Below are 230,686 nucleotides of genomic sequence, written 5' to 3'. Positions count from 1 at the left end.
TCCAAGAGAAAACAAACATTCAAATATATTGGCATTACTGTTTTTACAACAATCATTTTATTGTATGTACTGATAAGCGGCAGCCAATACATACTGAATCAGCGTATTGAAGATGACAACCAGAAGTCTCTTTTGGACCCCATTTATGGCGCCAATCTATCATCGGGTGGCGGCTCTTATAATTATGATCTATTTAGTGTAACGATAGACGAAAGAACTTTTAAGACAGTCGGAGACCGTACTATATTATGGGATACGAAAATGAAAAAGATACCTTTATTCGGAAGGATAGAAACTCTTAGTCAAGGGAGCGGTATGGTTTATACTACGTCACTTGATAAAGAAGCTCATCGGCATATACGCTATAACAATTTTAATAATGAACGAAAAATTGATTTTTATTATCCGGGTTTAAGGTATGATTATTTACCTCATGAACTTGATATTGCTGCTGAATTAGATAAAAATAAGTTAATTGAAGTAGCAATTTCCTTTGATAAGCCAATGACCTTAGCTGAGGTTTCCGAGCAGCTTGGTTATAAAAATGTGAATTGGTTATGGGTAGATACGTCGACAAAAGCTCAAATGCATAGAATGGAAGACGAACTAGATAATGATAGTTTAAAAACGAAAGGTGGCGGTGGAGCTTTTGGGTTTGATATTAATCCTCAAGAGCCTTATTCCAGCCAACATGAAGAGTTTTTTATGAGAACGTTGAAAGAATTAAAGAAAATGGGATTTCGTAAAAGTCTAGTCAACGAAGCTTTAAAAGGAATTGAGGAAAACACCCGTTCCACTGAAGGGAAGATTCGATATAACGGAGCTGTTGTGACGGGAACAGCAGAAGAGCTTAAACGTTTTCAAGACCTTGTTTTCATTCGTGCTTCTGTTCTCGGTGCTACAATCGATAAATATTGAAAGTTCATTAGAGATGTGGCTTTGAAATATAGTTCGATCATTTGTAAAACAAAGTTTGATCAAAAATCCTGTATTGAAACGCAGGATTTTTTCTTGTTCCACTTTCGGGCGCTTTAATGAAGTAATGAAAAAGCCCAATTTCTCTTTGAATTACGGAGAAGTTGGGCTTTTTAGTATCCCCTTATCATTGCAGGTTTATTGAAGAATAATTTAAGGATGAAGAAAGCTGGGCGCTTTTCTAAAGGACCATTTCAATTTTATTTCTTCTCTCCTGCAAAACCATTTTTTTTAACCTACTAAGCTGGGAATACGGACTATTATGGCCAGGTCTTACTCAAGAACGCCTGTTTCTTCTATTACTACATTGCAGTTAACATCAAAGCCTAACATTTTGTAATCATCTTCCCACTTTTTAAAGTCAAAGTTCCGATTCTGGTTTTTTTTCTTATGACCCAGGCCAACAGGATCTATTCCAAGGTCCTGAAATTGTTTTAATAATTTTAAGCAGTCCTTTTCAATTTTTTTCTCCAGGTACCTTTCAACTTCTCCAATAATCTGTGGGGTTAAAATATCTCCCGTAAACTCACGAATGATGCCTTCAAGATTAATGGTTATGGTAGCGTGATTTTCAGTCATCTTGATTTCATTTTTTGATTTTATGCTCTTTACAGCAGCACTTTCTCCCTTTTTTAACTTAACATCAAAGTTTCCTTCGCTATATTTATCTACCAGCAATTTAAAAAAGAACATATCCTTTACAGGGAGAATGTCCACTTCTTTATCCTTACGGAAAAGACTAATTCCAACTAATTCTACTTTATCATTCCCGGTTTTCTTTAGTCGGGGCAGGAATGGATCCTTACCATCCTGATAGTAATCACGGGAAAAAATATGTAAATTGGTTATTGGAATATCGCGATGTTCAATATTATGTTGAATAAGATTAGAGATATACGTAGCGTTTCCCCTGGTTCCATACTCGCCGTTTAACAAGTCTTCTGTTTTTCCCTCTGCGGTTGCAACAAATACGCGCGCCCCCATACTTGCATCTCTCTGAAAAGAATCTATTAAGTCAAAAATCCCTTTTTTGGAAATTTCAGGTCCAAATACAGCCAGCTTTAATCCACCTGTGACTACTGGTTCTGATGTTTGTTTAGAAACATCCAGACGTATGTCCTGCCTAAGCTTTCCACTTCCGGAGAATGTCCTGTTAATTACACTTTGATCAGGCTGGAATTCCTGAAATAATACAGTTCCTCTATACTTATCTTTCTCATCCTCTGCTAAATCGTAGCCGACTCCTACTTCAATATTTATATCATCAATGATTTCTTTATTCACACAGCCCGAAAGCAGCAGGGACAGGCATATTAGTATAACCTTTTTCATTTCTATTTCACCTTTACTATTGGTAATTATGACAGCAGCGAATCGAGTATGAATATATAAAAAGGTAATAGCAAATTTCATTTTTCCCAACAGTGTCACTTAGAGGAATAGCTTTTTCTTTTGAGTACTGATTTAGATGAAAATACAGCCTTCGGGAAGAATAATCTAAAATGAGTACAAAATTATTATTAATCTTTGTGTGGGAGAATATTCGTAATAAGGGAATTCCTGAATTAAGGAAGTTTTAGTTATTAAGATGAAAGTAGACGCTTTAGGGGGCTGGCTTCTCTATAAAGGTTTAGCAGATCAAGGGTTACAGCTTTTTGTGCTTAGACAGGCTCAAGAAGGAAATGGTTTCATTCAACAAGAATATATATAATCTACCCGAAACTAATATGAGGTGGATCTAAAATGGATAAAAGAGTTATTTTCGATTTTGAAATCGATTTTACTAATGGGGGTGGATTACAAGGACAGGATTTTCGTCTTGATATTGATGGTGATGACATTACTGATGAAGAGTTAGCGAAGTATATCGTAGAGGATCTGAGGCTGCTGATGGTCGGGGAGGTTAGGATACTCAACAAAAAAATAATTAATGAAAAACATAAACGAAATTGAGATTTTATTTTATGAAGGACTTTGTAAAACCATGCGAAGGAATGGCGAAGAAGGAGATAGGGCATTTCAAAAAATGATCGATGAAGGACATCTTGAACATTATCAAAAGGAACTTCAGTTCATTCGTGAACATGGAACAGAGTGGAGTTAAGAACTGAATATTAACATAAATATAGTCAAAGGGAGCGTGGCGAGTATGTCTCATGCTATAGATGTTTTGGCCGATCAATTGTCAGCAAATGCAAATGATCCTAGCTGGTACATTCCGTTTTCAGAATCAGTTGCAAACTTATCAGAGGAAGATGCGTTTTGGAAACCTAATGAGGAAAGCAATAGCATCGCTGAAATTGTGCAGCATCTTCTTTATTGGAATGAAACCTGGCAAAAGAGGTATCATAAATCTCACGTAGATGCTGTTACACCCTTAGGCAATAATAATGAAAGCTTTATTATTCCGGAAAATACGAAGTTTACTGACTTAAAAGAGCAGCTATTAGAGGTGCTTCTGCAGTGGCAAGATTTACTCTCCCAAGAAAAACTGGAAAGTGAAATTGAGGGTTTCCCTGTAGCTGCAGAGTGGTGGGCAATAATTGGGAATCTATCCACGCATAATGCCTACCATATAGGACAAATCATTTACGTTCGGAAACTGCAAATGAGTTGGAGCAGTGGCAACAAGTAAGAGGATTAATAAAGTGTTGATCGAAAAGATTCAAGTGAAAATAGGTTCTTATTAAATAGATGGGGCAAGGGTTAGTCTGATAAGGAATGATAAAGGCAGTCTATGCTGTCAAAATTTAAAAGATAATATACTAAATTAAAAATCAGCTAGAGTAAACTCAGAGATTAATATAGAAACAAATAGATTAACATTACTTAACAAAGCAAAATGGATTGTCCTATAAACAGACAACCCATTGTTGTTGTTATTTGTTCAATTCAACCGTTTCATTCACATCTGTCGATTTAGAACTTTGCCCTGTCATCCGTTTAAAGAGAAAGGCTATTTTCTTCGTAAAGTTACCGGTTTCCCAATATTCGACTGCTTCCGCTTTTATTTTTATCAGGACTACATTAGGATCATCATAAGAAGTTTGCATAATTTGCTCATATGCTTTGCTCCACAATTCTTTTTTCTTATCTAAGTCCTCAACTATTTCTGCTTTTCCACGGACGGAAACATAGGATTTACCTGCATAAGCAACATTAACATCCTGGTCATGTAAAATTTCCTCATATTTATTAGTCTCTTTTTTAGTGAAAAACCATAAGTCACCATCAAACTCTACTTCCTGTGTTTTCATTGGCCGGGAAACAAGACCTTCTTCCGTTACCGTGGTCAGCATGGCTGTGTCTATGTCTTTGATTAACTCTCTTAATGTTTCTATTTCTTCTTGATTCATCATGTTAGACATTTCCGTCACCTCGTTAAAGTTTTATAGAGGTATATTACCCTTAACTCCAGCTTTTATTCAGGTGGTCTAACAAGACAGCTTTTTTTCTTTTTGAACATAGAGGCAGGTCAATTGAACAAGGTAGTCAAATAATTAGCATTACATACCTAATATGTATTAAGAGGAATAGAAGAGGCTTGAAAGTGAATGGCTTAAAAGTTTGGAGGGGGTATAAATGGTTTTCGGTTCATTCTTATTTTCTATCATTCTTTGGATTGCTGGATTATTTATTTTGTATATAGTCATTTCCGCAGCAGTCAGGGATGGTATTAACAAGTCTGTGGCTGGTCAATTTATCGAAACAAAGTATGGGATTAAAAAGGAAAGGGACTCATTTCTTGATCGTGATTTAGATAATGACAAATAAAGAACGAACGTGGTATATAATTTCAAATAGACTATATAAAATATAAGGAGAAAAAAATGCACGCATTATTAATAGGAGCAACGGGAGCAACAGGCAAGGACTTGCTGGATCTATTGCTGGAAGACGATTCTTTTCATCAGGTTGATATTTTTGTCAGGCGTGATCTTGATATCCAGCATGAAAAATTAAAGGTGCATGTGATTGACTTTGATCAATCCGAACAATGGAAGCATTTGGTGAAGGGCGATGTTTTGTTTTCTTGTTTGGGAACTACCCTAAAAGCTGCGGGAAGTAAAGAAGCTCAATGGAAAATTGATTACGATTATCAATACCAGTTTGCGAAAGCTGCCAGAGAAAACAATGTAAGTAATTTTGTGCTGGTATCTTCAGGTTCTTCCTCGCCTGATTCTCTCTTTTTTTATACAAGGATGAAGGGGCAGTTAGAAGAAGCTGTAAAGGCTTTAGGGTTCCCAAAACTATCAATCTTCAAACCGCCTGTATTGATACGAAAAAATAGTGATAGAAAAATGGAAGTTGCCGGATTGAAAGCCATACAGTTTTTTAATAAATTCGGAATACTTCGTTCTCAAGAGCCTCTGCCGACTGAAATATTGGCGGAAGCCATGATCAATTCTGCTAAAACAAAAGGAAGCGGCATTTTTGCGCTCGAAGGCAAAGCGATTCGGGAATGTGCAGGGCAGAATAATATCGATTAATCAATATGTACATCAAAGAGTAAGATACTAATAACTTTGGCTAAAAAGGTCAAAGTTATTTTTTTATACAACTTGTTCACCGATCATTATGATTCTTAAAGCTTGAATGTGCTGCTTTCCTCCAATATCGATGTGACAATATGCAGTGAATCCCATTCCCCGCCTGAAAATTTGACGATCGGGTATTTTTTCGGAAAAAGCTTTTGACGGATCGCGTCGGCTGAATTCCCTTCTTTGTGCAGAGCGAATACGTCATCCTGGATGGATAACAGATAATCCCGCTTTCGCTTGAGTGCTGCGCGCCCATCTTCTACATAGCCTGCATGGCTGCAGAATACATCTTCAAAGTCTGAAGTGAGAACCCGATCCAATGAACGGATAATTTCCGGAATGCTTTCTTCTGCTAAAACCACCTTTGTTTTTTCGCTGACATATAAGTCGCCTGTGAACAGCTGGCCGGTTTCCCGGTTTAAGAAGGCTTTATGATCATAAGCGTGGCCAGGGGTGTCGATGACATCCCACTGCGCTTTACGGGATGAAAACGAGTCAGGCATGGCCAGGGCCTGGAATGGCTTTCTTCTTCCCCAAAAGAGCTGCCTGTATAAAGGGTAATCTGCCCTTTTGGCACAGGACCGGATAGAATTTTCGTTTAAAAAGATAGGAAGTTTCTTCGTTTTTTCAGCATATGCTGCGCAGCCTGTATGGTCTTCGTGAAAATGGGTGATCATGACCTGGTCGAAATCGCCTTCATCCATAAATGGTTCAAAAAATGTATGTAAGGACTGGGCGCCAGTGTCAATTAAGACACCATCCGTTAAATAGCTGTAGACATTTAATGAAACACCCTGAAACTTGATTTGGCCATTCAGGTAGGAAACTCCGTTTTTCTCTCCCGTGGATGCCTTCTTCTTAACAAACAAAACATTCAGCTCCTTTCCCGATATCAGGGTCATGCATGGAGTATTTCGCCGTAACGCTGTACATTGTTTCTGCCATTTCTTTTTGCATCATAAAGTGCGAGGTCGGCTTGTTTCAATAAGGTTTTGGTTGAAGCTTCAAGAGTTTCTGCTGAGACTTTTGTATGCGATAGGCCGAAGCTTGAGGTGATTGAAATGATTTTATCATCCACAGCAATCGGGCTCCCTGCAATGTCCAGGCGGATCGCTTCGATCAGCAGGTGTGCTTCGTGTGCAGGCGTGTCAGGCAAATAAATCATGAATTCTTCCCCGCCATATCTGCCGATGATATCCCGTTTTCGAAGGCTGTTTTTCACAAGGCTAGCGACCTGGACCAGCACGAGATCGCCAGCTTCGTGGCCATATGTATCATTGACATGTTTAAAGTGGTCAATATCAAACATAATAAGGGAAACATCCGCACCTGGAGATAGGGTGCTCAGTGAGCTTTCCATCTCACTTAGAAAATAGGCCCGATTATAAATCTGGGTTAAACTATCAATGCTGGCCAAACGTTTAAGGGTTTTCTGCATATTTACTTTTTCAGTTACATCAGCCAGGGAGATAATTCGTCCAATTGGATCTTTGTTCAGGGAATAGACGGGTGAAAATTGTACTTGGAAATGGACCTGTTCACCCTCTTTTTCCCACTCATAATCACCATTCCTTCCGGAGCAGATAACTTTTCTAAGTGTGCTGTTTCCATGAAGAACATCATGAATATGCTTGCCGATGGCAGTTTCCTTGAGGTCAGGCATAACAGGCAGCATCGCCTGGTTATAATCCACGATTGCCCCGTTCTGATTGAGAACGATGACACCCTCCTTCAAGCTTTCAAAAACCGTGTCCCTTGCTATTGGAGCGAGATTGAACATCTGGAATGAGAAGAGCGCAATGCCATGAAGAATGAAGGAAATACTCATGGATACAGGGCCTAAATCAATGCCGTAGGGACTCAGATCATTCAGATAATAATGATTGGCCACAATCGGAACAAAGAGTCCGGCGGTCATCAAAAGGATTTGCACCCGGAATCGCCAGAAGGATTTTCTTAATCGCAGAAGCAGGATGATGATACTGAACATCAGGCACATGAACAGAAAAATGGCGTGCACATAAAACCAGAATCCATATTCCAGATCCAGCACGGGAAATGGCGTATCCTCTCTCAGCCTGACTGCTGAGTAGTAAAAATGATGGAGTTTATTGGTATGATGCATAAAGATGGTCAAAATCGGGATGATGAACAGGGAAAAATACAGGCTCCTGCTCAGCTTGTGTCCGGCATATTCAAGGCACATCAATAAAGTGAAAACAGGAATGAATGGCATGAACAAATATTCAATGCCCAGCCAGAATTGAACTTCTGTTAAAGTGGAGCTCGACAGTTCGAATGCATAGGAAAAGGTAAAGATCGCGGACAGCAGTGTTAAGATCTTATAAGGTCCGGCACCCGGTGCATTCCTTAGTTTAAAGTGTGCAAAAAGACAAAGCGATAAGCTGAGTGCCCCTGAAAAAGTGAGAATGAGGATGTACATCCATAATTCGTGCCCCATATGAGTTTTCTCCAAAATGAAAATATTTTTCTCCTATTATATAATTCCTTTTTCTATAAAACTAGCTTTATATTCTTTAATAAGCTATGGGGCTCAATGCGTTTCAGGAAAGGTCATTTCATTGCTGCAGCAGCGCTGAGTGTCAGGACAGCCGCTCTTTAATAGAGGCTTTCCTTAATACAATCTATTTTTATAACTATCCTGGAGGTCCTTCGCCACTTGTTCGGATGTATCATTCGGCAATTTTGTATGAGCTGCCAGCATTACAGGGGCAGAAGGAAGGGCTTCTTTCGCAAGCCATGACTCCCCGTTCCATAAGCCCGATCGGATCAATGCTTTCGCACAATGAATAAAGCATTCCTCTGCTTCTACTAAAATTCCAAATAAGGGAGCTCGGCCTTTTACCTTGCTCTTCTCTAAGAGCTCAGGGTCACGGCAAATATAAGCTTTGCCATTAATTCTTAGCGTTTCTCCAAGCCCTGGTATGAGAAAAAGGAGTCCAATATTGGGATTTGCTATGATATTATGAGCGGAATCCATTCTTTTATTGCCCGGCCGTTCCGGAATAAAAAGATGCCGCTCGTCTAGAACCGTCACAAAACCGGGGGAATCCCCCCTTGGAGAAACATCACACTTCCCGTCAGAATCTGAAGTGGACAACGTTAAAAAAGGAGATTTGGAAATAAAGTCAATGCAATGCTCATCGATGAAAGTAATGACTTTGCCGGCGGCACGCGCACTGGGCTGGCCGACTTCTTCCCGAAAAGACTCAAATTCTTCTCTGGCAGTTATAATATCTGGATATTTTGAACTCATAAATTTCACCTTTTTCTAATGGAATTAGGATCTTTAGTGTTCACCTTGGATGATCTTTTGACAATACGGAAAACAAAATAATAAACCCCGCTAAGCCCCAATATCCCCAGCACAGTAAGGAAAGGTATTTTTTCAGCAAATAGTATTCCAATCACAAATAGGGCAAAACTCAAAATGATGGCTAATAGGCTTAATAAAAATCGCTGCGATTTATTCAAAACTCTCACCGCCTTCAATTTTATAAAATCCTGTGTGTAAAGAATAAAGAAAGGCTGCAAACTATATTTTAACATAAATATCCATTTTTAGAGGAGGGAGTAAATGAATATTTCTAACAAGTTATTAGACTATGCCATTGTTTATGATGATCGAAGACAAGTAAACTCAGGTAAGTATGAGGATAAGAGGATCATTATCGAGGAGGTTAAAAACAGATTTAAGGCTGAAGTGGAGAAGAGGACAGATAAGAGAGTACTAGTCGTTTATGATTGGCGCAAGACACATAGCGGGATGGAGATTATATTGTATGCTTTTGAAAGCTGACAAGGACCGCGAAAAAGAAACCGGATAGTGGAACGGAATATCGAAACTAGAGAAATGGGTATGCATCTTTTTTAAAATTAGTCGAGGTATAGTCAGGCAGAGCTGCTGTCTGGTTATGCCTCTTTTTCTTTTTTGTACAGGCTACTTTATCGGGACAAAGAACGTGTCCTCTGTAATGCAAATAGACCAAATGCAGCTCGCAGGGCATTTTTATAACTGACCATGAAACTTTCCCTCCAATAAAATCGTAAACTATCATAAAAGGGGGGACTGGTTTTGAAAGAAAATAGCGGCAGGTTTGATTTTTATTCGGCCATCATTATTTCTGTAATAGCCATAATATTGATGATTAGAAACATGATAACGGGTATAGACTTCTTTTCCGTGACTAATGCTTTGGCAGTATTTGTTCTCGTTGTATCCCTCAGACATTTATATAATTTAACCATGTCATCCCAGAAAGGGGAATCTTCATGAATTTCTTAATCATAGCTCAAGCCGGATTTAATGGTGGCGATATTTTATTTCAGCTTTTGGCTTTTGCCTTTTTACTGACGATTCCAGCGTTTATGGTCATTCTGTTTTTTATTTTTAAGAGAAGAAACGACAGGATAAAGCGGGTGGAGGAAAAGCTGGACCGATTATTAGAGAATAAGGGTGATTAGCGGGATATGAAATTTAAGCTTTTTACCTCATTCCCTGAAGAAGAAATTTTAGAAGGAATCTTAGAACTGCATAAAACCATATTCGGCGAGTCTGATCAATTAGTCAGCAAAATGAAAAGCAAACCCCAATTGCTGTTGCTGGTGGCTATGGATGGAGAAAAGGTGATCGGATATAAAATGGGGTATGCCATTGATCAGGATACATTTTATAGCTGGCTGGGCGGGGTCGACCCTGATTACAGGAAAAATGGGATTGCTTCCATGCTAATGGAAAGGCAGCATGGATACCTAAAAGAAAAGGGCTATAAAGTGGTCCGGACGAAGACGATGAACAAATGGAGAAGCATGCTGATTTTAAATATTAAGCATGGATTTGATGTTATTGAAGCTTACATCGATGAAAAAGGACTGCATAAGATAGTGCTGGAGAAACGATTACATAACTGAGGCTGCCGAAATGGGCAGCCTTTATTTATTTGTTCATGAAATCTTCATAATTGATTAAAAATTTTTATTCACCCTGTCTTTTTTAATGGTTAATTTCGATTTTATAAGTGTGATCTAATCGTAATTCCAAAAAGAATTTGCGGACGGTGCAAAAACAAAAAACGGGTGGAGGGGTTAAAGTGAGCAAACTTTTGGTGAATGAGAATCCAATTATGATTCTGCCTTCTCTGGCAGAAAAGATAGGTTTCAATGAAGCCGTGATGCTTCAGCAGGTCCATTATTGGCTGTTGAACAGCAAGCATGTAATAAAAGAACGAACCTGGATTTTTAATACATATAAAGATTGGAAAAAGCAAGTGACATTCTGGTCTGAGACGACCATTAAGCGGGCCATTCGCTCGCTTGAAGATCAAGGCTTTTTGATATCGGGGAATTTTAATTTTTCAAAGATGGATAAGACAAAATGGTACACGATTGATTATGAAAAGCTAGCTGCTGAGGTAGAGGGCTGCCAAGAGTTCTTTCTGGCATCTAGAACCAGTTAGAAGGAACCGCCGAGCCAGCCAGCAAGCCCGATGGAGGATGCCGGTTCGGAACAGCCAATACCAGAGACTACTACAGAGACTACAGCAGAGAAAAAAGATATCCCCTATGCTGCGGTTATCGAATATCTGAACAGCCAAACCCATTCAGCATACCGGACAGGCTCGAAGAAAACGAAGAAGCTGATCCGGGCAAGGTGGCTGGAGGGATTCAGGCTCGCTGATTTTAAAAAGGTGATCGGCCTGAAGGCGGAGGAATGGCTGCATGATCCGTACTGGAGGAAGTTCCTGAGGCCTGAGACGCTGTTTGGCACCCGCTTTGAATCGTACCTGAATCAAATGCCGCTTGGTAAGCAGATGCAGGAGGAGGATTTTAACCTTGATGACTAAACGGGAGACGTATACATTGCTGGCTCTGATATCCGTTTATTACAATCAGTTTGAGGTGAATCAGCAGAAAATTGATTACTGGCATGAGGTGCTGAAGCATCATGAGATTGAAGACCTGCGGCTGAATTTGCTTCGGCATGTGGAGGTTTCACCTTACCCGCCGAAGATTTCGGATCTGGTTCGAAAGTCTGCGGCTGTTTCCAGAGCGATTCCGGATTGTCGGGATACTGCCTTTATTGTGCCGATTCCCTGGAAGCCGGCAAGCGAGGAAGTGGTTCAGGCTGAGCTGGCGAAAATGCGGGAGATTCTCGGCATAGCCAGGGGTGAAGCCTGATGCAGGGGTACGGGCTTTACAGCCAGGAGGCAGAAGAGGCGACAGTGGGGGCGCTGTTTTTGGAGGATGGGCTATCAAAGAATGCACGCTGCGGCCGGAACACTTTTATTTAGCGAGGCTAAGGCGGCTGATGACACTTATTCTGCAGCTTGATGCTAAGGGGAAGCCTGTTGATGTGATTTCGGTTGTGGAAGAAGCGGGCCAGCACAATCTTGAGAGCTTTGGCGGGATTGGCTATATCACCCAGCTTGCCGGTAGTGTGCCGACTGTAGCGAACTTTACATTTTATCAGGACACGGTTCTTGAATATTACAAGAAGCGCAAGGCTGTCGAAATTGCGGGTCGGATTCAGGAAAATGCGAAGACTGGAGACATTTCCTGTACTTTAAGGGATGGCATTCAGGATCTCATGCAGATTGAGGATCATGTAGCAGATGATGACTTGGGGGTGGTCATGCCTTCCTTGGTTGAGCTTTACGGGGAAGCGGAAAAGGACCTGGGGGAAATGACCGGGATTCCGTCTGGTTTTAGAAACAGGACAGGCTGACCGGCGGGTTCCAGGAGTCTGATCTGATCATTGTCGGAGCGCGGCCGGGTGTTGGGAAAACTGCCTTTGCCCTCAATATGGCCCTGAACGCGGCTGATCAGGATGCGGCCCTTATTTTTTCACTGGAAATGTCCAAAAAGCAGCTCCTGAAAAGGATGATCAGCTGCAAAGGGGAAATCAGTTCGATTAAACTGAGGAACCCAAAGCGCTATTTTAGTGAGGGAGACTGGACTCATTTTTCCAGTGTGATGGGGGCGTTCGGCGAGATGAAGCTGCATATTTTTGATCAAGCTGGGATGGATATTGGGTACATCTGGTCCAAGGTCAGAAAAGCACGCCGGAAGTACGGCGAGGGTAGACGGATGCTGGTGGTGATTGATTATCTGCAGCTGATCGCGGGGAATCCCAGGCATCAGAACCGCCAGGCGGAAATCAGCGAGATCAGCCGGAAGCTGAAGACGATGGCAAGGGATTTGAATGTAGCGGTGATTGCCCTGTCACAGCTGAGCCGTGGCGTGGAAAGCAGGCAGGACAAGCGGCCGATGCTTTCAGATTTGCGGGAGAGCGGGCAGATTGAGCAGGATGCGGATGTGATTGCGTTTTTATACCGTGATGATTATTACTATAAGGAATCTGACCGCAAGGATACGATTGAGATCATCCTGGCCAAACAGCGGAATGGACCGATTGGGACTGTAAGACTGGCTTTTATAAAGGAGATAGGGAAGTTTGGGTGAGTGGTTGTTTTAATGGAGGGGAATTGGGTTATGAGCGGGACGAAAGTGAATAATCGTTCCCATCGCGATGGGAAACCGATTGTGAGAGGCATGAATGAGTTGGAATCGTTCCCATTGAGTGGGGAAATTGCTGATGAGGGGCACGAATGAGTTGGAATCGTTCCCTTCGTGATGGGAAATCGCTGATGAGGGGAACGAATGAGTTGGAATCGTTCCCTTCGTGATGGGAAAACGCTGATGGGGGGCACGAATGAGTTGGAAACGTTCCCTTCGTGATGGGAAATCGCTGATGAGGGGAACGAATGAGTTGGAATCGTTCCCATTGAGTGGGGAAATTGCTGATGAGGGGCACGAATGAGCTGGAATCGTTCCCTTCGTGATGGGAAATCGCTGATGGGGGGCACGAATGAGTTGGAATCGTTCCCTTCGTGATGGGAAATCGCTGTTGAGGGGCACGAATGAGTTGGAATCGTTCCCTTCGTGATGGGAAATCGCTGATGGGGGGCATGAATGAGTTGGAATCGTTCCCTTCGTGATGGGAAACCGCTGATGGGGGGCACGAATGAGTTGGAAACGTCTCCTTTGTGCTGGGAAATCGTCCTTGAGTGCCACGAATCGAGCTGAAAAGGGGCATAATAGTATCCTTCAGATTGGGAAACAGAAAATGAGCGGCACTAATCTAGCGGAATAGTTGGCAGACCGACATTGAACGACACAAATCAAACCGAATTGTTCCCTCAAATTTAGCAAACCGACACCAAGCTCCCTTAATCGTCATGCTTATTCCCGCATCCCCTGAAAAGGGACAGGTTACCTGCCCCATCAGGTTGTTCTTAAATACCCTTCATTTTGAATGTCTATCTGAAATTGGATATCAGATTTCAAATTTGGATAGTAAATGGACCGCCAGTCTTTTAGCTCTTTTCGGTCAATTTTAGTGCGATACAATTGGCCTAATCCCAGAATATCTGCTTCGCTTTCCTGGAGTTTGGCTAACATGCTGCTGAATCGGCTTGACAGGAGATGGCTCAATTCTTTTTTGATCATGGCACTGGATGTTTTGCCTCTTGTTTCGAGGACAACAACCTTTAGGTTTATTCGGCTCTGCAAAACTGGCTGTTTATCAGTCATGCCAGTTTGGTGGTCCATGGAGTTGCCGATGATCATGACACTTGCGTGATTCAGGACTTCGATTTGTCCATGGGTGCTTTCATTATTAAAAGCGTTGAAAAGCAGGGTTTCATCATTGCTGATCTGGTCCACCATCTTTCCGTTCTTTATTACGGCAGAGCCGACTTGTTTGTAAGTTGTCGTTTCTCCGGTAACAATCAGCGGGATGGCCACATCACGTGTATAGGAATGAATGCTGCGGTAGACTTCCCATATTCTTGTAAGGGCAATTTCCGGATTCCAGCCTGCATTTTTTTCAAAGTAATCGAACATGTTGGTTCCGTGAAGCTCCTTTGATTCCGAGAGTGTCGAAAAAAACTCATCCATGTCCTGGTCACAAATGGCGATTAGCACTTTTGGGGATACTTCCCGCGATCTCATGAAACCGGCAATGATGTCTTTCATGCCTTCCTCCGCCGTTTTCCGCTCAATCATAATTACTTTTACATGAAGCAGGTCTACGCTGGTCTCCATGTTTCGGCTGATCACATCGACGGCGTGTGAGATGGTCTCTCCTGTCCCGGATACAATCTTTACTTCCATAGACTCTTGCACAGGCTCAGGGATTTTTAGAAAAACCTTGTATTTTCCATCTTCATCAGTAGTAATGCCAAGGACAACTGGAAGTGTCCGATGATTGATATCCCTGATGTCCCAGCAGCCGGTTAAAGTCATCATTGCCAGAAGCAGACAGACAGTAATAGGGACTTTAGATTTTACATTAAATGGTTTCATCTTTACCCTTCCCCTTCATGCGGCGTCCAAAGAAAAAGATTGAAAATGGAACTGCAATTAAAATGTAGAACCTCAGAAACGTATTCCACCAAAATAATTTCTCAACATCCTTCCAGTCCGGGATGAAAAAACATGAAATATAAACTGTGGCGGATAGCGCGAGCAACAATTTTACCGGTTTAATGGAAGGAAGGTAATGACTTAAGATTCGAATTGATTTCCAAGACACAAGGGCAAGGTAAAGCATGATAAAGGAGATGAGACTTAACAGGAAAAACATTGTAACCCTGTCGAACATCAGCCAATTAATATTGATGGCGTCCACGGCCACAACATATGGAAGGAAGGTTGTAGCTGAGGTGGCTTGCCCAAAAGTCAGGACCGGAATATAGACTGAAAAAAGGAAAAAGGGTATAAGGAAGGCGGCAGCCCATAATACATATTTTCTGTCATAGGAGAAATAAGGCTGGACAAAACCGAGAAACAGAAAGCCTCCAGAAAAAGCAAAAAAGCTTTCCAAGTATGTTCTTTTTATGAGGAATCCGAGATCTGCATCTAAAGGAACCATGTACCTCCAATCCACGTTTTGAAAAGAAGTGAAGAAAATAAAGATGATGATGGGAAGAAATAAAAGGGATAGGAGAAGTCCTGTGCGAAAAATCGTTTCGACTCCTTTGGCTGCTATATAGGTCGAAATAGATATCAATAAGAGCATGATGGCCCATAAAGGAGTGTTTGATAAAAAGACAATGGTAATGATTTCGGCATAAGCCCGGAGAGTTATCAATAAAATCATGCTGAAATATAAGAAAACCGGGGCAATAAAAAGGATCGCTGTCCCTTTTCCGTTCTCCGTATATATACGAATGATGTCTTTTTTCGGAAAATAGCTTAGTCCCTTCATATAAATAGAGATAAAAATGAAATGAATGATCACGCCGACCAGAACAGGAAGCCAGTGGCCCTGTTCTGTACTTGAAATGACATTGCCTGGATACATAAAGAAAATAAGGCCCAAATGACTGATGATGTACATCAGCATGACATGCAAACTTTTATCCGCCATTGCTTTCATTCCCTTTTAAATTTAAGTAGAGATAGGACTTGCCGTAGGTATTGAGGCTTGCCAGGTAAGCGCCTATGAAAACCAAGCCGGCAACCAGCCCTAAGATGCCAAATATCGCCGCCAGAAGCACAATGGCATATTTGAAAAGCCGAATGGAGACAGAATTCTGAAACCCGACGATGGTTGAATTGGCAATGGTTGTGGCGGCAAGAATGATGATCAGCAGATTGCTGACTAATTTCGCTTCCACGGCAGCCTGTCCCAGGATAATTCCCCCGACCATTGTAATCGTGGGGCCAATGGATTTCGGCAGCCTTACACTTGCTTCCAGGATTAATTCAAGAATGACGAGCATGAGAATAATTTCCACCAATGCCGGATAGGGAACCCCTTCACGGCTTTGGGCAACTGATAAAGCAAGCTGGATCTGCAATACTTCAGGATTAACGGAAACCAGTGCCACATACAGCCCGGGTGTTATCAGCGTGATTAAAATGCCGATGATTCTGATTAACCGAATGGCTAACATAATAGGAAGAGGAAAATTCCGGTCATTTTCAGCAGCAAACATATCCCAGAACAGACTTGGAAGAATGAGCGCAAAAGGCAATCGATCCACGAACATAATGACTTTTCCTTTTTTCAGATGCTGAACCGCATGGTGGGGCAGCTCGGTCGTATTAAACTTTGAAATAGCATTCCAAGACGGAAACCCGAGCATTTTGGCAAGCCCCTGCAGATCACAGGCTTCCATTTGGATATTTTTTTTAATATGATCACGAATGCTATTAACCAGATTCACATCCGCTTGACCATCTAAATACAGCAAGGAAAGTTGGTTTTTGCGGCTGGGGCCGGCTGAAAACGAGTCGATTCTGATTTCGTCCGAGTTCACCAGTTTTCGAACCATGCCGAGATTGAGATCGATCCCTTCTGTAAAGGAATCCAATGCTCCTTGAATTACATTTTCATTAGAGGGAGAGGCAACCGAACGATCGAGCATAGCGGGAACAGGCTCCATGATGATAAATCGGCCGGTGTTTTCAAAATGGATAATCAGTTTGCCTTCATATATGGATGAAATGGCTTTCCGGACATCCCCTTCAATTACTTCCCCTATGGCTCGCCATAATTCCTCAGAAGGCTGATTCTGCAAAAGGATGCTCTCTGCATGCTTGTGAAGGACCGTTCTCGTTTTGATAAAATCAATGAGTGTATTAAATCCCAGCAGCATAACGGCAGCATCCGCAAGATAGTCCCTTTGAAGATGAAAATCGCCATTGTTCCCAAGCTCTGCTTTTATTTCATTAATAAATTGATCCATTACGGGTTACCCCTTCGTAAAGACATAAATATTATTAATCTTCGCTGGATGGAAAATTTTATTCCTAAAAACTTTTTTTGGAGTTATATCTGCGGCTAAAAACGAGGTGTCTTTCGTTCTTTGAACGAGAGTTCCGCCACCCAAAAAGGAATTATCAAAACTTGAGAGGAATAATTAATGTGGGAGGTTAGACGAATGAAAATTATCGCAGTTCACGAACATTCGCATTTATTTGAGAGTGCAGTGCAATTTTTCTGGGAACAGTGGGGAATAAGCAAAACTTCCGCTTTTATCAGGATTGTATGATTCATTCTGGGAAAACAGAGGACGGCATCCCGAGGTTTTATGCAGCGATCGAGAATAAGGAGATCATGGGCACGTACGCATTAATCCGCAATGACCTCAACAGCCGGCAGGACTTGCATCCGTGGCTGGCATGTCTGTACGTTGATCCCAACAGCAGAGGGAAGAAGCTTGGCGCCCGGCTGCTTGATCATACTATTGAAGAAGCGGCGAAGCTTGGATTTAATAAACTTTATCTTCAAACGGATTTGGAAGGGTATTATGAAAAATACGGCTGGACGCATAGCGGAGAGGTATACGGGGCGAGCGGCGGCTCCATTAAGTTATATGAAAAGGATACAGACGCACCTTCGGATAAAAACTAAACGCCCAGGAATCTCCTGAGCGTCTGGTTGAATGATTATTGTCGTTTTCCAAAAAACGTACCGGTCACTTCCTGTTCCTGCAGGGATAGAAGCTGGGATACGGTAATGAATTCGTAGCCTTCTTTTTCAAGATAGGTCAGCAGGTCTGGAAGTGCTTCAGCAGTTGGCTTATGGATATCGTGCATCAAGACGATGGAACCTGGGACAGCATTGGCCTTCACGATTTTTTGGATGGCCGAGGCATTGAGTGTTTTCCAGTCCAGTGAATCAATAGACCATAGAATAAGCGGTGTATGGGCCATTCCGGCAATTTTCTTCACATCTTCATTCATGGCCCCATAAGGCGGGCGGACGGTTGCTGGAAGCTGGCCGCTTGCTTCTTTGATTTTGGCGCTGGCTTCTTCCATTTCTTTGCGGATTTCTTTTTCACCGAGGGATGAAAGGTCCGCATGGCTGTCACTGTGATTTCCGATTTCATGGCCTTCTTCAGCTACTTGGCTTGCGAGGGCAGGATAGAATTGTGCCTGGCTGCCAAGCATATAAAAGGTAGCCTTTGCGTTATGTTTTTTAAGAATATCGAGAATAAGCGCTGTGACTTTCGGGTGTGGCCCATCATCAAAGGTAAGGGCAATATACTTGCCATGTGGATCCAGCGAAGCTGCTGCTGGTTCCTTGACCTCCGGTTCAGGAAGCTGAATGTCAGGGAGTTTCAAATGCTGGGCGATTTCATCCTTTAAGAGGGGACGAATCTGTTCGATTGGAATTTTCACTTTGACCGCTCCGGCTGCACCGGCCGCAATTTCATATTCGTTAAAATAAAGCGTGAAATTCTTGCCGCTCAGTGACCATTTCCAGCTCGACGGATTTTCCAGAGCTTCGTCAAGCAGGTCATCAAACAGATAGTCCTGAAGTTCTTCCTTCTCGCCGATCTGTTTTTTTATCATCGTCCTGAGAGTCGTCAGGGACTCCTCATCCATACGGATCACATCGGCAAGCTGCACCATTTTCTGATTGGCAAGGTCGATGGTGAACGTTTTGACCGCGGCCTGCCCATTTGCGCCGCCGGTGTACTGGTAAGCTTCAAATACAAGGGTGTACATGGTATCGGAGACTTTTTTCGGCTCCGCCTTGATATTAAGATGGGCACGGAATTCTTCGCTGTCCAGCACCTGCCGGTTTGCTTTCACAAGTTCCATGAATTCCATTTCCTGAGCCTGAATCCATTCTTTCATGGGTTTGTTCAAATTCTCAATTTCAGTGATCGGAGTGCTGATCGCAAGGGTATAAGATTTCGTTTCCTTTGTCCGGGTTTCAAGGTTTAATCCGGGGAAAGCTGCCGGGGAAGTGGTTTCTGTTCTGGAAAAAGCCTGCAGGCTGGTGTCAGTTCCAGAGCTGATGAAATAATAGATGCCTGCAATGAAGAGGCCGAATAATACCCATGATGGCCATTTTAACCGCTTAAGCAATGATATCCTTTCCTTTCCTGTCTTTAAAATTATGACTCTCCAAATATATAATTATATCAGGTGAAAAAGGGAAAATCATCGGGCTGGAGAAAAATTCACCATTTACTTTTTGAAAAATATAGTATAAAATAACACTTTAATCCGACTAAAAAGATAAGAAAAGGAGTGAATGAGGTTGGCTCAAGTAGAAGTTAAAAGTAAATCATGGGTTACAGCACCAACAACAGTTGTTTCAAACTTAAATCCAATTCAAAAACCTTTTGTTGCAGCTGGCGTTCTTGCAGCTATCATTTTGTTCATTTCCATTATAAATGCAGCGAACATGACACAGGGAGTTCTATTTATTATTGGAATTGCACTCGGCATGACCTTGCTTCATGCCCGCTTCGGCTTCACATCTGCATTCAGGCGCTTTGCCAGTGTAGGAAACGGGCAGGGCCTGCAGGCGCATATGCTGATGCTGGCTGTTGCTTCAACATTATTTGCGATTATTTTAAGCACTGGTTTTAGTTTTACAGGAATCGAGCCTAAAGGATATGTGTCTCCTGTAGGAGTCAGCGTCCTATTTGGTTCCTTTATTTTTGGAATCGGGATGCAGCTTGGGAATGGCTGTGCGTCCGGTACTTTGTATTCGGTAGGCGGAGGACAGTCCTCCATGATCCTGACGCTGATTTCTTTCATCGCTGGTTCCACGATCGGAGCGTACCATTTTTCATTCTGGATGGAAGACACACCGGCATTGCCGCCAATCTCCCTGGCTACATCTACGGGACTCGGCTATGGCGGAGCATTGGTTCTGCAGCTTGCCTTATTTGGCTTGATCTATTGGGTGACTCTGCAAATTGCGAAAAAGCGAAAAGCCCCAATGATGAAAGCATTGCCAACAACGGCCGGCTGGAAAAAAATCCTGAGAGGGTCCTGGCCATTGTTCGCAGCAGCGATCGTGTTGGCATTGCTGAATGCACTGACTCTGACTGTCCGCGGAACGCCTTGGGGCATCACATCGGCATTCGCGCTATGGGGCGGAAAAGCCTTGATGGCAATGGGTATCGACGTGACATCATGGGGTTATTTTGCGACTGAACCGAATTTAGCTGCCTTGAAAAATACAGTTCTTGCTGATTCTACAAGCGTGATGAACTTCGGCATCATTCTTGGTGCCTTCATTTCAGCGGCATCACAGGGAACGTTCAAGCCTGGAAAAATCAAACCGGGTGTGGCTGGTGCTGCGATTGTTGGCGGACTGCTCATGGGATATGGCTCCCGCCTTGCATTCGGCTGCAACATCGGTGCCTACTTCGGCGGAATCGCATCTTTCAGCCTGCACGGCTGGGTATGGGCGATCATGGCCATGCTTGGAACGGGCGTGGCGCTGTTCATCCGTCCGCTGTTTGGATTGAAGAATCCGAAATCTACGGATTCGGTTTGTTAATGGAAAGCCTGGCACTCTTGATGAGTGCCAGTTTTTTTTTGCAAAAAAATCAGTTTCTGCTGCCAAAATGATTACTCTCCAGCTTCACCAGCAAATCCTCTGCTAGTTCTTTGACGTGCCTTTAAAGGGCCCGTCATTTTCAAGACTTTCCTCCTATTAGTAACTAAATAACATTTTTTGAAAAATATTGAATTTTAGGAAAAAGTAATCTATTAATATTTCCGTACTCGAAATATAATGAGTGGCAAATAGTAGAGGAGGGATTCTATGAAAAAGAAAAAGCTTCTCAGACCTGCAGCTATGTTAGCGGTCATTTCTATGACTCTATCATCACTTGCCTACACACCCGGAAATGCAGCAGCGAAAGAAAAACCGGTACAGACAGCACAAATCGAGGATGCAAAGTCTCAGCCAATTTATTCATATGAAGAGGCGATTCGTGAGACGGTCTATGTCGAGTCCACACTTGATTCGGACGAAAACGGAAAAGCAGACAGGATTGCCGTGGATATCATCCGCCCGAAAGAAACAGAAGAAGGCCTGAAGGTTCCAGTGATCATGGATGCGAGTCCATATTATGAAAGCCTTGGAAGAGGAAATGAAAGTGAAGTGAAAGATCGGGACAAGGATGGCATTAATGAGAAGTTCCCTCTATTTTATGATAATTATTTTGTACCAAGAGGTTATGCAGTGGCTTTGCCTGAAATGGTTGGGACCAATCATTCGGATGGCTGTCCGACAACAGGCGGATATGAGGAAATTGAAAGCATCCGGGTCGTGATTGACTGGATGAATGGCAGAGCAAAAGCGTGGGATAAAGATAATAATGAAGTGAAAGCAGACTGGACAACCGGGAATGTCGGCATGATCGGAAAGTCCTATGATGGCACGCTGGCCAATGGGGTAGCGGCTACAGGCGTAGAGGGCTTAAAAACAATTGTTCCCATTGGAGCCATTAGCAGCTGGTACAATTATTACCGCTATGAGGGACTTACATATTACAACAACGGGCCAGGAGGCTTGGCCAGCAGAGTTGCCAGCAGCTCCCGCAAAGATTCCTGTAAGCCTGTGTTCGATCGTTTGAACTCGGAAGCGGATGATCCATCTGGAGATTATAATGAGTTCTGGGATGAAAGAAATTACATTAAGGACGTAAAAAATGTAAAAGCAAGTGTGTTTGCAGTTCATGGATTAAATGATTTCAATGTGAAAATGAATCACCTTGCGGATTGGTGGACAGCCCTATCCAAAGAAGAGGTTCCGAGAAAACTGTGGCTCACCCAAACTGGCCATGTCGATCCATTTGACTTCCGCAGAGCAGAGTGGGTTGATACACTGCATCGCTGGTTCGACTACTGGCTGATGGATATCGAAAATGGCATTATGGACGAGCCTGCCGTTGATATTGAAAGAGGTGCGGATAATTGGGAAACCCAATCTTCATGGCCGGATCAAAATGCCGCAAATGTTAAAATACGATTAGCGCCAGGCGAGAATGATCAGACAAATGGCATGCTGACAACAGGGCCTGTGAAGGGCAATTTTCAGCAATCTTTTACAGATAACCCAACACAAACCGAGCAGCAGATGGTAACCAATGAAACGGCTGTCAAAAGCGACCGCCTGGCATTTTTATCACCACCGCTTGAAGAAGATGTCCGTTTGAGCGGCATACCTGAAATTTCACTTCGGGCAAAGGTCAATAAAGAAGACTCCAATTTAACTGTTCTTATTGTCGACTATGGAACGGATACCCGCATTCATCATGAAGGCCCGGGAGAGGGAGTCCGAACTCTGAATACAGAAAGCTGTTGGGGAGAAAGTATTTCAACAGATGATGCATGTTACAAAGAAACAGAAAAAACTGCTCATACAGCACCATATGAAGTCGTGACAAGAGGATGGTTTGATCCGCAGAACTGGAAAACGATTGAGAAGGATGACCCTTTAAAAGAGGGCAAGAGCTATAAGTTTGAATGGGATGTTTTACCTGAAGACTACGTATTTAAGGAAGGTCACCGAATCGGCATTATCATCGCTGGAAGCGATAGAAGACGTACAATTCCTTCAACAACAGGGGCCACGTTTGAAGTAGAGCTTGGACAAAGTTTTATCAGCCTTCCTGTTGTGGGCGGAAAAAAGGCCGTTGGATTTTAATAGAATAGAAGAGGCGGGTCTGCAGCAAGTGCAGACTCGTTTTTTTATTTCGGCGAGCTCCTTTATCACAGCAAAAAAGCAGGCCAGTTGTTTACGCAAGTTCTATTTCATAACACAGTTCTTCCTGCTGTGTATCTTCAAACCACTTCATTCCAGCCGCGGTCATGCCGATTTTCCCGAGCACCTTCCCGGATGCAGGGTTAGCGGGATCCACAGCTGCGGTAATTTTCCGGACGTTCGGGCAATTTTTCCTTAAAGCGGCCACGCATGCAGCGGCAGCTTCAGCAGCATATCCTTTTCCCCAGTTACGCTGATTAAAATGGTAGAGGAGCTCTGCCTCATCTTCATTTTCTGCCGGATTAAACCCGCAAACTCCAATGATGGCGGAGGTTTCTTTTAGCAGAACAGTATAAACAGAGTAGCCTTTTTCATTCTGCAGACGCTGATAAAATTCAATGGAGCGCTGGATACGGCTTTTTGTGCTGGAGCCGCCGCAGTATTTCATTACCTCGGGGCTGCCCCAAATTTCAAAAACTGCATCCAGGTCATCAGCCTGCATGATCCGGAGCAGGAGCCGATCTGTTTCAAAAAGAATAGTCATTCTATTCACCTCGTGCGGTTCCGTCTTCTATGAAAATATTATAAGATAGAGAAAGTAAAAACGTTAGGAGTTTTTGTCATGCACGTACTCTATAAATCTTTGATTTTGGGAATGGCCGCCAGCATCCAGGGTCTCGCGATGACCTTTTTCTTGTTTCCGCATTTAATCCCGTCCGGCGGCGCGGCGAGTATGGCGGTTTTATTCAATTATCTATTGGACACGCCTTTTTCGGTGACATTATGGGTTTTGAATGCGGGCCTGCTGCTGGCAGCGGCCAAATGGCTCGGGAAAAGCAGTGTGATCTGGACGCTGTTTTGTGTTTCCGTTACTTCGGTTACAATTGATTTTCTGACTCCATACATAACGGAACCGCTGAATCCGGTTCTCCTGGATCTTTTGCTTGGAGCTGTAGTCTTTGGAATAGGAGTCGGAATTTTATTCCGGATGGGCGCTTCGTCAGGGGGCATGGATATCCTTGCGTTAATCATTTCCAAAGCAAGGGGAAGTGCGCCGGGACGGACTTTATTTTACATAAATGGCAGTCTGCTTCTCCTTACCGGTGTTGTCGTGGACTGGAAGGTTATTGTTTATGCGGTGATCTGCCAGATGATCGGGACGCGGATGATTGATCTCATTTACAAGCTTGATGTAAAAATACTTGTGGAGAAGTATAAGATCCATTACTGAAGAAGGGCCGTGCAGGCCTTTTCTTTTTTTATGGAAAATAATTTACTATTATTTTAGGGTAATAACAAGAAAGCGGGGATACTATGATTCAGCTGCAAGAAGATAAGGAGAATAGCAAGAAGAATAATGAAGAAGAGGATAATGGCTGGGATGTAGGCGAGAATACGTATGAAGCAGGGGAGCAGCTGGCGGATGAGGGCTGTCTTGGCTGTGCCGGCGGATGTTTTTTTCAGGCTTTATTTCTTGTGATGACACCACTATATTTTTTTCTGACATAGAAAGGACAGGGGAACCTGTCCTCTATCGGATATATCGGTCAGAATTTAATTTTATCGGCCAAAATTTCAATATATCGGCCACTCCGCGTCACATTAGTTTTTCGGCGATGGCACAGTGAAAATAATTTAATATAATACTCTCCACAAATAAAAAGTAGCATACGCTTCCCAATTCTCCCAGCCAGCCGAACATTTCAGGATTTCCTCCTTCGCTGGTTTGCTTTCAGAGCCGAGAGTCGCTTTGATCGCATTATGAAGGCCGACATCATCGATTGGAAAAGCGTTCGGGAAGCGCAGGCACCGCATAAGGACATAATGGGCGGTCCAGGGACCGATGCCGCGTATTTTGGTCAGCTTTTTTTCTGCAGCTTTTACATTTCCCGCGTTTTGCAAGTCCTTTTTCGAGAGCTCACCGTTTGCAATCAAACAGGCCACATCAATGAGATATTCACATTTTTTAACGGTCATTTTTAAGTCGGTCAGATCTTCGATGGTTAATCCGGCAATCGTTTCCGCTGCAGGGAAGAGCCAGTATTTGCTCCTGCCGTCTTCCAGGCACTCCCCATATTTTTCAACGAGCCGCCTCTTTAGTGTATACGCATATGTAAGGTTAATCTGCTGCCCAAGGATTCCCCAGGCAAGAGCCTCGAATAAGTCGGGAATTCCCATGACTCTCAGCCCGAAAAATTGCTCTGCAGGCTTTTGCAGCAAGGGATCTGTTTGTGCCATCTCATAAAATGGGGTCAGGTTTGCTCCAAGGTCGAACCAATCATGAATATATGCCGCAATTTCCGCTTTCATTTGATGCGTGACGGGCTTATGAATGCTGACGGATAGGAACTGATCTGACTCACCGCTTATTTCAAGCAGGAGCTTATCATTCCCGATGGAAAGGGCACGTCTAATTGTCTCGCCGGAAATCTCATAAAGGCATTCATTTGCTGATCTTGATAAGTATCGCAGGTTTTCGGTAAAGCTGAATTCATGCGGAGTGAAAAGGACCAGGCCATTTTCATCCTCTTTCCAGTTAATAAAATGAGAGCTCAATTGGATTCCTCCTTTTCTTTATTGTAAATCCTCAGGATTACGTTATCTTGCGTTTATATTTAGGAAATCGCTGATGATGAACATTTTTTGTGTATACTTTTTAGCAGAGGTGAGCGCAGGTGGCTTATGAACAGATTCCGGAAGAATATTGGAACGCGATAAAGGATTGCGACAAATCCTATGATGATCTCTTTCTTTATGGCGTTAAAACGACAGGGATATTCTGCAGACCGTCGTGCCGGTCAAGGGTCCCTAATATCGGCAATGTCGCTATTTTTCAAAATGCCGCTCAAGCACTGGCGGAAAATTTCAGGCCCTGCAAGCGCTGTAAACCGGAAGGCCTCAGCCTGCCTGCAGAAGAATGGATTAAGCAAATAACCGGGTGGATCAATCAGCATTATACCGACCCGATTACATTGCATCAATTGGGTGACCTGTTTCATGGAAGTCCCTATCATTTACAGCGGGTGTTCAAACGGGTCACCGGGAAGTCGCCCACAGAGTATATTCAGGATATCCGACTCGAAAAAGCCGTCCATATGCTGGAGGCCGGGGAGCAATCGATAGCCGATGTCGGCGCATCAGCAGGATTCCCCAGCACCCCTTATTTTATCTCTTTATTTAAAAAGAAGCTGGGCACAACACCTGCAGCATATAGAAACAAAACAAGGGAGGAGAAAGAATGAACATTGAATGGGCGAACCTGCAGGAAGGTGAATGGAGACTTTATCTGGCGAAAACAGAAAAGGGCCTCTGCTATATAGGCTCTGACCCGGAGTTTGAGGATTTTGAAAGGTCGCTGAAAAAATATATTCCAGCTGCAGTGCTTGTGGAAAATAAAGAAGCACTGCAGGCATATATGATTGAATTACAGGAATTTCTTCTGGGAAAAAGACAAGTTTTTTCAATGGAACTGGATGTAAAAGGCACTCTGTTTCAAGAGGAAGTCTGGGAGGCATTAGCGCAGATTCCTTACGGGAAAACTGTCTCCTATTCGGACATTGCCGCACAAATAAACAGGCCGCAGGCAGTACGGGCAGCCGGGAAAGCAATTGGTGCCAATCCGCTGTTAATCGCAGTCCCATGCCATCGTGTCATCGGTAAAAATGGTGCGATAACCGGCTATCGCGGGGGCATTAAAATGAAGCAGACTCTGCTTGAATTGGAGAAACAAGGCTGAAGAGATGGACATCTTCGGCTCTTTTTATTATTCAGCAGCTGGGATTAGTATATAGCTTGAGGCGATAATAAATTGGATCCTTCAAAATAAGTCCGAATCTGTGGCCGATTCGGACAGGATAAGGAGAAAACCAAGGATTTGAGTCCGAATGCAGTGCCTATTCGGACAGGATAAGAAGAAAACAGAAGATCTGAGTCCGAATCTGTGGCTTATTCGGACAGGATAGGGAGAAAACCGAGGATTTAAGTTCGAATGCAGTGCCTATTCGGACAGGATAAGAAGAAATAGAAGATCTGAGTCCGAATCTGTGGCCGATTCGGACAGGATAAGGAAAAAATCGAGGATTTGAGTCCGAATGCAGTGCTTATTCGGACAGGATAAGGAGAAAACCGAAGATCTGAGTCCGAATCTGTGGCCTGTTCGGACAGGATAGGGTGAAAACCGAGGATTTAAGTCCGAATGCAGTGTCTATTCGGACAGGATAAGGAGAAAACCAAGGATTTAAGTCCGAATGCAGTGCCTATTCGGACAGGATAAGGAGAAAACCAAGGATTTGAGTCCGAATCTGTGGCCGATTCGGACAGGATAGGGTGAAAACCGAGGATTTAAGTCCGAATGCAGTGTTGAATCAGCTGTCAAACAGGCACTAAAGTGGCTTTATTTGTAAGGCTGCCGAAAAAACTCCCGGCAGTCCTTGTTTATTTTTTAACGGTTACCTTCTTTTTCGAAAAGCATTTGAAATCCGTAATTTGATAATGCTAAGGCATAGTACATAATAAATAACCCCATTGAGCTTAATTTATTTAACTTATAGTGGCCTATTTTTTGAAAAAGTGCACTCAAAGGAAAAGCGAATAAAAGGTCCATAATGAGATTGCTTAAGGCATAGATCGAGAATTTTCCATATGTAAAATGAAATACCCACAAGTTTATGGTGAAAAATGGCCCGTATATAAAAGCAAGGTCATCAAATATAAGAAATTTAGTGCCGCCTTTTACATTCCACCATTTAAAGATGAAGTTAAGAAGAGAAATTATCAGCAAATTACCTGCGCAGAACAGTGTAACCGGCAAAAACCTTTTAAATGATTTCTTTGGAAGAAACTTAATGACTATTGCCCATAAGATAATCGCATTGGCTATTCTAAAGAAATTTGCCATCCGGATGCCACCACCATTTTTTTCATTATCATGTGACATTTGATTTTTTTTATTCAGTTTTGGATTCTCCGATTCGTACGATCTTTATTCCTTCAATGTTTAGAATTATAATAGACCTTAAAGAGAAGGGGGAGCTAAATGAAAAGCATCATCTGCGAAAAAAGATCCTATTCCAGAGAGTTTCATTCGCACCAGCATGAGTTTGGCCAGTTTCTATTCCCCTTGCAGGGCTCCCTGGATATCCAGACGAAATGGCAGGAAATCAAGCTTAGCCCGGACTATTGTTTTTTCCTTCCGCAAGGGGTTGATCATAACTATCGTTCGATGGACCGGAATGAATTTTTGATCCTGGATATCCCGAAGACTTATTTGCCGGTAGAGACTAGCTGTATGTTCATTCAGCTGGATCAGCAATGGGCTTCAATCCGATATTTGCTGCTGGAAGAGGCGGGGAATCAGGGGAATGCATCCTCCCTGGCAGACTTGACCAGGTATGTGGCCAGCAAACTGCAAGTCGCCAAACCCCCATCGATTGACTATATTCATAGGCATTTTAAGGAGTCCATCCGATTAGAGACTTTAGCGCAAATCGAACATTATCATCCAGCCTATTATTCCGCATGGTTTAAGAAGAAAACCGGGAGAAGCCCAAAAGCCTACATATCTGATCTTCGTTTGAAAGAAGCGAAGCATTTATTAATGTCAACCTCCTGGTCCATGTCGGTGATCAGCGGGGAATTAGGCTTCGAAAATTCTTCCTCTTTTACCCGGTGGTTCAACCGCTGTGAAGGGGTAGCACCACAAAAGTACAGGATCCTTAAGAAAAGATAAAAGGGATATTAAACTAGGTAAAGAAAATTCTCAGGAAATTTTCTAAGATAAGTTTAATGATTCTTTTTATCTTTTTTTATTGGGGTGAGAACATGAGCGGGAAAACAGCACCATTTTATATATTGCTTGCCGGAGTGCTCTGGGGGACCACGGGTACAACGCAGGCATTTGCGCCGGAAAACGCACATCCGATTGCCATCGGGGCAGCCCGTCTGGCAGCAGGAGGTTTATTTTTATTATGCATGGTTCTTCTGGCAGGAAAGCTGGACCTGAAAAATTGGCCCATCAAGAACACTCTTATGGCTTCACTTTGCATGGCATTGTACCAGCCGTTGTTCTTCTCAGCAGTCACCCTTACAGGGGTGGCCATCGGGACCGTGACCGCAATCGGCAGTGCGCCCATCTTATCGGGTTTCCTTGAATGGATTTTTCTTAAAAAGCGCCCGACTGTCATTTGGTGGTGTTCTACCATCCTCTCCATTTTAGGCTGTGTTCTGCTATTTCTGAACAAGGATTCGGTTCAAATGGACCCGGCTGGCCTATTAATGGCTTTGGGGGCTGGTTTGACATTTGCTGGCTATACGCTTGTCAGCAGGGACCTGGTTGAAAATTATTCATCATTATCAATTGTTGCGGTTGTATTCACACTAAGTGCCATCCTGCTATCGCCATTCTTGTTTATTTTTGATATGTCCTGGCTTGCGAGTGTTCGGGGTTTGACTGTCAGTCTTCACCTGGGGATCCTGGCTACGGGAATTGCCTATTTCCTTTTTGCAAAAGGGCTTGTCCATGTTTCTTCTTCAACGGCTGTCACACTTGCACTGGCGGAACCGTTAACTGCAGCATTATTAGGAGTTTTCCTATTGGGAGAATCGTTAACCGCAGTCTCCTGGCTAGGGGTATTCCTCATAATGATGGGGATAGCGGTATTAATCGGTTCATCCCAAAACTCGGGCAGCAAAATAAGAGCAGCATGAGCTTGAGAATGGCCTAATGCAAACCATTCACCGCATAAAAACTCCAAAAGAACACAAACTATTCTTTAGTCAAAACGGAGGTGTTCTTATGCCTGAAAAATCTAAAATCAGTTCAACCGAACTGGGTGCATTATGGATGACCTATCAAAAAAAAACAATGATTCTTCGTATTTTAGAATACTTTATAGAGAAATCGGATAATCCAAAGGCGAAAAATTTGATGTCAGGATTGTGGAATAAACTTCATCCAAAAGTTGTTGAAGTTAAAAAACTGCTTCAAAATGAGGGGGCTGCTGTCCCAATCGGCTTTACGGATCAAGATGTCAATGTAAATGCTCCCGTACTGTATGAGAACGGATTTGATATCATGTTTTGCCGGATTTTAAAGGAAATAAGCATGGGCATGTATGTCCTTCATTTAACCATGTCTTATCGAAAGGATATTATTAAGCTTTATAGGGACATGACCGCATTAACTCAGGAATATTATGATAAATTTACTCAATTTCTTTTGGATGAAGGGCTGCTTCCAAGTCCCACCTTTATAAACTTGCCTAAATCAGCTGATTTTGTGACCAGTAATAACTATTTGAAAGGAATGAATATTCTTGGACAGAAGCGCCCCATTAATACGGTGGAATTTGGGCTTATGTATCATGGGATTGAAACGAATATTACCGGCATGCAGCTGATGTCTGGATTTGCTCAATGTGCAAAAGGAGAAGAAGTTAAAAAATATTTTATTAAAGGGAAAGAGCTTTCGAAAGAAATTATTAAAGAGCTGGGGGAAAAGCTTCTTCAAAATGATATCCAGCCGCCAGCCACTTCAGGGGGGACAGTGACAAATTCAACAGAGGCTCCGTTTTCGGATAAGCTAATGTTATTTTGCACCTATCTTTTGTGCGGGTTTAGTATTGGCGGACAGGGATTTGGCATTGGCTTCAGCCTTCGCAATGATTTGAATATGAATTTTGGCAAATTTGGTATTGAGGTTTATGAGTATATACGTGAGGGCGTAAAGATTATGATTTCCAATGGATGGCTTGAGGAAGTGCCGCGGAATTAGGCTATTTTTAATGATTATTTCTCCATAGTATTTTTTGTACTACAAAAAAGATTGCATTGTTAAATAAAACTATATATTATTTTTTGTAGAACAAAAAATATTCCGGAGGGTTTATGAAAGAACAAACCTTTACATCATTCGAACAATATGAAGAGTTTCTTAGAAACAAGATGATCCATAAAGCGAAAAAGAAAGGCCTGGAAGGTGAGGGTCTTGCTGAATATCTGAAAAAACATGAAAATGATGCAGCGCACATTTGGAAGGAAAATGATCTTCAGAAATGGCTGGAAAAAGACGGGTATGTGACCATAGCCGTTTGGAGGGACGAAACAGGACAGCGGAAAATTGGAAGGGGCCGGCCAAAGAAGCCAGAAGGCCAAAAACTTAAGCATTCCATCCATGTCAGGCTGGATGAAGAAATGTTCAAAAAGCTGAATCATTTCTGCCAGGAAAAAAAGGTGGATGTTTCAGAAGCCATACGAATTCTTATCCATAACCTTTGAGCTTAAAGTCCAAAATTCATAGGAAAAGGCAGGAAAATCAATGAATGATTCTTTAGAAAGTATAAGAAATGCCCCGGGTGCACCTTCAAAGTCCAGGCGATTATGGATGGCGATCGTGCTTGGTACTTTAGCTGCGTTTGCCCCGTTATCCATCGACATGTATTTGCCGGCTCTGCCTGATATTGCTGATGATCTGCATACCAAGCCGTCCCTTGTACAGCTAAGTTTGACCTTTTTCCTGCTCGGCCTATCCTTGGCCAGCTGCTTGCAGGGCCGCTCAGTGATGTACGCGGACGCCGGAAGCCGCTTCTAGTAGGATTACTGATTTATTTTGCCGTTTCTCTCTTGTGCGCCTTTAGCCAGTCCATCTGGGGCTTGATTGTGCTTAGGTTTATTCAGGGCCTGGCCGGGGCAGCAGGGATTGTCATCTCCCGTGCGATTGTCGGGGATCTTTACTCAGGCACGGAGCTGACCAAATTTTTCTCTCTGCTGGCTTTAGTGAATGGTGTGGCTCCTATTCTTGCCCCCATACTTGGCGGCCAGTTATTGCGGATTGCTCCCTGGCAGGGAGTGTTTATCGTTTTGAGTGTAATCGGCTTGGTGATGTTTCTTGTCGTACTATTCGGACTGCCAGAAACGCTGCCAGATGATTCCCGTTCACAGGGCGGCATAAAAAACACATTAACTACCTTTCAGCACCTCTTATCTGATCGAAGTTTCATAGGGTATGCATTGTCGCAAGGCCTGGTGTTTGCTGCCATGTTTGCGTATATATCCGGCTCACCCTTCGTCCTTCAGAACATTTATGGGGCCTCCCCGCAGATGTTCAGCCTGATATTCGCCATCAACGGACTTGGAATTATCATTTCCAGTCAAATCACGGGAAGATTAGCCGGTCGGATCAGTGAAAGGAAGCTTTTTACGGCTGGCATATGCATTTCTTTCATTGGGGCTATTGCTCTTTTAATCATGCTTCTTTTAGATGCAGGCTTGTACGCTATTTTGCCGCCGTTATTCTTTGTTGTTTCAAGTATTGGGGTGGTGAGTACTTCAGGCTTCTCGCTTGCCATGCAAAATCAGGGAAAGTCGGCAGGGAGTGCCTCCGCATTACTGGGGGTACTATCTTTAATCTTTGGAGGATGTGTGGCTCCCCTTGTCGGCTTAGGAGACAGCCCGGCAATATCGATGGGGATTGTCATAGCATGTGCCAGTGCCGGGGCTGTACTGTCCTATATGTTCCTGGCAGCCAGGCCCAAGAGGAAATCCATTGATAATGAGAAAGCTGTCATGTAAAAAGTCTATTTATCTAGTAAAATGAATAATAAATGAAAGGGGAAATTAACAATGGATATACAGAAAATAATCACGACTCGCCGCAACATAAAAAAATTCAAATCTGATAAAGTGGAGCATAGTTTAATCACATCCTGGCTGGAGGCTGCGAGCATGGCACCCAACCATAAAATGACGGAGCCATGGGAAGTATTATTTGTTGGTCCGGAAACAAGGGCTAAGCTGAACCACAAAACCGATTTTTGCCAGGCGCCAGTCGTGCTGGCCATCCTATCCAAGCATGGAGCTACCGACCTGGAACGAACTGAGAACATGGCTGCAGTATCCTGCTTTATCCAGAACTTCATGCTGATGGCGTGGGCATCAGGAGTGGGGACATTCTGGTCTTCCCTGGGGGTTTCAGCTGCAGCAAGAACCACTTTAAATGTCCCGGATGATAGCGATGTAGTCGGTATTTTAGGAGTAGGCTTTCCTGAGGAAGTACCAGAAGCGAAGGAACGTACACCGATTGACAGGAAGATTAAGCATTTATCATAAGTATTTTTATAGGGCGCCTATCCAAAACAAGGATGGCGCTCATTTTTTATATTAAAAACAGGCTCTATGAGTAACGGGTCAATTTACTGGAAAGCAGGGAACCTAATAGAACTAAAGAATAGAGAATGTTATAGATTCCCTGAATCATTTATAGGGTCAGACGATTGAGCCCCGAGGCAATTAAAATTTTTTTCTGTGAGTTGAAGATTGCAATCGGAATGGCCAATGTTTATTTAGTTAAGATTGAACATTGATCAATTCACCGTCTCAATATCAGGCGTATTTTTTTGATGATCCTAATTATTGTTAGTAAAAGGAGAATATGGATTTTTATCGTATTATAATTAATATGGAATATTAACGGAAAAATTCCTAATTTCTTTATGGAAGGATGGTCGCAAAATGGATGTAAAGAATGTTCTAAATATGGAGGTATGGCTGGAGGAACATTTGAAGTTGCTTAACCTGACAGATGAGCTTATTCTTCCCAATGGATTTACACGTCTCGGTTATAGTGAAGAAGAAGCTCAGGCAATGGAAGTATTTAAATCTATAGCAATAGAGATGGGACTTAGTGTAAAAAAAGATTTCGCTGGAAACATGATTGCCCGGTGGAGTCCTGGGAATCAGCCTTTCAAACCAGCCCTGGCGTTTGGCTCGCACTTGGACACTGTAAAAGGCGGAGGGGGCTATGATGGAGCAGCGGGTGTCGTCTGTGCACTTGGGGCAGTCAAAAAGCTAAAGGAAGAGGGCTTTCAGCCAGATAGACCAATCGAGGTCATTTGCTTTGCTTCTGAGGAGTCGTCTCGATTTGGCATCTCTACTATTGGCAGCAAAGCAATGGCAGGAATCCTTAATCCAGAAGAACTTGAAAATCTTCAGGATGAAGAGGGAATTACGGTTAAGGAGGCAATAGAATTAAGAGGTGTAAAGTGGGAGGAAATGCCTCAGGCAGAAAGAAATATTTCTGAGTTAAAGTCTTTTGTAGAACTTCATATCGAACAGGGAATGAGGCTTGAAAATGCAGGTGCAGACTTTGGTTCTGTTACTGCCGTTGCATGTCCGATACGCTTGAAAATAAAGATAGTGGGAAGAACCGGACATACAGGGACTGCTCCAATGGGAGGACGGATAGATGCACTAGTAGCCACAGCCCCTTTAATCACGTTTGTAGCTGAGACCGCTGAGCGTTTATCCATCGATAATGAATACCCGATAGTCGCTACAGCAAGTACACTGGCACTTCAGCCAAACACGTTTACTGCCATTCCTGGATCAATAGAATTGGGAATTGATATCCGCAGTGTCGATGACGCTTTGAAGAACAAAATGGTATCCTTGATAAGGGAAAAATGCTCATCGATCAGTGAGGACTTACATGTTAAAATAACAATAAATACACTAGTGAATAATGCCTCTATCATGCTTAGCAGCGAACTTTCCCAAGAGCTGAAAAAAATTGGGGAGTCATTGGGCTATCAGTGTCTGATGATGGAAAGCGGAGCGGGGCATGATGTCATGAATATGAGCAGGAAATGGCCATCTGGACTTATTTTTATCAGATGTAAAGAGGGGATAAGCCACCATCCGGATGAATTTGCAGCTATTAAGGATTTAAGTCTGGGAACCAATATCCTGGTTGAGTACATAAAAAGGAATGTTTAGATGAGAATTAATCTTGGTGTAATAGGTCCTGGTGATTCCGTTGAATTGGTAAAAAAGGCAGCAAGAGAATTTGATAATATTGAAATATTTCTTTTCCCTTATCAAAGAACAGAAGATACAATCCGCATCATCAACGACAATAGACACAAAATCGACCAGTGGTTTTTCTCTGGGCAAGCTCCCTATCATTTGGCGCTGTCACAGGGTCTGATTGCTGTGGAAGATGGTATTTTTCCGCCGCTGAATGGAAACAGCCTCTATAAAACGCTGCTTGAAGCTCAGGTGAAAGAGCAAAAAATACTGAAAAAAATTAGTCTCGATACCATTAAGGAGAACGAGATACATGCAATTCAGAACTCCATTTATCCTTTAGAAATCAATACCTTCCCATACGCAGGCTATATGCCTGCCCAGGACATCATTAATTATCATTTAAATCTCTACCAGGCAGGAAAAATAGATGCGGTGATTACATGCCTGCGGGCAGTATATACTAGGCTGACTGAACTTAAGGTACCTTGTTACCGAGTGACGCCTGACATCATATCTATTAGTCTTATGCTTCAGATTTTAAAAGAGCGGGGAGCCTCTAACTGGTATCGAAAGGCGCAAACTGCGATATTAGGAGTAGAAGTGTTTCAGGTCTCAAGTGATGAACAGCTTTATTCATTTAAGATGAAACATCAAGAATTAGAGCTTAAAAGGCTTTTATTGAATTATGCTGAATTAATAAATGGCTCCTTAGTGCAAATAGGGGATGGGCACTTCCATATTTATACTACCAGGGGAGAAATGGATTTGCATTTAAATGACAGGTCACTTTTCAGGCTGATTGAAGATGTTAAGCTTCACAGTAAATTGCAGATCAGGACCGGACTTGGGTATGGAATCACGGCGCTTGAAGCGGAGCAGAATCTCCGTATAGCAATACAATATGCAAGAGATAAGGAAACACCTGTTATTATATTAGTAGATGAAAGTAAGCAGGTCACTGAAAAGGCTGCTGTAAACGAAAGTTTTTCTTATAGCGGCCGTTCTTTAGGCAAGGAATGGGAAAAGAAATTGAAAGATTCCCAGATAAGTCCTGCTGTTATTAGTAAAATCCAGTCTTTGTCGCAGCACTATCGAAAAAGTATTGTAACATCTCAAGAATTATCCCTCTGGCTGAAGAGCACAGAGCGCAATGCCAGACGAATCTTAGCAGAAATGGAACGCCTGCAGCTGGTACAGCTTGCAGGAGAAGAGCAATCCGGCCAAAGAGGAAGACCGAAAAAAATATATAAATTAAATATTGATCAAAGCCCTTCCATCTAACGCATGATGGAAGGGTTTTTTAATAAAAAAATTTATTATATAAAAAATAGTGAAAAAATTCTGATTCTATACTATACTATTTTTACGGAATAATTAAGGACATATTCCTTAAATGAATGATTTATAAACTATTATTCTAAAAGAGGTGAATTGAGTGGCTCAACTTTCTGCGAAACAGAATACTGAGAAGGAAAAAGGCTTTTCTGGTTTTTTGAATTTTATTGAACGGGCAGGGAACCGCCTGCCGCATCCATTCATGCTGTTTATCTACTTAGCCTTGGCCATGATGGCCATCTCCTGGCTGGTCAGCTTGTTTGATGTTTCAGTAGTTCATCCAGGATCAGGAGAGGAATTAAAAGTAAAAAGCTTAATTTCAGGTGAAGGACTCCGGTTTATTTTAACTTCCATGCTTGAGAACTTTACAGGCTTTAAGCCTCTTGGACTGGTACTGACAATGATGCTTGGTATCGGTTTAACACAAAGAGTAGGATTGTTTGAAAGTGTTATTAAGAAAACGATCATTAATGCGCACAAATCAATTATTACTTACGCGGTATTCTTTATTGGAATAATGGGAAATATTGCTTCAGATGCAGCATTTGTCATAATACCACCGCTGGCAGCTGTGATTTTTTATTCATTGGGACGTCATCCGATTGCAGGTCTTGCCGCCGGATTCGCCAGCTCAGGAATTGGCTTTACAGCAAATATTTTAGTTGCTGGAACGGATGCGCTTCTTTCCGGAATTTCAACTGAAGTTGCTCAGACCATCAACCCTGATGTAATAGTCACACCTATTGATAACTGGTATTTTATGAGTTTATCAACAATAATCCTAACCATAGCCGGTGGATTGCTGACTGAAAAATTCGTAGAACCAAGGCTGGGGACTTATACTGGCAAGTCTGATAAGAAAGAGCTTAATTTTGAGACAAACCATCTGGAAAACAAAGCGCTTAAGAATACCTTAATTGCAGCGATCCTATATATTGCTGCTGTTGCAGCCCTGGTTTTGATTCCGGGTTCACCGCTGCAAAATGAAGATGGCGGTCTTATCCCATCACCATTCTTAGATGGAATTATCCCGATTATTTTTATGTTCTTCATTACCGTTGGTGTTACATACGGTGTATCCATCCAAAAAATCCAAAAAGTTAGTGAAGTACCAGAGTTAATGACTGATTCAATCAGGGAGATGTCTGGTTATATCGTATTAGTATTCGCGATTGCCCAGTTCATTGCTTATTTTAACTGGAGCAATCTTTCAACATGGATTGCTGTAAACTCTGCTGAGTTCCTTTCATCTATGAATTTAACAGGTATGCCTGTCATTATTGGCTTCGCAATCCTTACTGCATTTTTAAGCTTATTCATTATAAGCGGCTCTGCGCTTTGGGCACTGGAGGCTCCAGTGTTCCTGCCAATGCTGATGCTCTTGAATTACCATCCTGCTTTTATCCAGGTGGCTTACAGGATTGGCGAGTCATCAACGAACATGGTTACACCGCTTAATCCATATTTCGCGATCCTGCTCGCATTCATGAATGAATATGATAAAAAGGCAGGAATCGGCACTCTTATGTCGCTTATGATTCCGTATACAATTGTATTCTTTGTTATTTGGGTCATCATGCTGCTTGTATTTGGACTAGCTGGTATTCCAATAGGGCCAGGTGTAGGAATGTACCTTAAGTAAATGTATGAAAAAAGGAGAAGGTACAGCTTCTCCTTTTTCCATTAACTCCAAACGAAAGGTGAGACAATAAATATGAATAATCAAACAACTAGTTTAATCGAAAAAACCTTTGGCCAGATGGTTGAATGGAGAAGGGACTTTCACAAATTTGCCGAGTCAGGCTGGCTGGAATTCAGGACTGCTTCTCTTGTGGCATCCAAGCTGGAGGCATGGGGATATGAAGTTAAAGCCGGTAAAGAGGTTGTGCGTAAAGAGTCAAGGATGGGTGTACCATCGGCTTCAACCCTTGAAGAAAACGAAAAGCGTGCCTTGGAACAGGGCGCGGATCCCAAGTGGCTTCCATATTTTTCAGGCGGTTTAACCGGTGTCGTAGGGACTTTGGATTCCGGACGCCCGGGACCGGCTATAGGACTGCGTTTTGATATGGATGCGCTTGATATACAGGAATCTAACGATGAGGAGCATGTCCCTGTCAAAGAAGGCTTCGTCTCAATAAACGCCAATATGATGCACGCTTGCGGGCATGATGCTCATACAGCCATCGGACTTGGCTTGGCAAAATTGTTATCTGAATCAAAAGATCAGCTGAGCGGTAAAATCGTTTTCATCTTCCAGCCGGCTGAAGAGGGAGTCCGCGGCGCAAAATCAATGGTCGAAGCTGGAGTCCTTGATGAAGTGGATATCTTCTTTGCTTCCCATGTCGGTACTGGGATCCCTCTTGGAGAGGTGGTCAGCGGATCGGATGGTTTCCTTGCAACTACTAAACTGGATGTCACCTATAAAGGAAAAGCCGCCCATGCGGGAGCGAATCCGGAAGCAGGAAATAATGCTTTGCTTGCAGCAGCATCAGCTGTAATGAATTTGCATGCCATTTCAAGGCACAGTGAAGGATCATCCCGTATAAATGTCGGTGTGCTTCAGGCAGGGAGCGGCCGCAATATCATTCCTGCTTCAGCCCATTTAAAGATAGAAACACGCGGAGAGACTACTGAAATTAACGAATATATTTTAAAGAATGCTCTAAGCATCATTAAAGGTGCTGCCGTCATGTATGAGACTGAAGCGGTAATTGATGTTGTGGGAGAGGCTAAAACAAGTGAATCCAATAAAGTTCTGAAAGAATATATTAAAGAAATCACTGAAAAAATTGATGAGGTTGAACATGTCCTGGATGATTCACCGTTTGCGGCGGGTTCAGAGGATGCCACTTACATGATGGAAAGGGTAAAGAATAATAACGGACTCGCTTCCTACATAATCTTTGGGACAAGCCTGGCAGCAGGGCATCACAATGAAAGATTCGATATTGACGAATCTGTCATGAGAATAGCGCTAAAAGCACTATCAGAGCTGATTATTAACATTGAGAGAGTCGAAGGGGTGGCAAAATGAAAAAGGCAGAATATATTTCAAGACTCGATGAGCTGATTGAGGAAAACGGGGAGGAAATTATTAAGGTTGCAGATAAGATTTGGGAGTATGCAGAAACGAGATTTGAAGAATATCAATCTGCTGAACTGCTTGCTTCTGTTTTGGAAAAGGAAGGTTTTAAGGTTGATCGAGGAGTCGGGGGAATTCAGACAGCGTTCATTGCAAGCCATGGAAGCGGCAAGCCGGAGATTGCTATTTTGGGAGAGTTTGATGCACTTGCAGGCTTAAGCCAAAAATCTGGAACTGCCGTCCATGAACCGGTTGCCGAAGGCGGGAATGGGCATGGATGCGGACATAATTTGCTAGGGACAGCCCCTTTGGCAGCTGTGGTCGCAGTCAAAAAATATATGGAAGAAAACAATATGGCAGGAACAATTAAATATTACGGATGTCCAGGAGAAGAAGGCGGTTCTGGTAAAACCTATATGGTAAGGGAAGGGCTGTTCGAAGGAGTGGATTGTGCACTGACTTGGCATCCTGGTTCCTTTAGCGGTATTTTTTCGATGTCCTCGCTCTCAAACTATCAGGTTTATTTTAAATTTAAAGGGACGGCATCACATGCAGCGAATTCCCCTCATTTAGGCAGAAGTGCGCTGGATGCAGTAGAATTAATGAATGTAGGCGTAAATTATCTAAGGGAGCACATCATTCCGGATGCCAGAGTCCATTATTCAATTGTGAATACAGGGGGGGCTTCGCCTAATGTCGTCCAGGCGGAAGCGGAGGTTCTTTACCTGATTCGCGCACCGAAAATAAACGATGTTAAGAGCATTTACGAGAGAGTTTACAATGTTGCCAGAGGAGCAGCTTTAATGACTGGAACAGAGGTAGAAGTAAGGTTTGATAAAGCCTGCTCCAATTACATTCCGAATGACGCATTGGGAAAGGTTCTTCAGCATAATCTGGAGAAGTTTGGACTCCCGATGTATGACGAGCAAGAACAGCATTATGCGAAAAAAATGTATGAAAAAATTACAGAAGATGATAAGAGAAATGCGGTTAATGAGATTCAAAAGATGTCTGGAGGAAAAACATTCAAACCAGCGGATGGCCAGAGCTTTGTTGATAGGGTAATTCCTTATTTTGATGCGTCAAATGAAGTGCTTTTTGGATCAACTGATGTGGGGGACGTAAGCTGGGTCGTTCCGACTGCCCAATTCTGGGGTGCCTGCTTTGTGTTTGGCACTCCTCTGCATTCGTGGCAGCTCGTATCCCAAGGGGCTACATCCCTTGCCCACAAAGGAATGCTTCAGGCCGGAAAAACGCTTGCTGGGGCAGCGATTGACCTATTAACTGATAACGGGCTGATTGAAGAGGCAAAGAAGGAGCTTTTAGAAAAAAGAGATGGAACACCCTATATTTGTCCTATTCCAAGAGATGTAAAGCCATCCCCTCTAAGTAACTAAATATCATTGCAGGGCGGAACAATTTTTGTTCCGCCCTTTTATAAGCAAAGGAAAGTCCAGCTGGATACCCCTCATATTTAAAATCTTTATTTAATTAACCGATTAACCTGTTCCCCGTCATACTCCAAAGGCCATGCCGATGAACATACATCTCGTTGGCGGCAAGCCTGCCATTCACTATATTGCTAACGGAAATTATAGTTAAGTATGAAGCTGTTATCATGGAGAATGGAGAGTACCGATATGCATGATTGAGGTTAAACAAGTCTCATTAAATAATCTCCTAATTCAAACTGATACTAACTTTTACGTCTTTTTGTTAATATAAATCTACTGGGTTTCATTGGTTTAACGATCTTTTGGAAACAATAGCTTCAAGGAGAATCGCAGTGTTTTCCTTTTTGAATTCTCGGACGCTTTTTATGTTTTTGGCAGTTTCCCTGTAAGGTAACGTTTCATGATATAATATTTGAATTAACAGATAATCTAAATATAAAAGGTGGATCAATTAAAAGCTGAATGTAAGGCAGGGTTAACAAAGTGACGACTATTTACGATATTGCAAAAAAAGCTAATGTTTCACCGATGACCGTATCACGAGTGATTAACAACAAGGGGAGTATTAGCGAAAAGACAAGAGAAAAAGTAGAAGCAGTTATAAAAGAGTTAAACTATATTCCTAATTCTGCTGCTCAAAGTTTGAATATTAAAAAGACGAAATTACTATCATTAATCATAACGGATATTACAAACCCCTTTTTTACAAAAGTAGCAAGAGGTGCTGCGGATAAGGCTAATCAAATGGGGTATCAGCTAATTTTATGCAATACAGATGAAGACTATGAAAAAGAGAGTGATTATATTAATGCGTTAATTTCTAAACGCGTAGATGGAGTAATTATTGCTCCAACAGGAGATTCATCAATCAAAAATTTAAATAAATTAATAAAAAACAGGATCCCTTTTACATTAATTGATAGAGAGATTGAAAATGTTTCTTGTGATAAGGTTCTTGGCGATAACTATGAGGGTACGAAATTGCTGCTTCAGCATTTAATTGATAATGGACATGAGAGAATAGCATTGGTGCATGGTCCACTTACAATTTCGACTTCAAAGGAACGGTATCAGGCATTTTTAGAGACGTTAAAAATAAAAGATTTAAACATAGATCCTTTATTTTTGATCGAGACTCATTATAAACAAGAGGAGGATTGGAATGGAATCGATCACCTGGTTAATCTTCCTCCGGCTAAACGCCCAACGGCCATTTTTGCGGCAAATAATTTTATCGCGATTAAAATTATTAATAGCCTGCGGGAAAAAAAGATTAAAGTCCCAAATGATATTGCTGTTGTTTGCTTTGATGATCTAGAATTATTTCTGGACCTTGATCCATTTTTAACAGTATCTTCCCAGCCTGCATATGATTTTGGATATATCGGAACACAATTAGTCATTGAGAGAGTAGAAGAAGTTAGTCCCAAAGAGTATAGAACAATAAATTTAAAACCTGAATTGGTTATCAGAAAGTCATCTGGAACTCCTATTAAATAATAGGAGTTTTTTCATTATAGTTTTAATGAAAGTAAGAACTAAAAGAAGGTCTTTTTTTAGAAAAGTTAGAGTTTTATGAGAATTTATTGACAATTTAAAATTCTTTTGTTATTTTAATGTTATCGGTAACATAAAAATAACAAATTGAAGGTGAGAGTTATAATTGACGCACATCAGCATTTTTGGAAGCTAGAAAGAGGAGATTATTCTTGGCTTACTAGTGATATGGGTGTCCTCTATCAAGATTTTTTGCCGAAAGATTTAATCCCTTTGCTGGAGAAATATCAAATTTCTGGGACGGTGCTTGTACAGGCAGCCCCTACATACGAAGAAACAAAATTTCTTTTATCGTTATATGAACAATATGAATGGATCTATGGTGTGGTTGGCTGGTTGGATTTATCTTCACCATCTTTTCAGGAACAGTTAGATTCATTATTGAAGCAGCCTGGATTAGTAGGATTACGTCCAATGCTTCAAGATATAGAACAAAACGATTGGATTCTTCAAGAACAAGTTATCGAAAATCTAAAATGGATGATTCGATATAACCTTCCACTTGATTTATTAATTAATAATAAGCATACGTCTTCTATTTTAACTTTAATGGAAACACTTCCTGATTTATTGACTGTTATTAATCATTTGGCTAAACCGAATATAACAGATGAAGAAATCAATAATTGGAAAGAAGAGATGAATGCCTTAGCTAAATTTCCAAATGTTTGGTGCAAAATATCAGGGTTAATGACACAAGCGGATACGAAGCAGTGGAAAATAGAAGATTTCAAGCCTTATATTCATCATATTATTGAAATGTTTGGCCCTTCCCGCATTATGTTTGGAAGTGATTGGCCAGTTTGCTTATTAGCGGGGAGTTATGATGATGCGGTTCAAATCATAAATAAATGCCTTCCTGATAGCTTAAGCACATTAGAAAAAGAACAAATATTTTCTGAAAATGCAAAATTGTTTTACAAACTAAAGGAGAGGAGTGCAATCAATGAGTAAGTTAACTAAGGAGCAAGAGATAACAAGTATTGTAATGTCCGAGATTGATAATGTTGCTACCCTTTTGAAAAATATAGATTCTGGTGAAAAGCTGCTATATGCGATTAATGGCAAAAAGGAAGAATTGACAGCAAAACAAGCTATTCCATTTGGACATAAAATAGCCATTAAACCTATTCAGCCATCTGAAAATGTTGTGAAATACGGTCAGGTGATTGGTGCAGCCAGTATGGAGATTACCCCTGGTGAACATGTACATATTCATAATATTGAAGGGATTAGAGGCAGAGGGGATAAAGCGAAAGGGGGTCAAAGTTAATGAAAATGATAAAAGGTTACCGCCGTCCAAACGGTAAAATGGGAATACGAAATCATTTATTAATAATCCCTACTGTTGTTTGTGCTAACCATGTATCAAATAGAATCCAGCAAAGCGTACCTGCTTCAGTAGCTATTCCGCATCAGCATGGCTGCAGCCAAATTGGAGATGACAAAGAACGTACACATAAATTGCTTGCAGGAATGGGGAAAAACCCGAATGTTGGTGCAGTTTTACTAGTGAGTTTGGGCTGTGAAGTGATAGATGCAAGTGAATTAAAAAAAGAAATTGAAGAAACTGGAAAACCTGTCGAATGGATCGATATTCAGGATGCTGGAGGCTCCATCAAAGCGATTCAAAAAGGATCTGAATTAGCAAAGCAATTATACAAAGAAATTGAAAATATCCCTCAAGCAGATATCTCGCTTTCGGAATTAATCCTGGGTGTGAAATGCGGAGGATCTGACGCTACTTCCGGATTATGCAGCAATCCTTCTTTAGGAAAAGCATCAGATATGCTCATAAAACAGGGCGGCACTATTGTAATGGGAGAAACAACTGAAATCATCGGAGCTGAACACATTGTTGCTGAATCAGCTGTCAATGAAGAAGTAGCAAATAAGGTCTATGCCTATGTAGACAAATTTGAAAAAGAGATTGAACGCATTGGCGCAGACATGCGCGGCGGCAATCCAAGTCCGGGCAATATTGAGGGTGGTTTGTCAACAATTGAAGAAAAATCACTAGGCTGTATAAGCAAAGCCGGTACAAGCCCATTAAGAGATGTACTGCCATTTGCCGAGGAAATGCCAGGAAGCGGATATTACTTCATGGATTCGCCTGGGAATGATATCGAATGTGTTTCAGGTATGGCAGCTGCAGGTGTTCATATGGTCTGTTTTACGACGGGAAGAGGAACCCCAACAGGAAATCCAATTATCCCGGTTATCAAAATAACAGGTAATGAAATCACAGCCCGTAATATGGCGGATAACATTGATGTAGATACAAGTCCTGTTATGAAAGGTAAGGAAACAATTGACGATGCAGGAAACCGTGTTTTTGAGACCGTTATAAAAACTGCACAGGGAGAACTGACAAAAGCTGAAGTTTTAGGTCACCAAGAGTTTAGTATCAGCCGAATCAGCATCAGCCTGTAATTAAAGGAGGAGCGAATATATGAGTAAATTAAAAAATCGAATAGCGCTTGTAACAGGCGGTGCCCGGGGAATAGGTGCAGCCATTGTTATGAGATTAGCGGAAGAGGGAGCAAATGTAGCAATTAATTATACGTCACCCGGTTCGTATGAAAAAGCAAAAGCTTTAAAAGAAACAATTGAAGAACTGTTCCATATTCAGGCGATGGCTGTAAAAGCAAATGTAGGAATCAAAGCAGATGTTGACCAAATGATGGACGAAGTAGAAAGAGAGTTAGGATCGGTTGATATCCTGGTAAATAATGCTGGTATTGCGCCATTTGAACCTTTTTTGACGCTTTCAGAAGAAACATGGGACAAAACCTATCAGACAAATGTGAAATCAATTTACTTAACGACACAAAGAGCAGCTAAAAAGATGATTGAAAATAAATATGGAAAAGTCATAAATATTACATCAACTGCTAGTGTTCTCGTGACAAGTCCAGTGATTCCGCATTATATTTCATCAAAAGCAGCGGCAAGCCATTTAACAAAAGCACTGGCCATTGAACTAGGTAAACATAATATAAATGTAAACGCTGTTGGACCAAGCACTGTTGCAACAGATATGTGCGAAGAGTATCTGGAAGATCCTGAAATTTTACAAAAAGAAATTGAAGCGAATCCAATGAAGAGGCTTGGTACTGAAAAACAAATTGGAGATGCGGTGGTATTTTTAGCTTCAGAGGAAGCCATGCAAATAAATGGACATCTGTTAATGGTAGATGGCGGATTAACTGTTAAAGCAGCACAGCCAGAGGATCATATGGATCATGACTTGGAGGTAAAAGTATGAGGCTGCAAGACAAAATAGCGATTGTTACTGGCGGAGGCAGTGGAATTGGTAAGGCGACAGCTAACCTATTCGCTAATGAAGGAGCTTTTGTCATTATTACAGATATTAACCGTGAAAATGGACAAGGAGCAGTAACTGAAATAGAAGAAAATGGCGGGAAAGCAGCGTTTTTTGAAATGGATGTGGCAAATCCCGAAGCAGTAGAAAATGTAGTCGGTCAAATTATTGAAAAATATCGAAAAATAGATATATTATTTAACAATGCAGGGATTAGTAATGTTGGAAGAGTAGACGAAGTAGAGCCGGATGTATGGGACAAAATAATGAGTGTGAATGTAAAGGGAGTGTACTTGCCTTCAAAATATACACTCCCTCATATGATGAAACAGAAAAGCGGTGTTGTTATCAATATGTCATCATGCGCTGCTGAAATGGGACTGGCAAAACGTGCAGCATATTCCGCAACAAAAGGGGCTGTGCTAGCTCTGACGAAAGCTATGCAGGTGGACTATGCTCCGTATCGAATTAGAGTAAATGCTTTACTGCCTGGTACAATTATGTCGCCATTTGTCGAGGATTATTTGAAATCTTCCTACGATGACCCTGAAGTTGCCATTGCAGGTATTAAAAAGAGGCAATTGAGCGGAGAATTAGGAAGACCAGATGATGTGGCAAAAGCTGCATTGTTCCTTGCTTCAGATGAATCGGCATTTATGATGGGATCACCACTTTATATAGATGGCGGAGTTGTTTTTGGAAAAAATGCTTAAAAGGAGATCTTAAAAATGAAATTGGCTACTTTTATAAAAAATGAGAATAAGAAACTAGCTGTACAAATAGATGATAGATTAATAGATGCTGAAGCAACAGCAAAGAAAAACAAATGGAATGATGTTTTTACAGATATCATGCAAGTCATTGAATTAGATGAGATAGCATTAAAAGAGTTTGAAGATAAAGTGAAGGCAGCAGTATCAAATGAAAGTGCTGTTATGATTGAAGACCAAGAGATTGCCTGGGGGCCAGCTGTAACAAAGCCACATAAAATTATTTGTGTGGGATTAAACTACCGCAAACATGCAGATGAAACAAATGCACCATATCCGGAGGTCCCAATCTTATTTAACAAATTTGATAACACATTGACAGGTCACCAATGCGAAATTGAAGTCCCTGCTGTAACGAATGAACTGGATTATGAAGTTGAGCTTGGCATTGTGATTGGTAAGAAGACGAAAAGCGTTTCAAAAGAAGACGCTCTTTCTCATGTGTTTGGTTACTGTACTGTCAATGACTTATCAGCTAGAGATTTGCAAATGAGGACACAACAATGGCTGTTAGGGAAAACATGTGATGGATTTAGTCCAGTTGGTCCTTATTTAGTTACATCAGATGAAGTAGGAGATCCGAACAAACTGGATTTGAAAACATATGTAAATGGTGAGTTACGGCAGAACTCTAATACTTCTGATATGATCTTTTCCTGTGCAGAAATCGTAAGTTATATTTCTATGCACATGACATTAGAACCGGGTGACCTTATTTTAACAGGTACACCAGAGGGAGTCGTATTTGGACTGCCTGCTGAAGAGCGTGTATACATACAGCCAGGTGATGAAGTCACTGTAGAAATTGAAAAATTAGGAAAGCTTATGAATATATTTGTAAAAGATGGAGCTTTACAAAATGCTTAAAGGAATCCCGCCTATTATTTCTCCAGAACTTATGAAAGTTTTAATGGAAATGGGGCACGGAGATGAGATTGTACTCGCAGACGGGAATTTTCCGGCTGCGAGTCATTCCGGCCGTTCAAATCGATTGATAAATGGCAATGGACATGGTGTACCAGAATTTTTAACCGCAATATTAAAGTTTTTCCCATTGGATACTTACGTTCAATTCCCAATATTACTGATGAATACTGTAAAAGGCGATAATAACCCTGCTATTTGGAAGGAATACGAAGATATTGTAAATAAATTGAGTGGATTTCCTGTCCAAATCGAGAAATTAGAAAGGGAAGATTTTTACGATCGCAGTAAGCGAGCATATGCAATAGTGGCTACGAGTGAGCGTGCACCTTATGGAAATATCATTTTAAAAAAAGGTGTGTTTTGAATATGCAGAAGTAAGAAGTATTTCTCCGGAATGCGAATTCAGAAAATTTAGTTTGTTAAACAACTTCGAAAGGCTATCTTAGTATGAGAGTCACTATTTCTCAAATTGAAAAGGGGGTTATTATTTTTATGAAAAAAATAGACATAGCATGTGCTCTGAATAATCTATCTATTGGCTTAACCAAATACTAGGAGGTGGAATTAATGCAAGGGAAAACTAAGAAACAGCCATCTTTCTTAGCGGCAATTCTTTTGTTAGCAGTTATTATGTTTATCATGGTATACGGAATTATGATAGCAGGCTTTAAAACAGAATTTGTATTAATTTCTGCAGGTACAATAGTAACATTATTTGCTATTTTACATGGTGAGCGATGGGAGAACATCATGGAAATTATGTCGCAAAAAATCAAGACTGCGGTGCTTGCTATTCTGATTTTATATAGTATTGGATTGATAATTGGTACTTGGATGATATCTGGAACAATCCCTTATTTTATTTATTTCGGATTAGAAATAATAAATCCGCAATATCTATATATTTTAGCTTTTTTAGCAACAGCGGTGGTTTCAACTTGTACAGGTACCTCCTTTGGCTCTGCAGGAACAATCGGAGTTGCTATTATGGGGATTGCTGGTGCTATGGATGTTAATCTTGCAATAACAGCAGGAGCTGTTATATCAGGGGCTTATTTTGGGGACAAGCTTTCACCATTATCTGATACAACTAATATGAGTTCATTAATTGCTGAAGTTGATTTATATCAGCATATCAAACATTTAATGTTTACGTCAGTCCCTTCCATGCTAACAGCAGCTCTTGTATTTTTTCTTGTTGGTTTAAATATAGATGCAACAGAAATAATGGATGCAAATGTATCTGGCGTTTCATCAACAATTGAACAAATATTTAACTGGAATCCTATCTTATTTTTGCCGGCTATCATTATTATTGCTGGCTCAGTTATGAAGAAACCGACAGTAGTCGTTCTTTTTTTATCGTCATTCACAGCAATGTTAATAGCGTTATTTGTGCAGCAAGTATCTTTTCCGCTTGTTATACAGGCAGCAATTGAGGGATTTAATGTGGAGATGATGTTATCTGCACTGCCGAATTTAGAAATAAGCTCTGATCTGCAAACGTTATTAAACAGGGGCGGCATATACAGCATGCACGGAACTATATTGTTTGTTTTTTGCGCATTTTTCTTTGCATCAGCCTTAGAAGCATCCCAAGTATTTAATGTCGTTTTCTCACGGGTTTTTTCCTATATTAAAACAGCCACTAACACGATACTAGTATCATTGATTTCAGGATTAGCAATCATTTTAGCAACAGGCAATAGCTATATCACTTTTTTTCTAATGAAAGAAATATTCTCTGAACAATATCGTAAACAATCACTTCATCAGCTGAATTTATCCCGAAGTATGGAAGATGGAGGAATGATTCCGGAAGCACTAGTACCATGGACCCTGGCAGGAGTTTACATGGCTACTACACTCGGAGTAAGTGTAATAGATTATGCACCATGGGCGCTGTTTAATATGCTGGGCATTGTATTCTCAGCTATTTTAGCCATTATTGGCCCTTATACTAATTGGTTTGGGATTAAAAGAGAGAATATCAGCCAGGAGAATAATTCAAAACATTTTCCTGAAAAGAGAATTACAGGGTGAAGCATTTGGGTTTTGAGAATCCAAAAATGAAAATGAAATCTTATTTTTAGAATTAGCTAAAGAATAACTGTTGGAGGTACAGGTATGGAGATAAGTGTTAAAAATCAATATCAGCCTAATTGGGAGTCATTAGATTCCAGGGTTATTCCAGAGTGGTTCCAAAATGCCAAATTTGGTATATTTGTCCACTGGGGTGTCTACTCTGTTCCTTCATGGAGAAAATTAAGTGACGAACGGTTTGGATCTTATGCAGAATGGTATTATGCCTCTGTTTACGGTGAATATAAAAATAATAACGATGATTTTCATGAAAGAATCTATGGGAAAGATTTTAAGTATCGAGAATTTGCAGCTAAGTTTACTGCTGAATTATTTGATGCTGATTTTTGGGCTAAAACATTTAAAAATGCCGGTGCCAAATACGTTGTGTTAACAGCAAAACACCATGATGGGTACTGCTTATGGCCTACCCAAAATAAACATAAAAAAAATTGGCGTGTCACAGATGTTGGCCCCAATATTGATATTCTAGGCAATTTAACGGACGCTGTCAGAAAACAAGGAATGAAAATGGGTCTGTACTATTCAATTATAGATTGGGAAACTAACTGGAGCCATAGAACTGAATCAGGCTATTTTGTTCCAGAATACGATCATCAAAATTATGGTATAGATGAAGAAAATTATCCAGACGAAATTCTCATTCCTCAACTTAAAGAATTGGTACAGAAATATAGTCCTTCACTGATCTTTTCAGATGGAGGAGAATGGGATTTAGACGAAAATGCGGCACAAACAAAAGAATTTTTAGCATGGCTGTACAATGAAGCCCCGAATAAAAATGAAGTGGTAGTGAACGACAGGTTCTGTGCTGGGATGCCAGGAAAACATGGTGATTATTTCTCCAGTGAGTATCATGATGTTTCAGATATTGTTCAAGATCATGTGTGGGAGGAAAGCAGGGGGATTGGCGGATCCTATGGATTTAATCGAGCAGAAAATCTAGAAAACTATTCCACTTCCGAACAGCTTATTCATGAATTAACAAGCATCGTAGCGCGTGGCGGCAATCTATTATTGAATGTCGGTCCAACTTGGGATGGAAGGATTCCTATTATACAGCAGCAAAGGTTAAAAGATATTGGTGATTGGCTAAATGTAAACGGCGAGTCCATTTTTGAAACAAGACCTTACCATGGAATTAGTCATGCTGTAAATAAGTTTACAACGAATGGTAGAAGTATATACTGCATTATGGATAGCTGGCCAAATGAAAAAGAAATATTCACCTTATCTAAAGGGTTAGATATTGATTCAATTCATATATTAGGAATGGATTTAAATCTGGATTATCAAATTGAAGACAATAAACTACTTATTAAAACACCACTAATTCATCCAAGTAAATTACCTGGCCAATATTCTTATGTATTCAAGATTAAGCTTAATGAAGTATAATTTTACCTTTATTGTCTGAAAATTTTTATTTAATAATTAAACTCTTGTTCTTTATTTTATAATCTCTCAAAAGACTTGCTGGATTCCAGCGGTCTTTTTTATGTTTAGTTTTAATTTGATGCTCACTGGTCTTATGAGAGAAGGAGTGAAAGCGGACAGACAGCCCTAGCCTGAAAGACTTAAATAAATTGTGCTAGAATAAATAACGTGACCATTATTCCAATAAAGAGGGATTTTATGTATAGAATCATGATGATAGAAGACGATGAAAAAATTAGGCGGATTGTCGCTGATACGCTGAAAAAATGGCAATATGATGTGGTGGAGGTAACCCAATTTGACCAGGTGCTGGCGGAATTCGAGCAGACAAGTCCACACCTCATTTTATTAGATATCAATCTTCCCGTTTTTGATGGATACTACTGGTGCCAGCAAATACGCTCTGTTTCAAAAGTGCCGATCATTTTCCTTTCCTCCAGAAATCAGAATATGGATATTATAATGGCCATTAATATGGGCGGGGATGATTTTATCCAGAAGCCCTTTGATTTGGATATCCTTCTCGCGAAAATCAGTGCACTCATCCGCAGGAAGTATACATATCAGGAAGAGGAGAATATCCGTTTTATCCATCGCGGCCTGAAATTAAATGTAACCAATTCAACGATTGAATTTAATGGGCAAAGCAATGAGCTAAGCCGGAATGAATTCATCCTTTTGCAATTGATGATGCGGAATATCGGAAAAATCGTCTCGAGGGATGACTTAATGCAGGCACTATGGAATGAGGAACAGTTTGTCGATGATAATACACTTACCGTGAATGTGAATCGGATGCGCAGGAAAATTGCAGCAATTGGACTAGAGGACTTCATTGTCACTCGGAAAGGGTTAGGGTATTTAATTGAATGAACTTCCTTAGCTTTTTATCCTATGAAAAACCTTATATAGTCCTCTATCTGACCAGTTTCCTGATTTCAGCGGCAATCTTTTTTACTGATATCAATGGCAGCCTGGCGTGGGGGACATTCCTTTATGCCTTCGCCCTATCTTCGATTGTATTAATCGGGTTTTTAGTATATCGGTACCAGCAAAATATGCGAGTGATCCGGCAATTGGAAGGGGAGGATTATGACAGCCTGTCTCTGGAAGGAGAATTCGCTAAAACACACATCGATGAGCTGAAGCGTGAACATATCCGTGAAATGAATCGGATTCAGGACAGGCAGAAGGAACATTACGATTTTATCGTCTCCTGGTTCCACGAAATAAAAACACCGATTGCCGTTCTTCGCCTGCTGCAGCAAACCGATATGGACGCTGGAAGCTTAAGAGAAGAAGTTACGAAAATTGAAAATTATGTTGATCAAGCACTCTATTACGCTAAACTAGACAGCTTTAATCAGGATTACGATATCCAGAAATGTGATATTATCAAGATTCTTAAGGATATTGTAAAGTCCCACTCAAAAACCTTTATTTCAAAAAATATCCGCATTCACATACAGGCAGATCATTTGGAGGTCCAAAGTGATCCTAAATGGCTCCAGTTCATCGTCAATCAGCTTCTGACAAACAGTTTGAAGTATACAGAACCTGGTGGAGAAATCACCATTTCCATATTGGAAGCCCCACAAGAAAAGCAGCTCTTGATTCGGGATAATGGGATTGGCATCAGCCAGAAAGATCTTCCGAGAGTATTTAATCGCGGTTTTACCGGAGAAACGGGGCGATTGTATTCGAAGTCGACCGGAATGGGTTTATATTTAGCCCAGCAGCTAAGCAACAAGTTAGGGCATTACATTAGCTGTACGTCGATTGTGAGAGAGTACACCCACTTTATCGTTCACTTCCCGCTCGATAGCGATCCGTTTTTAATCATGCAAAAAACACACGATGAGTAAAATAACTCATCGTGTGTTTTTTTCGCTGACAATTTTGTAGTAAATAGATACAGATGAAACGTAAAAGATTAGATACGTTAACACATATAACCCCATGACAGAAAAAATAATCGTCGTTAAAGAAGGCAAATCTTTTATGACCAGGATGACTGTGTAATATAAAAGAAACCAGCTGTGCAGCAGCCCCAGCAGGAGCGGCGGCAAAAATACGAACAGCAATTGTTTTCGGATAATCTTTTTCATTTCTTTGTCGTCCACACCGATTTTCCGCAGAATGGCGTAGTGTTCCCGCTCTTCTGTAGCTTCGCGCAGCTGTTTAAAGTATATGACACTCCCTAATGCAAACAATGCAATAACGGCAAAAAAGGCAACGGAGAACAGGATTAAAGAAGACGACTCCGTATCAACGGAATACATATCAATATAGGCCGAATAATAGGCCCCTTCTGTTTTCATAACGAGGTCGTATACTTCTCGTGATACATCATTAGATGTTTTGGGATCTTCGATTTGATAAATTTCAAATGAAGAAAGGGTGTGATGTTCCCTTAAGTTCTCAAAAGCTTCGTCTGAAATAATGAGTACAGAAGGCTGGGGCTTTGTATTTCCGCCAGGGCTCGTTGGGATGCTCAACAGCGGGTATCGTATTTTTTCGACTACATGAAATGTATTGTCTTCCAAAACGGTCATTTCAGGCTGAGAACTTTTATATTTTGTTGGTTTATCTATTCCTCTTGATAAAATAATGGATTCTTCACCTTTTAAATCTGCTTTTTCACCCGTTTTACGCAATTCGACAATTGCATTTAATTGGGATTCCGGAAAAAGGTAAAACTCTTCCGTGTAATATTCGGGATGGCTAAAAAAAGCATCTCTATTTTGGATTTTTTCTGTTTGGATTCCTGTAATGGTTTCATGATCAATGATTGGATGAGAGTCATTCATCAGCTGTTCAATTTGTCTTTGGGTTTCTTGATCCTGGGACGAAAAGGCAATATGGTTTGGAAATTCTTTTTTCACAACCTCGCCTTTAACAGCGTAATCTACAGCAATAAATCCAACTGTAAAGATGACAATCGCACTAATCAGTGAATTGAATGTAAAATTGACTGTATTTCCTCGAATGGAAAAACGGAGAGAGGAAATCCATAGCATTTTATTGCCGTTAAAATAATTTTTACTTTGGCTCATTTTTTGCAATATCCACCCGGAAAACTGGCGGAAAAATAAATACGTCCCAGCAATCAATGCCACTGTGACAGCTGTTAATGTTTCATTAAAATGTTCTTTCCAGATGTCTGTATCCCCTATGGTAATCATGTAGTAGGACCCGGCAATCAATAGAATGGACAATAACGCCAAGCCAAAAGAAAATGTGAGCGGTTTATCCATCTTTTCCTTTGCATGAAACAATTCTACCAGCTGGACACGCCGGACATTCAAATAACTTTGTATTGTAATGATGATGAGTAATAATGCGAATAACAGAATCGTTGAAATGATAGCTTCCAATGGAAAAGCAAAAGAAATGTCCTCATTGTAGCGCATTAAGTTCATTAATACCGCACCGAAAAACTTTGATAGCAATCCGCCGATTAATATACCGCTGAAAACCGAAATGGCGCTTAAGAATAATGTTTCAAAGAAGACCATTGACGCAACTTGTCTTTCCTTCATTCCGTAAAGTAAATACATGCCGAATTCTTTTTTTCGCTGCTTCATGAAAAAGGAGTTCGCGTATAAAATAAAGAAGACAATAAACAAAAAGACAATCACCGAAGCAAGGGAAATAACCATTTTGTAGTTTTCTTTATTTTGAATGGCGGCGACTACATCTTTGTTAAACATTAAACCAGAAAAGGTAAAGTAAATGACAACCCCGACAAACATGGAAATGAAATAAATGGTATACAGCCGGAAGTTCCGCTTCATGTTCCTCCATGATAAATCTATTAAATTCATCGCCGGTCACTTCCTATTGCACTTTGGATCGTAAGGATGCGGTCAAAGAATTCCTTTTCCGTTTGCTCGCCTTTAAACATTTCATTGACGATTTTTCCGTCGCGGAGAAAAACTACGCGCTGACAGTAGCTTGCTGCATACGGATCATGGGTAATCATCAGAACAGTTGTGTTGAATGTTTCATTGAGCAGCTGAATTTGTTCCAGCAGCTGGGTAGCAGATCTGGAATCGAGTGCACCCGTTGGTTCATCAGCAAATACAATTGCAGGGTTAGTAATAATTGCCCGTGCGGCAGCTGTGCGCTGTTTCTGACCGCCGGAAATTTCAGATGGATATTGATGTAAGATGGATTCAATATTTAAGGCATCAATCAATTTTGCTAACCGCATTTCCATTTCTGCAGCAGGTGTTTTTTGCAGCGAGAGCGGGAGCAGGATATTCTCCTTCACCGTTAAGGTATCCAGTAAGTTATAGTCTTGAAAAATAAATCCCATTCTTTTTTGACGGAACTCCCGCAGGGCTTTCTTTTTCATTTCTAAAAGGGAATTTCCCTCAATCCAAACATTCCCCCCGCTAAAGGCATCAATGGTTGATAGGGTATTCATTAACGTCGTTTTTCCAGAGCCGGAGGGACCCATAATAGCAGTCAGTTCCCCTCGTTCAACAGTCAAATCAATATTTTTTAAGACCTGTGTTTTTCCATACGATTTCGATAAGTTTTTGGTTTGTATCATTTTAGTCATGGTTTCGACCTCCTTCACTAACATACTATATCGGCTGTTTTGCCCGCGAACCATCGATGTAACAGAATGTAAAGTGACACTTTTGTCATGTTAAAGGCAGAATCGGCATGATTGCATTCAGTTAAAATGCAGACAATCCCATTGAAGGTAAAAAAACAAGCAGTACGCATTGACGTGGCTGCTTGTTTTTGATCTTTGAGTTGTATATGCATCTTTTTGAGATACAGTTTCTCCGCGTGACTTTGACTGTGTACCGTTCCTTTTTTAAAGTGGATTCCTTTCTTTCCTCATAAAACGAAAATGCCAGCGCATATAAAGGCAGGCTCCAATATAATAGATGGCTGACCACCATACTTGCCAGCCCTTATATACTACGTAGCCAAAGTAACTGGATAGGACTTCATAGCATACAGAAAAACCGGCCCAAACCAAAAGGTAAAGCAAAAATTTCTTCCTGGCTTTAGGCATGAAGTTTACATATAGGATTCCGAATGTTGCTGGCAAGGTGATTTCAATTAACAAATCAAATAGCTGGGGACCTGGATCCATTAAGTCGTACAGGTCTAAAACATGGCCAAAAATTAAATCTGCAAGAAGCACATTTAAAGTGACAGCCAGCCAGGTTGTGTAAAGCTCCTGCCGGGTTAATTTTAATGGAATAATGAAAAGCAATATGGAGTTGATAGCAAGCGTTGTAATTGTAAAGAAATAGACCATTGATATTCTCCGGGTTTCTATTGATTTATTTCTTATCTATCTTGCCCTCTTTTAGAAATTTATCTGCTTATTTGGCGGTGAAGTGAGTTTCTATTAAAAGGAGATCATTTACGGTAATGAATCCTATTTACATTTAGACTGGAACCTAAAGATAAGTTCATCCAATATCTGACTGTTTTTTATAGTCTCAGGATGCTCTAATCCTTTCTTTATTCCAGTTTCAATAAGTGTTTTTCTAAAAAGTTGAATCTTTTTTCTAAGTTCACTGCAAAAATGACACATTTATTTACTCCTTTAAATAATTAAAGTCCAGGAACTATTATTGCAAATAAAGGAAAAGTATTGAACAAATTCGACAAAACTAGTCTCAAAATGACAAAAAAATTATGTATATAAGGCAGAGAGTGTTTTGGAAGGTTTGAACTCCCACTAAATGCAAATAATATCTAAAAAACTTTCCGGAGTGGAAAATGATCTTACAAATTGCCTCAGTTGTTCTGTTTAATTTTATTATATATAAGACCATTAAGGGGATATCAGCCAATAAAATTGTCCATATTTGGGTTTTTACTATTGCATTCCAATTATTCTTTGATATTTTTATCGATCTGAAGTACAAAGGATACTGGTACTTTACACAAGGAATAGACTGGATAGCATTTCCTGCTTACACAATCTTAATCCCGCCAATAAATTTGATGTTTATCAATTGGTATCCTTTTAATGGTTCTTTCATGAAAAAGGTAGGTTACTTTCTTATTTGGGAAATCTTCCTCCTGAGCTATGAAGCTGTTGCCATGCTGCCTCATCCATTCGGTTTCTTTCATTATGGATGGTGGAGTATATGGCATTCTGCCATTGTTAATCCGATTTTATTAACCATACTAATAGGGTATTACAAATGGATTAGTGTATTAGAAAAGAAAGCTTGTATCTAAAGAGGGCTGCTGAGGCAGCTCTTTTTTTAAAGAATTAATAAATTCTGAAGTTAGGTAACTGTCTAGCCCCAGGCGCCATCGGCTCTCGGGTCTAAGCGTGTCTAGTTTCGGCTCCTAGGGACTCGAGGTCATAAGCCGTTCCCTTCCAGAAGGAAAAACCACCTTCTTACAGGGACCGTCTTATGCTTGTCGTCCCTGGACAGTCGCCTCAACATTTCTATCAATCCGGCCAAAAGGTTAAAGAACAACCTTTAAGCCGGCTTGTCTTATGCTTGAGGCCCGCAGGACAAGGAAGGCTTCGTCAGCATAAACATCGCACGACCGAAAGCGACAGCTTTTGGGAGGATGCGGGTCATGCAGACGTTGCCACAGGACGTGGCGGTTTTAGTCTGCGTTCCTTTATAGGCGGGCGCCTTCCGCTTTTCTTTCCTGTTCTCCGTATGGCATAATTTTCTAAGACAAAGGAGTGAGAGGATGCAGAAAGTATTCATTATTGAGGATGATCCGAAAATCGCGGAGCACCTGCAGTCACACTTAGTGAAGTATGGCTATGATGCTGCGGCTGCGGAACAGTTCGATGATGTGATGGGGGAATTTCATAAGCATAAACCGGATCTTGTGCTCCTGGATATTAATCTTCCGAGCTTTGATGGCTATTACTGGTGCAGGCAAATCCGGAAGGAGTCGATTTGTCCAGTTATATTCATTTCTGCGCGGGTAGGGGAGATGGACCAGGTGATGGCGCTTGAGAATGGCGGCGATGATTTCATCACCAAGCCGTTTCATCCGGAAATTGTGATGGCGAAGATCCGCAGCCAGCTTCGCAGGGCTTACGGGGAATATGCCACGCAGGCCCAGGAACGAGTTCTGGAGGCAGAGGGATTGAAGCTGTTTCCGGAAAGGCTGGAATTGTGTTTCCGTGATAAAAGCGTTCAACTGTCCAAAAAAGAAGCGGATATTATTGAGAATCTACTGGAGCGGCACCCGCGTGTGGCCGGACGTGAAGACTTGCTGGAAAAGCTTTGGGATGAACAGGTCTATGTGGATGAAAATACGCTGAATGTGAATATGGCGAGGGTAAGAAAAAAATTTGAGGCAATCGGGCTTTCAGGAGCGGTCGAAACAGTGAGAGGCGCAGGCTACCGCTTGATCGTTACCTGGTGAAAGGCTGGAGAAACATGAAATTATTCCTTAAAGAGCATGCGTTACTGATCATTGTACAGATCGTTCAATTTTTTATGATTCTAGCCATCTATTGGCTGGATGGCTATCGTCATCTTTTGCCGGCCCTCTATGGCATCTTTCTCGGCCTATTCTTTCTCACGGCCTACCTGGCATACCACTATTTAAGCCGCCGCAAGTTTTATAAGAGGCTGACGGAGGAACTTGCTTCCCTTGACGATTCCTTTCAAACAACAGAAAACTCACCGATTTCACAGGCGCTTGATCATCTGCTGAAGGATCAATACAGGCATTATCAGACGAGAATCAAAGAGCTGGAATCCAGGCAGGAGGAGCATCTGAAGTTTATGGACCAATGGGTCCATCAGATGAAAACCCCGCTTTCTGTCATTGAACTGATTGCGCAAAACTTGGATGAACCTGACTCCTCCAGTATTCGGGAAGAGACGGACCGGATGAAAACGGGCTTGAACACCATCCTCTATATGGCGAGACTTCGGACGATCGAACAGGATTTTCATATCAAGCCTGTACACTTGTCCAAAATCATTCATGAAGTAAATGGCGAAAACAAACGGTTTTATATCCGGAACGGGGTGTATCCGAATCTCCTGCAGGAGAAGAAGGACATGATCGTGGAGACAGATGAGAAATGGCTGTTCTTTATGCTTTCTCAGCTGATCAATAATGCGGTCAAGTATTCCAGAGGGAAGAGCAATCGAATTGATATTGCCATCTTTGAAAAAAACGGAGAAGCTGTCTTAGAAGTGAAGGACTTTGGCGCCGGGATTCCAGAGGCGGACAAGCGCCGTGTGTTTGAACCTTTTTATACGGGTGAAAATGGACGGAAATTCAGAGAATCCACAGGTATGGGGCTATACTTGACGAAGGAGGCAGCCGATCATCTTGGCCATCGCATTGAACTGGAATCCAAGATGGGGGAAGGGTCTCTTTTCCGGCTGGTTTTTGGAAAAACACAGAACCTTACAGCCTTGTAAGGTAAGTGAAAGAAAAATCGATTTTTTGAAATGAGTATAGAAGATATACTGATCACAAGTCAACTGAATGTGAAAGGAGAGCTTGTGATGCTAAAAGTGAAGCAAGTAAGCAAGATCTATGAAGGAAAGATCGCCTATCGTGCGTTAACGGATATTAATTTAACCATTGATGAAGGTGAGTTTGTTGGAATCATGGGTCCATCAGGAAGCGGAAAAACGACGCTGCTGAACATGATTGCCACCATTGATGAACCGACCACAGGGGAAATCCTGATCAATGAAAGAAATCCCCATGTCTTAAAAAAAGAGGAGCTGGCTCAATTCCGCCGCCGCGAATTGGGATTTGTCTTCCAGGACTTTAATCTGCTTCATACCTTGACGGTTGAAGAAAATATAGTCCTGCCGCTAACATTAGACGGGAAAAAAGTGAAGGAAATGAAAGACAAGGCATACGAAATCGCTGAAAAACTGGGGATTACAGGAATTATGAAAAAACGTACGTATGAAATATCAGGCGGGCAGGCGCAAAGAGCCGCTGTGGCAAGAGCGATGATTCATACACCGAAGCTGCTTTTGGCAGATGAACCAACAGGAAATCTCGATTCCAAGTCTTCCAAGGATGTTATGGAGATGCTTGAATCGATTAATAAAACGGAGAAGACAACCATGATGCTCGTCACACATGATGCGCAGGCAGCCAGCTATTGCAACCGGGTTATCTTCATCCGGGACGGGAAGTTCTACTCGGAAATTCACCGCGGTGACAACCGCCAGGCTTTTTTCCAAAAGATCATCGATACACTTTCGCTGCTGGGAGGGGATGCACATGACCTTTCGTCAGTTCGCGTCTAATAACGTCATACGCAACAAACGGCTGTATGCAGCCTACTTCCTCAGCAGTTTATTTACGGTCATGGTCTTCTTTACCTTCTCGATTTTTGCGAATCATCCTGCATTAAGCGGGGATCAGATGAACTCAACCGTTACGAAGGGAATGAATGCAGCTGCAGGAATTATCTATGTGTTTTCGTTCTTTTTTGTTTTATATTCGATGAGCTCATTTCTGCAATCCAGGAAGAAAGAGTTTGGGTTATTAATGATTCAGGGCATGTCCATGAAGCAGATCCGTCTAATGGTCTTCTTGGAGAATATGCTGATTGGCTTATTGGCAACCTTCGGCGGAATTGTCCTTGGCCTTGTGTTTGCAAAGGCAATTTTGCTGCTGGCTGAAAATGTGCTGATTATTGAACGTTCGCTTTCTTTTTATTTTCCGGCTAAAGCCATCCTGATCACTTTTATCTCCTTTATTATTTTATTTTTCTTCATTTCCTTATTTGTGACATATGTTCTGCGCAGCAAAAAGCTGATTGAATTAATTAAGGCGAATAAAATGTCAAAGGGTGAGCCAAAAGCGAATCTTCTCTTAACGGTGCTGGCTGTCCTTTTATTAGGGGCAGGGTATGCAGTCGCCTTACTTGCAAAAGGAGTGATGGTAGTAGCTGCAATGGTGCCAGTCATTATTGTTGTTTGTATAGGCACTTATTTGTTATTTACACAATTAAGCGTGTTTATCATTAGAAGATTAAAGAAGAATGAGCGAGTTTTCTGGTTTAAGACCAATATGCTGCTGTTTTCCGACTTAGCCTTTCGCATGAAGGATAATGCGCGGACATTCTTCATGGTGGCCATGGTTTCAACGGTTGCCTTCAGTGCGATTGGCACTTTATTCGGATTTCAAACCGTGCTGACTTCAAACATAAAAAATGTCAATGCCACTACGTTTTCCTATAAAACATCTGAAGAAAATGAAGAGAAGAATGTGGAGTTTATCAATCAAACGTTAAAGGAAGAAAAGATTAAATCAGAATCGGAGCTTACTATTTTACGCTACTTTGAAATTGGCGGGGATACCATTCTAATTGCGAGTCAATCCGATTTTAACCGCTTTGCCGCGCTCATTGACGAAGATCCGATTGACTTAAAAGACGGACAATTAATGACAGTGGAGTTTGAAGGGACCAACTTCGGGCAAACGAAGGAACTCCTGAATGAAACCATTACACTGACGTCCGGAACAATTTTGAAACCAAAAGAAGTCATTCATTCGAAAGCACTGCCGGCGACCGATTCGTATTTTGTTGTATCAGATGATGACTATCAAAAGCTTCCTGAACCAGAGTATCAGGAAAGCTACTATGCCTGGCAGGCAACAGATGGAGAAGAAAGGGTAATGGCTGCCTCTGAAAAGCTTTACAAGGAACTGCCAAGATATGAAATTACAGCAGTAGACTACGAAATATATGAGATTATGAAAGGCTACGGGCCCATTTTATTTGTCGGCCTGTTTATCGGGATTGTCTTTTTCGTATCAGCCGGAAGCTTCCTGTACTTCAGGCTCTACATGGACCTGGATGAAGATAAACAAAAATTCAGATCGATTTCCAAGATGGGGTTAACTGAGAAAGAGCTGAAAAAAGTCTTAAACAGACAAACTATGATTCTGTTTTTCGCGCCGATCCTCGTCGCTCTTATCCATGGTGCTGTCGCCCTGACAGCGTTATCGAACCTGTTCTACTTTAACCTGTTTAAAGAATCAGTCGCTGTTCTAAGTGTTTTCCTTGCCATCCAGGTTGTTTACTTCTTTATTGTGCGCTTTTTCTATACGAAGCAGATAAAGGCGTCGATATAAATTTAATAAGAATTGTGGTGGGCCAGATTCAATCTGGCCCTTTTTTAAATGACAGGGAGAGGGGAATTGAGTAAACATGGTGCTGATTCGGACAGGAAAAGAGGAAAACCGGGCTGTGTTGTCCGAACCTGATGCAACTTCGGACAGGAGGAGTGGAAATCCGCGTGGTGTTGTCCGAACTTGGAGCTACTTCGGACAGGAGGAGGAGAAATCCGCGTGGTGTTGTCCGAACCTGATGCAAGTTCGGACAGGAGGAATGGAAATCCGCGTGGTGTTGTCCGAACTTGGAGCAACTTCGGACAGGAGGAGTGGAAATCCGCGTGGTGTTGTCCGAACTTGGAGCAACTTCGGACAGAAGGAGGAGAAATCCGCGTGGTGGAGTCCGAACTTGGAGCAACTTCGGACAGGAGGAGGAGAAATTTGCGCGGTGTTGTCCGAACTTGGAGCCACTTCGGACAGGAAGTGGAGAAATCCGCGCGGAGTTGTCCGAACCTGGGGCTGGTTCGGACAGGAGAAGGAGAAATTTGCGCGGTAATTGTCCGAACCTGGGGCTGCTTCGGACAGGAGGAGTGGAAATCCGCGTGGTGTTGTCCGAACTTGGAGCAACTTCGGACAGAAGGAGGAGAAATCCGCATGGTGGAGTCCGAACCTGATGCAACTTCGGACAGGAGGAGTGGAAATCCGCGCGGTGTTGTCCGAACTTGGAGCAACTTCGGACAGAAGGTGGAGAAATCCGCGCGGTGTTGTCCGAACTTGGAGCAACTTCCGACAGGAGGAGGAGAAATCCGCGCGGTGTTGTCCGAACCTGGAGCAACTTCGGACAGGAGGAATGGAAATCCGGGCAGAGCAGTCCGAACTCCGCAGTTTTATCATACTCAACTTCACACCTGCATATAGAAAAGAGAAAGTAAACCTATGCAGGAGTGATGGAATGGCAATCTTGGTTACAGGAGGAGCAGGTTATATTGGTTCACATATCGTAGACCTTCTTATTCGAAAAGGGTATGAAACAGTGGCAGTTGATCATTTGGCTGCGGGCCACAGGCAAGCGGTCCATCCGAAGGCTATTTTCTATGAGGGGGATATAAGATCGCAGGATTTTCTGAATAGTGTCCTTTCCAGTGAGCGGATCGATGCAGTCTTCCATTTTGCAGCATCATCCCTGGTAGGGGAATCGATGAAAGATCCGCTAAGTTATTATGATAATAATGTACTTGGCTCTCTTAGCCTGCTAAAAGCTCTGGAAACTTATAATGTTAAACGGCTCGTGTTTTCGTCCACTGCCGCTGTATATGGTGAGGCGAAAAACCAGCCTATACGGGAAGACGCGCCGCTCAAGCCTGCAAGCCCGTATGGCGAGACGAAGCTTGCCATTGAACGGATGCTCCATTGGTGGGCGCAGGCATCAGGAGCAAGGTTTGTGTCGCTCCGGTATTTTAATGCTGCAGGGGCAAAGGCTTCAGGGGAAATTGGCGAAGACCATCAGAATGAGACGCACCTGATCCCGATTATCCTGCAGGCGGCACTTGGAAAAAGAGAATCTGTCTCGATTTTTGGTGATGACTATCCAACAAAGGATGGTACCTGCATAAGGGACTATATTCATGTAGAGGATTTGGCTGACGCCCATCTGCTGGCACTCCGCTACCTGGAAGATGGAGGGGAAAGCAATGTCTTTAATCTGGGAGGCAGCAAAGGGATCTCTGTAAAAGAAGTGATTGAAACCGCTGCAGAGGTAACAAACAGATATTTTAAAGTAACGATTGCTCCGCGCCGGTCTGGAGACCCGGCAGAACTGGTTGCTTCATCTGAAAAAGCAAGGTCACTGCTGAACTGGAAGCCGCAAAAAACAAGTATCCGCCAGATCATCGAAGATGCCTGGAGCTGGCACAGGTCCCATCCTGACGGATATCACAAATCATAAGCGAGCTTGCCTTAAGTATAGTAAAAGCTTTTCCCTCAGCTCAGGTCTTTGCAGGGCATAATCAATCGAGGCTTTAAGAAAGCCGAATTTATCTCCAATATCATAACGGCTTCCCTGGATCAGATACGAATAAATTTTTTCCCGGTGAAGCAAAGCATGAAGGGCATCTGTCAGCTGCAGCTCGCCTTTGCTGTCCGGGCTTCCGTTCTCAAGCATGTCAAAGATCGCAGGTGTTAAAATATAGCGGCCAATAATCGCATGGGCAGAAGGCGCTTTTTCAGCAGGAGGTTTCTCAACGAGGCTATCCACTATATATAATGGGCCCCTCTGTTCTGAATAGCCGACAATTCCATATTTATTGACTTCAGACAGAGGAACCTCACTGCATCCGAGGATACTTGCCCCCGTTTGGTTATACTGCTCAATCATTTGCAGCATGGCAGGAGGTTCCCCGTCAATAATATCATCGCCAAGGAGGACGGCAAACGGCTCCCTGCCAATGAACTTTCTCGCGCATAAAATGGCGTGCCCCAATCCGAGCGGCTCCTTTTGCCTGACATAATGGATATCAGCCAGATTGGTTATTTCACGCACTTCCTCAAGCATTTCAAGCTTACCGCTTTTCTGCAGCAGCAGTTCCATTTCAACCGACTTATCAAAATGATCTTCAATCGCCCGTTTGTTTCTCCCGGTTATGATGATGATATCTTCAATCCCAGAAGCGATGGCTTCCTCCACAATGTATTGAATGGCGGGCTTGTCGACAATGGGAAGCATTTCCTTTGGCTGTGCCTTTGTGGCCGGCAGAAAGCGGGTTCCGAGGCCTGCAGCGGGTATGACCGCTTTTTTAATCATAAAAATTCCCCCTTTCCACTCTATTTTTATGTAGGCGGAAGGTTGTATTATCCCTTCCTGAATATTTTGCTCCTGTACGTGAACCCTAAAATTGTAAATAATCTTGAACCCAGAGGTGTAGAGATTGCTTTTGAAAAAAAATACAGCCGAGAAAAATCTCCTTATTCTGGCCATTGTTGCCCTGGTCCTGTTTGTATCCCCTCTGTACATATTAGGTGAAGATGCGCATATCCGCGTTCATGATAATCTTGACAGCAATCTGGCCTGGTATAAAGTCCTTGCTGAAAGCGGACAGCTGACAGGACCGATAGATGCTGTTATTCCGCAGATTATAAACGGATATCTGTCCCGAAATGCATTTGGCTCTGAATTTACTTTAATTGTGTGGCTGTATGCCCTTTTCCCGACGATGATTGCCTATGCACTCAGCCAGACGATTACAAGGGTATTTGCCTTTATCGGCATGTATTTGCTTTTGAAAAAGCACTTCCTTAAAGAAGAGAAGTGGGCGCCCATTACAATTGGGACAGCCCTGGCTTTTGCCTTCACGCCATTCTGGCCCTCCGGCATGCTGAGCACGCTTGGGATGCCGCTTGCACTGTGGGCTTTCTTAAATATCAGGCAGGGGGAAAGGTCTTGGAAAAATGTCCTTGTGTTAACCCTGTTGCCTTTATATGCGAGCATCGTTCTTGGATTTTTCTTTTTTTTGAGCGCGATGGGGATCTTCTGGCTGACGGACGTCATCAGGAAAAAAACATGGAATTGGGCATTTCTTTTATCGATTTTTTATATGACCGGAATTTTTTTCATCGTGGAATACAGGCTGATTTATTCCTTTCTTTTTGACGATGAGCCAAACAGCCGGGATGAGTACTTCCATGCGAGGCTCACTTTCTGGCATTGCGTCAGGCTGACATTCAAGAACTTTGCTCTGGGGCACCACCATGCTGCCTCGATGCATACTCTGGTCATTCTTCCGCTGATGTTTGCAGCCCTTTTTATGACGCTAAGGCAGAAAAATGGGAAGAAAGACAAGGTGTTTTTGTTCCTGTTCTTTCTTAACTTTGCCCTATCAGCGTGGTATGCCTTCTGGTTTTATAAAGGCTGGCTTCCGCTGACAGAGCGTTTTCATGTTCTTGATACTTTCAACTTTGCCAGGTATCACTTTTTAAGGCCGCTGGTTATCTATGTGCTTTTCGCGCTAACCCTGAAAATCATATGGTCTCATGGACCGTTCTGGAGGCGGCTGGTTCCGATTTTTGTGCTGGCACAGGTCATGACCGTTTCTTTTTTTAACGAGGAAATTCTTTTTCAGGATAAGCCAACGGTCAAGCAATTTTACGCAGAAGAGCAGTTCTCGGCAATTAAAGAATACATTGGACTTCCGCAGGAGGATTACCGGGTGGCAAGCATTGGGCTTCATCCGGCCATTGCCCAGTATAATGGCTTCTACACGCTGGATTCATATAATAATTTCTATCCCTTAACATACAAATATCAGTTTCGGAAAATCATTGAGAAAGAGCTGGAAAAAAATAAAACACTCCGCATTTATTTTGATGAATGGGGCGGAAGATGCTATCTCTTTACGGACGAGCTTGGCAAGCATTATATGTTCAAAAAGCGGACGAAAAAAAGGCTGAAGAATCTTGAGTTAAATACAGAAGCCTTTAAGGCCATGGGCGGATCCTATCTTTTTTCATCCGTCCCGATCGACAATGCGGAAGATAATCTGCTTCGGCTTGAGCAGGTTTTTGAATCAAAAAGCTCTGTGTGGAAAATCTACCTTTATAAAGCCATATAAGCAGGAGGAATTAAGAATGACCAACCCAGTACTCACCATCGTAGTTCCTTGCTATAACGAAGAGGAGGTACTGCCGGATACAATTCATCAGCTGGATGGGCTGCTTGAAGAATTGTTGGGTGATGATCTTGTTTCTGATAAAAGCAAAATTCTGTTTGTCGATGATGGAAGCAGGGACCGGACCTGGCAGATCATTTATAAGCAGAGTCTGAATAACCCCAAAGTGCGTGGGCTGAAGCTTGCCAAAAATGCAGGACATCAGAATGCTCTGCTTGCGGGCTTAACAGCTGCAGGAAAGGTTTCGGATTGTACGGTGTCCATCGATGCCGATCTTCAGGATGATATTACCGTAATCCGGGAGTTTATCCTGAAATTCCGCGAAGGATATGACATTGTCTATGGAGTAAGAAAAAAGAGGGACCGTGATACGTTTTTCAAAAGAAACACGGCACAGGGATTTTATAAACTGATGAAGAAAATGGGTGTCGATCTTATCTATAATCATGCTGATTTCCGCCTGATGAGCAAGCGTGCTGTGGAAGAGCTGCAGCGCTATGAGGAAACCAATCTGTTTTTACGCGGAATTGTGCCCTTGCTGGGCTATAAAACGGCCAATGTTTACTATGACCGCAAAGAGCGGCTTGCCGGAGAAACGAAGTATCCGCTGAAAAAAATGCTGGCCTTTTCCTTTGAGGGCATTACTTCTTTTTCCGTGACGCCAATCCGGATGGTATTGGCATTGGGGATCGGATCTTTTTTTATCAGCTTTCTATTTGGCCTCTACTTTCTAGGATTGCGCTATTTTGGCGAAACGGAAACCGGCTGGACCTCGTTAATCGCCTCGATCTGGATGCTGGGGGGGCTTCAGCTGACAGCCATTGGCCTGGTGGGGGAATATATAGGGAAGATCTATAAAGAAACGAAACGCAGACCTAAATTTTCGATTGAAGTAGATGCGTTTAATCTGCCGATTTCCCGCCATTTAATTACGGACGGAGACCATGATGAGCACGCGGACATTCATTTTGGAACATTATCTGAAACGAACTAATACCTTTATTCGATTTTTGCTTGTGGGAACAGTGAATACAGTTGTGGGGCTATCTATGATATTTGTGCTGCTGGATTTGGCGGGGCTATCGTATTGGTCTGCTACATTTTTGGGAAACAGTATGGGGGCAACGGTCAGCTATTTTCTGAACAGATCGTTCACCTTCAGGAGCAGGGCCCGCATTCAAAGCAGTGGGGTGCGCTTCATTTTCATTCTGTTTTTATGCTATATTCTTTCTTACTTCATAAGCGGCATGGCTGCAGAGTTTATCCAGACTTTTACCTTGCTCGGACATGATGTTTCGCCTGAAGAGCTTGCGGTTCTTTTGGGAGCGGGAATTTACACATCCACTAACTATATCGGGCAAAAATACCTCGTTTTTACTAAATAGTGAAACTAACATGAATCGCCAATAGAGCAGGTTTTTGGGGGAGGAGCTAATTAGTCTCACTTATTAAAGGTGAGACTAATTTTGTTTTACAGTAAATCCTGTCTGCTTTTTCCTGTTTCTTCACTCATTCATTTACAAGAAAGTTATGGCAAAATAGAAGACTTTCTTTTAATTCATTACTAACCCTGTCTGAATCGTAGGCGCAAACAGATAGAAGTTTTGTTTTGGCAACGATTAGATCAGCTTCTTTTTCAGATGCCGATAATTTTTTGCTGACTTCCGGTTCGTCACGCCATTCTACATGTGCCCAGCTCCGGACAGCTAAATTGTGTTCTGAATAACCTTCAATTAAGTTCGGAAGATAATCGAAAATAGAATTAACTCTAAAGTCCCCCTTGGCATAATAGAAGTCATAATTATTGACGAACATTACTTTTTCCAGGCAGTTAGTATTCAGCTTCTCTGAAAAACTTTTTTTAATCAATGGAGTCATTCGGTCATTTTCTATAATGATGGAGTATTCATTTCGTTCTAAGCCTGAAAGAACAAATTCAATGACATTTGAAATATATTGGTCCTGATTCTTGAAAAAATATAATACATGTCCCTTTGTAAGGTCTTGAATTTCATGGACTTCTTGTAGACTTTCCAAATTTGCACCCCATTGAATTTTGTCATTTTATGCCTGCTAGATCAGTTTATCATACTTTGATCTTGAAAAGGGTTCACCAGCGAAAGGGGACATCCTTTTATTCTTAAGCCTTGTTGATTGATTGTAAAATGCAATAGTGTTAACCTGAAACGACATAGTGTCCTTCCCTATGTAAAAAGGAGCGAGTACACTATGCTTAGTAAGGAAGAAAACTTACTATTCATTAGAGAACTTGGACGTTTACAGGCTGATTTTGAGAACTGTAGCGATGATCAAGTACGCAACAGCATTCATCAGGATATTCAATTACTTCTTAAGGCACTATCCATGACTGCTATGAAATAGCAGTTTTTTTATGTTTAATATTGAAGTTTGTGCATGCTCGAATGGAGAAACGATTTCCAATATGTGTTTTCTTGCATATAATTCTGAAAAGTGTTAATCTAAATAAGAATTATTTTTGTTCGGTGTAAAGGATAGTTTGAGTAAAAACTTTACGTCTTGATGATCACTGAGAGCAAGGATAGTAACACAATGTGTGTTGATACGCACAAGGAGGCAACAAAAATGGAAAATGGTAAAGTAAAATGGTTTAACAGTGAAAAAGGCTTCGGATTCATCGAACGCGAAGGTGGAGAAGACGTATTCGTTCATTTCTCAGCTATCCAAGGCGAAGGCTATAAAACTTTAGAAGAAGGTCAAGAAGTGACTTTCGATGTTGAGCAAGGTCAGCGTGGAGCTCAAGCAGCTAACGTGCGCAAAGCTTAATATTAAAACCTAACTCAGGGCAGGCTCTTAATGGGCCTGTTTTTTATGTTTAGGAAAAATATAACGATGTGAAAAACATTTAGGGAAATTTTCTGCACCTAGCACATAGCCCTTGGTTCTTGAAAATAAGGAACCCCGCTCACGAATGAGCAGGGCACATGTACACAGTAAATCAAATGGTAAACAAAGTGTATCATATTATTGTGAATTTTCCTAACCGCGGAAATCCTCTCCCCGGTGAACCTGCATCATAATTTTAGTGACAAAATGCTCCTTATCATTCTGTACAACGGTATCATAAATGTACTCTTCAAAAACATGCTCCCCTAAGGTTAAATGCAGCCTTTCCATCTCTGAGAAAAGACGCTTATATGTATCGCTGATTGTATTTTCGCTCCCAACATGATAGCCGATGAGGAAATCCCCTTTTACGGCCCGAAAATACGGATGTCCTTCCTTTGGATTGGGCTGCTCGATATACAAATAGCTGTAATTGGAGAACTCCCCTTTCAGCACCTGCTCCCGCTTCGTTATAGACCCAATCGGATACCCTGAATCAAGCTGTGAGATCTGCAATTCATTAATAAAATCCGAGATAACCTCCACAAATTCTTCATCTGATATATTTTGGATGTTCCTGCTTAGATAGAGGGTTGCTTCCGGCAATGGCTGAAGCGTAATTCGATTAAAATCAAGCTGAGAAGCTTCTTCCATTAATCCGATTTTGGCCTCGATCATTTTCTCCTTCATTTCGATCTCCTGCCGTTTTTTTATAATCTCTTCTTTTTTCCGGTACATGATGGATAAAAAGCTTTCGGGCGATTTATTTTGCATATACTGCTGAATATCGTTAAGCGACATGCCAAGATCCTTTAATAAATCAATCACAAAAAATAACTCTAATTGGTGAATGGAATAATAGCGGTATCCTTTTTCGTTTTTCTCTACCGGGGACAAAATCCCGATTTGATCGTAATAAAAGATTGTCTGCTTGTTAACCTTGCATAGCTTTGCGAATTCACCAGTCGTTAAATATTTGCTATCTTTTTTACTCATTTTTTACATCACTGCCCTTGACTATATAGTTACTATATACACTAGGATAAAACGTATAAATAAATCAAGTTTGACTGTTTTGTAAGGAGCATGATATAGATGAAAACACAAAAAATCACATTGGGATTATTATTAACGAATTTATTCATAGCCTTTTTGGGAATTGGACTTGTCATTCCTGTTCTGCCTACACTGATGAATGAATTGGGCATAACGGGCACAACGATCGGGTATTTAACTGCCGCATTTGCATTGGCCCAGCTGATTGTTTCCCCGTTTGCAGGGAGAGCAGCCGATAAATGGGGCAGGAAAATCATGATTGTTACCGGCCTATTTATTTTCGGCTTATCAGAATTTTTATTCGGGATCGGCAAAGAGATCGAGCTGCTATTCGTTTCCCGGATCTTAGGCGGAATTAGTGCGGCCTTTATTATGCCGGCCGTAACAGCCTTTATCGCAGATATTACAACGACGGATACCCGTCCAAAGGCACTCGGGTATATGTCAGCTGCCATTAGTACGGGATTTATTATCGGCCCTGGCATCGGCGGATTTTTAGCGGAATTTGGAACACGTGTCCCATTCTTCTTTGCAGGAGCAATGGGTGCTCTTGCAGCTGTGCTTTCGATGATTTTATTATCTGAGCCTGAACGCAGTGAAGAAGAAAATCAAGAAGGGGCTGCAGAGGGCAAGAGCGGCTTCAGACGCATAACGGAGCCAAAATATCTTCTGGCCTTTATTCTGATCTTTATTGCGTCATTTGGGCTTGCCGCTTTTGAATCATTCTTTAGCTTATTTGTGGATCACAAGTTTGCTTTTAAACCATCTGATATCGCCATTGTGATAACAGGCGGAGCCATTTTTGGAGCAGTATCGCAAATCCTCCTGTTTGACCGGCTGACCCGCATTTGGGGTGAAATCAAATTGATCCGCTATAGCTTAATACTATCCGGCCTGCTTGTGTTTTTAATGACTGTTGTTCATTCCTACTTCGCAATTTTACTTGTAACATTCATTGTGTTTGTAGGATTCGACTTATTCCGTCCGGCTGTCACTTCCTATCTTTCCAATATCGCAGGCAATGAACAAGGCTTCGTGGGCGGCATGAACTCGATGTTTACAAGTCTGGCGAATATCAGCGGACCTATTATAGGAGGGATGCTGTTTGATATCGATATTAACTATCCTTATTATTTTGCGACGGTCATCCTGGCATTGGGGATTGGTTTAACGCTGGTATGGAAAAAGCCTGCTGAGAAGGCATCCAAAGTTGTAAAGGCAGTATAGAAGCTAATTAAAATACACTTCCACAAAAAAATAGAGTGCAGGATATAATAAAAGAAGTATTAATTACCTGAAAGAGAGTTGATTTATTGTGGATACTCAAATAACTGCGAAATTTAAAATAAATAAGCCGGCCAGTGAGGTGTATGAAGCCATAGTAGACCCTGTCAAAATCGGTCATTTCTGGTTCTCATCGAGTTCCGAAAGATGGGAGCAAGGCAAGTCCATTACGGTGAAATATGATGAATATAACGCAGAAGGCATTTTAAATGTTTTAGAAATGGTGGAAAATAAGAAAATCGTTTTTTCATGGGGTGGAGAAACGAATGAAGAAACAGTTGTTGCCATTACACTGAATGAGCCGGATCATTTAAGTACAATCATTGAGGTGAATGAATCCGGTCTTGACGAAAATGACCCTGAAATCGTAAGCAAAATGCTGGGACAAAAAGAAGGCTGGATCTATATGCTAAGTTGCCTCAAGGGCTATTTGGAACATGGCATTCGTGATTTGAGAGCGTCATTAATCCATTAATATGATTTTAACTCTGGTACCGACCAGGCGTAATGATTGAAAGGTTTGCGTGCATAAAGCAAAAAAGAGTGAATTAACGTCTAATTCACTCTTAGCCATCATTAATTTTTTGCTCCATTATCCGGGTATGGCTGACCGTATCCTTCCACCTTTCCAGCACGTTCTTTTTCATATTCTGAACCTGAACCTTGACGATTATCAACTGAGGATTTCGCTGTTTGCTTCTCTGACTTGCCGTTCTGACGTGACAATATCTTCACCTCCCATACACACTTTAGATTGCTTAATAATTGTGAAACTATTCAAGTGGGGACACAGGTTCAATGGCCCAGAAATGATACGGGGCGTCCAAGAATTGTTACCCTCTTTGATTCAGATGATAATCCTCCGGGAGCCTGCCAGTGAGCCCATAAGTTAGCTGGCTTTTCAGGTACATATATGCTATGTTGTTAATATATAGTAGACCTTTCTTCGTAAACGGGAAAGGTCTGCTTTTTATATATTCAAAAGAAGGATGGTGCATGGAAATGACAGTAGAATTGAAGTTTTGCAAGGTGTTTGATCCCAGCAGGGGGGCTATCTACTATGAACCATAGTCTTCCCGCTCTTACTGAAAAAGAGTACTTTATTAGGCAGCTGACGTTTATTGATGAAAACTATCAGGATTTGAATAGCCTTTATGTATCTTCCACTCCGTTAAAGGAGCGGAAAAAAGACTTCCTTAGTATCTATGTAAGTGAAGTGGAGCAATACATTGCACTTTGTGATCAGGTTCCTGCAGAACCGCCTCTGCGAAAAGTGTTGATTGGAACAAAGGTAACCGTGTTATTCGACGGAGAGGATGACCGGGAGGATTATCATATCTGCCTGCCCGATCAGTCTGATCCTGATAATGGGTGCATTTCATTCTTGTCTCCGGTTGGCAGGCAGCTTCTGTTAAAAAATCTGGGTGAGCAAACCTCACTGATTATCCCAAGCGGTCAGCTGGATGTGGTAATCGAAAATATTTCGTATTGGGATCAGGAGACAGGTTAACATATTTTTACTTGGAGCAGAGGGACAGAGAACCTGTCCCCCTGTCCCGCCAGGCGGAAAAAGCTTGAGGTTCAAATAATTGACTTCCTAAACTGTAACTTATAGTATTACAGTATCGTTTCGCTGTCAGTTTATTTTGCGTAAACATTAAACACAAACTAGGTTTGAACGAAAAAAGGAGTGATTTACATGAATCCAAGCTATAAACCGCTATTTGAATCTCTTCAGTTAAAAAATAATACAGAGTTAAAAAACAGGGTAGTCCTGGCTCCGATGACCAATTTCTCTTCCCATCCGGATGGAACGGTGTCAGATGACGAGATCGATTATTACGTACGCCGCTCTAAAGGGGCCGGAATGGTGATTACGGCTTGTACAAATGTGACAGCCAACGGAAAGGGATTCCATGGTGAATTCGGCGGCGATCACGATGGGATGATTCCAAGTCTTTCGAGGCTGGCAGCCAGCATTAAAGAGCAGGGCGCCAAAGCAATCCTCCAGATTTTTCATGGCGGGAGGGAATGCCCTCCAGAGCTTGTTCCAAATGGAGAAACAGTCAGTGCCAGTGCGGTTGCATCTGAAGGCAGCGACATTACTCCAAGAGCATTGACGGAAAAGGAAGTGGAGGACATCATTACCGCTTTCGGCGAGACCACCCGCCGGGCAATCCAGGCAGGCTATGATGGCGTCGAAATTCATGGAGCAAATGGCTATTTAATTCAGCAGTTCTTTTCTCCGCATTCAAATCGCCGTGAGGACCGATTTGGAGGCAGCCTTGAAAAGCGCATGACGTTCCCGCTAGCTGTGGTAGACGCAGTGCAAAAAGCTGTAAAAGAACATGCGAAAGAGCCATTCATTGTCGGTTACCGTTTTTCGCCTGAAGAGCCGACTGATCCAGGGATTACAATGGAAGATACGCTTCAGCTTGTGGATGTCCTATCAGATAAAGGGCTTGACTATCTTCATGTCTCCCTTATGGAGTTCTGGTCCAAGCCAAGACGTGGGGCTGATGAAGCTAAGCCGAGAATTCAGCATCTTTTAGAAAAAATGAATAACCGCCTGCCGCTTATAGGAGTAGGGTCGATCCATACCCCTGATGAAGCCGTAAAAGCACTGGAAACGGGAGTGGCCATGGTTGCTCTAGGCCGGGAACTGATTATGGAGCCGGATTGGGTGCAAAAGGTGCAGGAAGGAAAAGAATCTGAAATTGCCACCACTTTATCCAAGAAGGATCAGGAGAAACTGGTTATCCCGGATCCGCTCTGGCAGGCAATCGTGAACACTCCGGGGTGGTTTCCAGTTGTAGATTGAGTGGTTTTGTCTTCAGCATTGATCGGTTATAATAAGCAAAAATTTGGAAGGGGACTGCTGAAGTCCCTTTTCTTTATATGTCAATGCTGGCCTTAATTGTTGGAAAGCCCAATCTTGGGAAGTCATTAGTGCTTCGGGCTCAAGCAGGGATAAACGCCTTCTTTGCAGAAGTTAACAGGGCAGGTTAGCTGAAAACGAAACCTATATACATATACCAGATTGCCATATAAAAAGGGGAGAGCAGATGAACCTGATTGATTTAATGGCAGCCGGTTTTCCAGCAGCCATTGTTATATTAGTGCTTATAGGATTTTATAAAGTGTTTGTAAAAAAGAAAAGTGTTCAGCCTTTCTATACCCCATTTGATGAAATTACAGGTCAATCTGAAGTGGAGTTTCATGAAGAACAAGAAATCCTGGCTGAAGATGAAGATCAAGGAAGTATAAAGAAGCAGGAGAAGAAAAAGGATAGATAATGCAGGTAACCTCTCCTGGCAAAATCTATCCTATTTGTTCTAAATTAATGATGATGCCCCTGCCCGGCTTCCTGCTTGCCTGTTCCTTTTTGCAGGAATTCCATGTCACTTTTCGACAGCTCCCCCACAATAAACTGCTTTTGCGGCATGATCAGGCTATCGCCTTGCTGGGCGTGCACTTTTACAAAGTAAAGGCCATCCTTGTCAAAATCCTTGCTGATGCTGTAGACGCCCCCGTCCTCATTGACTGCTTCTTCCATCCCATATTGGACAGTGCCGTCCTGCTTCCTAATTTCGAAATGAACAAAATCGGCATGATCAGCCGGTTTGCCGTCCTGTGTGAGAGTGGCTTTAATTGTTTCCTGTTCTCCAGCTGTAAAAGTGTCCGGTGTTTGTATTTCCAGTTTCAGCGGAGTTTCCTGTTTGTAAAGCTCTGCTGCGTTCTTATTCAGTGAGCATGCACTCAGCAATGACAGCAGCAGGATCATAAAGATATATTTTGTCACGGCATTAGACTCCCCTATCCTAAACTTACGCATTTAGAAACCTCTTTAACGCAGGTATTCTCCGGATCAAGATTAAGTCAATCATGAAAACAGCGATGATCGATAAGCCGACTAATGGGAAGAGGATTCCCATGGCAATTAACAGAAGGAAGAATCCCTTTGTGTTTTTAAACCCAGCTGTTTTTGGTGCGCCGATGTCTTTTTTCGGCCTGCGCTTGAGCCACAGATAATAGCCGCTTACCGCCACAAGAATGATGCCAAGGCAAATGAAAAAACTGATTAATTGGTTAATCAGACCAAATTGTGTTCCCTTATGAAGCGTAATTCCCCACGCCACCATTTTCCCGATCCAGCCGTAATGGTCATAGCGGTAATCCGTCAAAACCGCACCTGTATACTGATCGATATGCATCGTAATCTCATCCTGCGCTTTTGGCGGGAAGGCCGAAATTGTATACACACCCGATTTATCCTGCGGAATATAGATTGAATAGCTTGGATGAACGCCTTCCCGTTCAGCAGAAGAAACCACACCATCAATCGAAAGCGGAATAAATCCCTGAATATCTGACACAGGCACGTCCAGATTTTCGGCAGCCCATGGAACATCAGCAATGTCTTTCGTTTGGATGGTTGATTGGGGTCCGCTTCCAACCCAGACAGAAGGAGGATAACCTTGCCCGGTATTGGTTGCCATCGACTGAAAGTTCGTGCCCCAGAATCCGGACCACGGCAGTCCTGTCATGATTAAAAAGAGCATCCCTGCTGTGACCCAAAAGGCAGGTACCGCATGCATATCTCTTCTGAATGTTTTTTTTCCTCTATTCAGACGCGGAAAAAGGACGCCGCCCATGCCAGGCTTTTTCTTCGGAAACCATAAATAGAGCCCCGTTACAATGAGCACGACTGCCCAGCAGGCCGCAAGCTCCACGATCCGGTCTCCCAGAGTGCCGGCCATCAGTTCCCCATGAAACTCTTCAATTTTATCCATAATCCGGTCTTCGCTGTTTAATTCCCCTAGGGACTCACCTGTATAAGGATTGATAAAAACAGTAAGCGATTCATCGTTATTCACAATGCCGACTTCACTGGAACGATCAGCGCTTTCCCCAGGACTGTAAGCAGTCACTGCTGCGTCGGGATAAAGTTTTTTTACTTCTTCAATCTGCTGGGAAGCCGGAAGCTTTTCACCTTGAGGGCTTACCTCATAGTAGTCCTGATAAAGGACACCCTCGATTTGCGGTTTAAATAAGTAAATTGCTCCTGTTACCGCCAGAATAAAAAGAAATGGCGCAAAAATAATGCCCGCATAAAAATGCCATCTCCAAACCGTTCTGTACAGAGATGTGTTAGTCTGCGGCTGTTTCTGTATATCAGTCGTTTTTTTAACCATTTCCATGTCATCAAAGCTCCTCTTCGTCCATCTTCTTTTCATATCTTAAAAGGGGAATGTGAGAAACGAATGAAGTTTAGAAAAAAAATTTTGGCAAAAAGCTATCATAACAGCCAGAAACTTTCTTTTTTATACAAGGATTTCTAAAAAAAGTGTTGAATATTGTCATAAAAGAACAGACTAGGGAGTTTAATGATGATCCATAAACAATTAAAATCACAAAATAGCATAGAGACTCTGGCAAAGGTAAAGGAGATTGCCATTGGTTTTCCTGAAACCGCCGAACAGGTTGATAAATTTGGACATACTTCATTTCGGGTGAAAGATAAACCTTTTATTATTTTGGGAGAAAACGAAGAGGGCATTCCGTCCATTGCCATGAAAACATCAAAAGAAACGCAGGAGTTTTTATTGCAGGGAGGCAGCCGTTTTTTCAAGACCCCCTATATCGGGCAGCATGGCTGGACCTCCATTCTAGGTGATCATGAACTAGAGTGGAATGAGATAGAAGGTTTGATAAAAGAAGCTTATTTGCGGACTGCGCCAAAATCCATCCTGAAAAGCTTGAAAATGGAGAAAAGTCCATCCTAGCAGCAGGAGACCAAGACAAATCGTCCGGGTTCAGCTAAAGGAAAAGTGCAGTCAATCCGCCTATTAACAACAGGATGGAACTTGAGAGGATGGCGATTTTCCCGAAGCGGTTTGATTTATGAAAAAGTCTGACAAACATTCTCCACACCTCACTATTAGTTAGTTATATTATAGTACGATTATGGATTGAAAAGGATTCATGACATGCGCAGAGAAAGTTTCTCTGGGCATTTTTTTGTGGAATCAGATTCCCATTCTCTCTTTCATCCGGCATTGCTAGTTGCCCATACTCTTTTTTGCCCGTCTATCTCATTTTCCCGTTAAGCAGTTAGGAGGAGTCAGAATAAAAATGGTTAGGAGCTATTAGTTTGATACCCAAGCTTGCAGCTGCCCTGTGAATATAATGAAATGATCATCATGAAGAAACCAAATAAAAGATACAGGGGAGATAAAATGGAAGAAAAGAAAATTTACTTTGATAAGGAAAAAGGCTGCCTAATAGCACCTAAAACTGGGTGGAAGCGAATGAAGGCAGCCTTTTGCATCCGTCTTATGTCTGCTGCTTCTCACCTGCTCGTGCCGCCAAAAGAACATCCATGCAATGGAGATGAACAGCTCCCCGGGAAAATAGGCAGCTACTCCAAGGGACTTCCCCATAATTCTCTTGGTGAAGTTGTATCCGAGGCGTATGAACAGTATATGGAAGCTTTAAAGTCCGGAAATCCAGAAGATTTTGAATCAATTCCAATGGGAGGGAAGTTGAAGTTGGCAAATCCACAGGCTTCCTATGTGTATGATTTAATTGGACCGGATAGCCATCAATTGAATCTGTCCAAGCCTCCAGCTTTCAGCAGCGCCTGGGAGGCGGGAGAAATGGCAGAGTTATACTGGCAGGCACTTACCAGGGATATTCCTTTCCGAGCTTATGAAAATGACCCCCTGATTGCCGAGGCTGCTGGTGACCTATCAGGATTTTCTGATTTTCGCGGACTGAAAGTTAACGGAAAGGTCACTCCTGAAACATTGTTCCGCAGTGAGTTTCCGGGTAATCTTACAGGTCCCTATATTTCACAGTTCCTGTGGAAGGACATTCCATTTGGTTCTGCAATCATTCCCCAGAAATACCTCACCACTTTGGCTGGGTATGATCATATGACTTCTTATGAAGAATGGCTGGACATACAAAATGGCTTATCGCCCCGAGATCCGATAAAAGATCCGGTACCCCGCTATATCCGCAACGGGCGTGACTTAGGTGAGTATGTACATTATGATTTTTCATTTCAATGTCCGCTCTCGGCCTGTTTAATTTTGCTTAGTTATGGGCCCAATGCTCTCGACTCGTACAACCCCTATCTTAAGTCGGCTACCCAGGGAGGATTCATTACCTTCGGGGCTGCTCATATATTGGACATGGTCACAAAAGCAGCAAGGATGGCACTCGAAGCTGCCTGGTTTCAAAAATTCCTCGTCCACCGAAGGCTCCGTCCTGAAGAATTTGGCGGGCGTGTTCATAACCATATGAATGGATTGGCAAAGTACCCTATCCACTCTGAACTCCTTGAATCCAATGCTCTTTCTCAAATTTACAGTAAATATGGCTCTTATCTTCTGCCCATGGCTTATCCGGAAGGATGCCCGACCCATCCAGCGTATCCAGCCGGCCATGCGTGCATAGCTGGTGCAGGGGTGACAATCCTTAAAGCATTTTTTAAAGAATCGTTTGTGATTCCGGATCCGGTGGAAGCCAGTACTGATGGACTCTCGCTGCTTTCTTATACGGGCACACCTCTGACAGCAGGGGGGGAGCTTAATAAGCTTGGTGTGAATATTTCAATTGGCAGAGACACAGCTGGTGTTCATTGGCGTACTGATGGCATTGAAGGCATGAAGCTTGGTGAGGCAGTGGCCATTGGCCTTCTGCGGGATTACAGCTCAACATTTAATGAAAATTTTAGCGGTTTTACGTTAACCAAATTTGATGGAAAAAAAGTAACGATTAAATAAGTTTTAGCGACACATGTGCGAACTTCAGCGCCATGTGTTTTTTTGAGGATAAAAATTGGCTCTCGATAATAGTCCTGTTCAGTGTCTGTCTTTGCGGCGCTTCAATTATTTGATGATTCTCCCGGAGTTCATCTACTCCTGTTCGAATAGCCTATGCAGTCAGGGGACAAATTTTTTCTCAAAAAACACCCCTTTGACATTTTCCTGACACATTGGGCCTTTAAAGTATGACTTGTAAGGACAATAACTAACTCATATTCAAATAGATAAAAAGGAAGTGTATTAATCATGACTGATTTTAACGAAGAAAGCAGAACCGAAGATCGGGAGGCGAAAAAGCCAGTCTGGAAAGGATTTCTCTCAACCGTTGCGGCAGGGGTGCTGGGTTCGGCGCTCACGCTGGCAGCCGTTCCGTTTTTCCAGGAAGACACGCCACAAGCGACGGTTCCGGAAGAAAATGTACAAGCTGAAAGCTCATCCAATCTGGATGTGACGCCAGTATCGGCTGCATCCAATTCCCTGGCGGACACGATTGAGCAGGCTTCCAAGGCCATTGTCGGCATTGTGAATATGCAGCAGCAAAACAATAATCCGTTCAGCCAATCGAGCGAGGCTGCCGAAAGCGGTACGGGGTCGGGTGTTATTTTTAAAAAGACAGACGATGCGGCCTATATTGTGACCAACAACCACGTGATTGAAAATGCGAAAGAAATTCAGGTGACACTGCATGATGGCGAGAAGGTGACGGCAGAATTGGTCGGAACGGATGCGCTGACAGATATTGCCGTGCTGAAAATTAAAGGAGATGTAGACGCTGCAGCCATGCCGTTTGGCGATTCTTCCAAGCTAAGAGCTGGCGATCAGGTGCTGGCGATCGGCAATCCGCTTGGGCTTGATTTATCGAGAACAGTTACACAGGGAATCGTGAGTGCGGTCGACCGCTCAATTGAAGTCAGCACATCTGCAGGGGAATGGAACTTAAATGTCATTCAAACGGATGCAGCGATCAACCCTGGCAACAGCGGTGGAGCTTTGATGAACACAGCTGGCCAGCTGGTTGGAATCAACAGTTTGAAAATCGCGGATAGCGGAGTGGAAGGCCTTGGTTTCGCGATCCCAAGCAATGAAGTCAAAACACTGATTGATCAGCTGATTGAAAAGGGACAAGTGATCCGCCCATATCTAGGAGTTGGACTGGCCAGCTTTGAAGAGGTGCCTCCGCAATATTTGCGCAATCTGCCAGAGGGGGTAACAAGCGGAGCGATTGTGGCCAACATTGATCCGGACTCGGCTGCTGCTAAAGCAGGACTTCAGGTGGAGGATATTCTCGTCAGCATTGGAGGCAAGGAAATAACAAATTCCGGTGATTTGCGTAAGCATTTATACAGCGATTTTTCGATCGGCGATAAGGTCAAAATTGAATATTACCGCGGAAGCGAATTAAAGACAGCTGAAGTAACGCTAACAAGCAATCAGAAAGCGAATTAGGAAAGGGGAACAGGATGAAGAATAGAAAAGGTTTATATTGGATTTTAGGCAGTGTTATTACAATTGGAGCAGCCGCAGCTATCTTTTTCACCATACAGGATGATGTAGCAGCGACCGTAAACGGGGAAAAAATCAGTAAGGATGAGCTGCATGAGCGTCTTGTCGACCAGTACGGGCAGGAGCTTCTGGATTCGATGATTACCGAGAAAGTCATTGATCAGGAAGCGAAGAATGAAAATGTGAAAGTGACACAAAAAGAAATTGATGAAGAAAAGGCTGTTTATGCGGAGTCATACGGCGGTGAGGATGCTCTAAAGCAGACGATCGAATCAAGCGGCCTGACGATGGCTGATTTTGAGGAAGATGTCGAATCCTTCCTGGCAACGAAGAAGCTGCTTGAACCAAGGATAAAGATTTCGGAAGAAGATATGAAAGCCTATTTTGATGAAAACAAAGACAGCTTTGCCCAGGAGGAACAGGTGTCTGCGAGTCATATTTTAGTAGAAGATGAGAAGGCTGCAAAAGAAGTCATAGAAAAGCTGAATGATGGTGGGGACTTCGCGGAGCTGGCGGCTGAATACTCGACAGATGAGAGCAACAAAGATTCTGGCGGAGACCTCGGCTTTTTTGGAAAAGGAGACATGGTCGAGGAATTTGAAGAGGTCGCCTTCGCCCTCGAGCCAGGTAAAATCAGCGAGCCCGTTAAAACGGAATATGGCTATCATGTCATTAAGGTAGCAGAAAAGAAGGAAGCCAAAGAAGCGGTCTATAAGGATGTGAAGGAAGATATTAAAAATACATTATTCGAAACAGAGATGCAGACCGAATACACTGCATGGCTGGAAGAAAAGTTTGAAGAGTATGAGATTAAGAACTATTTAGAGGACTCAGAGGTCTCAGAGGACTCAGAGGACTCAGAGGAATCTTGAGATAAATTTTTTAAAACGAGTTTTTTTAAGTGTGAAGGCGCGAAAAGTGAAGAGCATTCCGCAGATCTTCGTGTTTACCGTGATTTGTGTATTAGTACTGGCAGGACTGTCAATCCAGACAGCTGCCGAAAAGTCGGATGATCTGGCCCGCCAGAAGCAAGTGGTCTTGTTATTGCAGCATTGTCGGCATTATTGCCTTCCCTATCCGTATTGCGCCTTCAGCCAAAAGCTATTCTAAGCAAGCAGGACTAAAAGGAGATGGAAAAATGAGTTCATTGCTGGAGTTTAAAAATATCAGCTACTGGTACAAACACGAAAACAAAAGACACGATATCTTGAAAAATATTAATGTGAGTTTTGAGAAGGGGAATTTTTACAGCATCATTGGGCCGTCTGGCTCCGGGAAAACCACCTTCCTGGCGCTGGCGAGTGCCCTCGATGTCCCGAAAGAAGGAAAAGTGCTGTACGAAGGGAAAGACGTCCGGAAAATTGGATTGACACGATTTCGGAACAAATATGTTTCAATTGTCTTTCAATCTTATAATCTGCTTCCTTATATGACGGCCCTGCAGAATGTATTGACAGCGATGAAGATAACGGGTTCTTCTGCGAAAAACAAAAAGGCGATTGCTTTGGAGATGCTGCAGCGGGTCGGAATTTCCGAAATCCAGGCCCGGCAAAAAGTCCTCACTTTAAGCGGAGGCCAGCAGCAGCGTGTTTCCATTGCCCGGGCATTATGCTGTGACGCCGAGCTGATTGTGGCGGACGAGCCGACCGGGAACCTGGACGAAGATACAGCTAAGGAAATCGTTGGACTTTCGCGGGCGCTGGCCCATGAAGAAGGGAAATGCGTCATCGTCGTTACGCATGCCCCGACTATTGCGAGAGATTCGGATGTGGTTGTGAAGCTTTCGAAAGGGAGTATTACGGTTACATCGAATGAACCTGAGCATGTTTCGAATTGAAAAAAGGTGCCTTTTCCTGAGGGAGAAGGCACCTTTTTTGATCTTTAAAACAGACGGCGGAATAGGAAGTAGCACATATAATTGAAAAGAGGCACATATATCTTTATTCGTACAGTCCGCCCGTATACATGCTCGTCAAATTCACAATTACATCATCCAACATATACTTATCCTTATTCATCACAAGCTCCCACATGAACATTTCATTCGAATAGAACCAGCCCCTCGCAGTAAGAGCTGGATCGAGGCGTTCTTTGGCGAGCTTTTGCGCCTGGGCGTAGCGGATATCGACCAAAATCCGTTCAATGAAGCGCTCGCGGATCATATACCATTTGTGGTTGATTTCAGGCGAAACACCGATCGCCTCTTTAACAATCTTCATCATATCCCGTTCGTCGAGCGCGAGCTGCAGGAACATCCTGACCTGCTTCTTAATATTTTCATAGGCCTCTTCTTTGGCCTGCGGCTTAAAGGGCATCTCTGCCACTTCGTAAAATTGGTTCATGAGATCTTCCATTAAGGTAATGAAAAGCTCATCTTTATTTTTAAAATAGACGTACGCCGTGCCGTAGCCTGTGTTTGCTTTTTTGATCACTTGGGAGATGGTTGCTTTTTGGAAGCCGTTTTCGAGAAAAACATCTTTTCCGGCCTGGAGAAGCTTTTGGCGTGTTTTCAGGGCCTGCTGCTGCCTTGCCGGCAATTGATCGATCGGGTTCTTCATTTATTTCATTCCTTCGTTCAGTTTCTGACAACTATACTGACATTATATCATTGACATAGTGTCAATCAAACAATATAATTTTCGTAAATAATAAATATTCTGAAAGGTTGGAAATCAATGGATATTACACGAGAGTATGCAATCGGAATGGATGCACGGAATGATCTGTCCTACCGGGAAGAGTTTTATATAAAAGAAGATGGAATTTATCTGGATGGCAATTCACTTGGACTGCTTTCAAAACGTGCGGAAAAGTCACTCCTCGAACTGCTGGATTCCTGGAAGCACCATGCTATTGACGGCTGGACAGAAGGGGACAATCCCTGGTTCTATCTTTCTGAAAAACTCGGAAAAGAATTGGCGCCAATCGTGGGAGCAAATCCGGAGGAAGTTATTGTAAGCGGTTCCACAACCGTTAACCTGCACCAGCTTGTCTCGACTTTTTATAAGCCGGAAGGAAAAAGAACGAAGATACTGGCAGATGAACTGAATTTTCCAAGTGATATTTATGCGCTGCAAAGCCAGGTTAAGCTGAAGGGCTTTGATCCTGAAGAGCATCTTGTCCAGGTGAAAAGCGCGGATGGCCATACGCTGAGGGAAGAAGACATTGTCGAGGCGATGACAGATGAAATCGCGCTGATTGTCCTGCCAGGTGTTTTATACCGAAGCGGCCAGGTGCTGGATATGGAGTATTTGACTGCAGAAGCGCATAAGCGCGGGATTGAGATTGGCTTTGATCTATGCCATTCGGTTGGATCTGTCCCGCATTCCCTGAGTGATTGGGATGTGGATTTCGCGTTCTGGTGCAACTATAAGCATCTGAATGGCGGACCTGGCTCGACGGGCGGATTGTATGTGAACAAGCGCCATTTTGGCCGGGTGCCGGGACTTGCCGGCTGGTTCAGCTCCCGCAAGGATAAGCAGTTTGATATGGAACATGAGCTGACAGCAGCAGAAGATGCAGGCGCATATCAGATCGGTACGCCGAATATCTTTAGCATGGCGCCAATTATTGGGTCACTCAGCATGTTTAATGAAGCTGGCATGGAAAAAATCAGGGAAAAATCTCTTAAACTGACTGGCTATATGATTGAGCTGATTCAGCATGAACTTGACGGACACGGATTTATCCTGAGCAACCCGCTTGATGAGAAGAAGCGCGGCGGCCATATTTATCTGGAGCACCCGGAAGCGGCGCGGATCTGCAAGGCGCTGAAGGCAGAGGGAGTCATCCCGGATTTCCGCGCGCCAAACGGAATCCGCCTGGCGCCGGTTGCTTTGTATAACACATATGAAGAAGTGTGGAAAACGGTGCAAATTTTAAAAGGCATCATGGAAGAGGAAAAATACAAACAATATGAAAATAAGCGGGGAGTCGTTGCATGATGAAAAAAGGCTGGATTGATATCTCACAGCCGCTCACGAGCGGCATCGCCCATTGGCCCGGTGATACGCCATTCAGCTATGAAACAGCTTTTACAAAAGAACAAACCGGCTCTGTCAATATCGGCAGGATTACGACCAGCCTGCATACCGGCACCCATGTCGATGCGCCGTTCCATTTTAATGACGAAGGCGAAAAGATCTTGGACCTGGACATCGAGCTGTATATCGGGCCGGCGCGTGTGATTGATGTATCTGCCTATGAAACGGTGGATTCAGAAGTTCTGAACGGATTTGATCTCGAAGGTGTGGAACGTGTCCTGCTTAGGACCGCGGTTCCGAATAATTCGGAAGTGTTTCCGAATCGGATCCCTGAACTGACGCCAGATATGGCCGACTTCCTTGGCAGTAAAGGGGTTCGCCTGATCGGAGTGGATGTGCCATCCGTCGATGCGCTCGACAGCAAAGAGATGGAAACACACCATGCTTTATATCGAAATGGCATTCATATTCTGGAAAATATTATGCTGGATGAGGTAGAAGAAGGAAATTACGAACTAATTGCCTTGCCGCTCCCGATAAAAGACGGAGACGGCAGCCCGGTGCGGGCGGTTATTCGGCCGATTTGAAGGAAATACCGGCCAAATTGTACAATTACCGGCCAATTTCTATAAAATACCGGCCGAAATGCGGGATTTACCGGCCAAATGAAGTTCAGCCGCAAATCGCAGCAGGTATATCGGTCAAAAAAATAATATATCATTCAAAATTTCATTATATCGGTCAATCACATGATAGTATCGGTCAGATTTCCAATATATCGGTCAGCTGCTGATATACCAGGCCTCAGAACCAGGCCGAATCGAGAACGGCAACAACCAAACTCAAGGAGGACATAACATGAGCAACGAAAAACACCAGGACGTAAACGCGACAACCTCTGAAAAGAGCATCCACACAGATTTCACCAACAACATGACATACGGCGAATATCTGCAGCTCGACAAAATCCTTTCCGCGCAAAACAGGCTTTCCGGACATCATGATGAGATGCTGTTTATCGTCATCCACCAGGTGAGCGAGCTGTGGATGAAGCTGATTCTTCATGAAATGGGTGCAGCTATCGAATCGATTGAAAACAATGATTTATCCACGGCACAGAAGCGATTGGCGCGCGTTTCAAAGACGCAATCGCAGATTATTCAGGCATGGGATGTGCTGTCAACATTGACGCCGTCCGAGTATATGGAGTTCCGCGATTCACTTGGCCAGGCATCTGGCTTCCAATCCTACCAGTATCGTATGGTAGAATTTGCGTTAGGCTATAAAACTGAGCATGTTCTGAAAATCTACCAAAAAGATCCTGAGCTGCATGCTAAGTTAACGGAAGCGTTCGAAAAGCCGGGCCTATACGATGTAGCCATCCGCGCGCTTCACAAAGCAGGCCTGCCAGTCGATGAAGACATTCTGAACAGAGATGTAACCAGAACATACAAAGAAAATGATTCTGTCCGCGCAGCCTGGATGACTGTGTATAAAAATCCTGAAAAGTACTGGGAGTTATACGAGCTTGCGGAAAAACTTGTGGATATCGAAGATTGGCTTCAGCAGTGGCGCTTCCGCCATATGAAAACAGTGGAACGGATCATCGGCTTCAAGATGGGAACAGGCGGTTCATCCGGTGTCGGTTATTTGAAGAAAGTATTGGATCAGCGCTTCTTCCCTGAACTTTGGGATATCCGCACAGAGCTGTAATCCAGGATTAAAAGGGGAATCGGGGCCCGAAAGCCTTCCTGAATCGGGCCATACATAAAAATAGAGAACAGGGGGGTACTATGAGTACAAATCGAGAGCAATGGTCATCTAAATTCGGCTTTATCATGTCCTCGGCCGGTGCCGCGATTGGCCTGGGAGCGATCTGGAAGTTCCCGTATGTGGCCGGAACGAGCGGCGGGGGTGCCTTTTTGCTGATGTTTATCGTATTTACGATTCTGATTGGTCTTCCGATGCTCATTTCAGAATTTATTATCGGGCGCGGGGCACAAAAAGAAGCGGTGTCTGCCTATTATAAACTGGCGCCAAACAGTCCGTGGACCATTACCGGCAAGCTGGGCGTTGTCGGCTGCTTCCTGCTGCTGAGTTTTTATTCGGTTGTTGGGGGCTGGGTGCTGATTTATACAGTCCTGTCGATTGGCGGCCAAATCATCACTCCAGGTGCAGCCTATCCGGAACTGTTTGGCATGATCACATCCACGCCAAGCTGGACTCTAATGGGGCTGGCAGCTTTTCTGCTTATTAACATTGTGGTCATCACATTCGGAATCCAAAACGGGATTGAAGCTGCAAGCAAATATATGATGCCGCTATTATTCATCTTTTTTATCGTGCTTGTGGTACGCGCACTGACACTGGATGGAGCAATGGAAGGAGTCAAGTTCTTCCTGAACCCGGACTTCAGCAAAATCACAGGGGAATCTGCCCTTTATGCATTGGGTCAGTCATTCTTTGCACTGGCTGTCGGCTTTTCATGCATGGTCACTTACAGCTCGTATCTGGATAAAAAAGTCAGCATCCCAAATTCAGCGGGCTCTGTTGTCATCATGAACATTATTATCTCTGTTTTGGCAGGATTGGCGATTTTTCCGGTTGTGTTTGCATTCGGATTTGAACCGACGGAAGGCCCGGGGCTTCTGTTCATGGTCCTGCCGGCCGTCTTTTCACAGATCCCACTAGGGGAAATGTTCCTGGCGATCTTCCTGCTGCTTTTCTTATTTGCCACTTTGACATCATCGTTCAGCATGCTGGAAATCATCGTGTCTGCATTCATCGAGAACGGAAAGCATTCCCGGAAAAAAATCTCCTGGATTTCCGGAATTGTCATGTTTGCCGCCGGAATTCCTGCGGCGCTGTCGTTCAGCCTGCTTGGGGACTTCACCATTTTTGGGAAAAATATTTTTGATGCAACCGATTACCTGGTCAGCAACATCCTGCTTCCGCTAGGCTGCCTGCTGATTGCCCTATTTATTACTTTTAGAATGGACAAACAGCTTGTAAAAGAGGAATTCCAGCTCGGCAGCAATCTTTCGCCAGCCATGTACACAGCCTGGAGTATCCTGATGAAAGTACTGGTTCCTGCTACGATTGTTGTTGTGTTTATCAGCACATCCGGGATTTTTTAAAAAGAAGCGCCAATTCCGGCGCTTTTTTTCGTTATAAAAAAATCAAATTAAAGGTTTAAGGGTAAATTAGAAAGGGTATAAAAAGTTAGGGGTCTGGAAGCATGATGATGATCTCTTCCATATTTAAGTTCAAGAGAAGGATTTTTCGCGATAGAAAAAAAAGTGTATAGTATGTAAAACAAAGGGGCGGGTGCTTAAAATGGAAGCAACTTACAAGGAAACCAAGGATATAGCAGGGTTTATTGTCGTTAATCGTGAGAATTTTCAGATAAAATTATTATCCGAGGCTGTAAATGTAGCCTCTAAAATCAATGAAATCCTCCAGAGAGGCAATATCGATCTTTTAAAAAATGCCGAGAAATTGGCTTTATATGTGGCCGAAAACAAAGAAGAAGAGCTGATTGCTTTTGCCAGACAGGAAGGCGTTGCCTGGGCGGAGCATTCCCTGACGCTGTCATTTAAGCTGGAATGGGTACAGGCCATCCGGCGCACTGTGTGGTACTTTTTATACCAGTTTGACAAAATCAAAGGGCAGCAGACCGTAGGTGATGACTTTTATAATATGGAAAAGGAAGTCAATGATCATGTTGACCAATTTTTGAATAACTTCTTCATCAGCTACTCTGATTATAAAGATGAAATGCTTAAATCACAGCGCAAACTGGTTGAGCATTTGTCGGTTCCGATTATTCCAGTCAGCACTTCTGTCGCTGTACTGCCGCTGATTGGCATGATTGATTCTTACCGGATTCAGACGATTGAAGAGAAAGTTCTGATGGATATCTCATCCATAAAAATCCAAACTTTAATTATGGACCTTTCCGGAATAGCCGATATGGAAATTGACGTTATTGTTCACTTCAAAAAGATCCTGAGCGGCATCAAAATGATGGGATGCGACGCGGTCCTTACAGGCCTGCGTGCTGAACTTGTCCGTAAAATGATCCACGCTGGTGTATCATTCGAGAATCAGGCGGAAACAAAGGGAACATTGCAGCAGACATTAAAAGAATATCTAGTGAATGAAGCGAAATAAATACTTCATATAACAATGCCTGGTGCTGTCCAATTTGGGTGGCGGCAGGCATTTTTTAGCGGAGGAACCAGCATGAAAAGTTTTGATGAAATGCTCAACATTCATACAAGCGGTGACCAAATAGGATTCCATAAATCTTTCCACTACCATCGCTATGAGCCCACTCCATATCACGGTCTGGAAAAACTGTTCAGCGAATACGGGCTAAAAAGCGGCGACCGGCTGGTGGATTTCGGCTGCGGCAAAGGCCGGCTGCCTTTTTATATTCACCATACATTTCGGGCATATGCTGCCGGCGTGGAGATGAGTGAGGGCTTTTACCGTATGGCCATTGAAAATCTGCAGACTTACAAAGGGGAAAAAGACAGAATCAGCTTTCAGTGCATCCTGGCTCAGGAGTATGAAATAACACCGCAGGACAGCCACTTTTACTTTTTCAATCCGTTTTCGGTGCAGATTTTCATGAAAGTCGTCAACAGCATCCTGCGCTCAGCCGAAAAGAACCCGCGCAAAATAGACATCATTTTATATTACCCTTCAGAAGATTATATTTTTTATCTGGAAAACAGCACCCCATTTGAGCTGATAAAAGAGGTGGTCCTCGATGGCAATGAAAATGAGCGTTTTTTGGTCTATCGGTTCAATCAAACGTTTGATTGAAAAACCCTCAGCCATATTGGGTGGGGAATTCCCTTAGCTGTCTATTAGGAGATTACCCGGATAATGGAGGGGCAAACAATTTTCAGAGAGTTGGAGGGGAAAGAATATGAAAAGGGTGCCCCCGCGAGGGCACCCTTTCCCGTTACTGCTTACTTCGCACTCAAACGTCTAATACGCTCATCCAAATCAGGATGTGTCGAGAACAAGGAAGCTTTGCTTCTGTTATTAATTTTCAAAGTGGAGATTGCTGTCTGTTCTTCACCTTTGATGCGGCTGGAGTAGGCCTTCAGCATCTGCAGGGCATGTGTCATTTTGTCTTTGCCGGCAAGGTCAGCACCTCCGCGGTCCGCATGGAACTCGCGGTGGCGGGAGTAGGCAAAGACCACAAGGCTTCCAAGAATCGAAAAGGCGATTTGGAACACGATTACTGCTATAAAGTGTACAATCGGCGCCATTTCTTCTCTCACAAAACGGGATGCCACCCAGGCTGCAATTCGTGCAAGGAAGACAACGAATGTGTTGACAACCCCCTGGAGAAGGGTCATGGTGACCATGTCTCCATTGGCAATATGGGCGACTTCATGGGCGATGACACCTTCAATGGCATCGTCATCCATTTCCTGCAGCAATCCAGTTGAAACCGCCACAAGAGAGCGTTTTTTCGTAGGACCCGTTGCAAATGCGTTCACTTCAGGGGAATGGTAGATTCCCACTTCAGGCATATGTGTTAAGCCTGCTGCTCTTGATAGGCGGTGAACTTTTTCCACGATCTCGCGTTCAGCTGCTGAAAGGGCACCATTTGGATCAAGCACCTGGACATTCATCATTCTCTTGGCCATCCAGCGGGACATCCACAGAGAAATGAAGGAGCCCGTGAAACCAATCACGGCACTGACAACAAGCAATGCGCCGAAATCAATGCCGCCCTGGGCATTGATGTAATTACCTCCGCCAATCAGCGAGAAAATAATACTGATCGTCAATAGAACAAGCACGTTCGTCAATAAAAAGTAAAAAATACGTTTACCCATTTCCTCACCCTTTAATCTATTTTTTTGAGTTCATATGAACTTGTCATCTGACTATATAATACAATTTTTTAATTAAAATGACAAGTAAAAACTAGGCGGTAAGGAAATAGACATTGACTGTTATCATTGAAACCATTAGGATGAAAGCATCGAAAAGAGAACGCAGGGGCTGATTATCTTGGAATTATTCCAGCTATCGAGGAAAAGCATGGCTGATTTCCTTCTGTCGCTGAAGGGGGAAGGGCGGCATTCCCCCAAACAAATCCTCCAGCAGGCATGGGCGGCCGCTCACGAAAAGAAAGGAATATCAACGGAGTCTTTTCTGGATACCAAAATGCCGGCTATATTTGAAAAATTGCTGCGGGCAGATTTGCAGAAAATCGGCTTTTCCCTCAATGAAATTGTTGCACTGGGAAACCAGATCGAATTTACCCATCTATCTTCGACTGCCGTGCAAAACTGGGTGAAGCGGGATGTGAAGGACCTGATTGGCAGTCCGCAGCTCGGCAAGAAATATTCGGCCGACCAGGCTGCCATGCTTTTTATGGTGGAGGATCTGAAAGCGACCCTTGACTTCGATTCGATCCGGAAAATTCTTGCTCTCCTTTTTAATGATCTGGATGACCGCACAGACGACCTGATTGAGCCGATCCCTTTTTATTCTGCCTACGCGTCCATTTTTGAAAAAGCTCATCAGCACAATGGTGCCGAAAAAAGCATGCACGATCAGACAGAACAATGCATCAAAAAAGAAGCATTGAAAACATTGGAGAGTTTTCAGGATTTTACTGATCAGCAGAAAGACATCGTTTCCAATATTCTTGTAACGGCTTCACTGACGGTTTTATCGGCCTACTACAAGTCGCTGACAAAGAAATATGTAACAGCTACCTTATTTTTAAATGGGTAAGTCAGGAAAGCATCGCCACTAGAGGGCGGATGGGGAGCCATGGCAAAGAGCGGGGGAGCGGAAAAGTTCCTGCATTTTATGGAACAGGAACTGGAGCCGAAGGTGAATAATACGTTTGAGGCTGATCCCGCTAGGCACCTCTTCTTCGGCCATTCCTTAGTCGGACTGTTTGGCTTGCATGCGCTTTTTACAAAGCAGGAAGCTTTTCATAGCTATATGATCAGCAGCCCCTCAATTTGGTGGAATCAGCAATGTATTCTGGAGCTGGAATCGGAATGCATAGACCGATTGAGAGATGGCAATCTTAAAATCTATTTTTCAGCCGGAGCTCAGGAAAAACGATTCATGGTGGAGGATGTAAAAGAGCTGGCAGAGCGTTTAACCCGCCTGGAAGATTCGCGGCTTGATATCATGCTGGATATCGCCGAGGGGGAAAACCATATTTCTGTCGTGCCTGCCGCTTTAAGCCGTGCATTGATTTGTGCTGAGCCCATAATGACCCAGAGGCCTTAACGGACAATGCCGTTAAGGCTTTTTTCATGTACACTGAAAATAATGGATTGACTGTGTGGTGCACCCCACAGTTTAAGATATAAGGGAGGAAGCGATGTACAAGATTAGCGAGTTTGCGGAAATGACCGGGTTAACGAAGGAAACATTGCGATATTACGCGGAAGTGAAGCTGCTGGAGCCCGCTTTTATTGACCCCAATAATAATTACCGGTATTACGATGACGGCAGCTGCTTTTTGGCTATCCTTTTAATAAAACTTAGAAGATTAGGCTTTACCATTCAGGAAATGATTTCCGTTATGGAGGATGAATCTTTCGCCAATCTTGAAGCATTGCTGCTGCAAAAAAGAAAGCTGATCGAGAAGCAGATGGAAGAGCTTCAAGGTCAAATGGAAGAAATCGATGCCTTTTTGGAATCGGGGAAGGAGGAAGAATCGTGATTCAATGGAAAGAAGAAATCATGATTGAAAGGAATATTGAAAAGGTATGGAGCTTGTTTTCCGACCAGCACATAAAGAAAATCATGCCCAAGGTCGAAGAGCACACCCTGATCGAAAAAAGGGAAAATGAAGCAGGGGCAAAGCACAGGCAAACCTACAGAGAAGGCAATCGCCTGGAGACTTATATTGTCGAAACACTGGCTTATGAGGATACAGAGGATAAAAAGCATAAGCAGATCCATTTTGTATTGGGAAAGGCCTTTGAAATCACCCTCGCATTTACGCTGGTCAAAATCGATGACTCCCACACCAGGTTTATTTATGAAGGGGAAAATAAAGGGGGCAACTTCGTTGGAAGGGCCATGCTGAAGCTTGGCGGCAATAAAAACAACCTGAAAGTGGTTGAGGAATTTTTGCAGAAGGTTCGCGAAGAAGCATTCAAGCTATAAAAAAAAACATCGCCGGCTTAGACCAGCGATGTTTTATCTATTAAACTTCCCGTCTCATCGCTTTAAGCACATCCACTTGTGTCGCGCGCTTGGCCGGACGCCAGCCGGAGAAGATGGTGACTGTCAGACAAATCGCCACACTGATCAGTGTCAGGGACCAAGGAATGTAGGAAAGCATGAGGCCCTCAGGCGGAGCTTCCTCAAATACTCTTTCCAGCACGAGAGGAAGGGCCAGGTTGACCGCATAGCTGATTCCATATGCAACAATCGTGCCAAACAGAGCGCCAAGCAGACCGATATAGCTGCTTTCAAGGACAAAGATCCGCTTAATCGTTTTCGGATGGGCGCCGATCGCTTTCATGATCCCGATATCGGGGGCGCGCTCCGTAACAGCCATCGTCATCGTATTATAAATTCCGATGGAGGCAATGATCAAAGCAATGGTTCCGATGAAGAGAAGGCCGATTTTTAGAATCGTAAAAACCATATTGATCTGCTTCATCTCGTTCACAATGGAATAAACCATATAATTGCCGTCTTTCAATTGGTCATTGATACCTGTGACAGCCTCGACATCTTCAGCGTAAAGGCTGACAGTGTCGTAAATCCTTCCAGTATCCTCGGGCGTTCCTTCAATCAGCTCCGGGTTTCCGCCAGGTGTGCCGGTGAAAGCTTCGACTTCTTTAAAGATGTCTTCGGAAATGAAGACCGTGCGGATCTGCATCCACTCTTTAGAAGGCTTCTTCGTGACCCCGGTTATGGTAAGGGGAATGGACTGTTTGATTTCTTTGCCATCCTCCATTTTGACCACTTCCATTTCAATCGTCTTACCGACTAACTCACCCTTGTAGGCATATTCTTCTTTTATAGATCCGTCCTCATTAAAGGCGTTTTCTCCTTCTTTCGGCTCCAGAGACAGACCTTCCGCAAAGGAGGAGCCAACCACCACTTCATTCTCTTTTTCCGGGAGTCTACCTTCAGAAAGTTCGAATCCTGCTTTCACTTCTTCCGGAAAATAGGCCGAAACGGCTTCTGATTGAGCGGAATAATCCTCTGTTTTAAAGATCGGGCTTTGCTGCAGAGATTGCCTGCGGGTGACTGCTTTTACCCCGGTGATTTCTTGAAAATGTTTGATATCTTCATCTTTGATGCCCTGGAAATTTCCTTCGCCCGCTTCCTTGCCGTGAACCTGGATTTCCGTTACGAGGCTGTCTTCCATTACATCCTGGATGATCGATTTATGAAGCCCGAATCCGACCGATGCCAGCACAATCAGAAAGGTACATCCAATCGCTGTGGCTAAAATCGTCATAAACAGCCTTGTTTTATTCTTTTTCATATTTTGCCTTACAAATCTGAATTGATCTTTTAAATTCATGCCAACACACCCTCCATAACCCTTCCATCTGTGATTTCAATTGTCTTATGGCCGATGGCTGCCACCTTTTCGTCGTGCGTAATAATCAGAAACGTAATGCCCAGATCGCGGTTCAGCTCTTGAATGAACTGCAGCAGCTCATTTTCTGTTTCGCTGTCCAGGCTGCCTGTCGGTTCATCAGCCAGAATGAGGGGAGGATTCACGACAAGCGCCCGGGCGATGCTGACCCGCTGCTGCTGCCCGCCGGAAAGCTCACTTGGATAATGATCTTTATATTCGATAAGACCTACCCGCTTTAACGTCTCTTCCGTCTTCTGCTGTCTTTCCTTTTCAGCCACTCCTTTGAGAATGAGAGGGAGCTCGACATTTTGGTAAGCCGTCATGCTCGGAATCAGCTGAAAGCTCTGGAAAATGAATCCGAGATTCGCCAGGCGGAAATTAGCGAATTTGCCTTCGTTATAGTCACTGACCTTTTCACCATGAATCCAGACCTCTCCATGCTTTGGCTTAATAAAACCGCTGATGATATTCAAAAGCGTCGACTTTCCGGATCCGCTCCTGCCCACAATCGTGACAATCTCGCCTTTTTCCACTGAAAAAGAAACATCCTCCAATACAGGTATAACCGTCTTCTTTTCTTTTTTGCCAATCTCAAAAGCATGGCTTAATTCTCTAACTTCTATCACGCAATAACCTTCCTTCTAAAAAAGTGTCTGCAATCTAGACGTACGAAACAGCACTTTCGGCTTCAAAAAAGTAAAAAGAAAATTTTGGTGACAGGCACCACCCGAATTTTGTCGAAACTGCTTCACGACGATTTGAATATTTTGAATTTTAAAAGAGATAGGGCTAATATGAGTAGTAGTGATACTGTAAAAAGGAGGAAATGCTATTGGAGCAGACACTTATTAAAGCCGATGATTATGTAACCCTATGGGGAATTATTGTGGTGTGGGCTTCGGCAAGCATCTATCTGGAGCAGCGATACAGCTGGGCAGCAAAAATTTCAGGAGCGATTGTTGCCCTGATTGGCGCCATCATTCTATCCAATACCGGCATTATTCCGACAGCATCGCCTGTTTACGATGCAGTCTGGACTTTTATCATTCCGCTTGCGATCCCATTGCTTCTTTTTCATGTGAAGATTAATAGAATCTGGCAGGAAAGCGGCCGGCTGCTGATTATCTTTCTAATCAGCTCCATCGGGACAGTGGCAGGGGTGATCATCAGCTTCTTCTTGCTGAAAGATCATATACCTGTCCTTGATAAACTTGGTGCGATGCTCAGCGCGTCCTATATTGGCGGCGGAGTAAACTTCGCTGCAATGGCGGCAAAATTCGAGACGCCTGGAGAAATGGTTTCCGCCGCAGTTGTCGCCGATAATTTAATGATGGCGATTTATTTCGTCGTTTTGATGATGGTACCAGCCATTGGTTTTTTCCGGCGCCGGTTTAAAACGCCGCATGTAGACCAGGTGGAAAGCGGCAGTATAGGAGAAGAGGGGAAGACACTTGCGGAAAGCTTTTGGAAGCGGAAGGACATCTCCTTAAAGGATATCGCGTTATCCGTTGGAACAGCCTTTTTGCTTGTGATTGTTTCTTTTAAAATCGCTGAATTCCTGGACGCAGCCATTCCTTCCGGGGATGACGTTTCTTTCTTTATCAATCTCGTAAATGGGCTGTTTGGAGACAAGTATTTGATGCTGACCACTCTGACGTTTCTTGCTCTGGCCATGTTCCCGAGATACTTCGAGACTATTAACGGAAGCCAGGAAATAGGCACATTCCTGATTTACCTGTTCTTTGTCGTGATCGGCATCCCGGCATCGATCCCTCTGATTATCGAAAATGCCCCGCTGCTGCTGGTGTTTGTGTTCATTATCGTCGTAGTGAACCTGACCGTATCTTTAACTGCAGGCAAACTATTAAAATATGACCTTGAAGAAATCCTTTTGGCCAGCAATGCCAATGTCGGCGGCCCGACCACCGCTGCCGCCATGGCCATCGCCAAAGGCTGGAAGGATCTGATCGGACCGATACTCGTTGTCGGAACACTAGGCTATATCATCGGCAACTATGTCGGAACCGTACTCGGACTGTGGTTTTCCGGGTTTATGTAAAATGGAGGGGGGCCCGCGTTGGATTTTGCGGGCTTTTCCTATTTTGCATTCCCGTTATATCGGTTAACATCTCTAGTATTTTGGACATTTATTGAAAATATCGGTCAGCCTCTCTAGTATTTCGGTCAATTAATGGATATATCGGTCAAAATTTCACTTTATCGGCCAGCTTTTTATTATTTCGGTCAAATTTCCAATATATTGGTCAGCCGCAGTTATTCCGGGCTCCAGCTCCTCTTTCTCCCAAATTCCAACTTTCTTCAAGAAAAATCCAAAGAAATTTTTCACGATTTGTACTATAATAATAGCTGGTTTATTTTTAGAGTAACGAAATAATAGAAAGCGGTGTTGATACCTTGGATAAACGGTTTGGTACCGTAACGATATTTTCTTCTGTTCAATGGCTATTTTTTATTTTTGCCAATACAGTGATGGTCCCGATTTCGGTTGGAACAGTCTTCGGGCTTCCGGGAGAAACGATTGCGATGATGCTGAGAGCATCGCTAATATTTACGGGACTGGCGACCATTTTTCAAGGCTGGAAAGGGCATCGCTATCCGCTTATGGAAGGCCATTCCGGCTTGCTGTGGGGAGTCATCTTAAACCTTGGCCTGTCGGCGTCGTCCCTTGGCATGAGCTATACGGAAATCGGGGGCGGAATTGCGACAGGCGTGCTGCTCGCTTCAGCTGTCACACTGATTTTAGCAGCCTTCAACGGCATCTCTCTGCTAAAATCGATATTCAGCCCGATGGTGATGTCGGTTTATCTGTTCCTATTAACCTTCCAGCTGATTTTCATCTTTTTCAAAGGCATGATGAAGGTCAGTGAACAGGGCACCATTGATGTTCCCATCACCCTTTATTCCTTTGCACTCGTCATTTTTGTGAGTTTATTAAAATTAAAAGGGAACGCTATCATAAGCAATTTTTCTATTTTAATCGGGTTGCTGGCAGGATGGATCGGCTATGATCTTCTGTTTGCCGGTGAAGCGGTGCAGGGGACAGCGTCCGGAGATGTGAGCTTTACACTGTTTCCGCTGGGACAGCCTAACCTTGAAATAGGAATTGTGGCAGTCGCCTTTTTTGCCAGTCTAATGAACCTGAGTAATACAGTCGCTTCGATTAGTTCCAGTGACCGATTATTTAAAAAAGAATCCGGGAAGCGCGAGTACCGCGGCTCCATTTTTATCACCGCGGTATTCACGGTGATTGGAAGCGGGTTTGGCCTCGTGCCTTATACGCCGTTTACCTCATCGATTGGATTCCTGCAGAGTACGCGAATATTAATGAGGACCCCTTTCTTTATTGGGGGTGCGCTGTTGACGGTCATTGGACTGATCCCGCACCTGGGTTCATGGCTGGCCGGCATGCCGGTAACAGTCGGGAACGCCGTGCTGTTTGTCGCGTATCTTCAGCTGTTCGGGACTGCATTCAACAGCTTAAGCGGAAAAGTGTTCAACTCAGACACCATCTTTCGTTTAGCCGCACCCGTCCTGATCGGCATCAGCTTGATGAATACACCGGCTACGGTGTTCGCAGAATTGCCGGTTTTAATTCAGCCATTCTTATCCAACGGGCTTCTCATGGGCGTCCTGATCTCCATTCTTCTTGAAAAAATGGTGAACTGGTCTGCGTTCGAACAGCTCGAATTGAAGAATAACTAGAAAAATCCCCTGTTTGAAGGGGATTTTTTTAATAGATGGATGATGCATCGGGAGGCAGGATGCGGACATGCTTTAAAAAAGCTGTTACACGCTTATCATCTTCAAATGGGTACTCGAAGCCCAGTTTCTCCGCGACCTCGACGGCCGTTTTTCTGAAAAGGGAGCACATCGTAAAAAGGGCTTCCCAAATATGTTCAAATTCGGAGTCCGAGTAGGTGGCCTCGAACTGCTCCCAGTCCTCGGCAGGAAGAAAATCGGGCAGATATTTGCCGGCTTTGCCTGCGCTCTTTGTAAAATCGGCTGCGATGCCGACCTTCCATTCCAGTATTGTTATCAGCACATTGCGGTTGATCTGCTCATACATAAACATTGCGTAAGTCAGCTCCCGGCGCCAAAGCCCCTTGCTGATATTCATTGTAATCCACCAAAACTCATTGCAGAGATCCGCAAACTCCTGAGCATCCGGCTTCTTGATGAGATAATCCCGATCACTGGCTGGCGGAATGGACCCAATCAATCCATCCTTATCCAGAAGCAGCACACTCAGGCTGTCGGGCTCCAGCAGCTCATCCATCATTTCAGCAGGAATCAAAGTCAGATCAATCCGATTCCCGTCCATAAACTGCATCAGATAGGGGAAGCGGCCGTGCCCATCGGCAGGCGGCAGCACCTTCTCCTCCGGCATCTGCATCATAACCCGCTCGCCAAACACATCCACCCAGCTATGATCACAGGTAAAGGACTCCATTTCCCTAACTATGTACACAATATCGTAATCCTGAAACATATCCTTCCGCACATTCGGATTCGCGCGCGAGCCATTCAGAATAACCGCGCGCACCCGCTCATCTCCACGTGCTGTTGATAAAATCAGACTCATCAACTCGGTCTCGGTTCTTGACTTCATATGGCCTCCTGGGTCGTTCGGTTATACTATTAAGATACTTTTTTTAAGGGGGAATTCCTGCTATTTCTATCATAAACCTGAAAAAAGGGCAACTGAGTGGGAGGGAAAGGCTTCAGTATTTCTGCTGCACCCCTCATAAGGTCTATAATGATTGGGAATAACTCCCGTTTTTCATGTTGTATCTCTCATTTGGTCGCTAATGACTCGGATTAACTCCCATTTTTTATGAGGCATCTCTCATTTGGCCGTTAATGATTTGGATTAACTCCCATTTTTCATGGTGTATCTCTTGTTTGGTCGTTAATGATTCGGAATAACTCCCATAATTTATGAGGCATCTCTCATTTGGTCGTTAATGATTTGGATTAACTCCTATATTTCATGGTATATCTCTTGTTTGGTCGTTAATAGCACGGATTAACGATCATTCTTCATGATGGATCTCCCTTTTCGTCGTTATTCCTTGAGAATAATTTGAAGCCATTGTGAAGCCGAAAAAGGAGCCAGAGCCAGAAAAATGGTCGTCATGAAGCCTTCATGAAGCCGAAAAAGGAGCCAGAGCCAGAAAAATGGTCGTCATGAAGCCTTCATGAAGCCGAAAAAGGCACCAGAGCCAGAAAAATGGTCGTCATGAACCCTCCATGAAGCCGAAAAAGGAGCCAGAGCCAGAAAAATGGTCGCCATAAAGCATTCATGAAGCCGAAAAAGAAGCCAGAGCCAGAAAAATGGTCGTCATGAAGCCTCCATGAAGCCGAAAAAGGCACCAGAGCCAGAAAAATGGCCGTCATGAAGTCTTCATAGGCCTAATAAGGAACCAGGGCCAGAAAAAAGGTCGTCATGACGTTTTCATGCAGCTGAAAAAGCCATCAGATTCAGAGAAATAGGTACCAATAAAACCTTCATACATTAAAAAGAACCAGGCGTCTTCCCAAGCACCTGATTCCCCATACAATTATGCATGCACCAATTTCACTTGCTGCTTCAAAATCTTCCCGCTCGCATTCCGCGGCAGTTCATCCACAAAGGAATAAATCCGAGGACACTTAAACTCAGCCAGATGTTCAGCAGCAAATGCGCGCAATTCCTCCTCTGAAGCATCTCCCTTCAGCACGACGACAGCTTTAACGGTTTCACCCCATTCTTCATGCGGCACACCGACCACACAAGATTCCAAAACCGCGTCATGCTTCGCGAGTACTTCTTCGACTTCACGCGGATAAATGTTGACGCCGCCAGAAATGATGACATCCTTTTTTCGGTCCACAATGTAAAAGTAGCCATCCTCATCCCGATAGGCAATGTCCCCGGTATGGAGCCAGCCATCTTTCAATACGGCATTCGTTTCATCCGCATTATTATCATATCCCAGCATGAGGCTGTCTCCTGTGAGAAGAATCTCGCCGTATTCATTCGGAGTGGTATCGGTGCCATCCGGACGGACGACCCGGATTTCCATATTAACCGTCGGATTTTTGCCGATGCTTCCGGCCTTTTCCAGATGCTCTTCCGGATATAATAAAATTCCATTCGGTCCCGCTTCCGTCAGCCCGTAAACCTGATAGAAGTTTTCGTTCTGAAATGCTTTTTTTACATGATGATAGGAGGCCAGTGCCAGCGGGCCGCCGCCATATGAAAAAACACGCATGCTGGATAAATCATAAGAAGCTAAATCCGGATCCTTGGCCGCAAGCAAATAGGCGACCGGTGCCGCAAAAGAGAAGGTCGTTTTTTCCTGTTGAATCCAATTCAGGAACCCTTTTGGCGTAAAGTCGCCGATCACATGAGATGCGCCGCAGTAAAACCCGCTCATGAAGAAAGTATTTAATGGAGCAGAGTGGGAGAGAGGCATCAGGGTAAGCATGGAATCACTATGCGACAAGCTGAAATTAACCGAAACCGCGGCGGCAATAGCAAGAATGCGTTCATGGCTAAACACAACTCCTTTTGGGACTCCGGTTGTTCCGGATGTAAAAAGAATCTCGCAGACATCCCGCGAATCAATGGGCACATCGAGATTGCCGTCAGAAAAATGAGCAGAAGCCTCAACCGCATCCTGAATCGAAAAATAGAAATTCAAATTCTCTTTTAACGCCGTCACCGGTTCAGCAAGCTCATCCTCATACAGAACCCCAACGGCATGGGCATTTTGAAAAATAGCCCCCAATTCCTTCGGTGTCAGACGGATATTTATCGGCATCGGAATGGCGCCGATCTTCATGCAGGCAAAAAAAGCAAAAAAGAAGTGCTCATTATTCCGCGACATCACTGCAATCCGGTCGCCCCGCCGGATACCTTCATCCTGAAGATATCGTGCCAGTCTGTTGCATGTAAGGTTCATGTCTCCGTATGTAAGGCGATTCGACGCCGTAATAAAGGCGTCTTTTTCCGGAAACTTCCTTGCGTTTCTCTCCAATACTCCATGAATCGTTGCTCCCACTCCAATCAGCCCCTTTTAAAATGAATAATTTTATGTTTTCACCCGGCTGTTTTCATACTTTTCTTTGTAAGTCAGAATGTCTTCCCGCAGCATTTGCAGCTGCATGATCTGCTCTTCAATTTCCTTTAGCTTGCTGTCAGCGAATGCAATAATCCTGCTTTTTTCCGCTTCACCTTCCGGATTTAATTCATAAAGATCAATCATCTCCTTGATTTCCTGAAGGCTGAAGCCGAGCTTTTTTCCGCGCAGAATCATCTTCAGGCGCCGGCGCTCACGATTCGTATAGGTGCGCTGCTTGGTCAGGCTGTCCCGGTTTTCCGAAATCAGCATGCCAATTTCCTCGTAATAGCGGATCGTCCTTGAGCTGATGTCAAACATCGTCGCAAGCTCGCTGATGGTAAAAACCTTTTCTTCTGTCATTATGTATCCTCCTAGTTGACGTTAACGTTATCTTAGTTTTATAATAATTCTGAAAATTAGCATTTGTCAATCATAAAAGGAGTGATTTTTCCATGACAATAACTTCCCAGGGCCAGCAGATTAGAGGAAAGAATTCATACACATTTGATGAATTTTTAGAGAAGCGCAGCGATCTGGATTGGTATAAGGATGATCTATTTCTGCAAAAGGCCTTAAAGAAATATGCAGGCTCACAATATGAACAGATACATAATGAGCTGCAGCATTTTTCTCCTGCTGTTTCTTCCAAATGGAACACCCTTGCTGAGAAAGCAGCAAGGCCGGATGTCCGTCCGTATATGCTTCATTTTGATGCCTTCAATCACCGCATTGACCGTGTCGTCCGTCCAATGGAAACGCATCAGCTGGAAAAAGAAGTGTTCGGTACGGGTCTCTTTTCAAGCAAAATGCCAGCCTGGGAAAGTTTTGCAAAGCGGATGCTGATTCATCAGCTGGGGGAAGCTGGTGTCGCCTGTCCGCTGACATGCACGATTGGATTAATTGCACTCCTTGAACAATATCCGAATGAAAATATTCCGGAGCTGGAAGAAATTTTACAGCATACGAAAGAGGGGCTAAATGGAGACTTTGCGATCGGTGCCCAATTCATGACAGAAATCCAGGGAGGATCGGATTTGCCTGCCAATGTGCTTGAGGCCGTTCCCGATGGAAAAAACTATCGCCTCTACGGGAATAAATTTTTCTGTTCGGTTGCCCATGCCGACTATTCGGTAGTCACCGCGAAAATTTCCGGCACTGATAAAGTATCGACATTCATCGTTCCGTCATGGCTGCCGGGGGATAAGGAAAAAGAAAAACGCAATGGGTATGAAATCAACCGGATCAAGTGGAAAATGGGCACGGCCGAGCTGCCGACAGGGGAATTCCAGTATAATGGGGCTCTTGCTTACCCGGTTGGCCCGGGAGGAAAAGGGGTGGCCGTTGCAGTCGGCATCGTCCTGACACTATCCCGCCTTGAAATCGGCATTGCCTGCGCAGGATTCATGCTCCGGGCAGCACGTGAAGCCAGTCTCTATGGCGATTTCCGGACTGTTTTTGGCAAAAAGGTAAAAGATTACCCGCTATCAGCGAGAACACTGAAGAAAATTGAAAATGCTGCACACCGCACAGCGGCAGGCGCTTTTAAAATCTATCATCAATTCCTGCTTCTTGATCAGCCGCTGAATGCCGGTATTCCTGTTGATCAGCCAATTGAACTGAGAAAACAGCTGTTTAACCTGAGGGAGCTTGTGCTTCTGCAGAAAATCTGTGCAACGAAAGAAGGAGCAGAGGTGCTGCACGATGCCATCTCCGTCTTTGCCGGCCATGGTGTCATGGAGGAATTCTCCTCACTGCCGCGCATTTTCCGTGATATTGTCGTCAATGAACAGTGGGAAGGTCCGCGCAATCTGCTGCTGACGCAAATTTACCGTGATATTCAGAGAGTGACAGACTGGTATCCACCAGCTGATTTTGTGGCAAACGTGCTGGAGGGTGCTTCTCAGGAAACGATTGATCGATTTGCCGGGCAGCTGACTGACCTTCTGCAGCGCCCGGTGTGCGGGGAAGTCAGCGAAGCTTCCATGGAAGCGGCTGAAGAGTGGGATATGTACTGTGATTCCTTTTTTAAAGCGTATCAGAAAATTGCGCTGGAGGAATTGCTGTAAAAAGAGATGCCTGGCGGAAGCCCGCCAGGCTATTTATAGTAACTTAATCTCGAAGATTTCCAAATATACTCGAAATTTTCCATATAACTGCGAAAAAATAAATATATCCGCGAAAATCCCAATATAACCGCGAAATCCAAGTTTTATCCGCGAAACCGGTCAATGCTTAAAGCGGTAGATAACCGATGCCAGGAAATTAGCCAGAAAAAAGACCGGGTTTCCCTGAATGTTCTCATGCAGAACCAGCTCGCCTGCTCTCATATTGTCATACATATCTCCCTGTCTTTTCTCCTTCGCTTTATTTTTGGCTTCTTCTTTTTATAAAGCGGTTAAAAAGCGGTATTGCATCGGAAGGATCAGGAGAGAGAGCAATACATATAGTACGAGTATTCCCCAAAAAATGTTTAAAAGGATCATGTCCTCTCCTGATAAATTCCATTTTAAATCAAATCTTTTGTATTTGTATTTTCGAACATATGTTCTGCTTTTATGCATAAATCTCCCGCTTCCAAAATAAGATGAAATATCATCCAAGAAAAGAGGCGATCCACACATGATTACAAAAGAGATGCTGGTCCGTTTTGATGAGCTGAACCGCAGGAAAAAGGATATGGAAGCCGAACTCGATAAACTCAAAGATATGTTCCACCAATATTTCGATACAGCAGTGGGACAGAATGAAAAAGGAGAAGTGAAGATTGACAGCTACAAATTGCAGAGGCAGATTAGAAGGACAGAAAAATTCGATCCCGCTCCAACTGTCAGCAAACTGGAGGAGCTGAATCTTCTCGACCTGATTCAAAAGCGGCCTGATGAAGGGAAAATAAAATCCGCTATGGATCTGGGATTGATTAAGGAGTCGGACCTGGAAGGATGCAGAATTTCCAGGACGACCGCAGCTCTCCTGATTAAAAAGCTGGATTAATCATTTTTTTATAAAAAGTGTTTGACCTTCACGCTGCGTAAAGGTGTATCGTAATAAACAGAAAGTACTTTCTAACATTTTTCAATGTCTAGCTGCAGCGCCTAGCCAGTATTCATCATGAATTTGCTCCCATGAATTACTTGCGAGGAGCATGATTCGGAGAATGATGCTTTGAGCAGCTCGGGGTCATAAGCCAAATCACTCAGAAATCAGGACAAGGAAAGCTTCGGCAGCGATACATCGCCCGACCAAAGCTTGCTTTGGGAGGTTTCCTGCGTGATTCGTCTTATGCCTGTCGGGCTTGCACAGGACGTGGCGGTTTTTAGTTGAAGTTCACCTGGAGGCGCTTCCGCTTTTCTTGAAAGGAGGCCATCGCATGGAATACACAGTGCAGAAGCTTGCGCAGATGGCTGGGGTCAGCTCGAGGACCCTCAGGTATTATGATGAAATTGGCATTCTTAAGCCGGCAAGAACCAATTCGTCAGGATACCGGATTTATGGCCAGCAGGAAGTTGACAGACTGCAGCAGATTCTGTTTTACAGAGAACTTGGCATCAGCCTTGATCAAATTAAGGAAATTATCACAGCACCCTCTTTCGATACTGCGGATGCACTGAAGGAGCACCGCGAGAAACTCCTTGAGAAAAGAAAGCAGCTCGATCTGCTTATTACGAATGTAGAAAAAACGATAGCATCAGCTGAAGGGAGAACGACCATGTCAGACAAAGAGAAGTTTGAAGGATTCAAAAAGAAAATGATTGAAGAAAATGAGGAACAATACGGAAAAGAAATCCGTGAGAAGTATGGCGATGAGACGGTTGATAAGTCCAATGCCAAACTCATGAACATGACCCAGGAGGAGCATGAGGCCGTAACCAAACTGGCCGAAGAGGTGAACAGAACCTTAGCCCAGGCCATGGAAACTGGCGATCCGGCAGGCGAGCTTGCACAAAAAGCTGCCGATCTGCACAAGCAGTGGATCACCTTCTACTGGAGTGAATACAGCAAAGAGGCCCACGCCGGCCTTGGTGAAATGTATGTGGCAGATGAAAGGTTTAAAGCCTATTATGATAAAATCCGCCCAGGTGCAGCCGAGTTTTTAAGAGATGCGATTAACATTTATACTGGACAGCGATAGAATCGAAAGCGGCTGGCTCTGCCAGCTGCTTCTTTTTGTGAAAACTGTATGCGCCGTTTCAATCAACAATTCCGCCCACCAGCAGAATATTTGCACCTCTACCCCGCAAACCCGCCAATATTTCACTAAAACCATCGGCTTACTGTATGTAACACCTTCCATGGGGAAAGATGAATAACATGATACCAACTCGGGCGGGCAGGTGATAAGATGAGCCGCATTCCTACATATAAAGATGAGCAAAGCATTAGGGAAAAGCTTAGAGATGTTTCTCTTGAGCATTGGCTGAAGGAGGATTTGTTCAGCTTTAATTGGTGGCTGCTGCTGGCTGCGTGCATTTTGCCGTTTTTTATTTGGTGGAGGCTGGTGGATAAGGGGCGGTTCTTTGAAATACTTGCTTTCGGGCTGCTTTGTGCGATCTTCGCCTGTTTTCTTGATGTTGTGGGAGTGAACTTTCTTTTGTGGGGATATCCGGATAAGCTGTTACACTTTATTCCGCCATTATTGCCTGCAGATTTTGTGGTGATCCCCATTTCAGGCATGCTGATATATCAGTACTTCAGTACGTGGAAAAGCTATGCCTTTGCAGCCGTAGGCCTTGGAATCATGTTTGCTTATATCTTTGAACCGTTATTCAGCTTTTTGAATATGTTTGTCCTTATCAATTGGACTCACACCTATTCCTTCATCGGTTTTGTCCTCTTTTTTCTTGGCGTCCGCCTTTTAATGCTGTCCTTAAAGCGTGCGGCTGATAAATTAAAGTAAGCGGTCAGCAATGCTGGCCGCTGTTTTACGGATTAATAGTCGTAACTATGGCAACACTTCTTGCAGCACCAACAATGCCATTCTGATGAGCATTTTTTGCAGCAGCATCTTTTATGCTCATCAGAGCATTTTTTGCAGGAACAGTGTTTATGCTCATCAGAGCATTTTTTGCAGGAACAGTGTTTATGCTCATCAGAGCATTTTTTGCAGGAGCAGTGTTTATGCTCATCAGAGCATTTTTTGCAGGAACAGTGCTTATGCTCATCGGAACATTTTTTGCAGGAACAGTGTTTATGCTCATCGGAACATTTTTTGCAGGAACAGTGTTTATGCTCGTCAGAACATTTTTTACAGGAACAATGAGGTTTAAAATCGCTCGTGCATTTCTTGCAGCCGTGATGTTCATGTTTGTCCTTCTTTTGGCAGCAGACCTTCTTCTTGTAATAATATTCTTCAACACAATATTGGCACATGGGATTCACTCCTTTCTCCTACTAATATATGAGGGGAAAGTGAAAAGGAAAGAGCCCCTTGTCCATAGTGCTTGAAATATCCGCAAAAGCCCCCTCAGTTTTTGAGGGGGCGGAACTATGTTAATTAACGGTCTCCGGAATCACTTTAACATCACTGCTGTTCTTTTTCTTCTTTTTCTTCAGCCAGCCAAAACGGAGGCTGGACGTGGTGAACAAGCGGTAAACCGCCGGGATCAGCAGCAGCGTGATAAAGGTCGCAAACAGCAGGCCGGAAATAATGACCGTTGCCATCGGCGCCTGATAGTTGCCGGAAGTTCCCGATGCCAGAGCAAGGGGCAGCATCCCGCCAACCGTTGTCAGAGTGGTCATGAATATCGGCCGGATCCGGTTTTTGCCTGCTTCCAGAAGTGCATCCTCAACCGAGAAGCCTTCCAGGCGGAGCTGATTCGTACGGTCGATCAGCAGGATGGCGTTATTGAGCACAATCCCTATCAGCATGACAATTCCCATTCCAGACATTACACTAAGCTCCATCTGAGTCAGGAACAAACCGAGAATGACGCCGACGATGGTCATCGGTATGACAGACATGACGATCAGCGGATGGCCAAGGTGGTTAAATTGTACAGCCATCACGAGGTATACAAGGAAAATCGCAATCGCTAAAACAAATACCATATCCATGATTAATTCCTGCTGCTGTTCAAGATCCCCGGCAGCTGCCACACTATAGCCAGCAGGGGCTTCAAAATCATTGATCAGCTTTTGGACATCCCGGTTCACGGCACCAAGGTCTTTGCCTTCAATATCAGCTGAAATGGAGATGAAGCGCTCCCCGTCATGATGGGAAATTTCATTTGGTGTATCTACACTCTTCAATTCAATGAAGGAAGATAATGCTTTCTCGCCCTGGACAGTTGGAACCTTTAAATCCAGCAGATCTGACCTGGAATCTGTTTTCTCGGCCCATTTCAAGGCAAGCGGCACATTTTCTTCGTTCATGGCCATTTCCCCGACAGGCATTTCCATGAACGCCTGCTCAATAAACTGCCTGATTTGCGGCTGGGTTAATCCTGCCTTTTCAATCGCTTCTTCTTTTAAAACAACAACCTGCTCCTCTGACGTGCGCTCCATCGAGTTGGTCACCCCGACGATGCCGTCAATCTTTTCGAGCTCCTCTGTAAAATCTCCGGTAAGCTTCTGCAGATCTGTAAATTCCTCACCCATAATATTCACCTGAACCGGTGATCCGCCGCCGGCCGACATCGCACTCTGGACATTTTCAACTGGAAAGGTATCGGACAGGCTGCGAAGTTCCTTCATAATGTCTTCATTGACATCTTTTTGCTCTCTTGTAATGTCATCGCCCTTTGTCATATTGATGATCGTATAGAACATGCCGCCGCTGTCCATCACATAATTGGATTCTACATCTTCAATCGATTGCAGTTTCTGATTGATTCCTTGAGCGATGTCTTCTTTATCTTCAATTGAAATACCCGTTTCCAGGTCAACCATCAGCTCTGTGTACCGGTTAAACATATCGGGCATAATCGTCATCGGAATTTTCGTCACAAGTGTTAATGAACCGGCAAACATCAGGAAGAAAATCGCAATGACCGCAAAACTGTAGCGCTTTTTCCGGATGGTCCAGGTCACAATCCGGCTATAAAGGTGCATAATCGGCCCTTCTTTGTGCTCCTTCTTCGACTTGCGGAGCTTCAGCATTTTTTCCGAAAGAGAAGGGATCAAAGTAAACGAGACAATAACCGAACTGATCAATGTAATGGCTACAACAGCAGACAGCATGATCATGAATGTGCCGACTTCGCCGCCAATCAGGCCGATCGGCAGGAATACCACAATCGTAGTGAGCATCGAAGCAATAACCGCTGATGAAACCTCTTTCGTTCCTTCCAAAACGGACTCAAGCTTGCCAAGTCCCTGTTCCTTCTTACGATAGATGGATTCAATGATAACAATCGAAGAATCCACCATCATCCCGATTCCGAGGCCAAGCCCAATCAGGGTCAGCATATTAAAGCTGTAATCAAAAACCCACATCGCCGTAAATGTCAGCAGGATGGAAGTGGGGATTGACAGGCCGATGATAAAGGTGGCCCTTACATTCCTTAAAAATATCAGCAGTATGGCAATGGCAATGACACCGCCGATTAAAATGTTGCTGGTCACGCCATCAATCGATTCCTGCACATAATCTGCCTGTGCCACCATTTCGTTCAGTTCAAAGCCTTTCACCAGTCCGTCTTCGCGGATGTTTTTCACTTCATCGCGGACCGCAGCTGCCATTTCAATTTGCGTGGCATCTGCAGCACGGCCAACCTGGACAAAGATGAATTCCTTCGTGCCGTTCTTCCAGACGAACGATGAGCTTTCAATCGGCTGAATTTGAACATCTGCAACATCTTTCAAATCTACAAACCCATTTTGTGAGGGGATTTTGATATTCTGTACATCCTCGACATTTTCAAGCTTTGTATTCCAGCGGAGGGAGGGAGAGCTGGCATCGCTGCTGAGTTCTCCCAGTGTGACTTCGCTGTTAACCTGCTGAATCGCACTGATCACAGCTGCAGCATCCAGCCCTTTTTCGGCCAATTGGCTGCGGTCCAGTTCAATGATTACCTCATGCTCCTGAAACCCGGCCAGCGATACGTCTCGGACTTCCGGCAATGCTTCCAGGCGCGGTTCAAGGACCTTTTTGGCAAAAGCGGTCATCTCCTCCATGCTGCCGCCGGATACGTCCATATAGAATTCATAGGTCTGCGTTGTCCCATATTGCCCGGAAGTGACATCCGTGATTGCGGCATTCTCGCCTTTAGCGGCATTTGCAGCCGTCTCTATTTCCTTAAAAAGATCATCCCCTCGGCCCTGATCAAACGTAATTTGTAGTGAGCTCCGTCCGATCGCCGATGTGGAGTCAACAGATTCTACTCCTTCAATCCCCCTGATTTGCTGCTCCAGGGGGTTGGTGATCGATCGCTCCACTTCAATCGCTGCCATTTCACCGGCACTGACCTCCACGTAAGCGCCATCCATTGTTACCGGCGGCATCAGCTCTTTATCCAATTCGAAAATGGAAAAGCTCCCGATGGCCAAAATCAGCACCGTCATTAGGGCAACCAAAATCTTTCTCTGCACAATCATTTTTAATAATTTCATAAACATTCTCCTTACTCCCAAATAGTGAAAATTTGCACCCAAGATCTAATTATACAGAGGGAAATAGGTACTAATAACTACTATTTTGTTAATTTTTCAATAATTCGTCCGACCTAATTCGCCAAAATGCGATCTTGTTTTCAGGAAAAACTTAACAATTCTTACAGATACTATCTTAACCGGGATTAACGAGAGCCATAACGAGCCAGAGACATATCTTGGCATCGGACTTAAGACTGAGAACAGAGGATGGGTATTAACGACGAAAAACTTGGAGAGTAGGTGAAGATGGCAGATTACCGAATTAACGACGAAAAAGTGGGGAGAGGAGAGAAAATGGTAGATAATCATCCGGATTAACGACGAAAAAGTGGGGAGAGGAGAGGAAATGGTAGATCATCAACCGGATTAACGACGAAAAAGCAGAGAGAGGAAGGAAAATGGTAGATACCGAATTAACGACGAAAAAATGGAGAGAGGAAGGGAAATGGTAGTTAATCATCCGGATTAATGACGAAAAAATGGAGAGAGGAGAGAAAATGGTAGATAATCATCCGGATTAACGACGAAAAAGTGGGGAGAGGAAGGGAAATGGTAGATCATCATCCGGATGGATTAACGACGAAAAAGTGGGGAGAGGAGAGAAAATGGTAGATAATCATCCGGATTAACGACGAAAAAATGGAGAGAGGAAGGGAAATGGTAGATAATCATCCGGATTAACGACGGAAAAAATAGAGAGAGTATGAGAATGGTAGTTAATCAACTGGAATAAAGACGAGAATGTGGAGAGCAGCGAGAAAATGGCAGTTAATCATCCAAAATAACGAAGAAAAATCAGAGATTTAATAGAAAAGAGTTATTCGTTCAGCAAACGAAAAACTTCCATCATTGCCTATAACCCTTCCAAAATGACAAACCCAATCAGTGTGTTATACTGAAGAAGCCAGAAAACTCCCAAAATTGGAGGAGAGTTCATGTACACCGTATTCTCAACATTTGACGTTCCCGATGAAAAGTCGGAAGAAGTCATTCGCATATATAAAAATCGTTCGCGGTCGGTCGATCAGGCAGAGGGGTTTATCGATTTTCTCCTGCTGCAGAATGATAAGCGCGCCGGTGAATTGACCGTGCAGCTCATCTTTGATACAAAGGAGAACTATTTAAACTGGGTCCGGAGCGAAGATTTTAAGAGGATTCATGATTTAGAGAAAAAGTATCCGGATCAGGAATTGGCTGCAGTGGTTCCGAAGGTTTCGCAATATAAGGTGGTGGCTAAGTGAATTTTGAAAAGGTCGTACACCGTGTTACAGAAGCAATCTATGAACGCGAGCCTTCCCTGCTTGACCGGTTTGGCGAACAAGGAAAAGAGAAGTGCCGCGAAGATAACCATCATCATATGAAGCATCTCGAGACAGCGTATGAGCTGAACCAATCTGCTTTTTTCACTGATTATGCCGTCTGGCTTGATGGCATTTTAAATAAGCACGGGATGAAGACCCGGCATCTGATCGGTAACTTCGAAATCATTCAGGCTGTGCTCGCTGAAGATAAAGATTCTCCTGAAAAGGCAGAGAGGTTCCATCTTTACCTGGCGGAAGCCATTGCTGTTTTGAAAGGTGAGCTTGCGAAAGGAGGAGTGTAGAATGCAGCATCCTGAAACACTCGCTTCCTTATTGCTTCAAGGTGATTCTGCGAAAGTTTGGGAAAACATTCAAAAGCACCCGCAGCTATCGCGCCTAGAAGTTTATCAAAATCTGATTACACCTGCGATGCAGCACATCGGCTTTTTATGGGAGACAAATCAGATCACAGTCGCAGATGAACATTTGGCAACAGCTACATGTGATTTTGTGCTCTCAAAGCTCGCATACCAGCGGGAAAAAAGACAATCAAGCCAAAAAGCCATGTTTCTCTGCCTGGATAGGGAACAGCATTATATTGGCTTGAAAATGGTCAACAGCCTTTTTGAAGAGCATGGCTGGGAGACGAAGTATTTTGGCCCGAGCCTGCCTTTGGAATATGCGCTGAGAACGGCAAAAGACTGGAAGCCAAGTGTAATTGGACTGTCCGTAAGCATCGTCTATCATCTGCCGAAGCTGAAGGAATATGCCGAAGCATTTGCCAAATTGCCGCATAAGCCGGCTGTTCTTCTTGGCGGGCGTTTAGCAGAGAAGTATGACCTGCTTCCTTATTGCTCAGATCATACGGTCATTCTAAAGGATTTGCCGGAAACAAAGGATTGGCTGCAAAACTATGAAGCGGGAGGACAGCAAAATGCAATATTTTGATCAGCCGCTTCCGCTTGCGTTTTTAAAAGCTGACAGGAACGGAGAAATAGTTAGCTACTCCACAATTGCACGGGAAAGCTTTGACCTGAGTGAGGGGCATCTAAAAGGAATCATTGATGAGGAAAGCATTGAAAAGCTGATTCAGTACAGCTGGGAGCCCGGATTGGATCCTGTTAAGCTGGAACTGAACATGAAGACCAGGGAAACACAGCTTTCTTTATTTGAGGTTCATATTCAATGGGACAGCGAGGATCATGCCAATATGCTGTTTCTGCCAAAAGACAGCTCGAATGAAGGCTTGATGGATAAACTGATGCAGCTGCAGCAGCGCCTGTCCTCAACCGACTTTGAACTACTGGAGAAAAAAGAAGAGCTGGAGCAGGTGCTGATCCGCTTAAATCAGCTGTCCGGGCCGTTTATTCCGCTGTCGGAAACCCTGTGCCTGATTCCTTTATTCGGCGACATTACACCAGATAAGATAAACGTTATTTCCGAGAGCTGCCTGAAAGCTGTTTTTGCAGGCGAATATGAAGAAATTCTCTTTGATCTGACAGCGGTTGGGGAGATTGAAGGAAAAGGCATTGAGAAATTCACCCAGCTGATTAAAACGCTGAATTTCATGACAGGCAGCATTATCAAATTGATAGGCATTAAGCCAAACCTGGCGAAAGTGCTGAATAACTATAAGCTGGATGAATGGGTGCAAATCGATCAATCCCTGAAGCAGGTTTTAAATGTCTATTTCAATCGGAATGAGTTAGGGGCCTCTTAGGAGGTCTTTTTTTTGTTAAAATTTCAGAATACGAAATAGTTTGACAATTACCTGATTTAAAATCATGATAGTAAGTAAAATAATCGGAAGTCGGGGGCAGAAAAAATGGGTTTGCCGAAGGAAAGGCATAGCGGTTACAGTCAAGAAGTACAGAAGCGTTCGTTCATAAGGGATTTGACAGCGGAAAACACTTCATCGGGAATCATTGCAAGCACGCTGGTTATGACGGGGCCGGCCCTGATCATTTTACAGGCTGCGTCAGCAGGGGGATTTACTGACCAGCAGACGATTAACTGGATGTTTGCGGTTTATTTTTTTGGAGGTGTATACAGCATCCTCCTGCCGCTTCTATATAGGATTCCCATCACAGGAGGGCATTCGATTACTGGAGCGGCCTTTTTGGCGACTGTGACTGCCCAATATTCGTACCCTGAGCTGATAGGCGGGTATGTGATGTCCGGGCTGCTGATTTTTCTGGTCGGTATTTCTGGGCTGTTTACAAAGATCATTGGCTGGGTGCCGAAAGAAGTCATCGCATCCATGCTTGGCGGTTTGGTTGCCGGCTATGTCGTGAAGCTCGTACCGGCCATCCAGGAAATGCCTGTTGTCGGAGGAGCGGCTTTAATCAGTTTCCTGCTTTTTACGAGATATGTGAGGAAGTTTCCGCCGGTGCTCGCGGCTGTTGCGGTTGCGTTTGCTGTCTTATTTTTGTCAGCTGATTTAAATCCGGCTAAAGAGATTGCCTATTTCCTGCCGTCTATTCAAATGCCGGAATTCAGCTGGATGGGGCTCGTGACGATTGCCCTGCCGCTTGCGATGCTGATACTGAGCAATGACGCTGCACCGGGAATCGGGGCCCTCGAAAGTGAGGATTTTAAGCCTCCTATTCGTAAAATCGTCTCATCAAGCGGGGTATTCTCCGTGATTACCAGCTTCTTTGGCGGACAGTGTGCCAATATCGCCGGCATGATGAGCGCCATCTGTGCCGGGCCGGATTCAGGCCCAAGGGAGAAAAGGTATATGGGAGCTGTTGTTTCAGGCGCAATAACGATTGTGTTCGGCATTTTTGCATGGAAAATCGTGCCCTTTATCCAATCGCTTCCGCAGGCATTCGTTTCATTGCTGGCCGGGTTCGCCCTGATTGGCGTCCTGCATTCCAGCCTGCAAATGGGCTTCTCCGAAAACCGCTACCGGCTAAGCGCACTTGCAGCCTTCATCGTCACCCTATCAGGCGTAAGCTTTCTCCACATCAGCGCACCCGTTTGGGGACTCATTGCCGGGGCGGTATTGGCCCGGACGGTAGAGAGATAAATGGTGACAGGCACCACCCGAAATTTGTCGAATATATCAGAAGAGGTGTTAATAGATTGAAAGAATTGCAAAGCTTTATGAGAGAGTATCAAGAAGAGATGGGCTGGGAGATCAGCAATGAGAATTATGCCAGGAGCCGCGATTCCCTATTAAATAACTATATGCTTCTGACAACCGAAGTAGCGGAGGTTGCTGAAGAGCTGCGTAAGGCCTTTAACCTTGTCCGCGAATATGCAGAAGAAGGAATGGATGAAGAACTGGCCTTTCAATTAGCCAGTGATCAAGTAAAAGAAGAACTTGGCAAAGAACTCGCAGACTGCCTGGCCTATCTGATTAAATTCTATAACTTCTTTGGCATTGACTTGGAGGAGAGTTTTTACGGAAAAATGCATGAAGTGAGGAATAGAAGGAATAAGGATGGGAGTTTGACAGAAATATAGAAGGGTTTCTTGCTTGATGATAAAAAGCAAGAAAAAGGAGCCTATAATTTTGTATACAATGTCTTCAAATATAGCTGAAAAAAGACACCCAGTGTGATGAGGGTGTCTTTTTTCTGAAAGCCCTGTCTTTGGGCTCTTTAAAACTCTTAAGCTGCTTCAGTCATTTCTGATTTAACTTCCTTCGATTTAAATATTTTCGACTTGCTAAACAGCAATGTTAATCCCACCGTGATGACTGCTGTAATTGCCATTCCTGTAAAGTAAGAGCTCCAGTATTCCGGTAATACAGAAAGGAAGGAGAGCATTCCGCCAACACCTACAGAGGTGGCTTTTACATCCATAAAGGAAAGGTATGCGCTTCCAATGGCACTGCCAATCATGACCGCAATAAATGGATATCTGAATCTCAGATTAACTCCATAAATCGCTGGTTCTGTAATGCCTAACCAAGCTGATACAGTTGCGGAAAGCGAAACACTTTTGAGTTTTTTATTGTTTTTAATTAAGAAGAACATGGTTAAGGCTGCGATACCTTGAGCAAGTGTAACGGTTTCGCCTATTGGCCAAAGTGTAACATAGCCAAGGGAGCCAGCCATTTGCAGGTTCACACCAAGGAATAAGTGATGCATTCCTGTAATAACAAGCGGCGGTGAAATTAGTCCGTATACTGCCCCAGCCAGAACTGGTGATACATCAAACAGATACAAAATACCGTCAGTAATCCAGTTAGCGCCTGTCATAGTAACAGGCCCAATGATTGTAAATGTCGCAATGCCCGTAATGATCAGTGCGATTGGAGCAACAGCCAATAGCTGCAGGCTTTCCGGAATGACTTTTCTCAAACTTTTTTCAAGAGTTGCTAACAGATACGCCGCAAAAAGGACTGGAATAACTTGTCCCTGGTACCCGACTTTTGCAATTTCAAAACCAAATAGATTCCAGTGCTCGACTGATTCTGGGTCAGATGCAAATGCATAGGCATTCATAAGTTCCGGGTGAACCATGATTAAGCCAAGAACAATTCCCAAAACAGGATTGCCACCGAATTTCTTTGCAGCAGAAAAGGCAATTAGTGCAGGCAGGAATGTAAATGCTGTATTTGAAATCAGATTAATAATTCCTGCAAACCCGGACCATTCTGTATGAACATCGAGCACGGATTCTCCTTCATAAAAGATGCCAGGGTTTGCTAGTACATTATTTAGTCCCATTAATAAACCGGCTGCAACGATGGCAGGCAGGATTGGTATAAAAATGTCTGCGAGCACTCGGATTCCTCTTTGAAGGACGTTTTTCTTTTTAGAAGTAATTTCTCTTAATTCCTCTGAAGAAACTTCTTCTGTGCCTGTTTGCTTCACAAACTCGGCAAATACTTTTTCAACCAATCCAGGGCCGATGATGACCTGAAACTGGCCGCTTGCTGAGAAGGTTCCTTTTACAAGGTCATTCTCTTCCAATTTCTTCACGTCGACTAGTTCCTCGTTATCCAGCACTAATCGCAGCCGGGTGACACAGTGTGTTGCGGTTACAACGTTTTCTGCTCCTCCGATGTTTTCGATAATGGAGGAAACGTTTTCATTTAATTTTGACATCTGGCTTACACCTCACTATGTAATGGCTTTCATAAATAACCAACTTGTTTAAACAAGTTTAGTATAATATAATTGACTTGTATATACAAATAATTTTGAAAAATTTTTAAGGAGTGTCCGGCTATCATGGATATAACGAAAACACCGTTAAGCTTTTATGGCTCTTATATGGCTCTTGCCTTTCAGAAGCAAGAGGGGGCAATGAAAACTGGCCTTTTTTTAAACTCTTTAAGAGGCAAGTCAAGAAGCCATATGAATGTGTTAAAGCTGATTCCTACTGTAAATGGAGCACCTGTTGATTATGAATACATAGCAGACTATAACCTTGTCATCATCCGATTTTCCGGCGGTGAAATCTCTATCTGTTTTGACAGTGATTCAAGGATTGTTATCAAAGGATCGGGGGAGAAGGCTGGGCTGCGTTTGGACACACAGCCTGTCTACAATTTTGAATATAATTATTTATTGGGGAGAAAGGGCAGCGAATACTGCATTGTCAACAGCTATAAGAATTTAACTAAATTCATGATTTTTTGCCCAAGCGGATCCGTTTCCCTGAATCAAGATGTGTATATGGACAGCAGAGGGAGCACGAATGAGGCGGAAAATCAGTCCGCTATTAATATCTCATCTGCTGACGGCAGCGGATTTTTATGTGTGATGGAAGACCTGCCTACCCATGGAGGGAAACCGGCTGATCGGGAATACAGCTTTGAGCAAGCCCTTAAAAACAGCAGGAAAGCATTTGAGGACTATTGCAGCAAACTGCCTGAAGCTCCTGAAGAATACAGGGATACCCAAATCAATGCAGCGTATATTAATTGGTCCTCAGTTGTGAAACCTGAAGGCTACCTGAAGAGGGATACGATGTTTGTATCGAATAATTATTTCCTTGGCACATGGAGCTGGGATCACTGTTTCAACGCGATTGCTCTGGCTGGTGTGGATAATCAATTATCCTGGGACCAAATGGCTGTCTTATTTGATTATCAGGACAAACTTGGGCAAATTCCTGGTTCGCTCAGTGACTCGACAATCCGCTGGAACTTTGCCAAACCGCCAGTGCACGGGTGGACTTATACTAAAATGATGGAGAAAATGGAGTTTTCAGCCGAACAGCTTGAGGCCATTTACCGTCAAATTAAGAAACAGGTGCAATTTTATCTGACTTATAAAGATTCAAATGAAGATGGCATCCCAGAATACCATCATGGCAATGATTCGGGCCAGGATAATAGTACGGTGTTTAGAAATGCCAGCATCATTGATTCGCCAGACCTGACGGCTTTTCTAATCAAGGATATGGATATGCTTGTGATGGTAGCGGAGAAGCTTGGAAAATCAGAAGAGAAGAGCCATTGGGAACAGGAATCAAAACGGCTGACCGATCTGTATTGTTCTTACTTCCTTGTGGATGATCTTCCTGTCGCACGTGTTATGTCCACAGGCGAAGTAATCGAAAGCGCGAGCTTCCTGCCGCTCATGTCTCTGTTGATCGCAGATAAACTGCCGGCTTCTGCAAGAAAGAAAATGGTGGAAACCATTACGAGCGGCAAATATACAACAAAATGGGGCATTGCCTCAGAAGCGGTCGACAGCAGTCTTTACCAGGATGATGCCTATTGGCGCGGAGCCATTTGGGCACCAACGACGCTTATATTAATCGATGCACTGGAAAGATGCGGCGAAATGGAGGCAGCGCTGTCCATAAGTGAAAAATATTGTAAGCTTGTTCATCAGAATGGATTTTCAGAAAATTTTAATGCCCTGACAGGTGAGGGGTTAAGAGATCCGTCCTTTACTTGGACTGCTAGCGCGTTCATTTACCTGGCGGCTAAGGTTCAAGAATCCAGAGCATAAAAAGAACGATCCCTGGGGCCATTATGGCCGGGGATCGTTTTATTTTATCCTTTGTGCCTGCTCGAAAAACACGAAGGAGTCAGGGGTATGCCTGGACTGAGTAAACTCAAACATGACTCCATCCGAATTGTAAGTAAAATTGGTGACAACGGCGACACAGTTGTAATCTATCAGGTTCAAATAGGCTTGATCCAGCTCATTTACCTTTTCAACTGTCATCATTCTTTTCGTTGTAATGATGCTTTCCTTTAACTCATTTTCCATGTATTCATAAATAGAATCCTCTGCAATCTCCTTATTTAAACCTTTTACAATATCTTTTCGAAAATAGTTATAATCCATAATCAAAGGCCTTCCATCCAGGTATCGGACCCTTTGCAAATGATAGATTTCAATCCCGATTGGAAAGGAAGTTATCTGTCTTAGTTGTTCATCTGCGGTTCTTTCTTCAAAAAAAACTACTTCAGTCCGGTATTTATTTTTGTTTCTAATTGAAGACTCCTTAAACGTCTCGATACCGCCAAACAAGTACTCTTTTTGCCTTAGTTCCTGAAAAATCACACGGACGCCTTGCCCGTGAATGGTTTGGACATACCCATCGGAAACAAGATTGGCAATCGCCCGCCGAACGGTATTCCTGGAGCATTCATACTGCTTGATCAAGGTATTCTCAGATGGAAGCAGCTGCTGAAACGCATACACCTTGTTGTCTATTTTATTTTTTAAATCATTATAAATTTCAAGATACTTAATTTTAGCCATGATATCTCCTATATGCATTTTCTCTACCTATATAATAACTTTCCAAAGTCTAATTGTGAACTCAGGCAGAGCCTAAACTTTCAAAGACCAGATTAGGAAAAACCATTTTGAAAAGGCCATTTTGTACACAATATCCCCTATAATAGATTTAAACTATCATGATAGAAAGGAGAACAGCCATGACCATCATGCAGGACAAAATATCAAGCCTTCTGGAAATTAATCGCAGTTTAACCCAGTCTCTTGACCTGGAGGAGATTCTAAAGAGGCTGGTACAAGCTGCCTTTGATTTATTAGACCATGCTGACACGACCATCCTTTATACGTTAAAGGAAGATGGATTATTGCATTTTTCCAGCGGGGTTGGGGTGGAGGCAGGCTTTATGAGCCAGGTGAAGTTTGAGCCTGGTGAATCCTTGACTGGGCAGGTATTTCTGACTAAAAAGGGCGTCATTGCTTCAGGACATGAGTTCAGGGAGCATATGAGCAGTATGTCTGAGACAAATTATGTTCATTTTTTTAATGGCGTTTACCAGCGGGATGTGAAGAGCGGTATCGTTGTCCCATTGGTTTATAAGGAGAATTGCATCGGCGTGCTTGTGGTGGATAACTTCGACAAGGATGTACAGTTTACTGAAGCCGACTTTCAAGTGCTGGAGGTGGTGGCAGATCAGGCGGCTATTGCCATCATGAACTCGAAGCTTTACGAAGAAGTGAGGCGAAAAAATGAGGAACTGAGCCAATCCCTTGATATCCACCGGAAATTCACGAAGATTCTGCTGGAGGGAAGGGGGACTTCGTATATCCTGGATACCATAAGTCACATTTTGGGCTCCCCCGTAATCTTTGCAGAGTCACCATTAAATCCATCCAGTTCATTTCAGATCATAAACTCCAACGAACTTTTCGGATATTTCCTCCTGGATGAGCCAGTTGAACGTTTGACGAATATCCAGAAGGCCGCTCTTGAGCGTGCTTCAACGGCTTTGTCACTGGAGTTTGTAAGGCAGAATACGCTTTTTGAAAAAGAGATGCATCTAAGGGAAGAGGCCTTTCATGATTTAATCAATGGCGGACGCCTGAATGCAAGGATTCTGGAAAAATTCCGCATGAATGAGAAAAGCAGCATCGCCTGTATGATGGTGGACTGCAAGTCTGGTTTTCTATGGGATGCAGCCTCCATCCTTCAAAAAGAAAAACTCATTCGATCGATCGAGCAGATCATCATGAAATACTGTGAAACCTCAATCGTTTTTACGAAATCAAACCAAATCATAGCACTCCTGGTGAATGGACGGAAAAAGTATGACCAGTCTCTGGCTGATGATATTCAGAGAAAAGTGAACAGAACTGTCATTGGTTTGGGCAGAGAGGTTGCCTTGACAGATATGACTGATACTTATCAGGAAGCTGCCGAAGCTTTATCATTTGCTAAAAACCATCAGCACAAAACCTTTATCACCTATTCTGAGCTTGGTGCTGAAAGACTGTGGCTCAACACAGACCGCAGCTTGCTGAAAAAATTTGTCTCCGATAAAATAGGCTCTCTTATAAAAATGGAGCCTGAATACTTAAAAACGATGCAAACCTTTCTGGCACATAATCAAAGCCATAAACAAACAGCAGAAGAGATGCATATCCATCCCAATACCCTTGCATACCGGCTGAAAAAAATCGAAAGCGAGCTGCAGCTGGATTTTTCACGGAAAGAAGATTGGATTACAGTGGTCCTGGCATTCCAGGTCTTTGATTTTTTAAATCCATAATTGGTGCTTGTCACAAAGAATAGAAGGATTATTTGGCTGTTGGCACATGTACATAGAATATTCTAAATATTATAATAACATAAACTTGATATGATAAGGAGAGGTTGGATGAGTACAGAGGTTAATAGCCAGAAAATTGAGGCCGTCAATGCTGGTGCAGAAACTTTTTACAATTATATGGGCGGGGAATGGATTCCTTCTGTGACAGGGGAGACGTATCCGAGTGTGAATCCAGCTAATACAGCTGAGGTACTGGGTTACTTTCAGAAATCGAATGAGATTGATGTGCAAAAAGCCATCGAGAGTGCAAAGAGGGCTTTTCCCGAATGGAAAAATACATCTCCAATCAGCCGGGGGGACATCCTTTTTAAACTGATCTTTCTCATCCAGCAGGAAAAAGAGGAATTAGCTGAAATCATTACGAAGGAAGTCGGCAAAACGATCGAGGCAGGGCGAAAGGAAGTGGATGCAACGGTTCAGGCTCTGAAGCATTTCAGCGGCGAGGCGAATCGGATTTCAGGTGAAACCGTGCCTGCAATTGATCCGAAAACCTTTGCCTGCACGATTCAGGAGCCGCTTGGAGTGGTGGCTGTCGTTACGCCATTTAATTTTCCGCTCGGAATCGCCATTTATAAAATTGCACCTTCCATGCTGGCGGGAAATACGATCATCTATAAGGCCGCAAGTGACACGTCTCTAATTGCAGTGAAGGTAGTCGAGCTGTTTGAAAAGGCGGGAATGCCAGCGGGCGTGCTGAATATGATCACAGGACCGGGTTCTGTCGTGGGAAAAGAGCTTGGAACCAATCCGGAAATTAAGGCCGTCTCGTTTACAGGCTCCTCTGATGTGGGCATCCATCTTGGCAAGCTTGTGACAGCCCATGGCGGAAAAATGCAGGCTGAAATGGGCGGGAAGAATGCGACGATCATACTGGAGGATGCCAATCTGGATGAGGCTGTCCAGAGTGTGGTCATCAGCGGATTTTACAATAACGGCCAAAGCTGTACGGGAACCAGCCGCGTGATTGTGCCACGGTCCATTTCTCGAAAGGTCATCGATTTATTGGTTGAAAAAGCGAAGCAAGTAAAGGTCGGCGATGGGGTTCAGGAGGGATATGACAATGGTGCGGTTGCGAATAAGCATCAATTGAATACGTATCTCCATTATGTGAATAGCGCCATTGAAGAAGGAGCGGTGCTCGAATATGGCGGAAAGCAGCTGACAAATGGCGATATGGCGAATGGTTATTTCGTCGCTCCGACAGTTTTCAGTAAAGTTACGAAGGATTTTACAATCGCCCAGGAAGAGATTTTCGGTCCGGTTGTGGCTGTGATGGAAGTGGATTCTTACGAAGAGGCGATTGAGCTTGCAAATGATACGGACTTTGGCTTGTCATCCGCCATTTTTACGAATGACCTTCAGAAGGCATTCGATTTTGTCCGGAAAATTGAAACAGGTGTCACGCATGTGAACATCCCATCCAACCATTATGAAAACCAGCTTCCGTTTGGCGGCAAAAAGACATCCAGCATCGGGCCGCGTGAACAGGGCAGCACGGCATTGGATTTCTGGCTTGATACAAAAACCGTTTATATAAAACCTTAAGGAGGGAGAGGATGAAAAACATAGGCGTAATTGGCTGCGGGGCCATGGGAAAGGGCATTGTGAAAAATTTAATTAAAAACGGGTATAAGGTGTTTGCTTATGATCCCAGTCAGGATGCACTGGTGAAATGCGAGGCGCTGGGGGCCATTCCCCAGCCTTCTCCATTCGAGGCAGCAAGACAGGCGGATCTAGTAATTTCTTCATTGCCTGGACCAAGTATTGTGAAGGATGTTATGATGGGTGGAAGCGGAGTCTTTTCTGCTTTAAAGCCTCACAGTTTTGTGCTGGATATGAGCACCATAGACCCGAAAACAGCCCAGGAATTGAATCAGGCTGCAAAGGAGCAAGACATCTATTTTTATGACTGTCCGTTAAGCGGGGGACCAAAGGGTGCTGATGCCGGTACGCTGACTATAATGGTTGGGGGAGACGATAGATATTTGCCGGACATTCGCCCGGTCCTGGAGAGCGTTGGAAAAGATATCTTTCTGCTGGGTCCTTCAGGATCAGGCCAGGTGGCGAAGCTATGCCACAATATGCTGGTTGCTTTAACGACTGCTGGCCTGGGGGAGGTCCTTGCAGTGGGTGAGAAGGCAGGTGTCAGCCGGTCTCAGCTGGCGGAAGTCATTCAAAGCGGGTCTGCACATAATCGCGTCCTGACCGTATTCGGTGAGAATATCCTTCAGCATACATACGAGAATGTGCTGTTCAGCCTAGAGCACATGAATAAGGATATTCACTTATACAAAGAAACAGCCAAATTTTATAGCGAAGATTCTCCTTTGGGTCATCTGGTGTGCGATATCTATGAAAAGGCGATGGAGCAAGGGAAGGGCAAGCTTGATTCTTCCGCTGTATGCGGATCTATCTAGTAATCTTTTAATCTAGGGGGGAAAACATGAAAAATGAAAAGACAGAAATTTTAAAAGATTGGCGCTTGCATGCCATTGTGCTAGTTCTGGTTGCGGCCACTGAAGCGATTGGACAGATCAGCTTTAAAGTAGGCGCAGGGGTAATTCTGCTGCTGCCTATGCTTTATGCTTTCTTCCTGGGGCTGGGTCTTTACTTCACTCCGCTTATTAAGGAAAAACAGGCTAAAAATGCAGAGCCCCTCATCGTGCTTGGGGTTACTCTTTTAATTGCCAAAATTGGCGTAACGATTGGGCCGCAAATCGAGGCAATCATTGCGGCGGGTCCATCATTATTGCTGCAGGAACTTGGTAACTTAGGAACGATCTTATTTGCACTGCCAGTGGCCATTTTTCTTGGCTTTAAAAGAGAAGCCATTGGCATGACCCACTCGATTGGCCGGGAGCCGAACGTCGGGCTGATTATGAATAAATACGGATTTGATTCGCCAGAAGGCAGAGGAGTAATGGCTATTTATATTTTCGGTACTGTGTTTGGTGCTGCCTTCCTGGGATTGATTTCCGGATTCCTGGCCACCATTACCCCACTCCATCCGCTGTCGTTCGCGATGGCATCAGGGGTGGGAAGCGGCAGCATGATGGCGGCTGCCAGCGGATCGCTCGTCGCTGCCTTCCCTGAAATGGAGGCGCAGATTGTTGCCTTCGCAGGCGCCAGTAACCTGCTTTCACTTTCAACGGGTCTGTATGCCAGTATTTTCATTGGATTGCCTCTTACTGAAAAGCTGTACAGCATTATGATAAAACGCAAAGAGAAAAAGGCTGCGGACAAAGGGGGAGATATCCATGCTTAAAAATATAACAGAGTGGTTTCTGATTTTAGGTATATTCGGTCTTTCAGCGCTGATCGGCAACTGGGTAGGCTATGATATCCTGCCGTCTGCAGCCATTCCGGGCATGCTTGTTTTAATTGTCATCAGTGTGCTGGGCCTGATTCTTGAAAAAGTGCTGCCAGGCAATATCCCGAGCGTCGGATATATCGGGATTATCGGAATCATCGTTTCCATTCCCGGAGTACCGGGATCTGAATATGTTGTCGAATGGACCACTCAGGTCAATATTTTGGCTCTTGCTACCCCAATTCTGGCTTATGCAGGCATCTCAATCGGAAAGAACTGGGCTGATTTTTCCAAGCTGGGCTGGAGAAGCATTATTGTTGCAGTCTTTGTGTTCTTCGGAACCTTCATCGGATCTGCAGTCATTGCCGAAATTATTTTACGGATGCAGGGGATTATTTAATAATTTTTGGCCTGGCAGGTGGATATCTGCCGGGCTTTTTGCTCTGCATCAGTCATTTTTTAGCACTGCCTCAAAATATATCGGCCACTTTCATAGGTTTATCGGTCAGATTTGAAATTTATCGGTTGCTTTTTTGATATATCGGTCAAAAGTGCCATTTTATCGGTCGATTTTAAGATATATCGGTCACTTCGCGTCCCATCAATAATCTGCTAATCTCACAGAGAAAAAACAAATAAGAAAGAGTGAAACCCATGAACCTATATGAACAGTTAATAAAAGATTATGACCAGGAACTGACCCGCTCAGGCATAAACGGCGAAAGATTGGCCTCAAGACTTGATGAGCTTTCAAGGGTAGGCCTCATGGATAGCGGCGGGGTGACACGCCCGGGCTATTCTGCCAAAGAGAAAGAAGCGAAAGAGCTAGTAATCAAGTGGATGAAAAACGCTGGTCTTACTGTGACTGCAGATGGAGCAGGAAATGTATTCGGCAGATTGGAAGGAAAAACAGAAGGCGCCTCAATCGCTTCCGGTTCACATGTTGACAGTGTTCCAAATGGAGGGCATTTCGATGGGCCGTTAGGAGTTCTCTCAGCATTGGAAGTTGCGGAGTCATGGAAAGAAACAGGATACATACCGGAGAAGCCGTATGAGGTTGTGATTTTTTCAGATGAAGAGGGTTCGAGATTCAAGAGCAGCTTAACAGGCAGCCGGGCATTTATGGGGCAACTGAAGCCGGAAGAAATGGATAGCCTGCGGGATGAAAATGGCAAGTCGTTTCGGGAAGTATTGACCGAATATGGCAGCAGTGCGGAAGAGTGCTTAAAGGCAGGAAAAAACAGGCGTGAAATCGAAGCTTTTGTGGAAGTCCATATTGAGCAGGGAAAGTTGCTGGAAAGAGAGAATCAGCCAGTTGGAGTGGTCAAAGGCATTGCAGGACCAGCTTCTCTGGAGGTAACATTTACAGGAGAAGCTGGGCATGCAGGAAATACGCCGATGGCTGGACGAAAAGATCCGCTGGTGGCTGCCTCATTGTTTGTAGCTGCCATTGAGAATTTTCCAAAGCAGATCAGTGATACGGCCGTTGCGACTGTCGGAAAGCTGAACGTACATCCAAATGGCTTTAATGTCATCGCACAGGAAGTAATATTAACAGTGGATATCCGGGATATTTTTGAAGAAACCCGTGATCAGCTGCTTGATCAAATTAAGATCGAAGCGGTGAAAATAGCAGAGGAACGATGTATTGACGTGCAAATGAACCTGAATGCCAAAATCAAACCTTTGCCAATTGATGAAAGCCTGCAGGCAGGTATAGCAGAATCCCTTGAGAAGTTCGATATTAAACCCGTTTACATCCCAAGCGGCGCCGGCCATGACACCATGATCGTCGGAACTGAAATGCCGGCCGCCATGCTGTTCGTCCGCAGCAGGGATGGCATCAGCCACAATCCGCGGGAATGGACGTCATTAAATGACTGTGTATATGGTGTACATGTTTTGAAAGATTTTGTTGAAGGTCTTATGAAAAAATAAAAAAGGAGCAATCCTCATGATCATCCGCCACATAAAACCAGCTGACGCCGAGGCCCTGGCCGAACTGATCACAAAAGTGGAAAACGAATCAGACTACATGCTTTTCGAGCCAGGTGAAAGAAAGACCTCAGCCGAGGCACAAAGAAAAAGAATCGAAGCCATTCAAAAAGAAGATCATTCGACCATCATCGCAGCGGAAAAAGATAACCGATTGATCGGCTTTGTAATGGCCATTGGAGGTGCTGCACGGAGAAACCGGCACTCAGCCTATCTCGTTGCAGGCATCCTCAGTGAACACAGAGGCCAGGGAATCGGCACGAAGCTTTTTGAAGAGCTCGAACGCTGGGCGTGTGAAAAACATATCCACAGGCTGGAACTTACAACGGTTATCCACAATCAGGCCGGTGTCTCCCTCTACAAAAAAGCCGGATTCGAAATAGAAGGCATTAAAAAACATTCGCTTATGATAAACGGTGAATTTGTCGATGAATACTATATGGGTAAGCTGTTATAAAAGAAAGGCCATTTTCTGAAAATAGAAAATGGCTTTTTTTGTTTACTCTGCCAGGTAAATACTCCTATTTTAATATTCGAAAACCCAGAAATATCAAGGGATGAGGCTATAAGATTTCACGAAATAAAACAAAAAATCTGAATTTTGATTGAATTCAAAACCTGTAATCTTGTATACTTGTAATACAAGTTTGAAAAAGCGCTTACATTTTAACTGAAAAGGGAGGATTTTATGATTCAAAAAAAGTGGAAGATTATCATATCGGTTCTGACACTTGTTTTTATTGTCATTGTTGGCGTGCGGACAGCGGCCGAGAACAAGGATAAAAAATTCGTATCCGTTGCCACCGCTTCAACAGGAGGTACATATTACCCGATTGGGGTTGGAATGGCCAATGTATGGAGCAGTCATTTAAAGGGTGAGAAAATCCAGGCTAGCGGCCAGTCCTCAGCCGGATCCATTGAAAATATTGAACTGCTTCGTGAAGGGGAAGCACAGCTTGCCATTCTTCAGGGGTTAATTTCGTCTCAGGCATATGCAGGGGATGGCTCCTTTGAAGGGAAGCGTTATGAGGATCTTAGGACGATTTCCATGCTCTGGCCAAATGTGGAGCATTTCGTTCTGATGAACAGCAAAATCAACAGCGGAACCATCGACGATATAAAAGGAACACAATTTTCTGTAGGGCCGCAGGCAAGCGGTACTGAGCAGTCCACAGTTGTGATGATGGAAGGCCTTGATCTTACGAAAAAGGATATTTCTCCTGAGTATCTTGGCTACAGTGACACGGTTTCCGCGATGCGTGACGGGAGATTGGATGGAGGATCGCTTCCGGCAGGAATCCCGATTTCCGCTGTAACAGATATGTATGCAAGTAATGTCAAAGCATCGATTTTAGAAGTAACCGATGAACAGCTGGATGCCATTAATGCAGTATCTGACAGCTGGTACCGCTATGTGATTCCTGGAGGAACATATCCTCGGATTGACGAAGATATCAACACCATTGCCCAGCCGAACCTTTTATCCACAACGAAGGAAATGGATGAGGAAACCATCTATACTTTAACCAAAACGCTCTATGAAAATCTGGATGAAATGTATGAGGTTCATAGCTCTGCCAAGGAAATGACACTGGAAACGGCCCTTGATGGCGTATCTGTTCCATTGCATGCCGGAGCGTACAGATATTTTAAAGAAGCAGGTCTTGATATACCTGAAAATCTAATTCCGCCGGAAGCGAAATAAAGGAGGGAAAACGATGACAAAATCAACAAGCGAACCTATTGTACAGCCAGCCAATCTGGATAAAGAAGCAGGCGGCGGCATGCGTCTGCTGGAAGGCCCATACAAAAAAGCGGCTGCCATCATTGCTGTTCTGTTTTCTGTTTTTGCTATTTATTCGAATGGATTATCCAACATTCAAGAGATTTATAGAAACCTGATTTTCCTGGGCATCCTGCTGGTCATGACTTTTTTCTACTATCCTGCCGGAAAATCTTCCAATCAAAAAAGGTTTACAGCACTTGATTATGTATTTGCGGCGCTTGCCATTGCAGGCCTTGGCTATCTGCTTTTGAATTACACAACGATTCATGTTGACCGGGGCTCACAGCCGATTATGATTGATTATGTCTTTGGAGCCATTACGATCATCGTTCTGCTTGAAGCGTCCAGACGGGCAGTTGGAGTCTTTATCCCGATTCTGTGTGGAGGCGCCATTGTATACGCCCTGTTTGGAACATACTTCCCATGGATATTCGGGCATGCCGGCTTTTCATTGGAACGCCTGCTTTACCGTCTTTATATGACGACTGAGGGTGTATTGGGATTAACGCTTTCGACGGCCTCCACGTTCATCGTCATGTTTGTCCTCTTTGGCGCTTTCCTGTCTGTCAGCGGTGCTACCCAGCTTTTCAATGATCTGGCCTTGGCCATTGCAGGAAGAAAGCGGGGAGGCCCTGCTCAAGTAGCCGTCATCTCCAGTGCACTGACAGGATCTTTGAGCGGAAGTGCGGTTGCCAACGTTGCAACAACAGGAGCTTTTACGATTCCATTAATGAAATCAATCGGCCTTAAGCCTAAGTTTGCCGGTGCCGTAGAGGCTGCTGCTTCAACAGGCGGAATGATCATGCCGCCGATTATGGGCGCTGCCGCCTTTATCATGGCTGGTTTCCTTGGAATCTCTTATACAACGGTCATCCTGGCAGCAATCATACCAAGCTTTTTCTATTATATTGCGCTGATTTTTGCTATTGACATTGAAGCGAAAAAATTGGGATTAAAAGGCATCAGTAAAGAAAATATACCGGATGTCGTCCAAATCCTGAAGGAACGCGGCGTCCTATTAATTCCGATCATCGTCGTCATCACAACACTATTAATGGGGAAAACAGCCCTATTTGCCGGATTTGCCGGAATTGGTGCAGTCATAGTGGCAAGCTGGCTGGCAAAGGACAAGTCTTCAAGAATCACGATCTCTAAAACAATCGAAGCTTTCATTGAAGGCGGAAGAGGAACCATTCAAGTCGGGATTGCCTGCGCAGCCATTGGAATCATCATCTGCGTTGTTACTATGACAGGAATTGGTTCGACATTAGCGTATAATATCGTTGAACTAACGGGCGGCCAGCTTTGGCTTATTTTAATCGTGGTCATGCTCACTTGCATCGTTTTGAGCATGGGGCTTCCATCCACAGCTCTTTACATCGTAGTTGCGGTTACGGCAGCTCCTGCACTTGTGGAAGCGGGCGTTAATCCAATCGCTGCACATTTCTTTGTGTTCTGGTTTGGTGCATTGTCTAACATTACGCCGCCTGTGGCTCTAGCATCATATACCGCAGCAGGACTGGCTGGCGCCAATGCGATGCAGACATCATGGGAGGCGCTTAGAATTTCACTTCCGGGCTTTATCATCCCGTTCATGATTGCCTATAACCCTATTATTCTGCTTCAGGCAGCAGAGGGAGAAACGATATCCATTTTATCAGTCGCACTAGTGGTCATCACAAGCACGCTGGGCATTTACGCCCTGGCAAGTTCACTTGGAAACTACCTGAATGCCAAGCTGACGATTGTTGAAAGAGTCCTAATGTTTGCTGGGGCTTTAATGCTGATTAAACCAGGCATGATCACGGATATTGCCGGCCTGGGGCTTTGTGTGTTTGCGATTCTCTTCCACATCATCAGAGTAAAGAAAAGCAGTTCAGTCGAAATCACCATATAAGGAGCTAACATCAATGAAAATCGAACGGAAAAAAATCTCGGCCCAGGTGCTGGATCAGCTGAAGGAAATGATAAAAGAAGGCAAGTTCTCGCCAAATGAGCCTATGCCATCCGAGAATGAACTGGCCAAACTGTTTGGCGTCAGCCGTGCGCCTGTTCGAGAAGCATTAAGCGTGTTATCTGCCAGCGGAATTATTGAATCCAGGCAAGGCGGCCGCAGCTTTGTCAAAGAAGTTAATTTGGCAGACATGCTTGGTTCGTTAGCGATAGAATACATTCCCGTAGAGCAGGTTTTTGAGCTCCTGGAAATGCGGATGATTATGGAGACACAGGCAGCAGCGATTGCTGCCTTGCGTCGTGATGAGGCCGACCTGGAAAAAATGAAGGGGGCGCTCGATCAATTTGAAATTACGCTGACGAATCCTGAAGCGGTAGGCGATCTGGCAGACGTTAATTTTCATAAACACCTGATCGAGGCAACGAAAAATCGTTTCATGATACAGGTAATGGAAAATATCGATGATCTGTACCGAAAAGCAATTGCCTTTTCCCTTAAGAAGAATGTGGGTCTTCCGGCAAAGCGCGAACAGGTATATCAGGAGCATATGAGCATTTTCAAAGCTATTAAAGAACAGGATGAAGAAAGTGCGGCAAAGGCGATGCGAGTGCATCTTGAGAATGTGACAAAGAAATTGAAGGTGAACGAAGGGAAAGGAAAGAAGGTGCCGTTGTGATCACTGAACAGATTGTTGAGCGGCTGAAAAGCACCATGGGATCAGAAAAGCGCATTCTGCTTGAAAAAGCAGACCTGGTTTCTTATTCATACGATGGATCATTTGGAGCCTATATTCCGGAGATCATCCTGCAGCCAATATCGACTGAGGAAGTGGCAGGCATTGTAAAGATCGCTAATGACTTGAAAATACCAGTCTATCCAAGGGGCAGGGGAACGAGTCTGAGCGGAGGCCCGCTCCCTGTCCATGGCGGGATGGTCCTTGATTTTTCCAGGTGGACCCAGAAGCTGATCATCGACCCGGAGGATACCGTTGCGATTGTATCTCCAGGTGTCATTACAGCTGATATTGACCGTGAAGCGCAGCTGCATGGGCTGATGTATCCGCCAGATCCAAGCAGTTCGCATGTTTCCACAATTGGAGGGAACCTTGCCGAGAATGCCGGCGGGCCGCGCGGTTTAAAGTACGGGGTAACAAAGGATTATGTCTTGGGCCTTGAGATCGTCACGCCAGAAGGGGACATCATCCGGACAGGCGGGAGGACGGTCAAAAATGTCACAGGCTATGACCTGACGAAGCTGATTGTGGGTTCGGAAGGGACATTGGGCATCATCACAGAAGCCACTCTTCAGCTGATTCCAAGGCCGCAGGCAACCCAGACGATGATGGTCATATTTGATGACATTATTGATGCCGGAAAAGCGATCTCGGCGGTGCTCACTTCTGGCATCCTGCCTTCCAAAATGGAAATCATGGACCAGGCTTCCATCCGGGCGGTGGAAGAGTTTCAGCCGATTGGTCTTCCAATTGATGTGGATGCCATTATCCTGATTGAGCTAGATGGCCACCCAATCGCCATCAGGGATGAAAGCGAGCAGGTGAAGCAGGTGTGTCTGGAAGTCGGGGCAAGGGAAGCTATCATCGCCAGGGATAAGGAATCTGCTGAGAGCTTATGGAAAGCGAGAAAACTCGTTTCGCCGGCCATCGTCAGGAAAAAGCCGACGAAAATATCGGAGGATGCCACCATTCCAAGAAGCAAGATTCCTGAAATGTTCAGAAGGCTTCAGGAAATCAAAGCAAAATATGAAATTGACTTAGTTGTATTCGGTCACGCTGGAGACGGAAATCTGCATCCGAATATTATTACCGATAAAACGGATAAAGAAGAAATGAAGCGGGTGGAAAAAGCAGTAGAAGAAATTTTCACAGCAGCGATTGAATTGGGAGGAACCCTCTCAGGCGAGCATGGGATCGGGACCATGAAGGCGCCATTTATGGAGATGGAGCTTGGGGAAACGGGTCTGGACATGATGAAACGAATGAAAAAAGCGTGGGATCCGAACAACATTATGAACCCGGGAAAGATTTTTCCCGAGACAAAAGGACAAAAGCTGGTGTTAGTCCATGACTAGCCAGCTTGCCTATAAAGAAACATTCGATTGTGTCCAGTGCGGCTATTGTCTCCCGGCCTGTCCCACATACGCCACCATGGGGAAGGAAAGGCACTCCCCCCGGGGCAGGATTAATCTCGTACAAATGGCAGCGGAAGGGAAGATAACCATCGATGAAATTACAGAATCGATGGAGCTCTGTCTTGGCTGCCGTGCCTGTGAAACAGCCTGCCCAACCAATGTGCAATATGGAAAAATTCTCGAATCATTTAAGGAAGTAAAGGCTGTCGAAGTGCCGGCTCCATTCATGGAAAACATGGCTCTGCAGAAGGCCTTGCCGAATAAAAAATTGCTGGCAGCCATGAGAGCTTCACTTCGGGCCTATCAAAAAACGGGTATGGATTCGTTTGCCCGCAAAAGCAAGGTGCTCAGCATACTTCCCGAACAGCTTCGTGCTTTTGAAGAAATAGCTCCGGCTGTGGAAATGCCAAATAAACAGCTGAGAACAGGCATCCATAGCCTTGAGCGTGAGCCGAAAGCCCGCGTCGCTTTTTTTACAGGGTGCATTATGGATGTGTTTTTTGCCAGAATCAATGACATTAGCATCAAGCTGCTTCAGCATGCAGGCTGCGAAGTCACTGTGATCAAAGAACAGACCTGCTGCGGTGCCCTGCAGAACCATAGCGGAGATACGGGAACATCCAGGAAACTGGCGAAGGAAAATATTGCGGCTTTTGAAAAAGTGAACTTTGATTATGTGGTTAATGCGATTGGCGGCTGCGGTGCGATGCTCGTTGAATATGATCATCTTCTCGCAGATGACCCGGAATGGGCAGAGCGTGCCAAGGTGTTCGCACAAAAGAATAAGGATGTAAGTGTAATACTGAACAAACTCGGAATCAATTTTAGCCGGGAACTCACAGGCGCCGTGACCTATCAGCCATCCTGCCATCTGCTGAATGTGCAGAAGGTGGCGGATGATCCCGTTCAGCTCCTCGAAAGCATACCAGGCATTACATATGTTCCGCTTCCGAAAGGGGATATGTGCTGCGGATCGGCCGGAATCTATAATATTGTTCACTATGAAGAGTCCATGGAAATACTCGACGCCAAAATGGAACATGTCCAAAAAATCTCGCCGGACACCATCGTCACGTCCAACCCTGGATGCCATTTGCAGATGTGCCTCGGGGTCAAACGCGAAGGGCTTGAAGAAAAGGTGCGTGTGGTCCATATCATCGAATTATTGGCAGAAGCCTGTGGGATAGACAATAAATAAAAGAAAGGGTGGAGGATCATGTATGATTACATCATTATTGGCGGGGGCATTGTTGGCCTGTCAACAGGAATGGAGCTGATGAGCCGGTTTCCGTCTGCGAAAGTGGCCATCCTGGAAAAAGAAAGCCATGTGGCGGCCCACCAGACGGGCCATAACAGCGGCGTCATCCATTCCGGAATTTATTATAAACCTGGAAGCTATAAAGCCAGGCTTGCCAAAAAAGGCAGCGAATCCATGTCGGAATTTTGCCGGAAGCATGGTCTTGAAGTGGATATCTGCGGAAAAGTCATTGTCGCGAGCGAAGATTTCGAGCTTCCGCTATTGGACGATCTATATCAGCGCGGTTTAGACAATGGCCTTGGCATCCGGATGATTGACCATGGCGAGCTCCATGAAATTGAGCCGCATGTGAACGGAAAAAAAGCCATCCATGTGCCAATGGCTGGCATTGCCGACTATAAGAAGGTTTCGGAAAAAATGGCTGAGATCATTACAGCAAAAGGCGGGGACATCCTGCTGAATCATAAAGTATTAGCCATTGACGAAACGGCTCAGGAAGTAATCGTCCAGACCAGCAGGGGAGAGATAAGGGGAGCTTACTATGTAAACTGCGGCGGCCTGCAGTCAGACCGGATCGCCAAGCTGGCCGGATTGAAAACGGATGTTAAAATAGTGCCATTCAGGGGCGAGTATTTCATGCTCAAACCGGAGAAAAGCAGCCTCGTCAAAAATCTGATCTATCCTGTGCCAAATCCCAACTTCCCGTTCCTTGGGGTCCATTTTACCCGCATGATTAACGGGGCCATTGATGTTGGTCCTAATGCCGTTCTAAGCTTTAAGAGGGAGGGCTATAAAAAGACGGATCTCAATGTGGCAGACCTTATGGAGGTTGTGGCTTATAAAGGCTTCTGGAAGCTTGCAAAGAAATATATGAAGGAGGGAGTGGAGGAAATGGTCCGCTCAGCATCCAAGGAGCTCTTCATGAAAAACGTCCAGAAGCTCATGCCGGACATCCAGAAGGATGATATTGTTCCCGGGCCGGCCGGTGTCAGAGCGCAGGCCCTGAAGGACGATGGCTCATTAGTCGATGACTTTTTCATTGTGCCGAGCAAGCGATCCATTCATGTTTTAAATGCACCATCTCCGGCCGCGACGGCGTCCATTGAAATTGGAAAAGAAATCGTCAGGAAGATGGACGGAATGTTTAAGATGGAATCAGCCGTTTAAGTTATTGGAGAATAATTCAAAATCCCCTGAACCATAATATGGAAGAAAGGGGATTTTTACATGAAAGCAACTACAGCGATCAGGCTGCTTCACTTGGTCATTCCTTGGCTGACCATATTTTTTCTGCCGAAAAAGTCATTCAATAAATTTTCAACCGTTTCTGTTTTCGCAGGTATTTTAGTGTTAATTTTAAGCACTCTGGCTATACCCTTTAAATGGTGGACTGTGGAAGGAGGACACTTTAAGAAACTTCTCAATGATCTAACCTTCATACTGGGGCCATTTTTTATCGGGACCTTATGGATCTTTCATTTTACCTTTGGCAGTTTCAAGAAGTACCTGGCAGTGAATGCAATCATGGATTTGCTGTTTGCATACCCGCTAAATTACTTGTACCAAAAGTTTAACTTATACAAGCTCGTAAAATTTAAGCCCATCCATATTTTCCTGTTCTTCACCTCTTACGCATGGATTATTTACGGGTATCAGGAATTCTTCCATCGGAATAACCGGTAAGTAAAAAGCCATTCCATCAAGGAACGGCTTTTCTTGTTAAAGAAGAAAGTATAAAACTCTGAACGTTGATACTGTCTAGCGCAAGCAGCCTGCCCCCTCGAGGTGTCGGGGGTGGGCGAGGCGCTTCCGCTTTTCTCGTTAACACTCACCATTATGGCACTCGACCCCAATCACCCGAAAGCCATTAGCGTCCAGTTCTGTCTTAATTTTATCCAAGGTTTCCTCTGTCGTATCCTTCGGCAATGTAAAAAGGATACGGCGGATCAGGCTGACATGGAAGCTGGATGAGTCCAGTGAGATGACTCCCTGGATATCGCTATATTTACTGATAATGCTGCTTATCTTTTTCAGTGTTCCCTGTGTGCCATAGCTTCCCACAGTCAGCGTATAGCTTCCCCGGTTCAGTCCCCACGCCTCCTCCAGCAGTTCCAATACGGCCGCATGAGTCAGCAGGCCGACAAACTGCCCGTTTTCATTTTCAACCGGCAAATATGGATATCTTTTCAGCGTGAAAAAGGCCTTCATAAAAGAGTCATCCTCATCAATTATGGTCTGCTGGTCTTTAGCCAGAGACGTAATTGGTTCATCCAAAGAATGATTCTCCTTATATTCTAAAATATCAACCTTATAGATGTTGCCGACAAACTTTGTATGTGCGGCATCCAGAATAGGGACACAGCGGTAACCAGTTTCATTTAAAAACTGCAGCGCCTGTTCCAAATTATAGGTTTCATCACAAAACCGAACATCTTTTTTATTTACCATCTGATGGCGAATCAGCATCTCAGCATCCTCCTTTACCCCTAACCTTCTCTATTCTATGCCGGTGCCTTTTCGGCAATGATAAGAAATTAAGTGAATCCCCTTCCGAAAACTTGTAAAATAAGAAAAAGCCATCATCAGGAAAGGTGCTGAGAGAACGTGGAAAGCATTACAGTTGTATCGCTGCTGGATGTGATTGGAGAGCTGTTTTCCGATGAAATATCCATAGCGGTTTCTAATACAAGTGAATATATCTATTACCGGCCGAGCAAGCGCATCGATTTGAAAATCAGGCCGGGGGATATGGTAAAGGAAGGAACCATCGCCTATAAGGCTTTAGGGACACAGCAAAGAGTGTCGGAGTTTATTGACCGTGATGTATTTGGTGTTCCGTATCACGGCATGGCCGTGCCATTTTTGCATGAAGGAAATCTTGAAGGCTGTGTAACCGCCATTTTTCCGGCTTTGACGGACGGCAAATCGGTTGTGACAATGAAAACGAATGATGGCTGGATTCCGATTCCTTTTTCCGAGGTTGTCTACCTTGAGGCAAAGGATAAGAAGACCTATGTACATACTGGCGGCAATTCAGGCACCCATAAATACTCACTTCAGGATTTTGAGTATTCGCTGCCGAAGGACAGTTTTATCCGCTGCCACCGCTCATTCATTGTAAATGTCAATCATATCAAGGAAATCTTTCCTGACACGCATTCCACCTTTCTCCTCGTCATGAAAAATGGGGACAGGGTGCCTGTCAGCCAATCTTACTCCAGCTATTTCCGCAAATTGCTCGGTTTTTAGAAAATTCTTTCTGTTTCAGCTTTGTAATTTGCTGTTTTATCCGAATTTTCCGTAAGATAATCAGAAAAGCCCTGGCTTCCTCTTTATCCGGGTAAAATGTATATATATATCATGGCAAAGGGGATGACCAACATGGAGAAACATTTAGATCGAATTCGCGACAGCCGCCTGCATGACCGGGTAGTTACACCTGAAGAAGCAGCATCCTGGATTCAGGATGGCATGACTCTGGGACTAAGCGGCTTTACACGTGCGGGCGACGTGAAAGCGGTACCATTCGCGCTGGCTGACCGTGCCAGGCATGAGAGTTTTAAAGTGAATGTGTATACTGGGGCTTCATTGGGGTCTGATGTGGATAAGCTTTTTGCGGAAGCGGGGATTTTGGGGAAAAGGCTGCCATTTCAGGCCGATCCGACCATGAGAAAAGGGATTAACCAGGGGGATTTCCTATTTGTCGATCAGCATTTGTCCCACACGGCAGAACTTGTTCGCGCCAATGTCATGGATCCTATTGATTTCGCTATTTTGGAAGCGGTTTCTATTACGGATGATGGGCTGATCATTCCGTCTACTTCAATAGGAAACTCGCTATCTTTCGCTGAAAATGCCAGACACATCATCATCGAAATCAATCTTGCCCAATCCACACAGCTGGAAGGTTTGCATGATTTATATGAACCTGGCAGGCAGGGGGAGCGGAATCCGATTCCCCTGACGAAAGCCGACGACCGTATCGGTGCTCCGGGAATTAAAGTGGATCTGGATAAAGTGAGGGGAATCGTATTCACGAATCAGCAGGACTCTCCTTCGACGATCGTGCCGCCGGATGAAGAAACTGCCATCATGGCACAGCATCTGCTTCAATTTCTCCGCGGGGAAATTGAAGCAGGCAGGCTGACAAATAGCCTGGCACCGCTGCAGTCGGGCATAGGATCCGTGGCGAATGCCGTGCTTCATGGAATGCTTGATTCTGAGTTTGAGAATCTGGAAGTCTATTCAGAGGTGCTGCAGGATGCGGTATTTGATCTGATGGATGCCGGAAAGGTGGACTTTGCTTCCTGCTGTTCTATCACTCTATCAGATGAAAAAATGAAAGAGGTTTTTACCAACTTAGACCGGTACAGGGACCGTTTAATCATGCGTCCGCAGGAGATTTCCAACCATCCTGAAATCATCCGCCGCCTCGGCTTAATTTCGATCAATACAGCGCTGGAGCTTGATATCTATGGAAATGTGAATTCCACCCATGTCCTTGGAACGAAAATGATGAACGGCATCGGCGGATCCGGCGATTTTGCCAGAAATGCACGCCTGGCGATTTTCGTGACGAAGTCTATTGCCAAAGACGGCAAAATTTCAAGCATCGTCCCGTTTGTCTCCCATGTCGACCACACCGAGCATGATGTCGATGTCATTGTGACAGAACAAGGCTATGCAGACCTGCGCGGACTGGCTCCAAGGCAGCGCGTCGAACTGATCATCGAGAATTGCGCACACCCGCTGTACCGTGACCAGCTTCGCGAATATTACCGGGAAGCCCTCACAAGAGGGGGACAGACTCCGCATGTATTGGAAAAAGCCCTCTCCTGGCATACAGACTTCGCCAGGAATGGAACGATGCTGAAAGAAACAGCGGCAGCTGCTCCTCCTCAGTGGAGCTTCTGCTAGAGCGTCTAGTGCCAGGCATCTATACCACTTCACCCAGCTGGTATAGGTGCCTGGCACTTTTAATGTTACAATGATAGCTATACTAACAAAATGATTGGGTGGAAATATGAGTAAAGCTATCAAATTGATCGCGGCTTCTAAATATAAGAATGGGTTTAAGGATGGCTATCCGCTGGTGACGGAGGAGTCGGTGCAGCGGATTCCGAAGGGGATAGAAGAGGGGGCGGTCATTGAACTGGCTGATGAGAGCGGGCGGTTTATCGGCAAAGGATACTATGGAAAGCAGAATAAAGGGAGGGGATGGATTCTTTCACGAAATCCTCAGGAAACCTTCGACGAAGCGTTTTTTGCCAAGAAATTTAAAGAAGCTTTAAAAAGGCGGGAAGCTTTATTCCGTGACCCCGAAACAACCGCTTTTCGGGTCTTTAATGGAGAAGGAGACGGAATCGGAGGCATCACGATTGATTATTACGATGGTTTTTACGTGATCAGCTGGTACAGTGAAGGGGTTTACACTTTCAGGGATACGGTGATTCAGGCATTGATGAACAGTGCTGATGTAAAAGGCCTGTATGAAAAGAAACGGTTTGCTGTAAAAGGCACCTATATAGAGGATGATGATTTTGCTACAGGAGAACGGGCATCTTTTCCGCTGATGGTGAAGGAGAATGGAATCAGCTTTCCCATTTATCTGAATGATGGCGCCATGGTAGGCGTATTCCTTGACCAGAGGCATGTCCGGAAGACGATCAGGGACAAGTATGCGGAAGGAAAAACGGTACTGAACACGTTCTCATATACAGGCGCTTTTTCAGCGGCTGCCGCATTAGGGGGAGCAGTGAAAACAACCAGTGTCGACCTTGCCAACCGCAGCAAAAGCAAGACCATCGAAATGTTCAGCGTCAACGGCATTGATTTTGAGGCACAGGATATCATTGTGGAAGATGTGTTCAACTACTTCAAATACGCCGTTCGGAAGCAGCTGAAATTTGATATGGTCATTCTTGACCCTCCAAGCTTTGCCCGTTCCAAAAAGCATACATTCAGCGCCAGAAAAGATTACCCGGAACTGCTCGCGCAGGCCATTCAGATCACAGAAAAGAACGGAATCATTGTGGCATCATCAAACTGCAGCACATTCAACATGAAAAAATTCAAAGACTTTATCAAAAAAGCGTTCGCCCAAACAGGTGACCGCTACAAAATTCTTGAAGAATTCTCCCTTCCTGAAGATTTCCGCACCATTAAGGAATTCAAAGAAGGAGACTACCTTAAAGTAGCATTCATACAGAAGCTGTAAAAATGGGTGACAGGCACCTATACCACTTGGGCTAACTGGTATAGGTGCCTGTCACCTTTTTATTCATATTTAGCCCGCAGCTCCTTCATCTCTTCCACAAGATTCTTTCCGATTTCCTGCGAAAAGTCTTCATAGACAGGATCCAGCTCAGCCTGCCATTCCTGTTTTTCTTTAGATGAGAGTACATGGATTTGAATGGAGGAATTCTGCCTGATTTTTTCAAGCAGTTCTTCGTTCATTTCAAAAGCCATCCGGCTGTTCCAAGCGGTTGTTTCTTCCATAGCCTCGAGCAGAATCTTCTTTGTTTCCTCTGTCTGCTCATTCCAGACCTTCTCGCTCATCATCACCGCATATCCAAGATAGCCATGATTGCTGATTGTCATATGCTTTTGCAGGTTATAAAATTTCTTTGAGTAGATGTTGGAAATGGTGTTTTCTTCACCATCCACATCGCCTTCTTCCAGGAGTTTATAAGTGGAATTGAATGAATCCTGAACAGCCTTTGCCTTCAGGCGGCTGAATTGTGCCGATATCACATCACTTTGCATGATTCGGAAGGATTGCCCTTTCAGATTCCCTGGTTTTTGGATAGGACCCTGATTTGAAGTGATCTGCTTAAATCCATTTGGCCAGTGGGCGAGCCCTTTAATGCCGTCCCCCTGCAAGGATCTCAGCAGCTGCTGGCCGATATTCCCGTTCAGGCCTTCAAGAGCAGCTTCACGCGAAGGGAACGCAAAAGGCAGATCAAGCACTCCCCATTGCGGTGAAAGCATGCCAAGCTTGGATGTGGAGGGGGCAATAAAGTGAACCTGGCCTTCTTTAAGAGCATTAATTTCTTCAATATCAGAATAGAGACTGCCGTTTGGAAACACTTCTATTTTAATATGGCCATTCGACTTTTCGGCGACAAGCTCTGCAAACTTTTGGGCGGCAAGGCCCTTCGGCGTATTTTCAGCCACCACATGGCTGAACTTGAAGACAATTTGATTCTTGAGCCCTTCCTGGTCATCATCATAGGGAATCGCATCCCTCGGAAAAAAGCTTTGATAGCCAAAGAAGCCAGCCAGCAGCAAAACCATACCGGCAAGGAGAATATAGCCTGCGGCGCTTTTCATTTGAATCCTCCTTTTTAAAACTATTAATGTTATCATACTTACAAGAATTCTATCCGTAAAGACAGAAGGGAGGTGCCCTTGTGAATCAAATGCCCATCCGCTGGAAGATTACCATCCTATCTTATGCAGTCGTTATTTTTTCTTTATTGATTGGCGGAATGGTCGTTATTGCTAACATCCAGGAGCAGGAAGAAAAAGAACTGAGGATACGTTCAATGAATACAGCCAGAACGGTGGCAGAGCTGTCAGATGTGAAAAAAGGAATCCTGCAGCCGCAGGGCTGGAAGGCGGTTAACAATGTCGCAGAGGAAATCCGGATCATTAATGAAACAGACTATATCGTGATCATGAATATGGAGCGTATCCGCTATTCCCATCCGGTCAGGGAACTGATCGGCCAGCCATCTACAGGAGAGGATGAGAAACCGGCTTTTGCCGAGCATATTTATTTTTCCAAGGCAGAGGGAGACGTCGGTACCTTTATCCGCGCATTCATCCCGATTAAAGATGAAAGCCTCAATCAAATCGGTGTGGTTGTTGTCGGCAATAAGATCCCTTCGATTACGGAGATTATCGCTGATCTGGCAGATGAAATCAGCATTATTGTCCTGCTGACACTCATATTTGGGCTGATCGGCTCTTTAATGCTTGCCAATCATATTAAAAAGCAGATGTTCCAGCTGGAGCCCCATGAAATAAAACGGATGCTGGAGGAAAGGACAGCCACGTTCCATTCGATCAATGAAGGCGTAATCGCGATCGATAACCAGGAAAACATTACGATTTTCAATGAAAAAGCAAAGAAAATTTTTAATGTGACTGGCGATGTCGCAGGCAAAAAAATCAGATCTGTTTTAAAAGACACCAGGCTTCCTGAAATAGTGGAGCGCAGCCGTGCGGTCTATAACGAACAAATCATTGTAAGCGGCAAGGTCATATTAAGCACCAGAATTCCCATCCGGAAAGACAGCGAAATGATCGGAGCGGTAGCTATTTTCCAGGACCGCACGGAAGTCACGAAGCTAGCCGAAGAGCTGACCGGTGTAAAAAGCTTTGTAGAGGCGCTGAGGGTGCAGAACCATGAACATATGAACAAGCTTCACACCATTGCCGGATTAATCCAGCTCGGGAAAGCAGACAAAGCATTAAAGCTGACGTTCGATGCGTCTGAAGAGCAGGAAAGCCTCTCGAATTTTCTCAGCGATAAAATCAGGAACGATGCCATTGCAGGTCTATTATTAAGTAAAGTGCGGCGCGGAAAGGAATTGGGCATCACGGTGGTCATCGACCCAAACAGCAATCTGGAGGAGTTTCCAAACCGCCTGGATCACCATGACTTTGTTTTGCTGCTGGGCAATCTGATTGAGAATGCTTTCGGGGCTTTTGAGCATAGTGAACGTGAAGATCGAAAAATTGATATCAGCATTGAACAGACGGATGAGATTTGTGCGGTCCTGGTGGAAGATAACGGCAGCGGGATAGAGGAAGCGTTTTTGCCGAAGCTATATGAAAAAGGATTTACCGCCAATAAATCAGGCGGGACAGGCTATGGGCTTTACCTTGTCAAACAAATTACAGAAAAAGGAGGAGGAGTGATCGAGGTTTCAACTGGCCGGGATGAAGGAACTTCCTTTACGATCACTTTTCCAATGGAAGCGGAGGGAGAAGCATATGGCGGTTAAAGAAGAAATCAGTGTGCTGCTGATTGAAGATGACCCAATGGTCCAGGAAGTTAATAGAGAATTCATTGCAAGTGTGGATGGATTTAAGATCATTGCGGCAGCAGGAAATGGGGAGGAAGGCATCAGCCTTGCGAAAAAACTGAAGCCTGACCTGGTTATTTTAGATATTTTTATGCCAAAAAAAGATGGCATTCAAACCCTGCAGGAATTCAGAAAGCAGCACCTTGATTCTGATGTCATCGTCGTTTCCGCTGCGAAGGATAAGGAAACCATCAAGCTGATGCTTCAAAATGGAGCCAGGGATTATATTATCAAGCCCTTTAAGCTGAACAGGATTCAGCAGGCTCTCGAAAAGTACCGCCATTACAGAGAGAGCCTGAAGGAATCAGGCACATTGTCACAGGAGCAGCTCGATGCCCTGATTTATGCCAGGCAGGCGAAGAAAGAAGCAAACATTCTGCCAAAAGGGCTGAATGAATTCACCTTAAATGAAATTACCTCCTTTTTGCAGCATCAGACCGAACCCCGCTCTGCCGAAGAAGTTGCCAACGGCATCGGCATTGCCAGAGTAACCGCCCGCCGCTATCTTGATTACCTTGAAAAAAGCGGTGCGATCCGGCTGGATGTGCAGTACGGAGGAGTAGGCAGGCCTGTCAATCGGTATGTCATTGTTTAGTTTCATTCCTTGAGACCAAAATGAACAAAACATCCGTTATGACCATAAACTTCTCGCTTTTATCTGAAAACGCTATCATTTCTAATAGAATGAATAGTTAGAAAAAGGAGATGAGATAAAAGTGAAGAAGCAGCGGATTTATAAGAATTTAACCTTTCAGGTGTTAACGGCTATTTTTATCGGTGTTATGGTCGGTCTGATTTGGCCGGAAGTCGGAAAAGAGATGAAGCCGGTAGGCGACACCTTCATCAACGCAGTCAAAATGGTCATCGCCCCGATTATTTTCCTGACCATCGTCCTTGGAATCGCCAAAATGGGTGATATGAAAAAAGTCGGCAAGGTTGGCGGCAAAGCGTTCATCTATTTTGAGGTTGTTACTACACTTGCTTTAATGATCGGTCTGATCGTCGTTAATGTCATTAAACCAGGTGCAGGCCTGAACTTTAATGAGTTGGAAAAAGGAGATGTTTCACAGTATACGGCCAATGGGGGAGAGGGCATCAATTGGATTGAGTTTGTGACGCATATTGTTCCTTCCAACATGGTGGATGCCTTTGCAAAAGGGGATATTTTGCAGGTATTATTCTTTTCTATTCTTTTTGGTGTCGGTCTGGCCGCTCTTGGTGAAAAGGGCAAAATCGTCATTGAATTTTTGGATAAGCTATCATTAGTCTTCTTTAAAATCATCGGCTATGTAATGAAGGCAGCCCCGCTTGGAGCATTTGGAGCGATGGCCTATACAATCGGACATTTCGGCCTGGCATCCCTTGTTCCGCTTGGGAAACTGATGATTTCCGTGTACGTTACAATGTTCTTATTTATCTTTGTTGTTTTAAATATTATCTGCAAAATGTACGGATTCAGCTTATGGAATTATCTGAAGTTCATCAAAGATGAAATTTTAATCGTCTTAGGCACAAGTTCATCAGAATCAGTGCTTCCGAGAATGATGGATAAAATGGAGCGCATCGGCTGCTCGAAATCGGTTGTAGGTCTGGTTATTCCAACAGGTTACTCCTTTAACCTGGACGGTACATCCATCTACCTGTCCATGGCGGTTGTCTTCCTTGCGCAAGTGTTCGGAGTGGATCTGACAATCGGCCAGCAGGTTACTATTCTATTAGTGCTCATGCTGACTTCAAAAGGTGCCGCTGGTGTAACAGGCAGCGGATTTATCGTATTGGCATCGACGCTTGCCGCCCTTCAGGTTATTCCTCTGGAAGGATTGGCTCTTCTTCTTGGTGTAGACCGCTTCATGAGTGAAGGAAGAGCCATCGTGAACCTGATTGGAAACGGAATCGCAACGATGGTTGTAGCAAAGAGCGAAAATGAATTTGATGAAAATAAGGCTAAGAAAGCCATTAGTGAAATGAAATTAATGAAGCAGGAGCAGCAAAAACAGGCTGTATAAAAGGTAAAGGCCATTCTCAAAAGGGAATGGCCTTTAATCATATATTGTCGAAAGGGCTTTGCTGTTCCCCGACAATTCCTGCACCTATTTCCCGGGAAAAAATCAAGTATAAGAAGGATTGTCTGACCTTTTAATCAAACGTTTGATTGAAAGGTAAATTGTTGAATAATAGCGTAAAACAGACAAAATTTAGAAAGTTATAAAAATTATATGGTATGATTATTCTTAAAAAAGTGACAGGCACCTATACCACTTAAGCAAACTGGTATAGGTGCCTGTCACCGGAAAGAAGGTTCACATCGTGAAGCGCTTAAAGGTTCATTATGCGTGGATTATTTTAATATTGACGTTTTTGGCGTTGCTGGCTGCACAGGGGGTACGTTTGTCATTCGGGGCGTTTATGGCTCCATGGGAGCATGAGTTTTCAGCGAATCGCAGCGTCATATCCTTCATTGCCTTTGTCAGCTATATTGTTTTTGCCATTTCACAGCCGTATGTTGGCAGGCTGATTGATAAATATGGCATTCGCTATATTCTGTCCTGCAGCATTTTGGTGATTGGTTTCTCAACACTTCTGACCTTTTTTACCACTAATGCTGTTCAGCTGATGATCATCTACGGTGTAATCGCCTCTGTTGGCTTTGGAGGTGCATCCAATGTAGCGGGAACGATGGCAGTGGCGACCTGGTTTGCCGATAAAAAGGGTATGGCCATGGGACTGATGTCTGCAGGCACAGCCGCAGGCCAGCTAATTCTCGTCCCGCTATCCTTATTCCTAATTGACCAGCTGGGCTGGAAGACAACCGTGCTCGTGCTCGGCTGCTTTTTGATTGTATTCATTTTTCCGCTTCTTCTGCTCTTTATCCGTTCGAACCCGGCTGATCTGCATATCGAGGCTTATGGAGCAAAAGTGAGTGATAATGAGAAGGGGAAGCAAGGTAAAAAGGAAGCACCAAAAGGAACACTATCTATATTCCAGCTCTTGAAGCGAAAAGAATTCCTGTTTCTCATGCTCCCGTTTTTCGTATGCGGCGTCACCACTACAGGCCTGATGGATACGCATCTGATTCCCTTTGCCCAGTATTGCGGATTTACGCCTGGCGTTACCGGAGCCGCTGTCAGTCTGCTGGCCGGCTTTAATATTCTCGGCACAGTCGTATCCGGGTTCCTCGCAGATAGGTGGAATTGCAGAAGGATTCTTGCCTTTCTCTATGGAGTGCGGGCCCTGACCATTGTTCTGCTGCTCATCATCGTGAATGATGCTTCCCTGTTTGGCTTTTTTGTCACTCAATCCCATCTGTTAATTCTGTTTGCCATCAGCTTTGGGATTGTCAATTTTGCCACTGTCGCGCCGACCATGAAACTGGCTGCGGAATATTTCAGGCATCTTTCCGCCGGAGCCGTGATTGGCTGGATATATTTGAGCCATCAGCTGGGTTCTGCTCTCGGTTCCTTCGTCCCTGGTGTCATATTTGATCTGACAGGGAGCTATGACAGTTCTTTCATTGCGTCCATCGTTCTTCTTGTCCTGGCTTCCGCCTTTAGCATAATGCTTCCGAGACCAGGGGCAGACTATCAGTATGCGGACAGCAGGGAATTAGTGCAAAATAGGTAGGAGTTTAGAATCGACACTTTATTTCCCATCGGTTAAACTAATAATAATATTGAAATAACAGTTCGGTTAGGGGAGACAGGCATGCATCGTAATCAAGATCTATATCAATTTTTCCTGGATAAAACCTGGGACTTAACAGAAGAATGGTATAAAAATGTGAACAAGGAAGAAAGCGGCGGGATATATACATCAGAAGACCCCGCTGTGATTGAAAGCGTAAAGAAGCAGAATTACGAATTCCACAAGCAGTTCTCCGAAGTCTTCCATAAAGAAGAAGAAGCGTTCTTTCATGAGTTGGAAAGCTGGATTGTCAAAGTGGCGCAGGATGATGAACACCTCCGCACCTCTCTGGAGATGATCCTGCAGGAGTTCTTTAACACTCAGGAACAGTATTTGAACTTGCTTGAGCAGTTCGTTGAAACCAGCCAGGGCCAATATGATGAAAAACAAATTGCCTTATGGCGCAGGATGATTATTAGAACCATTGGTGAAGTGGTTACCTGGTTCACGGAAGAATATAATAACCATTCCCAGAAGAGGCTGCAGGCTCAGCAGGCATTAATCCTTGAACTCAGTTCCCCGGTCATTTCTTTAACAGAAGATATCGCACTTCTGCCGCTTGTCGGGGATATTGATACGGCACGTGCAAAAAGCATGCTTGAAAATACACTTCAGCAATGCAATAAATTAGGCGTCAACCAGCTGTTCCTTGACCTTTCAGGCGTAGTCATGATTGATACCATGGTAGCCCATCAGCTATTCCAGCTGATAGAAGCGCTAAGCCTGATCGGCGTAAAGACAACAATCTCCGGCTTAAGACCGGAAATTGCCCAGACCGCAGTACAGCTCGGTTTGTCATTTGAACACGTAAGCATCAAATCCACGCTATCCAGTGCCATTAAATCAGCGAACATAATAGCAGGGTAATAAAAAACACGATGAGGACTGTCTTCATCGTGTTTCTTAATATTTAAGGCGTATCGGGCATGAAGTTAGATAACAGTCTAGCTCCAGGCGCCGATGAGCGGGCGCCCGGAGCTTTTAGTTATTCTAATCCTTTAATGGTCATTTCCTTCACTGGCAGGAATGCCTCACCTGTATCCAGATAGTTCACGTCCACCTGATCGCCTTCCTGCAGATAAATGGCCATCGGCACGGTTTCAGATGAAACCACATAGCTCTGGCGGTTATCCAGCAGGAATGATACGACTGTGAATTCGCCGGATTTCTCCTTGTACACCCGCAGTACAGTGGCGCTCATCTGTTTTTCCTCTGCTTTCGAGCTTCCGTCTACAGTGCCTCCGCCTCGCTGCAATGCGGTTTTATATAAACGCAATGCTTCATTTGGCGTTGTCCCATAAGCAGATATTTCCGGATTGGCCGCTGATACAATAAAGTAGTTCTGCAGGAATCCGTTGGCATCAAGCACAGGCGTCAGCCAGCTCGCTTCCCCGTAGAAGTTATACAGAACAGGCATTTCGCCGCTCCATTTTTTCTCGATGAATTTCTTCTCGATAATCTGGAGGGCACCTTGCGAATCCATATAAGATTCCTCAAGATTACCTGTAAAGAAGGTCGCTTCGCCCGTCCTTGAATTTGTCAGAGAATAGCCAAGCATTGAATCGACGCCTTCTTTTGGACTTGTAAAATCAGTGAAGTAGTACATGTCGCCATTCTCATCAAAAATCGGACTCACATTGGCCTCCGTTCCTTCATCCGATGGAAGCCTTACATCTGACTTTCCGAATTTGCTGTTCCAGAAGCCGTGGACATAATTCCCGAAATAGCTGTTCTGCAGACTGACCGTTTCAGGGGAAACTGCTCCATCAATAAAGGCCGGCACATCCTCAAGTTTATAGGACTTCGTCTGTCCGTTCAGCGGGTCAACCATGACCACTCCTTGAACATCAAAGCCATTTCGCGCCGAAATAAACTCTCCATATGAACGGATATAAAACGGCTTTCCGTCATCATCCACTTCCAGCTGCACATCTCCGTAAAAAATGGCCTGCGGATACTGCATCCGGATATGGCGCTCTATATTTTTATTAAAATAGGAGGATGGTGTGTACACCATATCGCTTTTCACAAACTTTGGATTGGCTGAGGAATCAGTCGCGCTGATTGTAAAATAGCCTGGTGTTTTATCTCCATTCCACCATTTGAAAAAGCCGGAAAACTCTACAGGCGCAATATAAACATACTCTCCATTGACTTTCTGGATCTGCAGGCTGCCAAGTTCATAATAACTCGTGTTCGGAACCTGACCGAAAGCCTTCTTCATCTTATTGCGCGCAAACTGCGGCGGCACGCTCGCCGGTGTTTCTTTTTCATCAAACGTCTCAATCTCCGTTTTTTCATTCATTTTGGCACTTTCATATTTATCATCTGCATTGAATAGAAAAGCTGTCAGAAAGAAAATCCCTGCAATCAGACTGACGGCAAACACACCCGTTTTTATCATTCGTTCCCTGCCTGTTGCAAGAACAGCTCCAATTAATGAAGCGATAACCGCAAATAGCCATAGGCTGGTCAAGTTCCGGTCCAGATTAGTGAAATAATACACGGCAAAAACAAGCAGCACAGAAACGGCGGCTGTGCCGGCCATGATCCCGGTCCCCAGTTTCCTGCCTTCCTTTTTCTTAGCCTTCGGTTTATAGCTGAACGGAATCAGCAGGATAGAAATCGCCATTCCGGCAATCAGTGAAAAAATAAAAATATTTCCCATAAGAATCTCTCCTAAAATAAGTTCGTTACTACTTAATACGGCCGGCAGACAAAAAAGTTTCATAAAGAAGAACCTTGTATTGTGCAGCGCAGTGTAATAGGAAGAATCTTGTGCATCCAAGGTGCATAACCGTTAAAGGAAGAGGATTTTTCCGCCTTAAGCCAGAATAGGATTAGCATTCCATTGTTAAGGAGTTTTTTTATGATCAAATATGAATTTGCCATACCGGATAAGAATCAATTATTTCAGTTATATGAAAATGACGGCTGGAATGAATTTTTGAAGCTGCCCAAAGAAAAACTGCTTAAGGCGATGGAGCAGAGCTGGCTTGTGATCAGTGCCTATGATGGAAAGTGCCTGATCGGGACAGGACGCATTATTTCAGACGGTCTGATTAATGCCTATCTTTGCGGATTAATCGTTGATCCAGATTATCGCAGCCAGGGCATCGGCAAGGAAATGGTGCGAAGGCTGGCAGCAGAGTGCTCGATGGCCCGGCTGCATTTACAATTGCTTGCAGAGGAAGAGAAAGCGGGCTATTACGAAAAGCTGGACTTTGAGGTATTTACATTAGGATTAAAGTATAAGTCTTCAGTCTAAAGTTGTAGCCATTTTCAGCCGGAACGGCGATTTAGCATAACGGTTCCAGCATTAAAATGGTTAATGTAACCAGTATTAGAAACGGAGGCAACTCTTATGGAAAAATATATATGCAAAACGTGCGGAACGCAATTTCCGCCATCGGTCCATCAGCCTGAAAGCTGCCCGATCTGCATGGAAGAGCGCCAGTACGTTGGACCCCGCGGCCAGGAATGGACAACATTGCATGAAATGACCGAAAGCCAAATTTATACAAATGAAATAAAGCAGGAGGAATCCAATCTTTACAGCTTGAAAACAGCTCCGGAGTTTGCCATTGGCCAGACAGCCTATCTCGTTCAAAATAATGGCTTTAATCTGATGTGGGACTGCATTACCTATCTCGATGAGCACACGATTGAAACGATAAAAGAACTAGGCGGAATGGACGCGATCGCGTTATCCCATCCTCATTATTATTCAGCACAGGCGGAATGGGCGGATACATTCAATGTGCCGATCTATATACATGAAGACGACAGGGAATGGGTGATGAGGGACAGTGAACACATTATTTTCTGGAGCGGAGAATCGCTCAAACTTCAAGATGGCCTGGTCATCCACCGCCTTGGCGGCCATTTTAAAGGCGGTGCTGTCCTTCATTGGGAAAATGGGAATGAAGGCAAGGGCATCATGCTCACCGGCGACATCATTCAGGTTGTCGCAGACAGTGGGTGGGTCAGCTTCATGTACAGCTACCCGAATCTCATCCCGCTTCCGGCTGAAACGGTAGAAAGAATGGCCTGCAGGATAAAACCGCTATCATTTGACCGGATTTACAACGCGTTTCACAGAGTTATAGAAAAAGAGGCAGACCTTGCAGTGCAGCGGTCAGCTGAACGGTATATAAAAGCAGTCCGGGGCGAGCTTTTTCAAACCTAATATTGGCTCTGTAAATAGAAATTTAGTAAAATAAGGTAATAGAATGGGAGGGAACGCGATGTTAAAGAAACCTGAATCCAATGAGTATGCACCCTATTATGAGAACTATGTCAGCTCCGTACCGGAAGGGGACCTGCTGCAGATCCTCGATGGGCAAATAAAGGAAACGACGAATCTGGTAAAAGACCTGAATGAAGATCAGGCTCATTTCCGTTATGCTCCGGAAAAATGGACTGTTAAAGAAGTTATCGGCCATATCACAGATACCGAACGCATCATGAGCTACCGCCTGCTTTGCATTGGCAGAGGGGAGAAGGCGAAGCTGCCGGGCTATGATGATAATGAGTATGTGAAGACTGGGCAATTCAACCGCTTCAGCATCAAGGAACTTTTAGAGCAGCTGTCCCATGCCCGTCAAAATACGATTGCCTTACTAAAAAGCCTGGATGATGAGGCACTGCTAAGGAGCGGGAATGCTAACGGCACCGAAGTAACGGCCCGGGCCATTGCCTATATCATTGCCGGCCATGAACTTCATCACCGCACCTTGATCAAAGATCGGTATATGGGTGCAGAAAGCTTTGGTGATACACATTGAATAAGCATGAAATAGCGAGCTGGCTGAAATCCCTTCTGATTGCCTTTGGAATCGCAATGGTGATCAGGGTCTTCCTTTTTTCACCTTATTATGTGGAAGGAGCCTCCATGGATCCAACTCTCCATGATGAGGAAAAAATCTTCGTAAATAAATTTGAAGAACTGGACAGAGGCGATATTGTCATCATCAAGGGCGAAGAAAAAAACTATGTTAAAAGATTAATAGGATTTCCCGGTGATGAACTGGAAATGAAAGATGACCATCTGTATATAAACGGCAAGCAATGGGATGAAGACTATCTCTCAGAAAATCGCGAAGCAGCAGAAGGAATTGTCAACAAATTGACCGGTGACTTCGGCCCCCTCACTGTCCCGGAAGATCACTATTTTGTGATGGGCGACAACCGCCTTGTCAGCCTTGACAGCCGAAATGGACTCGGATTTATTGAGAAGGACCGGATAATCGGCGTCAGCGAATTTGTCTGGTATCCTTTCACAAGCATAAGAAAAGTAGATTAGCTTCAGGAGCGGAAAGCACCGCTCTTTTTTTTATAATAGGGGGGTTTTATGGAATTGTTTCTTAAAACAGCTGCCTATTTGGTCTTTGCTGCCGGGTCTTCTTATTTCTTTTTCGGCGGAGTAAGAAAACCCGCCGGAAAACATGTACGAAAGCACAAGAGCTTTATCTTTTTGATCAGCTTTTTAGTTCTGAGCGGATATTTCTGGTTCGGCAGTTGACGAGCCTGTTTGCATCCTTCACAACTTTAAAAAGGAGATCGAGTATTTTAATAGAATAACAATCAAGTGTAAAGAAAGGAGATGTTATAGATGACAAATATCGGTTTGATCAGGCACGGAATTACAGCCTGGAATAAGGAGGGACGGGCACAGGGGAGCTCGGATATTCCCCTCCATGAAGAAGGATTGGCTGAGGCAGAACGCCTGGCAGAAAGGCTTGCCGCAGAAAGCTGGGATGTAATCTACTCTAGCAATCTCATAAGGGCAAAGCAGACTGCGGAAGCCATCCAGGAGAAAATCGGTTCCATTTCCCTTCACCTCGATCCCCGAATAAGAGAAGTCGGCGGAGGGATGATTGAAGGCACAACCGAAGCGGAGCGTATTAAAAAATGGGGCACAGGCTGGCGTGAAATGGACCTCGGTTTTGAGCCGAAAGACAGTATTATTAATAGAGGACTTGAGTTCCTCCAGGAAGTGACGGGTAAGCACCCGGGCGAAAACGTGCTGATCGTAAGCCACGGCTCCTTCATCCGCCATCTGTTAAGAGAACTGGTCCCGCACACAGATCTGTCATCCCCGCTGAAAAACACATCCATCACAAAGCTTTTGATCAAAGAAAGTCAGTGGGACTGTGAGCTGTATAACTGCACGAAGCATCTTGAGGTGAAGCAGATAAAATCATGTTAAGCCAGTAAAAAAACAGCAGGCCGCCGCTGCTGTTTTTTTTATTCATTATGTAACTCCGACTTAAAGTTCGGAAAAGTAAAGCTGAAAACGGTGCCTTTACCGACTTCGCTTTTGACGCGAACATTGCCATCCATGGCCCTTACAATACTGAACACGACCATCATTCCGAGGCCGGTCCCTTTAGAGCCTTTGGTGGAATAGTAGGGTTCGCCTAAACGCTGAAGCTGATCGGACGTCATGCCGACACCGGTGTCTTTTATTTCGATGGTGATCTGGCTGCTGCTATAGTGCGTTTCTATGTATAATTGCCCGCCGCGCGGCATGGCCTCGATGGAATTTTTAATTACATTCAGAAAGCATTGGTGGAATTTCTGCCGATCTCCTTTAATCGATCCGAGGAGGGCAAAATGGGCATTGATCTCTACGGAATTCTGGTTGGCGGTCGGTTTTAATATATTCATGACTTGTATTAGTTCTTTTTTTACATTGATTTCTTCGATCTTATCTAAGGATGGCTTGGAAAAGGTTAAATAATTTTGAATGACCTGCTCCGCCGATTCCAATTCGGCTTTCACGATGCCCAAATACTCAGCCCTTTTTCGCGGTGGCAGCCGCTGCTCCTGCAATAGCTGCACAAATCCGATTGCAGCCGTCAGGGGATTGCGGATTTCATGTGAGATGGCTGCTCCCATTTGCTCGACAGCTTCAAGTTTTTCTGCACGGACGAGATTTTCACGGATATCCAGATTTCTTTTGGCAAACTCAAAAACATACGAAATCATGAAGACACCCAATGGCGGAATCACCAGATAGGCAAACCAGGCATCAAACCGATTCTGAGGCGGCACCGATAATTCCATTACCACAACAGTCAGCACACTTAAAATCAGAGTAATGATAACCGAAAGGCGAATCCTTTTTCGCGGCACCTGCTTCCAAAACCAGGGATAGAGCCTCCAAAGAATAATCCCGAGGGGCAAATATAAAAGAATATTAGAATAAAACCCAGGTTCTATTCCATAAAAACTTCTCATCAAAATCACAGTCCCGGCTAATGCGGGACCGATTCCCGCATATAAACCGCCGATGATGACAGGTATCAATCGTAAATCAAAAAAGTAATGCGGGCTTGGCTGATAGGAAAACTGAAAGCATATCCAGATCATAAACAAAAGCCATAAAAAAGAACAGCCTTTGGAAAACCTGAATTTAGAGCTTTTTTCCGACCATACCAGCACAATAAACAAGATGACGATTAAGAGCGATAGATTAAAGAAAAAATGCTTTGTGATTTCCACCGTTTCACCTGCCTCTTTGTGAGGTTATAAGAAAATTCTATATTGTTTTACTATTTATGACAATACTCATTTGCTTTTTTTATATAATATTGTCAGAAAATACGAAATTGTCGGGGGTAAAGATTAATATTTCAACGCGAGTGAAAAATGGTTTGCCAAAAAGAATTTTATCCCTGTAGGATATGTCTTTGATGTTTATTTAAAAAAATGTATCATTCTAAATTTTTAGAACGTATAATAAAATTAGAATAAATAAATGAATGAATTAGAAAGGGTGAATCCACTTTGGATTTAATCAAGAAAACGATGGAGATCAATCTGGAACAGCAGAAGCTGATATCCAGCCCGTTAAGGATTAAAATTATTTATCTCCTCGCCAAAAATGCCATGACAGCCAAACAGGTTGCCGAAGAGCTTGGGAAGTCTGCGGGAAGCATTCATTACCATATTCAGCAGCTGTATAAAGGCGGAATACTCGAGATTGAGGAAACGAAAGAAAACAGGGGAATTATCGAAAAGTATTACCGGTCAAGAGCGACGCAATTCAACTTGAAAGGAGAAATTGGACAGGAAAAAGGAGAAAGCAGCTCCATGGGAATAAGCATCTCCCTCACAGAGGAAGAACTAAAGGGATTTCAGGACGATTTGTATGATCTGATGGTTAAATACATGGAAAAGAGCGTCAAGGGAGCTATAAATCGCAATCCATATGAAATCTCCTGCAGCTTCAAATTGCTTCATTCCGAGGAGGAAGAATAGATGGAAGCACAGATTAAAAGAAATATAACACTGTTTCTGGCAGGGAAATTAACAGCGGTGCTCGGTTCCTCCGTTTACGGCTTTGCCATTGGCTTATATATCCTTGCAGAAACAGGGTCCAGCCTGAACTTTGCCATAACCCTCATTCTTAGTGCGCTGCCAAGAATCCTGCTTTTCCCTGTTGCGGGCGCGCTCAGTGACAGGTGGGACCGCAAAAAAATCATCATTATTTCCGATTTTGCCTGTGCCGTCTGGCTGCTTGCCATTTTGCTGCTGTACCTTTTTGCCACACAGGAAATCTGGCTTCTCTACACAGCCACAGCCGTTCTAAGCATTTTGAATACCTTTTATTCAGCGGCAGTCACTTCAGCGATTTACAACATGGTCGGTCCTGATACACTGCAAAAAGCGATGTCACTCAATCAGGCCGCAGCTTCATCATCCGCCATCCTGGGACCCGTTCTTGGGGGCGTCTTCTTTGGCATCTTTCATCTATCAGTCTTCATGCTTATCAACATCATCGCCTTCACAGTCTCCGGCATCACAAGTTTACTTATTCAATACAATCTATTTGCAGAGAAAAAAGAAAGACCAGAAGAAAAGGGGATGATCTACGATCTGAAAATGGGTGTTTCATATGTGAAAAATCAGCCGTTTATAAAAAATCTCATTATCATTAGCATCTGGCTGAATTTTTGGTTTGCGGTTTTTCCCGTTGCCATGCCTTATCTGGTACTGACTGTGCGGGATATGAGCTCACTCCAGCTGGGCATCATTGAAGGGGCTTTTTCCGTCGGGATGCTGATCATGTCGGTCGTTCTATCTGCCCGTCCCGAGGTAAAGAGGAAAGAAGTTACCATTTTTGGGGGCGTAATGGCCATGTCCCTTATCATTGCTCTGCTTGGCCTCCCGAATTTTCCTGGCCTAATGGGCATTTCAAACAGCATCATGTTTCCTTTTTTAATAGGTATGGTCCTGCTGCTATCTTCAGTTATCATGGTAATCAACATTCCAGTAATGGTTCTACTGCAAAAAAGCACGCCTGATGCCTATCGGGGCAGGGTCATGTCACTCCTTGAAACAGGAGCAAGTGCCATGACACCACTGGGCTTTATCATTTTTGGCTTCCTGCTTGAAAAAATGCCTGTCTGGATCCTGATGGCTGCATGCGGCGGCAGTATTCTGGTGCTAATCCTGTATCATCTGCAAAAAAGGACCTTTATCCAGCTGCTGAGAGACGCGGATCAGCCTAAAACTGAGATTAGCCCACAAGCCTGAGAGAAAGCAGTTTTCCGCTGCTTTCTTTTATTTTGCCGTTTACCGCCTTCATTCTGGGGTATTCAACCTATAGATACATAGTTAACATCGTACCCCAGAAGCAATTGCTTCTTTATATAAGGAGGAAGAACATTTGAAACAAGATCCGCAAAACAAAGGCGTAAATGAGCACAGCAAGGACAAGCAGCTTGAGGAGTTTCGCATGGATAACACAGGCAAGAAGCTTACGACAAACCAGGGAGTCAAGGTTTCGGAGGATGAGCATTCGTTAAAAGCTGGTTCCCGGGGCCCGACCTTGATGGAGGACTTTCACTTCAGGGAAAAAATGACGCACTTTGACCATGAGCGCATCCCTGAACGGGTTGTCCATGCCCGCGGTTTTGGCGCACATGGCTACTTCCAGGTGTATGAACCCATGGCAGAATATACCCGGGCAAAGTTTCTGCAGGATCCATCTGTCAAAACCCCGGTCTTTGTTCGCTTCTCGACTGTTGCCGGCTCCCGCGGCTCGGCAGACTCTGTACGTGATGCCCGCGGCTTTGCAACGAAGTTTTATACAGAAGAGGGCAACTACGACTTAGTCGGCAATAATATTCCGGTGTTTTTCATTCAGGATGCCATCAAATTCCCGGATCTCGTTCATTCATTCAAGCCGGAGCCGCATAACGAAATGCCGCAGGCCTCAACGGCCCATGATACCTTCTGGGATTTTGCCGCCAATAATACTGAAACAGCGCATATGATCATGTGGACGATGTCAGACCGTGCCATTCCGCGCAGTTTCCGAATGATGGAGGGCTTTGGCGTTCACACGTTCCGATTTGTGAACGAACAAGGCAAGGCACGCTTTGTGAAATTTCACTGGAAGCCTGTTCTGGGCACGCATTCCCTTGTTTTTGACGAAGCACAAAAACTTGCCGGAAAGGATCCGGATTTCCACCGCCGTGATCTTTGGGAAGCCATCGAAATGGGTGACTACCCTGAATTTGAGCTCGGAGTTCAGATGATTGATGAGGAAGATGAATTTTCCTTTGATTTTGATATTTTGGATGCAACAAAGCTGTGGCCGGAGGAAATGGTCCCGGTTAAGATCATCGGGAAAATGACCCTGAACCGCAACCAGGATAATGTATTTGCTGAAACAGAACAGGCTGCCTTCCACCCGGGCCATGTCGTACCTGGCATTGATTTTTCAAATGATCCGCTGCTGCAGGGACGCCTATTTTCTTATACAGACACCCAGCTGATCCGCCTTGGCGGTCCGAACTTCCACGAGCTCCCGATCAACCGTCCGGTTTGCCCGTTCCATAATAATCAGTATGACGGCTACCATCGCATGACGATTAATAAAGGGCCGGTTGCTTATCATAAAAACTCGATGCAGAATAATGATCCAAGCCCTGCCACAGCAGAAGAGGGCGGCTATGTTCATTACCAGGAAAAAGTCGAAGGACGCAAGGTGCGCGAGCGCAGCGACAGCTTCAAGGACCATTACAGCCAGGCAAAAATGTTCTGGAACAGCATGTCTGAAGTGGAGAAGCAGCATATGATCGAGGCGTTCCGTTTTGAAGTTGGCAAGGTGCAGAACAAGGATGTGAAGCAGCAGGTTGTAGACATGTTCAGCAACGTAGATAGCTTCCTGGCTGAGCAAATTGCCCTCGGAGTTGGCGCAAAAGTGCCGGATGCTGCGAATGAATCCAAAGTGACGCTCTCTTCACCAGCATTAAGCCAAATGAACACAGCCAAATCACCTAAGACCCGAAAAGTCGCCATTCTTGCTGATAATGGCTTCAGCTATATTGAAGTCAAAAGCGTAATGGAAGCCTTGAAAGCAGCTGGGATTATGCCGGAGATTGTCAGCAAAAACCTGGGCATGATCAAAGGGGACGGCGGAGAACTGGAAGTAATGAAAACATTCCTGACCTCTCACTCCGTTATGTATGACGCCATCTATATCGCCGGCGGAAAAGAAAGTGCCGAAGCTCTGAAAATGGTGCCGCAGGCCAGGGAATTCGTCAGCGAAGCCTACAAGCATTTCAAAACCATTGCGTTTGGCGGCGAAGGAGCCGAGCTGCTGCCTGCAGAAGCAATGAACACGCTGGGGCAATCCCAAACCCTATCGGAAATGGGAATCGTCGAAATCAAAAACGGCGATGCTTCCTCCAGTGAGAATTTAATTAATAGCATTGCCATGCACCGTCATTGGGGACGTGCCATATAAGATGCCATCGAAGCCAGCTGCCCGTTATCGGGCGGCTGGCTTTTTTTCTGATTCCTTGATAGATTAAGGACTGACCGATATAGCTGATGAATCGGCCGATAAACGGAATACCGACTGTTTGGCCGTAAAATTTTCAAATTCGGCCGTTAAACCTTCATTTTTGGCCGATAAAATCGGAAAAATGGCCGTTAAAACTTTCAAGGCAGGATGCCTATTCCTTTTGGTCGGTAAATGATCCAGTTTGGCCGGAATTTGCCTAAACTTGACCGGTAAAAAGGCATAATAGGCCGGTAAATCCCCCATTTCGGCCGGTATTTTCCTGATTCTTTCCCGGCCCGCCAGCATCCGCATCAAAATTCCCGAATATGCAGGTATTCCCCGCCTAAAATAAGAATTCTTTAATAACAAACCTGCCAAAACAAAGCAAAAAATGACAGGAAGCCAAAAAGAGAAAAAAGGTAGGATATATTCAAGGGGGTGATCAGTAATGTCATGGATCGTATCGCTGCAGAAGGCGATTGATTATATAGAGGAGCACCTGCTGGAAGAGGATCTTTCCATCGGGAAAGCTGCGGAGGCAGCGAACTCCTCCGTATTTCATTTTCAGCGCACGTTCGCCATTTTGACAGATATGCCGGTCGGCGAATATATCCGGGGAAGGAGATTAACCCTCGCCGCACAGGACCTGGTCCGAACAGAGCGCAAAGTGATTGATCTTGCCTATAAATACGGGTATGACACTCCCGAAGCTTTTACTAAGGCTTTCCGCAGGCAGCATGGCATGACCCCGACTGAAGCAAGAAATTTTTCCGGAAAGCTGAAATCATATAACCGCCTGGTGATCCAGGTGAGTCTGAAAGGGGCAGAACCAATGCAATATGCAATTGTCGAAAAAGAAGCTTTTCAAGTAGCAGGAATCAAAAGGGAGTTCTCATTGTGCAATGAAGAGAATCTGGCCGGCATCCCGAAAATGTGGGATGAAGTAAATAGTAACGGAACAGATGACAAATTATTTATGCTGAATAATGGAGAAATTAAAGGGGTTCTCGGCGTATGTGTCGATAAACGCAGCACGAAGCCTGACAGCATGGATTACTGGATCGGGGCAAGCTTCAAAGGCGATAAGCCTGACAGCTTCGAGTGCCTGGAAGTCCCGGCCTCCAAATGGGCGGTGTTCGAAGTTCATGGCGCCATGCCTCATGCCATGCAAAACGCCTGGAAAAAAATCTTCTCGGAATGGTTTCCATCCAGCGGTTATGAACATGCTGCTGCACCGGAGCTGGAAGTCTATTCTGCCGGGGATGCATCCAGTCCGGATTATTATTCAGAGATCTGGATCCCGGTAAAATAAACATTAGGAAAACCTGCAGACCCTTAATCTGCAGGTTTTCTATTAAGCCTTCCTCTTCGGAATTCTTCCTATCCCCAGCTCCTTCGCTTCTTTCTGCAGAGCCTTGATCAGACTGAAGGTCATTAAAGCCATGATAACGGAAAAAGGAAGAGCTGCTGCAATCATTGTGTTCTGCAGCGCTTGCAGTCCGCCGGAATAAAGCAGGACCAATGAAATGGCAGCAAGCATAATTCCCCAGATCAGCTTAATTTTATTGCCTGGGTGGTGCGACCCATTTGTCGTCATCATTCCTAAGACATATGTGCCTGAGTCGGCAGAGGTAATAAAGAATGTACAAATGAGCAAAATCGCTATAATCGACAGCACCGTTCCCATTGGAAGGCTGGAGAATACGCCAAACAGTGCTTCCTCAGTAGCCAATTCCGAGATTTTCGCTGTACCCTGATGCTCTTGGATAATCGCCGTTCCCCCAAATGTGGAAAACCATATGAAGCCAATAACCGAGGGGATAAGCAGCACCCCAAAGACAAATTCCCGGATCGTTCTCCCTTTTGAAACACGGGCAATGAAAATGCCAACGAAAGGAGCCCAGGCAATCCACCAGGCCCAGTAAAAAATCGTCCAGCTATTAATCCATTCCCTGACCTCTGGATCCAATGGGGCAATCCTGAGGCTCATGCCCGGCAAGTATTGAAGATAGCTGCCAAGCGTATTGGTGAACAGGTTCAGAATAAATAATGACGGTCCAAGAAAGAAAGTTAAAAGAAATAAAGCCGCTGCCAGAAGCATATTGGCATTGCTCAAAATTTTGATTCCTTTTCCCAGGCCGGACAGGGCTGAGAGGATAAACAGGATTGTAACGATTACAACTATCACAAACTGTATCGTGAAATTAACAGGAAGGCCATATAGATAAGATAATCCTCCGTTAATCTGCACTGCCCCAAAGCCAAGTGTCGTTGCCACACCAATTACAGTGGCCACGACTGAAAGGATATCTATGACTTTTCCGGTTATACCCTGTGTCCGGTCGCCAAGTATGGGCTTTAAGGTGGCGCTGATTAAACCAGGTTCCCCGTGGCGGAAATTAAAGTAAGCCAGCACAAGTGCCACAATACCATAAATCGCCCAGGCATGGATGCCCCAATGGAAGTAAGTATATCTCATGGCATTCTTAATGGCGTCGTCAGTCCCTACTGGACCGCCGGTTGGGGATCCGACCGCATAGTGATAAATCGGCTCTGCTGCGCCCCAGAAAACCAGCCCGATCCCCATGCCCGCACTAAATAGCATCGCAAACCACGTTGGGCGGGAAAATTCCGGTTTATCATCCTGCTTCCCCAGCTTAATTCTTCCTAAAGGGCTTATTAAAAAATATAAACAAACAATGACAATAAATGATACAAGAATTAAATAATACCAGCCGAATTTATCGGTAATAAAAGCTTGAATATTCGCTGTAACAGTCTCCAGCGAATCCGGGACAAAAACACCGAATAAAACAAGCAATAATAATATGCCTGCCGATATATAGAAAACCATTAAGTTCTTCTTCACATACAATCCCCTTTCTTCTGTTGCCGCTTCCTTTAGGATTAAATACATAGGAAGTAATTATGCGGCGGAAAAAGAAATTTGCAGGAAATTCCCATTTCCTGACGAAATTCCATAGGTATCTGGACAAGGAGGTAAGAGGATATGCTGACATTATTTCGCTATAACTGGCAAGTGCGCGATGAGTGGTTTGAATGGTGCCGCCAGCTCTCAGCCGAAGAGCTGAATGCCAATCGGACTGGAGGAGTTGGGGGCATTCTGGAAACCCTTTTTCATATCGTGGATGTAGAATACAGCTGGATTTGTGTGATACAGGGCAAGGAAGTGACAGACCCGCTGTTTTCTGACTATGATGAATTGGAAAAAGTAATGGCTCTTTCTGAAGAATACCGCAGGGAATTAGAAAGCTTTTTTCATGCGGAATGGCCAGTTTCATACAATGAGTTTGTTACACCGCCATGGATGGAGAGGCAATATAAAAAGGGAGATATCCTGAATCATGTCATTGCCCATGAAATCCATCATATCGGCCAGCTGTCTGTATGGGCAAGAGAGATGAATCTAACACCGGTATCAGCAAGTTTGATAGGAAGGGAATTAAATCACATAAGGGGAATTGAAAGTGATCAGAAAGCTAACTGAACAAGACGATGAAATTTGCTTCAGCTTTTTAAAACAGCAGCCGGCAGAGAATCTGTTCATTATTGGAGATATTGAAGCATACGGCTATGAGCAGGAATTCCAAAAGGTGTGGGGGGAGTTCAATGAAAGCGGAAATTTAATAGCAGTTTTATTAAAATATGAAGAAAATTACATCCCCTTTTCAGCAGGAGATTTTAATGCCAGGGGGTTTGCGGAGATCATGCTCGGTGACAAAAACCTTGGGATGATGTCTGGCCTAAAAGCTGTAACTGCAAAAATTGAACCTTATCTTTCAAATCGCATAAAAAGAAAACGGGAAACTTATTATGCAAAGTGCGTGGAATTAACGGACGAAGGTATTGATGCATCAGCAGTCTGCCAGGCTGGACCTGAAGATGCTGAACAGCTGGTGGAGCTTCTGAACAGTATTCCTGAATTCAGCGATTCAGCCATTACTGTTGAACGAAAACGCAGGGGTCTAAAAGATGGCTCATCCCGTTCCTTTTTTATTACAGAGGAGGGAAAAATGGTCAGCACCGCTTCAACTGCAGCTGAAAATTCTCTCTCTGCTATGGTCGTCGGCGTCGCAACAGATCATAATTATAAAAAGAAAGGCTATGCCACCCAATGCATGGTCAAACTCTGCCGCCAGCTTCTTTCGGAGCATAAAGAACTCTGTGATAATCCGGCTGCAGGCGCCATCTATAAACGCATCGGGTTTGAAGATATCGGTTTTTGGATGATGTACACGATAGAAATGAAAATGTCCTGATTCAGGGCATTTTTTTTGCGGGAAAATTTCAAAAAAATCGTCAAATAGGACATATATCACCGAATTAAATAATGAGCTTCCATAAAATAAGGTTTGGGGGATTTGAAAATTTTATTGGAGGGGTATGAATGTATCAGCAAATCGCCATGTATGCGACTGTTTTCTTTGTGTTCCTGCTGGGGCTGGCATTTGCGTTTGTCTACGGTGAATCCAAGCGCAGCGGAGAGTATAGCACCATCCAGGAAAAAGGATATAAGATCAGGAAATTTTATTTTCTCGGGCTAATTGCCATTATGGCTTTTGCCACTGTTATGACGCTTGGCAGGCTGCCGTACGACAGCAATCAGGCCGAAGCGGAAGGCTTAAATGAAACGAAAGCAGTGAAGGTAACTGGAGTCCAATATGCATGGGAGATGAGTGAGGAAACATTCAAAGCAGGAGATAAAGTCCAATTTGATGTGACAGCCTCGGATGTTACCCATGGTTTTGGCTTATACAATGAGAATATGGAGCTTGTCGCTCAAACTCAGGCCATGCCTGGATATACAAATACAGTTTATTATACTTTTAAAGAACCTGGAACTTATCAAATATTATGTCTTGAATACTGTTCAGCCGGACATCATGTGATGGTTAAAGAAATTGTTGTCGAACCGGAAGGGGGAGCGTCTGATGAATGAAGCGATTCACCCTTTAGCCAAGAAAACAGTGGTCTGGCATCTGGCTGTAACTTCACTTGTCTTAATTCTTATGATGATCTTTGGTGTTATAATGCTGATGAATCAGGGTGAAATGATCAGCATCACACCGCAGTGGTTTTATAAAATCATGACTGCGCACGGAACAGGCATGGTTGGCATCGCTGCACTGGGCGGAACGGCCATCTTATGGTACTTCCTGTCTAAATACATAAAACTGAACCCTGCCATCCTCATTGTAAACTTTGTCCTTTTTTTAACCGGAGTCACGATGGTTCTAATCGCTATTTTTGTCTTTGACTTTTCCGATGGCTGGACATTTTTATATCCGCTTCCTGCCCAGTCAGCCAAAATGTATGGGGCGGCAGGGGCGGTATTCTTCTTATCGGGCATGCTGGTTCTTGGCATTGGATTTTTAATTCTTTACATGTACCTGGCTGCGAGGCTGACAGCAGTTTATGGGGGCCTTGGAAAGGCACTTGGATGGGATATCATTTTCAGGGGGAAGAAAGGATACGGGCCGCCTGCTGCTGTAGTGGCGACAGCCATGGTCATCATCACCAATTCGACTGCCCTGCTGGCAGGAGCAACCGTGCTGGCAGCATCCCTAGTGAATATCATCAATCCGGCCGTCACAATGGACCCTCTGCTTGCCAAGCATCTTACCTATGCATTCGGCCATATCTTTGCCAACTGCACCATCTATATGGCTGTTATTGCCGTATATGAGGTCCTCTCAGAATATACAAAACGGCCATGGAAAGCTAACAAAGTCTTTTTAATTGCTTGGAACTGCTCGACACTTTTTACCTTAATGATCTATACGCACCATCTGCTGATGGACTTTGCAGTACCAAAATGGATGCTCATCATCGGGCAGGTGTTTTCCTATGCAAACGGCTTGCCCGTTATGGTCGTTACGGCTTACGGAGCGCTGATGATTGTCTATCGCTCGCGGATGAAATGGGACTTTGCCTCAAGCCTGTTTTTCCTTTCTATGTTCGGATGGGTGGCAGGAGCGATTCCGGCCATCATTGATGCCACCATTGTTGTCAATCATGTGATGCATAACACGAAATGGGTTCCGGGTCATTTCCATACGTATATGGGAATGGGTGTAGTCGCCATGATTATTGGGTTTATGTATTATTTTAATAAGACCGAAGGCAATCAGCAGCACAGGGGAATCGATACGTTCACAATCGCTCTCTATTTTTCCTTTTTTACGGGGTTTGTAGGCTCTTTTCTTTATGCAGGCGGAATCAGTGCACCAAGAAGATGGGCGGAGCACCTGCCGCAGTGGGTACTGTCCGATCAGGTAGGCGCCATCAGCGGAATCTTTATCGTTGTGGCTGCAATCATCTTCTCCGCAAGATTTTTTTCCGGGTTAAGAAGTGTTGGCACGAACGTTCATTACCAAAAAAAATCAGCAGCTGGCTGAGAAATAGGTGCTCTGGAGATTCCTCTCCAGGGCTTTTTTTATGATATACTAATAATTGGGAAAATTTTAAATATATGCAGGTGATCTATGAAACAATTTAATTGGAAAATGGCGTCCTTCCTGCTGACGGGGATTGGAATATCCAGACTGGGAGATTTCATTTACCTGATTGCTATTAATTTGATTGTCTATGACATGACCGGCTCAGCTGCTGCTGTGGCAGGATTATGGATCATAGGCCCTGTCACTTCCGTTTTAACCAATTCGTGGAGCGGGGGCATGATTGACCGGAAAAATAAAAAGAGCATTATGATTTGGACGGATATGGCCAGGGCGCTGGGTGTAGCGCTGATACCGTTTCTGGGAAGCATTGGCTTCATTTATGCAGTCCTCTTTCTAATCAGTATGGCAAAGGCACTATTTATGCCGGCTTCCACCACGTATATAACCAAGCTGGTTCCGATCGAAAGCAGAAAAAGGTTCAACTCCATCAACAGTCTTGTTACCTCAGGCGCTTTCATCGTCGGGCCAGCCATCGCAGGCGGATTATTTCTGATTAGAACCATAGAGACAGCCATCTTTTTAAATGCGGCTTCCTTTGTCTTTTCAGCTGTCATCATCTGGCTGCTGCCGGACATGGATAAAGAGTTAAAGTCCCCTTCAGTACAAACATCAGCCTATGAAACGCTCCGGGATGATTGGAAGCAGGTCATCACGTTTGCTGGGAGAGAGGTTTTTATCATTTCTGTTTACGGGTGTTTCCTGGCATTCGGTTTGTTCTCACTCGCAATGGATTCCCAGGAGGTTGTTTTTATCCAGGATGTTGTGGGGCTGACAGAAGCGGATTATAGTTTCCTTGTCAGCATCAGCGGGATTGGCTTTGCGCTGGGAGCTCTCTTTATTACCATCGTTTCAAAAGTGCTTAGCATTAAACAGCTTATGGGCTATGGCATGCTTTTGACAGCGGCGGGTTATCTGATTTATGCCTTGGCAGACTCCTTTATGATGGTGGTCATTGGATTTACTGTCCTCGGCATCTTTAATGCTTTCTCAAGTGCGGGATACCAAACCTTTTATCAGAATAATGTGCCTGTGGAAATCATGGGCAGAATGACGAGTGTGATCGGTGTTATCCAAAGCTTGGCGCAGATTATCCTGCTCTTTGGAATCGGTGTTCTCGGAGATCTGTTTCCGCTCCGCTATACGATTGTCATTTTAGCAGTCCTGAATTTAATCCTTTCTCTTTATGTCTGCTGGCAGCTGCTGAAGCCGGGAAAGCAGCAGTATTTTTCAGAAACAACCTCCGCTTAAAAGAAACGCCGGCCCCAATCGGACCGGCGCTGGCATTAATTCCGCATAATGATGTAAATCAAATACATAATGTAAGAGGCAGCGAGAAAGCCGCCCTCATATTTTCCTACAGCATATTGGCTTCTTGAGAAGATAAGGAGCACAAAAGTGATTAAAATTAAAATCGTAATATCGATGAACATTTTAGGGTCTACAGGAAGCGGCGATATGGCAGCTGAAGCCCCTAGGACAAATAGGATATTGAAAATATTGCTCCCTACAATATTCCCAAGGGCAATCTCGCTCTCTTTTTTTATGGCTGCGGCGACAGAGGTCACCAGTTCCGGCAGAGAAGTCCCGATGGCAACAATCGTTAAGCCGACCAATGTTTCACTCATTCCCAAAGAGTAGGCAATCTCTGTACTGCTTCTGACTACCAAATCACCGCCAAAGATAATGGCAGCCAATCCGGCAATCGTCAAAAGGCTTTGCTTCGTCCATTGGCCGGCGCTTGTTTTAATAGGATCAGCTTTTGTACTGCTTCGGCTTTCCCGGGCCACTTCAAATAAATAGTACATGAATACAGCAAAAATCAGCAGCAGAACAAGGCCATCACTGCGTGAAACCACATTGCTGCCGATAGAGTTCAGATATGTATCACTAATGAAAATCATAAGTGCGGCTGTGGCAAGCAAAGTGAATGGAATCTCCTTGCGGATGGTTGTGCTTTCTACTTTCAGGGGAAAAATCATGGCGGTAATACCGACAACCAATGTGATGTTAAAAATATTACTGCCGACGACATTTCCAATGGCCACATCGGCACTGCCACCCATCGCTGCCAGAATGCTGACTGTGGCTTCAGGCGAACTTGTTCCAAACGCAACGATTGTCAGCCCGACCAGCAGCGGAGAAATCTTGAGAAACCCGGCAATTTTTGAAGCGCCATCCACAAAAAAGTTTGCCCCTGCTATCAAAAGGGCAAATCCAATGATTAGAAGTAAATATGACACTTTTCGACGCACCTCCCATTTTTACTATGTTTATCCAATTATGGATTGAATTCAATAAACCTTCAACTAAATGACACCGAAATGCTATGCCGGCGGCTTCATTTGTTATTCCGCTTCTTTTTTGAGCTCTTCATACCAGCTCTGAGTTACCGAGGAATCTTTGCTGTTAACAAATATCTGCTCATCTTTGAACTCAATGTATAGAATGGGCGTATGGTCTTTTTGGATGAATAATAAGCTGCTGCCATAGCCGGTCACTTTGAAATGTCCCTGTGCAAGGGTAGGGAGGCCGATGCCATTTTGTTTCCAGGTTACTTCAGGCATCTCCTCTAATAATTGCACGGACTGAATATCCCGATAATCCCATTCATCTCCGTACATCCCGGAAATTTCAAATGAATGCTCTGCTAATGCCATTTCATAGCCTTTATGACTGGAGAAGGTCAGATAAACGATAGGGCCAAACGTTACAATGAAGACAATGCTGGCAATTAGATAACTGCGTTTTCTTTTTGCCGGCACTTCATATCTGGATAAGTAGATGAGTCCGCCAAGCAATATGACCAGCATGAAGCCGAATTGCACTTCGGTTGCAAATCTGAATTCGATAAACGATAGAGGCAGAAGCACCAGCATTCCGATAGCGGTGCCGATGAGAAGGCTGCCGATTTTTTGCGGATACCTGTTTTCTATTAATGTTTCTTTCTCTTCTTCGGGCCGCGATGCGAATCCGGAAATGAGCCAGTAAGCCATTTTGAATCTCACAGCCCACCCGAGAATCAGAAAGAGCGCGATCACTGCAATCTGTGTAATGACAAGTCCGATCATGGTAAAAACCTCCTTACTATTCTTACGGAGAAAACCGCAGATTTGTTTCGAATTTGGTATAATAAAAAGACAGTTTCTTTTAAAAAATGTATTGAAATAAGGGGAGGAACATCCTTGAAAAGCAAAAATATTTTATTTTATATATTGCTGGTGCTTTTGCTCACTACCGTTGTCAGCATTGTCATGGGCTACCATACCTTCGGTTTTGGGGTAGGGTTTCTGTTCGCATTTCTGTCTCTTTCCACAGGATATTTCTATTCCATGAAAAACCGCGAGTATATCCATCAGAATTATCATGCCGACTATGTGGACCGCTTAAAAAACGATAAAAAGATCTAAGAGCGGTTCCGCTGGCATTCAGCACTCCTCTATTATATGCTTAGTTTAAAATGTATAGAGGAGGCTGGCCATGAGAAACCAGGAAAAGATGGGGCTGCTGCTGGATGTGGAGACGACGGGGCTTGGACCAAATTTCGATGAAATTATCGAACTGGCATTAAAGCTGTTTTCGTACCGTGCGGATACTGGAGAGATCCTTGATATTAAGGATAAAGCTGCATTCCTGCGGGAGCCCATCAGCAAATCGGCCAAAAACAATTACAGCCGCGCTTTCAGGGTTCACGGAATTCCTTATGAAGCTGTCAGCGGTAAAAGCTTTGATGATATCAAAATAAAAAAATATTTCTTTCATGCCGATTCCGTTTTCGCTCATAATGCATCCTTTGACCGCAGTTTTTTATACCGGATGTATCCTGAAGACATCAACGAATTAAAATGGTATTGCACGATGAGAAGTGTTCCATGGAAGGAATATGGTTTTACAGACAGCAAGCTGCTGACGCTCCTTCAGTCCCACCAGATTGCAGAAAGCCAGACACATAGGGCGATGGATGATATTACATACCTCTTAGAATTGCTGAAAAAGACAAATCCTGCAGGGGATTTCTATATGCGTGATGTTCTGGCAAAAGGTCCGATGAGAAAATACCAGCCTGCGGTTCAGGGCCGGCTTGGTTAAAAGGCAATACAGCAAAAGAGTGCACACAGGCACTCTTTTTTTGCAGTTTCTCTTTTCTTATTCACTCTTCAGCAGGGGCAGTACAATTTTCACTGTCGTTCCCTTGCCAATATCGCTGTCATATTCAATCGTTCCTTGCATTTCACGGATGATTTTGTTCGTAACCATGCTGCCAAGGCCTGTTCCCTTCGTCTTTGTTGTATAAAAAGGCAGTCCGATATTCTCTAATTGCTCGGATGTCATGCCCCGGCCGTTATCTGCAATGGTTATTTCAACCGTGTTGTGAAAATAATCTGCAGAGGTGAAAATATGAATTCTTCCCTTTTCCGGAACTGATTCTATTCCATTCTTGATCACATTCATAATGGCCTGTTTCAGGTGGTGTTCATCTCCCTGAACATAAAAAGGTCCTTTATCCGCGTACTCAATCATAACATTGGAATAAGAGGCAAGCGGCCTCATGAGCAGTACACAATCCTGAATCACGTCATGCAAGGGGACATTAGCCAGATGAAACTGCTCGGGCTTTGAGACTTTCAAATAGTTCGTAATGATGCTGTTTGTGCGATCCAATTCCTCAATTATGAGCGGGGAGAACCTTTTTAAACTCTCATCCGCCGTATCCTGGCTCAAATATTGAATGAAGCCCCTCACAGTGGATAAAGGATTTCTAATTTCATGTGCGATGGAAGCTGCCAGCTGGCCGACCATTGTCAGCTTATCCATATACATCATTTCACTGATCTGTTTGTTCGTTCTGAAAAGGTTTTCGATGACAAAAATAAGAGCAATAAATGTCAGGTAAAACGCCGCGAAGTAAGTCAGGTAAAAGAATGTATCCAGAAAAATGACAGCTGTAGCAAGAATGGATATATAAAGGTAAAAATAAAAGAACAGAATGAATGACCCTGTTACCACCCGATGTTTGGAATTAATAAATACTCTTCTTAAAGAAATTGTAATCAAAAAAGATAGAATGGAAACCAAAATTCCAATATAAATGAACTGTCCGCCAATTAAATAGCGGGTAATGACTGTACTTAGCATCACAATAGATCCGGGAAGCCATCCTGTATACAGCGTTACGATCATGATGGCGACCATACGCAAATCAAAATGGGTTTCCCCCAGCGTTTCAATGGGATAAAACATGCACAAAAGTGCACCAAATGAGCCAAGCAGTCCGTAAATCAATTTTTGTTTAAGGGTGAGGGGGGTCTTTGTCTGATATGGAAAAAACAAATTCCCGTTAAACGTGAATGAAAAAAGTATTGTAATATTTACCAGTAAAGGCTTGATCAGTGTAACCAATAGTCTCCTCCCAGTATAATCAAATCTAGTGAAAGGGATCTGTCCCTATTAACGTAAAATTTGTTTTACCCGGCCAACCTGTCCATCTTCGAGTCTCACTTTTATACCGTGCGGGTGAGAAGGTGACTTTGTTAGAATGTCTTTCACGATTCCTTCTGTCAGCACACCTGTCCGCTGATCCTTTTTAAGAACAATTTTTACTTTTAATCCAGGCGCAATTGCAGCGCGATTCTGCCCTTCCATTACACACCCGTCCGTTTCCGCTGATTATTGGTCTTCTTTGTCTGCTGGCTTTTCAATGCTTTCGCCGATTTAACCGGAGCTTTATTGAACTTTCCGCCTGACTGCTCTTGTTTTTTATTCATAAGCTGCTGTTTCATTGCTTCTTTAAGGCTGATTTTTTTTCGTTCATTGTCTTCTATATGAGTCATGTTTAGAGTCTCCTTTATTTACATATCCCTCTATTATAAATCATTAAACAGTTAAAGGAAATTTCACAGCGAAATAATCTTTTCACCTGTAACTTTTTCTGAAAAATAAGTCTTTTTCACTACGGTATTTTCTGCCGAACCATCCTTTGTTACTATTTAGAAAATACTGAATATTTTGTACTATTTAGATTACAGAAATAGATTATAGGGGAGTGAGTCAGTTGTTAAAAGTTCTATCCACTTCAGCTTTATCCCTTGCTTTAGCAGGAAGTGCCGTTTTTGCAGGAGCGGGACCGGCAGATACTCAGGCAAAGCAGGAAAGTAAGTATCAAGTCAGCCTTGCACACCATGTTGGTGCGTCGCCGGAGCTTGCTGCAAAAGCAAAGGAATTGGGAATCGATTTATCAAAGGTCGATCCGGCTGAGAAAGCAGCAAAGGCAGGAGCAAAGTTCCAGCAGCCTGGTGACAATCATGTGGCGTATAAAGAAGCAACAGGAGATATACCGGTTCTTGTTCTTCTGGCAAAGTATCCGGATGGTGATGAGCCGGTCGGTGATATGCCTGGACAAGTTCCGGCTGAGTATTATGAGGATTTAATTTTTGGAACAGAGTATAATCCTTATGAGCTTCCTCAATTCCAGAAATTTGATGGTGAGAATGTCCCGAAGGATCGCACGATGCAAAATGCTTATAAAGAATCCAGCTATGGAAAAACCAACCTGGTCCGCAAGGAAAACACCGAATTTGTATGGGTGGAAATGCCTAAAGGTGCGTCATATTACTTGGATCAGGAAGGTACCTTTGCTGAAAATGGTACATACGTCAATGGCAACGTGAATGGAGATGCCCATACAGGCGAATTCATTCGTGACTTACTGAAAGCGGCAGACCAGCAGGTTGACTTCTCGAAGTATGCCGAGAATGGAGAAGTTCCTAATATCTTCGTTATTCATGAAGGTACAGGAGCTGAATTCAGCCGTGACCCGGCACAGTTCTGGTCTCATAAGTGGAATATCCTGAGTGCGCTTTACTATGGCAAATACTATGAAACTGGCAAACCGGCACCAGTTAAAGAAGGAATGTCAGAAGAAGCCTGGATTAATAAAACCGTTGCAGAAGATATGACCTATGATGGCGTAATGGTTAACAACTACAACATCCAGCCGGGCATCGGCGGAAATGTTGCCGGATTTGATGCTGCAACAAATTCTTATAAAGAAGAGGCAAAAACGGGTCCATTCCCAGCACAAACCGGGGTTTACGCCCATGAATTTGGACATGCGCTAGGTTTGCCTGATTTCTATGATACGGTTTACAGCTCTGAAGGTGCAGGAAACTACTCGATGATGGCGGGCGGCTCCTGGATGCGCTATCCGGATGCTGCTGCATATGCAGGAAACTCTCCAACGCACTTTGATCCGTTCTCTAAGATATTCTTGGGATGGGTAAATCCAATTGAAGTGAAGCCTGAAGAGGGCGTGCGAGAAATCACGCTTCCGGCGATCAATAAAGCAACTGCTGACAACGGCATCGTCAAAATGGAAGTGCCGGGCTCTAATGGGACTGAATACTTCCTATTTGAAAACGTTCAGCAGGATGGCTTTAACAAAGGCTTAATTCGCCAGGGTGCAGATTCTAAAGGGTTAATGGCGTGGCACGTAGATGAGAACATCATCAACCTGTACCAGACGGCCGGCTTCCGTCCAAACAATGTTGAAAACTGGATGAATAAGCGCTTCCAGTACAACCAATCAGAAACTGCCAGCGATGGTACACTGGTAACACACTATGGTTTATCCGTTCTTCAGGCAGATGGAAAGTATGACCTGGAGAAAAATCTAAACCGCGGTGATGCAGGCGATTTCTTCAAAACCGGAGGAAAAATCACACCTGTATCCGGGAATGTTCACACTGGTTCTTACTACTTCTGGAAGGGCTATAGCTCAACGCCAGCTGATTCTGGAATCCATGTAACAGACATTAAAGAAAATGCGGATGGATCCATCACGGCGAAATTCTACTATAATTCAAACAGCAGCCAAAAATAATAGAACAAAAATCCGAGCGGGGAGACCGGCTCGGATTTTTGCTTATAAACTATTATTCTCATAAACCTTCAAGTTCGCATAAATGGCACCTAGAACAGGAGCATCCAAATCCAGCTGCGCAGCTTTTTTCAGCAAATATCCAAAGAAATGATCTGCTTCGATTGCCTGCTGCTTTTCCATATCGCGCTGCAGGGAAGATTTCATTTCAAAGCCCATTTCTCTTATTTTTTGCACCTGGGCATCTTCAATCCCGTGAGCCAGCGGAGCATCCAAGCCCCTCATAATGGCAGATGCTTCTTTCAATACCTCCTTAACTGAATTAAATCCAAATGCCTGATCGCGGATTGGACCGATTGGAGAACGGAATAGAGAGGTAACGCCAGAAAGAGTAGAGATAAACAAGTATTTATGCCACATCTCCTGCTCGATATTTTCGGAGAGGCGGAAGTTTGCTTTTGTACCTGAAAAAGCCTCTTGAAGCTTAAGGATCCGCTCCGTTTTTTCGCCGCATCGTTCCCCAAAAACAAAGTCATGGACCGGGCTTGTTTGAATCACTTTCCCATTTTCACCAAGAGTGGTTTCAATAAAGCAAAGGCCGCCAAGAACCTTTGTTTCCCCAAAAGCGGCTGTCAGTTCATCTATATGGGCAATTCCATTTAAGAGAGGAAGAATCAAAGTACTATCGTCTGTGTATAGACGGATATCCTCTATAGCTCCCTCAAGATGATAGGCTTTTGTAGAGAGCAGGATGACATCGAATGCATCTGCCTGTTCTCCGGCCTGGATCGTTTTCGGCTCAGGAAACTTCATATCCCCATGTACACTTTCCGCCACAAGCCCATATTTCTCAAGCTGCTGCTTTCTTTTCTCCCTTACCAAGAACGTTACATCCTCGCCTTTTTCCAAAAGCCTTCCGCCAAAATAGCCGCCAATGGCGCCGGCTCCGACAACTAATATTCTCATTTTATAGTGCCTCCTCTGGTTAAATGGAAAAGTGCACGCATGTACGTGCACTTTTGTTTGCTAAGTTAAATACAAGAATAACCCGATTAAAGATATTACACCAAAAATCAACTTGGCAGGAAGAGGAAGAGAATCTGTGCCTTTTTTGTTTACTATCTTCTCTTCCTCATTTACCGTTTCTCTGTAATTTGGACTGCAGCAGCCCATTAAGCGGATTTCTTCCAGCCGGAAATATCTTCTTCAAGCGGCAGGTTATTCGCCCGGGCCTTTTTAGCAGCGGAGAAGAATAGAGCCACAAGAATGACTGTACCGATTGCTCCGCAAATCCAGGAAGCATTCATCGATAAACCGAACCCGATTTGCGCATTAAAGATATAGGTTAAAACCATCAGCAGCATGAATATTCCCGGAATAAGAGAGATCCAGTAATTCTTCTTTGCGATATACAAGTACATGGCACCGACAAACAGCGCGATGACCGCAGTTGATTGGTTAGCCCAGCTGAAGTATCTCCATAGAATGTTAAAGTCGATTTGAGTAAGTGCCAGAGAAATCACGAACAAAGGAATAGCGATCCACAAACGGCTTGAGAATTTCTTCTGTGCAAAATTAATATAGTCAGCAATAATCATACGTGCACTTCGGAAAGCTGTATCTCCGGAAGTGATTGGAAGGACAACTACTCCAAGAATGGCAAGTGTTCCGCCAATCGCTCCAAGCATCATAGTGGAAGCTTCACTGACGACTGCTCCAGGACCTCCGTTTGCAAGGAAATCACTTAAACCGTTATATCCATCAAATAAACTCATCGCAGCAGCAGCCCAGATCATAGCGATAATACCTTCTGCAATCATCATGCCATAGAAAATCTTGCGTCCCTGGTTTTCATTTTGAGTCGTACGGGAAATAATCGGCGTCTGTGTCGCATGGAAGCCGGAAAGAGCACCGCAAGTGATAGTGAAAAACAGCAATGGGAAAATAGGTGCGTTAGCCGGATGGAAATTCTGCAGTGAAATTTCCGGAATATCAGCACCAGTTGCCACTAAACCAATACCTACTCCAAGGGCGCTGATTAAAAGCAATGCGCCAAAGTATGGGTATAGACGGCCGATAATTTTATCAACAGGCAGCAAAGTCGCCAAAATATAATAGATGAAAATCGCAGCAATGATTAGTGTTAGTGAGATCTTCTGATCCATCACCACATAAAGCAGATCAGCAGGAGTAGTAACAAACACCGTACCAACCAATAACAGAAGAAGAACAGCGAAAGCGTTCACAACATGTTTCATAACTTTTCCAAGGAACTTGCTCGCAAGCTCAGGCAAATGCGCGCCGCGGTTCCGGATCGAAATCATTCCTGTTAAATAATCATGAACAGCACCGGCAAAAATACAGCCGACCACGATCCAGATAAAGGCAACAGGTCCATAAAGCGCTCCCATAATCGGGCCGAAAATCGGACCAGTACCAGCAATATTTAATAATTGAATCAGCGAGTTCTTTGGTGTGCTCATAGCGATATAGTCTACACCGTCAGCATGCGTGTAGGCAGGAGTCGTCCGTGCCTCCTTCACACCGAATACTTTTTCAACAAACTTGCCGTACGTAAAATAACCAATAATTAAAAGTGCAATACAGACTAAAAAAGTAATCATCATTATCCTCCTTTATGAATGCGTTTACATAAATTATATAAGAAGAAGAGGAAATTTGAACAATTTGTGCCCAACATGTAAAAAACAAAGATTAAAATGCAGTGATGGGGGATTAACATGCATCAAAGGGTGGGAATCTATAGAAAATTCATTATATTCGACACAATAACAGCGCATTACTGCTCACAAACTTAACCCCCCACAAAAAAAGCACCGTCCCCGATGCTTTTTACAACTCCAATCGCACCCGCAGTGCCTTCACATAATTCCGGCTCACAGACAAGAGTTCATTCCGTCCTTCCATCTCAAGCTGGTATGCCCCGTTGAACCAGGGGGTGAGTCTTGTGACATAATCCAGATTCACCAGATAGCTTTTATGAATCCGGAAAAAGCTGAAGGGAAGCAGCCGGCTCTCCAAATCTTTCAGCGGGGTTTTGGTTTCATGCTCCCCGGTTCTGGTTATAATCCTGGATACTTTTTCATCCCGGTAGATATAGAGGATTTCTTTTGGTTCGAGGTATAGAATTTCCCCAACTTCTTCAACAGCCAGCTTGCCGGACGGCTTGCTGAGGTCATTTTCTTTTTTGGAGCCAATCAATTTTTCCACGCGCCTGATGGTCTGTTCCAGCTGTTCTTCGTCGTATGGCTTCAGTAAATAATCGGTTGCTTCATAGCGGAAGGCTTCAGCAGCAAACTGCGGGTAGGCAGTGGCAAAGATGATGAGCGGCACTTTTTTCAGCTCCTGCAGTGATTTGGCAGCTTCCATCCCGTTCATCTTGGGCATCTCCACATCAAGGAAAACGACGTCCGGCTGAAGCTGGATGGCTTTCATCACGGCCGCTTCGCCAGATTCAGCCTCGCCGACAACCTGGATAGCAGGAAATTCCTCAAGTAAATGCTTTAATTCATCTCTGCTGTATCTTTCGTCATCAGCGATTAAGGTTCGGATCGTTTTTTCCATCAGCTTTTTCCTCCGTTTGCGGAATGGCGAATTGAATGTCGGTGCCGATGCCTGGTGTGCTCGCAATTTGCAGCGAAGCTTCATCACCAAACATCATGGTCAGCCGGCGGTTTACATTGTACAATGCAAGTCCGGAGCCCGATTCTGACTGCAGGGTTTCCTTGCCGAGCTGTTCGGCTCTTTCCCGGCTCATTCCCTGTCCATTATCCTTCACTTTTACTATCGTCATTCCGTCCTGTTTCTGAATTTTGATCATAATGATACAGTCCTGTTCCTTGTTCTTAATTCCATGCTTTACGGCATTTTCCACAATCGGCTGCAGAGTGAGCGGCGGGATTCTTTCCAAAAGGGAATCTTCATCAATGTCATAAATGACTTCGAGCCGATCCACAAACCGGGTTTCTTCAATTGACAGATAAGCCCTTACATGTCTGAGCTCCTGTTCAAGGGTCGTACAGCTGACTGTCGTGGCCGTCAGGTTTTGCCGCAGAAAATGCGATAAGGATACGAGCAATTTCCGTGCCTGGGCAGGCTCGATCCGCACAAGGGAGATAATCGTATTTAATGAATTAAATAAAAAATGCGGTGATATTTGCGCTTGCAGCGCTTTAATTTCAGCTTCCTTTGCCAGCTGGTAGGCTTTATCAGCCTCAGCGATCTCGAGCTGATTGCTGAGCAGTACACTTAGCCCCGAGATCAGTTCCATCACGAGATTAGTCATTTCTTTTTCAGAAGTGAAGTAAAATTTCAGCGTTCCGATCGTTTCGCCCCGAAGCTTTAAAGGAGCGACAATGGCTGCGCCAAGAGGGCAGTTTTCCTGCCGGCAGTGAATGGTCTGGTCATTGGCAACCACAATTTCCCCGTGCTGAATGACATCCCGTGTGATCTGGGTCTGGATCGGGCTTCCGGAACGGTGGTGGTCATTTCCCAGGCCGACATGGGCAAGGATTTCGGTGTGATTGGTGATCGCAACTGCTTTCATGTGAAGTTCCTTATGTAAAATCAGGCAGACTGCCAGAGCGGACTTATGATTAATGCCTTCACGAAGGTGTGCAAGCGTCTGGTCAGCAATTCTAAGCGTTTTTTGTGCATGAAAAGCACCTGCTTTTTCTTCTTCGTTAATGACATTTTTTATGATCAGCAAAAATAGGGCACTGCCAAGTCCATTTGCTATAATCATGGGAATTCCAATCATTTCGACAAGCGCAAGCGCTTTTTCTATAGGCCGTGAAATTCCAAGAATAATCAGCATCTGTACAGCTTCAGCTGTTGCACCAATAAAGAAGGCTGAGGATAGCTTCACATGTTCATTTTTCCGTCGGAAAAAGCCGGCAAGCAGCCCTGCCACTATGGACGCCAGCCCGCAGGCAATCCCGGTAAAGCCGCCAAGTGTAAATCGGTGGAATCCTGCTATAATTCCTGCGCCAACCCCTACTTTAGGGCCGCCAAGCAATCCGGCGAGCACGACCCCGACTACCCTGGAATTGGCAATGGCTTCATCTGAAGCAAGCTCGGATGCCCAGCGGTTAAACTGCAGTGTGTCCGTATTGAAGGCCAGCCCGGAATAGGTTCCAATGATGCCAAAGAAACCGAAAAAAAGAATGGCTTTATACTCCTGCTGCCGTTTTAATCTTTCGCCATAAATCATCTCTCTGAAAAAGCGGAACCTTGTCAGAATCAGCGCAATGGTGACAATGATTCCGAGCCGCTCCAGCATTGTAATCAGCAATTCAAGCATCCATAATGCCCCTTTAACCAAGTTTGTTATCATTATTTTAATAAATTTAAGAGTAAATGAAAAATGACCTGTTTGAATTTTTCAAAAAAATGTACAGGCTTTTCCTGCATATTTGTCGAAAATTTATTGTATTAAAGAGTCAGGAGGATTTTTGAATGCTTCTTTCTGATATAAAAGGGAGCTGATAAAATGATCGAATATGCAGTGAATTCAGAAGGAATTTCAGCAGATATGCTGGAAGGTTTTTTTGATGGGTGGCCAAATCCGCCGGGCCCAGAAAAACATCTGAAGCTTCTAAAAAACAGCACGAAAATCGTACTTGCCGTTGACCGTGATAAAAATGCAGTGGCTGGGTTCATCACAGCAATCAGCGATGGAGTGCTATCAGCCTACATTCCGCTGCTCGAAGTACTACCTGATTACCAGCAGCAGGGAATCGGTCAAAAGCTGGTCACCCGTATGCTGGAAGAGCTGGACGGTATTTATATGATTGACGTCATGTGTGATCCTGAATTGCAGCGGTTTTATGAAAGATTCGGAATGATCAAATCTTACGGAATGGTGCATCGGAATTATCAGAATCAATCAGGAAAGCAGTGACAGGGGATACCGCAAGCTGGGTATCCCTTCTGCTTACCTCTAATAAGGAGGACTTTCTATAAAGTACACCCTCAATCAAATTACACCTGAAGAACTAATTGAAAACCAGCTTAACCTAAAGGGTTTCCTTCAATCTCAGATCAGTCCCTTGATCGGCAGGAAATCCTGGATGCAGGACTGGGAACAGCTGGCCAATAGATTTCAGCTATTTAAATTTGCAGCGTTGCCAGAAGCGGAGGCTATTAAATACAGCTGGAATCCTGAGGAGATTTCAGCAATCATCGAAGAAACGTGCAAGGAAGCTGAGAGGCATCTTCACTTCGAAAGCCTGACCATAACAATCGTGCCTGCACTTCCTTTCCCATGGTTTCAGAATTTCGATCAATCACTGTGGACAAATGGCTACACAATAGGTCCAGATACCATCATCCTTGCTATTCCGCCTCAGCCGGACCCCGACTTTTTAAAATATATGCTAGCCCATGAGCTCCATCATGCTTCCCCTGAAAATCCGATCTACAATCTTACATTGGAAACCTTCACTCTTGCGGACTGGTATAAAATGGAGGGGGGCGCTGAGTATTTCAGTCTTTCACTTTATAAGGATAAACGCTGGTGGAAGAAAGAATTTACTGAGGAAATCGAGCAGAATTATATAGAAATTGCCCGGCAAAACCTGAGTACAGCAGACGAGGTTTTAAAAAGCAAAATCTGTTTTGGCAATAAAGAGATGGGCATCCCGTTATTTGCCGGCTATTCATTTGCTTATAAAATGGTAAGGCATTATGCAGAGAAGGAGAAAATTAGGAGGTATCGGGATTTATATCAAGCAGACCCGCATGAAATATTCAATAGCTATATGATCAAGGAGGCCATTTAATTGGAGACAGAACTTCTGAATATTTTTGATGAAAGCCGAAAACAAATCGGTGTGGCTACCCGTGAAGATGTCCATAAAAAAGGTCACTGGCATGAAACCTTTCATTGCTGGTTCATCAGCAGGGAAAAAGATCAGGATTATATATATTTTCAATACCGCAGCAAGGAAAAGAATGATTATCCAGGCCTTTTGGATATAACCGCCGCTGGCCACCTCTTAAGCAATGAATCTGTCATGGACGGCATGAGGGAAGTGGAGGAAGAACTGGGGATTCGTGTTGATTTTGCGGACCTGGTGCCACTGGGCGTCATTGATTATATCGTGGAAAAAGAAAATTTTATCGACAAAGAATTGGCCCATGTTTTTCTTTATTACAGCAATCATTTATTAGAGGAGTTCAGCTTGCAGCCAGAAGAGGTTACGGGTATTTACCGGATTGCCCTGGAAGATTTTTATGAACTGTGGTTCTGCGGAAAAGAATTCACTGAGGCAGAGGGATTCCAAGTAGACAATGGCATAAGAATCCCCAACTCCTTAAATGTGAGGAAAACGGACTTTGTCCCTCATCAGGATTACTATTATAAGCGTGTGCTGCATTCGATGCGTGAACAGATTGTTCAATCAAAGGTATGATTGAAGGGAAGAAGACAATGAGAAAGGTGTTCTTCATACTTTTTGTGCTATTTCTGGCAGGGAGTTCACCATCATTTGCAACAAAATGGCTTGAACTTCATCCTGAAAAGGTTGAATCCCGCTCACAAGTTATTGTGCTGGGTACATATAATTTTAAAAGTAAACAAAAATCAAGCAAGGGCATTTTTTATGAAAGACAGTTTCAAGTCGAAAAGGTATATAAAGGAGAAGCAGCAGAAACCATAACGGCAGGCATTGATAGTAACGATACTGGATGGGCAGAGGAATTTCAGCAGGAAGGCGGCAAGTTCCTGCTATTTTTGGAAAAAACAAAGGAAGCCCGGTTTCTTGTACCCGTTGCAGGCCCCAATGGAATGGTTCAAGTGCAGGATGACAGGATTTTATCAGGGCATGAGAATTTTTACGGGCAAATACTGAGCGGAGAAGCAAGAAAACCTAGCCCTCCTAAATCAAATGAAGGAGGACATCTGCTTGAAGTCTTGCTGTTTTCCTTAATAGGACTTATCACTTTCCTGTTGATTATCAGGTTTTTAGCAAGAGAAAAGGCGAAATCTTATTAAGCGCGCCACATTTAGATTATAATAGAGAAATAACAACTAATGAAAAGGCAGGATTCTTATGATAGTAAAAAATGAGGAAGAATTAGCAAAACTAAAGGAAATCGGCAGAATTGTCGCGGAGATTCGCGATGTGATGATTGAAAAAACAAAGCCGGGCGTAACAACCAAGGAGCTCGATGACATAGCCGGAGAACTTTTTGAAAAGCACGGAGCGATATCAGGCCCTAAAGGAGAATACGATTTTCCAGGCTTCACATGCATAAGCGTGAATGAAGAAGTGGCCCATGGCATTCCTGGAAGCCGTGTGATTAAAGAGGGCGATCTTGTAAATATTGATGTTTCAGGATCAAAAGATGGATACTTTGCAGACACAGGCCTATCATTTGTCGTTGGTGAAGACGAGAAGCTGCAAAAATTATGTGATGCGGCTCAGGAGGCATTCGATGAAGGACTGAAAAAATTAAAGCCGGGCGGCAAGCTGAGCCTTGTCGGAAAGACAGTTCACAAAGTTGCCAAAAACAATGGATTCAACGTTATCATGAATCTGACTGGACACGGTGTCGGCCGCTCCCTTCATGAAAAGCCGGACCATATCCTGAACTATTTTGATCCATGGGATAAGCAGCTGTTAAGAGAAGGCATGGTTGTCGCCTTCGAGCCTTTTATCTCAAGCGGAGATGAAGAAGTAAGGGAAATGAGCGACGGCTGGACGTTCGTCACACCTAACAAAAGCCATGTTGCCCAATGTGAACATACCGTTGTCATCACAAAAGAAGGACCAATTATCATAACGAAATAAGCATGGACCAGGGGCATTGCATGTTCCTGGTTTTTATATAGTATTACGGTTAAAGCTCGTTCCGAAAAAACTTCATTTAATATTGCTTGCGAAAAAAACACTTGAACAATCCCCTCCATTCCGCTAAAATAATAAAAATTTCAAATTTTAACGTAATGACAGAAACAAGTAGCTGCTTATCTCCCTGTTGAAGAGAGCTGATGCCTGGTGAAAATCAGTATATAGATAACAGTGAACTACCTTCTTGAACTTTCTCTGTGAACAATAGTAGCAGGGAACGGCACGGACCGTTAATCGGCTGAGTGGAAGAGCAATCTTCAAAAAGGGTGGTACCGCGTTAACCACGTCCCTTTCTTTAGGGGCGTGGTTTTTTGTATTCAAATGAAAGAAAGGATGGGGGACATGGAGAATTTTATTGAAAAATTAACAGCTGAACAAAAATTCGAAGCAGAGAGGCAGCTGGAGGTTTACCGCAATGGCGTCCAGGAGATTCTGCCGGAAGCGGAGCTGAAGAATAAAATAGCCAAATCCATTTTTCAAAACCAGCCTTTAAAAATTAAGCTGGGGCTTGATCCTTCTGCGCCGGATGTCCATATCGGCCATACGGTTGTGCTGAATAAATTAAAACAGTTCCAGGACAACGGCCACATCATCCAGCTGATTATTGGCGATTTCACCGGGAAAATTGGCGACCCGACAGGCAAATCGTCAGCCCGAAACCAGCTCACCGATGAAGAGGTGAAGCATAATGCCAAAACATACTTCGAACAATTCAGTAAAGTGCTGGACATGGAGAAAGTCGATCTTCATTACAACTCAGCATGGCTATCGGACCTCCAGCTCGAAGACGTCATCCGCCTGTCTGCCAGCATAACAGTTGCCCGCCTGCTGGAACGCAACGACTTTTCAGAGCGCCTGGCCACAGGCAAACCGATCTCGCTTCATGAATTTTTCTACCCGCTGATGCAGGGCTATGACTCGGTTGCTCTAGAAAGCGATATCGAGCTTGGCGGCAATGATCAGCACTTCAATGTCCTGATGGGACGCCATCTGCAGGAGCATTTCCAAAAAGAAAAGCAGGTGGTCATCCTGATGCCGCTCCTTGAAGGCCTGGATGGCAAAGAGAAAATGTCCAAATCAAAAAACAATTACATTGGTGTGGATGAGGATCCCAATAATATGTACGGCAAAACCATGTCCATCCCGGATGAGCTGATCGCAAAATACTTCAATCTCGCAACAGATCTGCCAGTAAAAGAAAAACAGCAAATTGCATATGGGCTTGAAAACGGCGCACTGCACCCGCGTGACGCCAAAATGCTTTTAGGCAGAACAATCGTCCGCATGTACCATGGCACAGGTGCAGCCGATAAAGCCGAACTGCATTTCAAAACCATTTTCCAAAAGGGAGCCATGCCGGATGAGATCCCGGAAGCTGAATGGAAGGGTGAAGATGAAGTCCTCATTACGGACCTGATTGCCGTCCTCGGCCTGCTTTCCTCCAAAACGGAAGCGAGAAAAATGATTGCAGGCGGCGGCATCCGTTTAGACGGAGAGAAAGTCGGCGATGTTCAGATGCTCGTGAAAATCACAGACGGATTAGTTCTTCAGGCAGGGAAAAGAAAATTTGTGAAACTAAGGCTCAGCACTACAAAGTAGGCAAATCGCTTTTTTCTCCTGCTACTTTCAAGATATGATAGAATAGACGAAATTTTTAAAGAAAAGCAGGTGGAGGAAATGAAAGCGATTATTCATGAAGGAAAAGCAGGCCGCGCCGGATTATCTTATGGGGAAATTGAAAGGCCCGAGCCGGGTGCCGGTGAGGTCAGAGTCAAATTGAAAACAGCAGGCTTGAACCATCGTGATTTATTTGTTCTGAACCGCCATAAGCCAGAAGAACCTGCGCTTGTCATCGGTTCAGATGGAGCGGGAATCATAGACGCAGTCGGCGAAGGCGTTACAGACGTGAAGCCAGGTGATGAAGTCATCATCAATCCCGGGCTGGGCTGGAAGGAAAAAAGTGATGCACCGCCGTCAGGCTTTGAAATTGTCGGCTTGCCGTTTCATGGCACATTCGCCGAATATATCATCATTCCGGCTGAAAACGTAGCACCTAAGCCGGCGTATTTAACCTGGGAGGAAGCGGGCGTCCTATCCCTGGCAGCACTAACCGCCTACAGAGCATTATTCTCAAGAGGAAAGCTTCAGTCAGGCATGAAGGTGTTCATTCCCGGGATTGGAGGAGGCGTGGCAACCTTCTTAATGCAATTCGCAAAAGCAGCGGGAGCAACTGTTTACGCAGCTTCCCGTTCAGAGGAAAAATGTCAGAGAGCGCTTGAACTCGGTGCGGATAAAGCCCTGAACAGCAGTGAAGACTGGAACGTAGTCCTTGGCGGGGAAAAAGTCGATCTTGTCATTGAATCAGTTGGCCCGGCAACATTCAATAAATCGCTCGAAATCCTGCGTAATGGCGGCACCATCGTAACATTTGGCTCCTCCACAGGAGATCAGCTGCAACTCAACCTCCGCAGCCTCTTTTACGCACAGCAAAATCTGCTTGGCTCAACAATGGGCAGTGCAGAAGAGTATCATGAAATGCTTCAGTTTATTGAAAAGCATCAAATCAGGCCTGTGCTGGATGAGGCACTGATGCTTGATCAATTCGAGCAGGCTTTTGATAAAATGGAAAACGCAGAACAATGGGGGAAGATTGCCTTTAAAATAAGTGTATAAAAATTGGGTGAGATTCTGCGAAATGCAGTATCTCACCCAATTTCTTCCTGTCTAGCTCCAGAGCCTGCCCCCTCGAGGTGTCGGGGGTGGGCAAGGATCTTCCGCTTTTCTTACACATGTAAAAACTTCACACAAACCGGATCCGGAACCATTACATCTGATTGAAGCAGTGTAAGCGTCCCGTTGTTTTCATCACGGGAATACAAAACAATATTGCTGGAATTCTGGTTGGAGCCAATCACAAATTTTTCGGTCGGATCGAGCACAAAGTCGCGCGGCCAGTTTCCTTCTGTGGAGGTATGTTCCACAAACGCAAGCTCTCCATTATCCTGATTGACGGAGAACACAGCAATGCTGTCGTGCCCGCGGTTGCCGGCATAAATAAAGCGGCCGTCGGAAGAGATATGAATGGCACTTCCCTGGTTATTTTCCGTAAAACCTTCCGGAAGCGTGGAAATAGCCTGTTTTTGAACGAAGCTCCCATCCTCATGATACTGAAGCAAAAGAACCTCTGAGCTAAACTCGGTCATCACATAGGCGTACCTTCCATTTGGATGGAACACAAGGTGTCTCGGACCGCTGCCCGGCTTTACAGACAGGATGCTTTTTTCCTTCAGAATGCCTTCATTCAATTCATACGTAATCACCTGGTCCGTTCCCAGGTCAACTGCAGCTAAATACTTTTCGTCCAGAGTAAGTCCAGCATAGTGAGTATGCGGTTTTTCCTGCCTGCTGTCCGGTCCTGATCCGCTATGTTCAATAACCGAAACGGCAGGGTTTAGAGAGCCGTCTTCATTTGTTAAGTAAGATTCCACTGTCCCTTTATGGTAGTTTGCACTGAAGACATAACGTACGGATGAATCCACACTGACATGGCAAGGAGGAGAGCCCTCTGCCACCTGGCTGTTGATCTTCTCAAGTGAACCGCTGCTGCTTTCCAGACGATACGCAGCTACTCCGCCGGATTCGCCTTCCTTGGCTACCGAGTATAAATATTGATTATCCTGGCTGATCGTTAAATAAGTGGGATTATCCAGTTTCCCTGCCGTTTTCACATCGGAAATTCTGCCTGCTTCTGTATCCAGAATAAATGAATAAATCCCTTCACTTTCACCCTTTGTGTATGTCCCTATGTATCCTCTGTACTTGGCCATATGAAGCCTCCTTTAAATGCTTTCTTCTGAAAATACTCTATCATACATCGCAGTTCAAACAAAAGGAAGAGGAATTTTACATTCGAAAAAGAATAGTAAAAAGGTAGATATATGAGAGGATGATCATGTTGAACGCACCCCATTCCATATTGTCGATTTGGAAAAGGTTTGACTGTTTTCCGATGGAGACCCTGACAAAAGCATGGTTTTACGATAAAGCAGGAATTAAAAAGCAGCGGGATGTTTCCTTAATGAAGGAGCACCGTGCCCAATATGGCATTACCGGAAACTGTTTTGACCTTGCGATCTGGCTTCTTCATGAATTTAAGCAGGCTGGAATCCATGCCTATCCGGTTGGCCACGAATTGAAAACACCTTCTGCCCATGCGGCAGTGGTAGCAGTGGATGAAGAGGGGCGCCGCTATCTATGCGATCTGGGCGATCAATGGCTGCAGCCCATATTGATTGATCCAGAGGCAAGAGACTTTACGCCGGAAAAAGTAAGCGGATTTTTCCCGGCGGCAGATGTTCAGGTCTCATCTGAAGACGGACAGTTGGAAATTGCCTATCACCGCCCGAACGGAAAAATATCGCGGCAGAGATATGATACGGATGCAGCAGACATGAACAGTTTCCTGGAAGCAGCTGAACGATCTCAAAACACTATTTATCCAAAGGCATTACTGGAACAGCGGATTCCCTATAAAAACGAAACCGCCCACTGGGAATTTTATAATTGGAAAAGCTTTCTCAGTACTACAGAGGGCCTGTATCATGACGACCCTGCTGATACTATTGAAGAATGGGCAGCCCGGATTCATGAAAAGACAGGGTATGATATTGAGTTTTTAATAGAAGCATTGGGCTTCTACAAAAAGCTGGGAGATTGAAAAACTGATGCGGGTTGAGAATCTTTTTATCTGAATGTCACTCAAAAACTGGATTCGCTCATAAAATGGGGATCTCGCCCATAAACACAATAAAATCGCCCATAAAATCGGAATTACTTTCATAAATACAAAAAATTGCTCAAAACATCCCAAGTTCCGCCCATAACCCAGCAACCAAAGGAGCCGCCATGTATATAAAACTCTATCAATATCATATCCGCCCGGAAAACGAACAGGAGCTGATGCTGATCCAGCGGAAAGCCGGTCAAATCTACCGGAATTACATCGATGTTCAGACCAAAATTTTAAAAAACAATATAGATGATACAAAGTGGACAGAAATCAGTTTTTTTAAGTCGGAAGAGGACTATCAAAACAAGCTGCCGCTGATTAACAGCAATCCCGACATCCAGGAGCTATACAGAAGGTTTGAATCTCTGCTGATCAGCGATATAGTGGAAGAGGAATATGAGGATTGGCTTTAAAGAACATGGTTATGACTCTTCCTCTTAAGGAAATTCTCCTATTTATTCCCCATTCTGTCATTTTGAAGATATAGTAAGATATAATCGAAGCAAGACAAAAGAGAGGAGATATACACAGAGATGGAGCCTATTCAAAAAGTTTCAGCGTATCTTACTCAAAATGCGGAGGTATTATCCGAAGAGATTGTTGCAGAAATCGTAAGCCGGTTCAGTTTCGAAATTCCCAGACAGGAATTTGATGCGGCCGTTTCGATGTATATTGAGTTTATAAATTTTCTGGGAACTATGATTGCGAATAGCGAAGATCGGGTTCCTGAAGGACTGGTCGAATGGAGCAAAGGAAACGGCGAACGGGCTGCCTCCATGGGAGGGAAAATTTCCGATATTGTCACCCGATATCCGGACACTCGCCTAGTTTTTACTGATAGATTGCGCAATATAGGGAAAGAATTTGAGCTAGCAGCGGAAGAAGTTATTTCTATTGTGAAAAAAGTAAACTACATACTCGACATCAGCATTAATGAAACCGTATTTGCTTTTGAGCGCCACTCCGAGGAACAATTAAAGGAGACTCAATCCCAGGTAAATGAGCTGTCGGCAACCATCGTACCGATTCAGGACAGCATTGCAATCCTGCCATTGATCGGGAATATAGACTATGACCGGGCACAAATCATCATTGAGAAGACAGTCCCGCGGGTAAGCCAGCTGGAGATTGAAACCTTAATTATCGATTTTTCCGGCACGGTGAATATAGATATTGAAATCGCCAAACATATTTTTGATATCCGAAACATCCTTCTGCTGATCGGCGTCAGCACCATTGCCACAGGTGTCAGACCGGATTTGGCGAAAAAAGCGGTTACCCTTGGCATTGACTTATCATCTCTTGAAGTATATTCGAACGTTCTGCAGGCGATTAGAAGCATTAAATAAATGAAATGATTGAAGCTGCTCATAAAGCGGCTTTTTTTATATAAAATGATTGTCGAACCCCCAGTCACGTGATAGTATTTAGATATTTTCAAATATATTAAATTAACAAAATCATAAATACTATCAAAAAGATTCGTATTGGAGGCTTTTTGCATGACTGTTTTTACATCCGCCTATTTTACAATGACTGAACAGGAAGCCATTGAATATGCCAAAACAAGACTGAATTACTTTGCTTCAGATGCAGAGTTGGATTGCAGGGAAATTGGCGATGGCAATTTAAACTATGTGTTCAAGCTGACTGACCATAAACATAATAAGTCACTGATTATCAAACAGGCTGGACCGGTTGCCAGAATCTCTGATGAATTTAAGCTGTCTCCTGACCGCAACCGCATTGAATACGAAATTCTGGATCTTCAGAACAAACTCGCTTCAGGTTTCGTGCCTAAAGTGTTTAGCTACGATCCCGTAATGAACTGTACTGCAATGGAGGATCTGTCTGATTACACCATAATGAGAACAGCCTTAATGCAGCATGAAAAATTCCCGCTGTTTGCTGACCATATCTCGACTTTTCTGGTAAATACCCTATTGCTTACTTCCGATGTCGTAATGGGGCATAAGGAAAAGAAAGAGCTGGTCCAAAAATTCATCAACCCGGAATTGTGCGAAATTTCAGAGGACCTCGTCTTCACAGAACCGTTTTACGACTGTCCGAGAAATGAAGTGTTTGAAGGCACCAGGGAATTTGCCAAAAAGGAAATTTGGGATGATCCAAAGCTTCAGCTTGAAACTGCAAAGCTTAAATTTGAGTTTATGACCCATGCCCAGTCCCTGCTTCATGGCGATCTGCACACAGGCTCGATTTTTGTAAAAGAAGATTCTACAAAAATCATTGATCCCGAATTCGCTTTCTGCGGCCCAGCCGGCTACGATGTCGGCAATGTGATCGCCAACCTGATTTTCGCCTATGTGAACGCGAAATATACAATGGCAGATGATGAAGCAAGACAGGTTCAACTGGAATATCTCGAAAATACAATGGAAGATATTATCGACTTGTTCAAAAAGAAATTCCTGCAGACATGGGATGAGAAAGCGACTGAGCAAACAGCCCGTTATGAGGGGTTTAAAGAATATTATCTGGATACAGTCCTGCGTGACACAGCAGCTGCAGCCGGACTTGAACTGTGCAGGAGAATTATCGGGCTGGCATCTGTAAAGGATGTCACATCCATTGAAGATTACAGCAGCAGAGCTGCAGCGGAAAAGATTTGTCTGGCAGCCGGAAAAATGTTTATTATGGATAGGGAATCTTTTAAAACAGGAGCAAAATTTGTACGTGTTCTAAAAGACTGTGAAAAAAGATTCTAAAGGAGGCAGTATGATGGGAAAACCAGTGGATGTCATCCAGTCTGTCAGATTGGACGATGAAAACGACACGCTCATTCTATTAGATCAAACAGTTCTGCCGAATGAAAAGAACTTTTTGCATTTGAAAGAGTTAAAGGATATTTGGGATGCAATCTATCATTTAAAGGTCCGCGGTGCACCTGCCATTGGAATAGCGGCGGCTTACGGGGTCTATTTGGGTACAAAGCAATCAGCGGCAGCGAGCTATGAAGAACTTTATCAGGATTTTAAAAAGGCGAAGGAATACCTGGCGTCATCACGGCCAACTGCGGTTAATCTGTTTTGGGCGCTCGACCGCATGGAAGCCCGTTTCCAGAAGGAAGAAGGCAAAGCAGCAGCAGAAATAAAGCAAGCCCTGAAAAAGGAAGCAGAAAAAATACGAGCTGAGGATGAAAAGGTGTGCGAGTCGATCGGACAGCACGCGCTTTCTGTTCTTGAGCCTGGATGGGGCATTCTAACACATTGCAATGCCGGTACGATTGCCACCGCTAAATATGGGACAGCTCTTGCTCCGATTTATTTAGGGCAGGAAAAAGGATATAATTTTAAAGTATATGCCGATGAAACTCGCCCGCTTCTGCAGGGGGCCCGCCTGACTGCATGGGAGCTCGAAGAAGCAGGTGTCGATGTTACGCTTATCTGCGATAATATGGCCAGCATCGTTATGAAAGAAGGCAAGGTTCAAGCGGTACTTGTCGGCTGTGACCGTGTTGCAGCCAATGGGGATGCTGCCAATAAGATTGGAACATCAGGCGTTGCGATTCTCGCAAAACATTATAATATACCTTTCTATGTTTGTGCCCCGCTGTCAACAGTCGATCTCGCATGCAAAACAGGGGACGATATCCATATTGAATTAAGAGATTCAGAAGAGATTACTTCTAAATGGTATGAAAAGCCGATGGCGCCAGAAGGTGTGCAAACCTATAATCCTGCATTCGATGTAACAGATAATGAACTGATCACAGGCATAATAACGGAGAATGGCATAGCTTATGCACCGTTCACTGAAAGTCTGTCTAAAATGTTTTAATAGGAAGAATACCGCCTCCTGGCCAAGTGGTCAGGAGGCATTTTCATGCTAGCACTTCTATTCTTCATATCTTTAAAGCGTTTAACTAGGAGAATATCCCCGATTCCAATAAATATAGAGTGTAATTTAACTCTTTTCATCGATCAAATGCACTATTTAATTTGGGGTAATTCCTTTATTCATGGAAAATTTATGAAGTAAACAACATATGAATAGTAGAAACTATTTGTAAACCCTTCAAAATACCTGATACTTTTTGAGAAACTATGTTTCTGTGCCTGATTCTAAAGTCTGATAATTAAATAATTTAGCATATTGTTAGAGTCTGAATATTTTAAATATACTTTAAATACAACAAGAAACGACAGAAAAAATATAGAGTCGAGAGGAGAAAAAAGATGAAGAAAAAAAGGGCATTAGGAGCAGCACTTCTAAGTATGACCATGGGTTTATCAGTTTTCACAGCGGGGGCATTTGCAAAAGAACCAGAGACTCAAAACGAAACCTACCGGGTATTGATCCAGGGGCCGTCAAATGCTAAAGCTTCTGTGAATTCACAGGTGGACAAGCGCTGGGATTTTGGCAGCGATGGCATGACTGCAGAAGTCAATGCCAAACAATACCAGGCACTTCTGAAAAATAAGAACTTAAAGATTGAAAAGGTAAGCGAAGTTACTCTTGATACTGCCAGAACAGAAGCGTCCAAGAAAGATTCGGTTTCTATTCAGGCAGCAGGATATCCTAGTGATCAGACACCATGGGGAATTGCTTCCATCTATAATAACAGCAGCATTACCAGTACGTCAGGAGGAAGCGGCATTAAGGTTGCTGTTCTTGATACAGGCGTTTATACAAGTCATATTGACCTGGAAGGCTCTGCAGAGCAATGTAAGGATTTCACTCAAACCAGCCCGATTGTAAATGGCTCATGTACTGATCGCCAGGGACATGGTACACATGTAGCTGGGACGGTTTTAGCACATGGGGGATACGACGGCCAGGGAATTTATGGAGTGGCTCCACAGGCGAAATTATGGGCATACAAGGTACTTGGCGATAATGGCTCAGGCTACTCAGATGATATTGCAGCAGCAATCCGCCACGTTGCGGACGAAGCATCCCGAACAGGATCAAAAGTGGTCATCAATATGTCACTTGGTTCAAGCGGCAAAGATTCTTTAATCAGCAGTGCGGTTGATTATGCCTACAGCAAAGGTGTCCTTGTTGTTGCCGCAGCAGGAAACTCCGGCTACAGCGCTAATACAATCGGCTATCCTGGAGCATTAAAGAATGCGATTGCGGTTGCAGCCCTTGAAAACGTTCAGCAAAACGGTACATACCGTGTAGCCAACTTCTCGTCCCGAGGAAACCCTAGCACTGACGGCGACTATGTCATTCAGGAAAAAGATGTAGAAGTGTCTGCACCGGGAGCAAGCATCGAGTCGACGTGGTATAACGGAGGCTACAACACGATCAGCGGAACATCCATGGCTACACCTCACGTAGCTGGCCTTGCAGCAAAAATTTGGTCTTCCAGCCCATCCATGAGCCATACTCAGCTTCGCACAGAGCTTCAAAACCGTGCAAAGCAATATGACATTAAAGGCGGATACGGAGCAGCAGCTGGTGACGACTATGCATCAGGATTTGGATACCCTCGTGTGAAGTAAGCAAGCAGCATCATACCCCCGAAGAACCGTCCGATCCTCTGATCGGGCGGTTTTTTTTGAGTAGAATGAATTTCCGCGAATTACAAAATATTTCCGCGGAAATGATCATATTTTAACGAAAGATGAAATCTGATAAAAAATGCTGATGCAAATCACTTTTGAATATACAATAAGGAGTGGATGTGAATAGGAAGGGAGCTGACAGCCATGGCTGTTCAAAATACATATATAAGCGATCAGGAAGCAAAGGAGCTGATCTGCGAAATCGGCAGAAGAGTGTACAATAAAAACTTCGTTGCAGCTAACGACGGGAATATCTCCATTAAGGTGGGCGACCATGAACTCTGGACAACACCAACCGGAGTAAGCAAAGGATTTATGACCCCAGAAATGATGGTCAAAGTGGATCTTTCAGGCAATGTGATTGAGGGCAATCTGAAGCCTTCATCCGAAGTAAAGATGCACCTCAGAGTGTATCAGGAAAATCTAGAAGCAAAAGCAGTTGTCCATGCCCATCCGCCTGTGGCCACTTCGTTTGCCATAGCCGGAATCAGCCTTGAAAAACCTGTATCACCGGAAGCGATCGTCCTTCTTGGCAAAGTGCCGGTTGCCCCGTATGCCACACCGGGTACACAGGAAGTGCCCGATTCAATTGCCCCATATTGCAGGGATTACAATGCCGTTCTTCTTGCAAACCATGGCGCACTAACCTGGGGCAGGGACATCACAGAGGCCTATTTTCGGATGGAGTCACTGGAACACTATGCACTTATGCTGCTGTATTCCGAACACATCATGCAGAAGTCAAACGAACTAAGCACAGGACAAATTGCAGATCTGATCTCAATCCGTGAGAAAATGGGCATTAATACAGGCGGAATACCGGTTCCGGGAAGTGAAAAGAAAATCCGGACAGCCCCCGGCCTGCCGGAAGAAATGATCGAGAGCATTGTTCGAAAAGTAACGGAAGAAGTCTTGAAAAACGTTTTAAAATAGCCAAAATGGGATAGCTATAAGGGTATAGCAATTTTGAATAATTTTAACCTTTTAACGAAACCTATCTAGAATACCTTAATGAAACGTAAGGAGAGATTCCGATGAAACTGCTGGTCATTGGCGGGGTGGCTGCAAGTATGTCAGCCGCATCGAAATTAAGGAGAATGGACGAAAAAGCTGAAATTACCGTCTATGAAAGAGGCAAATTTTTATCTTACGGTGCCTGTGGTCTTCCTTATTATATATCTGGAGAAAATGATGATTACCGGAAAATGATCGCAAGAACACAGGAGCAATTTTCGGAGAGGAACATCAAAACACATCTTCAGCATGAAGTATTAAAAGTGGATACAAACAAGAAGGAAGTAACGGTTAAAGACCTTGCATCTGGAAAAATGTTTACAGATACATATGATAAGCTGATGATCGGAACAGGCACGTTTCCCATCATGCCCCCATTTCCTGGAGCCGATCTTGAGAACGTTCAGGTGCTGAAAACAATGGAAGATGGGATGGCACTAAAAGAAATTTCCCGCAAATCAGAAGTGAAAGATGTTGTCATTGTCGGCGGAGGCTATATTGGAATCGAAGTGGTCGAAGCGATGAAAACCCTCGGCAAAAATGTGCGTGTCATTGAAATGGGCGAGAGAATCCTGGCTCCTTTCGATAAGGAAATAACAGATATCGCTGAAAAAGAAATTCGTGATCAGGGTGTAGAACTGAACCTGGGAGAAAAGGTAGAGAGCTTCAGCGGCAATGGGAAAGTGGAGAGTGTCAAAACAGACAAAGGAACTTATAAAGCCGATTTAGTGCTTGTTGCTGCAGGTGTAAAGCCTGCTACGAAGTTTCTGGAAGGATCGGGTATTGAGCTGGCGAAAAATGGAGCCATCATCATCGATCGTGAAATGCGGACAAATATTGAAGGTGTTTATGCTGCGGGGGACTGCGCCCAGGTTTATCACAAAGTGCTTGAAGAAAATGATTATATTCCGCTGGGAACAAACGCGAATAAATGCGGCCGCCTGGCTGGGGCCAATATAGCCGGCAGCCATGAAAAATATGTGGGAACTCTGGGAAGCGCCGCGATTAAAATTTTTAATATGGAGCTCGGAAGAACGGGACTTTCCGAGGGGGATGCAAAAAAGCTTGGCATCAGCTATACAACTGAATTCGTGAAAGCTGCAGATCATCCGAGCTACTACCCGAATCAGACCCCTATCTGGATCAAGTTGATCTGTGAAAAAGGAACAAACAGAATCCTCGGAGCCCACGCCATCGGCAACAAAGGGGCAGTCCTCCGAATCGATGTATTTGCCGTTGCCATCCATAATAATATGGCAGCAGAAGAACTTGGCATGGTGGATCTCTGTTATGCCCCGCCTTTTGCGGGTGTCTGGGATGCTGTCCATATCGCAAGCAACGCAGCAAAAAAATAGATTAAAGTCAGCGAAAACGCTGGCTTTTTAATTTTTTCAGGAGGTTTTTGTAAGAAGATGTTGAATATTGTCCATATAAAATCCCTTTTATGGAGGCTGAAATGTTTACAAGAATCGATACAGTCTTTCTGCAGGTAACTGATTTTGGAAAAGCCATTAAATGGTACAGCACAGTGCTTGGTTTCCCGGTAAGATGGAGGGATGACCAGGGAGGGTATGCAGCCTTGGAAATCGGGGAAACTCCTCTAACCCTTGTCCGCTCTGAAAAAGTAATTCCTTCCTCCCATATGCCATTTAACTTTTATGTTTCCGATATTGATGAAGCACATCAGCATCTGGCAAGGCATAAGGTGAAAACCGGTCCAATCCAGGATGACGGAACGGTAAAGTGGTTTGAGTTTGAAGATCCTGACGGCAATAAGCTGGGCGTATGCCATTTTAAAGAATAAGGAAAAGCTGCCTCACTTAGGGCAGCTTTTACAGTTATTAATAAGAATCCTTCGCAAGCTTGGGATGGCGGTTCATCGCTCCGAGCAGAATCAGCCCGCTCAGGATGAGGAGTAAGCTTGTGACAACGAAGACTGCAGAAAAGCCAAGATAGCCGGAGACCAAACCGCCGATGACCGGTCCGATGATGTTGCCGAAAAAGCGGAGGCTTGTGTTGTAGCCAAGCACTTCACCTTGCATGGCAACCGGGGCTTCCTGGCGGATATAAGCGATGCGGACAGGGATGATGCCCCCAATGGTTATTCCAAGCGCAAAGCGGACAAGAACAAGCTGCCACATGTTTGAGACAAATCCTCCCGGCAGATAAAACACGCCTGCGAGGAAGAGGAGAATAACCAATGTTTTTATATAGCCATGCTGGTCCCCGATTTTTCCCCATTGCCTGGCCATCAGCAGATTGCCAAGCCCTGCAGCCGAAAAAGCAATTCCCGCAAAGAACGCCAGATTTTCCGGTCCATGCAATTCACTGACATATAAAGATAATATAGGCTGGATGCTGAAGTGTGCGATTTGAACAAGGGTTGATATCAGCATTACTGTCAGCAGGACGGGATTGCTGATAATATGCTGGATGACTGCCTTGCTTGAATACCTTGTTTTCTCGCCCTTTTTTGTTTGAACTTTGTGTTCTTTTGTAAAAAAGACAAGAAAGGCAGAAACAAAGATGGCGATGGAGGTCCATTTAAAGGTATCTGCAAATCCGAATAAATCAGCGAGGACTCCGCCGAGAAGAGGGCCCATCAATGAACCTGTAATGCTTCCGGTCTGCAGTGTCCCCATCACACTGCCGGCAATTTCCTTCGGAGTCTGCGTGGAAATAAACGCCTGGGACATTCCGATGAAGCCTGTAAAAATTCCCGTAAACAGCCTGAGAAAAAACAGCTGCCATACGTTTGTCACGTACCCCATCAGGAATATGGATATGCCCATACCGATTCCTGACAGAATCAATATTTTCTTGCGCCCAAATAGGTCCCCGATTCTTCCCCAGACAGGTGAAAAAAGAAACGCAGTCACAAATGTGATCGCAAACGTCCACCCTGACCAATGCTGCACATAGGTTGGAGAATGGTCGCCAAAGCTTTCTATATATAACGAAATAAAGGGAAGCACCATCGTCATGCTGCCTGCCACAAAAAAATTGGCAAACCACATGATCATTAAATTTCTTTTCGTCTGTTTTATCATGTTTGAAACACTTCTTTCCGGTCAACATTTCGTTTCCCTAAATATATGATACTAAAAATTTCAAAAAAGAGGAAGGGTTATGCTATCACTCTAATTTTTATATAGCCTGTTAACTATGATAAAAACAGCTTTTTTTCAGGAAAGATAAAATTTCTATGACATTATTACCACAGTCCGTGAAAAAAACATTGTCATATAACAGTATTTATTCTATAATTCCTAATAGGAAAAAGATTCAGAATATATTTAAAAAAGGGGGAAGTTGTTTGGAAGCTTTTGTTAATCAGCTAAACGGCATTTTATGGAGTACACCTGTTATTTACATCTGTTTAGCAATAGGGTTGTTATTTACAATCTTAACTCGTTTCCTTCAGGTCAGACATATTAAAGACATGGTTATGCTAATGTTCCAGGGAAAAAGTTCCGAATCGGGCGTTTCTTCATTCCAGGCCTTATCTATTGCTCTTTCTGGCCGTGTAGGAACTGGGAACATAGCCGGTACTGCCACTGCAATTGCAATGGGCGGACCGGGAGCTGTATTCTGGATGTGGGCAATGGCCTTTATCGGAGCGGCTACAGCATTTATAGAGTCAACCCTTGCCCAGATTTATAAAGAAAAGAAAGACGGGCTCTATCGCGGGGGTCCGGCATTTTATATTGAAAAAGGAATAGGGGTTAAATGGTTTGCTGTTCTTTTTGCCATCTCTGCTTTGCTTGCAATGGCATTATTGATGCCTGGCATTCAATCCAACTCTATTGCTTTGGGTATGGAGAACGCATTTGGAATCAATAAAAGTGTTACTGGCCTAATTATAATTGTACTCTTAGGCTTAATTATCTTCGGTGGAGTAAAGCGAATTGCAACAGTTGCCCAATATGTTGTTCCTTTCATGGCTGTAGGATATATCCTGGTATCCCTAATTATTATAGGCATGAATGTCGGTGAATTGCCTGCAGTATTCTCTTTGATATTCCGGAGTGCTTTTGCTGCGGACTCTATCTTTGGCGGTCTCGTAGGAAGTGCGATTGCATGGGGAGTTAAGCGTGGAATTTATTCAAATGAAGCTGGTCAAGGTACCGGTGCTCATGCGGCGGCGGCGGCAGAAGTTTCTCATCCTGTAAAGCAGGGGTTAGTTCAGGCATTTTCTATTTATATTGATACTTTGCTTGTATGTTCCGCAACAGCCTTTATGATTTTATTTACAGGAATGTTTAATACAGTTGGAACTGATGGAAAAACATTTTTAGTAGAAAACCTGCCTGGAGTAGAAGCAGGCCCAGGATATACACAGGCTGCTGTTGAATCAGTACTGCCGGGATTCGGTGCAGGATTTGTTGCTGTATCACTGTTCTTCTTTGCTTTTACAACCATAATGGCTTATTACTACATGGCAGAAACGAATGTTACCTATTTAATTAAAAGTAAAAATCTTAAACTCGCAACTTTGATTCTGAAGTTTGTTTTACTGGCATCCACTTTCTATGGAGCAGTCAAAACAGCTGGTCTTGCATGGGCACTCGGAGATGCGGGTCTTGGTTTAATGGTATGGCTGAATCTCATTGCCATTCTGATTCTTGCGAAACCTGCACTGATTGCGCTTAAAGACTATGAAGCACAGAAAAAGCAGGGACTTGATCCAGTATTTAACTCTACTAAGCTGGGCATCAAAAACGCCGAGTATTGGGAAGATGGCTACAAAGTTCAGGAAGAAAAAGTATCTTAATAGAAAGATAAGGGATGTCCGGCTGATGCCGGGCATTTTTTTTACAATTTTTAAATCTACTTTTACAATTTTCAGGTTATTTCTTAGCATTCTCTTAATATTCATCTTTTAGTATTGTACTTGGGTTAGATACATAAATACGCTGCAAACATATAAAAGAAGAGGTGCTAAGGATGTCAGAATTGAATCGCCGCAAGTTTTTAACGTATGTAGGTACAGGTGTTGGAGCATTGACTGTAGCTTCGACAGGTTTGGGGGCAATGGTTCCAAAAGCGGAAGCTAAGGGTGTTGAGGCAGCCTCCCATTTATTCGGATTCCAAAAGAAAATCTCTGGTTTAAATTTTAAGCCGATTGACCCGACAGATAAAGACGACCTTGTTTTGCCGCATGGATACAAATACGATGTTGTGGCAGCCTATGGAGATGTCATTAACAAAAAAGGCGATACTTTCGGCTTTAACAATGACTTTACATTATATTTTCCAATTGATAAGGACAAGCGTGGCCTCTTATGGGTGAATCATGAATATTCGAGCGATCTTTTTGTTCATGGTGCAAGGCCGGCAAACGGCAAGTATACAGCAGCGCAAATTCAGAAAATGCTTTACAACCAGGGAGGGTCGATTATCGAGGTATACCGAGATAAAGAAGGTACCTGGAAAATGGACACAGATTCCAAATATGCGCGCCGTATTACAGGCTTGACTCCGTTCCAGCTTACAGGCCCTGCCAAAGGTTCAAAAGCAGTGGGCGGTGCAACGAATGTACAGGGGACTTTTGCCAATTGTTCTGGCGGCATGACATTGTGGGGCACGGTTTTATCAGCTGAGGAGAATTTTGAATCTACATCAAAGGATGCAGGATTAAATGATACACATTATGGCTGGATTGTGGAGATCGATCCATTTGATCCTAATTTCAAGCCGCGCAAGCACACCGCCCTTGGTCGCTTCAACCATGAAAATGCAGCAGTCGGCCTGACCAATGACAATCGGGTTGTGGTTTATATGGGCGATGATAAGAAAGATGCATGCGTGTATAAATTCATCAGCAAAAATAAATATGTAAAGTCCCGCGGGAAAGCCAACGCAGACCTTCTTGAAGAAGGGACACTTTATGTGGCTAATATGGGCAGCGGAAAATGGGTGCCATTAACTATCGAAAATGTGCAGACAGCCGTCAAGGGGAATGCAGATCTTTTAAATAAATTCCAAACACAGGCCGATGTGGCTGTTCACTGCCATGAAGCAGCTTTGCTTGTTGGAGGAACACCTACTGACCGTCCAGAAGATGTGGAAATCAGCCCGTTCGATAAAACGGTATTCATTGCCCACACAAACAATGATAAACATGGCAACTTCCACGGTCATATTACTAGATTTATCGAAGAGGGAGATGACCTGGGGGCACTGGCTTTTGATTTTGAAATCTTCGCAGCCGGAGGAAAACAGAGCGGCTTTAGTGCACCTGATAATCTGACTTTCGATAGCCTTGGCAATCTCTGGACTGTAACAGATATGTCATCAAGCAAACTGAATACAGGAATCTACACGCATTTTGCCAACAATGGCATGTTCGTCATCCCGACAATCGGAAAAAATACAGGAGAAGCCTTTCAGTTTGCCTCAGCTCCTGTTGAAGCAGAACTAACTGGACCATCCTTTACACCAAACGAAACAACCCTGTTCCTGTCCATTCAGCATCCGGGAGAAGAGACGGAAGACCTGAACAATCTGACAAGCAAATGGCCGCACCGCAAGGGAGACACCATGCCGCGTCCGGGTGTTGTGGCGATTACAGGCTTCAAATACTAGGAGGTTACCATGCTATCAAATATCGGGATACCAGGATTGATAATTGTTCTTGTGCTGGCTCTGATCATTTTCGGCCCATCCAAGCTTCCAGAAATCGGCAGGGCATTCGGCACAACCCTGAAAGAATTCAAGAAATCCACACGCGAACTTGTTTCCGACGAACAGCCGGAAGAAAAGAAAAAAGAATTGCTATAAGAATGAATAGGGAAGGGGGAGATATCTTCCTTCCTTTTATATTGAGGTGATTAATATGAATAATGAGGCAGTGAATGTCCTCCAGCATTTTGAAGAGCTCCGGAAGAGGCTTATGATTATAGCAGCTGTCTTCATAGCGTTCTTGGCACTATCCTTTATTTTCGTCAGCGACATTTACCAGTGGCTGGTTAAAGATCTGGACTTTAAATTGGCTGTTCTTGGTCCTTCTGAGATTCTATGGGTCTATTTTATGCTTGCGTCTGTGGTCGCCATTGCAGCCGCCATCCCGGTAGCTGCCCATCAAATTTGGCTGTTCGTCAGCCCGGCGCTTACCGGAATGGAGAAAAAGGTGGCCTTATCCTATATTCCCGCGTTATTTTTCCTGTTCATTACCGGTATAGCATTCGGATATTTCATCCTTTTGCCGCTGGTTCTGAATTTTTTAATGACCTTATCCGGAGATATGTTCACCGCCTTTTTTACAACGGAAAAATACTTTCAATTCGTGCTGCATTTAACACTGCCATTCGGCTTTCTGTTCGAGCTTCCGGTTGTGATTATGTTCCTGACCAGTCTTGGCATCCTCAATCCCTATTCGCTTCAGAAGATAAGGAAGTATGCCTATTTCGTGCTGATTGTGGTGGCCATTTTAGTCACACCGCCTGATTTTATTTCAGATATATTGGTCACATTGCCTCTCCTGCTGCTGTATGAGGTGAGTGTCAGCCTGTCCAAAATCATTTATAACAGAAAGCAGAAAAAGCATGCTGTTATGCAGTAGTTTCAATAAAAATCAGAACACAAAAAAAGCTTGGATCGTAAATGTCCAAGCTTTTCTATTATTCTCTTACTTTACACGCGGGAAGCCAAAGCCCGACGCATAATCGTCACCAGCTGCAGCTCCTGTTCCGCCAAGAATATCATTTTGCTTGGCCCGGTTCTGAAGCTCGGTGCGAAGCTGGGTGTGGCTCATGGATGGATTCTGAGCCCAGATCTTAGCAGCCAGTCCGGATACATGAGGAGTAGCCATGGATGTGCCGCTGATTGTGCTGTAGCTGCCATCATACCATGTGGATTCAATCGCTCTGCCTGGTGCAGACAGCTCGACATCACGCTCCTGGATTAGGTAGTCGCCATCAGTAGCAGGGTTGCCCCTTGATGAGAAATCTGCAACACGGTATGAACCATTTTGCTGAACATTTTCCAGAGCGGCTACTGCAACAGCATTCACCAATGCGCCAGGGTAGCCGATTGTGTTAACGGCAGGACCATCATTTCCGGCAGCAGCAACTACCAGGACACCTTTGCTGTAGGCATAATCAACTGCATCTGCAATCAATGTGCTCTTAGAGCTTGAACCTAATGACATGGAAATGACCACTTTAGATCCTGTGCGGACCGCTTCATCGGCCGCATGCTTAATAGCTCCGGCGATATCATCAGAATACCCTGATCCTCTGTCATTTAACACCTTATATGCCCAGAGATCTGCGTCTGGAGCCACCCCATAAACGCCTTGTCCGTTAGCGCCGCCATGAGCCAGTACAGTACCCGCAACATGTGTCCCGTGTCCGTTCTTGTCTCCGCAGCTTCCGTCAATTAAAGGTGTCTTTCTTTGTGTAAAGTCTTTACACTGTTCAGCTTGTCCAGCAAGGTCAGCATGCGCCGTATTTACCCCTGTGTCCAGCACGGCAACTTTTACCCCATTTCCGCCTGAAGTGCTTTGGATGGAGCTGTCATTATAAATGGCCTCAATTCCCCAAGGTGTACCGTCTGCCGGAACTGATGCAGCCCCCGATCCAGGTTTTGCTGCTGTCACTGGAGAATTCTTAATTTCTTCAACCCTATCAATCTTTAAGTTTTTATTTTTTAAAAGAGCCTGATACTGTTTAGCATTAACCGTAGTAGTAAAACCATTCTGGCCAAAATCCCATCGGACTCCATAGTTCGATTTTGCCTTTGCCTTTTCTGCACTTGGGCCCTGAATGACGACCCGATAGGTTTCATTGCCCTCAAACTGCTGACCGAATGCCCCTGACGCAAATACAGATAGTCCCATTACTGCACTTAGTACTGCTGACCCAATGACTCTTTTTTTCTTCATCCAAAATCTCCTCTCATAATATGTATGGTTACAGCTAAAAAGCTGTGACTCTATTATATTTACAAAATTCAGAATAATTAAACTGGTCTTTTGTACTATTTTTCTAAATTAAAATAAATTTAACTTTTAAGGAAAAGATTTCAATTTAAAATTGGATATAAATGGAGTTATTTGAGCCCGGAGGAGGGTATACCCTATTAAGTCAATAAAGGAGTGTGAAATATGAGAGCTGTTACCTACCAGGGAGCGAAAGATATTCAAGTGAAAAATGTCGAGGATCCCAGAATTGAAAAACGGGATGATATCATTGTCCGAATCACGTCAACTGCCATATGCGGATCGGACCTTCATTTATATCAGGGAAATATGCCATTGCGGCCAGGCTATGTTATCGGGCATGAACCCATGGGAATCGTGGAGGAGACAGGTCCTGATGTGACACGGGTAAAAAAAGGCGACAGGGTGGTCATCCCGTTTAATGTGTCGTGCGGGCATTGCCACTATTGCCAGCATGATATGGAAAGCCAGTGTGATAATTCGAACCCGCATAATGATTCAGGCGGTTACTTTGGCTATACCGAGAAATACGGAAACCATCCGGGCGGCCAGGCAGAGTTTCTAAAGGTGCCGTTTGGCAATTTCATGCCATTTGTTATCCCGGAATCGTGCGAGCTGGAGGATGAATCACTGCTCTTTTTATCGGATGTGCTGCCGACAGCTTATTGGAGCGTGGAACATTCAGGCGTTAAAGCGGGAGACACGGTCGTCGTCCTCGGCTGCGGTCCCATCGGGTTAATGACCCAGAAATTTGCCTGGATGAAAGGCGCTAAACGGGTAATTGCAGTAGATCATCTCGATTACCGCCTCAATCACGCCAAGCTCATCAATGATGTGGAAGTCTATGATTTTACGAAATATGATGACATGGGAGTTTATCTAAAAGAAATTACCCAGGGCGGAGCTGATGTCGTCATTGATTGCGTCGGCATGGACGGGAAGAAATCCGCTGTGGAAAAAATCGAACAGAAGCTTAAGCTCCAGGGCGGAACGCTTGGCCCGATCCAAATCGCGACGAAAGCAGTCCGTAAATTTGGAACTGTCCAGCTTACCGGTGTGTACGGGCTGACTTATAATATGTTCCCGCTGGAGGAATTTTTCTCGAGAAATATCACCATTAAAATGGGCCAGGCTCCCGTTGTGCACTATATGCCTGAGCTATTCGAAAAAATAACGAATAAGGAATTCGATCCGAAGTCTATCATTACTCATCAGATTCCGCTCGAAGAAGCTGATCGGGCGTATAAGATTTTTAATGACCATGAAGATGACTGCATTAAAGTTATCTTAAAACCTTAATTATAATCGCAAACCGGCCTGGATATACCATGGCCGTTTTTTTGAAGTTTAAGAATATAACATATATATACATGTTTCGACATAAACGTATATAATAGTGCTAAAGACATATTATTAATAGAGTTAACCAAGGAGCATGGAAATGAAAGGCTTTAATCAACAGACTTTGATAAAAGAAGAAACAAAAGCAATTAAGCTTTTTATATGGCTATTCTATATTATTTTAACACTTTATGATTTGTTTTATTATTATCTGCTTCCCCTCAACACTGGCGGCAGTACCGGGCTGCCAAAGGGCGGGCTTGGATGGGGGTATTATCTGTCTATTATCGGGCTCTTGCCCTTAGCGCTGTATTTAATCAGGACAAAACGCCCTTTTCAGGTAAAATACTTATTTTTTGCAGGTTTTTTCCTGATAGATTTTAGCAACAGCATGCTGATCTATTTCGGTGAGTCGAAGGAATTTCAGAGCGGAAGCGCAGTAGAACTTTTATTTATTATATTTGCACCGATTTTTGTGAATAAGCGCTATTTTTGGATAGTAACCGGCGGAATGATTGCGAAGTATCTTCTGGCTGGTTTACTGTTGAGCAGCCAGAAGGTAATGGTACCAATCGTGCTTATGGCTATTTTTTCAAGTGTTTCATATGTTCTGCTGACCCGCTTCTATTCCTATATTCACTCGCTGACACATGTTTTCCAGGAGCTGCGCCAGACTGAAAAGCTGGCTGCTGTCGGACAGATGGCTTCGGCAGTCGGTCATGAAGTTAGAAATCCTTTAGCAGCGTTAAGAGGATTTACTCAGCTGCAGATGGAAAAACACCCAGAAGACCAGGACCGCTATAAAATCATGATTGAGGAAATCGACCGTATTAATCTGATTGCCGATGACCTTATGATCCTAAGCAAGCCAAGGCTGCCCATGTTTAAAAGAGTTGAACTGAATGCATTGATTAACTATGTCATCTCGATCATACATGAACAGGCAGCCACTCAGAACATCCGTCTTGAAACAGAAAATCTGGAATCTATCCCCAAAGTTCAGTGTGACGAAAATATGCTGAAGCAGGCTTTTATTAATTTGGTCAAAAATGCGATGGAATCTATGACAAAAGGCGGCACGATCCTGATTTCGGCCAAAGTGGCGGAGGGTGACCAGGTTTTGATCAGCATTAAAGATGAGGGCTGCGGGATCGATGCTGAAAATATGGAACGGGTCGTGGATCCATTTTATACAACTAAGCCGGATGGAACCGGTTTAGGGCTGATGGTTACCAAGCAGATTGTGGATGAACATAAGGCGGGAATCACGTTTGAAAGTGAAAAGGGGAAAGGGACAATTGTGAACCTTACTATTCCCATAGATCAGCCAACCCAGTAATAAGAGTTTAGGGGTTGTGCATTTAAAGTAGGGGAAGACCTTGAAAATAGTAACTGAAAGTATAATGATACTACTCGAAATCGTACAGCATCCTTTGAGGGTGCTGTATTTTATTAGGTAAAGAATTCTGTATGTTGCGGCAAATGTAGTCGATGAAACACTTCGTGAGCTGCTGGAGATCGTATCGTATCGTATCGTATCTATAGTAAAGACCGATGGAACGCCAATCGCTGCAGAACAAGAATATTCTGTGACGGTAAACAACTATATGGCTGATGGCGGAGACGGCTATAGCGCCCTTTTAAACGGCAAGAACCGCACTGTGGATATCGTCGACCTTGATGCTTTAATCAACTACATTATGGAACAAAAGGAAGTAAATCCAGCGGTTGAAGGAAGAATTACAAAATTGAATAAATAACAGGAAGGGAGCATCAGATCAGTCTGATGCTCTTTTTGTGCTTACCGCAAATAGGTGTAAATACCTAATTATATTCCTTGTGACGAATAAATTGATTACATTTACCCGCTATTATTTTATCAAAATATTAAAATAACAGTATTGTTAGACTATTAAAAATATTATTTTAGTCTGATAGAATTAATCTCGCAATTCAAAAATTTAGAAAATTTAAACGGGAGGCTATTAGAATGAGTAATAAGAATAAACCTTTTAAGGTTGTATCTTCCATTACAGCCAGCACGATGATGGCAGCTGCACTATTTGCGGGATCTTTTGCCGGGACAACAGCAGCTCCTTCAAAAGTTTCAGCAGATGAACTTTCTGCACCGATTGATTTGAACATTGTGAATGAAGACAGGCTGGGAAAGGCTTTAAAAGAAAGAGGATTAGTTAAAAAGGATGCTTCCTCAAAAGAAATAGAAAAGGCAGTAAAGGATTACATAAAAGAAAAACAAGGTGAAAAACAGCCTGGAAGTACAAAAAATACCCATGACCATAATGATGAGTTTGATAAGAAAACAAAGGATTTCTTAACGAAACAAAAAGAACAGCTGACAAAGCAGCTGAATAAAGGCCATAAAAACTATAAAAAGGGAAAACCGGACGGCTATGTAAAAGTAGATCCGGCCAACGAAGCAAACTACAATGGTGATGTCAGAACAGACAAAGTGCTTGTGCTTCTAACTGAATTTGAAGATTTCAAGCATAACAATGTAACTCAGGAAGAGGGATATATGTACGCTGAGGATTTCAACAAAGAGCACTATGAGAAGCTGATGTTTGGCGATACTGAATTTGAATTATTTAATGGAGATAAAGTAAAAACGTTCAAGCAGTTTTATGAAGAGCAATCCGGCGGCAGCTACACTGTGGATGGCACTGTGTCAGAATGGCTGACGGTCCCTGGGAATGCGAGCGATTATGGTGATGATAGTCCTAACGGAGGTCATGATAATCTATCACCTCTTGGACCTCGCGACTTAGTAAAAGAGGCTTTAAAAGCTGCTGTAAACGCTGGAATGGATCTTTCGGAATATGATGAATTTGATCTATATGATTTAGATGGAGATAGTAACTTTAATGAGCCTGATGGATTAGTTGATCACCTCATGATTATCCACGCCGGCACAGGACAGGAAGCTGGCGGCGGTGCGCTTGGTGATGATGCCATCTGGTCTCACCGCTGGACACTTGGCGGAGTATTTGCGGTTCCGAATACTACAGCCAAGGTAGATTATTGGGGCGGAAAAATGGGTGCATTTGATTATACCATTCAGCCTGAAGACGGAGCGGTCGGGGTGTTTGCCCATGAGTTTGGACATGATTTAGGATTGCCGGATGAGTATGATACGCAATATACCGGCCAAGGTGAGCCAGTTGCTTCATGGTCCATCATGAGCGGCGGCAGCTGGAACGGCGAAATAGCAGGTACTGAACCAACTAGTTTCTCACCGCAAAACAAAGAATTTTTCCAAAAAGGCATGGGCGGAAACTGGGCTAATATTATGGAAGTAAATTATGAAGATATTGATAATAAAGGTTTGGCAACTGTTATTGACCAAAGTGTAACCAAATCTAAAAACCCTGGAATTGTAAAAGTTAATCTTCCGGAAAAAGAAGTTAAGGGGATTGCACCTGCGTTTGGCGAGAAATATTACTACAGCACGAAGGGTGATGACCTTCATACCACTTTAACGACGCCTGAATTTGACTTAACAAATGCGAAAGAAGCTGCCTTTAGTGCAAAAGTTTATTATGATATTGAGTTTGATTATGATTATCTGACTGTTACTGCAAAAGCAGCCGATGGAACAGAAGCTGAGCTCGATGTAATTGGTGATGATGATACAGATGGCGATGCCCGTGCTGAATCTTCAAAAGGACAATGGGCAGATAAGACATATGACTTAAGCGAATTTGCCGGTAAAAAAGTTAGCCTGACATTCGAATATGTAACAGATGGCGGACTGGCATTAGATGGATTTGCTATTGATAATATTTCAGTAACGGCTGATGAGGAAGTTATTTTTACCGACGATGCTGAAGGCGAGTCTAAGATGACTCTTGACGGATTCATTGTTTCCAACGGAATCAGCTATGCGAAGAACCATTATTATCTGGAGTGGAGAAACTACTCAGGCTCCGATGCGGCTCTTGCCCACTCAAGAGGAGTAAAATATAACACTGGTTTAGTTGTTTGGTATGCTGATGACAGTCACACAGACAACTGGGTTGGCGTTCATCCAGGGGAAGGTTTCCTTGGAGTGGTGGATTCACATCCTGAAGCCATTACCGGTCTGTTAGACGGCAAAGAAACAGTATCTCAAAGCACAAGATATCAGATTGCAGATGCTGCGTTCTCCTTGGACAAAGCACCAGCATGGGAAGTAAGTTCGCCAACCCGCGGTGATTATAACTACCCTGGTTTAAAGGGAATTTCTGTTTTTGATGATTCTAAAACATACATTAACAGCCTCATTCCTGATGCAGGACGCATCGTTCCGGAACATGGCCTGAAATTCCAAGTGGTCGGTGAAGCAAAGGACAACTCTGCTGGAGCCGTGTGGATTCATAAGTAAGTTTTAAAGGCGCGTATGCCAGAAATGGCTTCGTGCCTTTTTCTGTTAAGAGTGGACATCCTTCTGCCTATAAGCTAGTATCATTACCGATACTAGTTTTTTCCGATTTTTCGGCTATACTAAAAATAATTATCTGATTAAACGCGATAAAGTTAAAAGGAGTTACATATGACACAATCTTTTATTGAAAATATGAAGCCATTTATCCAGGAGGCATGGAAAAAGTCTGCATTTGCACAGCCGACGGCAGTTCAGTCAGAGGCGGTTCCGCTGGCTTTGGAAGACAGGGATATTATTGCCGAGTCACCGACCGGAACAGGGAAGACACTTGCTTACTTGCTGCCGGTCCTTGAAAAAATTGACCCGGATAAACAGGCGGTCCAGGCCGTCATTTTGGCCTCATCACAGGAGCTTGTAATGCAGATATTAAGCGAGATTCAAAAATGGGCAGAAGGCAGCGGGATTAAAGCCGCTTCTTTTATTGGCGGAGCCAATGTGAAAAGGCAGCTTGAGAAATTGAAGAAGCATCCGCATATCGCTTTAGGAACGCCAGGCCGGGTGCTTGAGCTGATTAAACAGAAAAAGCTCAAAATGCATGAAGTAAAAACAATTGTCCTTGATGAAGGAGATCAGCTTCTCGTGCCTGAACATGCTCAGACGGTCCAAAATATTGTTAAATCAACGCTTAAAGAACGCCAGGTCCTGTTATTCTCAGCGACACTGCCGCCGGTTGTTGAACAGCTTGCGAAAGAGCTGTCAGCTGATGCTGAAGTCATTCGTGTTGAGAAGGATGAAACCATTCAGGCTGCAGGTGTGGACCATATTTATTTTGTGGCAGAAGCACGGGACAAAATTAAAATGCTTGAAAAAATCTCAAGGCTCGAGGACATTAAAGCACTGGTATTCGTTAAGGATATCGGCAACCTGACCGTCATGGCCGAAAAACTTGATTTTAAAAACATCTCTTCAAGCACCCTGCACAGTGATCTGAGCAAATTCGACAGACAGAAAGCAATCAAGAACTTCCGTACCGGTAAAGCCAATATGCTGATTGCTACAGATGTTGCGGCAAGAGGGCTGGACATCAAAGGAGTCACCCATGTGGTGCATTACGACTTCCCGAAAGATATTAATCAGTATGTCCATCGCTCAGGAAGAACAGGAAGATTCGGCGCAAGCGGAACCGTTATCTCCCTTGTTACTGAAAGAGAAGAGCGCGAACTCAAGAAAATGGCCAAAGAACTTGGCCTCACTGCAGAAAAGAAAGTAATGCGCGGCGGCCAAATCGTATAAAGATCAAACAGCCAGGCACCTATATCAGTTGGTGCCTGGCATTTTCTTTATAAAAGGAATTTCTCTTTTTCTAAGCGAATTAGTAAGTGGAGCATTATTTAACTCAAGAATAAGGGGAAATCAAATAAATGGAGAATCCAAGGCTAAAGAGCTTTCATGATGACTATCTGCTTGAAGTGACGATAGAGGTATTGCAGGAAAAAATGCAGAATGGGGAAATTACCTCCAAAGAACTTGTATTGATGTACATGAACCGGATTGGACAGCTGGATAAAGACATTCATTCTGTTTTAGAACTCAATCCGGATGCACTGCATATTGCAGCTGCTCTGGATGCGGAAAGAGAGGAGCAGGGGCCGCGCAGCCCTCTTCATGGGATTCCCATATTGGTAAAGGATAATATCGATACAGGGGACAAAATGCAGACAACTGCAGGTTCACTCGCCTTGAAGAATCATTGTGCACAGAAGGATGCGTTTGTGGCCTCTCAATTAAGGCAAGCGGGAGCAGTCATTTTAGGAAAAACGAATATGACAGAATGGGCCAATTTTATGACGGAAGGAATGCCAAGCGGATACAGCTCACGAGGCGGACAGACGCTGAATCCATATGGACCGGGTAAATTTGATGTTGGAGGCTCCAGTGCAGGATCCGGTGCAGCCATCACCGCTAATTTTGCGGCCGCAGCCATTGGAACGGAGACATCAGGTTCCATTTTAAGTCCAGCAAGCCAGAATTCTCTCGTTGGAATTAAGCCGACAGTCGGACTTGTCAGCCGAACCGGCATTATTCCTATTGCCCATAGCCAGGATACCGCCGGTCCTATGGCGAGAACGGTTAAGGATGCCGCTTTATTATTGAGCGTGCTTGCAGCAGCTGACGAAAATGATCCGATTACCCTGACAAATAAAGATCTGCAGGGCAAGGATTTTACCGTTTTCCTTGATGAAGCCGGATTAAAGGGTGCACGAATCGGGATCGCCAGGGAGACTTATTTTGACTGCTTAAGTTCTGAAAAGCTCTCAGTCATGAATAAGGCAGTAAGCCGTTTAAAAGAGCTGGGTGCAGAGGTGGTGGACGAGGCAGTGATCCCATCCACTAAAGAAAAGTGGGGCAGAGATGTCCTGACATATGAATTTAAAGCGGATTTGAATGCTTACCTGCGAACGGTCGCGCCGCACCTTAATATCCGGGCACTGTCCGATGTCATTAATTTTAATGAAAATAACAGTGAAAAGTGCTTAAAATACGGGCAATCCATCCTGGTTGAATCAGAGGAAACAAGCGGAAATCTGAAGGAAATGGCCTATATATCTGCACTTGAGAAAGATATCTATTTTTCAGGAGAGAAGGGCATTGATTACGTAATAAAAGAACATCATCTCGATGCCATCGTGTTCCCGAATAATTATGGTGCAGGCATCCCTGCAAAAGCGGGATATCCATCCATCACAGTGCCGGCCGGCTATACCCCTGAAGGTGAGCCGGTGGGCATTACATTTACAGGGCTTGCCTATAGTGAACCGCTTCTCATTAAAATTGCTTATGCATTTGAACAGGCCACCAAGCATAGAAAAGCTCCAGAACTTGGAGTGCTGGCATAGAATAACTGCCGGTTAATTGACTCATACTACTTCTGAAAAACAAAAAAGGAGCAGATGAGAATATGGGCAGAACTAAACGCGGCAACGGCAATGCACAGCGCAATAACAATAAACACAGACCGCAGCGCACAAGTGAAGAACTTGTTGAATTCACAACCGGAAGCAAAGAAAAGAAAGAAAACAACGTGCAGGACTAACGAACAAATCCTCCTTTTTAGAAGGGGGATTTTTGTTGCTGGAAAAAGTCTATCCGAAAATAAAAATGAGCTATCTGCAAGGAAAATCCAGCTAGCCGTAAGTAAAAGCAGAGCACAATCTCTCAGAAAGCCAGATTTACAAAGTAAAAGCCATCCGCACATAAAAATAAGCTATCCGCACAGAAAAAAATTTATCCGCACATAAAATTGGGGTATCCGCACAGAAAAATTTTTATCCGCACATAAATCGGTACTATCTCCATAACACGCAAGTGAATCCTCGCAAAATGCTGATAAATGCATAGAAAAAGACAGTTTTCTCAGAAGAACTGTCTTTTTTCTTCAAGTTATTCTTCAATCTTTTTCAGAGGCTTGGCAGCCGGGCCTTCGACGACTGTTCCGTCATAGGAGAAGCGGGAGCCGTGGCATGGGCAGTCCCACGTGCGGTCGCCGTGGTTCCATTCGCATTCACATCCCATGTGGGTACAGGTTGTATCCACAAGATGAAGGCTGCCTTCAGGATCCCTGTAAGCACCTGTCCGCTTGCCATTGATCATCACGACGCCACCTTCATCATGGGACAGATCTGCCGTTTCTTTGGGCACGAATTCAAGCTTCCCTTTGATCAGCTGGCCGGCAACATCGGTATTGGCCGCAATAAATTTTTTGATGCTTGGGTCAGCCTGAAATCTGGATGGCGTAAACAGCTCGGCATATGGGTTGTCCCTTTCCATAATCTGATCTTTTATCAGCATGGCAGCTGCTGTCCCGTTTGTCATTCCCCATTTCCGATAGCCGGTTGCTACGAAGATATTCTTCTGCTCGGATGTAATCGGGCCGATATATGGAATTTTATCAAGCGTATATAAATCCTGGGCAGACCACCGATAAGGATAATCGGTTATGCCGAGAACCTCTTCCGCAAAGACCTCCAGGGCTTCGTAGTGCTTCATCGTATCCGGTCCATGGCCAGTCTTGTGGCCATCGCCGCCCACTAAAATGAGTTTGTCTCCGTTATAAGGTGTGTATCTTAGCGAGCGGGTCGGTGAATCGGCACTGTAATACATGCCTCCAGGAAAATCCTCTTTTGTCTTTACTCCCAGAACATAAGATCTCTCTGGAGACAATCTGGCAAAATAAAAGCCTTTCATGTTTGAAAAAGGAAAGTGGGAAGCAACGATGACATATTTGCATTTCAGACGATGGCCTTCTCTGGTCACGACATCAGGGAGGCTGCCTTCGTCGATATCTGTTGCTGTTGTATTTTCATAAATGATGCCGCCCATATCCACAAAATCTTTAAGCAGCTTTTTCAAGTATTTCAGCGGATGAAACTGGGCTTGGTCAAACATGGAGAGCACCGCTGTTGTGCTGATGTTAAAAGGAATGCTCTCTTTCATTCCGCTTGGAATCCCGAGTTTCTCGTATGCTTGCCGCTCTTTTTCAACTTTTCGTGCATACTCTTCTGAAACAGCATATATGATTGCTTCTTCATTGCTGAAATCACAATCAATTTGTTTTTCTGATACAATGTTCCTGACAAATTCTATAGCATCTGTTGAAGCCTGATAATAGAGTTTGGTTTTTTCCTCGCCAAAATGACTGATCAATTCATCATAAATCAATCCATGCTGTGCTGTTAATTTTGCTGTCGTATGGCCGGTAGTACCGTTTAATATATTGCCGGCTTCAAGAATGGCTACTTTATAGCCTTCTTTGGCGAGAAAGTATCCTGCTGTAATCCCGGTAATGCCGCCGCCTACAATTGCAATTTCCGTTTGTGCATCTTCTCTGAGCTTGTCGAAGGCCGGAAGTTCCTCCTCCCTCCAATAAGGCTCTGGATATTGTGGCGTTTTGTGGTTGGATGTCGTCATACCCTGTCCTCCTGTAACGTTATATTCGTTCATAATTTTTCCTGCAAACCCTATTTCTATACAAATTCTCCTTCTCTAACCATACCCATTAAATTGTTTATTAATCAGGGGGAATGATAAATCCGTATCCCCACTGTTTTTTCATCATTTTTGGATAAAATGTACAGGCCGAGAAAAGATATACAGTATCGAATGTTAATGGGGTACAGTCATGATTACATTTAGCTATCTATGTATTTTTCTGCTATTGACTATATTAGCTGCACTTTTTGATATGAAAATATTTGATTATACAATCTGGGAAGCATTGAGGAATTTACTGTATACGGAGATTGCCACTGGAAGAATGATCATTATTGTTTCTATCCTTATTGGATTGCTTTCAAGTTCAGTCATAGATATTCATCTTTTTAGAGTAAAGAAAAAATCAGGGTCATCCCGGTAGAATGTAAGCGGGAATCGCTTGTACATGTTAACTGAACGTACATATTAAAAGGGATTGGTGATGGAATGTTAAAAGAGAATATCTCTCTCAGCCAGCTGCTGACATTATTGATCAATTTCCTTTTAGGAAGCGCCATCGTTGTCGGAGTAGGCGGGGATGCCAAGAAAGATGCCTGGATTGCAATAGCAGCCGCCATAATGATTGGGTTTGGAATCATGCTATTCTATTACTTCCTGATTAGCAGGGTGCCTGGAAAAAATTTTTTCGAGATTATGGAGTTTGGTTTTAAAAGGCCGGTTGCAATCATTTTTTCCAGTACTTACGTGGTTTATTTCTTATACCTTGCCTGCAGGGTGGTCCGTGATTTTGGCGAATTGATTGCTTCGGCCATTCTGCCGTCGACGCCGATTGAAATTATCTCGCTGACCATCTGTCTGCTGATGGCCTATATTTTATATCTCGGACTTGAAGTCCTTGGCAGAACTTCGGAAATTTTTACTCCATATTTATTCGGATTTCTGTTTCTTTTAACCATCCTATTAGTTGCAAGCGGCAATGCCAATTTATATGAGATTAAGCCAGTCCTCGGAGATGGGCTTAAGCCTGTTTTGAATGCGCTATTTCCAACTTTGATCGTTTTCCCTTTTGGCGAACTTATTGCATTCACACTCATTCTTCCAGTTGTAACCAATTTTAAATATTGTCTGCGTGTATCCATGCTGGGAGTAGGAATTGCAGGTGCGCTTTTATTATTTGCGATGTTTCTGATGATTGTCACACTGGGAGCTGATGCTTTGCTGCGTTCCAATTTTCCCATGCTCAGTTCTGCGCGCGAGGTTTCGATCGGCAATTTCATTGAAAGAATTGATGCGCTCGTTGTTTTTATTATGATGCTGGGGATATTGGTCAAGGGTTCGGTGTTCATGTTTGCAGGATTGAAAGGGCTTGAGTACACCTTCAGGCTTCCTTACCGGTATTTTTCATTGCCGGTAGCCATGATTGTTTCATCTTTTTCTATATTAATATCCGTAAATTTCGGTGATCATTGGCAGGAGGGGCTTGAGATAGTCCCATACTTTTTGCACTTGCCATTGCAGTTCGGACTGCCATCACTTCTGCTTATCGCAGTTTTATGGAAACGGCGAAAGAAAAAGGCTAAACCCGGCGTGAAGGGGATGAAGTTTTGAGTATTATTAAATCACTATTAAAAATGCGCAAAAAAGAATATCCTGTTCAGCCTGAGGAAGCTGCAGACGCTGGCCCAGATCTTAAAAGCATGAGTTTGGAACAGCTGAAAATAAGAATAAATGCAGAGTTCGGAAGCACGGTTGATTTAAGCATGGATGAGCTGAAAACAGAAGGGAAAGATGCATTGCTCATCTATCTTGTAACTATGATTGATACAAAATTATTAAAGGAAACGATTCTTCAATCACTCAGCGGGAAGGAGGATGGAAGTGAGTTAACAACAGAGGACGATCTGAAATCATTATGCAAGGAGAAATTCGGAGGGGCAGGCTACCAGCTGGCTGAGTCGTTCGATGATATCATTACTGCTCTGCTTAATGGAAACATCATTATTATTTTTAAAGATATGGAAAAAGCGCTTTCCCTTTCCATGACTTCAGGTGAAGACCGGTCCATAACAGAGCCAAGCACCCAGACCGTGATAAGGGGTCCAAAGGATGGGTTTGTAGAATCGATTTCAACAAATGTAAGACTGCTGAGGAGAAGAATCAAAAACAGAAATCTTCGTTTTGAAAAATTCATCATTGGTTCTGAGACTCATACTTCCGTGTTTATCGGATATATGGAAGGCATAGCAAATAAAAAGATTGTCGGGGAAGTCCGCAAAAGGCTTGGACAGATAAAGGTGAATGCTATCTTGGAATCAGGAAATATTGAAGAGCTGATTGCAGACAAATCCGCTACACCCTTTCCGCTGGCGCTGAATACGGAGAGGCCTGATGCGGTGGCATCTAATTTGCTTGAAGGGAAAATCGCCATCCTTGTTGACGGGACTCCTTTTGTGCTGGTGGTTCCGGCTGTTCTGGTAGATTTCTTTTCCATTGCAGAAGATTATTATCAAAACTTCATGATGGGAAGCTTTTTAAGAATGATCCGCTATTTATCGTTTATGATTGCCTTGATTACGCCATCTTTATATGTCGGTATTTTAACCTTTCATCATGAGCTTCTTCCGACACACCTGCTTCTCGGGATTATTGCACAGCGGGAAGGAGTGCCGTTTCCCGCAGTCATTGAAGTGTTATTGATGGAAGTTACCTTTGAGATCCTGCGTGAGGCCGGTGTTCGAATGCCAAGGGCTGTCGGACAGACTGTTTCAATCGTAGGCGCTCTCGTCATCGGACAGGCTGCAGCTGAAGCAGGGATTATATCAAATATAATGGTCATCATTGTCGCCATTACAGCCATAGCCAATTTTGTATCCCCTACTTATAGTTTCGCTGCAGCTGCAAGGCTGTTAAGATTCCTGCTGATCATTGTGTCAGCCTTTCTGGGCCTGTATGGCGTCCTGATTGTTCTTGTTTTTATTGTCGCCCATTTAAGCTCTCTCAGATCCTTTGGCGTTCCGTATCTTTCACCGGTTGCTCCATTTATCATTGAGCAGCAGAAAGATGTCTTTTTCCGATTCCCGATTTGGAGCATGAGGAAGCGGCCAGCTTATCTAAAAACACAGAATCCTGAAAAGTTTCCAAAGACAGGATCGCCTTCTCCTCCTCCAATGGAAGGAGAGCAGTCCAATTGAGACAATATGGTGTGTTGTTCGCCGTTTTTTTGACGGCTATACTGCTCTCTGGATGCTGGGATCAGAGAGAGCTGGGTGAAATAACCGTTGTGACAGGAATGGCTGTGGATAAGGGTGAGGATGATAAGTATATCCTGACTGTAGAAGGCATTAATGCAACAGAATTGAATAACCGCACTGCAAGCGGCTTTGCGCCATCTATTGTTTATTCTACTGAAGGAAACTCTCTGGCAGAACTGACTTATAAAGTGAATGAAGGGATTTCCAGGCATTTGATCTATTCCCACATGCGCACTTTGATTATTGGGGAGGAACTTGCTAAAGAAGGCATTATCGACTTTATTGATTTTTTGGAAAGAAACCGGGAAATCCGGGATGATTTTAATATTTTGATTGCAAGAGGGGCCAAGGGCTCTGATGTATTAAAAGTGACGTATCAATTCCAGAAATCTACTTCTTTAAAATTGCACACTCAGCTGGACACCATGATGAAGGACTGGGGTGGAGATCCAGGAGTGAGGATGAATGATGTCATTACAGCCTGGACCGCCCCGGGACGTCAGCCTGTAATGGCCGCCGTCAGGATTAAGGGTGACCCTGAAGCTGGCGTGAGTGCGGAAAATATGATGAAGGTCACCCCTGATGCGCTTGTCGTTCTGGACTCACTGGCTATCTTCAAAGGTGATAAGCTGGAAGGATTTCTGACACTGGAGGATTCAAGAAATTACTTATGGATACAGAATAAAATCAATAAAACATCCATTACCGTAACATGCAGTGAAAGCCGGTATATGGGGCTTAGAGTATATGATACAAGGACAAAGATTAAAGGGAAACTCAAAGGTGGAAAAGCAAAAATTAATATAAAAATCAGAGCTGAGGCATATATTGACGGGACTCATTGCAACGATCAGTTTGATAAAGCAAAGACATATAAAGAAAGTGGAGAAACTGCCCAAAAACAGATTAATGAAATGGTCAGAAAAACGATTGAGAAGGTTCAGCAGGAATATGGCACCGATATTTTTGGTTTTGGTGAAGTTGTGCTGAGACAGGATTATCAAAATTTCAAAAAAGTCCAGAAAAATTGGGATGAAAAATTTGCTGATGCTGATATAAATGTAGACACAACTTTAATCATTCGTCGAACAGGCATTAGGACTAAAAGCTTTCTGAAGGAAGTAAAGTAGAGATTCTTTCCTTCATTGACGCATAAAAGCTGTATTGATATAATTTTTATATAATTCAGCTAATTTTTGTATTAAAGGTCTGGGCATTGTCCAGCCCTTATTTCTTTTAAAGGGGAAAGTCCATATGAACTTCGAGACTTCTGTTCTGCACTTGAAAAATAAGAGCAATCGCAAGATTAAAAGTAAAGTAACACCGATCTATCAAACTTCCGCCTTCGCATTCAATGATCTGGATGAGCTGGAGGGATTTTATCAGGGAAACGGCAATTATCTTTATTCCCGGGTCGGCAATCCGAATACGGATGAGCTTGGTGAATTAATTGCTGCCCTGGAAGGAGCACCGGCCGGGACGGCTTCCTCATCCGGTTTATCCGCCATTCTGGCTGGAGTGCTTGCTGTGGTAAAAAGCGGCGACCATATTGTGGCAGCGGATGACCTGTACGGCGGCAGCTTCCATTTAATCAAGGAAGAGCTGACACAGCTCGGTATAGAAGTAACCGTTGTTCCTTTTTCTGATGCTGTGCAGGTGGAGGGAGCCATACAGCAGAATACAAAACTTCTTTATTCTGAATCCATCACAAATCCTTTATTGCGGGTGGAAAACCTTGAAGAAGTCGTCTGCCTGGCAAAGAAGCATAATCTCATTACCCTGATCGATAATACATTTGCCACTCCATATCATTGCCAGCCTTATTTAAAAGGCATTGATTTAGTCGTCCACAGTGCAACCAAATACATAGGAGGGCATAGCGATATTACAGCAGGTGTCCTGGCTGGAGACGAAGAGCTTGTCGGAAAAGCACGCGGAAAAATTGTAAACCTTGGGGCTAATTTAAGTCCGTTTGAAGCCTGGCTGACTTGCAGGGGAGCGAAAACTCTGGCTCTCAGAATGAAGCAGCAGTCAGCAAATGCCAGAAGTGTGGCAAGAGCATTAAAGCAAAATCAAGAAATAAAAAATGTCTATTATCCTTTTTAGCACGGTGAAGAAGGGTTCGGCGCCATTGTTACGATTGAATTGGCTGACAGTGCTGATGTGAATGAGTTTTTTAAAGAGCTGGGGTGGATTAAAATTGTACCGACACTTGCGGGAGTTGAAACGTCCGTATCCCATCCGCTGACAACATCGCACAGGGCACTGCCTCCTGAAGTATGCAGGGAACTCGGCATTACCAAGCAGCTGGTGCGGATATCCATCGGAATTGAACATGCGGATGATATCATGGCGCAACTGAGTGAGGCTATTAATCGGAGTCTGAGTTAATAATTCTGTCAAATCCACGTAATTTTCAGGAATGAAGTGATTCCTTCCATTTAATACTAAGGTAACAGTATTTTAGGAAGGAGCTGACACTATGCCTGAACTTCCGGAAATGGAAACCTACAGAAGGCTGTTAACGGAGCAGCTGGCCCGTAAAGTCATTACTGATGTAGTAGTAAATCGGGAAAAGTCCATCAACGTGCAGCCTGCCCAATTTAAAAGTCAGCTGATAAATGTACAAGTAACCGAAATCACCCGAAGGGCTAAACATCTTATTTTTAAGCTGAGTTCCGGAAAAAATCTGTTGCTGCATCTAATGTTAGGCGGCTGGATGTATATTGGAAATGAAGCGGACAATCCTGACCGCACAAAACAGGTTATTATTTCTTTTGGAGATAAAAAGCTCTATTTTATTGGACTAAGACTTGGCTATCTGCACTTGCTGACAGACACAGAGGCGGAAAAGGAGCTTTCAGATTTGGGACCGGAGCCTCTGGATCAAACGCTGGGATTTCCGGCCTTCCGCGAACTGATCGGAAGCAGAAAAGGTATGCTGAAAACGACATTCATCAATCAGCAATTTCTTTCGGGAATCGGCAGCTGCTACAGTGATGAAATCTGTTTTGAGGCTGGGCTGCTGCCTATGAGAAAAGCAGATGAATTGGATGAGGATGAAATAAAAATCCTGTATCAGTCTATGAAGGGCGTATTAACCCGGGCCATTCAGTATGGGGGCTATATGGAAGAGCCTTTGTTTAAAGGAGATGCTAAAACCGGGGGTTATAATGAGCAGTGCAGAGTGTATGACAGAGAAGGAGAACCATGTCTCCGCTGCAGCAGCCCTATAGTGAAAGAAGAAATATCTTCCCGGAAAACGTTTTACTGTGCAAATTGCCAAAACTAAGAAAGAGGCTGCCTATACTTGCAGCCTCTTTTCTCTACTCTTCCGGATCACTCTGAATCCTATCAACTGTCGTGGAATCACGGGAATCCATTGCACCCTTTAGAAAATGGACAAGCATAAATCCAGCCAGTCCCAATGAAACTATAAAACCGATTGTAATTGCCCACATTAAAGCCATCCTTTAACCTCCCTTTTTATTAGCCAAGAGCGTTTCCTTACTAAAAGGTATATGCCTGAAATCATCAATCTTTCCCTTTCAATTATTAAAAAAGGAAGGGAACAGGTTGCTGCATATCGAAGTAAAGAAGATGGCATAAAGTGTTTTACTGCCAAAAGCGCTAAAGGAGGAGATCTCTTTTGGATTTCAAAACGGCCGATTTATGTGATGACCACAGCAAAGAGCTGCTTATTTGTCAGCAGGAGTTTAAATCTTATGGGCAAAAAAGAAAGTTTTCCGGTCCCATTTCAACGGTTAGAGTGTTTGAAGATAACGTGCTGGTAAAAGAGGCACTGGAGTCCATTCCAGAGGGAAATGTACTGGTGGTGGATGGCGGCGGATCAAAAAGATGCGCCTTAATGGGTGACCGGCTTGGGGAGATTGCTCAATCGAGAAAGCTTGCCGGTGTGATCATTTATGGCTGCGTCCGGGATACAGTGGAGCTTGGAAGCCTTGATGCAGGCATCTTGGCACTTGGCAGCAATCCTTTAAAAAGCCGAAAAGAAGGGAAAGGGGATCGAAACATCCCTGTTACGTTCGGCGGGATTGACTGGAAGCCGGGAGAATATGTATATGCAGATGAAGATGGCGTGATTGTCTCTTCGAAAGCTCTTACCTAAAGCAGAACACCCGCTTATCAGCGGGTGTTTCCTTTTTTAGAAATTTCTCGATCAATCCCATCAATCCTCTAAAACCGCTTCCTTTTCAATGCTGATTTCTTCCGGCAGCATTGTTGACGCTTTTGGGACCTGGCGGGGCTCATAGTCAATTTCATCAGAGGAGTATACTCTGATTACCACTTGGCCATGCAAAGCTTTTGCTCGTATGAGCAGGGGAGAACTGTAACGGTTTTTAAAAGTGAAATCTGGGCCATACCAGCTTACAGTTGCATCCCGGCCAGGCGGCACATAGGGAACCTTTTTGCTGTGGGAATAACGCTCGATCACCTTGACGCCTGCCCGGTCAACTGCATTGAATAGAGTGGAGGATACCTGGCAGATCCCGCCCCCGATATCTTCTGACAGTTCCCCTCTAACGATAACCGGAGCACGCTTATAGCCTTTCCCCGCCGTTCTTTTGCCGACAGCACGGTTAAAAGAAAATACTTCATTCGGAAAAACAACATAATTATCAAGGGCTTCGGCTGCAAGCTGGATATTATGGGAGCGTGACGCGTTATTCGGATTAAAATACGTAACATACTGGCCGATCATTTTAACCCGGATATGGGAGATAAGATCCCGATCCACTCTCGGGTAAACGGGGAGTGTTGGGATCTCAATTTTAGCTGGCCCGTTATTATAAAAATATGTATAAAAAATATCTGTGAATGCTTTGCGGTGCAGTATTTTTCCAGGCTTCTCAGGAACGACACGTCCGCTTTCGCCTATGTACGCGTTCATAGGCGGAATATACGTCTGGCGATCTAACTTTTCCAGGAGCCGAATAAACCGTTCACCGTCCACTAGCGGAAGCCCGGGAAACGGCATTTGATATTCTGTCCTGTTGATACTTGCAATGGATCTTCCGTCATGTTCAATGGATAAGTCATCAGGAAGACTGGCAGTTTGAGTTTGTGTTAATAGCATGATCCCCAATACCCATGAGAATTTCATATCGCTGGCGCACCTCCGACCTTAGTATGGGCAGGAGAGAATTGTTTCATGTGCCAAAAAATGATTGATTATAGATCCCCTCTTTGAACAGCTGCCAAGAAGCCATGTCTTCATAGACCGGACTGCTGCAACACTCTCTCGGAAGGTCGAATTCTTTAATTGATTAAGGAATATAGTGTAATAAAACTTTAGTGAGGGAATGAGGAATGTGCAGCTAGTTAAGGCAGAAATCAGCCGGCTAACCGATTTGCTGAAAAGCAGCCAATCTCAGGATGGCTCATGGGCGTATCCTTTTGAAATTGGAATCATGACTGATGCTTATATGATTATTCTTTTGCGGACGCTTAACATGAAGGATGAAAGCATCATTCAAAAATTGGCGGAGAGAATTGAAAGCCGCCAGGATGAGAGTGGTGCGTGGAAGCTTTTTAGAGACGAAAAAGAAGGGAACTTATCTTTAACCATTGAAGCCTATTACGCCCTTTTGTACTCTGGCCATAGACAGAAGCATGATCCGCATCTGGCAGCTGCAAGGAAATTTATTTTATCAAAGGGCGGGGTAAAAAAAGCAGGATTATTTACGAAAATCATGCTTGCCATGACAGGCCAATATCCATGGCCGGCCATTTTTCCTGTGCCCATCGAAATTGTGCTGCTCCCTCCAACCAGCCCAGTCAGCATCTACCAGCTTTCAAGCTTTGCAAGAATTAATCTCCTGCCGGTTATCCTGCTTGGCAGCAAAAAATTCAGGCGAAGAACGGAAAATAGTCCGGATTTGGATGAAATCTTTGGAACAAGGGATAGGGAAGAACTATGGGAAGAAAGCCGTTCTGATGAATGGAAAAAACTTGCTGACATTCTTAGCGGCTTGGCCGAAAGCTTAATTGGATTACCTGATCGGCTCCGCAGCATGGCATATGAGGGAACAAAGCAATATATGCTCGAGCGGATTGAACCGGATGGAACATCATTAAATTATTTCAGCAGCACTTTTTATATGATTTTTGCCCTCCTTGCTCTCGGCTGCTCTCCAAAAGATCCAGTCATCATCAAGGCGATGAAGGGATTAAAGGGAATGTCCTGCACAATAGATGGACATATCCATTTTCAGTTAACAGACGCTAAAGTATGGAATACCGCTTTAATTTCCCACGCCCTCCAGGAAGCAGGTGCAGATAAATCAGATGCTGCGATTCTAAAAGCGAATAACTATTTGCTTTCAAGGCAGCAAACCCGTCACGGAGATTGGACGGTTCACAACCGCAAGGGACTTCCTGGAGGCTGGGGATTTTCAGACTTCAACACTATTCATCCTGATGTGGATGATACAACCGCCAGTCTGAGAAGCATTCACAATCAAACAGGAACGGCTGCCGAGAAATCCAGGCAGAGAGGAGTCCAATGGGCTTTATCCATGCAAAACCGTGATGGGGGGTGGCCTGCATTTGAAAAAAATGTGGATAACCGCCTGCTGAATCTAATTCCCATTCAAGGAGCAGAGTTTATTCTCACCGATCCGTCCACAGCAGATTTAACAGGCAGAACCATTGAATATTTAGGCATCTTCACTACAGGAGCTGAGCCTTCAATTAAAAGAGGAATAAGCTGGCTGAAAAAGAATCAGAGAAAAGACGGTTCCTGGTATGGGCGCTGGGGGATTTGCTATCTGTATGGAACCTGGGCAGCCCTTACCGGCCTCACCGCTGCAGGGGAAAAGAAAGATGAGGAGTACATCAGAAAAGCGGTTGAGTGGCTGAAGTCTATTCAGAATGAAGACGGCGGCTGGGGAGAATCCTGCAGAAGCGATATTGAAAAACGCTATGTTCCATTGGGAAACAGTACATTAACACATACTGCCTGGGCCGTGGATGCTTTAATTGCCGTTTCCCCTGAAAACAGCCCTGAGATCAGAAAAGGCATGGCCTTCCTGATCCGCGAGGGCCAAAGAAATGACTGGACGACAGATTACCCAAAAGGGCAGGGAATGGCCGGCTTCTTATACATGCACTATCACAGCTACCGGTATATTTGGCCGCTATTGGCACTAGGCCATTATGAAAAGAAATTCATGCAAAAAGGAAGCTCCGAATGATTGGGCTTCCTTTTTTTATTGGCTTTATTAATTAGGGATTTTGCGGATAATTTTGAGGTTTCGCTCATTAATTAGAGATTTCCATCATAACTTTGAACTTTCGCCGGTAAAACTGAGATTTCGCTCATAACTTTGAAATCCCGCCCATAAAACCGAAAATTCGCTCAAGATCTTGCTCATTTTCTTTTCTCCTCATCAATCAGCTGGCAGTCTGCTGAAGAATCATCTTTATTTTTATCAAACCAGAGCTTGTACATAGCCTTCCCATCACTAAGCGTGCCATCTGCCATATCCATTGGCAGCAGGGCGAAAAAGACGTAATAAAAGGAGAAATATACAAATTGGTACCACAGCATGTTAGCTTCCAGAATACCCATCCGGATCAGATAATTTACAATAAAAATACTGCCTATGTTAAAAATAGATCCTCCTAAAAAGATAAGAGATTTGGTCAGTTTATTATTGTATTTTAAAGAGGTAAACTCACACCCTCCATACCAGAAGTAAAACCGTCTAACCTCCAAAAACCTCATTGAGAATAGTATTTTGCCTGTGCCTATGATAACTCGGATTCCTTTTCCTCCAAAAATGCCTGCAAAGAATATATGACCCAATAAATGAATAAGTGTGACCACCGGGTAAACCACAAAAAAGGCTTGAATGAATTTTAAAAAATCATCATACCCAAACACGGGAGGACCTCCATTTCAATAAATGAATGAAAGATCTGCGCAATGCAGCATCATTATTTGTTTGCTTACCCCATGTCTACCCCGCATTTTTCCATATTAACGTACATTCTTTTTCCATATTTCCCATCTTGATTGAAAGAGTCCGACCATCTGCTACGTCTCAGGTCTTATTTGAAAATAAAGCTGAGGCTCGTTATAGCATTTACAAAATACAGGTAAGATGAAATCAAGAAAGGAGGAAACGAAAATGAAAAAACTTGGATTATTGATAGCAGGTGGAATTGCAGCCATGGTGCTGATTTCAAATCTGGGCCCGATTGTGGGTCTGGCAGTAAGTGCGGCGATTCTATACTTTGTGTTTAAACAATTTATAAAAGCTGAAAGCACGATGGCAAAAATCGGCTATGGAATCATCGGGTTCATCGCTTTGATGGCCACGGCTTCCAATTTTCCGGCTATCTTAGGGCTTGCAGCTGCATACGTTCTATATCTGGTCTATAAAAAGTGGAACGATTCAAGCTCTAGTGTAATGGAAGAAGACAATGACCCTTTTGCTAACTTTGAAAAGCAATGGGCGGATTTAAACAGAAACTAAAAAGGAGAGATAGAAATGGCAAACCTATTAACGAGAATCAAAGATACAGTAATGGCAGACCTTCATGAAGCATTGGATAAAAAGGAGAAAAAGAATCCAATCGCACTCTTAAACCAATACCTTCGTGAATGTGAGCGTGAAACCGAAAAGGTCCGCAAGCTTTTGGAACGTCAATATACATTGAAGGAAGAGTTCACTCGAGAATACGAGCAGGCGAAAAACCTTGCAGACAAACGCAAGCGCCAGGCAGAGGTTGCCACGCAGGCAGGTGAAGAAGAACTCTATCAGTTTGCAGCTCAGGAGCAAATGCAGTATGAAGAGCGTGCCAGCCGTTTGAAGGATCTCCTGAACCAGGCAGTACAGCAAATGGGTGATCTTGAAAGAAAATACGAGGAAATGAAGCACAAACTGAAGGATATGCACATCCGCCGCATGGAGCTGATGGGCCGTGAAAACATCACACGTGCCAACCACCAAATGGATAAAGTGCTTGATCAAAACAATGATAAGTCTTTTACAAGATTCCAGGAAATCGAATCCTATCTTGACCGTCTTGAACATCAGGTGAAAAGCTCCTACCACCGCAGCACAATCGATGCCCGCATCGCACAGCTGGAAAAAGAGCTTGAGAAAAAGCCTGTATTGTAATATTCGATAACAAGTCAGAAATAGTTTGTAACATGCAAAATATAAAAAACGAAGCCTGCCTGTATGATCTTTTTCCAAAAAAGATAAAAACTCTTTCTATTTTATGAACAAAAAATGGTATTCTAAAAAGGCGTAGGGATACTGCGCCTTTTAAAGTCTATTACTGTCTAGCTTTGTCTAGCTCCAGCGCCTACCCCCTCAAGGTCACAAGCCAATCCTCCCAAAAAGGCAAAGAACGCCTTTCCGTGAGGTTCGTCTTGTGCTTGTCGGGGGTGAGCACCAAGGGAAAGCTTCCTTGGAGTTCTTCGCAGGAACAAGCGTTTTTGGCTTGTTCCGAAGGCGCTTCCGCTTTTCTTATCATTCCATATACACAGAAGGGGGGATGCCTCATGAACATTAACAACAAAAGCGATTATATGAGCTGGATTATCATATTGGGCATTGTCTTTCTCTTTGTGGAAATAGCCTTTTTTAATAGCGGCGTGATATTCTCTCTTCTTGTGCCAATTGGAATGGTATATATCGGAAGAAAGAGGATGCCTAAGAGCTCCGGAAAATGGCTTTTCTGGCTTGGGCTAATTTTTCTGCTCATCAATATTTTCAGCATGATGACACTGAAATTTTTCCTGCTGGCGATTCTGATTCACCTGCTGATTCAGTTTGGGCAGTCCAAAAAAGATCCTAAACGGATTCAGCCGGAGTTCAAGGAACCGGCAGTGAATCTCCAGAAAGAAACAGTCATTAAAAAGAATCCTCTTTTTTCCAATATATTCGTCGGCCAGCAAAAAACACCTGAGCAAGTATATGAATGGAATGATATAAATATCCAGACCGGCATAGGCGATACGGTCATAGACTTAAGCTATACGGTTATTCCCAAGGGAGAAACCGTGATTTTCATCCGGAACTTCATCGGAAATGTGCAGGTGCTTGTTCCCTATGACGTGGAGGTTAGTGTCAGCCATTCAGCCATTGTCGGTAAGGCCAGAATTTTCGATCACGAAGAATCAAAGATGTTTAACCAGCTCCTTCAGCTTCAGACGCCTGGCTATGATCAGTCAGGGCAGCGCGTTAAAATTTTCACTTCACTTGCAGTCGGGGATATCGAGGTGAAGCGCGTATGAGTATCATTCAGCGGCAAATTGCCTGGGGAGCGTGCATGTCCCTCTTCATTCTTGCTGTCTTGACGGCTTCTTTTTTTACGATGTTTCCCATTCCCGGCTGGCGGGATCTGTGGGAAACGGAAATACTCGATATTCCGTTTATTCTATTTGTGCCGAGCATAAGCATGGCTCTTGGCCTGATCTTTGGATTATTGTCAGGCATTTACTGGCGCCGGCAGCTTTTTGCAGTAGACACTATGCTCCACCAGGTAGAGGAAGGCCGCCAATTGGATGTGCAGGAAACAGGTAAAGAATTGCATTCCATAGCAGTCAGGGCCGAGAAGATTCAAAAGCATATGGCAGATCAGGCAAAGATTTCTCAAAAGCTGGCAAATGAAAAAGCGGAAGATATCGAGAACAGGATGCAGGAAATCGTTTCCCAGGAAAGGAACAGGCTTGCACGCGAGCTTCACGATTCTGTCAGCCAGCAGCTGTTTGCAGCATCCATGATGATGTCCGCCATTACTGAAACCCAGCAGGATCCGGAAGACAGGCAGGCAAAACAGCTGAAAATGGTGGAAGAAATGATCCATCAGTCACAGCTGGAAATGCGTGCCCTGCTGCTGCACCTTCGTCCAGCTGCCCTTAAGGGCAAAAGCCTCCAGGAAGGAATTGAAGAGCTTCTGGTCGAATTGCTTCAAAAAGTAGCGATGGAGATTGAATGGAAGGTAGAGAATTTTCCGCTTGATAAAGGGGTGGAAGACCATCTATTCCGTATCCTTCAGGAAGCTGTGTCCAATACACTCCGCCATTCCAAATCGCAAAATCTTGAAGTGCTTCTGATTCAAAGAGATGATTATGCCATACTCCGTGTGGCTGATGATGGAGTCGGTTTTGATGTAGAGGAAACGAGGGCCGGCTCTTACGGTCTGCAGAATATGTATGAACGTGCCGCTGAAGTTGGCGGAAGCATGAAAATCATCAGTGTAAGAAACAAAGGAACCCGTCTTGAAGTAAAGGTTCCGATTATTTAAATAATGTCTGCTTGAGGCAAGACTAAATTCTGAGGGTGAGGCCAATGATTAAAGTTTTATTTGTGGATGACCATGAAATGGTTCGGATTGGAGTTTCTTCCTATTTGACGGCACAGCCGGATATTGAGGTTATAGGAGAAGCGGATAACGGGAATACAGCTATTGATTTGGCACTCGAATTGAGGCCGGATATCATTTTGATGGATCTCGTTATGAAAGAAATGGACGGCATAGAAGCGACCAGAAGAATCATCGAGCAATGGCCGGAAGCTAAGATCATCATTGTGACAAGCTTCCTTGATGATGAAAAAGTGTATCCGGCTTTGGAAGCAGGGGCGACGAGCTATATGCTGAAAACCTCGAAAGCCAGTGAAATTGCTGAGGCAGTCCGCTCGACCTATCATGGACAATCGGTGCTGGAGCCGGAAGTGACAGGTAAAATGATGGTGAAAATGAGGCAGAAAAACCAGCAGCTGCCCCATGAAGAGCTGACGAGCCGCGAGATGGAAATCCTTCTTTTGATGACAGAAGGCAAAGCGAACCAGGAAATCGCTGACGAACTTTTCATTGCCTTAAAAACAGTCAAAACACATGTTAGCAATATATTAAGCAAGCTGCAGGTGCAGGACAGGACCCAGGCAGTCATTTATGCCTTCAAGCACTCGCTGGTTAAATAACGTTCTGGAGAGCTAATTATGATATTAGCTCTTTTTATTTTAGGCTGAATAATGAACCAGAAAAATATGATTCAGAATAGGCTCATAAGGGTAACAATAAAACCAAACAATAAAATTAGGCGGTGATGAAATGTCTGTGATTGCTTTATTGAAAAAAGGAAACAAATCATCGGGGATGGCGGCGATCGGAAATACGGCACTGGCGATTGCTAAAGGGCTGGCAGCTTTTGCAAGCGGGAGCGGGGCCATGCTTGCTACGACCCTTCATTCTCTTGCTGATGCACTGAACCAGGGGTTTGTGTTTTTTGGCAGTGCGCTTGCGGAAAAGGCGCCAACCAAAAGATTCCCTACAGGATTTGGCCGGGTGATCAACTTGTTCGTATTAATTGCTGTTATCGTCATTTCCATCATGGCCTATGAAACGATACATAAAGGCTGGGAGTTGATTCAGCATCCAAAGGAATCAACCGACCTCTGGCTCAATGTAGGGGTTATGCTTCTTGCCGTAGGTGTTGATGGATTTATTTTATTGAAAGCCATGAAAGAAATCGGCCATGAAACCAGGAATCCTGCAAAGGGATTTGGTATTGTGCCTGTTGCCTTTAAAAATGTCAGGCTTGCCTCCCCTCCAACACGCCTGGTTTTTTATGAAGATATTATTGCGACATTTGGTGCCTTGCTTGCCCTTGTTTCGATTTTAATTGCTCATTTTACAGGACTTTACTTCCTGGATGGGGTAGGCACAATTTTAATTGGTCTGCTTTTGGTGGGCATCGCTGTGAAAATCGGATTTGAAAATACATTGGGCCTGATTGGAGTAGCGGCACCAAAAGATATTGAAGACCGTATCGCCCAAATTATTCTCGGTGATCCCCAAGTCGTGGATATTAAACAGCTGCGGCTGATCCAGGAAGGAAGAAGATATCATGTGGAAGGGTATATTGAGCTGGTCGAAGGTCTCACGCTTGCCGATGCGGATGATATAAAAATTGGTGTAAGAAATCAGCTGCTTGATGACCCCGATATTAGTGATGTAACTCTTGGTATTCTTGAAACAGACCAGATTCAGACGTGGAAATAATACTGAAAAGGAAGCCTGCATTAAAGGCTTCCTTTTTTAGTGAGTATAATTTTTCCTTAACAGCGGAACCCCAGCTCCTAAAAAATGCACATTATTCTGGAGAATGCAGGATAATACCCATTGCTTTTGAATTGAAGAAATATTAAAATAAAACTAACTTATTTGAAATGGAGGTGGAGAAGAGATGATTGGAACTGTTTTGGCACGTGGTGAATGGATTGAATTCCTGACAATTTACCGTGCAATTTTTCATGGCTTTGCTGTTAACGGGACAAGTCTGTCCTTTTTTAGCAAATTTTATATGAAAACAAAACAGTGAGAATATCTCTTTAACGCCTTATAAAGAACGGTGAAGGGAGCTTCTTCAAGCTCTCTTTTTTTTATTCCGTTTTAGGGCAGTAAAGTCCGCTTCAAGATATAAAATTCTTGATGGGGAAACTGCCGCCCGTATAATACTGATAAAAGAACACAGTTTTAATGAATACCTGCGCATTTGCGGGATTCACCTAAACTTTGAGCGGGAAGGCCCCGCCAAAAAAGTTTCATTTTTATCAGAATTTACTTAGGCCCTAGGAGCATGTTTCCTATGGCCTTTTTGTGTTTTATTTTTAAAAATCGGAGGAGCTCATATGATCGCATGCAGCGCACAGCAAATCGGAAAAAGTTACGGAGGAAATATAGTATTTGAAAATCTATCCTTTGAAATTTATGAGAGGGACAGGGTTGGTTTGACAGGAAGAAATGGAAGCGGAAAAACGACACTGTTTAAATTACTGGCTGGAGCAGAAGTCCCGGATACAGGTAAGCTTCATTGGAGAAAGGGGTGTGAGATTGGCTATATGGCGCAAATTCCGGATTATCCGGCTAGTATGAAGGCAATTGATGTTTTAAAAACAGCTTTTGCTAATTTGCTGGAGATGGAAAAAACGATGAAGAAAATGGAACAGCAAATGGCGAATGAAACGGTTCCGGATCAATTAAATAAACTTATTGGAGAGTACGGAGAACTGCAGGATCAGTTCACACTGAATAAAGGCTATGAAGTGGATAGCCAGATAGACCGGATCTCAAATGGCCTCAATATCAGAAGTCTTCTGAACAAGGATTTCAGCAGTCTAAGCGGCGGTGAAAAAACAAAAGTATGCCTCGCCCACATGCTCCTGAAAAGCCCGAATCTGCTTCTGCTGGATGAGCCGACCAACCACCTGGATATTAAGTCAGTGGAATGGCTGGCTGATTTTATAAAGAATTATGAAGGGACAGTGGTGCTCGTTTCACATGATCGCTATTTTTTAGATGAAACGGTCAGCAAGATTCTGGATTTGGAAGATGGAGAAATCACCCTTTATCAGACAAACTATTCAGGCTTTGTAAAAGAGAAAGAAGAAAGGCTGCTGAGAGAGTTTCAGCAATATGAAGAACAGCAGAAAAAAATCAGGAAGATGAAGGAAGCCATCAAGAGGTTAAGAGAATGGGCCAATCAATGTACCCCGCCTAATGCGGGTCTTCATAAACGGGCAAGCAGCATGGAAAAAGCTCTCCAGCGGATGGAGAAGCTGGACCGGCCTGTATTAAACCGAAAAAAAATGAATATGGATCTTGAAGCATCTGAACGGAGCGGAAAAGATGTGTTCTTGATGAAAGAGGTCAGCAAGTCCTTTGGCAGCAAGCACTTATTCAAAAACGTCAGAATGCACATCCTATTCCGCGACCGAACCGCTATTGTCGGAGATAATGGGACAGGAAAATCGACGTTGATCAAAATGATGCTAGGAGAGCTGGAACCTGATGCAGGGGAAATTCGGAAAGGAAGCAACTTGAAAATTGGCTATTTGTCACAGCATGTTTTCTCAAATGCTGATGATC

225 protein-coding genes, 6 pseudogenes and 1 other annotated feature (2 of these 232 cut by a window edge) are annotated in these 230,686 nt (G+C 43.8%); of the genes and pseudogenes, 174 read left to right on the top strand and 57 right to left on the bottom strand.

Annotated elements, in window-relative coordinates; all coding sequences use genetic code 11:
* A protein-coding gene (locus QUF73_13540) for an anti sigma factor C-terminal domain-containing protein (GenBank protein ID MDM5227228.1) crosses the window boundary here: on the top strand, nucleotides 1-918 show its 3' portion. The gene continues 87 nt to the left of window position 1, outside the view; 918 of the gene's 1,005 nt are visible here — the last part of the coding sequence; the start codon falls outside the window, past its left edge; the stop codon is at nucleotides 916-918.
* Nucleotides 919-1,248: 330 nt separating this feature from the next.
* On the opposite strand, the gene QUF73_13535 is transcribed toward QUF73_13540, so the two are convergent.
* Entirely contained in the window at nucleotides 1,249-2,307 is a 1,059-nt protein-coding gene (locus QUF73_13535) for a Ger(x)C family spore germination protein (GenBank protein MDM5227227.1), read from the bottom strand.
* A gap of 256 nt (nucleotides 2,308-2,563) precedes the next feature.
* Here QUF73_13535 and QUF73_13530 point away from each other — a divergent pair, with 256 nt between their 5' ends.
* The 4 genes and pseudogenes from QUF73_13530 (at nucleotide 2,564) to QUF73_13515 (ending at nucleotide 3,610) form a co-directional block, all read left to right on the top strand.
* Nucleotides 2,564-2,686 (top strand): hypothetical protein, encoded by a 123-nt coding sequence (locus tag QUF73_13530; protein ID MDM5227226.1) that lies wholly within the window; start codon nucleotides 2,564-2,566, stop codon nucleotides 2,684-2,686.
* 32 nt (nucleotides 2,687-2,718) lie between these two features.
* Nucleotides 2,719-2,928, top strand: coding sequence for a cyclase (locus QUF73_13525; protein ID MDM5227225.1), 210 nt, complete (start codon nucleotides 2,719-2,721; stop codon nucleotides 2,926-2,928).
* Nucleotides 2,921-3,079: pseudogene (locus QUF73_13520) on the top strand (aminoglycoside phosphotransferase). Before QUF73_13525 ends, QUF73_13520 begins: the two are co-directional and overlap by 8 nt.
* Nucleotides 3,080-3,124: 45 nt before the next feature.
* Complete coding sequence (locus QUF73_13515) at nucleotides 3,125-3,610, top strand: DinB family protein (protein ID MDM5227224.1); 486 nt, start codon at nucleotides 3,125-3,127, stop codon at nucleotides 3,608-3,610.
* Between the two features lie 244 nt (nucleotides 3,611-3,854).
* Here the strand turns inward: QUF73_13515 and QUF73_13510 are convergent, their stop codons facing one another.
* On the bottom strand, nucleotides 3,855-4,343 hold the full coding sequence (locus tag QUF73_13510) for a pyridoxamine 5'-phosphate oxidase family protein (protein MDM5227223.1): 489 nt from the start codon (nucleotides 4,341-4,343) through the stop codon (nucleotides 3,855-3,857).
* Nucleotides 4,344-4,557: 214 nt separating this feature from the next.
* Between QUF73_13510 and QUF73_13505 the strand changes: the two genes are divergently transcribed.
* Both QUF73_13505 and QUF73_13500 read left to right on the top strand, forming a co-directional pair.
* Nucleotides 4,558-4,749: a hypothetical protein gene (locus QUF73_13505; protein ID MDM5227222.1), complete on the top strand. Its 192-nt coding sequence runs from the start codon at nucleotides 4,558-4,560 to the stop codon at nucleotides 4,747-4,749.
* 56 nt (nucleotides 4,750-4,805) lie between these two features.
* On the top strand, nucleotides 4,806-5,465 hold the full coding sequence (locus tag QUF73_13500; protein ID MDM5227221.1) for an NAD(P)H-binding protein: 660 nt from the start codon (nucleotides 4,806-4,808) through the stop codon (nucleotides 5,463-5,465).
* A 95-nt stretch (nucleotides 5,466-5,560) separates the two neighbouring features.
* On the opposite strand, the gene QUF73_13495 is transcribed toward QUF73_13500, so the two are convergent.
* The 4 genes from QUF73_13495 to QUF73_13480 form a co-directional block, all read right to left on the bottom strand.
* Entirely contained in the window at nucleotides 5,561-6,385 is an 825-nt protein-coding gene (locus QUF73_13495; protein MDM5227220.1) for an MBL fold metallo-hydrolase, read from the bottom strand.
* Between the two features lie 29 nt (nucleotides 6,386-6,414).
* Nucleotides 6,415-7,977 (bottom strand): histidine kinase N-terminal 7TM domain-containing protein, encoded by a 1,563-nt coding sequence (locus QUF73_13490; protein MDM5227219.1) that lies wholly within the window; start codon nucleotides 7,975-7,977, stop codon nucleotides 6,415-6,417.
* 174 nt (nucleotides 7,978-8,151) lie between these two features.
* Nucleotides 8,152-8,793: a pyridoxamine 5'-phosphate oxidase family protein gene (locus tag QUF73_13485; protein MDM5227218.1), complete on the bottom strand. Its 642-nt coding sequence runs from the start codon at nucleotides 8,791-8,793 to the stop codon at nucleotides 8,152-8,154.
* A gap of 5 nt (nucleotides 8,794-8,798) precedes the next feature.
* Entirely contained in the window at nucleotides 8,799-9,011 is a 213-nt protein-coding gene (locus tag QUF73_13480) for a hypothetical protein (protein ID MDM5227217.1), read from the bottom strand.
* A 103-nt stretch (nucleotides 9,012-9,114) separates the two neighbouring features.
* On the opposite strand from QUF73_13480, the gene QUF73_13475 reads away from it, so the two are divergent.
* The 9 genes from QUF73_13475 to QUF73_13435 all read left to right on the top strand — a co-directional run bounded on the left by QUF73_13475 (nucleotide 9,115) and on the right by QUF73_13435 (nucleotide 12,998).
* Complete coding sequence (locus tag QUF73_13475; GenBank protein ID MDM5227216.1) at nucleotides 9,115-9,336, top strand: hypothetical protein; 222 nt, start codon at nucleotides 9,115-9,117, stop codon at nucleotides 9,334-9,336.
* Between the two features lie 276 nt (nucleotides 9,337-9,612).
* The gene (locus QUF73_13470) at nucleotides 9,613-9,813 is read left to right on the top strand and encodes a hypothetical protein (GenBank protein MDM5227215.1); all 201 of its coding nucleotides are present in this window, start codon (nucleotides 9,613-9,615) and stop codon (nucleotides 9,811-9,813) included.
* Entirely contained in the window at nucleotides 9,810-10,001 is a 192-nt protein-coding gene (locus QUF73_13465) for a hypothetical protein (protein MDM5227214.1), read from the top strand. Before QUF73_13470 ends, QUF73_13465 begins: the two co-directional genes overlap by 4 nt.
* A gap of 6 nt (nucleotides 10,002-10,007) precedes the next feature.
* A complete protein-coding gene (locus tag QUF73_13460) occupies nucleotides 10,008-10,448 on the top strand; it encodes a GNAT family N-acetyltransferase (GenBank protein ID MDM5227213.1) in 441 nt (146 codons plus the stop codon).
* 179 nt (nucleotides 10,449-10,627) lie between these two features.
* Nucleotides 10,628-10,993, top strand: a complete 366-nt coding sequence (locus QUF73_13455) for a hypothetical protein (protein ID MDM5227212.1) — start codon at nucleotides 10,628-10,630, stop codon at nucleotides 10,991-10,993.
* A gap of 30 nt (nucleotides 10,994-11,023) precedes the next feature.
* Complete coding sequence (locus QUF73_13450; protein MDM5227211.1) at nucleotides 11,024-11,380, top strand: conserved phage C-terminal domain-containing protein; 357 nt, start codon at nucleotides 11,024-11,026, stop codon at nucleotides 11,378-11,380.
* Nucleotides 11,373-11,714, top strand: a complete 342-nt coding sequence (locus tag QUF73_13445; protein MDM5227210.1) for a replicative helicase loader/inhibitor — start codon at nucleotides 11,373-11,375, stop codon at nucleotides 11,712-11,714. Before QUF73_13450 ends, QUF73_13445 begins: the two co-directional genes overlap by 8 nt.
* Nucleotides 11,715-11,844: 130 nt before the next feature.
* A complete protein-coding gene (locus tag QUF73_13440; protein MDM5227209.1) occupies nucleotides 11,845-12,261 on the top strand; it encodes a DnaB-like helicase N-terminal domain-containing protein in 417 nt (138 codons plus the stop codon).
* A gap of 29 nt (nucleotides 12,262-12,290) precedes the next feature.
* Nucleotides 12,291-12,998 carry a DnaB-like helicase C-terminal domain-containing protein gene (locus tag QUF73_13435; protein MDM5227208.1) on the top strand — a complete coding sequence of 236 codons (708 nt, stop codon included), beginning with the start codon at nucleotides 12,291-12,293 and terminating at the stop codon, nucleotides 12,996-12,998.
* A gap of 822 nt (nucleotides 12,999-13,820) precedes the next feature.
* Here the strand turns inward: QUF73_13435 and QUF73_13430 are convergent.
* The 3 genes from QUF73_13430 to QUF73_13420 are packed head-to-tail and all read right to left on the bottom strand — an operon-like array spanning nucleotide 13,821 to nucleotide 17,293.
* Nucleotides 13,821-14,903: a Ger(x)C family spore germination protein gene (locus QUF73_13430; protein ID MDM5227207.1), complete on the bottom strand. Its 1,083-nt coding sequence runs from the start codon at nucleotides 14,901-14,903 to the stop codon at nucleotides 13,821-13,823.
* Nucleotides 14,890-15,969 carry a GerAB/ArcD/ProY family transporter gene (locus tag QUF73_13425; GenBank protein ID MDM5227206.1) on the bottom strand — a complete coding sequence of 360 codons (1,080 nt, stop codon included), beginning with the start codon at nucleotides 15,967-15,969 and terminating at the stop codon, nucleotides 14,890-14,892. Before QUF73_13425 ends, QUF73_13430 begins: the two co-directional genes overlap by 14 nt.
* A complete protein-coding gene (locus tag QUF73_13420) occupies nucleotides 15,959-17,293 on the bottom strand; it encodes a spore germination protein (GenBank protein MDM5227205.1) in 1,335 nt (444 codons plus the stop codon). Before QUF73_13420 ends, QUF73_13425 begins: the two co-directional genes overlap by 11 nt.
* A gap of 195 nt (nucleotides 17,294-17,488) precedes the next feature.
* Between QUF73_13420 and QUF73_13415 the strand changes: the two are divergent.
* Nucleotides 17,489-17,961 (top strand): annotated as a pseudogene (locus tag QUF73_13415) (GNAT family N-acetyltransferase).
* Between the two features lie 35 nt (nucleotides 17,962-17,996).
* On the opposite strand, the gene QUF73_13410 reads toward QUF73_13415, so the two are convergent.
* Nucleotides 17,997-19,427, bottom strand: a complete 1,431-nt coding sequence (locus QUF73_13410) for a polysaccharide deacetylase family protein (GenBank protein MDM5227204.1) — start codon at nucleotides 19,425-19,427, stop codon at nucleotides 17,997-17,999.
* A 175-nt stretch (nucleotides 19,428-19,602) separates the two neighbouring features.
* Here QUF73_13410 and QUF73_13405 point away from each other — a divergent pair, with 175 nt between their 5' ends.
* Both QUF73_13405 and QUF73_13400 read left to right on the top strand, forming a co-directional pair.
* The gene (locus tag QUF73_13405) at nucleotides 19,603-20,859 is read left to right on the top strand and encodes a YeeE/YedE family protein (protein MDM5227203.1); all 1,257 of its coding nucleotides are present in this window, start codon (nucleotides 19,603-19,605) and stop codon (nucleotides 20,857-20,859) included.
* 267 nt (nucleotides 20,860-21,126) lie between these two features.
* Nucleotides 21,127-23,016: a Xaa-Pro dipeptidyl-peptidase gene (locus QUF73_13400; protein MDM5227202.1), complete on the top strand. Its 1,890-nt coding sequence runs from the start codon at nucleotides 21,127-21,129 to the stop codon at nucleotides 23,014-23,016.
* A gap of 91 nt (nucleotides 23,017-23,107) precedes the next feature.
* Here QUF73_13400 and QUF73_13395 read toward each other — a convergent pair whose 3' ends face one another.
* Complete coding sequence (locus tag QUF73_13395) at nucleotides 23,108-23,617, bottom strand: GNAT family N-acetyltransferase (protein MDM5227201.1); 510 nt, start codon at nucleotides 23,615-23,617, stop codon at nucleotides 23,108-23,110.
* 78 nt (nucleotides 23,618-23,695) lie between these two features.
* Between QUF73_13395 and QUF73_13390 the strand changes: the two genes are divergently transcribed.
* On the top strand, nucleotides 23,696-24,304 hold the full coding sequence (locus QUF73_13390; GenBank protein ID MDM5227200.1) for a YitT family protein: 609 nt from the start codon (nucleotides 23,696-23,698) through the stop codon (nucleotides 24,302-24,304).
* Nucleotides 24,305-24,387: 83 nt separating this feature from the next.
* The gene (locus QUF73_13385) at nucleotides 24,388-24,582 is read left to right on the top strand and encodes a hypothetical protein (GenBank protein MDM5227199.1); all 195 of its coding nucleotides are present in this window, start codon (nucleotides 24,388-24,390) and stop codon (nucleotides 24,580-24,582) included.
* A gap of 126 nt (nucleotides 24,583-24,708) precedes the next feature.
* Here the strand turns inward: QUF73_13385 and QUF73_13380 are convergent, their stop codons facing one another.
* On the bottom strand, nucleotides 24,709-25,629 hold the full coding sequence (locus QUF73_13380; GenBank protein ID MDM5227198.1) for a DNA-3-methyladenine glycosylase 2: 921 nt from the start codon (nucleotides 25,627-25,629) through the stop codon (nucleotides 24,709-24,711).
* Nucleotides 25,630-25,748: 119 nt separating this feature from the next.
* Between QUF73_13380 and QUF73_13375 the strand changes: the two genes are divergently transcribed.
* Both QUF73_13375 and QUF73_13370 read left to right on the top strand, forming a co-directional pair.
* A complete protein-coding gene (locus QUF73_13375; GenBank protein MDM5227197.1) occupies nucleotides 25,749-26,315 on the top strand; it encodes a bifunctional transcriptional activator/DNA repair enzyme AdaA in 567 nt (188 codons plus the stop codon).
* The gene (locus QUF73_13370; protein MDM5227196.1) at nucleotides 26,312-26,809 is read left to right on the top strand and encodes a methylated-DNA--[protein]-cysteine S-methyltransferase; all 498 of its coding nucleotides are present in this window, start codon (nucleotides 26,312-26,314) and stop codon (nucleotides 26,807-26,809) included. Before QUF73_13375 ends, QUF73_13370 begins: the two co-directional genes overlap by 4 nt.
* 705 nt (nucleotides 26,810-27,514) lie before the next feature.
* Here QUF73_13370 and QUF73_13365 read toward each other — a convergent pair.
* Nucleotides 27,515-27,970: a hypothetical protein gene (locus tag QUF73_13365; GenBank protein ID MDM5227195.1), complete on the bottom strand. Its 456-nt coding sequence runs from the start codon at nucleotides 27,968-27,970 to the stop codon at nucleotides 27,515-27,517.
* A gap of 138 nt (nucleotides 27,971-28,108) precedes the next feature.
* Here QUF73_13365 and QUF73_13360 point away from each other — a divergent pair, with 138 nt between their 5' ends.
* The 23 genes and pseudogenes from QUF73_13360 to QUF73_13250 all read left to right on the top strand — a co-directional run bounded on the left by QUF73_13360 (nucleotide 28,109) and on the right by QUF73_13250 (nucleotide 52,730).
* A complete protein-coding gene (locus QUF73_13360) occupies nucleotides 28,109-28,801 on the top strand; it encodes an AraC family transcriptional regulator (protein MDM5227194.1) in 693 nt (230 codons plus the stop codon).
* Between the two features lie 92 nt (nucleotides 28,802-28,893).
* Entirely contained in the window at nucleotides 28,894-29,778 is an 885-nt protein-coding gene (locus QUF73_13355) for an EamA family transporter (GenBank protein ID MDM5227193.1), read from the top strand.
* Nucleotides 29,779-29,866: 88 nt separating this feature from the next.
* Entirely contained in the window at nucleotides 29,867-30,844 is a 978-nt protein-coding gene (locus QUF73_13350; GenBank protein MDM5227192.1) for a DUF3231 family protein, read from the top strand.
* Nucleotides 30,845-30,957: 113 nt separating this feature from the next.
* Nucleotides 30,958-31,347, top strand: a complete 390-nt coding sequence (locus tag QUF73_13345) for a hypothetical protein (protein MDM5227191.1) — start codon at nucleotides 30,958-30,960, stop codon at nucleotides 31,345-31,347.
* Between the two features lie 40 nt (nucleotides 31,348-31,387).
* Nucleotides 31,388-32,640, top strand: a pseudogene (locus QUF73_13340) (multidrug effflux MFS transporter).
* A 51-nt stretch (nucleotides 32,641-32,691) separates the two neighbouring features.
* The gene (locus tag QUF73_13335; GenBank protein MDM5227190.1) at nucleotides 32,692-33,177 is read left to right on the top strand and encodes a nitroreductase family protein; all 486 of its coding nucleotides are present in this window, start codon (nucleotides 32,692-32,694) and stop codon (nucleotides 33,175-33,177) included.
* A gap of 402 nt (nucleotides 33,178-33,579) precedes the next feature.
* Nucleotides 33,580-34,842, top strand: coding sequence for a M20 family metallo-hydrolase (locus QUF73_13330; protein MDM5227189.1), 1,263 nt, complete (start codon nucleotides 33,580-33,582; stop codon nucleotides 34,840-34,842).
* A complete protein-coding gene (locus QUF73_13325) occupies nucleotides 34,843-36,156 on the top strand; it encodes a hypothetical protein (protein MDM5227188.1) in 1,314 nt (437 codons plus the stop codon).
* Between the two features lie 154 nt (nucleotides 36,157-36,310).
* A complete protein-coding gene (locus tag QUF73_13320) occupies nucleotides 36,311-37,852 on the top strand; it encodes an AbgT family transporter (GenBank protein MDM5227187.1) in 1,542 nt (513 codons plus the stop codon).
* A 72-nt stretch (nucleotides 37,853-37,924) separates the two neighbouring features.
* A complete protein-coding gene (locus QUF73_13315; GenBank protein ID MDM5227186.1) occupies nucleotides 37,925-39,244 on the top strand; it encodes an amidohydrolase in 1,320 nt (439 codons plus the stop codon).
* Complete coding sequence (locus QUF73_13310) at nucleotides 39,241-40,689, top strand: M20 family metallopeptidase (GenBank protein MDM5227185.1); 1,449 nt, start codon at nucleotides 39,241-39,243, stop codon at nucleotides 40,687-40,689. Before QUF73_13315 ends, QUF73_13310 begins: the two co-directional genes overlap by 4 nt.
* Nucleotides 40,690-41,229: 540 nt before the next feature.
* Nucleotides 41,230-42,246 carry a LacI family DNA-binding transcriptional regulator gene (locus tag QUF73_13305; GenBank protein ID MDM5227184.1) on the top strand — a complete coding sequence of 339 codons (1,017 nt, stop codon included), beginning with the start codon at nucleotides 41,230-41,232 and terminating at the stop codon, nucleotides 42,244-42,246.
* Nucleotides 42,247-42,396: 150 nt separating this feature from the next.
* A complete protein-coding gene (locus QUF73_13300) occupies nucleotides 42,397-43,257 on the top strand; it encodes an amidohydrolase family protein (protein ID MDM5227183.1) in 861 nt (286 codons plus the stop codon).
* Nucleotides 43,250-43,576 carry a UxaA family hydrolase gene (locus tag QUF73_13295; GenBank protein ID MDM5227182.1) on the top strand — a complete coding sequence of 109 codons (327 nt, stop codon included), beginning with the start codon at nucleotides 43,250-43,252 and terminating at the stop codon, nucleotides 43,574-43,576. The genes QUF73_13300 and QUF73_13295 overlap by 8 nt, the downstream gene beginning before the upstream one ends.
* Complete coding sequence (locus QUF73_13290) at nucleotides 43,576-44,736, top strand: UxaA family hydrolase (GenBank protein ID MDM5227181.1); 1,161 nt, start codon at nucleotides 43,576-43,578, stop codon at nucleotides 44,734-44,736. Before QUF73_13295 ends, QUF73_13290 begins: the two co-directional genes overlap by 1 nt.
* A 19-nt stretch (nucleotides 44,737-44,755) precedes the next feature.
* The gene (locus QUF73_13285) at nucleotides 44,756-45,571 is read left to right on the top strand and encodes a glucose 1-dehydrogenase (GenBank protein ID MDM5227180.1); all 816 of its coding nucleotides are present in this window, start codon (nucleotides 44,756-44,758) and stop codon (nucleotides 45,569-45,571) included.
* Complete coding sequence (locus tag QUF73_13280; GenBank protein ID MDM5227179.1) at nucleotides 45,568-46,341, top strand: glucose 1-dehydrogenase; 774 nt, start codon at nucleotides 45,568-45,570, stop codon at nucleotides 46,339-46,341. Before QUF73_13285 ends, QUF73_13280 begins: the two co-directional genes overlap by 4 nt.
* A gap of 15 nt (nucleotides 46,342-46,356) precedes the next feature.
* A complete protein-coding gene (locus QUF73_13275; protein ID MDM5227178.1) occupies nucleotides 46,357-47,265 on the top strand; it encodes a fumarylacetoacetate hydrolase family protein in 909 nt (302 codons plus the stop codon).
* Nucleotides 47,258-47,689: an RbsD/FucU domain-containing protein gene (locus tag QUF73_13270; GenBank protein ID MDM5227177.1), complete on the top strand. Its 432-nt coding sequence runs from the start codon at nucleotides 47,258-47,260 to the stop codon at nucleotides 47,687-47,689. Before QUF73_13275 ends, QUF73_13270 begins: the two co-directional genes overlap by 8 nt.
* Nucleotides 47,690-47,892: 203 nt before the next feature.
* Nucleotides 47,893-49,368, top strand: a complete 1,476-nt coding sequence (nhaC, locus tag QUF73_13265; GenBank protein MDM5227176.1) for a Na+/H+ antiporter NhaC — start codon at nucleotides 47,893-47,895, stop codon at nucleotides 49,366-49,368.
* 84 nt (nucleotides 49,369-49,452) lie between these two features.
* Nucleotides 49,453-50,826, top strand: coding sequence for an alpha-L-fucosidase (locus QUF73_13260; protein ID MDM5227175.1), 1,374 nt, complete (start codon nucleotides 49,453-49,455; stop codon nucleotides 50,824-50,826).
* 237 nt (nucleotides 50,827-51,063) lie between these two features.
* Nucleotides 51,064-51,738 carry a response regulator transcription factor gene (locus QUF73_13255; GenBank protein MDM5227174.1) on the top strand — a complete coding sequence of 225 codons (675 nt, stop codon included), beginning with the start codon at nucleotides 51,064-51,066 and terminating at the stop codon, nucleotides 51,736-51,738.
* Nucleotides 51,735-52,730, top strand: a complete 996-nt coding sequence (locus QUF73_13250) for a sensor histidine kinase (protein MDM5227173.1) — start codon at nucleotides 51,735-51,737, stop codon at nucleotides 52,728-52,730. The genes QUF73_13255 and QUF73_13250 overlap by 4 nt, the downstream gene beginning before the upstream one ends.
* A 6-nt stretch (nucleotides 52,731-52,736) precedes the next feature.
* Here the strand turns inward: QUF73_13250 and QUF73_13245 are convergent, their stop codons facing one another.
* The 4 genes from QUF73_13245 to QUF73_13230 all read right to left on the bottom strand — a co-directional run bounded on the left by QUF73_13245 (nucleotide 52,737) and on the right by QUF73_13230 (nucleotide 56,434).
* Complete coding sequence (locus tag QUF73_13245; GenBank protein MDM5227172.1) at nucleotides 52,737-54,692, bottom strand: ABC transporter permease; 1,956 nt, start codon at nucleotides 54,690-54,692, stop codon at nucleotides 52,737-52,739.
* Nucleotides 54,689-55,435: an ABC transporter ATP-binding protein gene (locus tag QUF73_13240; GenBank protein ID MDM5227171.1), complete on the bottom strand. Its 747-nt coding sequence runs from the start codon at nucleotides 55,433-55,435 to the stop codon at nucleotides 54,689-54,691. Before QUF73_13240 ends, QUF73_13245 begins: the two co-directional genes overlap by 4 nt.
* Nucleotides 55,436-55,699: 264 nt before the next feature.
* Complete coding sequence (locus tag QUF73_13235; GenBank protein ID MDM5227170.1) at nucleotides 55,700-56,152, bottom strand: hypothetical protein; 453 nt, start codon at nucleotides 56,150-56,152, stop codon at nucleotides 55,700-55,702.
* Between the two features lie 123 nt (nucleotides 56,153-56,275).
* Nucleotides 56,276-56,434 (bottom strand): aspartyl-phosphate phosphatase Spo0E family protein, encoded by a 159-nt coding sequence (locus tag QUF73_13230; GenBank protein ID MDM5227169.1) that lies wholly within the window; start codon nucleotides 56,432-56,434, stop codon nucleotides 56,276-56,278.
* A gap of 188 nt (nucleotides 56,435-56,622) precedes the next feature.
* Here QUF73_13230 and QUF73_13225 point away from each other — a divergent pair, with 188 nt between their 5' ends.
* The 7 genes from QUF73_13225 (at nucleotide 56,623) to galE (ending at nucleotide 63,883) form a co-directional block, all read left to right on the top strand.
* Complete coding sequence (locus tag QUF73_13225) at nucleotides 56,623-57,090, top strand: hypothetical protein (GenBank protein ID MDM5227168.1); 468 nt, start codon at nucleotides 56,623-56,625, stop codon at nucleotides 57,088-57,090.
* 474 nt (nucleotides 57,091-57,564) lie between these two features.
* Nucleotides 57,565-58,254 carry a response regulator transcription factor gene (locus QUF73_13220; protein MDM5227167.1) on the top strand — a complete coding sequence of 230 codons (690 nt, stop codon included), beginning with the start codon at nucleotides 57,565-57,567 and terminating at the stop codon, nucleotides 58,252-58,254.
* A 14-nt stretch (nucleotides 58,255-58,268) separates the two neighbouring features.
* The gene (locus tag QUF73_13215; GenBank protein MDM5227166.1) at nucleotides 58,269-59,270 is read left to right on the top strand and encodes a sensor histidine kinase; all 1,002 of its coding nucleotides are present in this window, start codon (nucleotides 58,269-58,271) and stop codon (nucleotides 59,268-59,270) included.
* Between the two features lie 87 nt (nucleotides 59,271-59,357).
* Nucleotides 59,358-60,122, top strand: a complete 765-nt coding sequence (locus QUF73_13210; protein MDM5227165.1) for an ABC transporter ATP-binding protein — start codon at nucleotides 59,358-59,360, stop codon at nucleotides 60,120-60,122.
* A complete protein-coding gene (locus tag QUF73_13205) occupies nucleotides 60,097-61,959 on the top strand; it encodes an ABC transporter permease (GenBank protein MDM5227164.1) in 1,863 nt (620 codons plus the stop codon). The genes QUF73_13210 and QUF73_13205 overlap by 26 nt, the downstream gene beginning before the upstream one ends.
* A 76-nt stretch (nucleotides 61,960-62,035) precedes the next feature.
* Nucleotides 62,036-62,494: a hypothetical protein gene (locus QUF73_13200; GenBank protein MDM5227163.1), complete on the top strand. Its 459-nt coding sequence runs from the start codon at nucleotides 62,036-62,038 to the stop codon at nucleotides 62,492-62,494.
* A gap of 396 nt (nucleotides 62,495-62,890) precedes the next feature.
* Nucleotides 62,891-63,883: a UDP-glucose 4-epimerase GalE gene (galE, locus tag QUF73_13195; GenBank protein MDM5227162.1), complete on the top strand. Its 993-nt coding sequence runs from the start codon at nucleotides 62,891-62,893 to the stop codon at nucleotides 63,881-63,883.
* Here the strand turns inward: galE and galU are convergent.
* Nucleotides 63,878-64,738 (bottom strand): UTP--glucose-1-phosphate uridylyltransferase GalU, encoded by an 861-nt coding sequence (galU, locus tag QUF73_13190; GenBank protein MDM5227161.1) that lies wholly within the window; start codon nucleotides 64,736-64,738, stop codon nucleotides 63,878-63,880. The two genes, galE and galU, sit on opposite strands and share 6 nt — an antisense overlap.
* Nucleotides 64,739-64,862: 124 nt before the next feature.
* Between galU and QUF73_13185 the strand changes: the two genes are divergently transcribed.
* The 3 genes from QUF73_13185 to QUF73_13175 are packed head-to-tail and all read left to right on the top strand — an operon-like array spanning nucleotide 64,863 to nucleotide 67,984.
* Nucleotides 64,863-66,542: a DUF6044 family protein gene (locus tag QUF73_13185; GenBank protein ID MDM5227160.1), complete on the top strand. Its 1,680-nt coding sequence runs from the start codon at nucleotides 64,863-64,865 to the stop codon at nucleotides 66,540-66,542.
* Nucleotides 66,543-66,558: 16 nt separating this feature from the next.
* On the top strand, nucleotides 66,559-67,593 hold the full coding sequence (locus QUF73_13180) for a glycosyltransferase family 2 protein (protein ID MDM5227159.1): 1,035 nt from the start codon (nucleotides 66,559-66,561) through the stop codon (nucleotides 67,591-67,593).
* Complete coding sequence (locus QUF73_13175) at nucleotides 67,547-67,984, top strand: GtrA family protein (protein MDM5227158.1); 438 nt, start codon at nucleotides 67,547-67,549, stop codon at nucleotides 67,982-67,984. The genes QUF73_13180 and QUF73_13175 overlap by 47 nt, the downstream gene beginning before the upstream one ends.
* Nucleotides 67,985-68,108: 124 nt before the next feature.
* Here QUF73_13175 and QUF73_13170 read toward each other — a convergent pair whose 3' ends face one another.
* A complete protein-coding gene (locus tag QUF73_13170; protein ID MDM5227157.1) occupies nucleotides 68,109-68,636 on the bottom strand; it encodes an MEDS domain-containing protein in 528 nt (175 codons plus the stop codon).
* 567 nt (nucleotides 68,637-69,203) lie between these two features.
* Between QUF73_13170 and QUF73_13165 the strand changes: the two genes are divergently transcribed.
* Nucleotides 69,204-69,404 carry a cold-shock protein gene (locus QUF73_13165; protein MDM5227156.1) on the top strand — a complete coding sequence of 67 codons (201 nt, stop codon included), beginning with the start codon at nucleotides 69,204-69,206 and terminating at the stop codon, nucleotides 69,402-69,404.
* A gap of 213 nt (nucleotides 69,405-69,617) precedes the next feature.
* Here QUF73_13165 and QUF73_13160 read toward each other — a convergent pair whose 3' ends face one another.
* On the bottom strand, nucleotides 69,618-70,460 hold the full coding sequence (locus QUF73_13160; protein MDM5227155.1) for a MerR family transcriptional regulator: 843 nt from the start codon (nucleotides 70,458-70,460) through the stop codon (nucleotides 69,618-69,620).
* A 99-nt stretch (nucleotides 70,461-70,559) separates the two neighbouring features.
* Between QUF73_13160 and norA the strand changes: the two genes are divergently transcribed.
* Complete coding sequence (gene norA, locus QUF73_13155; protein MDM5227154.1) at nucleotides 70,560-71,747, top strand: multidrug efflux MFS transporter NorA; 1,188 nt, start codon at nucleotides 70,560-70,562, stop codon at nucleotides 71,745-71,747.
* 88 nt (nucleotides 71,748-71,835) lie between these two features.
* Nucleotides 71,836-72,279 carry an SRPBCC family protein gene (locus QUF73_13150; protein ID MDM5227153.1) on the top strand — a complete coding sequence of 148 codons (444 nt, stop codon included), beginning with the start codon at nucleotides 71,836-71,838 and terminating at the stop codon, nucleotides 72,277-72,279.
* A gap of 101 nt (nucleotides 72,280-72,380) precedes the next feature.
* On the opposite strand, the gene QUF73_13145 is transcribed toward QUF73_13150, so the two are convergent.
* Nucleotides 72,381-72,530, bottom strand: coding sequence for a hypothetical protein (locus QUF73_13145; GenBank protein MDM5227152.1), 150 nt, complete (start codon nucleotides 72,528-72,530; stop codon nucleotides 72,381-72,383).
* A 334-nt stretch (nucleotides 72,531-72,864) separates the two neighbouring features.
* Here QUF73_13145 and QUF73_13140 point away from each other — a divergent pair, with 334 nt between their 5' ends.
* From QUF73_13140 to QUF73_13130, 3 genes are all read left to right on the top strand, one after another.
* Nucleotides 72,865-73,314, top strand: a complete 450-nt coding sequence (locus QUF73_13140) for a GreA/GreB family elongation factor (GenBank protein MDM5227151.1) — start codon at nucleotides 72,865-72,867, stop codon at nucleotides 73,312-73,314.
* A 189-nt stretch (nucleotides 73,315-73,503) separates the two neighbouring features.
* Nucleotides 73,504-74,625, top strand: a complete 1,122-nt coding sequence (locus QUF73_13135; protein ID MDM5227150.1) for an NADH-dependent flavin oxidoreductase — start codon at nucleotides 73,504-73,506, stop codon at nucleotides 74,623-74,625.
* 244 nt (nucleotides 74,626-74,869) lie between these two features.
* Nucleotides 74,870-75,100, top strand: coding sequence for a DUF3951 domain-containing protein (locus QUF73_13130; GenBank protein MDM5227149.1), 231 nt, complete (start codon nucleotides 74,870-74,872; stop codon nucleotides 75,098-75,100).
* 44 nt (nucleotides 75,101-75,144) lie between these two features.
* Here the strand turns inward: QUF73_13130 and QUF73_13125 are convergent, their stop codons facing one another.
* Both QUF73_13125 and QUF73_13120 read right to left on the bottom strand, forming a co-directional pair.
* Entirely contained in the window at nucleotides 75,145-75,639 is a 495-nt protein-coding gene (locus QUF73_13125; GenBank protein MDM5227148.1) for a FixH family protein, read from the bottom strand.
* Nucleotides 75,632-77,005, bottom strand: a complete 1,374-nt coding sequence (locus tag QUF73_13120) for a PepSY domain-containing protein (protein ID MDM5227147.1) — start codon at nucleotides 77,003-77,005, stop codon at nucleotides 75,632-75,634. The genes QUF73_13125 and QUF73_13120 overlap by 8 nt, the downstream gene beginning before the upstream one ends.
* Nucleotides 77,006-77,191: 186 nt before the next feature.
* Between QUF73_13120 and QUF73_13115 the strand changes: the two genes are divergently transcribed.
* From QUF73_13115 to QUF73_13090, 6 genes and pseudogenes are all read left to right on the top strand, one after another.
* Complete coding sequence (locus QUF73_13115) at nucleotides 77,192-77,590, top strand: MmcQ/YjbR family DNA-binding protein (GenBank protein MDM5227146.1); 399 nt, start codon at nucleotides 77,192-77,194, stop codon at nucleotides 77,588-77,590.
* A gap of 453 nt (nucleotides 77,591-78,043) precedes the next feature.
* The gene (locus QUF73_13110; GenBank protein MDM5227145.1) at nucleotides 78,044-79,597 is read left to right on the top strand and encodes a vanadium-dependent haloperoxidase; all 1,554 of its coding nucleotides are present in this window, start codon (nucleotides 78,044-78,046) and stop codon (nucleotides 79,595-79,597) included.
* Between the two features lie 288 nt (nucleotides 79,598-79,885).
* Nucleotides 79,886-81,085, top strand: a complete 1,200-nt coding sequence (locus tag QUF73_13105) for a trypsin-like peptidase domain-containing protein (protein MDM5227144.1) — start codon at nucleotides 79,886-79,888, stop codon at nucleotides 81,083-81,085.
* A 14-nt stretch (nucleotides 81,086-81,099) separates the two neighbouring features.
* On the top strand, nucleotides 81,100-82,014 hold the full coding sequence (locus tag QUF73_13100; GenBank protein ID MDM5227143.1) for a peptidylprolyl isomerase: 915 nt from the start codon (nucleotides 81,100-81,102) through the stop codon (nucleotides 82,012-82,014).
* A gap of 1 nt (nucleotide 82,015) precedes the next feature.
* Nucleotides 82,016-82,171 (top strand): annotated as a pseudogene (locus QUF73_13095) (ABC transporter permease).
* 109 nt (nucleotides 82,172-82,280) lie between these two features.
* Nucleotides 82,281-82,979 (top strand): ABC transporter ATP-binding protein, encoded by a 699-nt coding sequence (locus QUF73_13090; GenBank protein MDM5227142.1) that lies wholly within the window; start codon nucleotides 82,281-82,283, stop codon nucleotides 82,977-82,979.
* A 103-nt stretch (nucleotides 82,980-83,082) separates the two neighbouring features.
* Here QUF73_13090 and QUF73_13085 read toward each other — a convergent pair whose 3' ends face one another.
* On the bottom strand, nucleotides 83,083-83,700 hold the full coding sequence (locus QUF73_13085) for a TetR/AcrR family transcriptional regulator (protein MDM5227141.1): 618 nt from the start codon (nucleotides 83,698-83,700) through the stop codon (nucleotides 83,083-83,085).
* A gap of 117 nt (nucleotides 83,701-83,817) precedes the next feature.
* On the opposite strand from QUF73_13085, the gene kynU reads away from it, so the two are divergent.
* From kynU to QUF73_13055, 6 genes are all read left to right on the top strand, one after another.
* The gene (kynU, locus tag QUF73_13080; protein ID MDM5227140.1) at nucleotides 83,818-85,086 is read left to right on the top strand and encodes a kynureninase; all 1,269 of its coding nucleotides are present in this window, start codon (nucleotides 83,818-83,820) and stop codon (nucleotides 85,084-85,086) included.
* Nucleotides 85,083-85,712 (top strand): arylformamidase, encoded by a 630-nt coding sequence (gene kynB / locus QUF73_13075; protein ID MDM5227139.1) that lies wholly within the window; start codon nucleotides 85,083-85,085, stop codon nucleotides 85,710-85,712. The genes kynU and kynB overlap by 4 nt, the downstream gene beginning before the upstream one ends.
* A gap of 271 nt (nucleotides 85,713-85,983) precedes the next feature.
* A complete protein-coding gene (gene kynA / locus QUF73_13070) occupies nucleotides 85,984-86,838 on the top strand; it encodes a tryptophan 2,3-dioxygenase (protein MDM5227138.1) in 855 nt (284 codons plus the stop codon).
* Between the two features lie 80 nt (nucleotides 86,839-86,918).
* Nucleotides 86,919-88,262 (top strand): sodium-dependent transporter, encoded by a 1,344-nt coding sequence (locus QUF73_13065; protein ID MDM5227137.1) that lies wholly within the window; start codon nucleotides 86,919-86,921, stop codon nucleotides 88,260-88,262.
* Nucleotides 88,263-88,461: 199 nt separating this feature from the next.
* On the top strand, nucleotides 88,462-89,298 hold the full coding sequence (locus QUF73_13060) for an STAS domain-containing protein (GenBank protein ID MDM5227136.1): 837 nt from the start codon (nucleotides 88,462-88,464) through the stop codon (nucleotides 89,296-89,298).
* A gap of 72 nt (nucleotides 89,299-89,370) precedes the next feature.
* Complete coding sequence (locus QUF73_13055) at nucleotides 89,371-89,958, top strand: SAM-dependent methyltransferase (protein MDM5227135.1); 588 nt, start codon at nucleotides 89,371-89,373, stop codon at nucleotides 89,956-89,958.
* A 149-nt stretch (nucleotides 89,959-90,107) separates the two neighbouring features.
* Here the strand turns inward: QUF73_13055 and htpX are convergent, their stop codons facing one another.
* Complete coding sequence (gene htpX, locus QUF73_13050; protein ID MDM5227134.1) at nucleotides 90,108-90,989, bottom strand: protease HtpX; 882 nt, start codon at nucleotides 90,987-90,989, stop codon at nucleotides 90,108-90,110.
* Between the two features lie 178 nt (nucleotides 90,990-91,167).
* On the opposite strand from htpX, the gene QUF73_13045 reads away from it, so the two are divergent.
* From QUF73_13045 to QUF73_13030, 4 genes are all read left to right on the top strand, one after another.
* Entirely contained in the window at nucleotides 91,168-91,899 is a 732-nt protein-coding gene (locus QUF73_13045) for a DUF1836 domain-containing protein (protein MDM5227133.1), read from the top strand.
* Nucleotides 91,900-91,938: 39 nt separating this feature from the next.
* The gene (locus tag QUF73_13040) at nucleotides 91,939-92,412 is read left to right on the top strand and encodes an alpha/beta hydrolase-fold protein (protein ID MDM5227132.1); all 474 of its coding nucleotides are present in this window, start codon (nucleotides 91,939-91,941) and stop codon (nucleotides 92,410-92,412) included.
* 94 nt (nucleotides 92,413-92,506) lie between these two features.
* Nucleotides 92,507-92,851: a MerR family transcriptional regulator gene (locus QUF73_13035; GenBank protein MDM5227131.1), complete on the top strand. Its 345-nt coding sequence runs from the start codon at nucleotides 92,507-92,509 to the stop codon at nucleotides 92,849-92,851.
* Nucleotides 92,848-93,300, top strand: coding sequence for an SRPBCC family protein (locus QUF73_13030; GenBank protein MDM5227130.1), 453 nt, complete (start codon nucleotides 92,848-92,850; stop codon nucleotides 93,298-93,300). Before QUF73_13035 ends, QUF73_13030 begins: the two co-directional genes overlap by 4 nt.
* Before the next feature lie 40 nt (nucleotides 93,301-93,340).
* On the opposite strand, the gene QUF73_13025 is transcribed toward QUF73_13030, so the two are convergent.
* Nucleotides 93,341-94,678, bottom strand: a complete 1,338-nt coding sequence (locus tag QUF73_13025) for an ABC transporter permease (protein ID MDM5227129.1) — start codon at nucleotides 94,676-94,678, stop codon at nucleotides 93,341-93,343.
* Nucleotides 94,675-95,364, bottom strand: coding sequence for an ABC transporter ATP-binding protein (locus tag QUF73_13020; protein MDM5227128.1), 690 nt, complete (start codon nucleotides 95,362-95,364; stop codon nucleotides 94,675-94,677). The genes QUF73_13025 and QUF73_13020 overlap by 4 nt, the downstream gene beginning before the upstream one ends.
* Nucleotides 95,365-95,570: 206 nt before the next feature.
* Here QUF73_13020 and QUF73_13015 point away from each other — a divergent pair, with 206 nt between their 5' ends.
* Entirely contained in the window at nucleotides 95,571-96,797 is a 1,227-nt protein-coding gene (locus tag QUF73_13015; GenBank protein ID MDM5227127.1) for a DUF819 family protein, read from the top strand.
* A 356-nt stretch (nucleotides 96,798-97,153) separates the two neighbouring features.
* Entirely contained in the window at nucleotides 97,154-98,461 is a 1,308-nt protein-coding gene (locus QUF73_13010; GenBank protein ID MDM5227126.1) for a uracil/xanthine transporter, read from the top strand.
* Between the two features lie 28 nt (nucleotides 98,462-98,489).
* Here the strand turns inward: QUF73_13010 and QUF73_13005 are convergent, their stop codons facing one another.
* The 3 genes from QUF73_13005 to QUF73_12995 form a co-directional block, all read right to left on the bottom strand.
* On the bottom strand, nucleotides 98,490-99,368 hold the full coding sequence (locus QUF73_13005; GenBank protein ID MDM5227125.1) for an aminoglycoside 6-adenylyltransferase: 879 nt from the start codon (nucleotides 99,366-99,368) through the stop codon (nucleotides 98,490-98,492).
* Nucleotides 99,369-100,320: 952 nt separating this feature from the next.
* Nucleotides 100,321-101,805 carry an AMP-binding protein gene (locus QUF73_13000; GenBank protein MDM5227124.1) on the bottom strand — a complete coding sequence of 495 codons (1,485 nt, stop codon included), beginning with the start codon at nucleotides 101,803-101,805 and terminating at the stop codon, nucleotides 100,321-100,323.
* Nucleotides 101,806-101,835: 30 nt separating this feature from the next.
* Nucleotides 101,836-102,225, bottom strand: coding sequence for a MerR family DNA-binding protein (locus QUF73_12995; protein MDM5227123.1), 390 nt, complete (start codon nucleotides 102,223-102,225; stop codon nucleotides 101,836-101,838).
* 92 nt (nucleotides 102,226-102,317) lie between these two features.
* Between QUF73_12995 and QUF73_12990 the strand changes: the two genes are divergently transcribed.
* Entirely contained in the window at nucleotides 102,318-103,931 is a 1,614-nt protein-coding gene (locus QUF73_12990; protein ID MDM5227122.1) for an acyl-CoA dehydrogenase family protein, read from the top strand.
* Nucleotides 103,932-104,090: 159 nt separating this feature from the next.
* On the opposite strand, the pseudogene QUF73_12985 reads toward QUF73_12990, so the two are convergent.
* Nucleotides 104,091-104,225, bottom strand: a pseudogene (locus QUF73_12985) (DUF3949 domain-containing protein).
* A 259-nt stretch (nucleotides 104,226-104,484) separates the two neighbouring features.
* On the opposite strand from QUF73_12985, the gene QUF73_12980 reads away from it, so the two are divergent.
* The 3 genes from QUF73_12980 (at nucleotide 104,485) to QUF73_12970 (ending at nucleotide 106,759) form a co-directional block, all read left to right on the top strand.
* The gene (locus QUF73_12980) at nucleotides 104,485-104,856 is read left to right on the top strand and encodes a hypothetical protein (protein ID MDM5227121.1); all 372 of its coding nucleotides are present in this window, start codon (nucleotides 104,485-104,487) and stop codon (nucleotides 104,854-104,856) included.
* Nucleotides 104,857-105,232: 376 nt separating this feature from the next.
* On the top strand, nucleotides 105,233-105,994 hold the full coding sequence (locus QUF73_12975; GenBank protein ID MDM5227120.1) for a MerR family transcriptional regulator: 762 nt from the start codon (nucleotides 105,233-105,235) through the stop codon (nucleotides 105,992-105,994).
* Between the two features lie 210 nt (nucleotides 105,995-106,204).
* The gene (locus QUF73_12970) at nucleotides 106,205-106,759 is read left to right on the top strand and encodes a CBO0543 family protein (protein ID MDM5227119.1); all 555 of its coding nucleotides are present in this window, start codon (nucleotides 106,205-106,207) and stop codon (nucleotides 106,757-106,759) included.
* 25 nt (nucleotides 106,760-106,784) lie between these two features.
* Here QUF73_12970 and QUF73_12965 read toward each other — a convergent pair whose 3' ends face one another.
* The gene (locus QUF73_12965; protein ID MDM5227118.1) at nucleotides 106,785-107,165 is read right to left on the bottom strand and encodes a hypothetical protein; all 381 of its coding nucleotides are present in this window, start codon (nucleotides 107,163-107,165) and stop codon (nucleotides 106,785-106,787) included.
* Nucleotides 107,166-107,352: 187 nt separating this feature from the next.
* Complete coding sequence (locus QUF73_12960) at nucleotides 107,353-110,412, bottom strand: efflux RND transporter permease subunit (GenBank protein ID MDM5227117.1); 3,060 nt, start codon at nucleotides 110,410-110,412, stop codon at nucleotides 107,353-107,355.
* A gap of 977 nt (nucleotides 110,413-111,389) precedes the next feature.
* Between QUF73_12960 and QUF73_12955 the strand changes: the two genes are divergently transcribed.
* From QUF73_12955 to QUF73_12930, 6 genes are all read left to right on the top strand, one after another.
* Nucleotides 111,390-111,695, top strand: a complete 306-nt coding sequence (locus QUF73_12955) for an antibiotic biosynthesis monooxygenase (GenBank protein MDM5227116.1) — start codon at nucleotides 111,390-111,392, stop codon at nucleotides 111,693-111,695.
* A complete protein-coding gene (locus tag QUF73_12950) occupies nucleotides 111,692-112,057 on the top strand; it encodes a hypothetical protein (GenBank protein ID MDM5227115.1) in 366 nt (121 codons plus the stop codon). The genes QUF73_12955 and QUF73_12950 overlap by 4 nt, the downstream gene beginning before the upstream one ends.
* A 1-nt stretch (nucleotide 112,058) precedes the next feature.
* Nucleotides 112,059-112,703, top strand: coding sequence for a cobalamin-dependent protein (locus tag QUF73_12945; protein MDM5227114.1), 645 nt, complete (start codon nucleotides 112,059-112,061; stop codon nucleotides 112,701-112,703).
* Nucleotides 112,690-113,475, top strand: coding sequence for a Stressosome protein rsbRB (locus QUF73_12940; GenBank protein ID MDM5227113.1), 786 nt, complete (start codon nucleotides 112,690-112,692; stop codon nucleotides 113,473-113,475). Before QUF73_12945 ends, QUF73_12940 begins: the two co-directional genes overlap by 14 nt.
* Nucleotides 113,476-113,580: 105 nt before the next feature.
* Nucleotides 113,581-114,786 carry a benzoate/H(+) symporter BenE family transporter gene (locus tag QUF73_12935; protein MDM5227112.1) on the top strand — a complete coding sequence of 402 codons (1,206 nt, stop codon included), beginning with the start codon at nucleotides 113,581-113,583 and terminating at the stop codon, nucleotides 114,784-114,786.
* A gap of 56 nt (nucleotides 114,787-114,842) precedes the next feature.
* Complete coding sequence (locus tag QUF73_12930; GenBank protein ID MDM5227111.1) at nucleotides 114,843-115,226, top strand: MazG nucleotide pyrophosphohydrolase domain-containing protein; 384 nt, start codon at nucleotides 114,843-114,845, stop codon at nucleotides 115,224-115,226.
* A 146-nt stretch (nucleotides 115,227-115,372) separates the two neighbouring features.
* Here QUF73_12930 and QUF73_12925 read toward each other — a convergent pair whose 3' ends face one another.
* Entirely contained in the window at nucleotides 115,373-116,818 is a 1,446-nt protein-coding gene (locus QUF73_12925; GenBank protein ID MDM5227110.1) for a PTS transporter subunit EIIC, read from the bottom strand.
* Nucleotides 116,819-116,944: 126 nt separating this feature from the next.
* Between QUF73_12925 and QUF73_12920 the strand changes: the two genes are divergently transcribed.
* Nucleotides 116,945-118,678, top strand: coding sequence for a trehalase family glycosidase (locus QUF73_12920; protein MDM5227109.1), 1,734 nt, complete (start codon nucleotides 116,945-116,947; stop codon nucleotides 118,676-118,678).
* A 39-nt stretch (nucleotides 118,679-118,717) separates the two neighbouring features.
* Here QUF73_12920 and treR read toward each other — a convergent pair whose 3' ends face one another.
* A complete protein-coding gene (gene treR / locus QUF73_12915; GenBank protein ID MDM5227108.1) occupies nucleotides 118,718-119,440 on the bottom strand; it encodes a trehalose operon repressor in 723 nt (240 codons plus the stop codon).
* A gap of 179 nt (nucleotides 119,441-119,619) precedes the next feature.
* Between treR and QUF73_12910 the strand changes: the two genes are divergently transcribed.
* The 14 genes from QUF73_12910 (at nucleotide 119,620) to QUF73_12845 (ending at nucleotide 135,400) form a co-directional block, all read left to right on the top strand.
* Nucleotides 119,620-121,206, top strand: coding sequence for a helix-turn-helix domain-containing protein (locus QUF73_12910; protein MDM5227107.1), 1,587 nt, complete (start codon nucleotides 119,620-119,622; stop codon nucleotides 121,204-121,206).
* Between the two features lie 108 nt (nucleotides 121,207-121,314).
* Nucleotides 121,315-122,811 (top strand): aldehyde dehydrogenase family protein, encoded by a 1,497-nt coding sequence (locus tag QUF73_12905; protein MDM5227106.1) that lies wholly within the window; start codon nucleotides 121,315-121,317, stop codon nucleotides 122,809-122,811.
* Between the two features lie 11 nt (nucleotides 122,812-122,822).
* Entirely contained in the window at nucleotides 122,823-123,683 is an 861-nt protein-coding gene (locus tag QUF73_12900) for an NAD(P)-dependent oxidoreductase (GenBank protein ID MDM5227105.1), read from the top strand.
* Nucleotides 123,684-123,709: 26 nt separating this feature from the next.
* Nucleotides 123,710-124,531 carry a DUF3100 domain-containing protein gene (locus tag QUF73_12895; protein MDM5227104.1) on the top strand — a complete coding sequence of 274 codons (822 nt, stop codon included), beginning with the start codon at nucleotides 123,710-123,712 and terminating at the stop codon, nucleotides 124,529-124,531.
* A complete protein-coding gene (locus QUF73_12890) occupies nucleotides 124,524-124,976 on the top strand; it encodes a hypothetical protein (GenBank protein ID MDM5227103.1) in 453 nt (150 codons plus the stop codon). The genes QUF73_12895 and QUF73_12890 overlap by 8 nt, the downstream gene beginning before the upstream one ends.
* 254 nt (nucleotides 124,977-125,230) lie before the next feature.
* Complete coding sequence (locus QUF73_12885) at nucleotides 125,231-126,514, top strand: M20 family metallo-hydrolase (GenBank protein MDM5227102.1); 1,284 nt, start codon at nucleotides 125,231-125,233, stop codon at nucleotides 126,512-126,514.
* 16 nt (nucleotides 126,515-126,530) lie between these two features.
* The gene (locus tag QUF73_12880) at nucleotides 126,531-127,028 is read left to right on the top strand and encodes a GNAT family N-acetyltransferase (GenBank protein MDM5227101.1); all 498 of its coding nucleotides are present in this window, start codon (nucleotides 126,531-126,533) and stop codon (nucleotides 127,026-127,028) included.
* A 231-nt stretch (nucleotides 127,029-127,259) separates the two neighbouring features.
* Nucleotides 127,260-128,276 carry a TAXI family TRAP transporter solute-binding subunit gene (locus QUF73_12875; protein MDM5227100.1) on the top strand — a complete coding sequence of 339 codons (1,017 nt, stop codon included), beginning with the start codon at nucleotides 127,260-127,262 and terminating at the stop codon, nucleotides 128,274-128,276.
* Nucleotides 128,277-128,289: 13 nt separating this feature from the next.
* The gene (locus tag QUF73_12870) at nucleotides 128,290-130,254 is read left to right on the top strand and encodes a TRAP transporter permease (protein MDM5227099.1); all 1,965 of its coding nucleotides are present in this window, start codon (nucleotides 128,290-128,292) and stop codon (nucleotides 130,252-130,254) included.
* Nucleotides 130,255-130,267: 13 nt separating this feature from the next.
* Nucleotides 130,268-130,987, top strand: coding sequence for a FadR/GntR family transcriptional regulator (locus QUF73_12865; GenBank protein MDM5227098.1), 720 nt, complete (start codon nucleotides 130,268-130,270; stop codon nucleotides 130,985-130,987).
* A complete protein-coding gene (locus QUF73_12860; protein ID MDM5227097.1) occupies nucleotides 130,984-132,399 on the top strand; it encodes an FAD-linked oxidase C-terminal domain-containing protein in 1,416 nt (471 codons plus the stop codon). The genes QUF73_12865 and QUF73_12860 overlap by 4 nt, the downstream gene beginning before the upstream one ends.
* Nucleotides 132,392-133,657, top strand: coding sequence for a (Fe-S)-binding protein (locus QUF73_12855; protein ID MDM5227096.1), 1,266 nt, complete (start codon nucleotides 132,392-132,394; stop codon nucleotides 133,655-133,657). Before QUF73_12860 ends, QUF73_12855 begins: the two co-directional genes overlap by 8 nt.
* An 18-nt stretch (nucleotides 133,658-133,675) precedes the next feature.
* Nucleotides 133,676-134,884 (top strand): L-2-hydroxyglutarate oxidase, encoded by a 1,209-nt coding sequence (gene lhgO, locus QUF73_12850; protein ID MDM5227095.1) that lies wholly within the window; start codon nucleotides 133,676-133,678, stop codon nucleotides 134,882-134,884.
* A 60-nt stretch (nucleotides 134,885-134,944) separates the two neighbouring features.
* On the top strand, nucleotides 134,945-135,400 hold the full coding sequence (locus tag QUF73_12845) for a hypothetical protein (GenBank protein MDM5227094.1): 456 nt from the start codon (nucleotides 134,945-134,947) through the stop codon (nucleotides 135,398-135,400).
* A 138-nt stretch (nucleotides 135,401-135,538) separates the two neighbouring features.
* Here QUF73_12845 and cbpA read toward each other — a convergent pair whose 3' ends face one another.
* Entirely contained in the window at nucleotides 135,539-136,183 is a 645-nt protein-coding gene (gene cbpA, locus QUF73_12840) for a cyclic di-AMP binding protein CbpA (GenBank protein MDM5227093.1), read from the bottom strand.
* Nucleotides 136,184-136,321: 138 nt separating this feature from the next.
* On the opposite strand from cbpA, the gene QUF73_12835 reads away from it, so the two are divergent.
* From QUF73_12835 to QUF73_12825, 3 genes are all read left to right on the top strand, one after another.
* Complete coding sequence (locus QUF73_12835; protein ID MDM5227092.1) at nucleotides 136,322-136,966, top strand: LytTR family DNA-binding domain-containing protein; 645 nt, start codon at nucleotides 136,322-136,324, stop codon at nucleotides 136,964-136,966.
* A gap of 132 nt (nucleotides 136,967-137,098) precedes the next feature.
* Nucleotides 137,099-138,634, top strand: coding sequence for an acetyl-CoA hydrolase/transferase family protein (locus QUF73_12830; GenBank protein ID MDM5227091.1), 1,536 nt, complete (start codon nucleotides 137,099-137,101; stop codon nucleotides 138,632-138,634).
* A gap of 106 nt (nucleotides 138,635-138,740) precedes the next feature.
* Entirely contained in the window at nucleotides 138,741-139,934 is a 1,194-nt protein-coding gene (locus QUF73_12825) for a class I SAM-dependent rRNA methyltransferase (protein MDM5227090.1), read from the top strand.
* 59 nt (nucleotides 139,935-139,993) lie between these two features.
* On the opposite strand, the gene QUF73_12820 is transcribed toward QUF73_12825, so the two are convergent.
* Nucleotides 139,994-141,049 carry a TRAP transporter substrate-binding protein gene (locus QUF73_12820; protein MDM5227089.1) on the bottom strand — a complete coding sequence of 352 codons (1,056 nt, stop codon included), beginning with the start codon at nucleotides 141,047-141,049 and terminating at the stop codon, nucleotides 139,994-139,996.
* An 80-nt stretch (nucleotides 141,050-141,129) separates the two neighbouring features.
* Here QUF73_12820 and QUF73_12815 point away from each other — a divergent pair, with 80 nt between their 5' ends.
* The 5 genes from QUF73_12815 to QUF73_12795 all read left to right on the top strand — a co-directional run bounded on the left by QUF73_12815 (nucleotide 141,130) and on the right by QUF73_12795 (nucleotide 147,360).
* Nucleotides 141,130-142,731 carry a sensor histidine kinase gene (locus QUF73_12815; protein MDM5227088.1) on the top strand — a complete coding sequence of 534 codons (1,602 nt, stop codon included), beginning with the start codon at nucleotides 141,130-141,132 and terminating at the stop codon, nucleotides 142,729-142,731.
* The gene (locus QUF73_12810) at nucleotides 142,721-143,407 is read left to right on the top strand and encodes a response regulator (protein MDM5227087.1); all 687 of its coding nucleotides are present in this window, start codon (nucleotides 142,721-142,723) and stop codon (nucleotides 143,405-143,407) included. Before QUF73_12815 ends, QUF73_12810 begins: the two co-directional genes overlap by 11 nt.
* A 121-nt stretch (nucleotides 143,408-143,528) precedes the next feature.
* Nucleotides 143,529-144,818 carry a C4-dicarboxylate transporter DctP gene (gene dctP / locus QUF73_12805; GenBank protein ID MDM5227086.1) on the top strand — a complete coding sequence of 430 codons (1,290 nt, stop codon included), beginning with the start codon at nucleotides 143,529-143,531 and terminating at the stop codon, nucleotides 144,816-144,818.
* 301 nt (nucleotides 144,819-145,119) lie between these two features.
* Entirely contained in the window at nucleotides 145,120-146,433 is a 1,314-nt protein-coding gene (locus tag QUF73_12800) for an MFS transporter (GenBank protein ID MDM5227085.1), read from the top strand.
* Nucleotides 146,434-146,514: 81 nt separating this feature from the next.
* Nucleotides 146,515-147,360, top strand: a complete 846-nt coding sequence (locus QUF73_12795) for an STAS domain-containing protein (GenBank protein MDM5227084.1) — start codon at nucleotides 146,515-146,517, stop codon at nucleotides 147,358-147,360.
* Nucleotides 147,361-147,478: 118 nt separating this feature from the next.
* Here QUF73_12795 and QUF73_12790 read toward each other — a convergent pair whose 3' ends face one another.
* Nucleotides 147,479-149,161 carry a hypothetical protein gene (locus QUF73_12790; protein MDM5227083.1) on the bottom strand — a complete coding sequence of 561 codons (1,683 nt, stop codon included), beginning with the start codon at nucleotides 149,159-149,161 and terminating at the stop codon, nucleotides 147,479-147,481.
* Between the two features lie 201 nt (nucleotides 149,162-149,362).
* Between QUF73_12790 and QUF73_12785 the strand changes: the two genes are divergently transcribed.
* The 6 genes from QUF73_12785 to QUF73_12760 all read left to right on the top strand — a co-directional run bounded on the left by QUF73_12785 (nucleotide 149,363) and on the right by QUF73_12760 (nucleotide 152,704).
* Complete coding sequence (locus QUF73_12785) at nucleotides 149,363-149,761, top strand: GNAT family N-acetyltransferase (protein MDM5227082.1); 399 nt, start codon at nucleotides 149,363-149,365, stop codon at nucleotides 149,759-149,761.
* 96 nt (nucleotides 149,762-149,857) lie between these two features.
* On the top strand, nucleotides 149,858-150,682 hold the full coding sequence (locus tag QUF73_12780) for a hypothetical protein (GenBank protein MDM5227081.1): 825 nt from the start codon (nucleotides 149,858-149,860) through the stop codon (nucleotides 150,680-150,682).
* A 58-nt stretch (nucleotides 150,683-150,740) separates the two neighbouring features.
* A complete protein-coding gene (locus tag QUF73_12775; GenBank protein MDM5227080.1) occupies nucleotides 150,741-151,280 on the top strand; it encodes a DinB family protein in 540 nt (179 codons plus the stop codon).
* Nucleotides 151,277-151,798 (top strand): signal peptidase I, encoded by a 522-nt coding sequence (lepB, locus tag QUF73_12770; GenBank protein ID MDM5227079.1) that lies wholly within the window; start codon nucleotides 151,277-151,279, stop codon nucleotides 151,796-151,798. Before QUF73_12775 ends, lepB begins: the two co-directional genes overlap by 4 nt.
* Before the next feature lie 48 nt (nucleotides 151,799-151,846).
* The gene (locus QUF73_12765) at nucleotides 151,847-152,017 is read left to right on the top strand and encodes a hypothetical protein (protein MDM5227078.1); all 171 of its coding nucleotides are present in this window, start codon (nucleotides 151,847-151,849) and stop codon (nucleotides 152,015-152,017) included.
* 90 nt (nucleotides 152,018-152,107) lie between these two features.
* The gene (locus QUF73_12760; protein MDM5227077.1) at nucleotides 152,108-152,704 is read left to right on the top strand and encodes a histidine phosphatase family protein; all 597 of its coding nucleotides are present in this window, start codon (nucleotides 152,108-152,110) and stop codon (nucleotides 152,702-152,704) included.
* Between the two features lie 38 nt (nucleotides 152,705-152,742).
* Here the strand turns inward: QUF73_12760 and QUF73_12755 are convergent, their stop codons facing one another.
* Nucleotides 152,743-154,002, bottom strand: a complete 1,260-nt coding sequence (locus QUF73_12755; protein MDM5227076.1) for a HAMP domain-containing sensor histidine kinase — start codon at nucleotides 154,000-154,002, stop codon at nucleotides 152,743-152,745.
* Nucleotides 154,003-154,287: 285 nt separating this feature from the next.
* Between QUF73_12755 and QUF73_12750 the strand changes: the two genes are divergently transcribed.
* The 3 genes from QUF73_12750 to QUF73_12740 all read left to right on the top strand — a co-directional run bounded on the left by QUF73_12750 (nucleotide 154,288) and on the right by QUF73_12740 (nucleotide 158,260).
* Nucleotides 154,288-154,761, top strand: coding sequence for a winged helix-turn-helix domain-containing protein (locus tag QUF73_12750; protein ID MDM5227075.1), 474 nt, complete (start codon nucleotides 154,288-154,290; stop codon nucleotides 154,759-154,761).
* Nucleotides 154,762-156,039, top strand: coding sequence for an MFS transporter (locus QUF73_12745; GenBank protein MDM5227074.1), 1,278 nt, complete (start codon nucleotides 154,762-154,764; stop codon nucleotides 156,037-156,039).
* A 133-nt stretch (nucleotides 156,040-156,172) separates the two neighbouring features.
* Nucleotides 156,173-158,260: a catalase gene (locus QUF73_12740; GenBank protein MDM5227073.1), complete on the top strand. Its 2,088-nt coding sequence runs from the start codon at nucleotides 156,173-156,175 to the stop codon at nucleotides 158,258-158,260.
* A gap of 63 nt (nucleotides 158,261-158,323) precedes the next feature.
* Here QUF73_12740 and QUF73_12735 read toward each other — a convergent pair whose 3' ends face one another.
* Complete coding sequence (locus tag QUF73_12735) at nucleotides 158,324-158,611, bottom strand: hypothetical protein (GenBank protein ID MDM5227072.1); 288 nt, start codon at nucleotides 158,609-158,611, stop codon at nucleotides 158,324-158,326.
* 136 nt (nucleotides 158,612-158,747) lie between these two features.
* Here QUF73_12735 and QUF73_12730 point away from each other — a divergent pair, with 136 nt between their 5' ends.
* On the top strand, nucleotides 158,748-159,611 hold the full coding sequence (locus QUF73_12730) for an AraC family transcriptional regulator (protein ID MDM5227071.1): 864 nt from the start codon (nucleotides 158,748-158,750) through the stop codon (nucleotides 159,609-159,611).
* A 42-nt stretch (nucleotides 159,612-159,653) separates the two neighbouring features.
* Here the strand turns inward: QUF73_12730 and QUF73_12725 are convergent, their stop codons facing one another.
* A complete protein-coding gene (locus QUF73_12725) occupies nucleotides 159,654-161,168 on the bottom strand; it encodes a BCCT family transporter (GenBank protein MDM5227070.1) in 1,515 nt (504 codons plus the stop codon).
* A gap of 141 nt (nucleotides 161,169-161,309) precedes the next feature.
* On the opposite strand from QUF73_12725, the gene QUF73_12720 reads away from it, so the two are divergent.
* The 5 genes from QUF73_12720 to QUF73_12700 all read left to right on the top strand — a co-directional run bounded on the left by QUF73_12720 (nucleotide 161,310) and on the right by QUF73_12700 (nucleotide 166,029).
* Nucleotides 161,310-161,807, top strand: a complete 498-nt coding sequence (locus QUF73_12720; protein ID MDM5227069.1) for a DinB family protein — start codon at nucleotides 161,310-161,312, stop codon at nucleotides 161,805-161,807.
* Nucleotides 161,788-162,579 (top strand): GNAT family N-acetyltransferase, encoded by a 792-nt coding sequence (locus QUF73_12715; protein ID MDM5227068.1) that lies wholly within the window; start codon nucleotides 161,788-161,790, stop codon nucleotides 162,577-162,579. The genes QUF73_12720 and QUF73_12715 overlap by 20 nt, the downstream gene beginning before the upstream one ends.
* A 128-nt stretch (nucleotides 162,580-162,707) precedes the next feature.
* Nucleotides 162,708-163,259: a cytochrome c oxidase subunit II gene (locus tag QUF73_12710; GenBank protein ID MDM5227067.1), complete on the top strand. Its 552-nt coding sequence runs from the start codon at nucleotides 162,708-162,710 to the stop codon at nucleotides 163,257-163,259.
* Nucleotides 163,252-164,718, top strand: a complete 1,467-nt coding sequence (locus QUF73_12705) for a cbb3-type cytochrome c oxidase subunit I (GenBank protein MDM5227066.1) — start codon at nucleotides 163,252-163,254, stop codon at nucleotides 164,716-164,718. Before QUF73_12710 ends, QUF73_12705 begins: the two co-directional genes overlap by 8 nt.
* A gap of 87 nt (nucleotides 164,719-164,805) precedes the next feature.
* Nucleotides 164,806-166,029, top strand: a complete 1,224-nt coding sequence (locus tag QUF73_12700; GenBank protein MDM5227065.1) for an MFS transporter — start codon at nucleotides 164,806-164,808, stop codon at nucleotides 166,027-166,029.
* Nucleotides 166,030-166,064: 35 nt separating this feature from the next.
* Here QUF73_12700 and QUF73_12695 read toward each other — a convergent pair whose 3' ends face one another.
* Both QUF73_12695 and QUF73_12690 read right to left on the bottom strand, forming a co-directional pair.
* Nucleotides 166,065-167,021 carry a calcium/sodium antiporter gene (locus QUF73_12695; GenBank protein MDM5227064.1) on the bottom strand — a complete coding sequence of 319 codons (957 nt, stop codon included), beginning with the start codon at nucleotides 167,019-167,021 and terminating at the stop codon, nucleotides 166,065-166,067.
* A gap of 105 nt (nucleotides 167,022-167,126) precedes the next feature.
* Nucleotides 167,127-167,849 carry a DUF3784 domain-containing protein gene (locus tag QUF73_12690; protein MDM5227063.1) on the bottom strand — a complete coding sequence of 241 codons (723 nt, stop codon included), beginning with the start codon at nucleotides 167,847-167,849 and terminating at the stop codon, nucleotides 167,127-167,129.
* A 114-nt stretch (nucleotides 167,850-167,963) separates the two neighbouring features.
* Between QUF73_12690 and QUF73_12685 the strand changes: the two genes are divergently transcribed.
* Both QUF73_12685 and QUF73_12680 read left to right on the top strand, forming a co-directional pair.
* Complete coding sequence (locus QUF73_12685) at nucleotides 167,964-168,188, top strand: hypothetical protein (GenBank protein MDM5227062.1); 225 nt, start codon at nucleotides 167,964-167,966, stop codon at nucleotides 168,186-168,188.
* A gap of 70 nt (nucleotides 168,189-168,258) precedes the next feature.
* Nucleotides 168,259-168,867: an exonuclease domain-containing protein gene (locus QUF73_12680; protein ID MDM5227061.1), complete on the top strand. Its 609-nt coding sequence runs from the start codon at nucleotides 168,259-168,261 to the stop codon at nucleotides 168,865-168,867.
* Nucleotides 168,868-168,924: 57 nt separating this feature from the next.
* Here QUF73_12680 and QUF73_12675 read toward each other — a convergent pair whose 3' ends face one another.
* Genes QUF73_12675 through QUF73_12665 form a run of 3 tightly spaced genes read right to left on the bottom strand, consistent with a single transcriptional unit; the run spans nucleotide 168,925 to nucleotide 170,609 of the window.
* Nucleotides 168,925-170,178: an ATP-binding protein gene (locus tag QUF73_12675; GenBank protein ID MDM5227060.1), complete on the bottom strand. Its 1,254-nt coding sequence runs from the start codon at nucleotides 170,176-170,178 to the stop codon at nucleotides 168,925-168,927.
* 48 nt (nucleotides 170,179-170,226) lie between these two features.
* The gene (locus tag QUF73_12670) at nucleotides 170,227-170,421 is read right to left on the bottom strand and encodes a YwbE family protein (protein ID MDM5227059.1); all 195 of its coding nucleotides are present in this window, start codon (nucleotides 170,419-170,421) and stop codon (nucleotides 170,227-170,229) included.
* Nucleotides 170,421-170,609 (bottom strand): hypothetical protein, encoded by a 189-nt coding sequence (locus QUF73_12665; protein ID MDM5227058.1) that lies wholly within the window; start codon nucleotides 170,607-170,609, stop codon nucleotides 170,421-170,423. Before QUF73_12665 ends, QUF73_12670 begins: the two co-directional genes overlap by 1 nt.
* Nucleotides 170,610-170,830: 221 nt before the next feature.
* Here QUF73_12665 and QUF73_12660 point away from each other — a divergent pair, with 221 nt between their 5' ends.
* Nucleotides 170,831-172,657, top strand: coding sequence for a M6 family metalloprotease domain-containing protein (locus QUF73_12660; protein MDM5227057.1), 1,827 nt, complete (start codon nucleotides 170,831-170,833; stop codon nucleotides 172,655-172,657).
* 42 nt (nucleotides 172,658-172,699) lie between these two features.
* Here QUF73_12660 and QUF73_12655 read toward each other — a convergent pair whose 3' ends face one another.
* The 4 genes from QUF73_12655 to QUF73_12640 form a co-directional block, all read right to left on the bottom strand.
* Complete coding sequence (locus QUF73_12655) at nucleotides 172,700-173,620, bottom strand: ketopantoate reductase family protein (GenBank protein MDM5227056.1); 921 nt, start codon at nucleotides 173,618-173,620, stop codon at nucleotides 172,700-172,702.
* 206 nt (nucleotides 173,621-173,826) lie between these two features.
* The gene (locus QUF73_12650) at nucleotides 173,827-175,278 is read right to left on the bottom strand and encodes a carbon starvation CstA family protein (GenBank protein MDM5227055.1); all 1,452 of its coding nucleotides are present in this window, start codon (nucleotides 175,276-175,278) and stop codon (nucleotides 173,827-173,829) included.
* Nucleotides 175,279-175,507: 229 nt separating this feature from the next.
* A complete protein-coding gene (locus tag QUF73_12645) occupies nucleotides 175,508-176,239 on the bottom strand; it encodes a LytTR family DNA-binding domain-containing protein (protein ID MDM5227054.1) in 732 nt (243 codons plus the stop codon).
* Nucleotides 176,208-177,977 carry a sensor histidine kinase gene (locus tag QUF73_12640; protein MDM5227053.1) on the bottom strand — a complete coding sequence of 590 codons (1,770 nt, stop codon included), beginning with the start codon at nucleotides 177,975-177,977 and terminating at the stop codon, nucleotides 176,208-176,210. Before QUF73_12640 ends, QUF73_12645 begins: the two co-directional genes overlap by 32 nt.
* A 189-nt stretch (nucleotides 177,978-178,166) precedes the next feature.
* On the opposite strand from QUF73_12640, the gene QUF73_12635 reads away from it, so the two are divergent.
* From QUF73_12635 to QUF73_12605, 7 genes are all read left to right on the top strand, one after another.
* Nucleotides 178,167-178,577, top strand: coding sequence for a GNAT family N-acetyltransferase (locus QUF73_12635; protein ID MDM5227052.1), 411 nt, complete (start codon nucleotides 178,167-178,169; stop codon nucleotides 178,575-178,577).
* Between the two features lie 169 nt (nucleotides 178,578-178,746).
* Nucleotides 178,747-179,457, top strand: a complete 711-nt coding sequence (locus QUF73_12630) for a DUF2268 domain-containing putative Zn-dependent protease (GenBank protein MDM5227051.1) — start codon at nucleotides 178,747-178,749, stop codon at nucleotides 179,455-179,457.
* The gene (locus tag QUF73_12625; protein MDM5227050.1) at nucleotides 179,458-180,090 is read left to right on the top strand and encodes an NUDIX domain-containing protein; all 633 of its coding nucleotides are present in this window, start codon (nucleotides 179,458-179,460) and stop codon (nucleotides 180,088-180,090) included.
* A gap of 17 nt (nucleotides 180,091-180,107) precedes the next feature.
* Nucleotides 180,108-180,671: a hypothetical protein gene (locus QUF73_12620; protein MDM5227049.1), complete on the top strand. Its 564-nt coding sequence runs from the start codon at nucleotides 180,108-180,110 to the stop codon at nucleotides 180,669-180,671.
* A gap of 58 nt (nucleotides 180,672-180,729) precedes the next feature.
* Nucleotides 180,730-181,470, top strand: a complete 741-nt coding sequence (map, locus tag QUF73_12615; protein ID MDM5227048.1) for a type I methionyl aminopeptidase — start codon at nucleotides 180,730-180,732, stop codon at nucleotides 181,468-181,470.
* A 146-nt stretch (nucleotides 181,471-181,616) separates the two neighbouring features.
* Nucleotides 181,617-181,824 (top strand) — a binding site (T-box leader).
* 48 nt (nucleotides 181,825-181,872) lie between these two features.
* Nucleotides 181,873-183,129: a tyrosine--tRNA ligase gene (gene tyrS / locus QUF73_12610; GenBank protein MDM5227047.1), complete on the top strand. Its 1,257-nt coding sequence runs from the start codon at nucleotides 181,873-181,875 to the stop codon at nucleotides 183,127-183,129.
* 78 nt (nucleotides 183,130-183,207) lie between these two features.
* Complete coding sequence (locus QUF73_12605) at nucleotides 183,208-184,203, top strand: zinc-binding dehydrogenase (GenBank protein MDM5227046.1); 996 nt, start codon at nucleotides 183,208-183,210, stop codon at nucleotides 184,201-184,203.
* A 110-nt stretch (nucleotides 184,204-184,313) separates the two neighbouring features.
* Here QUF73_12605 and QUF73_12600 read toward each other — a convergent pair whose 3' ends face one another.
* On the bottom strand, nucleotides 184,314-185,357 hold the full coding sequence (locus QUF73_12600; protein MDM5227045.1) for a lactonase family protein: 1,044 nt from the start codon (nucleotides 185,355-185,357) through the stop codon (nucleotides 184,314-184,316).
* Nucleotides 185,358-185,482: 125 nt separating this feature from the next.
* Between QUF73_12600 and QUF73_12595 the strand changes: the two genes are divergently transcribed.
* The 9 genes from QUF73_12595 (at nucleotide 185,483) to QUF73_12555 (ending at nucleotide 194,668) form a co-directional block, all read left to right on the top strand.
* Entirely contained in the window at nucleotides 185,483-186,247 is a 765-nt protein-coding gene (locus QUF73_12595) for a hypothetical protein (GenBank protein ID MDM5227044.1), read from the top strand.
* Nucleotides 186,248-186,435: 188 nt separating this feature from the next.
* Entirely contained in the window at nucleotides 186,436-186,732 is a 297-nt protein-coding gene (locus QUF73_12590) for a hypothetical protein (GenBank protein ID MDM5227043.1), read from the top strand.
* 120 nt (nucleotides 186,733-186,852) lie between these two features.
* Nucleotides 186,853-187,668, top strand: coding sequence for an STAS domain-containing protein (locus QUF73_12585; GenBank protein MDM5227042.1), 816 nt, complete (start codon nucleotides 186,853-186,855; stop codon nucleotides 187,666-187,668).
* A 153-nt stretch (nucleotides 187,669-187,821) separates the two neighbouring features.
* On the top strand, nucleotides 187,822-189,045 hold the full coding sequence (mtnK, locus tag QUF73_12580) for an S-methyl-5-thioribose kinase (GenBank protein ID MDM5227041.1): 1,224 nt from the start codon (nucleotides 187,822-187,824) through the stop codon (nucleotides 189,043-189,045).
* Between the two features lie 10 nt (nucleotides 189,046-189,055).
* The gene (mtnA, locus tag QUF73_12575; GenBank protein MDM5227040.1) at nucleotides 189,056-190,117 is read left to right on the top strand and encodes an S-methyl-5-thioribose-1-phosphate isomerase; all 1,062 of its coding nucleotides are present in this window, start codon (nucleotides 189,056-189,058) and stop codon (nucleotides 190,115-190,117) included.
* 398 nt (nucleotides 190,118-190,515) lie between these two features.
* Nucleotides 190,516-191,787 (top strand): S8 family serine peptidase, encoded by a 1,272-nt coding sequence (locus QUF73_12570; protein ID MDM5227039.1) that lies wholly within the window; start codon nucleotides 190,516-190,518, stop codon nucleotides 191,785-191,787.
* A 207-nt stretch (nucleotides 191,788-191,994) separates the two neighbouring features.
* Nucleotides 191,995-192,783, top strand: a complete 789-nt coding sequence (locus tag QUF73_12565; protein MDM5227038.1) for a class II aldolase/adducin family protein — start codon at nucleotides 191,995-191,997, stop codon at nucleotides 192,781-192,783.
* 101 nt (nucleotides 192,784-192,884) lie between these two features.
* Nucleotides 192,885-194,219 (top strand): CoA-disulfide reductase, encoded by a 1,335-nt coding sequence (locus QUF73_12560; GenBank protein ID MDM5227037.1) that lies wholly within the window; start codon nucleotides 192,885-192,887, stop codon nucleotides 194,217-194,219.
* A gap of 101 nt (nucleotides 194,220-194,320) precedes the next feature.
* Nucleotides 194,321-194,668, top strand: coding sequence for a VOC family protein (locus tag QUF73_12555; GenBank protein ID MDM5227036.1), 348 nt, complete (start codon nucleotides 194,321-194,323; stop codon nucleotides 194,666-194,668).
* Between the two features lie 37 nt (nucleotides 194,669-194,705).
* Here QUF73_12555 and QUF73_12550 read toward each other — a convergent pair whose 3' ends face one another.
* Entirely contained in the window at nucleotides 194,706-195,914 is a 1,209-nt protein-coding gene (locus tag QUF73_12550; GenBank protein MDM5227035.1) for an MFS transporter, read from the bottom strand.
* 266 nt (nucleotides 195,915-196,180) lie between these two features.
* Between QUF73_12550 and QUF73_12545 the strand changes: the two genes are divergently transcribed.
* The 4 genes from QUF73_12545 to tatC all read left to right on the top strand — a co-directional run bounded on the left by QUF73_12545 (nucleotide 196,181) and on the right by tatC (nucleotide 200,428).
* Nucleotides 196,181-197,638 (top strand): alanine/glycine:cation symporter family protein, encoded by a 1,458-nt coding sequence (locus QUF73_12545; GenBank protein ID MDM5227034.1) that lies wholly within the window; start codon nucleotides 196,181-196,183, stop codon nucleotides 197,636-197,638.
* A gap of 173 nt (nucleotides 197,639-197,811) precedes the next feature.
* Nucleotides 197,812-199,452, top strand: a complete 1,641-nt coding sequence (locus QUF73_12540; GenBank protein ID MDM5227033.1) for a DUF839 domain-containing protein — start codon at nucleotides 197,812-197,814, stop codon at nucleotides 199,450-199,452.
* A 9-nt stretch (nucleotides 199,453-199,461) separates the two neighbouring features.
* Nucleotides 199,462-199,647, top strand: a complete 186-nt coding sequence (locus QUF73_12535) for a twin-arginine translocase TatA/TatE family subunit (protein ID MDM5227032.1) — start codon at nucleotides 199,462-199,464, stop codon at nucleotides 199,645-199,647.
* A gap of 55 nt (nucleotides 199,648-199,702) precedes the next feature.
* Nucleotides 199,703-200,428, top strand: coding sequence for a twin-arginine translocase subunit TatC (gene tatC / locus QUF73_12530; protein ID MDM5227031.1), 726 nt, complete (start codon nucleotides 199,703-199,705; stop codon nucleotides 200,426-200,428).
* 66 nt (nucleotides 200,429-200,494) lie between these two features.
* On the opposite strand, the gene QUF73_12525 is transcribed toward tatC, so the two are convergent.
* Nucleotides 200,495-201,751: a S8 family serine peptidase gene (locus QUF73_12525; protein MDM5227030.1), complete on the bottom strand. Its 1,257-nt coding sequence runs from the start codon at nucleotides 201,749-201,751 to the stop codon at nucleotides 200,495-200,497.
* Between the two features lie 222 nt (nucleotides 201,752-201,973).
* Here QUF73_12525 and QUF73_12520 point away from each other — a divergent pair, with 222 nt between their 5' ends.
* The 7 genes from QUF73_12520 to QUF73_12490 all read left to right on the top strand — a co-directional run bounded on the left by QUF73_12520 (nucleotide 201,974) and on the right by QUF73_12490 (nucleotide 210,624).
* On the top strand, nucleotides 201,974-203,107 hold the full coding sequence (locus QUF73_12520; GenBank protein MDM5227029.1) for a zinc-dependent alcohol dehydrogenase: 1,134 nt from the start codon (nucleotides 201,974-201,976) through the stop codon (nucleotides 203,105-203,107).
* Nucleotides 203,108-203,249: 142 nt separating this feature from the next.
* The gene (locus tag QUF73_12515) at nucleotides 203,250-204,488 is read left to right on the top strand and encodes an ATP-binding protein (GenBank protein MDM5227028.1); all 1,239 of its coding nucleotides are present in this window, start codon (nucleotides 203,250-203,252) and stop codon (nucleotides 204,486-204,488) included.
* 202 nt (nucleotides 204,489-204,690) lie between these two features.
* Nucleotides 204,691-204,909, top strand: coding sequence for a 5'-nucleotidase C-terminal domain-containing protein (locus tag QUF73_12510; protein ID MDM5227027.1), 219 nt, complete (start codon nucleotides 204,691-204,693; stop codon nucleotides 204,907-204,909).
* Between the two features lie 230 nt (nucleotides 204,910-205,139).
* Entirely contained in the window at nucleotides 205,140-207,530 is a 2,391-nt protein-coding gene (locus QUF73_12505) for an immune inhibitor A (GenBank protein MDM5227026.1), read from the top strand.
* Between the two features lie 168 nt (nucleotides 207,531-207,698).
* Nucleotides 207,699-208,823 (top strand): DEAD/DEAH box helicase, encoded by a 1,125-nt coding sequence (locus QUF73_12500; protein ID MDM5227025.1) that lies wholly within the window; start codon nucleotides 207,699-207,701, stop codon nucleotides 208,821-208,823.
* Between the two features lie 128 nt (nucleotides 208,824-208,951).
* A complete protein-coding gene (locus QUF73_12495; GenBank protein ID MDM5227024.1) occupies nucleotides 208,952-210,427 on the top strand; it encodes an amidase family protein in 1,476 nt (491 codons plus the stop codon).
* 62 nt (nucleotides 210,428-210,489) lie between these two features.
* Nucleotides 210,490-210,624: a hypothetical protein gene (locus tag QUF73_12490; GenBank protein ID MDM5227023.1), complete on the top strand. Its 135-nt coding sequence runs from the start codon at nucleotides 210,490-210,492 to the stop codon at nucleotides 210,622-210,624.
* Nucleotides 210,625-210,971: 347 nt separating this feature from the next.
* Here QUF73_12490 and QUF73_12485 read toward each other — a convergent pair whose 3' ends face one another.
* Nucleotides 210,972-212,498 carry an FAD-dependent oxidoreductase gene (locus tag QUF73_12485; protein ID MDM5227022.1) on the bottom strand — a complete coding sequence of 509 codons (1,527 nt, stop codon included), beginning with the start codon at nucleotides 212,496-212,498 and terminating at the stop codon, nucleotides 210,972-210,974.
* 211 nt (nucleotides 212,499-212,709) lie between these two features.
* Here QUF73_12485 and QUF73_12480 point away from each other — a divergent pair, with 211 nt between their 5' ends.
* The 6 genes and pseudogenes from QUF73_12480 to QUF73_12455 all read left to right on the top strand — a co-directional run bounded on the left by QUF73_12480 (nucleotide 212,710) and on the right by QUF73_12455 (nucleotide 219,065).
* Nucleotides 212,710-212,943 (top strand): hypothetical protein, encoded by a 234-nt coding sequence (locus tag QUF73_12480; GenBank protein MDM5227021.1) that lies wholly within the window; start codon nucleotides 212,710-212,712, stop codon nucleotides 212,941-212,943.
* A gap of 65 nt (nucleotides 212,944-213,008) precedes the next feature.
* Nucleotides 213,009-214,130, top strand: a complete 1,122-nt coding sequence (locus QUF73_12475; protein MDM5227020.1) for an endospore germination permease — start codon at nucleotides 213,009-213,011, stop codon at nucleotides 214,128-214,130.
* Nucleotides 214,127-215,713, top strand: a complete 1,587-nt coding sequence (locus tag QUF73_12470) for a spore germination protein (GenBank protein MDM5227019.1) — start codon at nucleotides 214,127-214,129, stop codon at nucleotides 215,711-215,713. The genes QUF73_12475 and QUF73_12470 overlap by 4 nt, the downstream gene beginning before the upstream one ends.
* A complete protein-coding gene (locus QUF73_12465; GenBank protein MDM5227018.1) occupies nucleotides 215,710-216,903 on the top strand; it encodes a Ger(x)C family spore germination protein in 1,194 nt (397 codons plus the stop codon). The genes QUF73_12470 and QUF73_12465 overlap by 4 nt, the downstream gene beginning before the upstream one ends.
* A gap of 124 nt (nucleotides 216,904-217,027) precedes the next feature.
* Nucleotides 217,028-218,164, top strand: a pseudogene (locus QUF73_12460) (PLP-dependent aspartate aminotransferase family protein).
* Nucleotides 218,165-218,255: 91 nt separating this feature from the next.
* Entirely contained in the window at nucleotides 218,256-219,065 is an 810-nt protein-coding gene (locus QUF73_12455) for a DNA-formamidopyrimidine glycosylase family protein (protein ID MDM5227017.1), read from the top strand.
* 34 nt (nucleotides 219,066-219,099) lie between these two features.
* Here QUF73_12455 and QUF73_12450 read toward each other — a convergent pair whose 3' ends face one another.
* Nucleotides 219,100-219,243, bottom strand: a complete 144-nt coding sequence (locus QUF73_12450; protein MDM5227016.1) for a hypothetical protein — start codon at nucleotides 219,241-219,243, stop codon at nucleotides 219,100-219,102.
* Between the two features lie 179 nt (nucleotides 219,244-219,422).
* On the opposite strand from QUF73_12450, the gene rraA reads away from it, so the two are divergent.
* A complete protein-coding gene (rraA, locus tag QUF73_12445) occupies nucleotides 219,423-219,902 on the top strand; it encodes a ribonuclease E activity regulator RraA (GenBank protein MDM5227015.1) in 480 nt (159 codons plus the stop codon).
* Nucleotides 219,903-219,962: 60 nt separating this feature from the next.
* Here rraA and QUF73_12440 read toward each other — a convergent pair whose 3' ends face one another.
* Nucleotides 219,963-220,898, bottom strand: a complete 936-nt coding sequence (locus QUF73_12440) for a VanW family protein (GenBank protein ID MDM5227014.1) — start codon at nucleotides 220,896-220,898, stop codon at nucleotides 219,963-219,965.
* 199 nt (nucleotides 220,899-221,097) lie between these two features.
* Here QUF73_12440 and shc point away from each other — a divergent pair, with 199 nt between their 5' ends.
* Nucleotides 221,098-222,990 carry a squalene--hopene cyclase gene (shc, locus tag QUF73_12435; GenBank protein ID MDM5227013.1) on the top strand — a complete coding sequence of 631 codons (1,893 nt, stop codon included), beginning with the start codon at nucleotides 221,098-221,100 and terminating at the stop codon, nucleotides 222,988-222,990.
* Nucleotides 222,991-223,166: 176 nt separating this feature from the next.
* On the opposite strand, the gene QUF73_12430 is transcribed toward shc, so the two are convergent.
* Nucleotides 223,167-223,682 carry a hypothetical protein gene (locus QUF73_12430; GenBank protein ID MDM5227012.1) on the bottom strand — a complete coding sequence of 172 codons (516 nt, stop codon included), beginning with the start codon at nucleotides 223,680-223,682 and terminating at the stop codon, nucleotides 223,167-223,169.
* Between the two features lie 247 nt (nucleotides 223,683-223,929).
* Here QUF73_12430 and QUF73_12425 point away from each other — a divergent pair, with 247 nt between their 5' ends.
* The 8 genes from QUF73_12425 to abc-f all read left to right on the top strand — a co-directional run.
* Nucleotides 223,930-224,277: a flagellar basal body rod protein gene (locus QUF73_12425; protein ID MDM5227011.1), complete on the top strand. Its 348-nt coding sequence runs from the start codon at nucleotides 223,930-223,932 to the stop codon at nucleotides 224,275-224,277.
* A gap of 15 nt (nucleotides 224,278-224,292) precedes the next feature.
* Nucleotides 224,293-224,925 (top strand): PspA/IM30 family protein, encoded by a 633-nt coding sequence (locus QUF73_12420; protein ID MDM5227010.1) that lies wholly within the window; start codon nucleotides 224,293-224,295, stop codon nucleotides 224,923-224,925.
* Between the two features lie 389 nt (nucleotides 224,926-225,314).
* Nucleotides 225,315-226,049 (top strand): cell wall-active antibiotics response protein LiaF, encoded by a 735-nt coding sequence (gene liaF / locus QUF73_12415; GenBank protein MDM5227009.1) that lies wholly within the window; start codon nucleotides 225,315-225,317, stop codon nucleotides 226,047-226,049.
* The gene (locus QUF73_12410) at nucleotides 226,046-227,062 is read left to right on the top strand and encodes a sensor histidine kinase (GenBank protein MDM5227008.1); all 1,017 of its coding nucleotides are present in this window, start codon (nucleotides 226,046-226,048) and stop codon (nucleotides 227,060-227,062) included. The genes liaF and QUF73_12410 overlap by 4 nt, the downstream gene beginning before the upstream one ends.
* A 44-nt stretch (nucleotides 227,063-227,106) precedes the next feature.
* A complete protein-coding gene (locus QUF73_12405) occupies nucleotides 227,107-227,739 on the top strand; it encodes a response regulator transcription factor (GenBank protein MDM5227007.1) in 633 nt (210 codons plus the stop codon).
* 130 nt (nucleotides 227,740-227,869) lie between these two features.
* Nucleotides 227,870-228,820 carry a cation diffusion facilitator family transporter gene (locus tag QUF73_12400; protein MDM5227006.1) on the top strand — a complete coding sequence of 317 codons (951 nt, stop codon included), beginning with the start codon at nucleotides 227,870-227,872 and terminating at the stop codon, nucleotides 228,818-228,820.
* Nucleotides 228,821-229,004: 184 nt separating this feature from the next.
* On the top strand, nucleotides 229,005-229,139 hold the full coding sequence (locus QUF73_12395) for an RAxF-45 family protein (GenBank protein MDM5227005.1): 135 nt from the start codon (nucleotides 229,005-229,007) through the stop codon (nucleotides 229,137-229,139).
* 310 nt (nucleotides 229,140-229,449) lie between these two features.
* Nucleotides 229,450-230,686 carry the 5' portion of an ABC-F type ribosomal protection protein gene (gene abc-f / locus QUF73_12390; protein MDM5227004.1) on the top strand. The gene runs 644 nt beyond the window's last position, so the window shows 1,237 of its 1,881 coding nt (coding positions 1-1,237); its start codon is at nucleotides 229,450-229,452; its stop codon lies off the right edge, out of view.

This window comes from Cytobacillus sp. NJ13 (genome assembly GCA_030348385.1).
In the GTDB taxonomy this organism is placed as follows: domain Bacteria; phylum Bacillota; class Bacilli; order Bacillales; family Cytobacillaceae; genus Cytobacillus.
This window is presented reverse-complemented; position numbering and strand designations above follow the sequence as displayed.

Coding starts and splice junctions, on each gene's coding strand:
- QUF73_13350 (MDM5227192.1), top strand. CDS start 29,867: ATGCCTGAAAAATCTAAAATCAGTTCAACCGAACTGGGTGCATTATGG.
- QUF73_12665 (MDM5227058.1), bottom strand. CDS start 170,609: ATGACTCATATAGAAGACAATGAACGAAAAAAAATCAGCCTTAAAGAA.
- QUF73_13135 (MDM5227150.1), top strand. CDS start 73,504: ATGAATCCAAGCTATAAACCGCTATTTGAATCTCTTCAGTTAAAAAAT.
- QUF73_12700 (MDM5227065.1), top strand. CDS start 164,806: ATGAAACAATTTAATTGGAAAATGGCGTCCTTCCTGCTGACGGGGATT.
- QUF73_13120 (MDM5227147.1), bottom strand. CDS start 77,005: ATGGAAATGGTTAAAAAAACGACTGATATACAGAAACAGCCGCAGACT.
- QUF73_12645 (MDM5227054.1), bottom strand. CDS start 176,239: ATGGAAAAAACGATCCGAACCTTAATCGCTGATGACGAAAGATACAGC.
- QUF73_13490 (MDM5227219.1), bottom strand. CDS start 7,977: ATGGGGCACGAATTATGGATGTACATCCTCATTCTCACTTTTTCAGGG.
- QUF73_12405 (MDM5227007.1), top strand. CDS start 227,107: ATGATTAAAGTTTTATTTGTGGATGACCATGAAATGGTTCGGATTGGA.
- QUF73_13500 (MDM5227221.1), top strand. CDS start 4,806: ATGCACGCATTATTAATAGGAGCAACGGGAGCAACAGGCAAGGACTTG.
- QUF73_12900 (MDM5227105.1), top strand. CDS start 122,823: ATGAAAAACATAGGCGTAATTGGCTGCGGGGCCATGGGAAAGGGCATT.
- QUF73_12505 (MDM5227026.1), top strand. CDS start 205,140: ATGAGTAATAAGAATAAACCTTTTAAGGTTGTATCTTCCATTACAGCC.
- QUF73_12925 (MDM5227110.1), bottom strand. CDS start 116,818: ATGTCAAAATTAAATGAAAACGTTTCCTCCATTATCGAAAACATCGGA.
- QUF73_12425 (MDM5227011.1), top strand. CDS start 223,930: ATGAAAAAACTTGGATTATTGATAGCAGGTGGAATTGCAGCCATGGTG.
- QUF73_13250 (MDM5227173.1), top strand. CDS start 51,735: ATGAACTTCCTTAGCTTTTTATCCTATGAAAAACCTTATATAGTCCTC.
- QUF73_12945 (MDM5227114.1), top strand. CDS start 112,059: ATGCAGCATCCTGAAACACTCGCTTCCTTATTGCTTCAAGGTGATTCT.
- QUF73_13460 (MDM5227213.1), top strand. CDS start 10,008: ATGAAATTTAAGCTTTTTACCTCATTCCCTGAAGAAGAAATTTTAGAA.
- QUF73_13055 (MDM5227135.1), top strand. CDS start 89,371: ATGAAAAGTTTTGATGAAATGCTCAACATTCATACAAGCGGTGACCAA.
- QUF73_13275 (MDM5227178.1), top strand. CDS start 46,357: ATGAAATTGGCTACTTTTATAAAAAATGAGAATAAGAAACTAGCTGTA.
- liaF (MDM5227009.1), top strand. CDS start 225,315: ATGAACATTAACAACAAAAGCGATTATATGAGCTGGATTATCATATTG.
- QUF73_13525 (MDM5227225.1), top strand. CDS start 2,719: ATGGATAAAAGAGTTATTTTCGATTTTGAAATCGATTTTACTAATGGG.
- QUF73_12730 (MDM5227071.1), top strand. CDS start 158,748: ATGTCATGGATCGTATCGCTGCAGAAGGCGATTGATTATATAGAGGAG.
- QUF73_13395 (MDM5227201.1), bottom strand. CDS start 23,617: ATGACTATTCTTTTTGAAACAGATCGGCTCCTGCTCCGGATCATGCAG.
- QUF73_12980 (MDM5227121.1), top strand. CDS start 104,485: ATGATTACAAAAGAGATGCTGGTCCGTTTTGATGAGCTGAACCGCAGG.
- QUF73_12485 (MDM5227022.1), bottom strand. CDS start 212,498: ATGACGACATCCAACCACAAAACGCCACAATATCCAGAGCCTTATTGG.
- QUF73_12565 (MDM5227038.1), top strand. CDS start 191,995: ATGGCTGTTCAAAATACATATATAAGCGATCAGGAAGCAAAGGAGCTG.
- QUF73_12875 (MDM5227100.1), top strand. CDS start 127,260: ATGATTCAAAAAAAGTGGAAGATTATCATATCGGTTCTGACACTTGTT.
- QUF73_12570 (MDM5227039.1), top strand. CDS start 190,516: ATGAAGAAAAAAAGGGCATTAGGAGCAGCACTTCTAAGTATGACCATG.
- QUF73_12780 (MDM5227081.1), top strand. CDS start 149,858: ATGGAAAAATATATATGCAAAACGTGCGGAACGCAATTTCCGCCATCG.
- lhgO (MDM5227095.1), top strand. CDS start 133,676: ATGTATGATTACATCATTATTGGCGGGGGCATTGTTGGCCTGTCAACA.
- QUF73_13125 (MDM5227148.1), bottom strand. CDS start 75,639: ATGCGTAAGTTTAGGATAGGGGAGTCTAATGCCGTGACAAAATATATC.
- norA (MDM5227154.1), top strand. CDS start 70,560: ATGAAAACACAAAAAATCACATTGGGATTATTATTAACGAATTTATTC.
- QUF73_12910 (MDM5227107.1), top strand. CDS start 119,620: ATGACCATCATGCAGGACAAAATATCAAGCCTTCTGGAAATTAATCGC.
- QUF73_12855 (MDM5227096.1), top strand. CDS start 132,392: ATGACTAGCCAGCTTGCCTATAAAGAAACATTCGATTGTGTCCAGTGC.
- QUF73_13210 (MDM5227165.1), top strand. CDS start 59,358: ATGCTAAAAGTGAAGCAAGTAAGCAAGATCTATGAAGGAAAGATCGCC.
- QUF73_12960 (MDM5227117.1), bottom strand. CDS start 110,412: ATGAAATTATTAAAAATGATTGTGCAGAGAAAGATTTTGGTTGCCCTA.
- QUF73_13060 (MDM5227136.1), top strand. CDS start 88,462: ATGGAAGCAACTTACAAGGAAACCAAGGATATAGCAGGGTTTATTGTC.
- QUF73_13270 (MDM5227177.1), top strand. CDS start 47,258: ATGCTTAAAGGAATCCCGCCTATTATTTCTCCAGAACTTATGAAAGTT.
- QUF73_12455 (MDM5227017.1), top strand. CDS start 218,256: ATGCCTGAACTTCCGGAAATGGAAACCTACAGAAGGCTGTTAACGGAG.
- QUF73_13255 (MDM5227174.1), top strand. CDS start 51,064: ATGTATAGAATCATGATGATAGAAGACGATGAAAAAATTAGGCGGATT.
- QUF73_12600 (MDM5227045.1), bottom strand. CDS start 185,357: ATGGCCAAGTACAGAGGATACATAGGGACATACACAAAGGGTGAAAGT.
- QUF73_13005 (MDM5227125.1), bottom strand. CDS start 99,368: ATGAAGTCAAGAACCGAGACCGAGTTGATGAGTCTGATTTTATCAACA.
- QUF73_13260 (MDM5227175.1), top strand. CDS start 49,453: ATGGAGATAAGTGTTAAAAATCAATATCAGCCTAATTGGGAGTCATTA.
- QUF73_12970 (MDM5227119.1), top strand. CDS start 106,205: ATGAGCCGCATTCCTACATATAAAGATGAGCAAAGCATTAGGGAAAAG.
- QUF73_12605 (MDM5227046.1), top strand. CDS start 183,208: ATGAAAGCGATTATTCATGAAGGAAAAGCAGGCCGCGCCGGATTATCT.
- QUF73_13065 (MDM5227137.1), top strand. CDS start 86,919: ATGAGTACAAATCGAGAGCAATGGTCATCTAAATTCGGCTTTATCATG.
- QUF73_12895 (MDM5227104.1), top strand. CDS start 123,710: ATGAAAAATGAAAAGACAGAAATTTTAAAAGATTGGCGCTTGCATGCC.
- QUF73_12785 (MDM5227082.1), top strand. CDS start 149,363: ATGATCAAATATGAATTTGCCATACCGGATAAGAATCAATTATTTCAG.
- QUF73_12590 (MDM5227043.1), top strand. CDS start 186,436: ATGTATATAAAACTCTATCAATATCATATCCGCCCGGAAAACGAACAG.
- QUF73_12595 (MDM5227044.1), top strand. CDS start 185,483: ATGTTGAACGCACCCCATTCCATATTGTCGATTTGGAAAAGGTTTGAC.
- QUF73_13450 (MDM5227211.1), top strand. CDS start 11,024: ATGGAGGATGCCGGTTCGGAACAGCCAATACCAGAGACTACTACAGAG.
- QUF73_12830 (MDM5227091.1), top strand. CDS start 137,099: ATGGAGAAACATTTAGATCGAATTCGCGACAGCCGCCTGCATGACCGG.
- QUF73_13240 (MDM5227171.1), bottom strand. CDS start 55,435: ATGACTAAAATGATACAAACCAAAAACTTATCGAAATCGTATGGAAAA.
- QUF73_13335 (MDM5227190.1), top strand. CDS start 32,692: ATGGATATACAGAAAATAATCACGACTCGCCGCAACATAAAAAAATTC.
- QUF73_12845 (MDM5227094.1), top strand. CDS start 134,945: ATGAAAGCAACTACAGCGATCAGGCTGCTTCACTTGGTCATTCCTTGG.
- QUF73_12450 (MDM5227016.1), bottom strand. CDS start 219,243: ATGGCTTTAATGTGGGCAATTACAATCGGTTTTATAGTTTCATTGGGA.
- galE (MDM5227162.1), top strand. CDS start 62,891: ATGGCAATCTTGGTTACAGGAGGAGCAGGTTATATTGGTTCACATATC.
- QUF73_13420 (MDM5227205.1), bottom strand. CDS start 17,293: ATGGATCAATTTATTAATGAAATAAAAGCAGAGCTTGGGAACAATGGC.
- QUF73_12865 (MDM5227098.1), top strand. CDS start 130,268: ATGAAAATCGAACGGAAAAAAATCTCGGCCCAGGTGCTGGATCAGCTG.
- QUF73_13355 (MDM5227193.1), top strand. CDS start 28,894: ATGAGCGGGAAAACAGCACCATTTTATATATTGCTTGCCGGAGTGCTC.
- QUF73_13180 (MDM5227159.1), top strand. CDS start 66,559: ATGACCAACCCAGTACTCACCATCGTAGTTCCTTGCTATAACGAAGAG.
- QUF73_13105 (MDM5227144.1), top strand. CDS start 79,886: ATGACTGATTTTAACGAAGAAAGCAGAACCGAAGATCGGGAGGCGAAA.
- QUF73_12410 (MDM5227008.1), top strand. CDS start 226,046: ATGAGTATCATTCAGCGGCAAATTGCCTGGGGAGCGTGCATGTCCCTC.
- shc (MDM5227013.1), top strand. CDS start 221,098: ATGAGGAATGTGCAGCTAGTTAAGGCAGAAATCAGCCGGCTAACCGAT.
- QUF73_12760 (MDM5227077.1), top strand. CDS start 152,108: ATGACAAATATCGGTTTGATCAGGCACGGAATTACAGCCTGGAATAAG.
- QUF73_13165 (MDM5227156.1), top strand. CDS start 69,204: ATGGAAAATGGTAAAGTAAAATGGTTTAACAGTGAAAAAGGCTTCGGA.
- galU (MDM5227161.1), bottom strand. CDS start 64,738: ATGATTAAAAAAGCGGTCATACCCGCTGCAGGCCTCGGAACCCGCTTT.
- QUF73_12555 (MDM5227036.1), top strand. CDS start 194,321: ATGTTTACAAGAATCGATACAGTCTTTCTGCAGGTAACTGATTTTGGA.
- QUF73_12640 (MDM5227053.1), bottom strand. CDS start 177,977: ATGCTTGAATTGCTGATTACAATGCTGGAGCGGCTCGGAATCATTGTC.
- QUF73_12995 (MDM5227123.1), bottom strand. CDS start 102,225: ATGACAGAAGAAAAGGTTTTTACCATCAGCGAGCTTGCGACGATGTTT.
- QUF73_12885 (MDM5227102.1), top strand. CDS start 125,231: ATGAACCTATATGAACAGTTAATAAAAGATTATGACCAGGAACTGACC.
- QUF73_13025 (MDM5227129.1), bottom strand. CDS start 94,678: ATGAATTTAAAAGATCAATTCAGATTTGTAAGGCAAAATATGAAAAAG.
- QUF73_12880 (MDM5227101.1), top strand. CDS start 126,531: ATGATCATCCGCCACATAAAACCAGCTGACGCCGAGGCCCTGGCCGAA.
- QUF73_12630 (MDM5227051.1), top strand. CDS start 178,747: ATGCAGGACTGGGAACAGCTGGCCAATAGATTTCAGCTATTTAAATTT.
- QUF73_13530 (MDM5227226.1), top strand. CDS start 2,564: ATGAAAGTAGACGCTTTAGGGGGCTGGCTTCTCTATAAAGGTTTAGCA.
- QUF73_12735 (MDM5227072.1), bottom strand. CDS start 158,611: ATGCGGATGCTGGCGGGCCGGGAAAGAATCAGGAAAATACCGGCCGAA.
- tatC (MDM5227031.1), top strand. CDS start 199,703: ATGAATAATGAGGCAGTGAATGTCCTCCAGCATTTTGAAGAGCTCCGG.
- QUF73_13330 (MDM5227189.1), top strand. CDS start 33,580: ATGGATGTAAAGAATGTTCTAAATATGGAGGTATGGCTGGAGGAACAT.
- treR (MDM5227108.1), bottom strand. CDS start 119,440: ATGGCTAAAATTAAGTATCTTGAAATTTATAATGATTTAAAAAATAAA.
- QUF73_12935 (MDM5227112.1), top strand. CDS start 113,581: ATGGGTTTGCCGAAGGAAAGGCATAGCGGTTACAGTCAAGAAGTACAG.
- mtnK (MDM5227041.1), top strand. CDS start 187,822: ATGACTGTTTTTACATCCGCCTATTTTACAATGACTGAACAGGAAGCC.
- QUF73_12775 (MDM5227080.1), top strand. CDS start 150,741: ATGTTAAAGAAACCTGAATCCAATGAGTATGCACCCTATTATGAGAAC.
- QUF73_13365 (MDM5227195.1), bottom strand. CDS start 27,970: ATGGCAAATTTCTTTAGAATAGCCAATGCGATTATCTTATGGGCAATA.
- QUF73_12705 (MDM5227066.1), top strand. CDS start 163,252: ATGAATGAAGCGATTCACCCTTTAGCCAAGAAAACAGTGGTCTGGCAT.
- QUF73_12720 (MDM5227069.1), top strand. CDS start 161,310: ATGCTGACATTATTTCGCTATAACTGGCAAGTGCGCGATGAGTGGTTT.
- QUF73_12395 (MDM5227005.1), top strand. CDS start 229,005: ATGATTGGAACTGTTTTGGCACGTGGTGAATGGATTGAATTCCTGACA.
- QUF73_13485 (MDM5227218.1), bottom strand. CDS start 8,793: ATGAGTTCAAAATATCCAGATATTATAACTGCCAGAGAAGAATTTGAG.
- QUF73_13325 (MDM5227188.1), top strand. CDS start 34,843: ATGAGAATTAATCTTGGTGTAATAGGTCCTGGTGATTCCGTTGAATTG.
- QUF73_12650 (MDM5227055.1), bottom strand. CDS start 175,278: ATGATTACTTTTTTAGTCTGTATTGCACTTTTAATTATTGGTTATTTT.
- htpX (MDM5227134.1), bottom strand. CDS start 90,989: ATGGGTAAACGTATTTTTTACTTTTTATTGACGAACGTGCTTGTTCTA.
- tyrS (MDM5227047.1), top strand. CDS start 181,873: ATGGAGAATTTTATTGAAAAATTAACAGCTGAACAAAAATTCGAAGCA.
- QUF73_12635 (MDM5227052.1), top strand. CDS start 178,167: ATGATCGAATATGCAGTGAATTCAGAAGGAATTTCAGCAGATATGCTG.
- QUF73_12955 (MDM5227116.1), top strand. CDS start 111,390: ATGTACACCGTATTCTCAACATTTGACGTTCCCGATGAAAAGTCGGAA.
- QUF73_13175 (MDM5227158.1), top strand. CDS start 67,547: ATGAGCACGCGGACATTCATTTTGGAACATTATCTGAAACGAACTAAT.
- QUF73_12680 (MDM5227061.1), top strand. CDS start 168,259: ATGAGAAACCAGGAAAAGATGGGGCTGCTGCTGGATGTGGAGACGACG.
- kynB (MDM5227139.1), top strand. CDS start 85,083: ATGATGAAAAAAGGCTGGATTGATATCTCACAGCCGCTCACGAGCGGC.
- QUF73_13280 (MDM5227179.1), top strand. CDS start 45,568: ATGAGGCTGCAAGACAAAATAGCGATTGTTACTGGCGGAGGCAGTGGA.
- QUF73_13400 (MDM5227202.1), top strand. CDS start 21,127: ATGAAAAAGAAAAAGCTTCTCAGACCTGCAGCTATGTTAGCGGTCATT.
- QUF73_12525 (MDM5227030.1), bottom strand. CDS start 201,751: ATGAAGAAAAAAAGAGTCATTGGGTCAGCAGTACTAAGTGCAGTAATG.
- QUF73_12790 (MDM5227083.1), bottom strand. CDS start 149,161: ATGGGAAATATTTTTATTTTTTCACTGATTGCCGGAATGGCGATTTCT.
- cbpA (MDM5227093.1), bottom strand. CDS start 136,183: ATGCTGATTCGCCATCAGATGGTAAATAAAAAAGATGTTCGGTTTTGT.
- QUF73_13310 (MDM5227185.1), top strand. CDS start 39,241: ATGAAAAAGGCAGAATATATTTCAAGACTCGATGAGCTGATTGAGGAA.
- QUF73_12820 (MDM5227089.1), bottom strand. CDS start 141,049: ATGAAAAGCGCCGCAGGCTATATTCTCCTTGCCGGTATGGTTTTGCTG.
- QUF73_12585 (MDM5227042.1), top strand. CDS start 186,853: ATGGAGCCTATTCAAAAAGTTTCAGCGTATCTTACTCAAAATGCGGAG.
- QUF73_12975 (MDM5227120.1), top strand. CDS start 105,233: ATGGAATACACAGTGCAGAAGCTTGCGCAGATGGCTGGGGTCAGCTCG.
- QUF73_12400 (MDM5227006.1), top strand. CDS start 227,870: ATGTCTGTGATTGCTTTATTGAAAAAAGGAAACAAATCATCGGGGATG.
- QUF73_12940 (MDM5227113.1), top strand. CDS start 112,690: ATGCAATATTTTGATCAGCCGCTTCCGCTTGCGTTTTTAAAAGCTGAC.
- QUF73_12890 (MDM5227103.1), top strand. CDS start 124,524: ATGCTTAAAAATATAACAGAGTGGTTTCTGATTTTAGGTATATTCGGT.
- QUF73_12500 (MDM5227025.1), top strand. CDS start 207,699: ATGACACAATCTTTTATTGAAAATATGAAGCCATTTATCCAGGAGGCA.
- QUF73_13390 (MDM5227200.1), top strand. CDS start 23,696: ATGCACGTACTCTATAAATCTTTGATTTTGGGAATGGCCGCCAGCATC.
- QUF73_13535 (MDM5227227.1), bottom strand. CDS start 2,307: ATGAAAAAGGTTATACTAATATGCCTGTCCCTGCTGCTTTCGGGCTGT.
- QUF73_13445 (MDM5227210.1), top strand. CDS start 11,373: ATGACTAAACGGGAGACGTATACATTGCTGGCTCTGATATCCGTTTAT.
- QUF73_13040 (MDM5227132.1), top strand. CDS start 91,939: ATGGCAAAGAGCGGGGGAGCGGAAAAGTTCCTGCATTTTATGGAACAG.
- QUF73_12870 (MDM5227099.1), top strand. CDS start 128,290: ATGACAAAATCAACAAGCGAACCTATTGTACAGCCAGCCAATCTGGAT.
- QUF73_13440 (MDM5227209.1), top strand. CDS start 11,845: ATGACACTTATTCTGCAGCTTGATGCTAAGGGGAAGCCTGTTGATGTG.
- QUF73_12560 (MDM5227037.1), top strand. CDS start 192,885: ATGAAACTGCTGGTCATTGGCGGGGTGGCTGCAAGTATGTCAGCCGCA.
- QUF73_13200 (MDM5227163.1), top strand. CDS start 62,036: ATGGTGCTGATTCGGACAGGAAAAGAGGAAAACCGGGCTGTGTTGTCC.
- kynU (MDM5227140.1), top strand. CDS start 83,818: ATGGATATTACACGAGAGTATGCAATCGGAATGGATGCACGGAATGAT.
- map (MDM5227048.1), top strand. CDS start 180,730: ATGATAGTAAAAAATGAGGAAGAATTAGCAAAACTAAAGGAAATCGGC.
- nhaC (MDM5227176.1), top strand. CDS start 47,893: ATGCAAGGGAAAACTAAGAAACAGCCATCTTTCTTAGCGGCAATTCTT.
- QUF73_13205 (MDM5227164.1), top strand. CDS start 60,097: ATGACCTTTCGTCAGTTCGCGTCTAATAACGTCATACGCAACAAACGG.
- QUF73_13515 (MDM5227224.1), top strand. CDS start 3,125: ATGTCTCATGCTATAGATGTTTTGGCCGATCAATTGTCAGCAAATGCA.
- QUF73_13035 (MDM5227131.1), top strand. CDS start 92,507: ATGTACAAGATTAGCGAGTTTGCGGAAATGACCGGGTTAACGAAGGAA.
- QUF73_12480 (MDM5227021.1), top strand. CDS start 212,710: ATGATTACATTTAGCTATCTATGTATTTTTCTGCTATTGACTATATTA.
- QUF73_12540 (MDM5227033.1), top strand. CDS start 197,812: ATGTCAGAATTGAATCGCCGCAAGTTTTTAACGTATGTAGGTACAGGT.
- QUF73_13085 (MDM5227141.1), bottom strand. CDS start 83,700: ATGAAGAACCCGATCGATCAATTGCCGGCAAGGCAGCAGCAGGCCCTG.
- QUF73_12620 (MDM5227049.1), top strand. CDS start 180,108: ATGAGAAAGGTGTTCTTCATACTTTTTGTGCTATTTCTGGCAGGGAGT.
- QUF73_12515 (MDM5227028.1), top strand. CDS start 203,250: ATGAAAGGCTTTAATCAACAGACTTTGATAAAAGAAGAAACAAAAGCA.
- QUF73_12965 (MDM5227118.1), bottom strand. CDS start 107,165: ATGAACATCACGGCTGCAAGAAATGCACGAGCGATTTTAAACCTCATT.
- QUF73_12765 (MDM5227078.1), top strand. CDS start 151,847: ATGGAATTGTTTCTTAAAACAGCTGCCTATTTGGTCTTTGCTGCCGGG.
- QUF73_12920 (MDM5227109.1), top strand. CDS start 116,945: ATGGATATAACGAAAACACCGTTAAGCTTTTATGGCTCTTATATGGCT.
- QUF73_13225 (MDM5227168.1), top strand. CDS start 56,623: ATGATCTTACAAATTGCCTCAGTTGTTCTGTTTAATTTTATTATATAT.
- QUF73_13510 (MDM5227223.1), bottom strand. CDS start 4,343: ATGTCTAACATGATGAATCAAGAAGAAATAGAAACATTAAGAGAGTTA.
- QUF73_12710 (MDM5227067.1), top strand. CDS start 162,708: ATGTATCAGCAAATCGCCATGTATGCGACTGTTTTCTTTGTGTTCCTG.
- QUF73_13315 (MDM5227186.1), top strand. CDS start 37,925: ATGAATAATCAAACAACTAGTTTAATCGAAAAAACCTTTGGCCAGATG.
- QUF73_13290 (MDM5227181.1), top strand. CDS start 43,576: ATGAAAATGATAAAAGGTTACCGCCGTCCAAACGGTAAAATGGGAATA.
- QUF73_13235 (MDM5227170.1), bottom strand. CDS start 56,152: ATGGTCTATTTCTTTACAATTACAACGCTTGCTATCAACTCCATATTG.
- QUF73_12745 (MDM5227074.1), top strand. CDS start 154,762: ATGGAAGCACAGATTAAAAGAAATATAACACTGTTTCTGGCAGGGAAA.
- QUF73_12825 (MDM5227090.1), top strand. CDS start 138,741: ATGAGTAAAGCTATCAAATTGATCGCGGCTTCTAAATATAAGAATGGG.
- QUF73_13370 (MDM5227196.1), top strand. CDS start 26,312: ATGAACATTGAATGGGCGAACCTGCAGGAAGGTGAATGGAGACTTTAT.
- QUF73_13130 (MDM5227149.1), top strand. CDS start 74,870: ATGAACCTGATTGATTTAATGGCAGCCGGTTTTCCAGCAGCCATTGTT.
- QUF73_13160 (MDM5227155.1), bottom strand. CDS start 70,460: ATGAGTAAAAAAGATAGCAAATATTTAACGACTGGTGAATTCGCAAAG.
- QUF73_13425 (MDM5227206.1), bottom strand. CDS start 15,969: ATGGCGGATAAAAGTTTGCATGTCATGCTGATGTACATCATCAGTCAT.
- QUF73_12490 (MDM5227023.1), top strand. CDS start 210,490: ATGGGCAGAACTAAACGCGGCAACGGCAATGCACAGCGCAATAACAAT.
- QUF73_13465 (MDM5227214.1), top strand. CDS start 9,810: ATGAATTTCTTAATCATAGCTCAAGCCGGATTTAATGGTGGCGATATT.
- QUF73_13115 (MDM5227146.1), top strand. CDS start 77,192: ATGATGATCCATAAACAATTAAAATCACAAAATAGCATAGAGACTCTG.
- QUF73_13475 (MDM5227216.1), top strand. CDS start 9,115: ATGAATATTTCTAACAAGTTATTAGACTATGCCATTGTTTATGATGAT.
- QUF73_13090 (MDM5227142.1), top strand. CDS start 82,281: ATGAGTTCATTGCTGGAGTTTAAAAATATCAGCTACTGGTACAAACAC.
- kynA (MDM5227138.1), top strand. CDS start 85,984: ATGAGCAACGAAAAACACCAGGACGTAAACGCGACAACCTCTGAAAAG.
- QUF73_12535 (MDM5227032.1), top strand. CDS start 199,462: ATGCTATCAAATATCGGGATACCAGGATTGATAATTGTTCTTGTGCTG.
- QUF73_13110 (MDM5227145.1), top strand. CDS start 78,044: ATGGAAGAAAAGAAAATTTACTTTGATAAGGAAAAAGGCTGCCTAATA.
- QUF73_12520 (MDM5227029.1), top strand. CDS start 201,974: ATGAGAGCTGTTACCTACCAGGGAGCGAAAGATATTCAAGTGAAAAAT.
- QUF73_12990 (MDM5227122.1), top strand. CDS start 102,318: ATGACAATAACTTCCCAGGGCCAGCAGATTAGAGGAAAGAATTCATAC.
- mtnA (MDM5227040.1), top strand. CDS start 189,056: ATGATGGGAAAACCAGTGGATGTCATCCAGTCTGTCAGATTGGACGAT.
- QUF73_12550 (MDM5227035.1), bottom strand. CDS start 195,914: ATGATAAAACAGACGAAAAGAAATTTAATGATCATGTGGTTTGCCAAT.
- QUF73_12440 (MDM5227014.1), bottom strand. CDS start 220,898: ATGAAATTCTCATGGGTATTGGGGATCATGCTATTAACACAAACTCAA.
- QUF73_13140 (MDM5227151.1), top strand. CDS start 72,865: ATGAACCATAGTCTTCCCGCTCTTACTGAAAAAGAGTACTTTATTAGG.
- QUF73_12795 (MDM5227084.1), top strand. CDS start 146,515: ATGCATCGTAATCAAGATCTATATCAATTTTTCCTGGATAAAACCTGG.
- QUF73_13345 (MDM5227191.1), top strand. CDS start 30,958: ATGAAAGAACAAACCTTTACATCATTCGAACAATATGAAGAGTTTCTT.
- QUF73_12905 (MDM5227106.1), top strand. CDS start 121,315: ATGAGTACAGAGGTTAATAGCCAGAAAATTGAGGCCGTCAATGCTGGT.
- QUF73_12655 (MDM5227056.1), bottom strand. CDS start 173,620: ATGAGAATATTAGTTGTCGGAGCCGGCGCCATTGGCGGCTATTTTGGC.
- QUF73_13245 (MDM5227172.1), bottom strand. CDS start 54,692: ATGAATTTAATAGATTTATCATGGAGGAACATGAAGCGGAACTTCCGG.
- QUF73_13505 (MDM5227222.1), top strand. CDS start 4,558: ATGGTTTTCGGTTCATTCTTATTTTCTATCATTCTTTGGATTGCTGGA.
- QUF73_13385 (MDM5227199.1), top strand. CDS start 24,388: ATGATTCAGCTGCAAGAAGATAAGGAGAATAGCAAGAAGAATAATGAA.
- QUF73_12670 (MDM5227059.1), bottom strand. CDS start 170,421: ATGGAAGGGCAGAATCGCGCTGCAATTGCGCCTGGATTAAAAGTAAAA.
- QUF73_13285 (MDM5227180.1), top strand. CDS start 44,756: ATGAGTAAATTAAAAAATCGAATAGCGCTTGTAACAGGCGGTGCCCGG.
- QUF73_12420 (MDM5227010.1), top strand. CDS start 224,293: ATGGCAAACCTATTAACGAGAATCAAAGATACAGTAATGGCAGACCTT.
- QUF73_13100 (MDM5227143.1), top strand. CDS start 81,100: ATGAAGAATAGAAAAGGTTTATATTGGATTTTAGGCAGTGTTATTACA.
- QUF73_12475 (MDM5227020.1), top strand. CDS start 213,009: ATGTTAAAAGAGAATATCTCTCTCAGCCAGCTGCTGACATTATTGATC.
- QUF73_12690 (MDM5227063.1), bottom strand. CDS start 167,849: ATGATCGGACTTGTCATTACACAGATTGCAGTGATCGCGCTCTTTCTG.
- QUF73_13220 (MDM5227167.1), top strand. CDS start 57,565: ATGCAGAAAGTATTCATTATTGAGGATGATCCGAAAATCGCGGAGCAC.
- QUF73_12810 (MDM5227087.1), top strand. CDS start 142,721: ATGGCGGTTAAAGAAGAAATCAGTGTGCTGCTGATTGAAGATGACCCA.
- QUF73_13230 (MDM5227169.1), bottom strand. CDS start 56,434: ATGTGTCATTTTTGCAGTGAACTTAGAAAAAAGATTCAACTTTTTAGA.
- QUF73_13430 (MDM5227207.1), bottom strand. CDS start 14,903: ATGAAACCATTTAATGTAAAATCTAAAGTCCCTATTACTGTCTGTCTG.
- QUF73_13295 (MDM5227182.1), top strand. CDS start 43,250: ATGAGTAAGTTAACTAAGGAGCAAGAGATAACAAGTATTGTAATGTCC.
- QUF73_13215 (MDM5227166.1), top strand. CDS start 58,269: ATGAAATTATTCCTTAAAGAGCATGCGTTACTGATCATTGTACAGATC.
- QUF73_13360 (MDM5227194.1), top strand. CDS start 28,109: ATGAAAAGCATCATCTGCGAAAAAAGATCCTATTCCAGAGAGTTTCAT.
- QUF73_12495 (MDM5227024.1), top strand. CDS start 208,952: ATGGAGAATCCAAGGCTAAAGAGCTTTCATGATGACTATCTGCTTGAA.